Origin of the sequence: Marinobacter metalliresistant, from assembly GCF_038098645.1 — a bacterium.
GTDB classification, from domain to species: Bacteria; Pseudomonadota; Gammaproteobacteria; order Pseudomonadales; family Oleiphilaceae; genus Marinobacter; species Marinobacter metalliresistant.
The window spans coordinates 3213171-3443856 of sequence record NZ_CP101118.1 but is presented as its reverse complement, the minus strand read 5'-3'; the positions used below and the strand labels follow the sequence as shown (position 1 = coordinate 3443856).

Here is a 230686-nt window from a genome sequence, read left to right as displayed (position 1 = left end):
CCTGCGGGGCCATCCATGTGATATGCCTCACACTTCCAGAGTGAACACACCCGGCTTGCCTCCTCTGCCGTTGACTTACCCATGTCACTGATCAAATTATGGGCACATCTCTACCGAGATGCTCTGACGGCATCAACCTAACAAACACAAGAACCAAGTCAGCGCACGGAAGCACTCGATCTGCCTTGAGGCAGATGCAGTATGAGAAAGGAGTCTCTGGAGCAACCCGTTAGGTTGAGCCGCAGTTTGGATAACAAACACAACATCAAACTGTAGGAACGACAATGAAAGCCTGGATTAAAGCAATGGCCCTGGCCCTGACTGTGGCCTGGTCTGCGCCCTCCGCCGCCTGGTGGTGGGACTCTACCCCTTCAGATTACACCGATACCCGTTACCCGGTTGTGCTGGTGCACGGTATGTTCGGTTTTGATTCCATTGCCGGTGTGGATTACTGGTACGGCGTGGCTGAAGATCTCCGCAAATATGGCGCCGATGTTTACACCACCCAGGTTCCGGCTCTTGATAGCACTATTGCCCGTGGTGAAGCCCTGCTGCCTCAGGTTCAGGCGATTGCCGCTGTGCATGGTAAGGTGAACCTGATTGGCCACAGCCATGGCGGGCCAACCGCCCGCTACATCGCCCGGATCCGGCCTGATCTGGTGGCTTCGGTAACCTCGGTGGGCTCCCCCCACAAGGGCTCTCCGGTCGCTGATCTGATCTACGGATCGCCCGCCGAAAGTCTGGCAGCGAGCCTGGGCAATGCCCTTGGTGGCCTTATCGATCTGCTTTCGAGCGGCGGCTACAACCAGGACCTGCGCTCCAGCCTTTACTCCCTGACGACCCAGGGAAGTGCCGAGTTCAACAGCTTCGCCCCTGCCGGTGTTCCGGCGACGGCGTGTGGAGAAGGGGCTTACTCGGCGAACGGCGTTCGCTTCTATTCCTGGGGAGGCACCGGCGTTCTCACCAACGTGCTGGACCCGTCTGACGCCCTGCTCGGCACCACCAGTCTGACCTTCGGTTTCAGCCAGAACGATGGTCTGGTCGGGCGCTGCAGCAATCGGTTCGGCAAGGTTATCCGGGACAACTACTTCATGAACCATCTTGATGAGATTAACCAGGCGCTCGGACTGCACAGCCTGTTCGAAACTGACCCGAAATCCGTTTACAAGCAGCACGCCAACCGGCTGAGGAATGCCGGTCTGTAATCCGCAACCAACCTTCTGGCTCCGCATGAAAGGGGCTGATCACGCTGGTAGCCGGGGTCATTCACCAACTGGGCAAACAATACCGCCCGCGCCGCCGCCAAGGGGCGTCGGGCCCATCATAAGTGCAGAGTGCTGGGGTGGCCATGGCAGATGGATTTCTAACGCGCGGCGGTGGTGTTGATATCATCCAGTGGCAGGGCGACTTCGATGAGTTTTCTGGGGATTTGATCAATTGCATCAAGACACCTGAATTCCGGCATGACTGGCTACACGCTGGGCTGTTCATCCAGCACAGCCTCCCGGTAGACAAAAGGGATGCGGTCCATCCATCGCATGTAGGCCTTTACGGGACGACTGTCCCTTATGCCGTGCTGCATGACTACGTAACCGGTCGGCATCATCTTGCCTGAGGGCACAGAAATGCTTGCGGAGTTGGGTAGCTCGCCCAAGCGCTTCTCCCAACCCTTGCGCCAATCACGCAGAGTGGGACCAAGGTTTTTCAAACCCTGCAGTGAGAACAGGTCTGGGGCCAAGGGCAGCACAACTTGTTCCGAGGCGATCAATGCCGAACGGTTGATGGCACCCAGGTTGGGCCCTACGTCAATTAGCACGAGATCTGCGGAATGCGCGCGCGGCCTGTTCAATGATTCGGTGAAACGCGGTAATCACCCGGAAGGCGGCTTCCTGACCGTCAAGGCACTTAGGCCAGTTTTCGGATAAGAGGTCCTCAAACCGCGAGAGCGCCAAGTTTCCACACACCAGCCCCAGTCGTTCTGCCACCTGTTCAACGTGGGGTGGCGCAATATCACCGGTACGATTCATCAAAGGCAACCGGCTTTCATAGACCGTGGCCTGGCCGTTGTCCTCCCAGAGCCCTGCCAGACGCTCCTCATCCAGAAACATCGCGCTGAGGTTGGCTTGCGGATCCAAGTCGACGGCTAAGGTACGGAGCCCTCGATCAGCGTACATCCATGCCAAATGGTAAACCAATGAGGTTTTGCCGACTCCGCCCTTGTTGTTGAAAAAGGCTATGGTTTTCATGTCGCTCTCCCCGGCAAAGTTGCCAAAAAGGTTCGGTCATCCAGTTCAAACTTGATGGGTGGATTTCCGCTTTTCTCCATAGCCGCTTTTGCGCGCTGAATGCCATAACCGTATCGGTTGACGTAGCCCAGGGCCCTCATGGCCTCGGCCAGCACGGGGTTGCGGTAGCTGCTGCGCTTTTCCAGGGTTTCGGGAGTCACTTCACCATAGAGACCGCCGGGGCTGTGTATTTCGATTCGGTCCGAAAACCAGTAAAGCTTGACCGGGGTATTGGACTGATAGTCCCTGTGCATGATGGCATTGAGCAGAATTTCTCGAATGGCCACGTCCGGGTAGTCAGAGACACTGGTTTCTCGCAAAGCAGAGGTTTGTCTGGGACGCTTCTGATATCAGGAGGCATTGAGGATATCCTGAACCAGTTTGTTATCCTGACTGTCGATGTGCAACAAGTGGGCTGCCTGTCGGACTTAAGGCTGATCTACTGTGCCGCTGCCCGGGCCTCCGCCTGATCCGCCCCAGCCACATTACCTCTTGCCCGACGGATATCCGCCAGCAGCAACCAGCCCGCCCGCTGCAGCCGGGTATCGCTTCCGGCCAGGGACAGCCCCTTAAGGGTGAACTGCTCAGCGGGGCCCAACCGGTTGCTGGCCACGTAGGCCTCCGAAAGCTTAAAGTAGACTTCCGCCGAGCGGGGCGCAATTCGCTGGGCCCGTTCGAGCCGTGCAATCGCCCCGGCGGCGTCACCCTGTTTGAGTAATCCGTCAGCTTCACGCACCAGGCTGAGCGCAGCCGGCGAGAGCCCATCCCCTGTTTCACGGTAGCTCGGAGAACTGCTGCGAGGCGGTTCCTGCTCTGACGGCGCCGCCGCGGGCTGCTCGCTTTTTCGCCAGACCGGCGCCTCATCCTCACCGGCACTGGTTCGTGGGGGCTCTGGTGCCTTGGCGGGCTCACCACCCACCGGCACATAAATTCCGCCACCCGGGCCGGAGGCGCAGCCCGCCAGGGCGAGCAGTGTCATGATGAGCCCTGTTCTGAACGTCGTTTTGATCTTCATTGGAACAATCCTTCAAACCAGCCCCGGATACGCCGTTCAAGGGTTCCGGAGCATGAAACTGTCTGCGCCGGTTCGCTGCCGGCGATGAAAGGCAGCAAACGGGCAGTGTCGCAGTACTTATCTGTCAGCGCCTGGCGCTCCGTATTAACCCAGTGGTAGTTGACCCCATCAGGCACCACCGGCGAAAAGCCATGCTGCGGCACCTGCGCCATAAAACGGGACCAGACCGGCAGCGCCCCACTGGCACCTGTCAACGCTGTTGCTCCGTTATCATCACGACCGACCCAGGCTACTGCCAGTAGATCGCCGCTGAACCCGGCAAACCAGGAATCCCGACCATCGTCGGTGGTCCCCGTCTTGCCGGCCAGGGTCAATTGCCGTGGCAAGATGTTGTAGGTGGAACGCCCGGTGCCTTCCTGCATAGTTTCCTGCATCGCGTACTGTACCAGATGCACGGCCGCAGGATCGGCAACCTGCTCCACCTCAAGGCTGTATCGGGAAAGCGCTTCGCCACTGGCATCGGTGACTTCCCGAATCGTTCTTAACGGGGTATTGAAGCCGGAAGTCGCCAGTCCCTGATAGATCTGGGCGACGGTAATCGGGCTCATGGAAACCGATCCCAGCAACATGGACGGATACTGCGAAATCGGCGTATCGACACCAAAAGCAGTCAACGTGTCACTGACCACATCCACACCGATATCCAGCCCGACCCGCACCGCAGGCAAGTTGTAGGAGTGGGAAAGCGCCTTGTGCAACGGTACCTCCCCTCGCTCTTCGCCATCGTAATTTTTCGGTTGCCAGCGCCGGCCGTCATCAAATTCCAGAGTAAAGGACTTATCCAGTACCGGTGTCATCAAGGTATAACGCTCGGACCGCTGCAACGCCGACAAATATATAAACGGCTTGACTAACGAGCCAATCTGGCGATTAGCGTCCAGAGCCCGGTTAAAACCGGCAAACCGGGGGTCTTTCCCGCCGACCAGGGCCAGGACTTCCCCGGAATCCTTGGCTGTCACCACCAGGGTCGCCTCCAGCGATTCCGCCAGCTTCGCACCACCGAGCCTTGGCAAGGTGTCAGTCACGGCGAATTCTGCGGCGTACTGGATAGCCGGGTCCAGAGTGGTAAAAATCCGCAGACCTTCACTGCGAAGATCTTCTTCCTTGTAGTCACGGGCCAGGTGCCTTCGCACAAGATCAATGTAGGCCGGGTAGCGGTTCTCGGAATAGGAGGGGCGCTCGCTGACCCCGAGCGGAAGGCCCCTGGCCCTTGCGGCACGCTCGGGTTCGATCAGGCCAGCCTGCTCCATTTCCGAAATCACGAGATTCCGGCGCTCTGTTGCCCGCTCGCGGTTTCGCCGGGGATTGTAGTAGCTCGCGCCCTTGACCATCCCAACCAGAAGGGCAATCTGGTGCAGGTCGAGATCGCCCAGGGATTGGCCGAAGTAAAACTGACTGGCCAGGCCGAAACCATGAATGCTGCGCGTGCCTGCCTGCCCCATATAGACTTCGTTCAGGTAGGTTTCAAGGATGTCGTCTTTTTCATAATGGAGCTCCAGCAAAACCGACATGATGGCCTCATTACCCTTGCGGAGCAGTGTCTGGTCACGGGTCAGGAAGAGATTCTTGACCAGTTGCTGGGTCAGGGTGCTGCCACCCTGGACGACACGACCGGCCCGGATATTCGCAAGCATTGCCCGGCCAATGGACAAGGGGGCAATCCCGAAATGATCATAGAAATTGCGATCCTCCACGGCCATCAATGTCGCCGGCAGCAAGGCAGGGACCTGACTCAGCTCAACCAGCACCCGGTCCTCCTTGTGAGCCGGATAAATTCCGCCGATCCGGGCGGGTTCAAGGCGAATGATCGGTGCGGCCTCGCCCCGAATCACCGAAAAGCTCTGGACTCGGTCAGCCGAGATCGTCAATGAAATCCTGCGCGCGGGTTCATCACCATCCGGGAAGGAAAAGCCACGGGTACTGATGACGAACCGGCGGCCATTGCGCTGATAACTGCCGGGCTTATCGCCTGCGCCCTTGTGAAAACCGGATAGCTGGAGCTCCCGTTCGAGGGCACCGGCGCTGATACTGGCGCCCTCAAAGAGCTCAAGGGGGCGGGCATACACCCGCGACGGCACTTCAAACCGGCGCCCCTCGAAGCGGGACGTTACAACCGCATCGAGATAGACCGTCCAGCCTGCGAGCAACACGAGGCCAATGGCACAAAACCGGAACATGAAACGCCAGAACCATGGCCGGCGACCACTATTCGAGGACTTTCGGGAGGGCTTTCGCCTGGACGGGGAAGATGAGCTGGATTTTTTCATGGCCGGATTATAACGAAGGGACCGGCCAGGAAGGCAGGCCAACTGTGTGTTATTTCTGTAATCTGCCCGTTATGATAGGGCAATAAAAATCAATGGGTTCAGGGAACGCGAGGAGAGCACCGTGAGTGAGACATCCCCAGGCAATCTGATTCTGGCACTGCAGAATCCAGAGCTGTACGACCACCCGGTCAAAGACTTCCAGGTCATTGAAACTCATATCTCCCAGGTTATCCTGACCGGCGATTACGCCTACAAGATCAAGAAACCAATGGATTTCGGCTTTCTGAACTTCTCCACCCTGGAACGCAGAAAGCATTTCTGCGCGGAAGAGCTCCGGCTCAATCGAAGACTGGCCGAAGCGCTGTACCTTGAGGTCCTTCCGATTTCCGGGACCCCGGATCACCCCGTTCTCGGTGGTGACGGCGAGGCCTTCGAATACGCCATCAAAATGCGCCAGTTCGATCAGGACCAGCTGTTCGACCGCCTTCAGGAACAAGGTGAGCTGGCACCGGAACTTCTGACCAGCCTTGCCCGGCAGGTCGCCGCCTTCCACGAGCGATTGCCACCGGTCCCTGACGAAAAGCCGCTTGGGACCCCTGAAGCGGTCTTTGCGGCGATGCAGGAAAATTTTGACCAGATACGCCCGCTGATTGACGACGCCGATCTGCTCCTGCAACTGGACAACCTCCAGGCCTGGACCGAGTCTACCTACGAACGCCATCGGGAGCTGATTGCCAGTCGCCGGGCCAACGGCATGGTCCGTGAGTGCCACGGCGACCTGCACCTGGCCAATATCACCCGCTTTGAAGGCGACGTTACGGTTTTCGATTGCATCGAATTCAGCGAGCCTTTCCGCTGGATTGATGTGATCAACGATCTGGCGTTCCTGCTGATGGACCTGGAATTCCGGCGGGAAGGCGCGCTGGCCAATCTGGTGCTCAACACCTATCTGGAATACCGGGACGACTTCGAAGCCCTGCCCCTGCTGCCGCTCTACAAGGCGTACCGGGCCATGGTCCGGGCCAAGATTGCGCTGTTCACCATGGGCAATCCGTCCCTCAGCGGGGGCGAAAAAGCCGACCTGATGCAGCGCTATCGTGATTACGCCCAGCTGGCCGAGGATTACAGCACCATCCCCAATCACTATCTGCTGGCAACCACTGGCCTGTCCGCCAGCGGAAAAACCTGCGTCAGCGCTGCCATGGCCGGCGAACTGGGCCTGATCCGCCTGCGCTCAGATGTTGAGCGCAAGCGTCTGCACGGGCTTGCACCACTGGAAAGTTCGCGTTCCCCCACGGGCGGCAACCTCTACACTGCGCAAGCAACGGCGAAAACCTACCAACGGCTGGCAGGGCTCGCCGGACAGGTTCTGGCAGCCGGCTTACCGGTTATCGTGGATGCCGCCAGCCTGAAAGAAAGCGAGCGGTCGCTGCTGGCCTCCGTGGCGGAAGCCCAGGGCGTGCCGTTTGCGCTGATACACTGCGAAGCGCCGGAGACATTGCGCCGGGAATGGATCCGCAACCGCAAGGGAGACGCCTCAGAGGCAACCGAGGAACTCCTGGACACCCAGCAAACCTGGTTTGAACCGCTGACGGCGGAAGAAAAGACCCACACCATCCATCTGCACACGGATCAGGAACATGTAGCAGAGGCGGTGGCCGACCGGATTCGGCAGCATCTGGGCATTTCCATCACTAAAACAGGAAATTAAAACAATGGGTTACCACTGGCCAGCATGAGGCATGAGATGGACGACAACCGCGAACACGAAGTACATCAGATCAGCCACCCCCTGTATGCCCTCCTTCGCAGTGAGGACATGCAGGCCTTCAACGCCGAGAAGGCAAAACTCACAGAGCTGCCCAGTTTCGCCCACGGCGATTTCCGGGGTCTGGACCTGCGCGGGATGAATGCCAAGGGATTGGATTTCCGCCATGCCTACTTTCGCGGCACGGACCTGCGCGGGATAGATTTTTCGAAATCCAGAATGGAAGGCGCAAGCATTGCCAGCGCCAAGATTTCCGGCTGCTATTTCCCGCACCGGCTGGAGGCCGATGAGATTGTCATGTCCCTGAATCACGGGACCCGCATGCGTTACGCCATACTGCCAAAATGACCAGCGACAAGCGGGGCTAGCAACCAGTTTGCGCAGTGTCCGACCCGGCTCCGGGCAAATTTATCGAGTTCCGGCTCCGGGAAAAGGCCCGGGAGCGGGACGGTCAGTTCAAAATCAGACTTCCAGAATAACCGGCACCGAGTCGGTGAGGGTCAGGAGGCCCGTTGGATTGCCATTGCCCCGACTCAGGTCAGCGCGGTAGGCGATCACTTCCACGCCCGCATCGCAGGCCTCGCGCAGCAGCTCGCCGTATTTCCGGTCAATGTGGTCCGCCGGACGAACCGTTTCGATACCGGTGTGATTGACGACGAAAAACAGGACAGCGCGATCGCCCTGCTGTACCTGTGCCATGAGCTCGCGAAGGTGTTTCTGGCCGCGCTCGGTGACCGCATCCGGGAAAAAGCCCTGGCCGTTTTCCGCCAGCGTGACATTTTTCACCTCCACCCATGCATCGGCCGCCTTCCCATGACCGGAAAGCAACAGATCGATCCGGCTTTTCTCCGAGCCGTATTTTACTTCGGCCCGGCACTCCGGGTAGCCGGACAATTCCACCACCGTTCCGGCCTGTACGGCCGTCCGGGCCTGAGCATTGGGCCGGGCAGTGTTCACGCAGGCCAGCTGCCCGGGCGAGGTTTCCACCAATTCCCAGGTGTATGGAAGTTTGCGCCTGGGGTTGTCGCTGCGACTGAGCCACACCCGGGCGTTGTCAGGCTGGCAGCCCAGCATGGAGCCGGTGTTCGGGCAGTGGGCGGTGACCTCGGTGCCGTCCGGGAGCCGTACATCCGCCAGAAAGCGTTTGTAGCGGCGGATAAGACGGCCTTCAAACAAAGGTTCTGGAAACTTCATGTGATCTCCGTACAAAAGTAGATGTCACAAGGCTGGCACCCCCGAGACTAATCTGCTATTTTCCGCAAATTCCCGTTTCAGGACGAATGCTTCATCCAGGATACAACCGCGCAGCCACGGGGGCTCACGCGGAGTGAAGCAAAGCGTTCTTGTGAAGTACAAACAAGAGGCCGGGTGCAATGGCAAATACTGCACAACAACCACGCGAACGTTTTACCAACTTCACCCCCTACGAAATGAAGAAGGGTGAAGAGTACATGAGTGCTGAGATGCTTCAGCACTTCAAGGATCTGCTGCTGCAGTGGAAGCAGGAACTGATGGAAGAAGTTGACCGCACCATGCATCACATGCAGGAAGACGCGGCAAACTACGCGGATCCGAGTGATCGCGCAACCCAGGAAGAGGAATTCAGCCTGGAACTGCGTACCCGTGACCGCGAGCGGAAACTGATCAAGAAAATTGACCAGACCATCGACCGCATCGACAAGGACGACTACGGTTTCTGTGACCAGTGTGGCGTGGAAATTGGCATCCGCCGACTGGAGGCCCGCCCGACGGCCACCTTGTGCATCGACTGCAAAACCCTGGCCGAGATTCGCGAACGCCAGACCGGTATCTGAACCAGCCATTCGACAGCCGCCGGCTTTGTGCCCCTTACAGCAAGGCCGGCTGACTGACTGCCATGACCAATCCCCGGTACCGCGGCCGGTTCGCACCTTCTCCGACCGGCCCATTGCACTTCGGCTCGCTGGTAACCGCACTCGCCAGCTTCCTGGAAGCCCGAAGCCAGGGTGGCCAGTGGCTTATCCGCGTTGAAGACCTTGACCCCCTGCGGGAACCTCCGGAAGCAACCGGCCAGATCCTCTCCAGTCTCGACGCCCACGGCCTGCTCCCCGATGAACCGGTCCGGTTCCAGTCCCGACGATACAGCGCCTACCAGACCGCCATTGCCCGGCTAATGGAACAGGGGGACGGCTACCGTTGCCCGTGCTCACGAAAGGAACTCCTGGCCAATGAGGGGCGCCACCCCAATCATTGCCGCAGCGGCAGGGCCGTAACCGGCGACCGCCCTTTTGCCATTCGCTTTGCCCTGACAGACCAGGCCTGCCACTGGCAGGATCTGCTGCTGGGCCCACAACACCAGATCGTAAGAGCAGAACTGGATGACCCGGTCATTCTCCGCAAGGAAGGGTTCTACGCCTACCAGCTTGCGGTGGTGGTTGATGACATTGACCAGGGCATTTCAGATGTGGTCCGCGGCTCGGACCTGCTGGAAATGACCGCCCAGCAACAACAGATTTACCGGGCGCTTGGTGCCAGGCCACCGCGCTGGCTGCACATTCCGGTCGTTCTCAACGAAGCGGGCCAGAAACTCAGCAAGCAGACCCATGCGCCGGCCCTGGACGACAACACCCCCGGACAGAACCTGTTCAGGGCACTGGTCGCCCTCGGCCAGAACCCACCGGAAGCGCTGGCAAAAGGCCCACCGGAAACCCTGCTGGACTGGGGCCAGGCGAACTGGCAACGGGGCGCCATCCACCTGACATCCCGGTGAGGGACATGGTATAAAGCCCTTCTCACACCTCAGCGCGGATAGCATGCCTGATGTATATCTACCGTCTGGTCTTCCTGTTGGTACTGGCCATCTATATTTTTTCGCCCAACATCCTCGACTGGTGGACTTCGCCGGGAAACGCCTGGTATAGCCCGTATGTTATCTGGGCCGGGCTGATTGCCATCGGTTTCTGGCTGGAATGGCGGCGGGATCCCAATGAGTTTTAGTACCTCTGGCCTGCTGCTCGCCAGCCTGCTCTACCTGGTCCTGCTATTCGGTATTGCCTGGGTGACCGAGCGTGGCATGCTGCCGCGCCAATGGGTCCGCCATCCCCTGGTCTACATCCTCAGCCTGGGCGTGTACGCAGGTATCTGGGCGGTTTACGGGGCCGTTGGCATGGCGGCGGAATCCGGCTATGGCTTCCTGGCCTATTATCTGGGCATCAGTGGCGCCTTCCTGCTGGCACCCGTGCTCCTGAACCCTGTCATGCGGATCGGTCGCGCCTACCAGCTTACTTCCCTCGCAGACCTGTTTGCCTACCGGTACCGCAGCCAGTGGGCGGGCACCCTGGTAACCCTGTGCTCCGGCGGCGCCATTCTGGCACTGCTGAGCATGCAGATTCAGGCTGTGGTCACATCGGCCAGCATCCTGGCACCGGATACCTCACCCAAGCTGATCAGTGTGATGTTCAGCCTCATCGTGGTGTTGTTCGCCATGCTGTTCGGAGCTCGCCGGGACCAGAACTCCGAGAATCATCAAGGCCTGGTTCTGGCCATCGCTTTCGATTCGCTGATCAAACTGGTGGCGTTACTGGTGCTCGGCGGTGTCATTCTGTTCGGGGTCTTCAATGGCATGGACGGCCTGGAACACTGGCTCGACAACAGATCCTCCGCGGCCGCCACCATGACGCTCAGCATTGACGACGGTAGCTGGCGGGCACTGATGCTGATGTCGTTTGCCGGGGCGCTGGTGCTTCCGCACATGTACCACATGACCTTCAGCGAAAACCCCTCCCCCAAAGCCCTGGCGAAGGCCAGTTGGGGCCTGCCACTTTACCTGTTGCTGCTTGGCCTGCCAGTCCCCCTTATTCTGTGGGGCGGTCAGGAACTGGCGGTGACAACGGGGCCAGGGTTCTTCGCCATTGGTGCCCCTCAGGCCCTGGACAGCCCCACGCTCACACTGCTGATGTACATTGCCGGCCTGTCAGCGGCCAGCGGCCTGATGATCGTCAGCACACTGGCACTGGCGGGCATGGCCCTGAACCACGTGGTGCTGCCACTGAAAACCCCGAAAGACCAGGGCGACATCTATCGCTGGCTGCAGTGGATCAAACGGCTGCTCATCGCGGTGATTATTCTCCTGGCGTTGCTGTTCCACGAGACCATAGGCAAAAATCTTGACCTGTCCATTCTCGGTGCCATTTCGCTGTCCGGCACCCTCCAATTGCTGCCCGGCGCCCTTGGCGTGATTTACTGGCCAGAGGGCAACCGGCGAGGACTCATCGCCGGTCTGCTTGTCGGGCTGGCAATCTGGGTCGTCACCCTGGTCCTGCCCTTCTCTCATACCGCCAATTTACTGGCCTGGTTCGACGCCCCGCTGATTCCGGATTACAGCAACTGGCACATCTTCACCTTCGTGAGTCTGACGGCCAATATCACCGTCTTTGCCCTCATCTCGGTACTCAGCACCAGCACCAGCGAGGAGGCCAGTGCCGCCCAGGCATGCTCGCTGGGCGCCCTCTCCCGCCCCCAACGACGGGAACTGCTGGCCACCTCTTCCAGCGATTTCGTCCGGCAACTGGCGGAGCCCCTGGGCTATGGGGTGGCCCGACGGGAAGTGGAGCGGGCGCTCGCCCAGCTGAAGCTGCCGAACATAGAGTACCGGCCCTACCAGCTCCGAAGGCTCCGGGATCAGGTTGAGATCAACCTGTCCGGCCTGCTCGGGCCCGCCGTTGCCCGGGACATGGTCAAGCGTCATCTGGGCTTCAAACCCATGGCCCAGGGCGGTACCGCCCAGGACATCCGGTATGTCGAACGCGCCCTCGGCGATTACCAGAACCGGCTGACCGGGCTGGCCGGAGAACTCGACAACCTGCGCCGGCATTACCGGCAAACCTTGCAGAACCTGCCCATTCCCGCCTGCTCGGTGGGCGAAGATGGCGAGATCCTGATGTGGAACCACACCATGGAGGAACTCACCGGCATCACAGCCGACGACGTGGTCGGTGCCCGGCTGATGGCACTGCCCGAACATTGGCACCTGTTGCTGGAGGGGTTCAATCGGGGTGAAGATCTGCACCGTTACAAACACCGACTGGACCTCCGTGGCAAACCACACTGGCTGAACCTGCACAAGGCCGCCCTGAGCGGGCCGGATCACACCGAAGGTGGCAGTATCATCCTGGTGGAAGACCAGACTGAGACCCGCCTGCTGGAGGACGAGCTCATGCACAGTGAGCGGCTGGCCTCGGTGGGCAGGCTCGCAGCAGGCGTTGCCCATGAGATCGGGAATCCGGTTACCGGCATTTCCTCGCTGGCCCAGAACCTGAAGCTGGAAACAGACAACCCGGATATTCTGGACACGGCTGAACAGATCCAGCAACAGACCCGGCGCATTTCTGCCATCCTGCAATCGCTGATGAACTTCGCCCGGACCGGCAATCACGCCCAGGCGAACCGGTACGAGCCCGTAACGATACATCGGTGTGTCGAGGAATCGATCAATCTGCTGTCACTCAGCGACAAGGGGCTGGGCATCCATTACATCAATGACTGCCCACCGTCGCTGCAGATCCTCGGGGATGAACAACGCCTGGTTCAGGTGTTCGTCAACCTGTTGGCCAACGCCCGGGACGCATCCCCTGAAGGTGGCACCGTCCTGATCAGTGGAAAGGGTGACGGCTACTCCGCTATTATCGAGGTCGCCGATGAGGGCCCGGGCATCCCCGGAGACCAGCTTGATCATATCTTTGAGCCGTTTTACACCACCAAGGCACCGAATAAAGGTACCGGCCTTGGCTTATCGCTGGTGTACAGCATTATTGAAGAACACTACGGCAACATTCAGGTTGAGAGCCCCGCCAATGCAGAAACAGGCAGGGGCACCTGCGTACGGCTGAGATTGCCAGCCTACGAATCCGAAACCGAAACCGAAACCGAAACCGGCAACACTACCATCAGCCAGAACCAAAGGTCTTGAGACTGTTATGCCTCGAATTCTGATCGTGGAAGACGAAGACATTATTCGCTCAGCAGTACGCAAGCTGCTGCAGCATGCCGGCTATGAAGTCGCCGATGCCTCATCTGTCGAAGAAGCCGAGCAGAACCACGAACCGGACCAGTTTGACCTGATCATCTCCGATCTTCGCCTGCCCGGTGCTGCCGGCACCGAGCTGATCAACCGGGCGCCGAACACCCCGGTGCTGATCATGACCAGCTACGCCAGCCTTCGCTCGGCCGTGGATTCCATGAAAATGGGCGCCGTTGAATACATCGCCAAACCGTTCGACCACGACGAAATGCTGGCTGCCGTAGAGAACATTCTGGCTCGAAAACCGTCTGGCCAGAACACTGGCGGTGAACCCGCCGCCACCGCCGAAATACCCGAAAGCAGCGACCCCGCCAACATCATGTTCGGCGATTGCGACCCCATGCAGCGCGTGTTTACCCTGATCCGCAAGGTTGCGCCCACAGAAACCACCGTGCTGATTCAGGGGCAATCCGGTACCGGCAAGGAGCTGGCCGCCCGCGCCCTTCACCTGATGAGCCCGCGCGCCACCAAGCCGTTAATTTCGGTGAATTGTGCGGCGATTCCGGAAAGCCTGATTGAATCGGAACTGTTCGGCCATGAGAAGGGTGCCTTTACCGGTGCGGTTTCAGCGAGGACGGGCCTGATCGAAGCGGCCGATGGCGGCAGCCTGTTCCTGGATGAAATCGGTGAATTACCCGCAGAAGCCCAGGCCCGTCTGCTACGGGTGCTGCAGGAGAGCGAGATCCGCAAGGTTGGCTCCACTCAGAGCCGAAAGGTAAACGTGCGGATGATTGCGGCTACCCACCGGAACCTGAAAGCCATGACACGCACGGGCGAGTTCCGGGAAGACCTTTATTACCGGCTGAATGTCATGCAGATCCGGATTCCGCCGTTACGGGAACGTCAGAGCGACATTCTCGGCCTGGCCCGCCGCTTCCTGAAGCGCCAGGGTGAGAAAATGGGCAAACCCAACCTCAATCTCAGCCCTGAGGCCATGCGGGCTCTCGAACGCCACCGCTGGCCAGGTAACGTGCGGGAACTGGAAAATGCCATTGAGCGGGCCACCATCCTCTGTGATGGCGATGTTATTACTCCGGCACTACTGGACCTCGACAGTGAAGGTGGCGACGAGTACATCCCGGAAACGCTGGTGGAAGGCAACAATGAGCAAACCCGGACCCGGGAAGCAGATTCAGCCAACGACCTTTCCCTGGAAGACTACTTCCAGCACTTTGTTCTCGAGAACCAGGACCGCATGAGCGAGACCGAGCTGGCCCAGAAACTGGGGATCAGCCGGAAATCCCTGTGGGAACGTCGCCAGCGCCTTGGGATCCCGCGGAAAAAACCCTCAGGAAACTGAAACCGGAATAGTGTGAACGGAAACTCAGTTGTTACTCTTTGTTCCTCTCGGTAACACTCCCCCTCAGGAGTAACGTGATCTCAGTAACACTTAGGTCAGATACGGGGTAACACTTATAGCCTACAAAATCGTAAGGCATTGTTAATAAAAGAAATAAAAAAACTGGCACACGGACTGCAGACTATTAAGCGCACAACAACAAAAACAAGAGTGACAAAGCAGCGCCACAACAAAAACAAAAAGCTGCGGAAAAACGTTCGGTAACAAAAACAAAAACAGGACGTGAGCGAACTGAGTGTTTTGGGTACTTTGCTTTTTAGTGGCCCCACGGCACGTGCGAGTTGTAGATGCAGAGAAGAATTGCCTTACAGGTGACGCTGCAGCTACTCCAAACCCGCCCGATGTCTCTGGCTGCTCTGTGTATTCAAAGCTTTCCGTTTGCACTGTTGATATGCCCCAGATTTGGGGATAGACAGTGGGGTACAAAAACGAAGAAAAATCCCGGCAAAAACAAAAACAATGCAGATCGTCAACGCTTTCAGGGCGGATTCGTGTAAACGGATCCGCCTTTTGATTTTCTGGGCACCGGAACTGTAATCCACGGCAGACGTGTGCAAATCCTGCTCAAACCGTTAAACTCTCGGTTTTTGCTCATCGCGGCCACGGATTTCAATGCCTAAATCAATTTTCACACTCGTCGAGCAATCGGTCGGTAAATTCCGTTCATTCATGTCCGGCAACGGAAAAAAGAAAGCCCTCATCTACCAGCGGCGGGAAATCCCCCGGGACCAGCACAACGTCTCCCGCTCGGTAATCAGTGAGCCCGCCAAGAAGGTCCTGCATCGCCTGAACAAGTCAGGCTATGAAGCCTACCTGGTCGGTGGCGGCGTCAGAGACATCCTGCTGGGTGGAAAACCCAAGGATTTCGACATCGCCACCAACGCCACGCCGGAAGAAGTACACGATCTGTTCCGCAACTCCCGGCTGATCGGCCGCAGGTTCCGAATTGTTCACGTGGTGTTTGGCCGGGAAGTCATCGAGGTAACCACCTTCCGGGGCAACGCCACAGAAGCCGATACCGACGCCGATGATGACGATCGCAGAACCAGCGAACATGGGCTACTGCTCCGGGACAATGTCTACGGCAATCAGGAAGAGGACGCCCTGCGCCGGGACTTTACAGTAAACGCCCTGTACTACTGCATTCGCGACTTCACCATCATTGATTTCGCCAACGGCATAGAAGATTTGCGTAACCGGCAACTGCGCCTGATTGGCGACCCGGAAACCCGTTACCGGGAAGATCCGGTTCGTATGCTCCGGGCCATCCGGTTTGCCGCCAAGCTCGGGTTTGATATCGAACCGGAAACCGAAGCTCCGATAAAAGAGCTGGCTCCGTTACTGAGTCATATCCCTTCTGCCCGGCTGTTTGATGAAGTGCTCAAGCTGTTTTCCGCTGGTCACGGCGAGGCCACCTACGATCTGTTAACCCGTTACAACCTGCTCGAGCCACTGTTTCCTGAAACCGTCAGGGCCATAGAGGCCGGCGAACCGGATGAACTGATCCGCCAGGCTCTACGGAATACCGACGCCCGTATTGCCCAGGGCAAATCGGTCACCCCCTACTTCCTGTTTGCCGCCATGCTCTGGCCGGCGCTCCAGGCGGAATGGCATCGCAGACAGGACAACGGCGACCCGGTTCAACCCGCACTGCATGGCGCCATCGGCAAGGTGATCGGCCGGCAGGTGCAGGCAACCTCAATTCCCAAACGCTTCTCGGGGCCCATGAAGGAAATCTGGGAACTCCAGATGCGCCTGCCTCGCCGCCAGGGCAAGCGGGCCTTTGTCACCATGACGCATCCCCGGTTCCGGGCTGCCTACGATTTCCTGCTGGTCCGGGAGGATTCTGGCGAGATTGAGCCAGGTCTGGGCCAATGGTGGACCGAGTTCCAGCAAGCGGATGAGCGGCGCCAGGAGCGGATGCTATCCGAACTGGCCAGCGACGCGCCGAAAAAGCGCAAACGCCGCCGCAAACCGGTTCAAAGACCGCCACAGCAATGATGACCGATGCGTTCATCGGGCTGGGCAGCAATCTCGAAGCGCCTGTCGTCCAGCTCGCCCGGGCCGTTTCCGAACTGGCTGCCCTGCCGGACACCACCCTCGTGGCCCAATCAGCCTTTTATGCGAGCCGGCCCGTCGGCCCGCAGGACCAGCCAGACTTTGTCAACGGCGCTGTGTGGCTGAAAACATCGCTGGCCCCCCATCAATTGCTGGACCAGCTACAGTCAATCGAGCAGGCCCACGGCCGGGAACGGCTCCGGCACTGGGGGCCCCGAACCCTCGACCTGGATCTGCTGCTGTTTGGGAACCGAGCACTGGATGATGAACGGCTTACCGTACCCCACAGGGAACTGCCAAACCGCGACTTTGCCCTCCAGCCCTTACTGGACCTGAACCCAGGCCTGACATTGCCGGACGGAACACCCGTTGCCGCTCTGCGCCGCCAATGCCCGGACAACCGCTTGCGCAAGCTTCCACCCGCGGATTACCCTTAACACTTCAGCGCCGGTACCCCGGCCCGGTCTAGGCCCATCCACCCAAAAGGCAAGGATTCTATGGCTGTTACCATCAATACCCTGCGTGAATTCAAGCAGAAGGGCAAAGCCTTCGCAGCCCTTACCTCCTACGACGCCACCTTCTCCCAGGTCGTCAGCGAAGCGGGCGTTCACGTTATTCTGATTGGCGATTCCCTTGGCATGGTGCTGCAGGGCCACGACAGCACTCTGCCGGTGACCATGGACCAGATGGTGTACCACGTCAGCTGTGTCGCCAAGGGTAACCGCGGTTCCCTGATCATGGCGGACATGCCGTTCATGAGTTACGGAACCGTTGAGGCCGCCCTGGAGAACGCCGCGGAACTGATGCGCGCCGGCGCCCACATGGTGAAACTCGAAGGCACCGACTGGATGAAAGACACCATCGCCGCCCTGAGCGAACGCGGCGTGCCCGTGTGTGCACACCTGGGCCTGACACCGCAGTTCGTCAACAAGTTTGGCGGCTACAAGGTACAGGGCCGTGACGAAAAGGCAGCGGAGATGATGATCGAACATGCCTGCGAACTGGAGTCAGCCGGCGCCGACCTCATTCTGCTGGAATGTGTTCCGGCGCCGCTGGCCGCACGAATCTCCCAGGCCGTCAGGGCTCCGGTAATTGGCATTGGTGCGGGCTCGGATACCGACGGCCAGGTCCTGGTACTGCATGACATGCTCGGCATCACCACCGGCCGCAAACCGAGGTTCGTGAAAAACTTCCTGGCCGAGACGCATTCGGTACAGGAGGCGATTGAGGCCTATGTGAACGCCGTCGGCGAGCGCACATTCCCCGCTGAGGAGCATACGTTCAAGGCATGAGAACCATACATTCCCTGAAAGAACTGAGGACCATCCTTCGCGGCTACCGCGGGCGGGGTAAAACCATCGGCCTGGTGCCAACCATGGGAAATCTGCACGAGGGCCACGTTTCCCTGGTCCGAAAAGCTGCCGAGATGGCCGATGTTGTGGTTACCAGCATCTTTGTCAATCCAATGCAGTTCGGAGCCAGCGAAGATCTGGACAAGTACCCGAGAACCCTGGCTGAAGATCAGGATAAGCTCGCTTCGGCCGGCAACACTCTGGTATTCGCCCCTACTCTGGACGAAGTGTATCCGGAAGGGCTGGCAAAACAGACCCAGGTGGTTGTACCGGATGTCAGCGATGGCCACTGCGGCGCCAGCCGGCCCGGTCACTTTGAAGGCGTTGCAACGGTGGTGACCATGCTGTTCAACATGGTTCAGCCGGACCTTGCGGTGTTTGGCGAGAAGGACTTCCAGCAACTCGCCGTCATCCGGAAAATGGTCCGCGATCTGATGATGCCTGTCGATGTCGTTGGGGCGCCCACCGTTCGGGAGGACGATGGTCTGGCGAAAAGCTCCCGAAATGGCTACCTCACACCTGATGAACGGAAAATCGCTCCGGTTGTGTACCAGACCCTGCAGGCCACGGCCGGAAAAATCGCCGATGGTCGTACAGACTTCCAGGCTCTGGAAAGCGAAGCTGAGCAAAGCCTGGGCAAGGCCGGGCTGCGTCCGGATTATTTCAACATCGTGAATAGCCAGACCCTTAAGCCGGCCACCCCGGATGATCAGGAGATCACTCTCCTGGCGGCGGCCTTCCTCGGCACGACCCGTTTGATTGATAACCTGTCCGTAACCCGATAGGCCCACAGAAAAGGAGACTCTGATGTCCGCAAATCCGGCAGTACTGACCTCGAAACCCGAATGGCAGACACTGAAGGAACACAGGGAACGTCTGGACGGCATTGCCATGACGGATCTCTTCAGACAGGATCCCGAGCGGGCAAAGCGCTACTTTATCGAGGCGGCGGGACTGTCCCTGGATTTCTCCAAGAACCGGCTCACCGACGAGGTGCTTGAGGCACTGCTGGCACTGGCAAGCAGCTGCAACCTGGAAGCCCGGCGCGAGGCACTGCTGCGGGGTGACCGCGTGAACGTCACCGAGGACCGCCCCGCCCTGCATACGGCGCTTCGCAATCCGGGCACGGAGGCCATCATGGTGAACGGCCAGGACGTCGTTGCCGAGGTACAGCGCACCCTGGCACGGATGGAAACGCTGGTAGACGGCGTGCTGAGCGGCAGCCGCACCGGATACACCGGCAAACCCTTTACTGACGTCGTAAGCATCGGTATCGGCGGCTCCTATCTCGGGCCCAAGCTGGTGGGCGAGGCACTCCAGCCCTACGGACAGTCTGGCGTACCGTGCCATTACGTGGCCAACATCGACGGCACCGAGATCTGTGAAACCCTCCGGCAGGTGAATCCGGAAACCACTCTGTTTCTGATCCAGTCCAAATCCTTCCGGACCCAGGAAACCCTGGAAAACAGCAAGGTGGCGCGCCAGTGGTTGCTCGACCACTGCGGCGACGAACAGGCGATTTCCAGGCACTTCATGGCCGTTACGGCCAACGTGCCGGCAGCACAGAATTTCGGAATCGATCCGGACAACGTCTTTCCCATGTGGGACTGGGTCGGAGGCCGTTACTCCCTCTGGTCCGCCATCGGATTGCCCATCGCCTTCACCGTCGGCATGGCCAACTTCCGGGCTCTGTTGGCCGGCGCCCACGCTATGGACCAGCACTTCCGGGAGGCGCCACTGCACCAGAACCTGCCGGTAGTCATGGCGATGCTCGGGGTCTGGTACAACAATTTCTGGGGCGCCGAAACCCACGCCATCCTGCCCTACGATCACTACCTGCGCAGCCTGCCGGACCATCTCCAGCAGTTGGATATGGAGAGCAACGGCAAGAGCGTGACCCAGGGCGGCGAGGCTCTGGCCTGGCAGTCCGGGCCGGTCATCTGGGGCGGGGTTGGCGCCAACGGCCAGCACGCTTACCATCAGCTGATTCACCAGGGCACCCGCCTGATTCCGGCGGACTTCATCATTCCCCTGACCACTCACAATCCCGTTGCCACCCATCATGCGGACCTGTTTGCCAATTGCCTCAGCCAGTCCAGAGCCATGATGGCCGGCAAATCCCTGGAAGAAGCCAGGGCAGAACTGGCGGCGGAAAAGCACTCCGACGCAGAGATTGAGCAGCTTGCCCCCCACAAAGTGATTGCGGGCAACAAACCGAGCAACACCCTGACGATGGAGAAGGCAACCCCGGAAACCGTCGGCGCACTCATCGCGCTCTACGAACACCGGACCTTCGTGCAAGGAGTGATCTGGGATGTGGATTCGTTTGATCAGTGGGGGGTGGAACTGGGCAAACAGCTCGGCAAAAGCATTCTGCCTCGCTTGCTTGGCCAGGACACCGGCGACCAGGACAGCGACAGCTCCACCGACCACCTCATCGAGCTGTTTCGCTCAGCCAGCGACCGCTCTTGATATCTGCCGCCCCTGCCAGCTGAAATCCACCGGCCAGAGTTTCTGGCCGGTGTTGTATTGACGCCACAGTTGGCCATAGGCTTTACCGCACACCGGATGCACGGCTTCCGGCGCAATGTCTGCCAGGGGTCGAAGAACAAAGGCATTCTTGAGGATTTCGCCCCGTGGCAGCTCAACACCATCAACCCGCCCGACAACGTCGCCGTAGGTCAGAATGTCCAGATCCAGGGTTCGGGCACTGAACTTCGGGACATCCCTGCGCCGGCCATTGTCCGCCTCAAGTTGCTTGAAGCGCCGGGACAGCTCGGCAACCGGCAGTACCGTGTCGACACCCACGACCAGATTCAGGAACGGGGAGCCATCAAACCCTACGGCCTCACTGTCATACACCGGTGAGACACTCAGTTCACCAAACCATTCATGCAGGGCATCAAGCGCGGCGATAACGTATCGCTCCCGGTCTACATTGCTGCCAATACTGAGGTAGACCCGGACGGGCCCCGACATTACCGCGACCCCCTTTCGATGCACACGCCCACGGCCTTCGCGCCGGGCACGGCACCCGGTTTACGTATGGCCAGCCTGAGCCAGATTACGCCAAATTCTGCCTGCAGAACCCCGGCCAGGACCTCGGCGCCGTGTTCAAGCAGCTTTGGCCTGAGTTCTTTCAGACAGGTCCCGATCCGACGACTGACTGTGGCGTAATCCAGAGCGTCGGCAACATCATCGGAACGGCCAGGCACCCGATTATCCCAGGCCATCTCCAGGTCGATGACCAGGCTCTGGGTGACTTCCCGTTCCCAGTCGTAGACACCGACCACTGTCTCCACAACCAGGCCTTCGATAAATACGCTGTCTGCCAAGGGGGCTCCCGGACTCTTCCACTCGTTCGTGATTGAATAACGCACAACCAGGGGATATTGTGAGCAAGCTGGCCGGCGTTTTCAGGGCCGGCATTTTCGCACACAATGACCAGATACGTCTTCGCTTCCGAGCCCACAGCATGATTCCCAGTGACCCGGTATTAACCGTTCTGCTCTATGCCGCCGCTTATATGGCCGGCTCAGTGCTGTTCGCACTGCCAGTGTGCCGGCTCTGGAAGCTACCGGATCCCAGGACCCAGGGCTCCGGCAATCCGGGCGCAACCAACGTTTACCGCACCGGAGGCTGGCCGCCAGCCCTGATGACGCTCGCACTCGACGCCGCCAAGGGTTGGCTCCCGGTCTGGCTGGCTCACGCTGCCGGCCTCTCGGTGATGGTTCAGGCTATCGTGGCGCTGTGCGCAGTGACCGGCCACATGATCCCGGTGTTCTACCGGTTTCAGGGCGGCAAAGGCGTGGCAACCGCGCTCGGTGCCGGTCTTGCCCTGGCGCCGGTAACCACGCTGGTGATGGCTGCCATCTGGACGCCGGTGATCTGGCGCTGGCGAATTTCAGCCCTCGCCTCGCTGCTGGCCATCATCAGCGGGCCGCTTATCAGCGCGTTTATCGAGCCGGAAACCCTGCCCCTGTTTGGCCTGCTGGCTATCCTGATCGTGGTTCGCCACCGCAACAACCTGATCCGGCTCACACAGGGCCGGGAGGCTGGCCTCTAAAGCTCCGTCGAGAGATCAGTCAACCAGCCCTGCAGACCTAGGCTCACTGATCGGCGGTAACCTATTCATCGGCCACCGGGGCACCGCAAGGATCCGCTCGCCATCCTGCTGGCCCGCCTTGAGGCGTTGGGCGCCGGCGTAGGCAATCATGGCACCGTTATCGGTACAGAACTCCGGGCGGGCATAAAAGACATCCGCTTTCAGTTTGGCCGCCATTTTTTCCAGGCCGGCACGCAAACGCCGGTTGGCACTGACGCCCCCTGCGATAACCAGGCGCTTGCAGCCGGTCTGCTCCAGAGCCCGGCGGCATTTGATGGTCAGGGTGTCCACCACAGCCGCCTCAAAAGCCAGAGCAATATCCGCCCGGGTCTGGTCATCCAGCCCACCGGAATCCCGGGCAGCATTCACGGTATTGAGGGTAAAGGTTTTCAGGCCACTGAAACTGAAATCCAGCCCGGGCCGGTCGGTCATTGGCCTTGGAAACCGGTAGCGCCCTTCAGTGCCTTTCTCGGCGAGTGCCGCCACCCGGGGGCCACCCGGATAATCCAGGCCGAGCATCTTGGCGGTTTTATCGAAGGCTTCACCGGCGGCATCGTCCACCGACTCACCCAGCATTTCATACGCACCTATGCCATCGACCCGCACCAACTGCGTGTGCCCGCCGGAAACCAGCAAGGCCACAAAAGGAAATGCGGGCGGATTGTCCTCTAACATGGGCGCCAGCAGATGCCCCTCCATGTGATGCACACCCAGCACGGGAATGCCCAGGGCAAAGCCCAGCGCATGAGCCACAGCGCCACCCACCATAAGCGCGCCCACCAGCCCGGGGCCCGCGGTGTAGGCAATGCCCTCTATATCGGTGCGGCTTCGCCCGGCATCCGCCAGCACCTGATCACACAGTGGCAGGAGCTTGCGGACGTGGTCCCGGGAAGCCAGCTCGGGCACCACACCGCCGTAATCCGCATGCATGGCTATCTGGCTGAACAGTGCGTGGCCCAGCAGGCCCTGCTCGGTGTCGTACAGTGCAACGCCGGTTTCATCACAGGAGGTTTCAATACCAAGTATCAGCATAGTGTCTGGCCACATTGGTTGGCAGAAATGGATTGGCAGAATTGAAAACGAGGCGCATTTTAGCAGAAACCCGAAACCCACTGGCAGATTCATCGAACAAACATTGACCTCGCCATAAGCCAGGCGCTATCATTGCCGCCCTAAATTATGCACTGGTCGAGTTTTAGCCAATCTGACCAGGGATCGAGAACCGATCTGGCCATGCCAGGCGGACAAAATTGAAACCGAATCTATCAGGTAGGTGATTTTCGAATGCCAGCTGTTAAAGTGAAAGAGAATGAACCGTTTGACGTAGCACTGCGTCGCTTCAAGCGTTCCTGCGAAAAAGCAGGTGTACTTTCTGAAGTGCGTCGTCGTGAGCACTACGAGAAGCCGACCGCTGTTCGTAAGCGCAAAGCAGCCGCTGCCGTTAAGCGTCATCTCAAGAAGCTTCAGCGGGAACAGCGCAAGTTCGAGCGTCTGTACTAAGTTTTCCGACGCCGCTTGACTGCAAAGCACTGATTGCCTGTACAGCCGCAGGCTGCACAGAGCGACTCAAAAATGCCGCCGAGGCTTGGCTTCGGCGGCATTTTTGGCTATTGGCCAATTCCGATGACGGCCTGATGTGGAGCCTCCATGAGCGGACTGATCCCTCAACAGTTTGTTGAAAACCTGCTGGACCGCATAGATCTGGCGGAACTGATCGGTTCACGCATTACACTCAAGAAAGCCGGCGCCAATTACAAGGCCTGCTGCCCGTTCCACGACGAGAAAACACCCTCGTTCAATGTCCGGCCGGATAAGGGCTTTTACCACTGCTTCGGGTGCGGAGCTCATGGCGACGCCATCAGTTTTGTCAGGGAGTTCGACGGACTGGGTTTTACCGAAGCAGTTGAAGAACTGGCCAAACGGGTCGGACTGGAAGTGCCCTATGACCGGGCTGCGAAACAGGAAATCCAGCAGGCCCGAACACTGACAGACGCTCTGGATTTTGCCAGCCGCTTCTATCACTCAGCGCTGCAGGGCCAGCAGGGCGCCTATGCCCGGGACTACCTGAAGCAGCGAGGCCTGGACAGCACCATCGTAGAGCAATACCAGGTGGGTTACGCACCCTCAACCGGTACCGCCCTGTACGATGCGGCGAACAGAGACCTCCAGGGCCCGCTGATCGAGACCGGCACGGTTTCCGACAAATACGGCCGGCCCAGGGACCTGTTCCGGAACCGGGTCATGTTCCCGATCCGCAACAGCCGGGGCAAAACAGTCGCCTTTGGCGGTCGTACACTGGGTGACGACAAGGCGAAATACATCAACTCCCCGGAGTCGGATGTCTTTCATAAGAGCCGCGAGATATACGGACTGTTTGAGGCCAGGCAGGCAATCCGGCAGCTCGACAAATTACTCGTGGTTGAAGGCTATATGGACGTTATCGCCCTCGCCCAGCACGGCATTCATTATGCCGTTGCAACCCTGGGCACGGCGACGAATCAGGACAGCCTGACGGCCCTGCTGAGACAGGTCAGACACATTGTGTTCTGCTTCGACGGAGACCAGGCCGGCTTCCGGGCCGCTGACCGGGCCATGGAAAATGCGCTGGAACTGATGGCCGACGGCCTCCACCTGCAGTTTCTGATGCTGCCACAGGGTGAGGACCCGGACACACTGGTGCGAAAGGAAGGCCCCGAGGCCTTCCAGAAGCGCATTGACGGCGCCACACCCATGTCCCGGTACCTGTTTGACCGGCAGAGCGAAGGCCTGGATCTGCAGTTGCCAGAACACCGGGGCGAACTGAGGGCCCGGGTTGAGCCAATGCTCAACAAGATGCCAAGAAGCACCCTCCGGGATGCCATGTGGCATGAAATGCTCCGCCTCTGCGGCGGGCGCAATCCGTGGCAAAACCGGCAGCACGGACAACAAAAAGGCAGGTGGAACGGCGAGCGAAGGGACCGGGTTACCGAAGAGCGCATCGACGTAAAACTCAGCAAGGACAGCATTCTCTGCCTTGCCCTGCTGGAGGCGCCGGATCTGGCCACCGAAGTAACAGAGCTGGCCAGCGGCTCCAGACAGTTTAACCAGGCCCGTAATTTTGCAAGCTGGATTCTGGAGAAGGCCGTCCGGGATCGAAAAGCACTGGTTCGCGGACTGGCACTGGACAACACAGCCCGGGAGCGGTTTTACCACCTGTTTGACGGGATCGAGCACATTCCGGCGCGGGAAAGCACGCTGGCCGCCGCGAGGGAGCTTCTAAGCCCGAACGAGGAAGCATCGCGCCAGCTGCGACTGGCAACACTGTTACGAAACCTGTCAAGCCTCACAACCGAGGAGCGGCAGGAGCTGAGAGCCCTGAGTGGTGGAACCCGGGACTAACAGCACTTGAAACTTGATGCACTGATCACCATCTAACCATGAAGCCGCGGCTCCTTGGTGGCAGAGCAACCGAGCGACAGCTATAATGGCTGTTTCACTTTTTTCCTTCTGAAAAGCGAGTTCACAGGGTGTCTATGTCAGGCAATTCGCAAAAATCACGTTTGAAAGACCTCATTGCACGAGGCAAGGAACAAGGTTACCTGACTTACGCCGAGGTAAACGACCACCTCCCGGAAGACATCGCTGACCCGGATCAGGTCGAAGACATCATTCGCATGATCAACGACATGGGCATTCAGGTGTCTGAAGTTGCACCGGACGCAGACACGCTTCTGATGACCGATGGCGATTCCACGGCCGACGAAGCCGCTGCCGCCGAAGCCGCCGCCGCGCTGGCTGCCGTAGAATCCGACGCCGGCCGAACCACAGACCCGGTCCGCATGTACATGCGGGAAATGGGCACTGTGGAACTGCTGACCCGTGAAGGCGAAATCGTCATCGCCAAGCGTATCGAGGAAGGTATCCGCGATGTCATGGCTGCCGTCGCCCACTTTCCCGGCATCACCGGCACCGTTAGCCAGGCCTACGACCGCATTATCGAGAACGAAGGCCGCATCAGCGACGTGGTAACCGGTTTTCTGGACCCGGACGATGCCGAGCCGTTCATGGGCGAGGACACCACCACCGATAGCTCGGACGATTCCGGCTCATCCTCCGACGATGACGACGATTCCTCAAACGAGGAAGAAACCGATAACGGACCCGATCCGGAAGAAACCCGTCTCCGGTTCGAACTGCTCAACGAAAAGCTGAATGCCGCCAACAAGGCACTGGCCAAGCACGGCCGTTCCGACAAGAAAACCCAGCAAGCCCTGAACGAGCTGGGCCAGGTGTTCGCGCCGTTCAAGCTGGCCAACAAGGCATTCGATGAACTGGTCAACGTGGTTCGCTCCACCAATGATCTCGTGCGCGAGAACGAGCGGGCGATCATGCAGATCTGCGTGCGTGACTGCAAAATGCCGCGCAAGGATTTCATCAAATCCTTCCCTGGCAACGAGGTCAACCTGGACTGGGCCGACAAGATCGCCAAAAGCAAGAAGCCTTACGCAGCGCCGATTTCGGAGCGCATTGACGAGATTGTTCGCCTCCAGAAGCGGATCCAGAACGTGCAGAACGAAGTGGATCTGGATGTCGCCGACATCAAGGAAATCAACCGCCGCGTCTCCATTGGCGAAGCCAAGGCCCGCCGTGCCAAGAAGGAAATGGTCGAGGCCAACCTGCGACTGGTTATTTCCATCGCCAAGAAGTACACCAACCGCGGCCTGCAGTTCCTGGACCTGATCCAGGAAGGCAATATCGGCCTGATGAAGGCCGTAGACAAGTTTGAGTACCGCCGCGGCTACAAGTTCTCCACCTACGCCACCTGGTGGATTCGCCAGGCCATCACCCGCTCCATCGCGGACCAGGCCCGCACCATTCGTATTCCGGTGCACATGATTGAGACCATCAACAAGCTCAACCGCATCTCCCGCCAGATGCTGCAGGAGATGGGCCGGGAGCCCACGCCGGAAGAGCTTGGCGAACGCATGGAAATGCCCGAGGACAAGATCCGCAAGGTGCTGAAGATTGCGAAAGAGCCGATCTCCATGGAAACTCCGATCGGCGATGACGAAGACAGCCACCTGGGCGACTTCATCGAAGATATCCAGGCCCTCTCCCCGGTGGATTCCGCTACCGCCGAAGGCCTGCGCGAGGCCACCCGCTCCGTACTGGCCGGGCTCACAGCCCGCGAGTCCAAGGTATTGCGGATGCGCTTTGGCATCGAGATGAACACTGACCACACCCTGGAAGAAGTCGGCAAACAGTTCGACGTTACCCGGGAACGTATCCGTCAGATCGAAGCCAAGGCTCTGCGCAAACTGCGTCACCCGTCACGCTCCGATCACCTGCGTGGCTTTATCGACGACCAGGGTAATCAGGGATAATTCCCGCAAACAGTAGCGGGCGCCACACCTCACCGGTATAATGGCGCCCGCTTTGTTTCCCCCCTCCGGAAACACCTTTCCAAACAGCGTTCGCTGAATGGGCCTATAGCTCAGTTGGTTAGAGCAGGGGACTCATAATCCCTTGGTCGCAGGTTCGAGTCCTGCTGGGCCCACCATTTGCCAGCCTCCTTACCACTCATTGGTCATGTCAGCATAAATTGGCCGGAACGGCCACATTATGGTGACTTACGTTAGCAGTTTTGGCCGCCTCATTTTGAAACCATAATTCGGGTCATGTCGCCACAACGTGACCGGAGACTGACACCGTAGATTGACAGATAGGTCGCAAAGCGAACGTTCAGGCGGATAGACCAACACTTTCCCCCGGGAGAAATTCCGCCTCTTTTTAGAGAGATCCGCAGTAACGGGGCAGAACCCGACTACCGTCCACTTGTCTGTGAGAGTTCGACTGCTTCGAGACATTGTTCAAAAGGTAGCCAAAGAGCTAAAGAGTCACCCTCAACGGCATCAATAGCAACGAACCCAAACTTTTCGTAGAATCTTTTTGAGTCGTCGTCTTTGGCATCTACCGCACAGCCTATACCTCCAACTGAAATCGACGCATCAACAACCCGCCTCAGGCACTCGATCAGCAGGTATGCTCCTAATCCGTATCCTTTCACGGAGTTATCAACCGCAAGCCGTGCCAGCCGGTAAACCGGCGGATCCGACGGAAACCGCTTTTGCAGGGGATACCCCTGGGGGAAGACAACGGTGCTGGGAAGAAGAGTGTAATAACCGAGGATCTCCGTCGGGTCGACCTCATCTTCAATCAGTACATAAGTCCGTGTCGCCATCTTCTGGCTGCTTTGCCGGGCAATTTTCTTTAAGAACTCGTTGAGTGCAGGTTTACCGCAGTCAAACTTTCGCCGATTGTGTTTTTTACTGATTTCTTCGGTTCTTAAAGTCACCAGCCAACTTCCTGTGGTTGAGTGCAGCTTCTCGAAGCTTTGGGTTAATCGGCTCAGGGTTATCCAGTAGCTCCAGCATAAGATCAGCACTTTGCCGGGAAACCTGAATTTGTAGCGCCTGACGCTCGGCCTCTTGTGCTTCTTTCTTTGCAGCGTAGATCAGGAACTGACTCAAGCTGCGGCCCGTTAACTCTGCTGCATGAGCAATAAGTCTCTGCGTTTCTTCATCGACACGGGCGACCAAGCGAGTGTCTTTACCTTGTGTGTTCATCATATTCTTCACCGATGGTGGGATAGGCTCGACTGGAACCCAAGAAAACCCTCTTCCTTGATAAAAAGTGATTCGACGGACCCAATCTACGTGTGCCATGTTGGCATACTTAATTGCCTTAATCAACTTGGGTGTGCCAATTTGGCACATGCAATTTATAAGGTGCTCAGCTGCACAAAGGTCGCAAAGCGAACATTCAGATTTTGGAATAACGCGAGAGCGCACAAGCGTACTCTCATGCGTCCGTGTGGCGTAAATTGTTAGGTGTGATCACTTCAATGCCCCCGCATAGCTAAAAACTAGCTTTTTCAACTCCAGGTTAGCGAACTGCATTTTCCACATACTGCCCCTAGATCTGACTAAAGGACAGCGTGGCAATGAGCACCAAGGACCGGTTCCATCTCGAGGAATTTTCCTATCACGGCCGAGTCTCGGTCGTCGGGTTCTACCCCGTTTGCTCTGCGCCGCATGGAGAGGTCCTAGGATGGTTCTACGGTCTTTTCATCCACGTGACACGTCCAAGACGAAGACGTCGATGCGCCCTTTAAGTCCGTGATCGAGAAGCTCTTCAATGGCTGCTTTTAGTTGACTGGCTGTCTCCAGGCCATGCCGTTTCCGACCCTCGACTTTCTCCCAGGATCCAAACCAGAAGATTAAGTAAATGCCCTGGCCCTGAGCTGCCGGATGAATAGCATAGAGCTGATCGAGTTGCATCGACGCGGCGGTATACAGATCCTCGTGCCACTGTCCTTTTGCCTCGATGGGAAGCATTAATTCCTTGCCAGAAAACATTTTGATTGCTGAGATGTCGCAGCGATTTGCGCTCTTAACCTGGTCTTCGATTTCAATCTTAATGCCTTTGGATTGAAGTTTGATGGAGAGGCGATCCGCAACTCGTTTAGAAGCCTCAACTTCTCCGACCCTCCTATCGCCGTTGTAAAAGAGATTGCCTGTATCAAATTCACCGCCTGATATTTCACCCTGAAGTGATTCGAGCTCTTCCAGCACCAGTTGCCTGAGGCCTTCAACCGTAACTACTTCATCTCGGTGAAGCACATTGAAAATGTCGGAGGGGGACGGCGGACTATAGTTTCTAAGCGCGATCGTGCGATAAGCGCCACTTTTCATCGTTTTGAGCTTCTCCCGAAAACATTCGAAGCGCCCGTCAGCTTGGAGCTGGTCCAAGACCAACAAGCTGCTCTCCGGGTGGTCATTTGCTATCTGCCACACCAGATCATTCAAAAGCCTATAGGCTCGCTCTTCTCTCGGACTATCAGAACCCCAATGGGTGGGTAAGTGCACCGCTGGCCAATCGTCAATGAACGATTCCAGAATCAAACGTATTTTTTGGGCGCTTAGGCGTGGCCAGGACGGAGTCCCGGTTCTCATTAGCCCGCCGAACAGCGACTCAAACTCGAAAATAAGGTCCTGGTCGCTTGAAAGCCAATCTGACATCAGCGGATGGAGGTCAGGTACAAAGTAAAGATGCCGTAAGCACCAAAAAACAAGTTCTGGCTCGCGTGGAGTCCTGTCGCACGCACTCGACCATGCCTCCAGACAGTCATGCGTTCGCTGTTGAACCCGCCCGACTAGCTCATCCATACGACCAGCCTTCAAAGCAGCGTCAAAGAGGCATTCCAACACCCAAGTATTATTGCCGCGATAGTCGTCGAGCCACTCAAGAGCAAGCGGACCGGCAATGGACGAAAACATCGGATCATCACGAAGCAAATGAACTCCTTCCGGCCTCGAATCGGGACCATGGCTATCCAGCTGTGTTTTGACGAACCGAATCAAATAGCTGCGCTTGTCTGCATCGTTTTGGAACAGGCGAGCATCCGCTTCTTGACGGATTTGAGCCCACTCGTCTTCTTGGACGCTATCGAATCTTAGATCGATATTCGCCCTAAGTATTTCGAGGGCTTGCTGATCGAGCGTTTCGAGTGAACCGGTCTCCCGGAATATTTCAACACTTGATGCCATCAAGATCCTTTCCGCTGGCAAAAACCGACCTGTGCAATGAAGGTTTGCTGTTTCCGCTAGGGAAGGCAGATGAGGTTGAAGATGGAGACGACAATTGATAAATGACCGGCGAATTGCTTCGAGATTCCCGAAGCGCCTTTCTATCTCCTCAGGATTGTGAAGGTAGAGGGTAGCAATATTCCCCAGGAAACCGAGATTTTTCCCGGATTCAACTAAATCGCGATCACGCTCCATAGCCGCCCTATTCCGCGCCAACCGCTTTTCTTGTTTTGCTTGGGACTTGCGGCTTTTCCTCTCCCACCTTAGTTGGTTTTCTTCCCACCATGCCTTGGATTCACGCTCCAACTTATACCAATGGCGCATGAATTCACTGGCCTCAGCCGCTTGTTGGCGCATTAGATGTCTAAGCTTTGATACTTCCTGAAAATTGCCGCGTGTTTTAGGAAGCGCTCTCATGTGGAGAGCACGCCACAAGCGCATATTGCCCACGGTAAAGGCATGGCGAGCCAAGACGACCGAGTCCTGAGCTTGTAGCTTAATACCAGAGTGGATGTGAGGATGGAACAAAAACGGGTTGAGAAAAGGCTCTTCGGTTTCGGAAGCAGTTCGATCATCACAGGCTATTTTCAATAGTTCCTGTCGAAGCGAATGGTTCTTCTGAAGTACGTCCGTCGCCTTACTACGCTGTCCATCGATATCGTTGTGGAAATTGAGGTTTCGGATCCAATGATAAATTCTGGGCGCCTCGATATCGGCATGCTCGCTTTCAAAAAATTGATCGAGCAAATGCCCGATAATCTTGCTGATACCGTCCCTGCAATGGCACTCAAACCGGTTTTCGGCACCGCACGTGCATTGTAGCCCTTTGCTCAGCTCGTCTAGGAGCCAAGCAACCTCTTTACCGTCGAGAGAGTGGATATATCGTGTGATGAAAAGTCGAGAACCTACGTTGTCATCCGCTCTCAGTGCATCATCGTTTGAATAAAGAACGGCGGAGCTCAATAGAAGCGCCTTCTGTGATTCTCGGCCAAACTGTTGGCTGCCGAGTTCCCTGAAAAACATGGCGCCTAGTTCGAGAGAAACCGCGTCGCCTCTGGCTATCAAATCACCTAGGTTCGGCTTGTGATCACGGTTGTGAATAGCGACGAGGCAGTTAGCAGCGAGACGGCGCAATCCGGCCGGCTCCGAAACATCAAGCATCAGGTTGGTAAGATCCCGGTCCAGTTCAGTTGCAGCAGGCGCTCCTTCCAAAAGATCCAGCACCAGGGCTCTGACTTGGATACCAGCATTTATATCGAACAATAACTCGCGAACTGGCTCCTTGAGATCGGCCGAGAAAAAACCCGAAATGTTGAGCGATCGCCATACATCACCACCACGGAAGTAGGGATCATCATCCGCTTGCTTTCGCAGCGCATGAAGTAAGTATATTTTTGAGCGCGTAGTCAATCGGGAAGGGTCCCCGTTTGCTAACACTGCGTACGGAGCGAGCTGTATCGCTCCCCGCTGTATGCTTTCTCCGCCAACGGCAGCGAGCCAACCTAAGAGGCCTCGCAATTCTTCGCGCACAACGGAATTGGGGGCTATGAGGGCAAAACACTGTCGTAGTGATAATGGATCACATGGATCATCGATTCGTTGAGCAAGATACTCGGCCGCACAATATTCCTCGACAACCCGGTGTACTGGACGGTGAGAGTTCTGATCGTCAGTTGGGACAAACAATCTTGAGTCCAGGACACAGTTAGGGTTGTGCCTGGTAGAAGACACAATACTTTGCAGACGGGGGAACAGATCCGTCTTTAGCGTATCCGCAATGCTGATGCCGACGGCGCCCGAAAGTAGAAGTACAGTAAAAGCTTCTTTAGATATCTCGATTTTTACATCAGACGAAAAGCTGTTTCTCTGGGGACGTTGCTTATTTGCCTCAAAGGCGAGCCTCTCAACCGCGTCATGAAAGACCTGCCTCTTATCCACAAAATTGCCTTGGCTTTCCACAAAGGCTTCAGAGAACAGACTAAGAAAGAGCGGGTTGCCAAGAAGTGGAGCAAGATCGAAGGCATCTACAGCTTGTAGGAACTTCGAAAAATCTTGTTCGGGGAAGAGATGTCCAAAAAATGCCTGCTGCTCATTCTCTGAAAGAGCATTCAGATAGGTAACATAAGGATCTGTCGCGAAGCATTCTTTGACAAGGTGGGTGTTTGACTCTTCCCACTCGCTAGATCGACTGGCGAAGATAACCTTCTTAGGTTGGTTTTTTCTGGCCTTGAAAATAAGCTCATCAAGGCCTGACTCGTTGAGCCTTGCAACTTCGTCAAGCCCATCAAGGACTAGGAAATCACATTGACGTGGTTCAGTCTCAAGCTTGAATAATCTGGCAGATTCCGATTTTACCCCCAATTGAAGTCCTAAGCTTTTCAGAAGTTCGGACTTTCCCGCACCGGGCTCTGCGAGAACGATAATGACAGAACTGCTCTTAAGCAGCTGTTCCTCGGTGAGGCAGTCACCCTCATGGTTCAGTGTTCGGGGTAAATAAAATTCTTCACTCATTTTAACGCCAAGCCTGATCTACCGCCTTTGAATTAGGCCCATTTTGGCTGACATATAGCCCCTATGAACAGACTCGAAATCTGCCCAAAGAGAAATCTTCCGATTATCCCCTCTTGAGCCGAGCGCTATTGTTGAATGGATGGGGGGAAATGTTCGCTTTTGTTTAGAAATTTTGGGGTGGCCTGGACGGTCGCAAAGTGAATATCCCCCTCTGTCAAGGTAGTTGGAACCCCACCCGATGTTAGACTCTCTCAATAAAGTGGGGCGAGAGACAGAGGTTTTCATGAAATATTCACCGGAGCGTCGCGAAGCCATTCTTAAAAAGTTACTGCCACCTAATAACCGGCCAGTTGCCGTAGTGGCAGAGGAAGAAGGTATTTCCGATGCCACTCTTTACAACTGGCGAAACGAAGCTCGGAAAAATGGACAGTTACTGCCAGATCACGGTTCAGATCCGGAAGGTTGGAGTTCTCGCGATAAGTTCAATGCCGTGCTTGAGACCGCCGCACTGAGCGAGTCCGAGTTGAATGAGTATTGTCGCAAACGGGGCGTTTATCCCGAGCAGATTCGACGCTGGCGCCAGAGTTGTGAAATCGCCAATGATCGCGATGAAAAGGTCGAAAAACGCTCTCGTGAAGCGGTCAAGCAGGAGAAAAAACGCACCCGGCAACTTGAACGCGAACTGAAGCGTAAAGACGCCGCCCTGGCTGAAACAGCCGCGCTGTTGGCCCTGCGAAAAAAGGCCCAGGCGATCTGGGGGGACGAGGACGACTGACCAGCACCCGAGATCGCCAGCATGCCTTAGAGCTGGTTGATGAGGCCCGTGTGGATGGCGCGCGCCTGAAAAGCGCTTGTGCCGAGCTGGGCATTGGCACCAACACCTATCGCCGCTGGAAAGCCGGTGATGAGGATGGCCGGCCAAGCGCACCAAAACACACACCGCCTCATGCACTGACCGCAATGGAGAAAGCCATGATCCTGGCCGTTTGCCACCAGTCCGATTACGCCAGTCTGCCACCGTCTCAGGTCGTGCCGCTGTTGCTGGATGACCATGGCTGGTACATCGCCTCAGAATCGTCATTTTATCGCGTTCTGACCGAACACAATGAGAACCATCGCCGGGGCACACGATCATCCGGACGAGTGGGCCCGCCACGCCGGCACGAGGCGACCAGACCGAATCAGGTCTGGTGCTGGGACGTGACTTACTTAAAGTCTATGGTTCGGGGTCAATTCTTTTATCTGTACTTCATGCTCGACGTCTACAGCCGCAAGATCGTGGGTGCCGAAGTCTTCGATGCAGAAAGCGCCGCCAATAGTGAAATCGTGCTGCGCAAAGCGCTGCTCCGTGAAGGCTGTATCAACAACCCACCGGTGGTGCATTCGGACAATGGCAGTGCCATGAAAGGTGGCACGTTACCGGCGACGTTCGAGAAACTGGGTGTCACGCCGTCCTACAGCCGGCCGCGTGTGTCTAACGACAACGCCTATATCGAATCGCTGTTCGGCACCACCAAGCAGCGTCCGGGATACCCGCCTGAAGGCTTTGAGAACCTGGAGCTGGCACGTGACTGGGTAAGGAAGTTCATCGGCTGGTATAACGAAGAACACCGTCACAGCGCTATCCGCTATGTGACACCGGCAGACCGCCATGCAGGCAAAGACGCTGACATACTGGCACGCCGAAAGATCACCTTGCTAAAGGCCAGAGAAAAGAACCCTGGCCGCTGGTCAACCAGCATCCGGAACTGTGAGCCGATCGGAGCTGTGTGGTTGAATCCATTACCAGAAGAGCAAACTGTTAAAGAACAATGCGTGGCTCATTAGAGCCCAACTGAATCAGGTGCCAACTACCTTGACAGACGACGTCTGCCTCCGAAGACCGATTTGCCGGTGAAACCACCTACACCGCCAAAACAGCCTACGATCAGGTCGTCGGATACACCGACCAGGTGGGCTTTTACGAAACTGAGTATATGAGCCTTGGCCTTCGCTGCGACGTAACCGACGGAGTGGTAAAAAACGTACTTCTGCGCTTCTCCTTCGAAATGCCACTGGCTTATTACAGCGCCCCTGTAGACTTCATGGTGATGGTGGACGCTGACGGAAAGGTTTTCCGATTCGATGGCAATATGTTTGCCAATTCAATGTCCAGTGGGTTCGCCTCGATCAAAGATCACGATGACTTGCCCGAGCTGCTCGACGAACTATCCAGAGGCAAAGGCGTTACCTTCAAGATTGACCCCCGCGGAAAAGGCGAAGACAGGGAAGAGTCGCTAACACTGAAAGGATCCGCAAACGCCATCGCGCAGTGGAAGCAGTACTGCCTCTGAGCTGGATGGCGGAATTAACACGGAGGATAAATTAACATAGAGGTTAAACGGTGGGGGCGTAACCGCCGCAGTCGTTCAGTAACGGAGTGACCCGGGCGCCCTTACCGGCTTTCGTTGAGCCTTCTCGGAATTAGCCGCCTTGATGATGGCGCCTTTACTGACATTCCACCAGAACCCTTCGGCCACCCGCACCGTTACGTCGATAGGCCCTTGCCCCTGCGAAACTGGGGTTTTGAGATCGGCGAATGTTCGCTTTTGTTTAAAAGGCTTAATACCACAATATCTGGTCATTCTATTATTGGCTGGAAAACCCGGCCAATTTATGGTGACAAACACCGGCCACGTTATGGTGTCATGACCACTCATCAAAGCTCAGATTCTTGTCGGCATATTTTACACACAGCACCTACCAAGCAATTACCTTGTAAAGTCAGGCCGTTGAAACTCCGTTACTTCTAGTTTCTGGTCATGCTTTTGCATGTATTCCACAGGACACCCGCCATTGACTGGTTGGGACATGCATATGAAATTTTGGAGGATTGTCGCTATGAGAACGGGAACTTTAGCGGCCTTGGTTACAGGGATGCTGGGAGCGGGCTCTGCGCTTGCCATACCAACACTACAACTGGATATTGATGGCGGCACCTATGTAGGCGGTACAGAAGAGAGCACCGTGACTACAACTTCATCATTTGATCTATGGGCCTTGGGCAAGACAACCGAAGTAGATACAGCTATTGACTATTACCTTTCGGTCGCGCTACTGCCCAAGACCCAGAATATCGGGGATCCGGCTAACCTTGGCAGTGTCACCGTAAATGGGTAAGCGCATTTAAATCGACCCACTTGCATCACCCGCACTGAGATGTCAGACCCGAACCAGCTCCACGTTCCAGGGCAGCAATGCTTCCAGTTTCTCCGCCGTATCCGCCTCGGCAATATGCGTGAGCAGGTGGTGTATGTAGGCTGAGGGTTCGAGTTGGTTGGCCTTGGCCGTTTCAACCAGGGAGAAGCAGGTAGCGCTGGCATTTGCGCCTTGGGTGGTGTCGGCAAATAACCATGCGCGGCGGCCAAGCGCAAAGGGGCGAATGGCATTTTCGGCCAGGGCGTTACTGATCTTCAGGTCACCACGTTCGCAGTAGCCCACCAGATAGTCCCACTGGTTGAGGGTGTAGTCCATGGCCTTGCGAGTGAGCGAGCCTTTCAGCACCTTGCTGACGTTGGCTTCCAGCCAGGCTTTGAAGGTCGCCAGCAATGGCAGACTCTTTTCCTGACGCATCCGGTAGCGTTCAGCATCACTCAGATCGCGAGCGGCCTTTTCAATCGCATACAGTTTCCGGATGTGGCTCAGAGCCACATCGGCTTTCGAGGGCTGCCCCTTCTTGCCCTTGGCCGGTGCCGCCCGTGAAGCCTCCACGTACTTGCGTCTTGCGTGATCTAAACATCCGATCCGGGTCAGATTGTTGTCACGGCACACCTTACCATAGCCGGAGTAGCCATCGGCTTGCAATATGCCCTGGAAGTCATCAAGCAGGCGCACCGGTACCTTACCGCCACGAGAGGGGTCATACTCGAACAGCACCGAGGGATGCCCCGGTGGGCCGCCCCGGGTGACCCACATCCATTTGTCGGATTGGGCGGTTTTGCCATCCTCCTTGAGCACCTGGATCCGGGTTTCGTCGGCCTGGAGGTAATCGCTGCTGTTCTGCACTTCCCGCATCAGGTTGATCAATGGTTTGAACACATCATCCAGCCGGATGATCCAGTGAGCCATGCTGGTACGGCTGACCTCATGGCCCAGGCGCTTGAGCATCTGCTCCAGCCGGTACAGCGGCAGGCCATCGGCGTACTTGGAGGTGATGAGGTAAGCCAGCAGTGACGGCGTGGCGGTGCACTTACCCAGCGGATGAACCGGACGGAAGGCAGCGACGATGCGCTCGTCACCGTCCTGTTCGAACACTGCCTTTTCCTGCCAGTACTCCAGCACCTTCAACTGAGCGGGGATGAACTCCAGCTCTTCCTTCACCTTGGTGAAGAAGGTCTTACTGGCACCGGCCTTCTCTTCGTCACTGAGGGTCAGCTCAATACGCTCGCGCAGAAGCTTGTCGGAGAAGCCGCGCTGACGACGTTTCCGGGAGGTGCGTGGCGGTGCGTCTTTTTCCTCCACGTCATCCGGCAGCTGATCACGCAGTTCATCGATCTCGACTTCCAGTTCTGCTTCATCAAACAGCAGGATCTGATTGGGCTGCTTTTCACTACTGGCTGCGAACTGTTGGATCTTCTTGTGTCGCAGTAACTCTTCGAGGATCTCGATGCGGGCGTCCCGGCTCTGGATGGCCTGATCGCGCTGTTCCAGTGCTGATGCCTGGGATTTCAGCTTGGCCTCCTGGTTCAGAAAGGCTTCCTCTTTCGAGGCGAGTTGCTGCTGAAGACCGCTGATAACCGCCACCATTTCAGCGGCAGAGAGACCGCTGAAATCGGGGTTTGAAGTGGCGTTATCAGGTGTTGTTTTCATGGCTAAATTATAGCAAAAACAACGCCCTGGCACACGTAAAAAGTGCTATCCGACGCTCTCATAATGCAGGGTTTTATGCCCCCGCAACAGGCTGATATCGTACCCGTCCAACAGCCAGTTAATCTGCTCGCCGGTCAGCGGCATCAGCTCGTCAGATGGGCCCGGCCACTTGAATTTCTCCTCGGCCAGGGCCTTGTAATAGAGCACAAAACCGTTGTCTTCCCACATCAGGCACTTGATTTTGTTCCGCTGCCGGTTGGTGAAGGCGTAGAGTGCACCGGAGAACGGACTATGGCCAAGCTCCTGCTCCACCAGCAGTGCCAGGCTATTGGCCTGCTTGCGGAAGTCGATTGGTGCCCGGTACAGATAGATCTCTGGCAGATCCCACGACGGGCGCAGATACCGGTTTCGCATCACAGCTGCCTCAGGACCACGCCCAGCAACTCGATGTTACCCGCGTGTAAACCGGTGATCGAAACGCCGCCGGGCAACGAGACGGTAAGGCCATCTGTCGCCTGATCCTTCGGAACCGGAGCGACGCGAGCAAATCCGGACGGGGAAGCCTTTTTGTCATCCGTGCTGCCGTTCAGCTTTCGACGCCAGTAGACAAATCGGTGGTAGCTGAGTGACTGTTGCTTGCAGAAAGCAGCACCGGACATGCCCGATTCTTGCCAGTTTGAGAGCGTCTGTTGCCATGATGCGTGCAGGTCAGAATTGACCATAGGATTCCTCCTCGATTTAAAGAAAGGAATCAATGTGACAAATCCTGGGTTTATGGAACAGGTGCCGATTTATGGGCGCTTACGTAAATGGCACGGCGCTTTCCACCCTGTTTGGCGCCTCCGAATATGGCACTCCGCCTGTCGCATCAGTCTCCAACGGCGGAGAACTTGCCCCACACGGAATCTTCGATACCTACTATTACCAACTCGCATTCAGTTTTGCCGGCCTGCCCACAATTGCCTCCTACAACGTCCAGGACGATACGGCTGGACCTGCCGGTGAGGAGTTGTTCAAGCAGGTATTTCAGATCGATGCGTCATCACTGGCAGGGGGCTACGGTCTTCATTTTGATCTCTATACCTACGGCGAAACTAATGGCCAAAGGACGGCAATCACCGACTTTGCTCCCTTCTCTCATGATGCCGCCTACTGCGTCGATCGTGATTGTGGGCCGGTAAAGGTACCTGAACCCTCAACCCTGGCGCTGTTCAGCATAGGGCTAATGGGACTCGTTGCAATACGGCGACGTATAAGAACCAATTAGTGTCGGGTTAATTGACACATTAAAGCTCACAAATTTCAAAGGCCCTGCACTTGGGACCTTTTCTTTCAAGTGTACTTCCGCACTCCGTTTCGGGCGGTTTGGGGCCTCCTTTCCTGTGCCAGCACCTGAGCTCAGCCGCGACTAATCCCCTTAACAACATTGTAAGCTGAATATCTTCTCCCAGAACTACACGCACTTACGTCTTCCCTCTTGCAGTGCTGGTTCTAAAGACGTTGTTCGATGTCAAAAAAGCCAACGTCCTGAAAAGACAAGCCACATACACTATTACCCGAACCACCTGCGTACCAGCCGTGCGTCAGGGGCCGGGCCTTGGCCCGAGCATAAAAACAACGAAGTAATGGAGTGTATCAATGGCTATTTCCTCCCGGCTCTCAGTACGGGCCCTGTCCGTCGCCATCGCCTCTCTGTCAGCAGGTCTCTCTCTCCCGGCAAATGCCAGCATGGGCAACCTCGGCACCACCTACGGCGTCATGCCGGTGGATGTGGCAACCGCCCAGTCGCTGTCCATGTTCAACGATCAGGTATCCGCCACCTACTACAACCCGGCCTACCTGACCAAAGACGAGCGAGGCGAGCTGACGGCCGGCATCCTGCACTCAGAGCAGGAACTGCGTTCGGCCAACCCGAACGCCAATGGCGATGTGCTTTCCAGCTCACCCAGCCAGCATGTGCTGATTGGTATGAAGACCAACCTTGGCTCGCTGACCCGCTTCAAACATCCGATTTATCTGGGCTTCATCGCCGGTGTCGAGAAGTACGGCAAGGAGATGCTGGCGTTCGATTCGCAGACCACGGAAAGCGGCCAATTCCTGCAATATGGCAAGGAGCCATTGTTCCTGAATATCGGTGGCGCAACGCCTCTCTGGCGCGGGATTTCCGCCGGTGCGTCGGTGAGGGTAACGCTTGATGCCACGGCGAACCTGGATGCTGTATCCACTCTGGGTGGCGAAACCACTCGCGAGCGACTTGCAGTCAATGCCGAACCTTCCCTGAAGACCATTCTGGGCACCAGCATTGATCTTGGCAGCACCTTTTGCCCGGAAAGCGATTGTTTCTTTCAGGGATGGGAGACGGCTTTTACCTACCGGACCAAATCCTCTGCCTCAACCACGGTCGACTCCAACATTATCGTGACCCAGACCATCCCGGACCCGGGCCTGAGTCTTGCGGTCTCTACCATCGATTCTTTCCAGCCGGAGACCTTCGGTTTTGGCGCCCAGTACAGGGGCGACAGCTGGCGTATCGGCGGCAGTATCGAAAAGCAGAACTGGTCGGAGCTTGAGCAGCAGTTCGCTGGCGACACCATTAAGGATCAGGGCTCCGTGGCACCTGGTGACCGGATTCAGTTTGATGACATCCTGATTCCCAGAGTGGGCGCCGAGTACGCACTCAACAAAAACTTCTCCCTGCGCGCCGGCCTTGCCTATGAGGAGTCACCGCTCAAATCCACCCGCAACCCGGAGATCAACTATCTCGATACCGACAAAATTGTCGTTGGCCTCGGTCTGAGTGCCACCTATGACCGCACCCGCCTGTTGGCCTATCCGGTACGCCTGGACATCGGCTACCAGTACCAGCAATTGCAGGAGCGGGATTTCACGCTGGTGGATTTTGACGACAACGAAACTTCCGTAACGGCGGACGGCGACGTTCATGTTGTCAGCGGCTCTGTCACCCTGAAGTTTTAAGGAGGGTTTGCCATGAATTACAACAAGACACTGGCACTGATTCCCGCGTTGCTGCTCGCGGCCTGCGGCGGGGATGAACAGACCATGAACGAGAAAACCACTCCGGGCCTGGTGGTTTACTCCTATCCGGCAGATGGTCAGACAAACGTCAGCCCGAAAACAGATATCGTGCTCCGTTTTAACCGCCGTATTACCGATGAAGATGCGGACTTGCAGACCAAAATCCGCCTGGCCTCCGGCGGGCAGTCCATACCTTTCTCCGTAAGCCGGATTGACGAAGGCAGGAGCCTGAAGTTATCACCAGCCAGCACTCTTGACGCCCTTCAATCCTACACTGTGGTTTTTGACCAACCACTGGCGGCCGAAGGTGGCAGGCAGATAGCCACGCCAAACGCGGTTGGTGAACCCGGCATCCAGTTCGGTACCCGTAACGCCTTTTCCGGAATCGCCGGCCTGGCCAACTCCGCCGAAGGCTTTGACGTGGCCTGGCAGGTGCCAGCCAGCGGAACGCCGTTTGAAGCGATGAATTTCTCGACCTTCCGGCTCGCAATGACCCACCCTGTTCATCCTGACTGGAAGAGTCTGGGCGGTTCAATCGAGTTGCTGGACGAAAGTGGCGAGGCCGTTCCAGCAACCGTTCTGGTCAAAGGCAACCGGATAACCGTCGATCCGTGCGTGGCCGAAGATCCCCGGGAGTGCGGCAGCAAGAATGATGTTCTCGACACAGGCCAGACTTACACCCTCCGGCTCAACAACCTCGCCAGTCAGATCCGGCCCGAGGGTGAGCGACTCAATCGCGAGTTCAGCTTCACACCACGGGATACCGGCCCGACCGTGGTCCTCCAGCAATCGGCAGTGGACTCCGGCCTGGCGGCAGGAGAAACCGAAGAGACCGCGACCCGGTCTGCACTGAACGGCCAGATCATCAATGGCGTTACCCTGAACTCCGTTCTTCAGGGTAATGCCGGGCCGTCCCAGCAAACCGGGGACCTGTTCGCCGAGTTGGCTTATGCGCCGGCTTTCGACGCCGATGAAGCACTGCCGTTGCGCATTGCCCGGGGAAGCGTTCTGAACAGCACCAGCCTGGATGTTCGGGTCGGCGGCAAGGTTCCGGTTCTGGATGCGGCCACCGGTGAGCTCCAGACCACCGGCAACATCAAGGTCACCATGTTGTCAGACGCCTCCGGCTACCTCAGCCCCAACCCCTACACTGATGATATCAATGCCCCCCGGCACATCACGCTGTTTATGGATGTTTCCATGAACACTGAAAATGCACAGCCCAACGCGGCTCTGTCCCAGGACCTGATGGGCGTGGAATTGCGCGGTATTGCCCTGGTGCAGGATGGCGTTCTCACTATCGATGCCATTGGCATGGTGGAACCGAACCTCCTGGGCCAGGAATACACTGACTCAACCATCGCGTTCCACCTCGAAGCCGCCACCGATGCCGACTCAGTGCTTGATGCCGAGCTGCTCCGGGAGCTGGACAGCACATCGCCAAGCCTGGTGAGCTGGATGCCCGGCGGTGAGACCGCCATTCCGGATACTCGCCAGTCCATGCAGCGCCCCGGCGACCCTGTCATTCTGTTCTTTGACGAGCCACTGGCCCCGGATTCCATTGAGACAGGCGTCTCGCTGTTTGCAGATGGCATTCCTGTAGATGCCCTTGAGACACGCCTGGACGGAACCGCCGTCATTCTCAATCCGAAAGATGGCCTGAGCCATGGCGTTGACTACGAAGTGGTGATTGATGGTCTGACCGATCTGGCCGGCAATCCGGCCACCACAGTGCCACTGCAGTTTTCACTGGATGACATTGGCGGCTCATCTGTGACCCGACGCCCTGCCCTGGCCCTGACAACCTATCCGGGCTATCCCTGCGAGACCGACCACAGCCTGCTGGATCTCTCCGCTGGCGTATTGGGACAGTGTTATTCGGATGGGGGTGTCGGTGACGTGCTGCCAGTCAGCACCATGCCGTCAGATCGCCCCATTACGGTGGTGTTCTCAAAGTCTATGGACCTGGAGTCGATTATTCCGGGCGACACCTTCGTCGTTGAAAAGGTGAGCCAGGCGTCAAATGGTTCCATCACGGTTCTGGAAAGCAACCTACCCGGCCGGCTCGAGAAGAGCCTCCAGCGAATCCGCTTCTATCCGGATCAACCCTGGGAGGCCGGCGCCCACTACCGTTACACCCTGAAGTCATCGGAAGACGCCGGCACCTGCACCAACGGAGCCTACACCTCAATTTGCGATTCCGATGGCCTGGCCCTGAAAACCGACCTGCTCGAAGGGTTGAATGACGGCGGCAACAACAACGGTCCGGACCACATGGTGATTTACTTCACCGGAGCCGAGCCATTGGACAGCGTGTTCGCGCCTCTGCGGAACCTGCCTGTTCGGGACACCAACGCCAACTTCCTGGTGGACTGCGACTCCAACACCAATCCGGACTGTCTTGAGCCTTTCGCCCATGAGGGCAGCGACAACGACGGATGGGCAGCCTCAGCCAACTCAACCAAACTGAGAGTGCGGAACAATCAGGCCTCAGCATCCCCTCCTGTGATCGTGGCCAGTACCGCCGATGCACGGGTTGGCTGCGAGACCGGTGAGCGGTGCCCGAAGAACAAGTTTATCTATCAGACCTACGCCCTGAATACCGAAGTTGTCGGCCCCGGTGTGTATGAGCCGACAGGCGATGAGGGGATTCTGGTGAATCTCTACCCCACCCAGCTTGCGACCACATCAATCAGTGTGTTCACAGAGCTGCGGGTTTTCGGGTTCATCCCGCTACAGGAAGAGTCCATCACCAATACCCAAGTCCTTCGTATGCGCTACACTAAGGACGACCCGGCCTGTTCCGGGCCCTCCTGCAGCCGCTCGGGCCTGATCCCCGGGGTAATTACCGAAGGCGACAATGGCCAGCCGGTGTTCAAGACCCGCGCCGAACTGATGCTCGATGCACCGGACATGGAAATACCGCTGGGCGGCCGCCACGATCTGTACGGCCGGGAATTCGTGCTCGAACTCGAGGGGAACATTACCTTCTTCGACGACGGCCGGATGCAGATTGAGCAACGAAACTCGAACCTGGTCGACATCAATGTCCGCGCGCGGGCCCTGGGAGTCCCTGGCGGAGAAATTGTGACGATAGATCTGCCCCTTCAGATCCCCGAACAGGGCGTCTACCTCAACTTCATCTCCAATCCGGTGAAGGAGATCCCAGCTGAGCAATAGAAGGCTCTGAGACCTGTGCACGAAGGGCCGGCCTGCGAGCTGGCCCTTTTTGCCTCTGAAACGACCGATCCTTATTTCCCCCTCCCGTCCATTTCCTGCTAATCTGGTTGCAAAATGAAACCTCAGCAGCCATGGCAACAGTCTCCGGGAGACCCCCTTCATGGAAAACGGCACCCACTACCGTACCTGTCACCTTTGCGAGGCCATGTGCGGTGTCGCTATTGAAATGAAAGACGGTCACATTGACTCCATCAAGGGTGATGAAAATGATCCGCTCAGCCGGGGGCACATCTGTCCAAAGGCGGTTGCGCTGCAGGATCTCCACGAGGATCCGGACCGTTTGCGGAAGCCGATCCGGAAAACCACGACCGGCTGGCAGGAAATGGACTGGGACCAGGCCTTCGATCTGGTTGCAGAAAAGCTCCACCAGACCCGTCAGGACCATGGCCGCAACAGTATCGGCGTTTACCTGGGCAACCCCAATGTCCACAACCATGGCTCCCTGGTTGCTACCATGCCGTTTTTGCGGGCGATCGGCAGCCAGAACCGCTTCTCGGCAACCTCTAACGATCAGTTGCCGCACATGCTGGCCAGCCTGGAAATGTTCGGGCACCAGATCCTGTTTCCGATTCCGGACATCGACCACACCGATTTGTTTATCTGCATCGGTGCCAATCCGATGGCGTCCAATGGCAGTCTGATGACCGTGCCCGATTTCAGGGGCCGGCTCAAAGCCCTGAAACAGCGGGGCGGGAAAATGATTGTGGTAGACCCCCGCCGGACCGAAACCGCAAAGCTGGCGGACCAATTCCATTTCATCCGTCCCGGTAGCGATGCCCTGCTGCTGATGGCCATGGTGCATACCCTGTTTAAAGAGAACCTGGTGGACCCGGGGCCTGCCGAGCGACTGGTGAAGGATGTTGATCTGCTGCGCCTGGCTTCCCTCGCCTTCACGCCGGAAGCGGTGAGCGCCCGTACCGGCGTTGCCACGAAGGATATCCGGGCACTCGCCCGACAGCTGGCCACGACCCGAAAGGCCGCCCTGTACACCCGCATCGGCACCAGCACCCAACGGTTTGGCGGCGTCGCCACCTGGCTCGCATACTGCCTCAACATTCTTACCGGCAAACTGGATATTTCCGGGGGTGTTCTGTTTACCCAGCCGGCCATCGATCTGGTGGAGCTCGGCGCCATGTCTGGCCAGAACGGTCACTTTGGCAAACGCCACAGCCGCGTGAAGGGATTGCCGGAGTTTGCCGGAGAATACCCTGCCAGCACCATGGCCGATGAAATGCTGACACCGGGCGAGGGGCAGATCCGTTCCTTTGTTACTGTAGCGGGCAATCCGGTCCTCTCAAGTCCCAACGGACGACGGCTTGAAGAGGCTCTCGGCGGGCTCGACTTCATGGTCTCGGTGGATTACTACCTGAATGAAACCACCCGCCACGCCGACATCATTTTGCCCCCGACCGCAGCCCTTGAGCGCAGTCATTACGACCTGATTTTCAACATGCTTGCCGTGCGCAACGTCGCCAAGTACAGCGAGCCCTTGTTTGATGCGGGCCCGGATACCCGCCATGACTGGCAGATCCTGCTGGAACTTGCCCACTGTCTTGAAAGACGCCAAAAAGGCGGGCGGTTGCCGCTGCGCTCAGAGCTGGGCTGGCGCACCTTCAAACAGATCGGCCCGGATCCGATTCTGGATCTGCTGCTGCGCGCCGGCCCCTATGGCGCAGACGTCGGCCGGGCACGCGGGGTGTTGCAACCGGCCGTTGATCTGATCATGGATATTCTCCCGCAGCGGCATCCGCTCAGGGGTCTGGCAAAACTGAGCCCCCTGAACCGCCACTGGCAGGGCCTGCCCAAGGGCCTCTCGCTGCACGCGCTCAGGGAATGCCCGAGCGGGGTTGATCTCGGACCGCTTCAGCCTTCGCTTCCGGATCGACTCTTTACCCGGGATGGCCGAATCAATCTGGCGCCCAGGCGGTATCTGGACGATCTCGGGCGTTTACACGACATACTGGCAACACCCGCTGACGACGACCTGCTCCTGATCGGCAGGCGCCATGTTCGCAGCAACAATTCCTGGATGCACAACAGCCAGCGCCTGGTGAAAGGTAAAGACCGCTGCACCCTGATGATTCACCCCAAAGATGCCAGCCGCTTGGGACTGCAGGCGACCGACTCGGCCAAAATCAGTGCAGAAACCCGGCAGATTGTTCTACCTGTAGAAATCACCGAAGATGTCATGCCCGGCGTCGTTTCAATCCCCCATGGCTGGGGTCACGACCGCGAGGGCACCGGCCAGTCAGTGGCGGCAGCCCATGCCGGAGCGAGCATAAACGATGTGCTCAGCGACGGTGACATTGATCCGCTCTCTGGCACGTCCGTATTGAATGGTCAGTCCGTTACTGTCAAAGTCTGGCGCCCCGGGCGACAACGGAAACGGGCCTGATCCATAAAAGGAGTTGATAATGCCTCAGTGGCTGCAGTGGAGTCTGATCATCACCGGCGTGATCGCCATCGTTCTGATGCTGGTGTTTATCCGCCGGCAGATGACTTTGCTCTCGGAAAACCGTAAACGACAGGCCAAAGCCAAGGAGTTCCAGGCAAACCGCAGAAAAGACATGATCCGCAGTGTTCATGTCATCGCGATGGCGATTGAAGAGGATCAGATCGAATATTCCGAAGCCTGCCTGCGGCTCAAGGGCCTGCTGGACCACATTGCACCAGACTTGCTGGAGCGGTCCCCTTTTCGGGTATTTCAGGAAGTGCACGATCAGTTGCAGCACATGCCCACCCATCGGGCTCGGCAGGCCACTGAGACAAAGTTTATCGAAAAGATGGACAAGGAACGGTTTGAAGTTGAGCAGAAACACGCTGACGAGATACGCCGGGCAGCAACCGCCCTTCGACACCATTCGTTTTCGCCCGACACCCCTTGAATGCTTCCAGCCACAACTGGTCAGACCTTATTTTTGTTATATTTTGTAACAGGACTCCCAGGACTCACCAGAATTTAGCCAAGAAAATCAATAAGTCCGGGAACCTTCAAAAACTGACGGCATGCTCATTCCTTTAAGGCGCATACGGTTGACTTTTCTTTTCCCTGGCAGAGTCTAAATTAAAGACAGGGCGGTCACCATCATCTGCGGTGGGAGCCGCCTCACATTGTTTTCTCCTGATAAGTTTGGACGACTCTGCAACAAGCGGGTGAACTTGCCGGCCTCGGGGCCGGCTTTTTTTGAGGCAGATTCCCGGGAACAGCGACCCGCTACTGGCTCATCATGCCGGCCATGGCCATTATGCTGTCCTTACTGTTGACCAGCTCATCAAACTGCTCCTCAACCTGCTCACGGTTAAGGCCCAGTTCCTGATAGAACGACTGACTGACCGCTTCCCCGGCACCCAGTTCCACGCCCCGGGCGGTTAACAACTGACGCCCCAGCCAAAGCAGCCTGGCGTATACGCTTTGGCCGCCATCGTAGGCCGGATTTTTCTGGTAACGGATCGCCAGGGTCACTTCCTCCGGCATGCCCCAGTTTTCCATCAGTTGCGCGGCAATCTGCTCCCGGGTAATACCGAGTAGATAGTGCTCGGTAACCGAGGAGTCAATATCCGGATTCACTTCCAGCGAACGACAGGCGAGCCTGAAATGCGGCGGAAATACCTGGGCAAGAACCAGGTGACCAAAATTGTGCAACAGACCGGCAAGGTATGCGAGTCCGAATACCGGCCGCTCTCCCCGGGGCATCATGCTGGCGAGAATGCCGGCAGACTGCGCCTGCCAGATGGCCTGCTGCCAGTAATCCACATAGCCGTCGGGATGATCCTGGGGCTGCTTGAGGGCCCGCCCGAGGGAAAGGCCCATGGCCAGGTTCATCACCAGATCAAATCCGAGTACCCGGGAAACGGCATCATGCACTGACTTTACCTGACCTGCGGCCGCATAAAACGAGGACGAAGCCCAGCTCACCACTTGGGCCGCAAGGCTGGGATCACTCTCTACGATGTCTACCAGGTCTCCCATGACAGCATTGGGATTAACCCGCAGGTGGATAATCCTCTGGGCGGTTTCAGGCAGCGGCGGCAATTCTAGCGTGTCTTCCAGGCGTTGCTGTATACGCCGGCCGGTAAATTTCTTGATAGCAGAATGCAGCTGATCCCTGTCCTTGCCATGGTCACTCAGGTTGACGGAGATGGACTCCGGCGCCACGGCGAACGAACGACGGTCGGCCTTGGCTGTCAGTGTCCGGAAGTCTTCCGCAGGCATAACCATCGCAAGGTTTTGCTCGCCCAGCTCAAGAGCGACTGCTGGCAAGGAACTAACGCGCTGGTCAACAACGGTCGGCCACCCGGTCAGAGACGGCAATGCTGGTAATGCCTTAAGTCCGGCTCTTTCCCGGACCCGGACCTGCTCCCGGCGCTTCATCAGCCGGAAATCACGGCCAAGTTGCTTGTTCAACTGCTCCAGATCGATCATATCCTCCTTGCGGCAGATAACCTGAAGGTTTCCCTGGCCATCACTGAGCAAAACCATGCGCAGCAGTTCGTTCTGGCTGGCCTGGGCAGCATCCCTGAGGGACACGCCCGCAGCGGAATCGCCCAGAGCCTGCTGCACCGCGACAGGTAATTCCATAAAGTCCTCCCGAATGTTGCTATTTTTTCTCGGATCGTCCGGATCTGTTATCACTGTAAATTCAGTATAGGGCAAGGAAATAACCCTGATGTTGACTGAACTCTATTTCCTGACCGCTTCCATACGCTGTCGGTCAGAGAACGGACTTTTCTACACGTCGCCATAGCGAATTTTATCGCCAAGCCAACGTCGTACCAGTGCCTGAACTATATCCGGGCGCGCCATGAGCCCTGGTGCCATCTCCCGTACTGGCTCAATCCAGCTCTTATCGCGCTCAAAATCCGCCAGGCGGAACTGCATCATGCCGGTCTGGCGGGTACCCAACACCTCGCCTGGCCCGCGAATCTCCAGATCCTTCTCCGCAATAAAAAAGCCATCCTGGCTATCCCGAAGCGCCTGGAGCCGGGCCTTACCATTAGCGGACAATGGCGGGTGGTACATCAGTACGCAAAAACTCGCCTGCTCACCCCGGCCGACACGACCACGAAGCTGATGCAACTGGGCCAGCCCGAGGCGCTCGGGATTTTCAATGATAATCAACGAAGCATTGGGAACATCAACCCCAACCTCAATCACCGTGGTGGCTACCAGCAAATCAAGCTCGCCCACCTTGAACTGTTCCATAACCGCCGCTTTTTCCTGGGCCCTGAGCCGGCCATGGACCAGGTCCACTTTGAGATCAGGCAGCCTCTCTGCCAGCTCCTGAGCCGTTACTTCTGCTGCCTGGCACTGCAATGCTTCGGATTCCTCGATCAGTGTACACACCCAGTAAGCCTGCCGTCCTTCCCGGCACGCACCGCGCACACGCTCAATCACGTCTTCACGCCGGCTGTCAGGAATCACAATGGTTTCAATCGGTTTCCGGCCCGGTGGCAATTCATCAATAACCGAGGTGTCCAGGTCGGCATAAGCGCTCATGGCCAAAGTGCGGGGAATGGGCGTTGCTGTCATGATCAGTTGATGGGGTGCCAACGCCCCACCCACGCCTTTCTCGCGCAGGGCCAGGCGCTGGTGAACGCCAAACCGGTGTTGCTCATCGACGATTACCAGCGCGAGCCGGTGAAACTCAACCTCATTCTGGAACAGGGCATGGGTTCCGATCACCACCCCGGCCTCACCGGACCGGACAACTTCCAGCGCCTCTTGCCGCGCCTTGCCTTTGACTTTGCCAGACAGCCAGGCAAGCCGGATGCCCAACGGCTCCAACCATGCCCGGAAGTTCTGCAAGTGCTGTTCTGCCAGGATTTCAGTGGGCGCCATAAGGGCGACCTGGGTGCCCGCCCCAATAGCCTGCAGGGCCGCCAGGGCCGCCACCACGGTTTTCCCGGAACCAACGTCACCCTGGACAAGCCTGAGCATCGGCAAAGGCTGACTGAGATCCTGCCGGATATCCGCGAGCACATGGCGCTGCGCGCCGGTGAGTGAAAACGGCAGGGAATCGAGGAAACGTTTCGTAAGGTCTCCCGTTGGCAGAAGCGGCAATGCCTCCCGGGCCTGGATCTGCTCACGCACCTGAAGCAGACTCAACTGATGCGCCAGCAATTCCTCCATCACCAGTCTCTGCTGTGCCGGGTGGCGCCCTTCCATTAACAGGTGCACAGGCGCATTGGCGGGAGGGGAATGCACCACCTGGAGCGCCTCGGTAATACCCGGCAGCTGATACTCGGCCAACAGCCCCTGCGGCAGCCAGTCCCGAATCGGGAATCTCTGCAGATAGCCCAGAGCCTGCTGGCAGAGGGACCGCACCCGGGGTTGCTGAATGCCCTCGGTCAGGGGATACACCGGGGTGAGGGTTGCCTGACCTTCCCCAGGCATGGGTGGCGGATTGACCTGATACTCCGGGTGATAGAATTCGTAGCCGGCCCGCCCCGGCCGGACCTCCCCAAAGCATCGAACCCGGGCCCCTTCACCCAGCTGGTTTTTCTGGGCCGCATTGAAATGAAAAAAACGCATCACCAGAAAGCCACTGTTGTCCCGGAGAGTCACCTGCAGGCTGCGCCTGCGCCCCATAACCAGGTCGGCTTTCATCACCTCCCCTTCGACCACCGCCACATCGCCGATTCGCAGGTTGCCCATCGGCACAATGCGGGTCCGGTCCTCGTAGCGGTGCGGGAGGTGGAACAACAGGTCTTGCAAGGAAGCAATCCCCAGCCTGGCAAGCTTCTCTGCCAGGGCGTTTCCTACGCCCTTGAGCTGGGTGACCGAAATGTCATCCAGTGATGTCATAGCAGGTCTCAGGCGCTTTCGGCCACGACGGGTGTATCAGTTCTCGCCTTCTCGATTACCCGGCACTGGCTCGCTGCCAGCGACAGAACGTCAATCGCCTTGGGCCGCGGGAAGGTAACCCGCCAGGCCAGCGCAACGGTCCGGAACGGCACCGGCGGCGCGAATGGACGCACGGCCAGAATGTCTTCATGGTACTGCATGGCCGTTGCCGCGGAGAGCGGCAGCACAGTAATACCCAGCCCGGACGCAACCATGTGGCGAATCGTTTCCAGAGAGCTGCCCTCGGTGACCAGCGAAGGGGAGGCCGCGTCTGCACGCCGGGTCACCGCATCGACCAGCGGCGGACAGGATTCCAGCACCTGATCCCGGAAACAGTGGCCGGGACCAAGAAGCAACAGCTGTTCCCGGGCGAGTTCATCGGCAGTCAGTTGCTCCTTCTCTGCCAGCGGATGCCTGGCGGGCAACAGCACCACAAAAGGCTCATCGTAGAGCGGCAGCGTCACAACTTCCGGCTCTTCAAAAGGCAGGGCGATGATGATGGCATCCAGCTCCGAGTGCCGGAGTTTCTGGCGCAGGTTTGCAGTATAATTCTCTTCGATGTAAAGCGGCATTTCAGACGCCGCACGGCGCAACTCCGGCAGCAAGTGGGGGAAAAGGTACGGGCCAATCGTGTAAATCGCGCCGACTTTCAAAGGCGAGTTGAGCTGGTTCTTGCCGTCCTGGGCCATATCCCTGATGACGCCCACCTGGTCAAGCACCCGTTGCGCCTGCTCAATAATACGCTGACCGGTTTCGGTGACGCGGATGCTGCTCTTGCTGCGCTCGAACAACGGGATGCCAAGCTCATCTTCCAGCTTTTTCACAGCAACGCTGAGTGTCGGCTGGCTTACATGGCAACGCTCTGCAGCCCGGCCAAAATGCCTTTCGCGGGCCAGCGTAACGACGTATCGTAACTCGGTGAGAGTCATGGTGAGCTCCGGTCAGATGGATGCGGGTCGAAGTTCCACTTAACTTTATGAGCTAAAGCATAAGGATTGAAATTGTCTATGGCAATCACTGAAAGCACTAACCCGCCGGGAATCCTGGTTGCCGGCTGTGGCAAACTCGGTGGCGCCATCGCCAGCCGGCTGAAAGCCTCGGCAACGGTATTCGGGCTGCGCCGGAATCCGGACCAGGTGCCGAAAGGCGTACACGGCATCAGAGCTGACCTGACCCGGCCTGCAACCCTGGCCGGCCAGTTGCCAGATAACCTGGACATCGTCATTTATTGCCTGACACCCTCCAGTTACGACCAGCAGGGCTACCAGGATGCATACGTTACCGGCCTCGAAAACCTGCTACGGGAACTGGGCGAACATTCCCTGAAACATCTCTTCTTTGTCAGCAGTACCAGCGTTTACGCTCAGGATGACGACAGCTGGGTAGACGAGTCCAGCCCTGTCAACCCGGCCAGATTCAGCGGCGAACAGATTCTGGCGGGGGAGCGAACAGCGCTGGACAGCGGTCACCCTGCAACCATCATACGATTCAGTGGCATTTATGGTCCGTCCAGGGCACGTTTTCTTGAGGAGGTTCAGCAAGGCCGTATGAGCCCGCAGCCACCGGCACCGTTCAGCAACCGGATCCATGAAGAAGATGCTGCGGAAGCAGCCGCTCATCTGGTCCGGCTTGCCGTCTCCGGAGCGCTGCTGGAGCCCTGCTATATCGCCAGCGATTGCGAGCCGGTACGGCTCGATGAAGTGGTGGACTGGGTACGGCAACAAACTCCCTGCGCCGATCCTTTACCAGACGCCCGTCAAGGGGGCCGGGCCGGGAGTAAACGCTGCAATAACCAGCGACTGCTGGCCACCGGATTCCAGTTCCGGTACCCGGACTTCCGGGCCGGCTATCGGGCGATGATTCACCAAAACTGAGTCCGCGAAACGGGAAAAAGCGACCGTAGCCGCCTTTTCCACGAAATTGGAACCTGCCCCGGCTTCAGCTCAGCACCATGACTGCTTCCATTTCAATGGGTACGCCCTTGGGCAGCGCAGCGACGCCAACTGCCGCGCGGGCAGGATACGGCTCCTGGAAATAGGTAGCCATGATCTCGTTTACCGTGGCGAAGTTTGCCAGGTCGGTCATATAGATATTGAGCTTGACAATATCCTTGAGCTCACCGCCGGCGGCTTCACACACGGCCTTGAGGTTATCAAATACCTGACGGGTCTTGGCAGCAAAATCCCCTGCCACCACTTCCATGGTCTCCGGCACCAGCGGAATCTGGCCAGACAGATATACCGTGTCTCCGGCTTTCACCGCCTGGGAGTATGTGCCAATGGCCTGAGGCGCATTCTCGGTCTGAATTACGGATTTGTTGGTCATGACCCTTATTTTCCTCTCTTCCAAAACGCCAATCCTCACCCCTCTGTGGCGCGCCTGTCAACCGGGCTTTGGTCTGGTTCAGTGCCGTACGCGGCTGATGTGGGTAATTGCCCGAATATTGCGGATGCGCCGCATAACCCGGGCCAGATGCCGGCGCCCTTGCACATGCACCACCAGGCTGACGACACCGAAGCGGGCATTCTGCTCCTCCACATTGATGCGCTCGATGTTACCGTCAGCCATGGCCACGGCGTTTGCCATCTCGGCAATCACACCGCGCTGACGCTCAAGCTCTACCCGCAACTCCACAGAAAATTCATCGGTAATGTCCTTGGCCCACTTGAGATGGGTCAGGCGGGCCCGGCCTTCGTCGTCTTCCGGCAAGCGAGAGCAGGTATCGGAATGAATTACCATGCCTTTGCCGGAATCCATAACACCCACCACCGGGTCACCGGGAATCGGCTTGCAACAGCTGGCAAACCGGACCAGCAGTCCCTCGGTACCACGAATCGTCACCGGGCTTTGATTGCCACCCTCGATATCCCGGGCGCCCTCACCGGAGTCCGGTCCTTCGGCACCGCTTACGAGCTGACGGGCAACCAGATAGGCCATCCGGTTTCCAAGACCAATGTCACCGATCAGGTCGTCAAAACTGTTCACCTGGTTGTGATTCACCACCGCCTGTTTCTGGGCATCGCTGATATCCGACAGTTTGGCACCAAAGCCTTTCAGCGACTTCTTCAGCAAGGCCCGTCCCAGCTCCAGCGATTCCGCCCGCTTCTGGCTCTTCAGGACATGACGGATACTGCTTCTTGCCTTGCCGGTAACCACGAAACTGAGCCAGGCCGGATTGGGCCGGGCACCGGGTGCGGTAATGATTTCGACGGTCTGACCGCTTTGAAGGGGCTGACTCAGGGAACCGAGATTACGGTTGATCCGGCAGGCCACGGTGGCATTACCGATATCGGTGTGGATCGCGTAGGCGAAATCTACCGGTGTTGCCCCGCTGGGCAGCTCCATGATGCGGCCCTTGGGCGTGAACACGTAGATCTCGTCCGGGAACAGATCCACTTTCACGTGCTCAATGAATTCCATGGAATCATCGGCCCGCTCCCGCATTTCCATCAGACCCTTCACCCAGCGATCAACCCTTGCCTGGTTCGCACTGGTAACGCTGCTGGGCTCGTTCTTGTACATCCAGTGGGCCGCAATACCGTTGTTGGCGATGTGTTCCATTTCCTCAGTGCGGATCTGGATTTCAATGTTCACGTGCATGCCGAACAGGGTGGTATGGATAGACTGGTAGCCATTGGCCTTGGGCATGGCAATGTAGTCCTTGAACCGGCCCGGCAGGGGCTTGTACAGGCTGTGAACGGCACCGAGGATGCGATAACAGTCATCCTCGGTGTCGGTAATAATCCGGAAGGCGTACACATCCATGATTTCATGGAAGGATTTCTGCTTGAACTTCATCTTGTTGTAGATGCTGTTCAGGTGTTTCTCCCGGCCAAGAATCCGCCCGGGCAGGCCGCGCTCTTCCAGCTTTTCCTGCAACTTGCCACGGATGTCTTCGATGATTTCCCGGTGGCTGCCCCGAAGCTTCTCCACCGCTTTCGAGATGTACTTCGATCGCATCGGATACAGGGAGGAGAAACCCAGATCCTCAAGTTCGGTGCAGATCGAGTGCATACCAAGGCGGTTGGCGATCGGGGCGTAGATATCGAGGGTTTCGGTGGCAATGCGCTGGCGTTTCTCGTAAGGCATGGGACCGAGGGTGCGCATGTTGTGCAGCCGGTCAGCCAGCTTCACCAGGATGACCCGTATATCCCGGGCCATGGCGAGAGTCATCTTCTGGAAGTTCTCAGCCTGGGCTTCCGCCCGGGAGCGGAACTCAATCTGGGTCAGCTTGCTGACGCCATCCACCAGCTCGGCCACATCCTCACCGAACTGCTCCGACAGGGCATCCTTCGGGATACCGGTGTCTTCAATGACATCGTGAAGCATCGCGGCCATCAGGCTCTGGTGGTCCAGCCGGAGATCGGCGAGGATATGGGCAACGGCCAGGGGATGGGTAATGTAGCGGTCGCCGCTTTTGCGCATCTGGCCCTCATGGGCCTGTTCGGCATAGTAGTAGGCCCGTCGCACCTGATTGATGCGATGGGTATCCAGATAGGAGCTGAGCTCTCTCGCCAGCCCTTCAACCGTAGCCTCTGCCGACACCGCGCCTCCACAACCTCATGAAATTCAGGGACAAAAAAACCCGAATGCACGCATCCGGGTCCTTCCTTAGTCCTTCCAGCAACGTTCTATAGACACACTATAAAACCGCGGGGACGGATTTCAATGCTTCTCACTCACGGACAGGTACTTATGCCCAATATCCGCAGACAGCTCACTCGTCGTCGTCTTCCTTAAGCAGATCACGAGTAATCTTGCCTTCGGCGATTTCGCGCAGGGCAATCACCGTCGGCTTATCATTTTCTTCCGGCACCATCGGCTCGGCCCCCTTGGTAGCGAGCTGACGCGCACGCTTGGTAGCCAGCATTACCAGCTGGAAGCGGTTATCAACGTTTTCCAGACAATCTTCAACGGTAACTCGTGCCATAACTTCCCCGACAAATAAAATGACTGATTCAGCAGACCGGATAGTTTACTGCGACCGGTTCAATTTGTATACAGGAAAAGCCCGTATCAGGCCAGGCCAGACAACCCTGCCAGAAGCTTCTGGTGCCGTGGCTGCTGCACCTCCATGCGCAGGCGCTGGGCCCGGACGATGGCCAGCAGGTCCGCCAGGGCGATATCGAAGTCGTCATTGACCACCAGAAAGTCGAACTCAACGGCGTGGCGGCACTCTTCCTTGGCCTCCGCCAACCGGCGCTCCACCACCTCGGGCGTGTCGGTACCACGACCCACCAGTCGCTCGCGCAATACTGCCGGCGACGGCGGCACAATAAAAATACCGACGCATTCGGGAATCAGCCGGCGCACCTGACTGGCACCCTGCCAATCAATCTCCAGGATGACATCCTGGCCCCTGGCCAGCGTCTCCCGCACCCAGGCCTGAGAGGTGCCGTAGTAGTTACCAAAGACATCCGCGTGTTCCAGAAAATCACCCTTGGCAATCATTGCCTCAAATTCTTCGCGGCCGACAAAGTGGTAGTTAACACCGTTCTGCTCCCCTTCGCGCATGGAGCGGGTGGTGTGGGACACGGAGACGCCAAGCTTGTGGTCATCGCGAAGCATGCCCGCCACAAGGCTTGTCTTACCGGCACCGGATGGCGCAGATATAACGTACAGGGTACCCTGCTCAACTGACTGACTCATAACCCGAGAACTCCAAACCTGAACGCGGCGGCCACCTGTTCCGACCGATAAAAGCCGGAATTATACGGACTTTGGCAAAACACCGCACCCCGACAGGGCGCCACCTGATACCATTTGCGTAATTGTCCCTTTTATCAACTGATATACCCCATGCGAACGACCATAGACATTACTCTTCAGAAACCCCGGAAAGCCATTGACGCACTGAGTGAGGCATCGGAGCTCTCACGCCAGAAAATCAAGGATGCCATGACCAAGGGCGCCTGCTGGTGGACGCACAAGGGCAAACAATTAAGACTGCGAAGGGCGACGAAGGAGCTCAGAGCCGGCGTGCACCTGCAGCTGTACTATGACGAGAAGGTACTGGCCAGAAAACCTGAAGACCCGGTTCTGCTGGAGGACAAAGGGCGTTACACCGTCTGGTTCAAACCTCACGGCATGCTCGCCCAAGGCTCCCAGTGGGGCGACCATTGCAGCCTGCTGCGGCTGGCAGAAGTGCTTCTCGAGCGGCCGTGTCACCTGATCCACCGCCTCGATGCCGACGCCGCCGGGCTGATGCTGATCGCCCACGACCCGAAAGCTGCGAGCGCCCTGTCCCAGTGCTTTTCAGCCCGAACCATCACCAAATACTACCGGGCCAGAGTAACCGGGGTGGTCAGCGCCCAGGACCGGATCGTTGACGCTCCGGTGGAGGGCAAACCGGCAACCAGCCGGGTGACGACACTAAGTGCCAGCGAGGCCAACCAGACCTCCCTGGTACAGGTGAGCATTGAAACCGGACGGAAACACCAGATCCGCCGCCACCTGGCTGGCCTTGGGCACCCGATCGTCGGCGACCGCCTGTACGGACGACCTGCCCCGGCTCCCCTGCAGCTGCTGGCTTATTATCTGGAATTCGACTGCCCGCTGAGCAAACAAAAGGTCACGTTCCGGTTACCGGACAACCTGGACAGCCTGAAACAGTCCTGAACCCCAAAAAGCCCTGCCCCGGGATCACTCCAGGTTCTGCACCTGCTCCCGAATCTGTTCGATCAGCACTTTCAGATCCACAGCAATGCGGGTTACTCCGGCGTCGATACTCTTGCTGCTCAGGGTATTGGCCTCGCGGTTCAGCTCCTGCATCAGAAAATCCAGCCGGCGACCGATGGCCCCCTCACTTTTCAGGGTATCCGCCACCTCGCCAATGTGGGCGTCCAGCCGGTCCAGCTCCTCGGCCACATCACTTTTCTGGGCCAGCATCACCATCTCCTGGGTAACCCGATCGGGATCCAGCTCCACCTTCGCTTTCTCGAACCGCTCCCGAAGCGCCTTCTCCTGGGCGTCAAGCAGCTCCGGCATGCGAGCGCGCACGTCCGAGACCAACTCACCCATGATTTTAAGGCGATCTTCGAACAACGGCCGCAACCGCTCTCCCTCGCGCTCCCGCACTGATGCCAGCTCAGCAACGGTCTGCTCAAACAAACCGGTCGCTGCCTCTTTCGCCGGACCATAGTCCTGCTCCGGCACCGAAAGAACGCCAGGCCAGCGAAGAATATCCAGGGCGTTGATGTGGGCCGGGTTATCCAGCATCCGATTGATGTGATTCGCGGCCTCATTGACGGCCTGCGCCATCTCTTCGCTAATCTCGAAGCTCTGGGTCACATTTTCGGCGGACTGAAGCCGCATGGACACATCCACCTTGCCTCGCTTCAGCTGATTCCGAAGCTCCTCACGGAACCGGCCCTCAAGCTCCCGGAAAGCCTCCGGCAGACGGAAAGACGGTTCCAGGTAGCGGTGATTCACCGTCCGGATCTCACAGGTCAGCGCCCCCCAGTCTCCCTGGACATCCTTCCGGGCAAATGCGGTCATACTTCGGATCATGTCGGCTCCGCTCATGGTTGGTGGAAACAATCCGAGTTTAACAGGCTCTTAACGCCCACGGCGAACCAAACAAAAGGCCAGTGCCAACGTGTTATACTTTTCCGCCTTTTCGACACACGATCGACCGGGACACGCGCCCGGACATTCATTACTGACTTCAGGAAATACTATGCGTCCAAGCGGCAGAACGCCCGAGCAACCGAGAGATGCTCGAATTACCCGCAACTACACCCGCCACGCCGAAGGCTCCGTGCTGGTGGAATTCGGAGACACCAAAGTTATCTGCACCGCCTCCGTCGAAAACAAGGTTCCCCCATTTATGAGGGGCGAAGGTAAAGGCTGGATCACCGCCGAATACGGCATGCTGCCCCGCTCCACCGGCAGCCGAATGGGCCGGGAAGCCGCCCGCGGCAAACAGGGCGGACGCACCGTCGAAATCCAGCGCCTGATCGGCCGCTCCCTGCGCGCCGCCGTCGACCTCTCCGCTCTGGGCGAGCACACCATCACCGTGGACTGCGACGTTATCCAGGCCGACGGCGGCACCCGCACCGCAGCCATCACCGGCGGTTGCGTGGCACTGGTCGATGCCCTGAACCACCTGGTGGCCGAAAAGCGCCTGAAAAAATCACCACTCAAACAGATGGTCGCCGCGCTGTCCGTTGGCGTTTACAAGGGTACCCCGGTGGTGGATCTGGACTATCCGGAAGATTCCGAAGCGGAAACCGACATGAACGTCATCATGACCGACCAGGGCGGCTTTATCGAGATTCAGGGAACGGCGGAAGGTGCGCCGTTTGTTCAGGAAGAGCTGGACAACATGCTGGTATTGGCCAGGCAGGGCATTGAGCAGTTGTTCGAAATCCAGAAAACAGCTTTGGAAGGCTAACTCACAAGTCTGAGGCGCCTGTGTGGCGACGTTTCCCCAGACTGTTGAGGGCCATGGACGGCCCGAAACAAGCGCACAGGGATGTGCTCGTAGCGTGTCTGGGGAAACGTCGCCACACAGGCGCCTTCCCCAGACTCAAAAACCGATTTCGATATCGTAATCCATGATCACCGGTGCGTGATCGGAAAACCGGGTTGAGTCGTCAATCCAGCCATCCTCGATGGTCTTGCGGATCCCAGGGGTCAGCAACTGGTAATCCACCCGGATACCGGCATTCCTGCGGGAACCTTCCGCCTGCTCCGGCCACCAGGTAAACTGATTACTCTGCCTGTTCACTTCCCGGAACCCGTCAACACAGCCCATTTCATCAAACAGGCGGTCAAGCCAGGCACGCTCATGGGGCAGGAAACCGGAAAAGTCCAGCTTGTGATAAAGCGGGCTGGCATCCGTTACATGGTGGGCCGTCTGAAGATTGGCGCAGAAAATAAACTGCCGGCGCTTACGCAGCGTCTTCTGCATGTGCAGACCAAAAGACTCCATGAACTCGTCCTTATGGTCCAGCACTGTCAGGTCGTCCTCGCCGATCAGTTCTTCTTCCCGGCCAAGGGCACAGGGCGCGAGCACACAGGCCACGGAAACCTTGTCAAAATCGGCCTGAATAAACCGGCCCTCACGATCCGCCTGCTCGTTGGCGAAACCGTACATGATGGCCTTCGGAAAGTGGCGGGTGTAAATGCCCACGCCACCATCCTCATTGTTCTCGCCATCAATAAAATAGGCCTCATAACCTTCCGGAATCAGGTTGTAGTCCTCAATCTCGTAGGCCCGCATGCGATGGTCCTGAACGCAGACCACGTCGGCATCCTGCTGCGCCAGCCAGTCGAAAAAGCCCTTCTCAACAGCCTGGGCGAGGCCATTGACGCTGATTGATACTACCCGCATACGTGTTCCCTGATTCGGTTTGTGTGTATGATACCGTTTTTACGTGTTAATTAAAGATCAACACCCGCCAGAAGCCTTGTCATGCACGACTATCAGCAAAAATTTATTGAGTTTGCCATCCGCCGGAACGTACTGCGCTTTGGCGAGTTTACGCTCAAGTCGGGTCGAACCAGCCCGTACTTCTTCAACGCAGGCTTGTTCAATACCGGGGATGACCTGCTTCAGTTAAGCAAGGCCTATGCCGCTGCGATAGCACGCAGCGGGCTGGATTATGACATTATTTTCGGGCCTGCCTATAAGGGCATTCCGTTGGCCACCGTAACAGCAATGGCCCTGGCTACAGACGGTAACAGCAAACCTTTTGCGTTTAACCGCAAGGAAAAGAAGGATCATGGTGAGGGCGGCAACATTGTTGGCGCACCACTGCAGGGCAGAGTACTGATTGTCGATGATGTTATTACTGCGGGCACTGCGATCCGTGAGTCCATCGACATTATTCGGGCCGCCGGTGCCGAACCAGCCGGTGTGCTTATAGCGCTGGACCGGCAGGAAAAAGGCAATGGCGAACTGTCGGCCATTCAGGAAGTGGAAAAGGAGTTCGGTATCCCGGTGGTGAGCATCATTCGCCTCGAACAAATCCTGGACTACCTCAAGGCCAACCCGGACTTCGCCGGGCATGCCGGGAAGGTCGCCAGTTACCGGGATCGTTACGGAGTCTGATTAATGGCTAATCGTCTGACCGCATTTTCAGCCAGGGCTTGTACATGTGCGCTTATGCTGGGCATAGCGCCCCACGCCGCAGCCAACATGTACCGATACACGGATGCGAACGGCCAGGTTGTGATCAGCAGCACTATTCCCCAGGAAGCCACCAAACGGGGCTACGATATTCTGGGCAACAATGGTCGTGTGATCGAGACCATTCCTCCCGCGCCCACGGAAGAGGAAATTGCCGCCCGGGAAGCGGAAAAACAACGCCAGCAAGAGCTCGCCGAACAACGTGAGAAAGACAGGCAGTTGCTGAAGCGCTTCAGCCACCCGGATCAGGCGGTGAAAGCAATGCATCGAAAGATCCGGGAACTCGAGGGCCTGATCCAGCTCAAGCGAGGCAACATCTCGGTAATATCCAGCCAGCTGGACAGCGAACAAAGCCGCGCGGCCGATATGGAACGGACCGGACGCGACATACCTGAATCCATCCTTGAGAAAATCCGGAGGCTGGAGTCACAGATTCGGGACATTGAGCGGGAGATTGCCTCGCAAACCCAGGAAATTGAGGCACTGCAGAAGGCCTTCGAAGCCGATATAGAACGCCTGGAAGAAGTCACCGACGAGGCCCGGACACTGCCGCTGGAGCCCGCCGGGGAAACCAACTGATCGCCGCAGCCGGGCCGCACCGGAGCGCGGAATAAAAAGAAGGGCCAGCGGTGAACCGAAGGCCCTTCTTTCATTTCACTGACTGATCAAGTGAGATGCCTCACCGCTTTCAGGCGGAAGCAGCAGTGCTCTTCTTGGTAGTAGCGGTAGTCTTGTGCGCGGTGGTTTTGCGCGCAGCCGGCTTCTTGGCCTCAACGGACTTCTTGGCGTCCTGAGCGGCTTCGGAAACATCCTCGGCAGCTTCAGATACCGCGTCAGCGCCTTCAGCGGCCTCTTTTTCCAGCTTGGCGACCAGATCACCCGCGAAGCTGCCAAAGCGGCTGTTCAGGCTGCGCAGCTGGCCAAACAGGCTATCGCTGTAACCGTTGTAACGCTTGCGCAGGGTCTTGACGCTGTACTCACGCGCCTCGGCCTCCAGCTTTTCCGCGTAATCAAACGGCTTGGAGGCAAGCTTCTTCTGCTGCTCTTCAGCGGCATTGATGCCTTTATCGACGATTTCCTGAAGCTGTTCCTGATATGACTTGAGTTTACCCATGTCTGTTCTCCTATTGGTTTCCTGAAAGTTCCAAGGCGCTGCTAAAACTTCTTGGGAGCAGGCCTTGCTTCAAGCTCAGGATCCAAGTTACGCCGAAAAATTAGAATGTTCATACTAAAAGCGGGAAATAGACGAATCAGGGTTACCAGCGGAAAATAACCCAACGGGGCAGCAGCGTGTCGGACTCGGACTGCCGGACCCAACCACCACCGCCATCGGCAGGTACCAGGTAATATTCCGGCCCGACTTCCGGCACAACCTTGATTTCCATAAGCTGACCATTAACCCGGTACTCATAAAAGACCTCGTTCTCGCCGGGGCGGATAACAATTTGCGGGCCCTCGCCAGCAGGCTGATAATCGGAAACCACAACGGGCTCTTTCGGCGTTTCCACCGGCGTCTCGTTCAGCGCCCCTTTTTCCTGGGCCAGAGCAGCCAACGGCAAACAGACGAGTAGCAATGCCGGGCAGGCGATTCGTTTCATTTTCGTGATACCCTTTCGTCCATCGATTTCAGTACAGAGTTGCATAAGCCAACCCATGCTTCAATCAGAATCCGGACTTGTTTTGACATGACCAGCGAAAACACACCACCAGTGGTTCTTGTGGACGGATCGTCCTATCTTTTCCGTGCTTATCATGCACTTCCACCGCTGACCACCAGCAAGGACCACCCCACCGGTGCGATCAAGGGTGTGATCAGCATGATCCGGCGCCTGGAGCAGGATTTCCCCGGCTCAAAGATGGTGGTGGTCTTTGACGCCAAGGGCAAAACCTTCCGGCATGACCTGTACGAAGAGTACAAGGCCAACCGGCCGCCGATGCCTGAGGATCTGGCCTGCCAGATCGAACCCATCCACGAAATCGTGAAGGCCATGGGCCTGCCCCTGCTGACCGTAACCGGCGTAGAAGCGGACGACGTGATCGGTACACTGGCCGAAGAAGCCACCAGCAAGGGCATTGATGTGGTGGTTTCAACCGGCGACAAGGACATGGCGCAGCTGGTCAGCGACCACGTAACGCTGATCAACACCATGACCGAAACCCGGATGGACCGGGAGGGCGTGGTGGAAAAGTTCGGTGTTACCCCCGAGCAGATCGTTGACTACCTGGCCCTGGTGGGCGACAAGGTGGACAACATCCCGGGAGTTAACAAGTGCGGACCGAAAACCGCGGTGAAATGGCTGCAGACCTACGAAGATCTGGACAATCTGATTGAGCATGCCGATGAGATCAGAGGCAAGATTGGTGAGTACCTCCGGGAAGCCACTGAAACCCTCCCCCTGAGCCGCGAACTGGCCACCATCCGCACCGATGTGGAGCTGGACTTTGGCCTGGAAGATCTGGAGCTGCGTGAACAGGATGACCAGCAGCTGCTGGAACTGTTCCGGGAGTACGAATTCCGGAGCTGGATTGCTGAACTGGAGAGCAATAAAGACTCGCAAACACCGGCCGGTAAAAACTACAGCGAAAACCCGGCGCCCGAGGCCGGTAAAAACTACAGCGTTATTACCGATCAGAGCGATCTTGACCGCTGGTTGCAGCGCCTCAAATCCGCCGACCTTTTCGCCTTTGATACCGAAACCACGAGCCTTCGTTATATGGACGCCGAGATAGTTGGCGTCTCCTTTGCCATCACCCCGGGCGAAGCGGCTTATGTGCCCCTGGCTCACGACTACATGGGGGCTCCGGATCAGCTGGACCGTGAGGCGGTACTGGAACAGCTCAAGCCACTGCTTGAAGATCCGGGCCAGGCCAAAGTCGGACAGAACCTGAAGTACGACAAAAATGTGCTGGCCAATCACGGCATTTGCCTCGAGGGGATTGCCGAGGACACCATGCTTGAGTCCTATGTCCTGAATTCCGTGGCCACCCGCCACGATATGGACAGCCTCGCCATGCACTACCTGGGCGAAAAGACCATCAGCTTCGAGTCCATCGCCGGCAAGGGCGCCAGGCAGCTTACTTTCAACCAGATCGAGCTGGAGAAAGCCGCTCCCTACGCCGCCGAGGATGCGGACATCACCCTGCGCCTGCACCAGACCCTGAGATCAAGGCTGAAGCAAACCGGCAAACTGGCATCCGTTTACAAGGAAATCGACCTGCCCCTGGTACCAGTGCTCTCGCGTATGGAACAGCGGGGAACCCTGATCAGCGCGAGTACACTGCGCCGGCACAGCCAGGAGCTGGCCGAACGTCTGGCCGAACTGGAAAAGGAAGCCCACGACGTCGCAGGCGAGACCTTTAATCTGGGCTCCACCAAGCAACTCCAGGTCATTTTCTACGAAAGAATGGGCTTACCGGTCGTCAAGAAAACCCCCAAGGGCGCACCGTCAACCGCTGAGCCGGTGTTGCAGGAACTCGCTCATGACTATGAACTGCCGCGGCTGATCCTCGAACACCGGAGCCTGAGCAAGCTCAAGTCCACCTACACCGATACTCTGCCCGAGCTGATTCACCACCGGACGGGCCGTGTGCACACCTCTTACCATCAAGCCGTCACAGCGACCGGACGATTATCCTCCTCCGAGCCCAACCTGCAGAATATCCCTATCCGCAGCGAGCAGGGACGACGGATACGTCAGGCGTTTATCGCTCAGGAAGGGTACAAACTGGTCGCGGCGGATTATTCCCAGATCGAACTGCGGATCATGGCTCACCTGTCCGGCGACAAGGGACTGCTCACTGCCTTTGAACACGGGGAAGACATTCACAAGGCAACCGCGGCCGAAGTTTTCGGTGTAAACCTGGACGAGGTATCGGCGGACCAGCGCCGGAGCGCCAAGGCCATCAACTTTGGCCTGATCTACGGCATGTCCGCCTTTGGTCTCTCCCGGCAGCTGGATGTGGAACGCAAGCTGGCCCAGCAATACATCGACCGCTATTTCGAGCGTTACCCGGGGGTACTGAAATACATGGACAACATCCGCAAACAGGCCCACGAGGACGGTTTTGTGGAAACCCTGTTTGGTCGCCGCCTGTATCTGCCCGAAATCAACGCCCGAAACAAACAGCTGCAACAGGCTGCCGAGCGCACGGCCATCAACGCGCCCATGCAGGGCACCGCAGCGGACATTATCAAACGGGCCATGGTGGATGTGGAGAACTGGCTGCTCACCGAGCACGCCGACGAAGCCCGGATGACCATGCAGGTTCACGATGAACTGATTCTGGAAGTGAAGGAATCGGCCCTGGATAAAATCCGTAAAGGACTGGTGAAACGCATGTCGGCAGCCGCAGAACTGGATGTACCGCTGCTTGTGGAGGCCGGGGCCGGCGACAACTGGGACGAAGCCCACTGACCCACCCCAAAACAGGGCATGGACGCCCGCCAATGCACTGAAATGCGCCAGAGATTCAGAGCACAAAGGCGCCTGTTCCTGCCAGGGTTTCACGCCAGGGCGCGGCGGACACCGCCCCACCCGGATACGGCATGAAATTCGCTTCCGGCCCCAGGGTCGGCGCCTTGCCCATGCCGGATGTTCCGGGGCAACGCCATGTTGTGACACACTTTCCCGAGGCTCAAACCATGACTTCTCTGGCATCTGAACGTAGCTGGCTGCTGGACCCCGGCCTGCTGAAACTGGTTCACCAGTGCCGGCGCCTGATTCACTCAGAATTCGGCGTCAAACTGCATCTCACGGAAGAGCATCTGGAACAGCAACTGGCGGATTACGCCCGAAAAACCCGCTCAAGCCATCTGATCCGGACCTGGGAAACCCTGAAGCAACAGGTTCCGCAACTGAACATTGAACCCGAGGAAGAGGACAACGGCCTGAAGCGCACCTACCGCGGCCAGGTGATCGCCGACGCGCCACCTGTCACGGCCAATGAAAACGGCGAGGGAGAAAGCCACCCGCCACGGAAGAAAAAGGTCATCTACCGTGGCCAGGTGGTTGGCTGATCAGTGCGGGCTAGAAGGCTTTGCTAACCTGCAGAGCCGCACTCCAGGCACTCAGATCATAGGTGCCCTGGTAGTTGGCAGGCGTGGCGGGTTGAGTCGGGTTGTCATGACCATACTCACGATCATTCACCTTGGCGTCTCCGGAGAACAACAGCGTTCCCATGGCTGCGTCAACGGTCCAGCCGCCAGCAATCTCCTTCCACTGGGCACCCAGTGTCAGCCAGTGGCGGCCCTGGGAAGGTATGCGGGCAGTCACATATTGCTTGTTCACGGGTGACTCATCCCAGGCGTAGCCGGCCTTCAGTGCCCAGTCGGGCGTGACCTGCCATATGCCGCCAAGGTTAAGTTGCCAGGTATCCTGCCACTTTTCGGTGATGTGCGTGATCGGCTGGCCGGGCTGACGTCCGGTTGCCTGGGATACCTCACCACTCTGCCCCTCCCGGCTGTAGATATCGAGTTCTTCGAACCGGCTCCACCTGGCATAGGTAGCACCCGCCAGCAGGGTAAACGAGTCGTTAAAGCGATGCCGCAGACCAAGCGTTGCACTCCCGGGAATGGCCAGCGGAACCCGGACCTTTTCTGTCAGTGTTGTGGTCTGACCGGGCGAGGAAAGTACCGGGAAATCGGAGATGGTCGCGTCGCCGTCCAGATCGAGATCGGTGCCCGTCTGGACACTCAGGCCGATCTGGGTCATCCCGGACAGCTCATAAAGGACACCAACCCGGAATGTAGCGGCTATATCATCGCCTTCGATATCGGCATAAGGTTCATCCAGAGCCAGGGCAGCCGGGCCGGCAACAGCGCTCAGGTCCTGATACCGGCTGAGACGGCCCTCCGCGTAAATCAGGTTGATGCCGGCGCCCACGGACAGGCCATTACCGTTGTTCACGGAGATCGACGGAGTGAAGGCAATGGCCGTCAGCTCGGTCTTATCGGCAAAGAAGCGACCCGCAAAGTCGTCCTCGTAATCCGCTGCCAGCCCGTAGGGCGCATGGATACCGAAGCCAACGTCAACGCGGTCACTGACTTCATGAGTCAGGTAAAAGTTAGGCAGAACAGCCGGATCAGCGATATCACCACCCCCAGTCGCCGGCTGAACGGGAACTGCCGGGTTCCGACGAACCGCTGAGAGAGATGACTGCCGCGCCTCGGCATCAATATCCAGAACCGCCGCACCAAAAGATATATTGGTGCCGGACAACTGGCTCATACCGGCGGGATTAAACAGAGCCGTGGTGGCGTTCTCGGGATTGGCGGCGGCACCGGCATTGGCTGTGCCCATGGCACTGGCGCTCTGCTCGTTCAGGGAAAAGCCCCCCGCCAGGGCGCCCGCAGGTGCGGCAATTGCCGCAAGAGTGGTCAGCTGTATTGCTCGCGCAAGCATTGAGGAATTGTTGTGCATGGTCTCTCCTTGTTCTGTCGCGCGAAGTATACGCGGCGGAACCGACCAGCTTCAAATGCCATCCCTAACGGTTCAGCCCCCAACTACCTACGACCAAAGTCTGAGAGGGCAGCGAGTTCTAGTCGTCCTGAATCGAGAGCCTGTCCACCGAAGACGACAATTTATCCGCCCCCTGGGCATCGGCACCCAGTTTAATCATCAGGCGCAGATCATTGGCGGAGTCGGCATGAGCCAGAGCGTCTTCGTAGGTAATCGACCCTTCGGAGTATAGCTGGTAAAGCGCCTGATCGAAGGTTTGCATACCGGATTCGTTGGACTTGGCCATCAGCTCCTTCAGGCGATGCACCTCGCCCTTACGGATCAGGTCCGCCACCAGCGGGGTATTGATCAGCACCTCGATAACCGCCTTACGCCCTTTACCATCGGGTGTGGGAATGAGCTGTTGTGCCACAATGGCCCTGAGGTTCAGGGACAGGTCCATCCAGATCTGGTTATGCTGTTCCGGCGGGAAAAACTGAATGATCCGGTCCAGCGCCTGGTTGGCGTTGTTGGCGTGCAATGTTGCCAGGCACAGGTGGCCGGTTTCGGCAAACTGCACCGAGTATTCCATGGTCTGGCGGGTACGCACCTCACCAATCAGAATAACGTCCGGCGCCTGACGCAGGGTATTCTTCAGAGCCACTTCGAAGCTTTCGGTATCAATCCCCACTTCCCGCTGGGTCACGATACAGCCCTGGTGCTGGTGTACGAATTCGATCGGATCCTCGATGGAGATAATGTGGCCACGGCTGTTGCGGTTACGGTGCCCCAGCATGGCCGCCAGCGAGGTGGACTTGCCGGTACCGGTGGCACCCACAAACATGATCAGGCCCCGCTTGGTCATGGCCAGATCCTTGATCACCCCCGGCAGGGCAAGGTCGTCAATCTGGGGGATCTTCACCTCAATCCGGCGCAATACCATGCCGCACAGGTTACGCTGGAAGAAGGCGCTGACCCGGAAACGGCCAATGCCCCGGGCGCTGATCGCAAAGTTACATTCGTGGGTTTCCTCAAACTCGGCGCGCTGTTTCTCGTTCATCGAGCCGTAGACAAATTCCCTCGTCTGCTCCGGCGTCAGCGCGTTCTTGGTGACCGGCAGCACTTTCCCGTTCACCTTCATGCTCGGCGGCACACCCGCGGTAATAAACAGGTCCGAACCGCCCTTTTCCACCATCAGCCGTAACAGTTTTTCGAATTCCATTTTTCTACCCAGTCTTCATTATTTGGTGCCTGGGTGGGGCGGGTACTGCTTCCCGGGACACGCTGTGAATACATCCATGTAAGCTTGACTGCAGCATCCATGCTGCAGACAGTCCCGGGAAGCAGTACCCGCCCCACCCCTCAAACTCAATTCGGGGAGTCCGGCTGGATTACCCCGCGGCTCCCGGCACCCAAACTCCAGCCCCGGGAGCACCATTGTTAAAAGTTATCCGGCATCTTCGCCTTGGCCCGCGCCGCTTCGCGGGATATCAGCCCTTTCTGCAACAACCGCTCCAGACACTGATCCAGTGTCTGCATGCCCAGGGAACCACCGGTCTGGATCGAGGAATACATCTGGGCGATTTTGTCCTCACGGATCAGGTTACGGATTGCCGACGTACCAATCATGATCTCGTGTGCCGCAATCCGGCCGCCACCCATCTTTTTCATCAGGGTCTGGGAAATAACCGCCTGCAGGGATTCCGACAACATCGAACGCACCATGGACTTTTCCTCGGCCGGGAACACATCCACCACCCGGTCGATGGTCTTGGCTGCAGAGGTGGTGTGCAGGGTGCCGAACACCAGGTGGCCGGTTTCCGCGGCGGTGAGGGCCAGGCGAATGGTCTCCAGATCCCGGAGCTCACCTACCAGGATAATGTCCGGGTCTTCCCGCAGTGCCGAACGCAGCGCTTCGTTGAAGCCCAGGGTATCCCGGTGCACTTCCCGCTGGTTCACCAGACATTTCTTGGAGTCATGCACGAATTCGATAGGGTCCTCAATGGTGAGGACGTGCTCGTAACGGGTATCGTTGATGTAGTCGATCATTGCGGCCAGCGTGGTGGACTTACCGGAACCGGTCGGGCCGGTCACCAGCACAAGCCCGCGGGGCACCGAAGACACATCCTTGAAGACCTGGCCCATGCCCAGATCTTCCATGGTCAGAACCTTGGAGGGGATAGTCCGGAACACCGCACCGGCACCGCGGTTCTGGTTGAAGGCGTTGACACGGAAACGGGCCACACCCGGCACTTCAAAGGAAAAGTCGGTTTCCAGGAATTCTTCGTAGTCCTTGCGCTGCTTGTCGTTCATGATGTCGTAGATCAGCCCGTGGACTTCTTTGTGCTCCATGGGCGGCAGGTTGATGCGGCGAACGTCCCCATCAACACGAATCATCGGTGGCAGGCCGGCAGACAGGTGCAAGTCAGACGCACCCTGTTTGGCCGAAAAGGCAAGCAGTTCAGTAATATCCATAGGAATCCTCGGAAGGCTTTTTCTTTTATCCCGGTCGCATGCGCCCGGCGAGGCCCCGGCGTGGTTCACTTGGCATTTCAGTGACCTGCGGGTAACGTGTCATCGTACAAGTGACAGACCGGACATGGCATTTTCACACTATGAGCAGCATAGCAGACAACATCGGGAGCGTAACCCGACGCATACAAAAAGCAACATTGCAGGCGGGCCGCGAGCCGGGAGCCGTGCAGCTGCTCGCCGTGAGCAAGGCGCGACCGCCTGACGATCTGCATGAGGCCTACGCCGCGGGGCAGCGCGCGTTCGGTGAGAGTTACCTTCAGGAAGCCCTGGCGAAGATCGAAGCGCTGGCGGATCTCGACGGCATCGAGTGGCATTTCATCGGCCCGGTACAATCCAACAAGACCCGACAAATTGCGTCTGCCTTTTCCTGGGTCCACAGTGTCGATCGCCTCAAGATTGCCCGTCGACTCAGTGAGCAACGAGACCCGGGTATGCCACCATTGAATATCTGCCTTCAGGTCAATATTAATGAGGAAGACAGCAAATCAGGTAGCAGAATTACGGAGCTTCCGGAACTGGTGGCCGCCATCGGCGAGTTACCGAACCTGAAATTGAGAGGCCTGATGGCCATTCCGGACCCGGACCAGCCCGAGGCAGAGCTGAGGACCAGCTTCCGGAAACTGGCCAACACCCTGAAGCAACTGAAAACGGATTATCCAGACGCAGGCCCCCTGGACACACTGTCCATGGGCATGTCCGGCGACCTGGACATTGCCATTGCCGAAGGGGCCACCTGGGTGAGAGTGGGCACTGCACTGTTTGGCAAGCGGCCAGCAAAGAGCTGAAGCGGCCGGTTCCTGCTATCATCAGGTCCAGACGTTTAACCGATCAACCGGGGAGTGAACCTTGAGCACATCACCAACCATTTCTTTTATTGGCGCCGGCAACATGGCCAGCGCCATCATTGGCGGTATGCTGGACAACGGCTACAAGGCCGGCGACATCTGGGTCAGCGCACCGGATGACGCGCACCTGCAATCCATCCGCAAGCGTTTCGGCGTGAGCGTCACCACCGACAATCGCTACTGCGCCCAACAGGCTGACATGGTGGTACTCGCGGTCAAACCCCAGGTGATGGCCGATGTCTGTCGCGATATTGCTCCGGTGGTGCAGAACACCCGACCACTGATGGTTTCCATTGCCGCCGGCCTGACTGTTGACACGCTGGATGGCTGGCTCGGTGGCGGGTTGCCCCTGGTCAGGGTGATGCCCAACACGCCGTCTCTGGTCGGCAAAGGGGCTGCCGGCCTCTTTGCCAACAAGGACGTAAAAGACAACCAGAAGAAGATGGTGGAGTCGGTGTTCGAGAGCATCGGGTCAGCGCTGTGGGTCGACGACGAAAACCTTCTGCATGGCGTTACCGCCCTTTCCGGCAGCGGGCCGGCCTATTTCTTCCTGATGCTCGAAGCACTCGAGGAAGTGGCGACGGAAGCCGGCATCGCCGCTGGCACCGCCCGGGAACTGGCCATCCAGACCATGGCAGGGGCTGCCGAGATGGCCGCCCGCAGTGAACACGATCCCGGCCAGCTCAAGCGTAATGTGATGTCGCCCGGAGGCACCACGGAGCAGGCCATCAATACCTTTGAAGCGGGCGGTATGCGGGATCTGGTCCGCAAGGCCTACAACGCGGCGTTCAAGCGCTCGGAAGAAATGGCCAAAGAACTGGCTGGCAAACAGTAACCGATAACGGAGACACGGCTTCATGCTGGCAGACATTCTGATTACCATCCTGCTGATCGCATCCACCTTTTATCTGACCATTGTCCTGTTGCGGTTCCTGCTTCAGCTGGCCAGGGCGGATTTCTACAACCCGATCACCCAGTTTGCGGTCAAGGCCACCAACCCCCTGCTACGGCCACTCCGGCGCTTTATCCCAGGGTGGGGCGGAATTGACGGTGCCGCTTTGGTTCTGGCGGTCATTATCCAGGCCATCACCCTCTTCCTGATTCTGATCGCCCTGAACGGCGGTATTCCCGCCATGAACCCGCTCACCCTGTTGGTCTGGGCGGTACTGAACGTGCTGGATCTGATCGTGAAGATCTACTTCTGGTCAGTCATTGCCGTCGTGGTTGTCAGTTGGATAGCGCCCGGCAGCGGCCATCCGGCGATTCAGCTGGTTGCCCAGATCACCGAACCGGTGATGCGCCCGGTGCGTAGCATCATACCCTCCATGGGCGGCCTGGATCTGTCACCGATCATTGTCTTCCTGATTCTGAATGTCATTTCGGTGGTCATTGGACATATGAAAGTGGCAGCAGGGCTGGGATCCATCGGACTCGGACTGTAAACCGCGTCTCAAATATACATTTTGTAACACTTAGCGACGAAAACGATTATTGCTTGGCTGCAGGCTCAGGATTCTGATTTTGCAGCCTTTTTTATGATTACTCTTTCAACTCACCCAATTTGACCCCCGCAGCCCAGCCGCAAACATTACCGGGACAGGATAGTATTACCGGTAATTAATCCGTCACCCGTGAGCACCCCGTTTTGCCCGGGATACCCGGAAGTCGCGCAGAAGGAAAATCCGATGAACCCACAGGGAACTCTGTCGCAGCAGGTAGAGGCTTACCACAACTGGAAAAAAGAGCTGATCCGCCAGATTGGCCGCTACCGGTTATGGCTGCAGGATAACAATCTGTTTTCCGACGATATCAGCATCCGCATTCGCCACGGGCTCGAATTGCTTATTGAGGACGAACTGACCATTGCGTTTGTCGGAGAGTACTCCCGCGGCAAGACCGAGCTGATTAACGCCCTGTTCTTCTCGGAATACGGCCAACGTATGCTGCCGTCCCAGGCCGGGCGCACCACCATGTGTCCCACCGAGCTGTTTTTCGATCGTAGCGCCAACGAGAATTATCTGCTTCTGTTGCCGATTGAAACCCGAAACGGCGATCTGTCCCTGCAACAACTGCGCAAACAGCCGGAACGTTGGGTCAAGCACGAACTGGACGAGCGCGACCCCGAAATCATGCGCGAAGTACTGGCCGAGGTGGCCCGGGTCAAGAGCGTGCCGCCGGAAGAGGCCCGAAGCCTTGGGTTTGACGAGAATATGCTGGAGCATGACCGCAACAACCCGGGCAATGTTCAGGTGCCGGCATGGCGTAACGCCCAGATCAGCATCCGACACCCGCTGTTCGAGCGCGGGCTCCGCATACTCGACACCCCGGGGCTGAACGCCCTGGGTTCCGAGCCCGAACTGACCATCAGCATGCTGCCCCGGGCCCATGCCATAATCTTCGTGCTCAGCGCCGACACCGGCGTAACCGCCAGTGACATGACCATCTGGAAAGAGCATATCGACACCCAGCACGCAGACCATCGTGCCGGCCGCTTTGCCGTTCTGAACAAAATCGATGTGCTCTGGGACGACCTGCAGGGTGAGCGCCACACTCAGGAAGCCATCGGGCGGGTGCGCAGCTATACCGCCGACCATCTGGGCATGCGCCAGCATGACGTCATCCCCGTCTCCGCCAAACAGGGCCTGATGGCAAGAGTCAGGCGGAACAGTGAACTTTTCGACCGCTCCAATATTGGTCAGCTCGAACAACTGATTATACAGCGCATCCTGATGCACAAGGAGCAGCTGATCACCCAAAGCCTGATCAACGATCTTATGGGCATGCTGCAGAACAGTCAGGCAGCCATGCAATATCGCCTGGAATCCCTGGAAGAGGAACTCCAGGCCTGTGCCGGCGCGACCATGGACAAAGCGGCATTGGGCCGGCTGGCCGAGCGGGCCCAGAAAGACTACGACTACTACTACAAGAAGCTGATCACCCTGCGCTCCAGCCGGCGCCTGATGGACTCCCAGGGTAACCTGCTGAAAAAGCTGGTTAGCGAGGAGCGCCTTGAGGGCCACGCCGAGCGAGTCCGCGATAACATGTCGAAAAGCTGGACCACAGCCGGCATGAACCGCGCCATGGATCAGTTCTTTGAGCTGCTTGAGAGTGATCTGACCAACCTGCTGAGCGAAGGTCATCTGGCCGAGAAAATGGTGGGCGCCATATACCGCCGCTACAACGAGGATAACCGTGCCCGCCACCTGGAACCCATACCTCTGCGGGCCGGCCGCCACGTCATTGCCATCCGCGAACTGCGGAAAAAGGCCCGCCGCTTCCGCAGCAGCCCGAAAAACCTGCTGACCGAGCAATCCGTCCTGGTTCGCCGCTTCTTCAATGTCATGGTCGGTGAAGCCCGCACCCTGCACGCCCGGGTGCGCAAAGACGTCGAGCGCTGGCCATCGGAAGCATTGCTGCCCATTATGCAATTCTCAATGGAACAGAAGCAGTTGCTGGAACACCAGATCCGGCGCCTGCGCGACATGGTCCGCAATGACCGGGACAGCCGGGCCGAGCGTCAGCGCCTGAATCACGCCATCACCGACCTCCGCCGACAACTGGAACTGGCCGATGCCATGCAGCGCCAGATCCGCAAGCCGGCCCCTACCCTGATCCAGCAGAAAGTGGTAAACATCTCCGGGGCTGTGTAAGCCCCGCCACAGCGACCATGCAGGCGGTTGCAGCCATCACGCCCCGGCTTTAAACTGCTGGGCTGGCGATGGCTTTGCCGTTGCCGTTCCAGACACTTACGGATCGAACCAGGAACCTCTCGCGCCGATGCCCGATTCCCTGCCTGCGGATTCTGTTGGGATAGTCACCCCGCAGACCTATCATTTCGACGCTCCCATTGATCTGGCCTGTGGCCAGACCCTGGAAAATTATAACCTGGTGGTCGAGACTTACGGCAAACTGAACGCGGATGCGAGCAACGCCGTGCTCATCTGCCACGCATTGAGCGGGCATCACCACGCCGCCGGCTATCATTCCGCCGAAGACCGCAAGCCGGGCTGGTGGGACAGCTGCATCGGGCCGGGAAAACCCATCGATACCGACCGTTTTTTTGTCGTCAGCCTGAACAACCTCGGAGGCTGCCACGGCAGCACCGGCCCGATCAGCACCAACCCCGCGACCGGCAAACCTTACGGGCCGGAGTTTCCGGTCATTACCGTCGGCGACTGGGTAAAAAGCCAGGCCCTGCTGGCGGACCGGCTCGGCATTGATTGCTGGGCCGCCGTGGTCGGGGGGTCCCTGGGCGGCATGCAGGCAATGCAGTGGAGCCTGGACTACCCGGGCCGCCTGCGGCATGCGGTGGTTATTGCCTCCACACCCCGGCTGACGGCCCAGAATATTGCCTTTAACGAGGTGGCGCGCCAGGCCATCACCTCAGACCGGGAATTCCATGACGGCCGCTATTACGACTTCGATACCGTACCCCGCCGGGGCCTTATGCTGGCGCGTATGGTCGGGCACATCACCTATCTGTCCGATGCCTCCATGGGCGAGAAGTTTGGCCGCGAACTGAGGGACCAGGCCTATAAGTTCGGCTACGACGCCGAATTCCAGGTGGAAAGCTACCTGCGTTACCAGGGCGAGCGATTCTCCGAATCCTTCGACGCCAACACCTACCTGTTGATGACCCGGGCACTGGATTACTTTGATCCGGCCTATGAGTTCGGCGGCGATCTGTCCAAGGCCCTCGCTGCCGCCACCTGCGAATACTTGGTCCTTTCCTTCAGTACTGACTGGCGCTTCACTCCGGCCCGCTCGGAAGAGATGGTTAACGCCATGATCGCGGCCAGGCGCAAAGTCAGCTACGCTGAAGTGGACGCACCCTGGGGGCACGATGCCTTTTTGATTCCCACGCCACGGTATACTGATATTTTCAACGCCTACATGGACCGCGTCGCAAGGGAGGTTGGTGCATGAGACCGGATCTCAACATCATCCAGCAATGGGTTCAGCCCGGCCACCATGTGCTTGATCTGGGCTGTGGTGATGGCACCCTGCTCGACTTCCTTCACCGGGAGCGAGGCGCCAGCGGCTTTGGCCTGGAGATCAACCCGGACCACATCACAACCTGCATGGGCAGGGGCGTGGCGGTCATCGAACAGAACCTGGACACCCAGGGGCTGGGCAACTTTGATGACGGAAGCTTCGATATTGTTCTGATGACCCAGGCGCTGCAGGCCGTGCGCAGGCCAGACAAGGTTCTGGATGAAATGCTGCGGGTCGGCAGCGAGGGTATTGTCACCTTTCCGAACTTTGCCCACTGGCGCCTGCGCTGGGGACTGACCCTGAGCGGGCGTATGCCCGAATCCGAGGCACTGCCGTATAAATGGTATAACACGCCCAACATACGGCTGTGCACCTTCAAGGATTTTGAAGCCCTGTGCCGACAGAAAGGCATTAAAATCAAAAGCCGGCGGGTGGTGGACGGCCAGCACCAGAACAGCTGGCTGGCTCGCCTGTGGCCAAACCTGCTGGGCGAGATTGCCATTTACCGAATTACACGGGAGACCGAACAATGATCGAAAAAACCGTTTCCACATGCCGCAGCCTTCTGCGCAACCTCCTGGTTGTCACACTCATTGGCCTGTTCAGCGCTCAGGTCCATGCGGGTTCAAAAAACTTCGGTGACTACACCGTACTCTGGAGCGTTTTTCCCAGCACTTTTCTGGCCCCGGAGATTGCCAAAGCCAACAACCTTCAGCGCAGCAAGGGCATTGGCATCGTCAACATTGCCATCATGGAGGAAAACGAGGACGGCTCCATGTCTCCGGTGAGCGGCCAGGTGGAGGGCAAGGTGGCCAACGATGTCCAGCAGGTGCGATTTCTGGCGTTCCGCCGGATTCAGGAAGGTGATTCCGTCTATTTCATCGCCGAGTACCAGTACCCGTCCGGTGAGCTGATGACCTTCAACATCACCGCTCGCCCCACCGGCCATCAGCAGGATCTGGCGGTACGGTTTGCCCACACACTGTTCAACGATTGAGCCCGTTATGACCGAAAACCTGGTTATCGCCAGTAACAACAAAGGCAAAATTGCCGAACTGGCCGGGATGCTGGCGCCCCTGGGCATGACCCCGGTTGCCCAGGGACAGCTTGGCGTGGATGAGGCCGGGGAACCCGCCGTTACGTTTGTCGAGAATGCGATTCTCAAGGCCCGGCACGCAGCAAGGGCAACCGGACTGCCCGCCCTGGCGGACGATAGCGGATTGGCCGTTGATGCCCTCGGGGGCCAGCCCGGTGTTCGCTCTGCCCGCTTTGCCGGCGAAAACGCCACCGACCAGGACAACATAAACGCGCTGCTCGAAGCCATGGCCGACATCCCGGATGAGCAGCGGGGAGCGCAGTTCCACTGCGTGCTGGTATACCTTCGCCACGCCGATGACCCGACCCCGGTGATTTGCCATGGTCGCTGGCCCGGGTCAATACTCCGGGTACCCAGTGGCGACGGCGGTTTTGGCTATGATCCGGTGTTCCTGGCTCCGGAACAGGGTTGCAGCGCGGCGGAATTGTCCCGCACCGAGAAAAGCCGCATCAGCCATCGGGGCCGGGCCCTGAGAATTCTGGCAGAACAGCTCAGGGCGGAGTCCTTAGCTGGTGCGCAGTCCTGAACCGGTGGATAGCCATGGGCCGGTCGACAGTTACCAACCGGTGGCGGTTTGCCCGCCGCTGAGCCTGTATATCCATGTGCCCTGGTGCGTGCGCAAGTGCCCATACTGCGACTTCAACTCCCACGCCATCCACGCTTCTCACGCCACTTACGCCACTACCACTACAGGAGGCGCCATTCCGGAATCCGCCTACCTTGATGCCCTGGCTGAAGACCTCGACCAGGACCTGGCCTTGGTCTCCGGACGCCCCATAGAAACCATCTTTATCGGCGGTGGCACACCGTCACTGATGAGTGGTGATTTCTATAACCGGCTGCTCGCCCACTTGCGGGCAAGACTCAACATCGCCCCCGATGCGGAAATCACCCTGGAAGCCAATCCGGGAACACTGGAAACCGGCCGCTTCGAGGCCTTTCGGAAAGCCGGTATCAACCGGTTGTCCATCGGGGTTCAGAGTTTCAACTCCAGCCACCTGAAAGCACTGGGGCGAATCCACGACAGCGAAGCCGCCCACTGCGCCATTAGTGCCGCCCGTCAGGCAGGGTTCGACAACGTCAACATAGACCTGATGCACGGATTACCAGGCCAGACGCCGGAGCAGGCACTGGAGGATCTCAGGACCGCTCTCGATTACCAGCCTCCGCATCTGTCCTGGTATCAACTGACCCTGGAGCCGAATACCGAATTCTACAGCCGGCCACCGGATTTGCCGGACGACGATCACCTCTGGGACATCTATCGTCAGGGCGCCCAATTTCTGCAGCAGCAGGGTTTTCGGGATTACGAGGTTTCGGCCTGGAGTCGGGGCGGCAGGGCGTCACGCCACAATCTGAATTACTGGACCTTTGGTGATTACCTGGCGCTTGGTGCCGGAGCCCATGGCAAGATCAGCCTGGCCAATGGCAGCATCCGGCGATACTGGAAAACCCGCCAGCCCGAAGCTTACCTGAACCGGATTGGTAGCCGGACGGCAGGCAGTGACATCATTGCTCCCGAAGACCTGCCCCTGGAATTCCTGATGAACGCCCTGCGGCTCACAGAGGGGGTGAGCGAACGCCTTTTTTGCGAGCGAACGGGTTTACCCCTGTCGTCAGTTGGGGTAAAACTAAAAACAGCACGCGATGAGAAACTGCTGGTTGAAGACCGGCTGCAGGCCACAACCCTGGGCCAGAGATACCTTAACAGCCTGTTGGAGCGTTTTCTGTAATGGACCCTGCACACGGATTGGCAGCCTTTCCAAAAGACCTGAAAGTCAGCCTGGCCGTGGCTGCGGTGTTGCTGTTTGCCCTGTTGCTGATCAATCAGCCGTTGCAGTCCGCTTCCGCCCCCCAGGGTATCGTCAGTTACCAGCTCGCCGGCACGGCGGATCAGGCGCACGCCATCATTCGCAGCTGGCGCAGTGAGGGCGTAGTCTGGGCCAAAGTTTCCTTGTGGCTGGATTTCCTGTTTATTCCCGCCTACACCATCGCCCTCATCCTCCTGACCCATCACTTCACCCGGGACCGCCCCGGAATCCGTGAGCGCATGGTGGCCAGATGGGTCCGGGCACTATTCGTAACGGCCGGCCTCAGTGATGTCGCCGAGAACATCCTGCTGCTGAACAATTTCAGTCCGCCCACCGATGCGATGAGCCTTTCGGCAACCCTCTGCGCCCTGGTCAAATTTACCGCGCTGACCCTGGGTATGGCCGGGCTGGTCATTCTCCGGGCCTCGCGGCGCCATCCGCTGGCGCACCACTGAAGCCCGCCCCCGAACATTCCCGCAGGGGATCACCGACTACTAGTTGGTTCGATAAAACAACAGATCCCATACTCCGTGCCCAAGATTTTCGCCCCGCTTTTCAAACTTGGTAATCGGACGATCTTCCGGTCGTGGTGAATATCCTCCGGATTCCTGGGCGTTGGCAAACCCTTCGGATTCATTCATTACTTCCATCATGTGTTCCGCGTAGTTCTCCCAGTCTGTCGCCAGATGGAGAATACCGCCCACGCGGAGTTTGTGACGAACGCGCTGGACAAACTCATGCTGGATCAGCCGGCGCTTGTGATGCTTTTTCTTGTGCCAGGGATCCGGGAAGAACACCATCACCCGATCCAGACAGGCATCCGGCAGGCACAGATCAATCACGTCATTGGCGTCGATACTGTAGATCCGGACATTTTTCAGGCCGCGATCCTCAATCTCCTTGAGCAGAGCACCCACACCTGGCTGGTGCACCTCGACACCGATGAAGTCCTGCTCCGGGGCAGCTTCCGCCATCTCCGCCAGTGACTTGCCCATGCCAAACCCGATTTCCAGGTTCAGCATGGCATCCCGGCCAAACACCTGGCGCGGATCGATCATTCCGTCTTCCCGGGTGAGACCATATTTCAGCCAGCTGCGCTCAAACGCCTTTTTCTGACCTTCGGTCATGCGGCCCTGGCGCAGGACAAAGCTACGCACACCACGGCGGGTTGTTACCGGTGATTCCGTGGCAGTGTCTTTCGGATCTTGCGGCTCTTTCTGGTTAGTCATCTGCAATCCTTAACCGCGGGCAGCGGGTCTTGTTTAATGGGCTTTGGCTACAGTTTACCAGAGTGACAAGGTTCAGGCGGATACCACCGAATTGCGCCCCTGTTGACGATCCAGTTGCCGGTAGCCGAGCGCTTCAACCAGGTGGCCCTGGTGGAGCTCGTCACAGCCCTCAAGGTCTGCGAGAGTGCGAGCCACCCGCAATATCCGGTGCAATGCCCGGGCCGATAGCCCCAGCTTCTCCATGGCGCCGGAGAGCAACTGCTCACCCTGGCGGTCCAGTTGGCAAGCGGAATGCAGTTCGCGCCCTGCCAGCGCAGCATTCACGCAACCCCGTTCCGATTGTTTCATCCTGGCAGCGATAACCCGTTCCCGGACAGTGGCACTGGTCTCGCCATCGCCGCCCTGTTGCATCAGTACGCCGCCACCCTGAACCGGAACTTCGACATGGAGATCGAACCGGTCCAGCAGAGGCCCGGAGATCTTCGACCGATACCGTATTACCTGCTGCGGTGTGCACTGACACTCAATGGTCGGGTGACCACTGTAACCGCAGGGGCATGGGTTCATTGCACCGACGACTTGAAAGCGAGCCGGAAAATTCACCTGACGCGCGGCCCGACTGATCGTGATGTGCCCCGTTTCCATGGGTTCCCGAAGCACTTCCAGAACCCGACGCTCAAACTCTGGCAATTCATCCAGAAAAAGTACGCCGCGATGGGCGAGGGAGATTTCCCCAGGCCGCGGGCTGCTCCCGCCACCGACCAGGGCCACCGCGGATGCTGTGTGGTGGGGCGCCCGGAACGGCGGTTGGCGCCACCCGCCCTCTCTCATGGCAAGCCCGGCAACCGAGTGAACGCTGGCAACTTCCATGGCCGCATCGTCGGTCAGTGCCGGAAGAATACCCGGCAGACGGCTGGCCAGCATGCTCTTGCCGGTGCCAGGCGGCCCGAAGAATAACAGGTTGTGGCCGCCGGCGGCGGCAACTTCGAGCGCCCTGCGAGGGACCCGTTGGCCGCGGACATCGGACAGGTCCGGTATCTCACTGTTGTTGCCGGGCACCCGTTCCAATGGTGATTTCGGCACCGGAACCAGCCTGGCCCGGCCGCTGAGGTGTTCACACACGGTCAACAGGTGGCCGGCCGCCAGCACGTCACCCTGGCTGGCCAGGGCCGCCTCGCCGGCATTGCCATGGGGAACCAGCAAGGCTCGCTGGTCCTGCCGGGCAGCAAGCACAGCCGGAAGCACGCCCTTGAGAGGCCTCAGCGCACCATCGAGGGACAGCTCCCCGAGAAACTCGCAATCGGCGAGACTCTCCGCCGGAATCTGGCCCGAGGCCGCCAGAATCCCAAGGGCAATGGGCAGGTCAAACCGGCCGCCTTCCTTGGGCAGATCAGCGGGGGCAAGGTTGATCGTAATGCGGCGGGCGGGGAAGTCGAACCCCGCATTCAGAAGGGCGCTGCGAACCCGCTCCTTACTCTCGCGAACGCCGGTTTCAGGGAGGCCGACAATCGAGAGTGCGGGCAATCCCCCGGAGAGGTGGACTTCAACCGTAACGGGGGGAGCAGACACGCCGATTATGGCGCGGGAATGAACGATAGCTAGCATGACAACCTTCCATGGTGACCGGAAAACCATGCCCGGCGTCCTGCCGGGCTAATCCGGAGTTTATTGTTCCTGCAGGGATTTTTCCAGCTCGGCGACCCGTTTTTCGAGCGCCTCCACCTTTTCACGAGTCTTCAGCAGCACCGCCTGTTGGGCATCAAACTCTTCCCGGGTTACCAGCTCCAGACGGGAAAGGACCGACATCACTGTTGCCCGGGCCTGGGTTTCAAAATCCTCCCGGGCGGCGCGGGCCATATCGGGAACGAACTGACCAAACTGACCCTGTAACTGGGCGAAAATATCCTGGGGACCCTTCACATATCACCTCACTGATTCCAGAAATGTCCGGCTTCGACTAAAAGAGAGGGGCTCTCACCGGTTTGCGGGAGTGTATCACACCGCAGCCCCTGCCATACTGTGCCCGGTCGGCCTTATAATAATGGACGAACGGCCAGTGAGTCCGCTCCAATTTGACTCATCGGCTGGCTACCCGCTCCATTTTGGTGCAGATCTTTGCGCCATTCTGGTACGCGCATATTGTAGATTATTGTTTTAAATGTATTTTTTTGCGTTGGCATACCCGATGCTAAAGCCCTCGTACGCAATCCGCACAATTGGTGTGCGAGGTGGCAGCATCCCGACCTCAACAACTGGCCGACGGGCCCTCACTGTTGGGACGGCTTTACCAAGGAGAAAGCAATGAAACTTGTGACAGCGATCATCAAGCCTTTCAAACTGGATGATGTCCGTGAGGCACTATCCGAGATTGGCGTGCAAGGCGTAACCGTCACTGAAGTCAAAGGCTTCGGTCGGCAGAAAGGCCACACTGAACTTTACCGTGGCGCGGAATACGTGGTGGATTTCCTGCCCAAGGTCAAAGTGGAAGTTGCCATTGGCGACAATCTGCTGGACCAGGTCATCGAATCCATTACCAAGGCAGCCAACACCGGCAAGATCGGTGACGGCAAGATCTTCGTGACCGAACTGCAACAGGCCATCCGGATCCGGACCGGCGAAACCGGCGAAGAAGCGGTCTGAACCAGCTCTGATTTTTTCGATCAGCCAACGCAAAAAAATTTATAACCTGAAAAGCCTCGTGCGGAGGGCTTCATATGGAAAGCAATCTTTTTCACCTGCAGTATGCTATAGACACCTTTTATTTCCTGGTGTGCGGTGCATTAGTGATGTGGATGGCAGCGGGCTTCGCCATGCTGGAATCCGGCCTGGTGCGTGCCAAGAACACCACGGAAATCCTGACCAAGAACGTGGCTCTGTTTGCCATTGCCTGCATCATGTACCTGGTTAGTGGTTACGCCATCATGTACGGCGGTAACATTTTCCTTTCCGGAATCGCAGACGTTGACACTGCGGCTGTTCTGGGTGACTTCGCCAGCCGGGACGGCGGCTTCGAGGGTGGCTCCATCTACTCCGGCGCGTCTGACTTCTTCTTCCAGGTTGTGTTTGTCGCAACAGCCATGTCCATCGTCTCCGGTGCTGTGGCCGAACGCATGAAACTCTGGGCCTTCCTGGTCTTTGCAGTGTTCATGACCGGCTTTATCTACCCGATGGAAGGCGCCTGGACCTGGGGCGGCGCGTCTGTCTTCGGCATGTATACCCTGGGCGATCTCGGTTTCAGCGATTTCGCCGGCTCCGGCATCGTTCACATGGCGGGTGCAGCAGCCGCATTGGCTGGTGTAATCCTTCTCGGTGCCCGTAAAGGCAAATACGGCCCGAACGGTGAAATCCGCGCCTTCCCGGGTGCCAACCTGCCGATGGCGACCCTCGGTACCTTCATCCTGTGGATGGGCTGGTTCGGCTTCAACGGCGGTTCGGTTCTCAAGCTGGGCGATATCGCCAGCGCCAACTCCGTGGCCATGGTGTTCCTGAATACCAATACCGCCGCTGCCGGCGGTGCAATTGCTGCCCTGATCACCGCCCGCCTGATGTTTGGCAAGGCTGATCTGACCATGCTGCTGAACGGCGCGCTGGCTGGCCTGGTAGTGATCACGGCTGAGCCATCCACTCCGAGCGCCCTGACTGCGACCCTCTTCGGTGCCTTCGGCGGTATCCTGGTGGTCCTGAGCATCGTGACCATGGACAAGCTGCGCATCGACGATCCGGTGGGCGCCATCTCGGTTCACGGTACCTGTGGCTTGCTGGGTCTGCTTCTGGTGCCAGTCACCAACGGTGATGTCAGCTTCAGCGGCCAGATCATCGGCGCCATCACCATATTCGTCTGGGTATTCGTCGCCAGCCTGATTGTCTGGGGCATCCTCAAGGCTGTCATGGGTATTCGGGTGAGCGAAGAGGACGAGTACGAAGGCGTGGATCTGTCCGAGTGTGGCATGGAAGCCTATCCGGAGTTTGTCAGCAGCAAGTAACAATCTCTGGCAACGCAAAACCAAAGAGGGGTGCCATCTGGCACCCCTCTTTGGTTTTGCCGGCTTAACCCTCCTCTGGCCTGACCTCATCCTCCAGCGCATCCACCATGAACTGGGGCATCGCCAACGCACCATGGTGCACTCCGGCATTGTAGTAGCGGGTCACGAACGGCCGGTTGTTGGCGTCTTCCTCACGGAAATATTTTACCGGGTTCTCCTTGCTGGCCATGGTGCAACTCCACCAGCCCGTGGGATAGACCGGTTGCGGGAATGGCAGGGTCTGCACGTGTTCGAACCCGGCCTTGCGCATGTCATTGTGAATGTCCTTGATGATGCTATGGGTGTGCAGCAGCGGTGATTCACTCTGCTGGACAATAATGCCGCCCTCGCGCAATGCCAGCATGGCGTCTCGGTAGAAATCCAGGGCAAACAGGCCTTCCGCCGGGCCGACCGGATCCGTGCTGTCGATAATGATGAGGTCTACACTGCCCGGCGCCATGTCGCGGATCCACTGGATGCCGTCACCGAAGAAAAAATTGGCGCGCGGATCACCGTTGGCTTCGCACAATTCCGGGAAGTACTTTTCCGACATACGGGTGACCCGCTCATCAATTTCCACCTGCCAGGCTTCTTCCACACCCGGGTGTTTGAGCACTTCCTTAAGAGTGCCGCAGTCGCCGCCACCGATAATCACCACCTTTTTCGGGTCCCGGTGGGTAAACAGGGCCGGGTGGGTCATCATCTCGTGGTACAGGAAATTATCGCGGGTGGTCAGCATCACGCAGCCATCCAGAACCATCAGGTTGCCGAAGGTCTCGGTCTCGTATATTTCCAGCTTCTGGAACGGGGTCTGCTCCTCGTGGAGCTTCTTTTTCACCTGCAGGGAGAACGCCGTTCCCTGGTCCTGGAATACCTCGGTAAACCAGCCATCATTCAGTGCTGTCATGTTTTGCCTCCCGCTGTGGGCCATGGGCTGTGTTAAAAGGGCGTATTGTAGGGGTGCCCCACCGTGAGCTAAAGCGATAATCGTGGCTACCGGCCACATATTTTCCACACCCGGTTCTTTTAGCCGGGGGTGGGAATCCATACAATGGCGGCCATAGGCCGGCCCCTGACCGAACAACCGCCGGCTCCGGTTTCCTGACAGGATAGCAAGCATGAGCGAAGCCAGCGCCACCCCGGCTCACAAGGTTTACAACATTGCCCACTGGAGTGATGGCTACATCGGCGTCAACGCCGAGGGCCAGGTAATGATCCGGCCGGACCGGGGCCACACCCCGGCTCAGATCAATCTGCCACAGCTGACCCGTACACTGACCGAATCCGGGCTCCAGCTTCCGGTTCTCATCCGCTTTGTCGATATCCTGCACGACCGGGTCAATAAACTGTGCAATGCCTTCAACAAGGTCGCGGATGAGCAGGCGTACCGGGGCTGCTACACAGCGGTTTACCCCATCAAGGTGAACCAGCAGCGCCGGGTGGTTGAAGAACTGCTGGCTGCGGAGCCCGCCGCCTCGAAGGGACAGATCGGCCTTGAAGCAGGCAGCAAGCCCGAGCTGATGGCGGTACTGGCGATGTCCCGGCAACCGGGCTCGGTGATCGTCTGCAACGGTTACAAGGACCGGGAATACATTCGCCTGGCCCTGATTGGCCAGACCCTGGGCCATCGGGTATTTATTGTGGTGGAGAAACAGTCCGAGCTGCCGCTGATTCTGGAGGAAGCCACTAACCTGGGCGTTGCACCGCTGATTGGCGTTCGGGCCCGGTTGGCGACCATTGGCAAGGGCAACTGGCAGAATACCGGCGGTGAAAAATCCAAGTTTGGTCTGTCCGCCAGCCAGGTACTGGATGTGGCAAACACCCTGCGCGAGGCCGATGCACTGGATACCCTGCAACTGCTGCATTTCCATCTCGGCTCCCAGATTGCCAATATCCGGGACATCCAGACCGGCCTCAGGGAATGCGCCCGGTTTTACAGTGAGCTACGCCAGATGGGCGCCCCGATCGGTACGGTCGATATCGGCGGTGGTCTGGGCGTCGATTATGAGGGTACCCGCTCCCGCAGCAGCTGTTCCATGAACTACAGCGTTTATGAATACGCCTACAACGTGGTGCATGTCCTGCAGGCGGAGTGTGACCGCCACGGCATTCCCCACCCGGATCTGGTCAGCGAATCCGGGCGCGCCCTGACCGCCCACCACTCGGTGCTGGTGACCAACGTGATTGATCGCGAAGCGCCGGAAAATCGCGCGCCGAAGCGGCCGGAACCTGAGGCACCGGCCCCGCTGCACGATCTCTGGCGCGACCTGGAGAGTCTGGAAGATACCGGCTCCCCGCGCTCACTGGCGGAGATCTACCACGATGTGCTGCATGCCATGGCTGATGTTCATGGCCAGTTTGCCCACGGCCTGCTTTCACTGCAGGAGCGGGCGGAGGCTGAAACGCTGTATACCCGCTGCTGCCGCCTGCTGCGAAACCAGCTGGACAGCAGCAACCGGGCCCACCGGGAAATCATCGACGAGCTCAACGAAAAACTGGCGGAAAAGCTGTTCGTGAATTTCTCCCTGTTCCAGTCACTGCCGGATGTCTGGGGCATTGACCAGATTTTCCCGGTCATGCCGGTCAACGGCCTGAATCGCCCCCTGAATCGCCGCGCCGTGATCCAGGACATCACCTGTGATTCCGATGGCCGCATCGACCGGTACGTGGATGGCCAGGGCACTGAAACCACCCTGCCTTTACCGGAAGACCAGCCCGGAGAACCACTACTCATGGGTTTTTTCATGACCGGGGCCTACCAGGAAATTCTGGGGGACATGCACAATCTGTTCGGCGACACCCATTCCGTGGATGTCCGCCTGACACCGGAGGGCGGGTACGAGATCGGCGCGCCCATCACCGGAGATACCGTGGCCAAGGTCCTTCGTTACGTAAACTTTGAACCGGACGCCCTGTTGGAAGCGTATCGGCGAAAGTTCATGGCATCCGGGCTGACACCGGAAACCCAGTCGGCACTGCTGGCCGAGCTCTCCGCCGGGCTGGAGGGCTACACCTATCTGGAAGAATAGTTAAAACGGCTGGCCGTCTTCAGGTCTCGGTCGGTGGTTTTGCGGATTCACAGATCCACAGGACAAAACGGCCCGTAAACACTCAGACTGACAAACCCGGGATGAGTGCATAGAATGATGACCAGAACAAGCTCAAATCATGCGACTGTCAAGGAGCGTCCGGTGACTACACTGGATCAGAAGCCAACCAGTTCCGAGGGGCGTAAAGACCCCTGGAGCCAGATGCTGCAGAAAGTGGGCAAGGACCAGGATCGTGAGGCCTATCATGCGCTCTTCCAGCATTTCGGTCCGCAGATCAAGTACTACGCCATGGCCAATGGTCTGGCAAGCCACGCGGAAGAACTGGTTCAGGAAGTGTTTGTGTCTATCTGGAGGCGCTCCTGCCTCTATGACTGGCGCAAAGCGGCTGCGTCCACATGGATCTTCACTATTGCCCGGAACCAGCGCATTGATATGTTGAGAAAGATGCAACGCACCAGTGCCGAGATGCCGGTTGAAACCGAAGATCTCTGGCAAATCCCTGGCGAAAACGAGAATGAGCCAGTCACCTCGCTGCACCGTTTGATGTCGGAGCGGCGGATTCGCGAATCCCTGAGTCATCTTCCGGAAGAACAGACTACGGTGATTGCCAAGGTTTACATGGAAAACAAGTCTCACCAGATGGTGGCCGATGAGTTGAACATTCCCCTTGGCACCGTGAAAAGCCGGGTGCGCCTGGCACTGAACAAACTGAAAGTGATTTTGCAGGATCAGAACGTATGACACGGCATCATCCCGACAGCCTGAGCCTGATGGAGTACAGCGCAGGCAACCTGAGCGAGCCCCATGCCCTTTGCATCCGACTCCACCTGGATAAGTGCTCGCATTGCCGCAGCCATGTGGACACCCTGGACAGTCTTGGCGCTGTGATGATGGAGCAACAGCCGAAGGTGACCGTCTCGGAAAGCATGTTCGACAGCCTACTTGCCAGGATCGACAGCGCACCCGCTGACCAACCGGCAATGCCACCGGCCCCAAGGATCGGCGCCCTTCAGAAGCTGTTTGGCGAAGACCTCAACAGCCTGCCCTGGAAGCGGCAACTGGGCGATGTCAGCGTGCTGGATATTACCGATCGGTTCCCTGGCCAGAAAGACCAGGTGGTGCTGCAGAAGCTGGCGGCTGGCGGCAAGGCTCCGGCCCACACCCACCGGGGTGAGGAAACGACCATCGTTCTGCAAGGCGCCTTTGCCGATCAGAAAGGGGTGTTCAACCAGTGGGACTTCGTGGTACTGACCGATCAGGATGAGCACAAGCCAGTCGCGGTTGGCTGTGAAGACTGCATTACCTTGTCTGTGCTGAGCGCGCCAGTCAAGCTTACGGGCACTTTTACCCGGATGCTCAATCCGTTCATCCGCTGAACCAGTCCTGCCCGGCTCCCGGTCGGACCGGGTAGTTATTGCAAGCCACGCTTCGCGTGGCTTTTTTATGGTCGCTTTTTTGTCTGCGCCACCACTGGGTTACAATTGCGTTCTTTGATTCCGTCCGGCTTCCAGCAGGACCAGCACGGGGACACCATGAACGCCGACGATTACGCTTTCCGCTTTGGCGGCATTGAACGATTGCACGGGCGCCGCGCCCTGGAGGCCTTTCGCCACGCCCACATTGCCGTGATCGGACTCGGCGGCGTCGGCTCCTGGGCCGCCGAGGCCCTGGCCCGCAGTGGCATTGGCACCATTACCCTGATCGACATGGACGATGTCTGTGTCTCCAACACCAACCGCCAGCTCCATGCCCTGGAGGGCCAGTACGGGCGCACCAAAACCGATGCCATGGCTGATCGGCTGCGGGCGATCAATCCTCAAGCAGACATCCGTGTGCACTTCGGTTTCCTGACCACCAAAAACGTCGGTGAGCTGATCATGGCCGACATGACCGGCGTGGTCGATGCCATCGACAGCGTCAAGGCCAAGGCGGCCCTGATTGCCCACTGCCAGCGCCGGAAAATCCCGCTGATCTGCGCCGGCGGTGCCGGCGGACAGATCGACCCGACGCAGATTCAGGTAGCCGATCTGAGCAAAACCACTCAGGATCCGTTGTTGGCCAAGGTGCGCAACCTGCTGCGCCGGGAATACGGCTTTTCCCGTAACCCGAAACGGCGCTTTGGCATTGAGGCCGTATACTCCCTCGAGCAGCTGACGTATCCTGCCGGAGACGGGGAAGTCTGCCTGCATAAGCCCGCCACTGATGGCCCGGTCCGGCTCGACTGCGCCTCCGGTTTTGGCGCCGCCAGCCCGGTGACTGCCAGCTTCGGATTCTTTGCAGCGTCCCGGCTGCTGAACCGCATTGCTCGACGCGCCAACCAATAACTCAACGGACCTGAAACCAGTATGCCTGTCAGCACTGTCCTGCTTCTTGCCAGCATTGGCGTTCTCTCACTGTTCTGCCAGTGGCTCGCGTGGCGTGTCCGCATGCCGGCCATTGTTTTCCTTCTGGCGGGCGGCATCGCTGCGGGGCCGGTACTGGGGTTCCTGGTACCCGAGGCCGTGTTCGGCGATCTGCTGTTTCCGGTTATTTCACTGGCCGTCGCCATTATTCTGTTTGAAGGCAGCCTGACCCTGCGCTTTGCGGAAATACGCGGCCACGGCAAGATGGTCCGCAACCTGATTCCGGTGGGCTCCATTGTCACTTGCATCATCGGCACGCTGGCAGCACGCTGGGTACTCGATGTTTCCTGGGCCGTAGCGCTGCTTTTTGGCGCCATTTCAATTGTCACCGGTCCCACCGTGATCGCCCCCTTACTACGATCCGTGCGGCCGGATTCAAAGCTGGCCAACATCCTGCGCTGGGAAGGCATCATTATTGACCCCGTCGGCGCCCTGCTCGCGGTTCTGGTGTTCGAGGGTATTGTTTCCTGGGGCCAGGGCAATGTGTTCGGACACTCCCTGTACATTTTCGGCAAGACCCTGGCGGTGGGCTTCCTGATTGGCGCCGTAGCCGGCCACCTCAATGGCATGGTACTGCGCAAGCACTGGATCCCCCAATACCTTCATAATGCCGGCACCCTGACCTTCATGCTCGGCGTGTATGCCATTTCCAACGAACTGGCCCACGAGTCCGGTCTGCTGACGGTGACCGTAATGGGCATCTGGATGGCCAATATGAAGCAGGTGCCAATTGACAGTATCCTCGAATTCAAGGAATCCCTCAGTGTTCTGCTGATCTCGGCATTGTTCATCATTCTGGCGGCACGGGTGGAGTTTTCCGCCATCGCCGAGCTCGGCTGGGGCCTGGTGGTAGTGCTGGCGCTACTGATGCTGGTCGCCCGCCCCCTGAGCATCTTCCTTTCGGCCATCGGCACCAACCTGAACTGGCGGGAGAAGCTTTTCCTCAGCTGGATTGCCCCCCGGGGCATTGTTGCTGCGGCGGTTTCTGCCCTGTTTGCCTTCCAGCTTCAGAAGCTCGGCTATGAGAGCGCCGGCGCTCTGGTGCCGCTGATATTCATACTGATTATTGCCACTGTCACCCTGCAAAGCATGACAGCAAGGCCGGTGGCTCGACTGCTGAAGGTCGCTGAGCCGGCAGAATACGGCTTCCTGATTCTCGGAGCCAATCCGGTGGCCCGGATGATAGCAAAGGCTCTGAAAAAATATGAGGTACCGGTGACCCTGGCAGACACCAACTGGGAAAACGTTCGCCAGGCACGCATGGAAAACCTTCAGGCTTACTTCGGCAACCCGGTTTCAGAACACGCCTCCACACACCTGGACCTGACTGGAATTGGCAAGCTTCTGGTGATTTCCCCCTACAAGCACATGAACTCCCTGGCCATCTACCACTTCCTTGACTGGTTTGGAAACAAATGTGTATACAGCCTTGCCGAGGGTGATCAGGACCAGAAGGCCCGGCACCAGACCGCCGAAAAGATCCAGATGACACGGGGACTCTTTGACGGCGTCAGCTACGCTAAACTGGCCAGCCTGGTGAGCCAGGGCTACACCATAAAGACCACCCAGCTGAGCGAATCGTTCGGCTACGAGGATTTCCTGAAGAAGTACCAGAACCAGGCCCTGGTACTGTTCACCTTCGACAGCAAGGAACACGTCGCCCCGGTTTGCAGTATGGAAGACCTGAAACCGGATGACGACTGGATCCTGATCAGCCTGGTGCCCCCGCAGCCAAGAAAAGAACGCAAGGAGAAAGATGGCGGGGAAGAAACCGGCAAGGAGCCTTCCGCCAGTAAAGAGCCTTCAGCCAGTAAAGAGCCTTCAGCCAGTAAAGAGCCTTCAACGGACGGCTGAGGAAGCGCCTCAGCGGCAGTCCAGCACCAACTTACCACGCACGTGCCCACCTTCCAGAAGCTCGTGGGCCTGCGCGACCTCTTCCAGCGGGAAAGCCTTGTCAATGTGCACCTTCACGTCGCCATCTTCGATCAGTTCGGCAATCTCGTCCAGGTGAAAAACATCCGGGCGGACGGTCATGCCGTGGGCACGTAAGCCCAGCTCTTCAGCTGCGCTGATGATCTCATCGGCGGTGACAGTCGGAATTGTCACCAGAACACCATGTTCGCCGAGGGTGTGCAGTGAACGCTTGCCGGTGTCGCCACCAACCAGATCCAGTACCACATCCAGGCCATAGCATTCCTCAGCAATATCCGTGGTGCGGTAATCGATCACTTCATGGACCCCAAGTTCCGCCAGAAAGTCCCGGTTGCCGGCAGAGGCCGTGGCAATCACATGAGCCCCCCGTTCCAGCGCAAACTGCACCGCAAAATGCCCAACACCACCGGCGCCCGCGTGGATCAGGATTTTCTGGCCCGAGTCCAGCTTGGCGACCTCAAACAGGGCCCGCCAGGCAGTCAGCGCCGCCAGTGGCAAAGCGCCGGCAGACACCAGATCCAGCTCCTCCGGTACGATAGCCAGTTCATCCGCCGCCGCCAACGCGTATTCCGAGTAGCCGCCACCTCCGGCGGGAAAGCCGACCATACCCATCACCCGGTCGCCCGGGGCCAGCGTAGTGACAGCATCGCCAACAGCCACTACCTCGCCAGCGACATCGTATCCCGGTGTCCAGGGCAGGGAATTTTCGATCTGCCGGGCCGCAAAGCCCAGGCCCTTACGGGTTTTCCAATCGATGGGATTAAGGCCCGCACCATGCACCCTGACCAGCACCTGCCCCGCCGCGGGCGCCGGCACGTCGGATTGAGCCACCTGCAGCACATCGCGTGCACCAAAGCGATCGTAGACCACATGGCGCATCTTGGATTCAGTATTCTGATCAGCAGTCGTTTCCATGAGGATCTCCGGACAACAGGTTAAACGGGGTTGGCTTTGCTTCAGACTAGCAGAAGTTAAGCACAAAAGGGCTCAGGAAACCTACAGCCCCTTGCCGCCTGCAACAACAGCAGGTCTGAGAATCCCGGCAAACTCTTTTGGTGCCCCGCACGGTGATCTCGATGGTGAACGGATCCGGCAGGTCCCAGGCAATGTCTTGGTAAGGCATTATTGGTTATCTCCGAGGCCCGGAATGGCCTGAAACGCCAGCCGGCCAATGCGATCGTTGTGAAGTGACCCGAGGTACAGGTAATCATCCTGGGGGTTCACTGATGTGATCTCCTGAAGATGCGTGCCCCGGGTGTCGTGGAGGCTGGTAATGACCTGCCCTTTTCGGTCAAAGGCTATCACCAGACCATACTCCTGGGGCGCCGGCTTCAGACTGTCCGGCAGCTTGGCCACCAGATCCTTGAGCCAGGGGTGCCGATGCATGGTGTCCACCTGGGGATTGCGCAGGGTCGGAAACGCGACCCAGTAGCGGCCCTCATCATCCACCGCCAGATTGTCGGGGAAGCCCGGCAGATTGTCGGCAAACACTTCCGCCTGTCCCGCCCTGGGGCCGCGGATCCAGTAACGCAGGATCCGGTATTTCCAGGTTTCATTAACCAGCACGGAATCGCCGTCGGGAGATACCGCGACACCATTGGCAAAGTGCAGGTTACCCAGCAGAACCTCGGCCTTGCCGGTCTTCCGGGAGTAACGAAGCAGACGGCCGTGGGGCCGCATTTCAAGCAGATCCAGCCGGTAGTCCGGCTGTTCAAAGCGGGAACTGGCATCGGTGAAGTAGATACGTCCGTCATCGGCAATATCGACATCGTCCGTGAACCGGAACGGTGTGCCTTCCGCTTCCCGGGCCAGCACCGTAATCTCACCATCGGGGCTAATGGATAGCAGGCCTTTCCAGGCATCCGCCACGATCAGATTGCCCTGGTGGTCAAACACCATGCCCAGAGGCCGGCCACCGGTGGACAGCCAGTTTTCCACCCGGCCATCCGGGAACACCCGCACGATATACCCATCCTGGGTTCCTGTGTAAAGCACGCCATCCGGGCCAATGGTGGTGTCTTCCGGGCCGTAAACCTGGCCCCGGGCCAACAGATCGGCAAGCCGCAAACGCTCGTTCGGTGCCAACAGCCCGGTCAGGGGCGGCGGAGCGGGAGGGTCCCAGGCCTTGCTGTCAACGGGTGAGGGCGTCAGCAGGAAACTGCCAAGCAGCAGGAAAACAACCAGCAACCCCACCATCAGCCATTTCATACACTCTGCCCGCCTGTTGTTATGTACATTCCGTATATCAGCGATTGCCTAACCTTAGCAGACAGGCCGGTGAGCATGAAAATGCCGGTCTTCGAAGCCGCTCAGCTATCGGCGCTGAGGAAACGGACGCACAACGCCGCGAAGGTATCGGCTTTTTCGGCGTGCAGCCAGTGACCGGTGTCCTGAATAATCCGCAACTGAGCCTGGGGGAACAGGCGTTGGATATCGTCCCGGTGCTTTTCCTGGATGTAGGCGGAATCCGCACCCTTGAGAAACAGCACCGGGCCGGTGAACGGCCCCTCGCCCTCCGGTGCCCTGGCGAGGTTCTCGTAGCAGGCGTCAATGACAGGAAGGTTCAGGCGCCAGCGAAACATCGCCCCCCCCTCTTCCTGCTGTTCCCGGGGGATACGCTCAAGGTTTTTCAACAGGAATTGCCGGACGCCCGGGATGTCAACAAACCCGGCCATCAGCTTGTCTGCGTCCTGACGGGATCGCACACCGTTCAGGTCGATGCCATTCAGGCCCTCCAGGATGGCGTCGTGGTGGGGCTTGTAGCTGATTGGCGCAATATCGGCCACGATCAGTTTATCCACCCGTTCCGGCGCCTGAAGGGCAACCTGCATCGCTACCTTGCCGCCCATGGAGTGGCCCAGAAGGCTGGCCTTTGCGATCCCCTGAGCGTCCATATAGGCAATCACGTCCTCAGCCATCGTCGGATAATCCATGGCTTCAGTGTGAGGAGAGCCACCATGATTGCGCTCGTCCAGTGCGTGGACCTGCCACTGATCCTCAAGGCGCCGGGCGATACCACCAAGGTTTTCCAGGGATCCGAACAAGCCGTGTAACAGGATCAGGGGCGGGCCTTCGCCGGTAATGCGGTGATTCAGCGCAACACTCATGGGCAGTCAGTCTCCGGATAGGTCTGCATTCTCAAAACGAATACATTACCACTGCCAGTCTCGCGAGCAAGTGCCGGTATTGGCGGTCATTTTCTGAAGTCGAAAAAAAGCCGGGCAAAGCCCGACATCAAGGTCATAGACAATACGCCTGAAAGATCAGCAGTAAAAGATGCTGTTCAGGTACTCGGCGAGCTCAATCACGTTTTTGCGCTCAACCTCGGTATGGGGTACGAAGATCTGCTGTTCCATAATACACCTCCTGATTGTCTTTCCATTGCTTCAACCTGTCAGGTTAATGCTATCGTTAAGCACAGGAGTAACCGTTGACAGGCGGTTGCAGACACTTGACATTTTGTATCAGCAATCATGACGGGTTGTTAACTATCAGGCCGGACAATGTGACATCAGCTCAGCCAGACACCGCTAGCGCACCGCTGGTTGCGGCGTCCAGCACCCTCGCACTGGTGCACTACCTTGAGCGCCAGGGCGTGCTGAACCCGTCCCGTGTTGAGCAGCTCACCGGTCTGGCCATGTCGGAACTCAGGGATCCGGACCGGCGGGTACCGGCCGATGCTCATTACCGCCTGTGGGAACATGCCGAACAGGTAACAGGCGACCCGGGCGTCGGGCTACATGCCGGCCAGATGGTGGATCCGGAACGGATGGGGCTGGTGGGGCATGTGTTTTTCAATTGCGACACCCTGGGAGAAGCGGTTACCCAATACGTGCGCCTGCACCGGCTGATCAATGAGTCGGTATTGCTGAGCTTTGAGCAGGCCGGAGACCAGGCCATCCTGTGCTGGCAACCGGACATGGCCGAGCATTATTGCCGGCAGGATATGGACCGGACACTGGCCGCCGCCATCACCCGGACCCGGCACTTCATCCATCCGGGCATTCGTGCCGACTGGGCGGAAATCGCCCACCTTGCCCCCGCTTACGCCGATGAGTACGAGAAGCTTCTGGGCGGCCCGGTCCGGTTTGACTGTGGCATAACCCGGCTGGCCTTCAGCAGCCGACATCTGGGGCACCCGATTCCGCGCCGAAATCCTTATGTCTATTCGGCCGTGCTGAAACAGGTCAACTCACTCCTGGCCAGGCTGCAGACCCGCCGCTCATTCGGCCGCAGGATTCGCCGTTTGATTTCAAGGCAGATGGCAACCGAAAAAATCGACGCCGATACCCTGGCCCGGCAGTGCCACATGAGCCGCCAGACCCTGTACCGTAAACTGAAAAAGGAAGGACTCAGTTTCCATGGCCTGGTGGAGCAGGTTCGCCAGGACAAGGCCCTGCGCTATGTTGCCGCCGACCACTACGCCCTCGGCGAAATTGCCTTTTTACTCGGATTCTCCGAACTCAGTGCTTTCAGTCGGGCATTCAAACGCTGGACCGGCACGTCCCCGGCGGAGTACCGCGCCAGGCATCTCGCACCGCCAGGAACAGCCGACCAGGCGCCGGCTGACGCTAGTGGAGAACGATGATGGGAGAGTTGCCGCTGGTTGCCATCGCGTTAGGCGCCATCTATCTTGGCGCACTGGTGTGCATCTACCGCATACTTCTGACCTATCGCACCACCCAGGGCGCCATCGCCTGGATCATTGGGCTTCTCGGCCTGCCCTATGTCGCCGTACCCATGTTCGTGCTGTTCGGGCGATACCGGTTCGGCGGCTACGTCAAGGCCCGCCGGCTGGGCGACGAATCCCTGACTGATCTGCTCAACCGGTTTGAACAACAGACCACGTCCATCCCGACACCCACCAGTGACCGGTCCACCGAAGAGCTTCAGGTATTGTGCAGGCTGGGTCGCCAGCCGTTTACCAACGGCAACCGGTGCACACTGTTACGGGACGGAGAAGCCACCTTCGAGGCTCTGTTTGAAGCCATGGAGGACGCCACGCGCTATATCCTCCTTGAGTTCTATATTGTCCGCTCGGACCGGGTCGGGCGACGGATCAAGTCCATCCTTGAGCGCAAACTGGCCCAGGGTGTGGAAGTCTGGTTCCTGTACGACGATATCGGCAGCGTCTGGCTGCCGCGCACCTATCTGAACCAGCTCGCCACAGCGGGCGCCCGGGTGGCCTCGTTCGGCAACGGCAATATTCGCAGGCGGCGTTTCCAGATCAATTTCCGGAACCACCGGAAGCTGCTGGTGTGTGACGGCAGGATCGGCTTTGTCGGCGGCATTAACCTCGGGGATGAGTATCTGGGCACTGTCATGGATCAGGAACCCTGGCGCGACACCCACTGCCGCATCGAGGGTCCGGCGGTTACCGGCCTTCAACTGGCCTGGCTGGAAGACTGGAACTGGGCCAGTAGCGATTTTCCTGATCTGGACTGGACCCCGGTGGAGAACCAGGCCGGCGACGACGAGGTGCTGATGCTGCCAACCGGGCCTGCGGATACCTGGGAAACCTGCACTCTGTTTTTCCTCAACTGCATCAATAATGCCCGCACCCGGCTCTGGATTGCCTCGCCCTATTTTGTCCCGGATTTCCAGATAATGAACGCCCTTCAGCTGGCGGCACTGCGGGGCGTGGATGTACGAATCCTTATTCCGGAAAAATCCGACAGCCGCCTGATCGGTTTAGCGGCCTACTCCTACCTGGTCCAGGCCTGCAAGACCGGCATAGGCATCTACCGGTACCAGCCGGGCTTCATGCACCAGAAAGTGATTCTGGTGGATAACCGCTACGCGGCGGTCGGAACCGCTAACATGGACAACCGTTCCATGCGCCTCAACTTCGAAATTACCGCCATTACCACAGCATGCCATTTTGTCCGAAGCGTCGAGTCCATGCTGGAGGAGGATCTGGACAGCTCACGCCTGATGACCGAAGGCGACTACCAGGATCGCTCCCTCCTGTTCCGCCTGGGCTGTCGGGCGGTCCGGCTGCTGGCGCCCCTGCTCTGACCTTCTGCGGCTACTGGCTCCGGCATGCACGAATGTGCGACTATGCCAGCACGAATCAGCCAGCATGCAGTAGCGACAGATCATCATGAACGTGTTCAAACCCAGAGAAACATTGACCGAGCAGGTCGCCCGCCACATAGAAAATCTCATTGCCTTTGGTCAGCTCCGGTCCGGAGAACGGATCTACGAGGGCGCCATGGCCAAAGAGATGGACGTCAGCCATGGCTCGATACGAGAGGGGCTCTTGTTGCTGGAGAAGCGGCACCTGGTCCGCAATGTTCCCCGCAAGGGCGCGTTTGTCACGCCGCTGGACGACTACTTCGTTCGCAGCCTCTATGAGACTCTGGAACTTTACCTCACCCACACCGGCCGCAAGCTGGTCCGCAACTGGCAAGCGGATGATATGGCCCGGCTAGAATCGCTGTACGATCAGATGAAAGCCTGCTTCGAAAAGAACGATCTGATGGCCTTTCTGGAGCTGGGCATCGAATACACCAAGGCATCGCTGGCTTACGCCGATAACTATTTTATTGTCTCCGCCATTGACGACCTCTGGCCGTCGGCGAAGCGCTGCGCCTTCGTCGCTTTCCAGCGGGGTGGCAACCAGGTGCTGGAAGACAACCTCGCCCACATGCAGGAATCCATCAGCGCCATCAAGGACCGGGATGAAGAGCGCCTGGCGGACATTCTGCACCGCTATGCCCTGCAGCAATGCCATCAGGTTCTGGACGCGATTGACAATACCAGCGGCAAACTCGGGTAACGGTTCTCAGTAGAAGAGCTGGGTGAACGAGAAGCCGATATTCAGGTAGGCGGTCCAGTTATCCTCGTTGTTATAGGCCGCCGCCAGTTGCACCGGGCCCAGGAAGGTATCCAGGCCGGCAAACACACTTGAGGATTTCACCGAGCTGTCCCAGCTCGCCGAATCCAGCGACGGCCACGCGTTCCCCGCCTCAAAACCCATACCAACAAACCAGGGCAAAAGCGGCCCACCGAAGGTCTGGCTGGCATAGACAGAGGCCATCAGGGCATTGTCACCGGTAATTTCACCCGGCGCATAGGCCGACAACCGCCGGAACCCGCCAAGACGGACCGCGTTTTCAATCCCCGGCGTGCCTCGGGTCACCGCATGGGCGTAGACCAACCCCGTCAGGGTCAGTGTCTTCCAGCTCCCCGTCCCCAGCGCCATGCCGGTCACCGAATCAAACCGGCGGTCGGAACCCAGGCCCTCGCGCTCAAAGCGCCCCCGAAGTCCTACGAAGCCTCCTTTGCGCGGGAAAAACGTGTCGTCCAGCGAGTCATGAACCAGCTGCAGGGCAAGGCCACCCTGATGCACGGAATCCTCCGGCGCCACCGGCTGGCCGATCTGTTCATCCACCGTGGCATAGCCCCGCGAATACGTCAGACGGACTTCGGCGCTGCCTCCGACCTCCATACCAAGAGCAAGGTCTGCTTTGCGGAAAGTCACATTCAGTTCAGCAATGCGCGTGCCAGTGGAATCAAACAGGCTGAGGGTGTCCCGGGAATACTCACCGCCCAAGACCAGGAATCGCTTATAGCCGTAGTCCAGCGGCTGATACCACTGGCTGCGGACCCAGGGTTCGGTACCCAGCTGGACGCCGGTCTGCCACTCGGCACCCAGCGCGTTAAGCTCGGTCATACGAAGCAAGGACGCAATATTGAAGTGGGTTTCGCCGTCGAAATTGTCTTCGTAGTTGAGACCAAACGACAGGTAATTCGGTCCCCAACTCTTTTCCTGAACCCGTATGGTCAGGATCGTACCTTCCGGGGACCGGGACGTGGAATAGGACACGATCTCGTAGTAGCCCAGGCCATAGATGCGCTTGAGATCCACTTCGAGCTGTCCGGTATCCAATGGCTCCCCGGGCTTTTGCCGGATTCGCTCTTTCAGAAAGTCGCTGGCCAGCCGTCGGCTGTCCTCGATCTCGATCCGGGCAACGGGTTCAGACTCCGATGCCCGTGCGCCAATCCTTGCTCGCCAGGTGTTCCAGTCTGCCTGCGACACCGAGAGCGGACGAAGCTCCACACCGTGCTCCCGGGCGGTGCTGGCACCGAGTTCAAACAGGATGGGCGCATCGTAGAAATCAGCGGAGGTGTAGCCTTCCAGGTCGGGACGTATCAAAACATCCCTACCCTTTAGTAACTCCAGTTGCTGATCGGTATTTCGTCGGGTCATGATGGTGGTGAGCTGGCCAACAACGGAGAAGGCCTCCCGCAATTCATCCGTTTCCATCAGGTTGTCGGTAATATCAACCGCAATAACAATGTCGGCGCCCAGATCCCGGGCGACACTGATCGGCAGGTTATTGGCCACGCCACCATCCACCAACAGCCGGCCCTGCCATTCCACCGGCGCGTAGACACCGGGAATGCTCATGCTGGCACGAATAGCTTCGGACAGGTTGCCATTGTCGATGATCACCTGCTCACCGCTCTCAAGATCCGTGGCAACGGCGCGGAAGGGAATCGGAAGGCGGTCGAAGTCTTCAACCAGGGCGGCGTTTCTGGTCAGCTCGTTGAGGATGAAGCCCAGGTTCTGGCCGGCAATAAGCCCACCACCAACATGCAATCCATCGGCGCGGACCCCGATGCCCGGAACCACCGGAAACCGCCAGTCATCCCGCTTTCGGCGCACCGGCTTATAGGCCCGGCCAGGGTCATCCAGAAAGCTTGAGAGCCAGTCCATCCGAATAAAACGACGTTCAATCTCGGTAACCGGCATCCCGCTGGCGTAGAGGGCGCCAACGGCAGAACCGGCACTGGTGCCAACCACCAGATCCACCGGAATCCGCATTTCTTCCAGAACCCGCAGAACGCCAACATGGGCCATGCCTTTGGCGCCACCGCCGCTGAGAACCAGACCTATACGGGGTCGTTCTTCGGCCAGGGCCGGGGGTGCGAAAAGGGGTGCGAAAAACAGCAGGACCGAGGTCAGCAGCCATGGGACTCGCAGCGCCCAGAAGTTCCGCAAACTCACAGCCGCATCATTTTCTGTCAGAGGAATTGTCGTCCGCCAGCGACAAATGGGACACATCCGGCACCACCGGCGGAGGAAGGTTGCGCTCAACGCCAAGATCACTGCCGGCCGGCGCCAGGCTCCATTCGTCCAGATGCTGGAACATCGGTGGTTCTACCTCCGATCGCTCTGCCAGCGTTTCTCCAACCGGGGCCAGGCTCAGGCCGGAGCCAGAGAGAATGTCGTCTACCTTTTCACCCGCCACCGGCAGACGATCGCCAGGCTCGGTTTGAGGAACCGTGCCCTTCTTCTCTGCGACAGCGGCGGGAGTTGCCGGCGCAGCAGGTTGCTGACTCGCCTGCCCTGCCGGCGCCTCCGGCTTCGGCTGAGGCGGATGCGGAGGGCTGGCGGCGGGCCGGGCATCGGCCATGGGCTGTACATAAGCGACCATGCCGTGTTTTTTCAGCACAGCACGGTACTTTTCGGCCTGCACCTCCTCAAGCTTGTTGCGAATAACCACCGGCTGGCCGCTGAACATACGGTCGACCTGCTCGAGCGAAGCCTTGAACAAGGTGCGGGCATTGTTGCGCGCAGCTTCCAGATCCGTTCCGGGAACGCATTCCCCTTTAAAGACAAGCTGAAACATGCGTCTTCCTCTTGGCGTCCGTCTTTCTCACATCATAGTTGATCGCGTGGCGCTCCGGGAGTCCGCGAAACATGCTGCCTCTGTGTCCAGACTGCAAACAATTGAAAAATCGATGTCACATATCACGCAAATTGCGACAGACTCTGCAATAATCAACGGTAACCAAATTTTACAATTGGTTACATATTGACCGGAACATCACCAGGGAGTGGTCTCCAATGACGATCACACAATCACTTCGCATCACCGCCGTAACGCTTTTGTTGTCGGCACCGCTTGCCCATGGTGAAAACCTGGACGTACTGATGAGCCAGGTTTTCCCGCAGGCACAGGCAACCTACATCGGTTATGAAAGCGTCGAGCGGGAGGATATCCCGGCCAGCGCCCCGGTAGAGCGAAAATACCTGATTGTAGATTTTCGCCTGGCCTCCAGTCAGCTGGCCTCAGAACAGCTTCAGGCCAGTGTTCACAAAGTCTGCATGACGCTGCTAAAAGACCGCGAGCTGATCCGGCAGCTGTCGGATTCCGGTTACGACATGGTATCAGTCGCCTTCGACCGCCGCTCCCAGTTTGACTGCCTGTAGCACCGCTGCCGGGTTGGTCAGTCATCGCGGCCCAGCAGTTTCGGAAACGCCTCGAGCGCGCTGTTGACGGCGTCGAGGTTGAACGCCTCCACATCGGCAAGCAGTTTTTCCCCGTAACCAGTCACCGAACGGGACCGGAATCGCTGGCCCCAGGCAAGCACCCGCCGGGCAAAATGTTTCATCTGCTCCGGATCGCCGCTTTCCCTGACCGTTTTCCACTCGTCACCAAAATCTGCCGCGAGCTGTTCTCTCAGCCAGCCCCGTTCCTGCATGCTGAGGGTCTGGGCCAGCAGCCGCTCGGATTCTTTCGGGGCACCTTCGTCTTCCGCCTTTTCCACGGTCGCTTCAACCCGCGGCAAGGTCACGGTGAACACTGAGCCGGTGCCTGATTCACTCTCAACTTCCAGTTCTCCGCCCATCATCCGCGCCAGCTTTCGGCTGATGGCAAGGCCGAGGCCGGTCCCCCCATAGCGCCGGGTGTTCTGGCCCTCCTGCTGCTCAAAGGCATCAAAAATCCGGTCAATCTGATCCTGAGGGATACCGATACCGGTATCCCTGACGGTCACCACCAGCTTGTAAAACTGGCGTTCCGGTGTCTCGGAGCCCGGGCTGCCGCCCTCTCCCCGGACCCTCAGGGGCTTCGCTGTAGCGCGGACAGTAACGCCACCCTCATGGGTGAATTTGATGGCATTGCCTACCAGGTTGAACAGAACCTGCCTCAGGCGGGTTTCATCCAGCATCATGGCCGCCGGCATCTTGGAATCAACACTCACCTCCAGGGTGATGCCCTGTTCCCGGGCCCGGAGATCGAAAATGTGGCGGACATCATCGAGCAGTCGCCGCACCGACACGGCGGAATAGTCCAGCCGCATTTTCCCCGCTTCAATGCGGGACAGATCCAGAATGTCGTTAATCAGCATTAGCAGGCTGCGGCTACCAGCCCGGATGGCGTCCAGATAGTTTCGCTGCTGGGGATCGGTCACGGTGTTGCTGAGCAGATCACTGTAGCCGATCACGGCGTTCATCGGTGTCCGTATTTCGTGGGACATGTTTGCCAGGAACTCGCTTTTCGCGAGGCTGGCGGCCTCTGCCTCCCGGGCGAGACGCTCGGCTTCAAGCTTGGCCGCCCGCAACTCGTCCTCACTGCGGCGAAGGGCATTTTCAGAACGGATCCGTTCATCCACTTCCCGGGACAGTTTCCGGTTCCAGTACAGGAAAATCAGAACGACGACAATGGCAATGAGCACCACCCGGCGCACCACGGTGTAATCGGCTTCCTGTTCAATATCGAGGTGAATCCAGCGATTGTAGATGGACTCGGTCTCGCTTGCCTCGAGGCTGCCCAGGGCCTTGTTCAGCACCCGCTGCAGTTCCGGACTGTCCTTCCGGACCGCCAGCCTGAGGTCGTACTGGTAAGGGGTGATACTGGTGATCCGGAGGTTCGACAAGCCCAGCCGGGCCACGGTGTAGCTGACCGCCGGGATGTGGGTAACCATAACGTCCAGATCCCCATTGGAGAGCGCCAGAAGCCCTTCCTCCACGGTGGCCACGGGGTAAAGGTCCAGATTCGGGTGGTTAATCAGCAGGTAGTCGTGGGCCGCGTGCCGGTTCACCACCCCCACCCGTTCACTGCGAAGCTCCCGGAGATCGCCGATAAAGCGCCCGTCATCCCGGATGGCAAGGGCTATAGGTACGGTCAGGTAGGCCCGGGTAAACAGAAAGTCGTCTTCGGTACGCGGCGTCCGGGATAATCCGGGAAGTATGTCGACCTCGCCGGACCGGAGCTGGTCTTCGGCGTCCATCCGGCTCCCGGCCAACTTACGGGTGAACCGGATGTTCAGTTGCTCTTCGAGGCGGGTCAGCAGATCCGGAACCAGGCCAGTGGGCCGGCCGTCCTGGGAATATTCAAACGGCGGCCAATCCGAGCGAAAGGCCACCTTGAGATCAGGATGCCGTTTCAGCCAGTCATGGTCGGAAGCAGATAGCTCGGTCCCGGTTCGCTCCAGCACAGGCTGCCCCGATTGCAGCCAGGACTGGCGGATCACCCGATGTTCGTTGTGGCTGATCGCCGAAACGGCCTTGTTCAGTACCTGAAAAAGACGATCATTGCCGGCGTCCACCTGCAACACCACATCCACCGGATTGTCATCGAGCAGATCCGACAAGCCGATGCCGTTCACCATGGCCGACTGCAGGTAATCCGAAACCACAGGCACCGGTGCCAGAAATGCATCGGCCTTGCCAGAGAGAACCTGCCCCACGGCTTCGCTGACACTGGCGACCGGAACCGGTGTGAACGCCTCCACCGGGTCGAGCATGGGGTATTGATTCGGGTCACCGTCGATGACAGCAATCCGGCTGCCCTCCAGATCCGCCAGGGTTCGAATGGCGGCATCGCCGGCACTGACAAACAGGCCGTAGGTCAGGGACATCAGCGGATCGGTGAACCGTTTCCCCGGCACCACCGGCATGCCCGGCATCCGGGTGGTCAGAATGGCATCGGTCTCAGACTCGCGCTGAACCGGGCCACGGTCTTTCTCCGACCGAAGGATCACGGGTTCGATGGCCACATCCAGCTTTTCCGATAACCGGGCCAGATAATCGATGTAGATTCCGGCCAGAGCACCTTCGCCGGTATCAAAAGCCAGCGGAACCTGAGCACTACGCAGACCTATCCGGAAGCGTTCCTGCTCCGCCAGCCAGGTCAGCTCCTTTATACCGAGTACCGGCGCCGGCGACGTTTGCGGCGGGTCCGCCCATACCGGGGATTGAAACAGTGCCAGCAGGCAGCATAGTAGGAGGGGAAGGTTAACCTTCACTGGAAATCCTCAAGGGTTCCGCTACATTTCAGGGAACAATACCTGCAATCGCCGGCGATTTCATTCAGGCAAGCCGCCAACAGGAGATGAATGGACATGGACACCAGCAAACACAACCTCAGCACTTTATTTGAGCAGCTTGGCCTTGCCTCCGACACCAGGAGCATCGAGGATTTTGTCGCCAGGTACTCCCCCCTGCCAAGCGAGGTCGCTATCCAGGATGCCCCTTTCTGGTCAGAGAGCCAGTCCCATTTCCTGGAAGAAGGATTGGAGGAAGACAGTGACTGGGCGGAGATTATCGATGAACTGGATGCCCGGATGCGCCACTAGGACTCGGCGCCCTCACTGATAACAACCCGATCGCGACCCCCGTCCTTGGCCTGGTAAAGGGCGCGGTCGGCCCGATCAAATACCGACTCTTCAGTGTCCCCCGAAACAAAACCCGCCAAGCCAGCAGAAAAGGTAATGGTTACCGGCTCGCCCCGGAAATGAAATGGCAGCTTGCCGACGTGCTCCCGCACCTTGTCGACGACGGTACGGGCATCGGCGGGCCCGGTTTCCGGGAACAGCACCACAAACTCCTCGCCCCCGAAGCGAGCCACGAAATCGGTGGTGCGCAGCCGCTCCCTGAATTCCCTGGCAACCAGCTGAAGCACCCTGTCCCCGGCCTTGTGGCCGTATGAGTCATTGATTCGCTTAAAAAGGTCGATATCGAGAACGCCGATGGTCAGTGGATGACGGTAACGCTGCCAGCGGTTGCATTCGAAAGACAGCCGCTCCTGCCAGGCTTCCCGGTTCGGCAGCTCTGTGAGCAGGTCGGTCATGGCTCGCAGACGTTCCTTGCGAACCTGTTCCTGCATCTGCTCTGAATGCGCCTCCATGGCGGCCACTTTCTCCTGCATCGCCTCCAGTTGCTCGGAAAGCACCTGCTCACGCTCTGACTCCTGGGTGCGGAACCGGCCAACCGCCTGAACAATGGATTCCAGATGGCCACTGACAGACTGTTTGAGGTCCCGGAGGTTGTCGCTGGCCTGCAACTGCAGCCCGACCCGCTCGACTTCCTCGCGGATCTCCCGGTCAAGATGTTCTGACGCATCAAGGCGACCGGTCTGGGCCGAGGACTGGGCCGAGAAATGTTCCCGCAGGATCTCGAGTCGCTCATCCAGACGCTTGAGAAAGGCCTCAAACTCACGCTTGCTCCGGGTAACCGCGGCAATGACCAGTTCCGCGACATGATTCAGGCCTTCCCGCAACTCGTCCCAGTCGTTACTTGCCAGCAGGGATTGCTGAAGGGCCCGGGCCCGGGCCTCGGCGGCGGGTTCCAGAGAGACCTGAGTAAGCATCTGGCCCAGCAACTGACCAACCCGGCGGGCAATGCGCAGTCGTTGGGCATTGTCTTCAATATCCTGGCCATTGCCCGGTGCATGAGCGGCTTCTGAGGCGATTTCAGGCTCTGGTTGCGGCTCCGGACCGTTTTTTGGCTCTGGCTCCCGCTCTTTGCGCGAAAAAAACGACCGCTTCTTGTCACCGGAGGCCTGGTGTTCATCCAACAGGGCTACCTGGCGGTCAATCTGGTCCTGCAGTTCCTTCCAGGCATCCACATCCACCCTGCTTTTCCGTAGGTCCTTGCGGATACGGACCAGCAACCGGTCAAGCTCTGGAGTCTGACCCTCGGATGCGAGGCTGGTGCGCACCAGCATACGCTCAAGGGTATTCCGCTCCGCCTTCCACTGCTTTTCCCGGTTATCAGCAGATTCGAGTTTCTGAAGGTATTTCTCCTTCCAGGAAGGATCGGATGCCATGGAGCGCTCCCGTTTACGCTGGCTGTGCCGTTATTGAGTGGAAGTGACCGGCATGCCGGTCACTGACCTGAGGTGTTTTCGCCATGGGTCCTGCCATGATACTTATCCCGGCGAGCTCTGGGGTGACTCTGGTCATAAACCCGGGCCAAATGCTGAAAATCAAGATGAGTATAGACCTGGGTTGTGGCGATGTCGGCGTGTCCCAGCAGTTCCTGTACGGCGCGAAGGTCTCCACTGGATTCAAGCATGTGGCTGGCAAAGGAATGCCGCAGAAGATGGGGATGAAGTTTCTGGTCAGCCCCCCTGGTGATCCCCCAGCGACCAAGCCGGGCCTGAATGCTCCGGTGACTGAGCCGGCCACCGCGCTGGCTGACAAACAGGGCGTCTTCACCCTCATTGGCCAGCGCCGTCCTCTGAGTCAGCCAGGCCCGGATCGCTTCCACCGCTTTTTTCCCGACTGGCAACAGCCGCTCTTTACCGCCTTTGCCGACTACCCGGACCTCGCCACTTCGCAGGTCAACGGTTCCCGTATCCAGGCTCGCCAGTTCCGCCAGCCGCAGCCCGGAGGAATACATCAGCTCAAACATACACAGATCACGAACTTCGAGGGGGTCGTCCGGCTGGCTGTCCAGCAGGTGACTCAGCTGGTCGACGTCGGCCACCCGGGGCAGGCGCCGGCCACCCTTCGGCGCGCGGATGTCCAGGGCCGGGTTGTCGGACGCCAGCTTTTCCCTGAGCAGAAACTGGAAAAAGCGGCGAGTTGCCGAAAGGTGCCGGGCAATACTGCGGCCTGAGAGGCCTTCCCGGCTGAGAGTAGCCACATAGCGGCGAAGATCATGGTTGGTGACCCGCCGCCACGCAGGCACCTCTCTGCCAGCCAGCCACCGGGCAAGGCGCAGGAGGTCCCGCTGATAGCTGTCGCAGGTTCTGGGTGAATGCCGCGTCTCGAACGCCAGATGCCGGATGAAATCGGTTAATGGCCCGCACAGCTCATCGGGCAGGTCCGACGCCGCCGGAATCTCTGACACCTCAGCGCGACTCCGTCGCCATATCGGTAACCGGGGCGGCCATGGTGTGGCGCTGAACCATGGGCGGCAGCAGCCGGCTCAGGGTGTCGCTGATGTAGCTGAGAAACAGCGAGCCCATGCTCTGGTCAAAATAACCCGGCTGGCAGCTGCCAACGGCAAACACGCCCACCAGTTCATCATGACGCAGGGGCACCAGGGCGACAGAAGCAATCGCCTCTTCCCGGTCCGGAAACAGGAACTCCCGTTCGCTCTCGCGGAACTGGCCACACACCGCCCGCTCGCCTTCAAGCAGGCTGCCCAGTCGTTCACGGGCCACCGAAGGGCTCACCACATGGAGGGCACCCTGGGAGGCCTCCGGTAGCTCAGCGTCGGTAAACAGGAGCACCGAGGCCGCGTCGAGGCCGAAATCGCCACGGATACTGTCATCAATGGCTGAGGCCATATCGTTGAGGGTCCGCGCTTCAATCACCTGCATCAACAGGCGCTTGCTCTTTTCAAACAGGCGATCGTTGTGGCGGGCAATGGACACCAGCTCCACCAGCTCCCTGCGCAGCGTGTCCCGCTGCTCGCGGAACAGGTGCACCTGGCGTTCGACCAGGGAAATGGCGCGACCGCTGTCGTGGGGCAGAGTCAGACTGCGCAGCAGTTCGTCCTGGTCGACAAAGAAATCGGGGTTGGCCCGCAAGTACTCCGCCACCTCTTTCCGGGTGAGGTCACCGGCCTTCTGGCGGGCCGTTTGTTCTGTCATGGTGAACTCCTGGCTGTCAGGATCGTTGTTTGTGGGGGCGGCCACTGCCCTTTCGGCGGCGACTGCCAGAATCAGCTGGCAGCCTTAACTGCCCTTCAAATACGCTGGTTGCAGGCCCTTCCATCATAACAGGGGTCCCGTCACCCTGCCATTCAATGACCAGTTTGCCGCCGCGCAACTCCACTTCAACCCGATAATCCAGCAGGCCACGCAAACAGCCAGCGACCACGGCGGCACAGGCTCCGCTGCCGCAGGCCAGGGTTTCGCCGGCGCCTCGTTCGAACACCCGGAGGCGGGCGTGGCTGCGATCCAGTATCTGCAGGAAGCCGATGTTGGCCCGGGCCGGGAAGCGGGGGTGGCGCTCCAGCTTCGGCCCCAGGGTGTCCACGGGCGCTGTGTCTACGTCCTCCACCACCAGCACGCCGTGGGGATTGCCCATGGACACAGCGCTGAGCTCCACGGTCTGGCCGTCCACATCCACGGTGTACACGTCCTTGCGACGGTCTGCAGCAAACGGAATGGCCGGCGGATTCAGCTCAGGCACCCCCATATTGACCATGACCATGCCATCCCGGCCAACGCGCAGCTCGATCACACCCTTGGCGGTCTGGACCCGTATCACCTTTTTATTGGTCAGGTGCTGGTCCCGGACAAACCGGGCGAAACAACGGGCGCCATTGCCGCACTGTTCCACCTCGGAACCGTCCGCGTTGAAAATACGGTAGCGGAAATCCACGTCGGGCAAACCCGGCGGCTCCACCACCAGCAACTGGTCAAACCCGATACCGAAATTCCGGTTGGCCAGATCCCGGATCGTGTCCGGGCGCAGCCGGAACGGCTGGCTGATGGCATCCACAACCATGAAATCGTTACCCAGCCCGTGCATCTTGGTGAACCGAAGTAAGGGGCCCTGGCTCCGGCGCTGCTGGTTCATCTCCTCGCCTCCGCTCATTCCGGAAGGCAGCTCTCGGGCGCGAGCTGGTCTTCAAGGGTTTCGCGGCGCCGGACCACATGCACCTGCTCGCCATCGACCATCAGTTCCGGGGGCCGGTTGCGGGTGTTGTAGTTGGAGCTCATGACAAAGCCGTAGGCGCCGGCAGAGCGAACCGCCAGCAGGTCCCCGGACCGAAGGCGAAGGTGACGGTCCTTACCCAGGAAGTCCCCGGTTTCGCAGACTGGCCCAACCAGATCCCAGGCTTTTTCCTCGCCGTCCTGATGCGGCGTGACCGGGATGATCGCCTGCCAGGCACTGTAAAGGGCCGGACGGATCAGATCGTTCATGGCGGCATCGATGATGGCAAAGTTCCGGTGCCCGGTGCATTTCAGGAACTCGACCCTGGTAACCAGGATACCGGCATTGGCGGCAATGGAACGGCCGGGCTCGAGAATCAGCTCCAGCTTCCGGTCACCCAGACGCTCCGCCAGCGCCCGGACATAATCCGACGGCTGCGGTGGCTGCTCCTGATTGTAGGTAACGCCCAGACCGCCCCCCATATCCAGGTGATGGATATGAATACTTCGGTCGGCCAGGGTGTCGATCAGGGCCAGCACCCGGTCCAGGGCATCCAGGAACGGGGAGACGGTGGTGAGCTGGGAGCCAATATGGCAGTCCACGCCCTTGATCTCCAGGTTTGGCAGGCTCGCAGCGCGGGTGTATACGTCCGGCGCTTCGGCGATATCGATTCCGAACTTGTTCTCTTTCAGACCCGTGGAAATGTAGGGATGGGTGCCGGCATCAACATCCGGGTTCACCCGCAGGGAAACCGGCGCCCTGACGCCAAGCTCGCCAGCCACGGCATTCAGTCGGTCCAGCTCGGTATCGGACTCAACGTTGAAACAGCGCACACCCACCTCGAGCGCCCGCTTCATTTCCCATTCCTGCTTGCCAACGCCTGAAAACACCACCTTTGCCGGGTCGCCGCCGGCCCGCAGCACCCGCTCCAGCTCGCCCGCCGAGACAATATCAAAGCCGGCGCCCAGCCGGGCCAGAACATTCAGCACAGCCAGGTTGCTGTTGGCTTTTACCGCATAGCACACCAGATGGGGATGGTCTTTGAGGGCTTCGTCGTAGGCGCGATAATGGCGCTCGAGGGTCGCCCGGGAATAGACGTACGCTGGCGTGCCGAAGCGCCCGGCAATGGCAGAGACAGCCACACCCTCGGCGTAAAGCTCGCCGTTGCGATAGTTGAAATGATCCATGAGTTTCCTGATTCGTTTAACGGGGCGGAAAGGCCGGAGCGTTAGTCACGATTATCTTCATCAGATGCCTCGGCCGCAGCCCGGGCCGAAATATCCTGATTGTCCCGGTACAACGGTCCTTTCTGACCGCATCCACTCGTTGCGATCGCCAGCAACAGCACCATGATCGGAAGAGTCCACGCACGCATACCTGCTACCCCTGAGTTCACTATGGCCGCAGTATACCTGACACCCGCACCGCGCGGCGAGGTCAGCGCCCTCTGGCAAGCTGTCGATTCAGGGAATCCTCAAGCACAGACCGGTAATACAGGTACTGGCTGGTCTGGATATCCTGCTGATAGACCCTGGGGTCAATATCGTGGGGCAGATGGACATCGGTCAGGTACACCGGGTAAACCTCGCCGCTCTGGCGCAGGGAACGGATGTAGTGGGCCACGGCGGGAATCAGCTGGTCGCCGTATTCCTGCACGGTAAATTCCTGCTCGCCACAAAAAATATCAAAGCGCAGCCGGCTGTCCCCTTCGTGAATTCCGACAGCCTGCACCTCAAGCCCGGGCAAGGGCGCACCCGAATCCGATTCCGGCCGGCATTCGGCACGCCAGGCACCGTCGCGCCGGACAATCTCGTAGCATTGCACCCCGGCAACAACGCCGGGCGAATCGGTATGGCGGAGCAATCGCCGTTCAATCAGGTTGTCCAGAAACCGCAACACCGGCACCAGCAGGTGCCGACGGCTGTTCACAGCCTGGTCCCAGCTGAACACCGAGCCAAGTTCATCAACGACCCAGAGCCGCGCCTGTTCCCCCAGAACCCGGAAAAAAACCTGGATATTATCCGGTTCACTGGCCTGACTAACGGCCCGCAGGGCCGGTTCGTCCTGAAGCGCGTAACGATCGAACACCACCGGCAGATAGCGCTCCTGGGGCAGCGCCAGGTGCTCCATCAGGGCATCGAAGCTCTCCAGCGCCACGAAGCCCGGCTCCAGGCCATTGAACTGCAGCAGGAAATAACGGCGATCCATTTCGATGACGTAGCGCAACGGGTGGGGCCCTGCACCGCCGGCGAAGAAGGGCCTCAGGACATCGGCAAACAACTCCTGGACACGGCGGGCAATGGCAGAGCCGTGCCCCCGGTTATGGCAATGCACCAGAATGCCGGGCAATTCGGCTGGGTTGGCCGCCACCGATGCCAGAACGTTTTTCAGGCACTGGATGAGCGTGTCGCCAGCAGCGTAGTGCTGCAGGCTGACTTCGTGCCAGCTGTTGAAGGTGATCTGATCGATGCTGATCACCAGGTTTTCCCGGCCGCCACTGAAGCCGAGGGAATCGTGCCGGGCGCTGAGCTTGTGAAGCCCCTTGTCCGTAAGATGGGCCTGTGGGTCCACGCCAACATTGACCAGCAACAGATTTCTCAGGGGCCGGACACCCCGGGACAGGCTCTCCCGTGGTGCAGGCGCAACCGGGAATGACAGGAACCCGGACAGGGCATCCAGCATCTCCCGCAGCTCGCTCACCGAGGCAATGCTCGTCCCCGCCCGGACATTCAGCCGGGTCGAGCGGGTCAGCAGACCATTGCAGTAACACCAGACCATCAGCTCGGCCAGATTGCCGGAGCGGCGGATAACCGGCTGCCAGAAGGCATCGGCCGGATCTTCCAGGTCCCGGTAAAGCAACCAGCCTTCACCATTGCCACCCTGCTCCGACTGGTGGTGGAAAGCGAGATTCTCCTCCGCCAGCGACGGCGCGAGGCCCGGATTGATCTGTTCAATCTTGCCGGCTTTACGCTGAAACGCCGCGTACAGCTTACGGCCCAACAGGTTGATATCGCTGTCACTGATGGCGGCCCGCTGGCCGTGATCTCTGGCCATTTTTGAGAGCAAGCGGTAGCTGTGGGTAAGCTCGTTCACGATCGTCCGGCGCAGGGTGGTGACATCCTCAGCCCGCCAGCGCTGGCGCTCATCCAGCTCCGCCAGCGTGCTCTCCGGCCAGTCCCAGCGTTCAACCAGCTGCCTCAGCAGACGGGTTCGCCACTGCTCAGAGGACACCTCAGAACGGGTCAGCGGCAGGCCGGCTTTCAGGTACAGGCTGCGGCGAACCAGGTCCAGCCTAGACGCCACCTCCGGCCCGGAGAGCCAGCCCTCCAGTCGGTCATAAAGCATGACATAGGGGTCGAGACTGTCGGCGTCGGTTTCACCCCGGAAGACGGCCCGCTTGAACTCACCGGACAGCAACGCCTGCCCGGCGGTCCGGGCATAGCATTCGATCAACAGCAGCTTGAGAATGGACTTCCAGGGGGCATCAATGCCCTTGTACAGCTGCCAGACCCCGGCACCCAGAAATTCTGCTTCCGGTATCGAGGGGACCGGGCCGAAATCAATGTGCTCCTCGGCCCGTACAAACCGACAATCCACCAGCTTTCGCATACACTGGTCATAACGGGTTTCCTGGTCGGCCGGTATCAGCCACCACATCGGCCAGGCGCCGCCCAGGTGGATGCTGGTCCGGTAGAACTCGTCCAGCAACAGGAAGTGCTGGGCACTGCCACAGTTCTCCCCCGTCACCTCTGCCCGCTGGCGCCCGGCCCGCCAGTCCGATGCACAGAAAACAAACACATGGAGCTCCACGCCGAAGGATTCGGCCCACCCGGCCAGCTTCTGCGCCTTGCGCTCGAGACAGCGAATACCCCGCTCCGGCAAATCGTTGCGGTGGCAGAGCCAGACATCAAGATCACTGGCAACGGAATGCCCCAAAGTACCGGGGCTCCCCATCAGGAACATGGCGTCCAGATCCGGTTTGCGCTTGCCTTCATCCTTCAGGGAAAAGGTACGGGTCAGCCGCTTCGCCGCATTGATGGTAGCGTCTGGCGGTTTGTAGTGACTCAGGCCGTAAGGGCAGTCGCTATCCAGGTACCCCGGCAAGGCGGGATGATTGAGGTGGAACACCAGTGGCAGAACCTCCAGAACCATCTGCTGGCGGTAGGACAACGCCGAATGGGCACGGTCCCAGCGCTGCTGGTTGACCACGAGAAACCGGTCCCTCAGCCGACGGAGAGTCTTGCGGTCTATACCCTCCTCAAAATCGAGGGCAATCGGGGCAACGTGGGTGCTCAAGGCGGCTCCGGGGAGAGGTTCTTTTCAATGCCAGTATGAGTATGATGGACGCATCGTGGCAAAACCGACAAAAAAATAAAAGCTATAGAACCCCCGAGGCTCACCCGTCGTGAAAGAATTCATCATTCGCCGCTACCGCTCGGAGCAGTCCCCGACACCGGAGCGCCATACGATTGTGCGCATTGACGATGAAGGCAAAGTGCTGCTTGCCGATCATCAGGCCGAAGCCATCCTTGGTTACGACAGCAGTGAACTGGAAGGCCAGCCGGTACACCGGATTCTGGCATCCCGCCAGGACGACCCCTTCGCGCCGGCCAACCGACACCGGATTGAACGTGGCCAGAGCGTTCTGGTGACATTCAGGCACAAGGAAGGTTTCTTTTACACAGCCTGCCTGAGCCTGCGCGTCGACATGCGTGATTCCGACAAGGCCGCCAGCGCCACCATAACCCTTTGCGACAGTTCAACCAGGGACTCACGGCTGCTGCGCTCGGCGGAGAGCAGTGCCAGTTTCGGGGTCTGGGAGCTCCACACCAGAACCAACGAGATGACCTGGACGGAGGGTATGTTCCGGCTCCTTGAGCTCAGACCCGGCAGTGAGATCACCCCGGAACAGGCCCTGTTCTACTGCCAGACCGGACAGGCACGGGTCAGGGCCATGTTCCGGCGCTGCATACGGACCGGCGAACGCTTTTCCCTCGATCTCGACATTCTTACCTCCAGGCAGAACCCGCGCCGGGTCACCCTGAATTGCCAAGCACTCAAGCAGGGGGGCCGGATTCACAGGCTCGGCGGAACGCTGGTGGACCGGACTGCCGAAATGCAGCGCGAAAGCGCCCGCCAGAATGCGCGACAGCTGCTGGCAGCGACTACCCGGGCCACTCCGGATCTTGTGGTTGCAGTGGACGCATCGTTCAACCTGCTGCATTTCAATGACGCCTGGGCCAGCCAGTTCGCGGAAACGTTTGGCGTGAATCCCGGGCACGGCGATAACCTGAGCGAACTTCTGCAGGAATTTCCGAATGAACGCAGGCTGATGGAGCGCCTCTGGCATCGTGCCTTTGAGCGGGACGGCTTCGTTGTTGAGATGCCCATGGCCCAGCAGTCCCGGGAGCTGCCGGTGCATGAGTTCCACTACCAGCGCCTGACCAACGAACTTGGCGAAGTGACCGGCGCTGTCCATGTGGCAAGGCGCATCGGGAACCGCATCAACCACGCCTCAAATGGCGACCACCGGATCCGGCACGATCCGGTCACCGGCCTGATGAACCGCAAGGAATTCATCGCCCGGATGCTCCGGACTCTGGAACAGAAAGCCCACCGGAATTCCTGTGACAGCCTGCTGTATCTGGATCTTGATGACTTTGAACGCTTCAACGATTTGGCCGGCAGCGGTACCTGTGACCGCTACCTGCGGGAGCTGGCCGGCAATCTCGGCGTGCGGGTGCATCAGCGTGACGCCCTGGCACGACTGGCCGGAGACACTTTCGCCCTGCTGATCGAGAACTGCCCGGAGGCCCGGGCCCGGAAAATTGCCCAGGAAACCCTGGACCTGATCGGGGAACTGGTCTTCGAATGGCAGGGCCACAAGCTTCAGACCACAGCCTCCGGCGGCCTCCTGATCATGGACAGCGACATACCGGGCGATCCGGAACAACTGCTCAGCCAGGCCGCGGACCTTTGCCACACCGCCAAAACCTCGGGCCGAAACCGGGTCCATGCCGCCAGAGCAATCACCCAACAGACCGACGATTCAACCGCCAGCCGACGAGTGGAGCAGATACGCGAGGCGTTGGACGGCGGTCACCTGATTCTCGAATATCAAGCCATGCGACCGGTGGCCAGCCCCACCTGGGGCGATCATATTGAAATCCTGTGCCGGATCCCGGCAACATCGGATGGCGGGACCATGCTCAGGCCCGACAACTTCCTGCCTGTCGCGGAACGTTTTGATCTGGCCAAACGCCTGGACCGCCAGGTGATTTGCCAAACCCTGGACTGGTTAGGCAACCAGCCGCTGCTGGAACCCCGACTGAAATACTGCGGCTTTAACCTGTCGCTGGCCAGTGTACTGGATGACACCTTCCCGGATTTTATGGCCCGGGCTGTGAGCGAATCGCCGTTTGCCCCCAACTGCTTTTGCCTGGAAATTCGCGAAGCTCATGCAACCCAATACCCGGACGATGTGGCCGTGCTTTGCGACGCCCTGCATCGGGCGGGCTGTCGGGTGGCTCTGGACGGCGCCGGCGCTTCGGTGGAAAGTTACAGCCTGGCGGCGAAATTGCCCGTGGACATTATCAAGCTGGATCGGCGGATGGTGCAGCAGCTGGAAGAGGATCCGGTGCAGCAGGTGATGCTCGAAGCCCTGCACCGGATTGCCGAGGCCGCCGGCAAGGTCACCGTGGCCACATTTATCGAGAGCGACGATGCCCTCCGGAAAGTCAGGACCCTCGGCATCCATTATGGCCAGGGCTACCGCCTGTTCCGCCCGCAACCTCTGGAACAGCTAACGCCGGCAGCGGTTGATCTGGCCACGGGACGGATTGGCGGCTAGGCTAACGGCCCCACCCGTGGCCGGCAGGTGCGGCTCAGCCCAGTTGGCTGCGCGCCCGGCCAACGGCCGCACGAACCTGATCCGGCGCCGTACCGCCCAGGTGATTGCGGGCCTGAACCGACCCTTCCAGGGTAAGCACATCAAACACATCGGCCCCGATACGGTCGGAGAACTGCTGCAGTTCTTCCAGGGTCATGTCAGACAGGTCACGGCCTTCAGCCACGCCGAACGCCACCGACTTACCCACGATTTCGTGAGCGTCCCGGAAAGGCACACCTTTTTTCACCAGGTAATCCGCCAGGTCGGTGGCGGTGGAGAAACCGCGCTTGGCCGCCACCCGCATGTTATCGGCCTTGGAACGAATGGCCGGAATCATGTCGGCGTAGGCCTTCAGACAACCCTTGATGGTATCCACGGTGTCGAACAGAGGCTCCTTGTCTTCCTGATTATCCTTGTTGTAGGCCAACGGCTGGCTTTTCATCAGGGTCAGCAGGCTGATCAGGTGGCCATTGACGCGGCCGGTCTTGCCCCGGACCAGCTCCGGAACGTCCGGATTTTTCTTCTGGGGCATGATGGACGAGCCGGTACAGAACCGGTCCGGCAGATCAATGAAATCGAACTGGGCGGAGGTCCAGAGCACCAGCTCCTCGCTGAACCGAGAAAGATGGGTCATCAGCAAGGCGGCAAAACTGCAGAATTCGATGGCGAAATCCCGGTCGCTGACCGAATCCAGGGAGTTTTCCGTCGGCCGGTCAAAACCCAGCAGCGTCGCGGTCAGGGTACGGTCAATGGGGTAGGTGGTACCGGCCAGAGCCGCCGCGCCCAGGGGCATCACGTTAACCCGCTTACGACAATCCTGGAGGCGCTCGGCATCCCGCACCAGCATTTCGTACCAGGCCAGCAGATGGTGCCCGAAGGTCACCGGCTGGGCAGTCTGCAAATGGGTGAAACCGGGCATGATGGTATCCGCCTCGCGCTCGGCCAGGTCGAGCAATCCCGATTGCAGGCGCCGTAATTCCTCGGCAATCACATCGATCTCGTCCCGCAGGTACAGACGGATATCGGTGGCCACCTGGTCGTTTCGGCTTCGGCCGGTATGGAGCTTCTTGCCAGTGATGCCGATACGGTCGGTCAGGCGCGCTTCGATATTCATGTGCACGTCTTCAAGACTGACCGACCACTGGAAATTGCCGGCCTCGATATCCGCCTTGACGCCCTTCAGGCCCTCAATGATCTGGTCCCGCTCTTCGTTGGTGAGCACGCCAACTTCCGCCAGCATGGTGGCGTGGGCAATGGAACCGGTAATGTCATGGTGGTACAGGCGCTGGTCAAAACCCACGGATGCGGTAAATTTCTCGACAAAGGCATCGGTAGGTTCACTGAAGCGTCCGCCCCAGGGTTTTTCGGAACTTGTGGTCTGGTCAGACTTTTTCTGATCCGTCATGGATTTAGTACTCCAGTTGCATGTGAATAGTCGGCGACCGCTTGATATTATTAGAAATTATGAAAATGACAGTTTACGCGACTTTTAGCGTGTGCTTGTCTACATTGTAACGTTTCAGGATTCCAGAATCGCTCTAAATATCAGTGCACTCCTGGGCCTCAACATCACTTCGGCTGCTCTTTGTACTTTGCCGGATAAATGGTGACCTTTTTTCTGGCCCAGATATGGAAAATGGCCTGATGCCAAGAGTTATCCGAGCCATGGTTGCGATTCCGAAACTGCAAAAGCCAGGGGTAAATGCCTGCCAGGAGTCTGCGCTGCAGGAGCCACTTTCTGGCACAATGAACGGAAATTCTTCAGCAGCCGGAAGTCTGATGGGAACCACCTTCCGCCCCTATTCGCCCGACCAGGAATTGCTTCTCCCCCCGGCTTGAACGAATAGCGGCCTGAGGGTCAGCTGGCGACTTTGCTTTGCCCCCCCGCTCTCTGGAAAGGTGTACGAACGCTTACTCTACCGTGACTTTGGGAAGGTTGTGGGCTATGCCCTGGTGACAGTCGATGCAGGTTTTATCGGTAGCCTCGCGATATTCCCGGGAGTGCCTGCGCTGGGCATAGCGGTCCTGCATGCTCAGTGCCATGGCCTCGTAGCTATGGCAGTTGCGGCAGGTGGCCGAGTTGCTTGCTCGCATTCCCGCCCAAACCGATTCCGCCATTTCCCTGCGATGGGCCTCGAACTTTTCAGGCGAGTCAATCTTCCCGGTAATCCATGCGGGGATTTCATTTAACGTCGCTTCTGTCTTGCGAACGACCTTACCCCACCAGTCCTTCGGCACATGGCAGTCGGAGCAGACCGCGCGAACACCACTCTGGTTAGAGAAATGGGCGCTTTGCTTATACTCCGGAAAAACAAACGCGCTCATTTCATGACATGAAGTACAGAATTCCAGGGAGCTCGTTTTCTCCATGGTGACATTGAGCCCGCCAAGCAGAATCGCTCCCGTGACCAGCATCAAAAAACCACCCGCAGGAATCCAGAGGAGGTATTTCGTTTTCGGCCACTGCCAGAGACGATGCCACCAGCCCTTTTTTTCCGAACCCTGATCTTCCCCCGCTCCCATCGCCCTGCTCCTGTAGACTGATGCTCTCCGTCGTGGCCCGGAACACGTTCCTGTCCGCCTATTTCTTACCCTCTCTGGCGTAGTATTCTGCTAACGCCTGAATATCTTTTTCGCTCAGGGCAGTGGTTGCAGGTTGCATCTTCTCCGGCTGCCAGCGGTCACCGTTCTTGTAATCCTGCAGGGTACTGATCAGATAGCCCTTCCATTGACCTGCCAGAATGCCCGCATCATCCAGCACCAGGCTGCCGCCGTCGGAATGGCACTTTTCGCAGCTCTGTTGGTGGATTTGCGCCCCCATGCTCGCGAGATCTTCATCGACTTTCTGATCCGCACTCTCGAAAGGCTGATCGGCGAAATAGGTTGCAAGCTCAGTGAACTCTTTCTCGGTTAACTGTTTTGCCAGGTCACAATGACTCTCGGCAATACCTTTATGCGCCTCCTCTGCAAATTCTTCCGTGCCACAGGGACGGGCCCCCTCCTTGAAAATAAACATCTGATTTTCGAGAAAGAAGGCAGAAGCACCGGCAATGATGGGAACGTCTTCGTCATCGCTGATGCCATTTTTGTTATGGCAGCTGGCACAGTCTTCGGCTGCTGACGGAACCCCGGCAAAAACACCAGCGCTCACCGCAAGGGCGGCCAGGGTAGCAGGGATAAGAGAAGTGGTAGAACGCATGGCGAGCTCCTTTTTCGGGTGGGTTCCGTCGTGCCTTAAGGTCGTGCCTTTAGCCTGCTCGCTCGTCCCGAGCAATTCGATTACTACCATTTTAAATCAATTACTACCATCTTAGGTGTTAAACCAACTTTGACACAGATCAATTAATAGCCAGATTTTGAGAAAACACTGTGCAACTATCCGATCGGATGAACTATTTTTAATCACGCAGACTGCAATCAACCAATCAACGAAAAGTTAAGGGATCGACCGGGCAGCATTCGTCTTATTTTATAAGAATGAAATTGACCATTGGGCCCGGTGGCATTTCGGACAGGGAGGCAATGAGCATGGACAAGGTAACAAAAACTCATAAACCTTGCGTGCCGATCAACCAGTCGTTCCGCACCATCGCACGGACCGGGGGATTGACCTGGGGTTTCATCGTTCTTCTCGTCCTCGCTGGTTGCGAGGGGGATACCGGCGATCGGGGCCCGTCAGGACCTCCCGGCCCCTCCGGCCCCCCCGGATCCTTTAATCAGGTTCCCGAAGAACTCCAGATCCGTATAACAGATGTCACCATCAATAGCGCCCCTGTCGTAAAATTTGAAGCCACAGACCAGTTCGGATTTCCGTTTGACCAGTTAACCCAGGGACAACCGTCTTTTACAATTGCCAAGCTTGTCCCGGGCACGGAGGGCGACAGCGACCGCTGGCAAAGCTATCTGAATGAAATAGAACCAGCCGGTGCTGGCCCGGGAACCCAGGACGCCGTTCAGGCCCGAACAGAAAATGACGGCACCCTGGTCAACAATGGCGACGGCACCTACGAATATACATTTGCCGCTGACCTGGATTCCATTACTGATCCTGTCACAGTACCTTTTGAACCGGATTTGACGCACCGCGTAGGGCTCGAAATCCGGGGAAGCTTTCTCGGTGAATCCCTGCCATTAACCAATGCGGTTTTCACATTTCAGCCATCCAGCGGGCTGACTGACAACATACCCATGCGGAAAATTGTCGCTCAGGCGTCCTGTAATTCCTGCCACGGAGAATTGAGCATCCACGGTAATGGCCGCCAGGACGTGGATCTTTGTGTGACCTGCCATAATCCGGGAAGCACGGACGCCAACAGTGGCAACAACCTGGATTTTCGGGTCCTGATCCACAAAATCCACATGGGTGAGCAGTTGCCAAGTGTTGAAAGCGGCGGGGAATATGTCATTTACGGGTTCCGTGATTCCAGAAATGACTTTTCCGATGTCGCTTTCCCCCAAAGCCCGCAGACCTGCGTGAAATGCCATGACCCTGCCAGTAACGAAACACCGGACGCCACCAATATCGTCACCCGCCCGACCATTGCCTCCTGTGGCTCCTGCCATGACGACGTGGACTTCAGCGCGGGCATGGCGGGTGGCCATCCCGGAGGCATCGTCACAGACAACAGCGAGTGCTCGGTTTGCCACGCAGAGAACAAGATTGCCGGATCGGTACTGGACTCTCACACCATTCCAGCCAGCCTTGCTGCCGGGCAATTCAGCTACAACATTATCGAAGTCAGCAATACAGGGCCGGCTGAGCAGCCAGACATCCGTTTTTCAGTGACAGACCCAACCAACAACGACCAGCCTTTTGATCTGAAGAATGATCCGGAATTCACCAGCAGCGAGAGCCGGCTGGCAGTGATTCTTGCATGGGACACCAGTGACTACACCAACTCGGGAAGCGGAGTTGCGCCCGCCAAGGTCGTTTCAATCGATGCTCTTGCTGGCTCTACAGCCAACGGCGATGGCACATTCAGTGTGGTCTCTCCCGTTGCCATACCGGCAAACGTGAGCGGTTCAGGCGCGGTGGGCATTGAAGGCCACCCGGCCGCGGACCCCGATGGTGACGGCACCTTTGACGTGGCGGTCAAGGTGACCGGTGCCGTGGCCTTTTTTCCGATCACGGATAGCCAGGCCCAGGCTCGCCGGGACGTTGTTGAGTTGGCCAGGTGCCAGAACTGTCACGGTGAGAATGATGGGCTCTCGCTGCACGGCTCGAACCGGACAGATAATGTCCAACTGTGCGTCATGTGCCATAACCCTCGCGCCACCGACCTTGCGCAGCGCCCGGCAGACCCGGATGGCACTGACGACGAGATCAACCAGAATGCGGTGGATAACGCAGAAGAGGCGCCAATTGATTTCAAGTGGATGATCCATGCCATTCATGGTGCTGACAAACGCTCCGGGGATCTGCTTGTCTACGGTTTCGGCAATACCCCCCATGATTTCAGTGAAATACGTTACCCTCGCGAGCCCGGCGACTGCATGGCGTGCCACGCCGATGGCACCTTCGAGTTACCCTTGCCAGAGGGGGTGCTCGGAACAACCATCGATACTCAGGCAACGGTCGCCAACGCCTCTCCTTTTGGAACCGATGATTTCATCACACTTGCAGCCGCGCTCAATCAGGGTGACGACCAGGTCATAACGGCGACGGCAGCGGGCTGCTCTTCCTGTCACGACGATGAGCCTGCACAAAACCACATGGAGCAGAATGGCGGCGGCTTTGGTGTTCCGGCAGGTACAGCCAATCAGGAGAGCTGTTCGGTGTGCCATGGTCCGGGCAGCATTGCCGACGTTCGCGAGGCTCATAATCCCGGCGACTGATCACTGCACTGAAATATCAGCTCTGCAAATAACAACTCTAAAGAGGAACCAAAAGTGATCAGGATCGGCGACCAGAAACAGGGCTACCGTCCGCGCTTGATACTCGCTGGGGTGATTGTGCTGTTTGGCTGGTTTTCCGGTGGCATTGAGGGGATGGCGCAAGACGAAGCGGATTCGACCCCGGAATATACCGAGAAAGGCGCTGAGACTTGCCTGGCCTGCCATGATGAAAGCGGCGAAGTCCCCGTTATGGACATTTTCAAGACCCCTCATGCAGTGCCTGGAGATGCCCGGACCCCTTTTGCAAAAAATCAGTGTGAGTCCTGTCATGGGCCAGGTGCTGATCATGCGAAAAGGCTCCGCTTTAATCAGGAACGCCCTCCGATACCTGCATTTGGCGACAGTGCTCTCTGGTCGGGAGAAAAACAGAATGGCATTTGTCTCGACTGTCACCAGCGAAATCAGCGCATGCACTGGGATGGCGGGCCTCATCAGCGACAGGGCGTGGCTTGCGTCGACTGCCACCAGGTGCATGTCAGTGAGGACCCGGTAACAGTGAGTCGGCAAGAAGCCAATGTCTGCGCTGACTGTCACAGGAATGTCCAGGTTCAGTCCCACCAAATGTCATCGCATCCAATACGTTTCGGTGACATGGCGTGCTCCGACTGCCACCAGCCCCACGGCTCTCTCAATCCGGCCATACTGAAAGAGCCCACACTGAATGACAGTTGCTACAGCTGTCATGCTGAGAAGCGCGGCCCCTTTCTCTGGGAGCATGCGCCTGTTCCCGACGACTGCACAAACTGTCATAGCCCACACGGCTCCAACCACCCTGCACTCTTGAAGCAAAGGCCTCCCCTGTTGTGTCAGAGTTGCCATTCCCGGGCAGGTCACCCCAGCATTTCCCGCACCTCCAACGACTTGCCCGGCGGACGAGCCTCGCCGTTCCTGATTGGTGGAAGTTGTGTGAATTGTCATTCGAAAGTGCATGGTTCCAACCATCCTTCTGGAGCCAACCTGAGCCGTTGACACAGCGGCGGGATATAAGGAGGACAAAGCCATGGTGGCGCCAAGATTACACTGGATCCTGCCTTTTGGGGCCGCACTGATTGTAAGCCCTGCCAGTGTGATGGCTGAAAGCGACAATACGGCTGAAGAATGCGAAGCCTGTGCCTTCGAATGGGAACCAAGAGGTTATGTGGAGGCTGGCATTCTGTGGCTCGAGGAAGATGAACCTGAGTTTACCGACTATCGGGGATTTGATCGGGACGGTCTTTTCCTCAACGGCGCCATAGATGTTATCGATCGCGACGAGGATGGCACCTATTGGTCCCTGCAGGGCCGAAATCTGGGTCTTGGGTCACGGAGCGCGGCAATCCACGCCGGCAAGCAGGGAACAGTAAATTACTTCCTGGACTACCAGGAGTTAAATCACAACTTGTACGACTCTACGAAAACAGCATTTTCCGGGGTCGGCAGCGAGCGTCTGGAACTCTCCGCCAACTGGGTCCGGGGGGATACCACAAAAGACCTGCCCGATCTCGACCTCGCTTTACGGGAGATTGATATTGAGCTGGAGCGACGGACCCTTTCGACCGGCTTACAGTTTTTCCAGGGCGAGAACTGGGATTACGACTTCCAGTATACCGTGGATGAACGTGATGGTACCCGGCTCATGGGTGGGAGCTTCCTGTTACGATCAGCCATTTTGCCAGAGCCGGTGGATGATATTACCCACCGATTCGACCTCTCGGTCGGTTACCTGGCAAAACTCTGGCAACTGCGTCTGGCCTATCACGGCTCGTTTTTTGATAACGATAACAAGTCCCTGACCTGGGACAACCCCTTTGTTGTTCCCGGCGACGCCCCGAGAGGCCGGTCAGCGGCAGCGCCGGACAATCGCTTCAATCGCCTGATGCTTTCCGGGGCGTTCCGTCCCACTCGCTGGTTCAGTGGTTCGGGGCACATTGCGGTGGGCCGTCTTGAGCAGGATGAATCCTTCATTCCCGCAACGATAAATCCAAGCCTGGGCCCTGTCGGGCTCCCACGGCAGGATCTGGATGCCGAAGTGAATACCCTGAATGCTCGCCTTCGGCTGACCGGAAACGCTACCCGTCGGCTGACCCTCAAGGCAGAAGGGTTCTTTGATGAACGGGACAACGACACTCCAGTGGACAGCTATCGGCAGGTTGGCACCGATCTTTTCCTGGCTGAGCTTCGGGAAAACCGCCCTTACAGTTTTGACAAAAGTGGTGGTGAGCTCAGTGCGGATTATCGGCTGACCAACACCACCGACATAAGCGCAGGTTATGGACGGGAGCGGTCCGAGTTTACTTTCCAGGAGGTGGACGCCACAGACACGGATTCCTATTTTGGCGAACTACAAACCCGACCCGGGGAAAGAATCGAGCTCCGAGTGCGCCTGGGGTGGGAAGATCGCGACATAGATGGTGGCTACGATCCGCTCACGATAGCGCCGCCGGAGAATCCACTCTTGCGGAAATTCAATCTTGCTGACCGTGATCGACGTGAAATCAAAATATCGGGCAATTACTACGCGAGTGCGCAGCTCAGCTTCGGACTGAACTCCGTATACGCCAATGATGACTACCGTAACTCCTCCATTGGTCTGACCGAGGCACGCGACACAATGGTGACGCTGGACGCTTCGTATTCTCCCGACCAAAGCCTCAACGCCTATGTCTATTTCACCCACCAGAGCATTGTGTCAGACATAGCCGGAAGTGAAAGCTTTGGACGGCCGGACTGGTTTGCAGAGAATGATGACACGATCAATGCGTTCGGCGGTGGCGTCCAGGCCAGGGAGGTGGTTCCCCACCTCGAACTGGGCGTGGACCTATCCTATACACGGTCAAGGGGGACTATATCGATCAACTCCCGAACACCAGATCAGGAGCTTCCGAAACTGGAAGCTGATCGATTTAGCACTCGAATCTATGGCGAGTATAGCCTTTCCGACCGATGGAGTTATCGCCTTGATTACTGGCTTGAATATTACGACCAGGAGGACTTTTTCATAGACGGCTTAGCTCCAGACACCAGTGATAATGTTCTGACTGCCAACCGGGAAAGCCCGGACTACCTCATCCATGCCGTGGGGATATCCGCAAGATACCGCTTCTGAGCCCGCGAGTTGTTCCGTGTTTTTTCTCAGCTGAGCATCCTGCCAGAGGGGGGGAGTCGTAATGCCTGCAGCATGCGCGCCCACGTAATGGAGCCAAAGGCGCAATGTAGTGGGCGTCGCCGTGCCTGCCCTGTAATACCTGGGTGCCACAACACCGATACTCCGATAGGTAGAGTTAGGGCCTGGCTTTGACCCTTCTGAGGCCGTTTGCTCCGAGCACCCTAACAGCATCAGAACGCATAAACTGAGCACAAGGTCTTTCATCTTCATGGCATTTCCCATTGGCTCACTGGCTCTTGTTTGGATGGACAACGCGTCGACCATATTTGGCCGGCTGGAACGGGTAAATCGGCCAGGCATCCTTCACGTACATTTTCAGGTAATGATCGGAATGATGGATATACCGTTGCTTCAGTAGTGCTTTGGACTCTGGGGACATCAGCAATTCATTGCCATGCCACACATGGACAGCAAGGTTCCTGGCGATAGTCATTAATTCCGGTGGCAACACCAGTTGAGGGTTGTCTGTGGGTATAGGGTCAAATGGTACACCGGCATCCACCGCCAACTTGTGCATCAGGTAAAGCGGAATACGCGAATACTCGCCCCGGACTTCTCGATCCAGCCACAGGCGAAGCGTGACATCACCGCCCGGCAAGCCGCGCGGGCGTTCCTGTTCAATCTCCAGCGTGGCAAGCGGGTTCAGTGGCCCAATCCAACCTTCGTTTTTGATCAGCGCACGCTCCTGCAACATGCGGGAAAATTCAAAACTGGCTTCGGGATTACGGCGATCTTTTCCTTTGACGACCAGGGGCGGACGAACTTCGATACGCTCATGAAAACGATCCGGGTAACCACCGCCAATATCTGAATGGGCGCCCGGTAGCACCCACTCGTTGAAATGTTCAGGTAAGTCGCCAGATTCGTTTCGGAGGCTGTTCAGTGAAAAGTTGTGCCTGCACTCATCCCGGGCAACAAATTGCACGGCTCGCTCAACATGCCCCGATTTTACATTAACGCTGATGCGCCCCGCATCGGCATCGTGGGCGGAAAAATCGAGATTATCCAGATCAGCAACCGCAGCAACGGTGTCGAACAACCCCAGAAAACGAACGGTGACCTTGTCCGGCCAGGGAAGCCCCTCCCGCTCGAAGGCCTTGCTCGCCAAGGCCAAGCCCCATACTCGGGCCGTCATCAGGCTCACCAAATTTGGTACCGACACCAGGCACATAGGTCGACAGCCTGACTATGGCCTCACCATTCTCACCTTGGGCACCAGCTCGCTGATACAAGTTCTCAAGCTTGGACACATTGGTTTCGGCATTGAGGTAGCTACCCTCCATAATCTGCGACAGTTCGCTGCTGCATTCATCTTCCGAGATGGCCCCGGCAGCATTGGCCGTGAGGCACCCATCCATTTGCTGCTGGTAGGTTTGAGTGTTATTGCGGTTGTTACCGGTGCCATCGAAAAAGATGCCAGCCTCAACCCGGACTTTGGGGCGGCTTTCTTCTTCGGACGAATCATCCGGCGATTCGTCTGGCATGCCTTCATCAATCAATGCGCCTTTCTGAGCGGCACGGCCTTGAGACCTCGTAAGCTGAACTGGCGGAAGCCCGGAATATTCTTGATCCAAGGCATTGCCCAGCACCGGCTGATTGGTAACGTTATCTCTGGCACTAAACATGGTCTATCTTTCCTGCTGACAGCCCGGCATCATCTGGCGGGAACTGGGTACATTCAACGTGGCGGGGGTATACCATTCTGACCCGGGCAAAGGAGACACCCCGTAACGGGGACAAAGGTGTGACAACGAGCGAGTTTTTCGTTCCGGACCTGTGCCGGGTAAGAGCCGTGTTCCTGCTGCTGGTGACCAGCGAACTGCTGGTTCTGGTCCTCGCCATCGTCCAGGCGAACCAGGGCTGGATTGACTGGAACTACTTCGGGCTGCTGTCCCTGTTTGTCCAGTGGACCACCCTCACCAGCGCCGCACTGATCTGCCTCCTACGAACCAGACTCGCCCGGATGTCCGTTCCCGGTGCCACGGCCATTATTGTCGCCATCGTGCTGCTGGATGTACTGGCGTTCAGCCTGTTTGCCGACAGCATCGTGCACCCCCAGGCCGGTGTGGCCGTCTGGCAGGGCATCGCCAAAAAGATGTTGCTGGCTCTGCTGATTGTACTGATGGTACTGCGCTACTTTTATCTGCAACACCAGTGGCAGCAGCAGCGGGAAGCGGAAATGCAGGCCCACCTGGCGTCCCTTCAGGCCCGCATCCAGCCCCACTTCCTGTTTAACAGCATGAACACCATCGCGAGCCTGATCGCCATCAATCCAGACAAAGCCGAAGAAGCGGTGCTGGATCTGTCGGAACTGTTCCGCGCCAGCCTTCGCACCGGCGACCAACTGATTCCCCTGTCCAGGGAGCTGGAACTGTGCCAGCGCTACCTGACCATCGAGGCACTCCGTCTGGGTGACCGGCTGAAGCTCGAATGGCAGATTCAAGCGGGTCTGGAGCAACAGGCGATCCCCCCCCTCACCCTGCAGCCCCTGGTAGAAAACGCCATCTACCACGGTATCCAACCCAGGCCCGAGGGTGGCACAGTGCGAATTGAGGCCGAGGCCAAAGGCGACTTCGTCTACTTGCTGGTGCAGAATCCGAAACCAGGGCAGAGCACCCATCAGCATGACGGTAACCGCATGGCGCTGGCCAACATCAAGTCCCGGCTCCAGGCGCTGTTCGGGGAACCGGCCGTGCTCAAACACAGCCATCATAACGATGTGTATACCGTGACACTGCGACTGCCTCGCCAGAACGCCAGCGAACAGAAAATCCCCGGAAAGGGAACCGAGATCCGCCATGAGTGATACCCGCAGCGTCCTGATTGCCGATGACGAACCCCTGGCCCGGGAACGTATCCGCCGCCTGGTGGAGGCGCTTTCGGGTTACCGGGTCTGTGGTGAAGCCGCAGACGGCGACGAAACCCTGAAACAGGTTGCACAACTGGATCCGGACATTCTGCTGCTGGACATCCGCATGCCCGGCATGGACGGCATGGAAGCGGCCGACCGCCTGAGCCAGTTGTCCAACCCGCCGGCTCTGATTTTCTGCACCGCCTACGACCATTACGCCATACAGGCGTTCGACGTGCAGGCCATTGCCTACCTGCTCAAGCCCGTGCGCAAGGAGACACTGGCTGACGCACTGGCAAGGGCCGGCAGGGTCAACCGGGTGCAACTGCAAACCCTGAATGGCCAGGCCAGCCAGAGTCCTGAACAGCTGGCGGTGCGCACTCACCGCGGTACCGAGCTGATTGACCTGTCTGAAATCCTCTACTGTGAGGCCGACCAGAAATACGTCACCATCCACCATAGCCGGGGTGAAACCGTCTGCGACTATACCCTCAAGGATCTGGAAAACAGCTACTCCCGCGTGTTGCTCCGGACCCACCGGCACACTCTTGTGGGCGTGCGTTTCATCCAGGGGCTGAAACGAACATCCGACGGTCAGAACCTGGTTGTACTCCGGGACGGCCAAGGCGAACTCCCGGTCAGCCGCAGGCATGCCGGCAACGTGCGCCAGTGGCTCCAGGAGCACCAGCCGGGCTGAGGTGGCGCCTATTTTAAAGGTGGTACCTACGGGACTTTTTTGTCGTCACAAGGTACCCTTGGCGGACATTTTCCAAACCGACAGTGAGTGTCATGTCCAAACGTACCCTTCGCATTGCAACCCGCAGCAGCGCACTGGCGCTGTGGCAGGCGGAATTTATCAAGGCAGAACTGGAAAGGCTGCACGACAACATCGCCGTGGAGCTGGTCAAGATCAAGACCCAGGGCGACAAGATTCTGGATGTGCCCCTGGCCAAAATCGGCGGCAAGGGCCTGTTTGTCAAAGAACTGGAAGAGGCCATGCTGGACGGCCGCGCAGACCTGGCGGTGCACTCCATGAAAGATGTACCCATGGAATTCCCGGAAGGACTGGGGCTGGTGGCCATCTGTGAGCGGGAAGACCCCACCGACGCCTTTGTCAGCAACCAGTACGAGAACGTTGACGCCCTGCCCGATGGCGCCGTGGTTGGCACCGCCAGCCTGCGCCGGGAATCCCAGCTGCGGGCCTACCGCCCGGACTTGAAGATTCACGTTCTGCGCGGCAACGTCAATACCCGGCTGGCCAAGCTGGATGCCGGTGAGTACGACGCCATCGTATTGGCCAGCTCCGGCCTGAAACGCCTGGGTTTCCATGAGCGCATCCGCTACAGCCTGCCAGACACCGTCTCCCTGCCGGCGGTCGGCCAGGGCGCCCTCGGCATTGAATGCCGGGTTGATGATAACGAGCTGCTGGCCATGCTTGAGCCGCTGAATCACCAGGACACTTCCGATCGCGTCAGGGCCGAGCGGGCCCTGAACCGTCGCCTCGAGGGCGGTTGCCAGGTGCCGATTGCCGCCTACGCACTGCTTGAAGACCAGGACACTCTCTGGCTGCGGGGGCTGGTGGGTGCCGTTGACGGAACCCAGATCTTCCGCGTTGAGGGCCGGGCTCCCCGGGCCGAGGGAGAGCGTCTTGGCCGTGAACTGGCGGAAGATCTGCTGGCCCTGGGTGCCGACAAGGTGCTGGCTGAAATCTATGGCCATAAACCAACCTGAGCCTGATCTGAGCGGCCGGCGGATCCTGGTCTGCCGGCCCGAACCGGAAGCGTCCCGGCTCGCCGGCCGTTTTCGTGCGGCGGGTGCCGATGTGCGCATCCTGCCAGTGATTGACCGGCAACCTCTGCCGGAAACCCCGGAGCGTCGCACCCTCATTCTCAGCCTGGACGAGTACGCCCACATCATTGCGGTCAGCCCTTTCGCCGCCCGTCTTCTGCTGGATGAGGTAGACACCTGGTGGCCTCAGATCCCCATGGGTATCCGCTGGTATGGTGTCGGCGCTGGCACGGCAGCGGTGCTCGCAGAACACGGACTTAACCCCCGAATGCCTCCGGAAGGCTGGACCAGCGAAGCGCTTCTTGCCCTGCCGTCGCTGAACAATCTTCAGGGCGAACGGGTGTTGCTGGCCCGGGGTGAAACCGGCCGCGAGCTGATCCGGGAAACCCTGGAATCCCGGGGCGCCAGGGTCACCCCCCTGCCCCTGTATCGGCGTTTCTGCCCGGACTATACGCCGGAACAGATTCAGGCGACGCTTGAGACCTTCGCTCCGGAGGCCATCATCGTGCTCTCCGGAGAAACCTTGAACAATCTCATCGCACTCAGTGCGAATAGCAGCCATAATCTATACGATAGGTTATTGATTGTTCCCGCAGATCGGGTTGCCGAACAGGCCCGTGAGGCGGGGTTCCGAAATCCGTGTATACCAGGAAGCCTTGCCGATAACGACATCGTGGCTACGGTTGCAACGCAACTCGCCGGCCGGGACGGTGGCTCCGGAAAAGCCAAGTAAGGACGCCCGTGACAGACACAACGAATCAACTACCCGCACCCATTGCCAAGGAACCACCTGAGCGCCAGACACTGTGGCCGGTCTGGCTGGTAGCCCTCATTGCCCTGATTCTTGCTGTTGCCCTGGCACTCTGGAGCTGGCAGCAGTGGAACAACCATCAGGCCGTCATGCAGTCACTGCAGGCCTTGCAGCAGGACACCGCCCAGCTCGAAGATCTTTATGGCGACCGGGGCAGCCAGCAGAGTCAGCGCCTGCAATCCCTTGAAGAAAAACTGGCGAGCCAGCGCGAGCTGATTGCCACCCAGCAGCGCCAGATCGATCACAACGCCAGGGAGCTTCTGGAAGCCGGTAACCGGAGCCGTACCGACTGGTTGCTGGCCGAGGCGGAATACCTGCTGCGGATCGCCAACCAGCGGCTGATGATCGAAAAAGACATCCGTGGTGCCCTGTCGGCACTGGAAGCGGCCGACGAAGTGCTGAACGAGTCTGACGATATCGGCGTCTATCCGGTGCGCCAGCAGCTTGCCCGTGAGGTCCTGGCGCTCAAGGGGCTGACCGGTGTCGACCGGACCGGTCTCTACCTGAAGCTCGAAGCCGCCATCGGCAGCATTAGTCAACTGACCGACCAGGCCCTGATCAGCGAGAGCGCACCAGGCTTCTTCACCGGTTCAGATACCTCAGTGGAGGCCGACACCGGCGGCGAACCCGGCCCGATGCTTCAGGCCTGGAACAAGGTCAAAGCAACCCTGATGCAGGTCGTCGTTGTCCGCCGCCTGGACGAGCCGGTGAAACCCCTTCTCTCGCCCGACCAGAGCGCCTACGCCCGGCTCAATCTCCAGCTGATGCTGGAAGAAGCGGAAATGGCGGTCCTGCGGGGCAACCAGTCTCTGTACGAGCGGGCACTGACCAAGGCCCGCACAACCATCGACGACTGGTACGATGCCAGCAATCCCCGGATCACCGCACTCACCGACACCCTGGCCGAGCTGGCCCAGAGAAACGTGGATCCCGAACTGCCGGATATCAGCCAGTCCCTGGCCCTGCTCAAGGAACGGCTGGCCGGCCGCCTCAATGCCAGCAATGGTGATGGCGGGGACAACGCCAGCCAGGCTGATGGGGGCGGTGATTCATGATTCGCCTGCTACTGATTATCCTGCTTGCGCTATTGATTGGCACCGGGCTTTCCCTGGGACTACAGTATGATCTGGGCTATATCAGGATCAGCCTGGGTCACTACCTGGTCGAAACCAACTTCTGGGTGGGGCTGGGCCTTCTGGTAGCCGTTGTTGTCCTGACCGTATTGATCATCAACGTCGCCCGCCGGCTCGGGAAAAGTACCGGACTGGTCGCCGGCTGGATTGCCCGGAGCAATGAACGCAGGGCACGCCGCCGGACGACCCAGGGCCTGCTGGCTCTGGCGGAGGGTAACTGGCCCAGGGCCCGCAAATTACTGACCGCCTCGGCCGGCCATGCGGACACCCCGCTGATCAATTATCTGGCGGCCGCCCAGGCGGCGTTCGAATCCGGTGATCATGAAGCGGTGGATAACCTGCTGCGCCAGGCGTTCGACAGCACCCCGGGGTCGGATATGGCCGTCGGCATCACCCAGGCCCAGTTGCAGCTGGCCGGCAACCGCCTTGAGCAGGCCCTGGCCACGCTGGTTCGCCTTCGCAAACAGTCACCTCATCATCCCTTTGTGCTGAAACTGCTGAAAAACACCTACCTGCGCCTGGAAGACTGGCGGGAGCTGTCGAAGCTGGTACCGGAGCTGCGCAAGCGCAGCGTGTTGCCGGAAACGGAACTGAATGATCTGGAACGTCAGGTCTGGCACAACCTCCTGGAGCGTGCCGCGGAAGATTGCCGCCGCCAGCAGAAACAGGACCCGGAGGCATCTCTGGAACCGCTAACCCGGCTTTGGGATGAATTACCCGGCTTCCTCCGTCGCGACGAATATACCATCCGGGATTACGCCCGCCTGCTGGCAGGCCTTGGCGACGAAGTACAGACAGAAACCCTGTTACGCAAGGTGCTGCGCAATCACTGGAGCGACGAGCTGATCAACCTCTACGGCCGGGTGAAGGGTCAGAAGCCCGACGAGCAGTTGTTGTTGGCAGAACAGTGGCTCAAAGACCGGCCGAACAACGCCGAGCTTCTGCTGGCCCTGGGCCGCCTTAGCCTGCGCAATGAGCTGTGGGGCAAGGCCCGGGAATACTTCGAAACCAGCCTGCGGCTGAAACGGAGCCGGGAAGCGCTCGCGGAGCTGAGTCGACTGAATGCCCACATGGGCGAGGAAGAGGTCAGCGTCAAACTGCTGATGCAGGGGCTGGAGAAAGATAACGGACTACCGGATCTGCCGATGCCAAGGGCGTAAACATGGGGTCAGATGAAAATTTCATCTGACCCCATTTTCATCTGACCCCGATTTCACGCTCTGGGTGCGTATTCGAGCACGTCCGAGAAGAAGGCGCCCTCAGGCAGGCCGGCCTCCACAAGCGCATCCATCAGCGTGTACACCATGGTCGGCGAGCCACTGGCGTGCACTTCCACCTTCTTCCAGTTCGCCCCCGATGCCAGAACCGCGCGCACCAGCTGGGCGTGGTGACCGCTCCAGTCATTGTCTTCATCATCACCCACCACCGGCAGGAAGGTGAAGGGTGGCCACTCCTCCTGCCATTGCTGGGCCAGGGAACGAAGGTACATGTCTTCATGCCGGCGCACCCCCCAGTATAGTTTCACCGGATGCTCGTATGAGGTTTCCCGGAGATAATCCACCAGGCTTTTCATCTGCGCAAAACCGGTACCGGCCGCCACCAGCAGCAGGGGTTTTTCCGGTGTTGACGCCAGGCAGGCCTTGCCGTGGGGTAGTTCCACGGTCACCTCGCCGCCTGAGGTCAGGGCATCAATGACTTTCTGTGCCGACACCCACTCCGGCGTCGCCTGGATATGCAGCTCGATGTTCTGGGCCGAAGGGCTGCTGGCGATGGAAAAGTAACAGGGCTCTGCATCCGGCAGGTTGACTGAGAGATACTGCCCGGCGTGAAACGAAAGTTCCCGACGCCGCGGAAGCTGTAGCTCAACACGATAGACATCGTGACTGATGGAACGAACGTCCACGACTTTCGCCTGGTACTTGCCAGGCTGCTTGTTTCCGGCGGCCATAACGGCGGATATCTCCAAGTCCAGGTCCGTGAGCGCTGTGGTTCTGCACATCATCAGCTGCTCGCCGGCCTCAATAGTCTGTTGGTTTCGGGTGTTAAGCGCGAGGCCGGCCATTAGCCGCGCCTCACAGATTTCACACACCCCGTTTCGACAGGCCGCAGGCACCTCAATGCCTGCGCTGGCAGCGGCACTGAGTAAGTCGCTCTCCCGGGCAGCGTTAAAGGCAATACCGGAGGGCGAAAGCACCACGCGCCGATGGTCATTGGCCATATCAGTCGGGTCGGGACAGCGAACTTTCAATGCCCAGGCTGTCCCAGAGATCGTCCACCCGCTGTTTGACCTCGTCGGTCATGGTGATGGGCTCGCCCCATTCCCGGCTGGTTTCACCCGGCCATTTGTTGGTGGCGTCCATTCCCATCTTGGAACCGAGCCCCGACACCGGCGAGGCAAAATCCAGATAATCGATAGGCGTGTTCTCCACCAGGGTGGTGTCACGCACCGGATCCATCCGGGTGGTGATCGCCCAGATCACGTCTTCCCAGTTGCGGGCGTTCACATCATCGTCGGTGACAATCACAAACTTGGTGTACATGAACTGTCGCAGGAAAGACCATACCCCCATCATCACCCGTTTGGCATGGCCGGGGTACTGTTTCTTCATGGTCACGATAGCAAGCCGATAGGAACAGCCTTCCGGTGGCAGGTAGAAATCGACGATCTCCGGAAACTGCTTCTGCAGAATTGGAATGAACACCTCGTTCAGCGCCACCCCCAGAATTGCCGGCTCATCGGGCGGACGACCGGTGTAGGTGCTGTGATAGATCGGGTCCTTGCGATGGGTCATCCGTTCTACGGTAAACACCGGGAACTGGTCCACTTCGTTGTAGTAGCCGGTGTGATCGCCAAACGGCCCTTCCGGGGCCATATCGTCGGGATAAATAAACCCTTCCAACACAATCTCGGCGCTGGCCGGCACCTGCAGGTCGCTCAGGCCACACTGCACCAGCTCGGTACGCCCACCTCGCAACAAGCCGGCGAATGCGTATTCAGACAGTGTATCCGGCACCGGCGTCACCGCTCCCAGAATGGTCGCGGGGTCCGCACCCAGAGCCACGGCCACCGGATAAGGCTTGCCCGGGTTGATCTTCTGAAACTCCTGAAAGTCCAGCGCACCACCGCGATGGCTGAGCCAGCGCATGATCAGCCGGTTACGCCCAATCACCTGCTGCCGGTAGATGCCCAGATTCTGGCGCTCCTTGTGCGGCCCGCGGGTAATCACCAGCGGCCAGGTTACCAGCGGCCCGGCATCCCCGGGCCAGCAGTGCTGGACCGGAATCTGGTACAGATCCACCTGATCTTTCTCGACCACCACGTCCTGACAGGGGGCAGATCGCAACACCTTCGGGCTCATGCGCATCACCTGCCGGAACAGCGGCAGCTTTTCAATGGCATCCCGGAAACCCTTGGGGGGATCCGGTTCTTTCAGAAACGCCAGCAACTTGCCGATGTCACGGAGCGCGGTCACGTTATCCTGCCCCATACCCAGCGCGACCCGCTTCGGGGTCCCGAACAGGTTGGCCAGTACCGGTATGTCGTAGCCTTTGGGATTCTCAAACAACAACGCAGGACCACCTGCCCGCAACGTGCGGTCGCAGATTTCGGTCATTTCCAGATGGGGGTCGACTTCAACGCTGATCCGCTTCAGCTCGCCCAGCTTCTCCAACTGGTCAATGAAGTCCCGCAGGTCGTTGTATTTCATCGGTTGCTCCGTTCATTTATGCCAGTATTACGGAGGTCGGTGGACTGCTTTTTCCGGAGTCGGAACAAGGTGGGGACCTGCTTTCCCAGACACGCCGTGAACCCATCCCTGGGGGCTTGGTCTTGCCATCCATGGCAAGACACAGTCTGGGAAAGCAGGTCCCCACCTCGTTCTTCAGATCACCAGTTATCCGCAACACAATGATCGTCCCTGCGGTTTTCCGAAACTCTCATTCTGAGACAATCAGAGCGCGCACCGGGCTTGAACGGCGGAGCCGGGGTGAGCCTCCCCGGACCGTGCATTGCCAAGGACGGCAATGCCGAGCCCCCGGGGATGGGTTCACGGCGTGCCCGGGGAGGCTCATCCCGGCTCTGCCCGCCCCACAGCCAGAGGCGCTCTTATTAAAAGGGCATCAGACCAGAAATCAACGACGCTTCATCGACTGGAAGAATTCGTCGTTGGTCTTGGTATCCCGCAGCTTGTCCAGCAGGAACTCCAGCGCCGCTGTGTCGTCATCCATGGAGTGCAGCAGTTTGCGCAGGATCCACACACGCTGGATATCCGCCTCGGACATCAGAAGATCTTCACGGCGGGTACCGGACCGGCGGATGTTGATGGCCGGGTAGACACGCTTCTCGGCGATCTTGCGGTCCAGGTGAATTTCCATGTTACCGGTGCCCTTGAACTCCTCGTAAATCACCTCGTCCATCTTGGAACCGGTATCCACCAGTGCCGTCGCCAGGATGGTCAGGCTTCCGCCCTCTTCCACGTTACGGGCCGCACCGAAGAAACGCTTCGGTTTTTCCAGGGCGTGGGCGTCGACACCACCGGTCAGTACCTTGCCGGAGGACGGAATCACCGTGTTGTAGGCGCGAGCCAGACGGGTGATGGAATCCAGCAGGATAACCACATCTTTCTTGTGCTCGACCAGGCGCTTGGCCTTCTCGATCACCATCTCAGCCACCTGAACGTGACGGGCCGGGGGCTCGTCGAAGGTGGAGGCGATGACTTCGCCGCGCACGGTGCGCTGCATCTCGGTCACTTCCTCAGGCCGCTCGTCAATCAGCAGTACCATCACATGGCACTCGGGATTGTTTCGGGTGATGGACTGGGCAATGCTCTGCATCAGCAGCGTTTTACCCGCTTTGGGCGGGGAAACAATCAGGCCGCGCTGTCCCTTGCCGATGGGCGCCACCAGGTCCAGAACGCGGGAGGAGAGGTCCTCTGTGCTGCCATTGCCTGCTTCGAGCCTGAGGCGTTCGTCGGGAAACAGCGGCGTGAGGTTCTCGAACAGGATCTTATTACGGGCGTTATCCGGCTTGTCGAAATTGATCTCGCTGACTTTCAACAGGGCGAAATAGCGCTCGCCGTCTTTCGGCGGGCGGATCTTGCCGGCAACCGTGTCGCCAGTCCGCAGGTTGAACCGGCGAATCTGGCTAGGGGAGACGTAGATGTCGTCAGGTCCTGCCAGATAGGAGGCATCAGCAGAACGGAGGAAACCGAAACCGTCCTGCAGAATTTCCAGTACGCCGTCACCGTAGATGTCTTCGCCGCTCTTGGCATGCTTCTTCAGGATTGTGAAGATCACATCCTGTTTGCGCGAACGGGCCAGGTTATCGAGGCCCATCTCTTGCGCAATATCGAGCAATTCGGGCATGGAATTCTGCTTGAGTTCAGTAAGATTCATAGTTTATTGGATTTTCAGGAATGGAAGTAAACGAATATTGGAATGACAGGGGTGCCACTGAACGTATTGATCAAATAAACGCTGAACTGATGCTGGCCAGATGGAGCAACCGGTGTAGATGGAGTCCGGGATTAAGGTACTGAAGCCAGAGAGTGGGAACAACCGTTCGCCGGGCAAGGAGGATCATCGGCTACCTGACTGGCGAATGTCAAGTGCACTGCATAATTTAACGCCAATTTCACGCTAAACTGGCCTTAATGGCGGCTGGCCGCCTCCCCCTGATGGGTTACTCCCTTCCATTAAGAGCCTGTGATGACGATACTGGAAGAGCCTGTGATGACGATACTGGCGTATATAATTTTTCAGCGATTTGCGGAGCCCCGTCCATGAGCAGTGAACCCAGTACCGAACTGAAACCCCTGAACATCGCCATACTGACTGTTTCCGATACCCGCGGGCCTGACGAAGACACCTCCGGCCAGTTTCTGGAGGACAGCGTCGTTGACGCGGGGCACCGCCTGGTCGCCCGTCGCATCCTGCCCGATGACGTCTACCTGGTGCGGGCGTTAATGTCCGGCTGGGTCGCCGATCCCGAAGTGCATGTGGTGATCATTACCGGTGGTACCGGCTTCAACGAGCGTGACAGTACCCCGGAAGCAGTCGGCCCCCTGCTGGATAAAACCGTTGAAGGTTTCGGCGAGGAGTTCCGGCGCCTGTCCGCCTCTGAAATCGGCTCTTCGACCATCCAGTCCCGTGCATTCGGAGGTATGGCAAACCATACGGTGATTTTCTGCCTGCCCGGTTCTACCAGTGCCTGTCGTACCGGCTGGAACGGTATTCTCAGCAGCCAGCTGGACAGCCGCCACACGCCGTGCAACTTCTCGGCCCTGGTCTTGCGCAAACCCGAAAAGCCGATGCAGCGGCTTGATGAAGTCATTGGACAGCGCGCCGAGCGCTGAGGGCAACAGTAATCCGGATCGGAGTTCAGAACTGATGGCTAACCCAAACCTCATGTCACTGGAAGACGCCCTGTCTCACCTGCTATCGGAAGCGCCCGTGGTCACCCGGGTCGAAACCGTGGGGCTCGCCGACTCCCTGGGCCGGGTGCTGGCCGAGAACCATTATGTCCCGGCCGACGTGCCGCCGGCGGACAACAGTGCGGTGGACGGATACGCCCTGCGCAAACAGGATCTTCACCAGGATCAGGCGATACCGGTCTCGGCCCGGATTCCCGCCGGTGAAGCGCCGAACGCTCTGGCGCCAGGCACCGCCGCGCGCATTTTCACCGGCTCGGAGATCCCCGAAGGCGCAGACTCGGTGGTGATGCAGGAGCGAGTGGAGGTGACCGACGCGGGCATCCTTGTCCAGGCAGAGGTGACCGAGGGGCAGAACATTCGTCGCCGGGGCCAGGATCTGACCAGGGGCGACCTTGCCCTTGTGAAGGGCACGCAGGTGCGCCCGCACGAAATGGGTCTGCTGGCGTCCATGGGTGTGGCCCGGGTCGCCGTTCTGGCACGGCTGAAGGTCGCCATCCTCTCCACCGGCGACGAGCTGGTGGATCCCGGAACGCCCCTGGCCCCGGGGCAGATCTACAACAGCAATCGCTTCACCCTGATCGGCCTGCTCACCCAGGCCGGCTGCGAGGTGGCGCTGTGCGAGACGCTGCGGGACAAACGTGAGGCGACCCGGGAAACACTGCTCCGCGCGGCGGAGTCGTCGGATCTGATCATCACCAGCGGCGGTGTTTCCGTGGGTGAAGAGGACCACGTGCGTGCGGTGTTGGAGGAATCCGGCAGTCTGTCGCTCTGGCGCATGGCCATCAAACCCGGAAAGCCTGTGGCCTTTGGCGCCATCGGCGGCACACCGGTGCTGGGATTGCCCGGTAACCCGGGGTCTGTGCTGGTCACTTTTCTGGTGGTGGGCATGCCCTATATCCGAAAATGCCAGGGGCGGAACCATGAAGATCCCGCCGGAGAGCGGATACCGGCAGACTTTTCCGTAGCTTCGACGTCGCTGCGGAGGGAGTTTGTCAGGGCACGGAAAGAACCCCGGGGATCGGAGCTTGTGGTTACCGCCTTTCCCAACCAGAGTTCCGGTATCCTGAGCTCTGCCTGCTGGGCAAATGGTTTGGCGGTGATTCCGGAGAACACCACGGTCAGCCCCGGCGACCTGCTAACCTATTATTCGTTTGCGGAATTGTTGAGCTAACCATGAGTGATAACACGATTACGGTGCGTTTCTTTGCCCGTCTGCGAGAAGAGCTGGATACGGAACAGCTGGTCATCGAGGCCAGGCCGGGGCTTACCGCCGGCGATGTGCTGGCGGACCTGGCAAGCCAGGGCGGGCCCTGGGGCCAGCTACAGGGAGACCAGCCAGTGATGATTGCGGTCAATCAGGCCATGGCGAAGCCCGGCTCTGCAGTGGAGGCCGGCGATGAGCTGGCATTCTTCCCCCCGGTAACCGGAGGTTGAGATGATTTCGATTCAGCCCGGAGATTTTGATGCTGCCGCCGAATATGCCGCGTTACGGGCCAGTGGTGCCGGGACCGGCGCCATTGCCACGTTTACCGGTCTGGTCCGGGACAGCGGCGATTTGCAGGGGGTCACGGGACTTTACCTGGAGCACTATCCGGGGATGACGCAGCAGGTGATTCAGGAGCTGGTTGATGAGGCCTCAAAACGCTGGGATGTGCGCAAGGCCCGGGTGATTCATCGGGTGGGGCGGCTGGCGCTGCAGGATCAGATTGTGTTTGTGGGGGTGTGCAGTGCCCATCGGGGAGATGCGTTTGCGGCCTGCGAGTTCATTATGGACGCCTTGAAGACCTCGGCACCGTTCTGGAAGAAGGAGATCACCTCAGGCGGTGAGCACTGGGTGGAACAGAAGGATTCGGATCTGGAGCGGTCTCAGGGCTGGGAGTGAATGGCAATAGAAAACCGCCCGTGAACCTGTGCTCAGGGGCGGTTTTTAGCGGCCTGGCTGCAATCAGAGATTGCTGTCCAGAAAGGCCGCCAGTTGGGATTTGGAGAGTGCGCCGACTTTGGTGGCGTCCACGTTGCCGTTCTTGAACAGCATCAGGGTCGGGATACCACGGATGTTGAACTTCGGCGGGGTCTGCTCGTTTTCGTCAATGTTAAGCTTGCAGACCTTCAGTTTGCCGTCGTATTCGTCGGCAATCTCTTCAAGCACCGGCGCGATCATCTTGCACGGGCCGCACCATTCCGCCCAGTAGTCCACCAGCACGGGGACGTCGGACTGCAGTACATCCTGCTCAAAAGACGCGTCAGTTACATTTACGATATTTCCGCTCATTACATTTTCCTGATTCATGCACGACTGCTAATCGCCGGTACGGGGTTTCGAAAAAGGATCCGGTACCGTCACAGGTGCTGTTGACTGTCGCTGAAGGCTGCCGTGGCTTGCAAGGCAACCCTTCACCCTCATCACGGTATGTCATACTTTACGCGATTGATCAGCCGGATGTGAAGCAGTAGATCCACCTCTATCAATCGATCCGGGGCTGACCCCGGTCAAATGCCGCGTCTGCCGGTTACTGACAGGCCTGAGGGATTTCGCTTATAGTACCCCGCAAGTTCATACCAAAAGGATTTCGACCACGTGACGGCCGCCTCCACCGCCGAAAACGCTGCCTCCTCGCCAGGGGTGCTTGCAGCCATCGACATGGGCTCGAACAGCTTCCACATGGTGGTTGCCCGACTCGTGCACGGGGAAATCCGGACCCTCGAGAAGATGGGGGAAAAAGTCCAGCTAGGCGCAGGTCTGGATCAGTACAACCGGCTGACTGAAGAGACCCAGGAGCGCGCCCTGAGCTGCCTGGGCCGGTTTGCTCAGCGCCTTCAGGGGATGCCACCGGAGGCTGTACAGATTGTCGGCACCAACGCCCTCAGAGTGGCTCGTAACGCCCATCAGTTCATGGCCCGCGCGGAGGAGGTTCTCGGCTATCCGGTGGAGATCATTGCCGGGCGCGAGGAAGCGCGCCTGATTTATCTGGGCGTCTCCCATACCCTTTCTGACGATATCGGGCGCCGGCTGGTGATCGATATCGGTGGCGGCAGTACCGAGTTCATTATCGGCCAGCGTTTTGAGCCCCAGGAGCTGGAAAGCCTGCACATGGGCTGTGTTTCCTTCCGGAACCGGTACTTCCCGGACGGAAAGATTACCCGGCGGCAGATGGACAAGGCAGTGACCCACGCCGAACAGGAACTGCTGAATATCCGCCAGCATTACCGCTCCGTGGGGTGGCAGAGTGCCGTCGGTTCATCCGGCTCGATCAAAGCGATTGCCAGTGTCTTGTCATCCCTGAAGATTACCGATGGCACCATTACCCTCCCCGCCATGCAGGAGCTGCGCAAGCGCCTGGTGGGTATGGGTAAAACGGAAAAGCTGGCTGATCTGGGTGTGCGCTCGGACCGTCAGAGTATTTTCCCTGCCGGCTTTGCCATTCTGATGGGAGCGTTCCAGTCCCTCGGTATCACTGAAATGTCGTTTGCCGACGGCGCCCTTCGGGAAGGCCTGCTCTACGACATCGTCGGGCGGATCCGGCACGAGGATGTGCGGGAGCGGACAATTTCCGCCCTGCAGGAGCGTTATCATGTTGATCCGGAGCACGGTGCGGCAGTCGAAGCGACCGCCGTTGCAGCCTGGGAACAGGTGGCGGATGCCTGGGGGCTGCATACCGCGGTCGACGAAGAAGTGCTGCGCTGGGCCTGCCGTCTGCATGAAATCGGCCTGACCATTTCCCACAGCCAGTATCATAAACACGGAGCCTACCTGCTGCGGTACTCGGACCTTCCCGGCTTCAGCCAGCAATTCCAGCGGGACCTCGCCACGCTGGTTCGCGGGCACCGGCGCAAGTTCTCCCCGGCCATCTTCGAGGGGCTGGACCCGGATGATACCATCCGGCTTCGCTATCTCTGCGTCCTGGTGCGTCTGGCCGTCCTGCTTCAGCACCCCCGCAACATGGAGCCACCGCCGGAGTTCACCCTGAATGCCCGCAAGGACAAGCTGGTACTGACGTTTCCATCCGGCTGGCTGGATGATCGGCCGCTGACCCTGGCCGATCTCGATAACGAACGTGATTACCTCGCCAGACAGGATTTCACCCTGGAGTTGAACGGAGGCTGAGGGCAGTCAATCCGCCAGCTCCGCCTCCAGCGATTCCACAGCTTCACTGACTTCCAGCCACTGCGCCTCAACCTCTTCGAGGCGGCTTTTTGAAATGGCCTGCTCGCCGAGCAACTCTTTCATCCGGACCTTATGGCTTTCTTCATACAGCCCCGGGTCCGCGAGCTCTTCCTCCAGCACCGACAGTCTCCGGTGCAACTGCTCCATTTCCTTTTCCAGGGAGGTCTGCTGCTTGCGATAGGGGCTGAGCTTTTGCCGGAGGGCTGCCTCCGCGCGCTTGCGGGCCTTTCGGTCATCGGCGCTTTCGCCGGTTCCAACCGCGGGTTCCACCGGGTCTTGCTGGCCAGTCTGCAATCGCTTTGGTGCTTCGGTTTCGTCCTTGCGACGGTCTGCCAGCCAGCGCTCGTAGTCTTCAAGGTCACCCTGATACTCAACAACCCGGCCATCGTTCACCAGCCAGAATTCGTCCACGGTGTTTCTCAGCAAGTGCCGGTCGTGGGAAACCACCACAATGGCACCCTCAAAGTTTTGCAGGGCCATGGTCAGGGCCTGGCGCATTTCCAGATCCAGGTGGTTGGTCGGCTCGTCCAGAAGGAGCAGGTTCGGTTTCTGCCAGGCGATCACCGCCAGTGCCACCCTGGCCTTTTCGCCACCGGAGAACGAACGGACAGGGCTCAGGGCCTCATCACCATGAAAATCAAAGCCGCCGAGGAAGTTCCGGATACCCTGTTCCGAGGCCTTTGGTGCCAGCCGCTGCAGATGCAGGAACGGGCTGGCATCCAGGTCCAGGGATTCCAGCTGATGCTGGGCAAAATAGCCAATGGCCAGATGCTCGCCACAGGTACGTTCTCCGGACAACAGGGTGCCTTCGCCCCTCAGCGTATCCATCAGGGTGGATTTACCCGCACCGTTGGGGCCCAGCAGACCAATCCGGCTGCCGGGTAACAGGGTCAGGTTAATACCGTCGAGGATTGTGGTATTGCCGTGTCCGGCCCTGCCATTGCGTATCGACAACAGGGGGTTGGAGACCTTTTCAGCCACCGGAAATTCAAAGCTGAAGGGCGAATCAATATGGGCCGGTGCAATGCGCTCCATACGTTCCAGGGCCTTCACCCGGCTCTGGGCCTGACGGGCCTTGGTAGCCTGCGCCTTGAAGCGGTCGATGAAGCGCTGAATCTCGGCAATCCTGGCCTGCTGGCGCTCGAACCCAGCCTGCTGCTGGGCCAGACGTTCGCTGCGCTGGCCTTCAAAGGCAGAGTAATTACCCGTATAAAGCTCCAGCTTCCGGCGGTCGAAATGCACCACATGGGTGGCGACCCGATCCATGAAATCACGGTCGTGGGAAATGAACAGCAAGGTACCCTGATACCGGCGCAGCCAGTTTTCCAGCCACAGACAGGCATCCAGATCCAGATGGTTGGTGGGTTCATCGAGCAGCAGCAGGTCTGACGGTCGCATCAGGGCCTGGGCCAGGTTCAGGCGGATCCGCCAGCCACCGGAAAACGCCGATACCGGCCGGTCCGCGTCCTCGTCCGAGAAACCCAGCCCCCTTATCAGCGCCTCGGCGCGACGGGCCGCGGACCAGGCCTCGTGCACGTCCAGCTCACCGTGTATGCGGGCAATGGCATGGTCATCACCGGCGGCTTCAGCCTGAGCCAGCTCCCGCTCCAGGCGGCGCAGATCGAGATCGCCATCAAGAACAAAATCCCGGGCGCTGCGCCCTGAGGCTTCGACTTCCTGGGCCATGTGGGCAATGCGGCAGCCCCCGGGCAGCGAAACCGCGCCCTGTTCCGGTGACAACTGGCCCAGCAACAGCTGGAAAAGGCTGGATTTGCCGGCACCGTTGGCGCCGACGATGGCCACTCGCTGGCCGGGCTGGACCGTGAGGCTGACGGATTCTAGCAACCAGACGCCGCCCCGTTGTAAACTGAGATCGGTTATCGTTAACATGTTTTCATTTTATCAACGTAAAGTGTTCAGGGAAGGCACAGCGCCTATGTCGCTCCGCTCGGCAACCATCCCGGATTTATCGACACCGCCGTTGGAATTGCCGGCAGATCTGGAACCGGAGAATCCACTCTGGTGTTTTGCACTGGCGTTCTGGAAGCTTCCGGACGTTCAGGACAGCTGCCTGGCGCTTCAGAACCAGGGCTGGAGCGTGACGCGGATTCTGACTGCAGCCTGGCTCGCACTGTCTGACAGGGCCTTCGCCGGGGTCGAGGACGCTACGGTAACAGAGTGGCGCGACCGTGTAACCGGTGCGCTGCGTAGCGCGAGAAAATCCCTGCCGGGCATGGCCGGCAGGTATCACCAGCTTCGCACCGGCATCGCCGGCCTGGAACTCGAAGCCGAACAGATAGAGCTGGCCCTGGCCTGGCGGACGCTAATGACCAACAACCCGGAACAATCTGACATGCAAGGACTCGATACGCTGATCAGAACCAACCTTGCCGCGGCTGCACCGGCATCGCGAATCGATGACCGTGCCGGGCCCCTGCTGAATGCACTGGGCACAGCCCTGGCCAACTTCCCAAAGGGAGACCACCAGCCATGATAATGAAATGGCTCATAAGGCTCTCGTTTCCCGCCCTCGGGTTACTGTTGTTGCTGATTATCTTCGGACTCAACGATCCGGAGCAGGTATCCGAACCGGTTGCAGACGAGGAACAGCCGGAAATCCCGGCCTTTGAAGGCCTGGTACCGTCCCCGATTCCAACCGAGGGTCCGGAAATTGTGTTCAAATGGAAGGACACGGACGGCAGTTGGCATTATGCAGACCAGCCCCCGAAACAGGGGCCCTGGTACACGCTGGCCATCGAGCGGCGGGACAAGGCTTCGCCACTCAACCGCACTCCGGAATCGGAGCCCGACTGGCAGTCCCCCTACACCGCGCCATTTTCTCTGGGCCCTTCAGCAGCCGACAACAACGACAGTTGATCTGACCCGTCCGGATTCTTAACACATGTTCAGTGGCATCTCGCGCCGGAACCCGTTACCTTCTCCGTTCTGACAAACACAACACGGGGCTCAGCCCCATGCACAGACGTTATAAAGGATGAAGCAATGAAAAAGACGCTCCTCGCACTGGCAGTGACCGGCCTCGTCGCTGGCTGCTCAACACCACCCGAGGCTCCGGAACAACCCAAACTGGAGTCAACCGACCAGAAGGTCAGCTATGGCATGGGTCTGGTTCTCGGTGAGCGCATGAGCAACGATCTGCCGAATCTGCAGATGGACCAGTTCCTTCAGGGCATTCAGCATGGCCAGGCCGGCGATGAAGAAGCCAGGCGCATGAGCCGTGAGGAAATCCAGCAGGCCCTGATGGCCTATCAGCAGCAGCTTCAGGAAGAGCAGACCAAGCAGACGGAAGAGCTGGCCAGCAAGAATCTTGAGGCTGGCAAGGCTTTCCTGGCGGAGAATGCCGAACGCGACGGTGTAAAGACCACTGAATCCGGCCTGCAATACGAAGTGCTGGAGAAAGGCGACGGCGAAAAGCCTGCGGAAACCGATACCGTCCAGGTACACTACACTGGCGAACTCCTGTCCGGCGAAGTCTTTGACAGCTCCCGCGAGCGTGGCGAGCCAGTAACCTTTGCCCTGAACCAGGTTATCCCGGGCTGGACCGAAGGTCTGCAGCTGATGAGCGAGGGCGCCCGCTACAAGCTCTATATTCCATCTGACCTGGCCTACGGCCCGGGCGGCAACCGTGCCATCGGCCCGAACGAGACCCTGGTATTCGATGTCGAGCTTCTGGACGTCAATCCGGAATCCGGAGAGTAAAGTACCGATCAGATCAGGCCGCAGTTTGTGAAATTGCGGCCATAAAAAAGCCCCGGTCGGCAACACCGAACCGGGGCTTTTTTTATATCAGACATTTCTCAGGCAGGCGCTACTTTACCCGCATGGGCATTGTGAAGGTGCTCAATCAGGAAATCTTCCATCTCGAACCGGGTCTCGAGGGTTTCGCCGAGCTTCGACAGTTCGCCAAACAGCGCTTTCACGTCCTCCTCAGACAGCTCCCTGTCGTCCAGGCGGTCATTGAAGTTAAGGGCGACCTCTGTCGTCTGCTCAATCCGGGGATAAACCTTCGCAGCCAGTTCCAGGCCACCATCGTTAAATTCACGGGCCTCGCTGACCAGTTGCTCATAGATTTCGAAATGGCCCGTGGAGACATAATCCACAAGCACTTCGCACAGGCGCACGAATTTCTCTCTCAGCGCTTCTGTCTGTGAAAAGTCGCTCTCTCCGGACAGATCACAGTAATGAACCAACAGCTCCTGACGTTCCTTGAGCCAGCGATCAATCAGTTCGCTGACGCCACCCCAACGCTCCCTGGCATTTCGGCAATTTTCCAACATGACGCCTGTTCTCCGCTTGGTATTCCGGCACTTCTGTTTCGGTTTTGATGTTTCTCAGGTTTCGGTCAAGTTACCCCATGCCAGCGGTCCCCCGCAACCGTTTCAGCTCCGAATCCACTCCCCGGACTTTCGCCGGCGAAACACCAGAATCAGCCCGATAATCACCAGCAGTGAAAAGAACACCGCTGTCCAGCCGGGAATACTCAGCCCCAGGAACCGCCACACTACCTGGGCGCAATCCCCGGTGCCTCTCAGGGCGGTGGAGAGCACCTCAAACCAGGGCAGCACCTCCAGCATATAGTCGACCGAAGGGCCACAGGCGGGCACCTGATCCGCCGGCAGGCTCTGCAGCCACAACTGCCGGCTGGCCACGCCAAGCCCGGCACCGGCGGTCAGTACCAGCAGGAAGCCATAAATACGAACCCCGAATCCGGTAGGCCCCTGCAGCAGGGCCAGAAAGCTGACCAGGCCAGCCCCCATGAATCCGAAACGCTGCAGCCAGCATAGCGGGCAGGGCTCAAGCCCCATCACATGTTCCATATAAAACGCGACGCCCAGAAGTGCGGCACACACAAGGAAAATAAGCCCGAAAACCCATCTGCTGGTCAAAAGAACACCTCGATTCGTGAATTGAAACTGCAACCTCGCACCGGGCCTGCTATTCTCGGTGCTACCGGCGATATCGCCTCCGACTCGTCACTAAACCCTAAACCACGATCAACTTCAAGCCTATGACACACCAGCCAAAACCTGTTCTCACTATGATCTTCCTGCTGCTTTCACTGGTCTCCCTGCCGGCGGTTTCCCAAGATGAGGAAACCTCAGAAGAGGAGGTAGTGCAGGAAGACAGTGGCTTCACCGACTACATCAGCATGGATCCGGCGTTTGTCACCCACGTGGGCGCTGCAGACAACAAGCCGACCTATCTGAAGGCAGCGGTCAGTCTCCGGGCCCGGAGCGCGAGCACCCGGCCGGCTCTGGAGGCTCACATGCCGCGATTGCGACATGAGCTGGTGATGCTTTTTGGCGAGCAAACGGATATCGAACGCCTGACTTCCATGGAAGGTCAGCAGGCGCTCCGTGAGGAAGCAAAACAACGGATAAATGCCGTACTGGAAGAGCAACAGACCGGCGAAAGCATCGCCGGCGTACTGTTTACGGAATTCGTCGTGCAGAAATAGTGCGAGACGCGGCCAGAGGCGAGGACTCAGGCGATTTGTGAAAACAGGTCGTCGCCTTTGTCCCGGTTTTCACAGGCAACCAGATCGGCATCATCCCATCCGGCCTCCCAGGCCGCGATGACGACATCGCCCCGGTAGGGGCAGCGTGTCTTGTCCATATTCATCGTGGCCGCCATGTAACCCTGGCGGTAAGCCTTGTTCAGAGCTTCCACATCCCAGCCAAGTTTGATATCCCTTGCCATGCCGACTCCTCCGATCCTGATGTTACAAAAATTAACAGGCTGACCGGAGGGTGACAAATCTTTGTTCAGTTTCTGTGCGTCAGGTCCGCAGACAAATGAGAAGGCGGACCTGGCCACCGGTTCAGGAGCGCAGGTAGTGCTCCAGAAACTCGCCAAACGCCAGGGTATCGGCCCGCTCCATTTGCTGCTGGTCCGACAGGGAGTCCGCGGTCATGGTTTCAAAGGCTTTGCGTACGTCGGCATCCAGGCCTTCCTGCCTCAGGGTTTGCTGATGCTGGCGCGCCATTTCCATACCCCACTCCCGGTGCCCCAGGCCAGACGAACGCATGGCGTCAAGCACCCGGGCCGAGGGCGCGGCCCCCTCGCCACACATCACCTCTCGCTGGGCGGCCAGGGCCTTGCGGTAGGTATCGCCCCCTTGCCAGCCATCCAGCAGCTCCGCCAGGGGTTCCAGTTGCTCAAGCAGACCAGTCGCGGCCTCTGGTACCGGCGTGCGCTGCCCTCCACGGCAAAGGGTCAGTTCCCGATAGCGTCCACGGGCCACCACATCCTTGTAGTTATCGTCCAGCCGCTCGCACTCGGCGTCGCCAATACGGGGAGAGGCTGACAGCAGGCAATCCAAAAGAAACAGATCCAGGAAATCGATCTGGGCTTCGTTCACGCCGACCGGAGAGAACGGATCCAGATCCAGGCAACGCACCTCAATATATTCCACACCCCGGGCTTCAAGGGCCTGAATGGGTTTTTCTTCCCGTTCTGTGGTTCGCTTGGGCCGCACGGCACTGTAATACTCGTTTTCAATCTGCAGGACACTGGTGTTGATCTGAATGAATTGGTCGCCCCGGCGGGTACCGATCTCCTCGTAAGCCGGCCAGGCAGTATGGATGGCCCGGTCCAGGGTCCCGGTGTAGGTGCTGAGCTCATTGAAACAGATGTTCAGGGAAGCCTGGGCATTGTTGTGGTAACCCAGATCACCCATACGCAGGGAAGTGGCGTATTCGCCGTACCAGGTGCGCTCATCAAACCGACTCAGATCATGGCTGACATCGGCAACAAAGCTCGCATCCAGTGCCGGAGAAGCACCAAACAGCAGCATCAGCAGCCAGCTCCGGCGCCGGAAATTCCGGATCAGCCAGAAATACTGGTCCGATTTGAAGTCCTTCAGGCTTTGCTGATCACCCAGAGCCTCCTGCCATTTCCGCCAGAAACTGTCCGGCAATGACAGGTTGTAGTGAGCGCCGGCGATGCTCTGCATCATCCGGCCATAGCGAACCGCCAGCCCCTGGCGGTAAACGTGCTTGAGACGGCCAATGTTGGAGCTGCCGTATTCTGCAATGGGAATACTCGGATCTCCATCCAGCTCACAGGGCATGCTGGCTGCCCAGAACACTTCGTCGCCGAGATTCTCCTGAACAAACGTATGAGTATCCCTCAGGGAGTTGAGCATCCCGCCAGTGCTGTCAAACACAGGCGTGATCAGCTCCAGCAGGGCTTCGGAATAATCGGTGGTAATTCGCGGATGGGTCAGCGCTGAACCCAGGGCTTCCGGATGCGGCGTCTGGGCGATGAACCCGTTGCGGTCCACCCGCAGCCCTTCTTTCTCGACACCCTTGAGGAAACCGTGCCAGTCGCTGGCTGCGAACTGGCGAAATACGGAATGGCGGGATTCAGCCATGGTCGACTCCTGCTGCGACCGGTCCCTCCTCGTGAGCGGGACCGACCGGTGAAAAGATTAAAAGCCTGTTAACGGCTGTCCTTGCGGGCCGAAGCCAGTGCCTGGGCAAGTGCGCCCGCCATGGCACCCTGCCGGGATTTCTCGCCGGAGCCAGAGCTACGGCTGTTTCGATGACCGGCTTTCTGGCTGGCACCGGCGCGGTTTCCACCCGTCGGTTTGCCCTCATTTTTCTCGCCAGGCTGATCGTCCATGCGCATGGTCAGGGCGATCCGTTTGCGCGGGATGTCCACCTCCAGCACCTTCACCTTAACGATATCCCCGGCTTTGACCACTTCCCGCGGGTCCTTGACAAACGTGTGGGACAGCGCCGAAATATGCACCAGCCCATCCTGATGGACGCCGATGTCCACAAAGGCGCCGAAGTTGGTCACGTTGGTGACGGAACCCTCCAGTACCATGCCCGGCTTCAGGTCATTGAGGGTTTCAACGCCCTCCTCGAAGCTGGCAAAACGGAATTCCGGGCGCGGATCCCTGCCCGGCTTCTCCAGCTCGGAGATGATGTCCTTGATGGTGGGCAATCCGAACCGTTCAGTTACGTAATCCTGGGGGTTCAGACCACGTAAAAATGCAGAATCCCCGACAATATCGTCGACCTTGCGGTTGTTGCGCGCGGCGATAGCCTCCACCACCCCATAGGCTTCCGGGTGAACAGAAGACCGGTCCAGCGGATTCTCGCCACCGGCGATCCGCAGAAAGCCCGCCGCCTGCTCAAACGTCCGGTCCCCGAGCCGGGTGACCTTCAGCAGTTGCTTGCGGTTACGGAACATGCCGTTCTGGTTGCGGAATTCAATGATGTTCTGGGCGATGGTCTGATTCAGACCAGACACCCGTGCCAGCAGAGGCGCCGAAGCGGTGTTCAGATCCACGCCCACGCCGTTTACACAGTCTTCCACCACCGCATCCAGGCTGCGGGATAACTGCACCTGGGACACATCGTGCTGGTACTGCCCCACCCCGATGGATTTCGGCTCGATCTTCACCAGTTCCGCCAGCGGATCCTGCAGGCGGCGGGCAATGGACACGGCACCACGAATGGTCACATCCAGATCCGGCAGCTCTTTGGAGGCAAATTCGGAGGCCGAATATATGGAAGCACCGGATTCGCTAACCACGATTCGGGCCAGTTTGAGTTCCGGATAACGTTTGCTCAGGTCGCCCACCAGCTTCTCGGTTTCCCGGGACGCAGTACCGTTGCCGATAGCCACCAGCTCGATCTTATACTCCCGACACCAGGCCGCCAGCTGCTCGATGGAGCGGTCCCACTGGTTCTTGGGTGCGTGGGGGTATATGGCTCCGTGGCCCACCACCTGCCCGGTACCGTCGATAACGGCCACCTTCACACCGGTACGCAGCCCCGGGTCCAGCCCTAGTGTCGGGCGCGGGCCGGCCGGGGCTAGCAGCAGAAGATCTTTGAGGTTGGCGGCGAAAACATTAATGGCTTCGGTCTCGGCGGCTTCACGCACCTGGGCCATGAGATCGGTTTCAATCTGGGTTGAGAGCTTGACCCGCCAGGTCCAGCGCACCACTTCCGACAGCCACTTGTCAGCGGCACGGTCGTTATCCCGGATGTTCCAGCGGGCAGCAATCCGCTGCTCCGCCGGATGGGGCGTGCGGCGATCAGCATCAGCATCGCCAACCACGATACTGTAGGCCAGGATGCCTTCGTTGCGGCCACGCAGGATGGCCAGAGCACGGTGGGACGGCACCTTTTTCAACGGCTCGACATGATCAAAATAGTCCCGGAACTTGGCCCCTTCGTTTTCCTTGCCTTCCACCACGGTCACTTTCAACTGGCCTTCCTGCCAGATCAAATCCCGCAGGCTGCCCAGCAACTCGGCGTCCTCGGCAAAGCGCTCCATCAGAATGTAACGGGCTCCATCCAGGGCGGCCTTGGTGTCTTCCACACCTGCCTCTTTGTTCAGGTAGGACTGCGCGGTAATTTCCGGATCCTGTGTCGGGTCGTCATACAAGGCATCCGCCAGGGCCTCCAGGCCGGCTTCCCGGGCAATCTGGGCCTTGGTCCGGCGCTTGGGCTTATACGGCAGGTAGAGATCTTCCAGGCGGTTCTTGGCATCCGCCTCGTTAATGCTGGCCTTGAGCTCATCGGTCAGTTTGCCCTGCTCCTCAATACTCTTGAGGATGGTGGCGCGACGGTCTTCCAGTTCCCGCAGATAGCGCAGACGCTCCTCCAGGTTCCTCAGCTGGCTGTCGTCCAGCGAACCGGTCACCTCTTTCCGGTAACGTGCGATAAACGGAACGGTGGAACCCTCGTCGAGCAGGGCGACGGTGGCATTAACCTGTTGCTCGCGGACACCGAGCTCGTCGGCGATGCGCCTGGAGATACTGTTCATGCAACCTCTGTCTCATGCTTTGCCAATAAAGCAGCAAAGGTACAGCGGCTTACTGTTGCAGGCAAGCGGCCTGGCCACGCTTGTTCAGGAATTGCACAAGATCGGCCCAGGGCATGGGGCGGGCGTAATAGTAACCCTGGATTTCATCGCAATGCTGCTGACGCAGGAACTCCAGTTGCCCTTCGGTTTCCACGCCTTCGGCGACCACGCTGATCTGCAGACTGTGGGCCAGGCTGATAATGGCCCGGATGATGTGCTCCGCGTCGGCCGAGTGGCCGAGCTCCTGCACGAAGGACTTGTCGATCTTGACCAGGGAAATGGGCAGATGCTGCAGATTGCTCAGGGAGGAGAAACCGGTCCCGAAGTCATCAAGGGCAAAGCTGATACCCAGTTGGTTCAGCTCTCGCAGGCAACGCTGGGCATACTCGGGGTCGTGCATCATGGCACTTTCCGTAAGCTCCAGCTCCAGCAGACTGGTATCCACATTGGCGTTGAAAATAATCCGGAAAATGGTTTCGGTCATCTTGCGATCGTGGAACTGCCGGAACGACAGGTTGACGGCGAACACCAGCCCCGGAAATCCGAGCTCGGCAGACTCCTGCAGGCGTTTACAGGCCTGTTCGATAACCCAGTACCCGATCGGCACGATCAGGCCGCTGCGCTCGGCGACCGGAATGAATTCGTCCGGCCCCACCAGCCCCCGCTCCGGGTGGTTCCAGCGCAACAGGCACTCGACACCACGAACTTCTTCAGTGGCCAGATCAATCCGGGGCTGATAGTAAAGCTCCAGTTCCTTGCCCCTCAGGGCATTGCGCAGGTCGGCCTCGAGCCGAAGCTGATAGCCGGCAGAGATATGCAACTGCCGGTCGTAGAAGCGATAACTGGTGCCAGGATCCCGCTTGGCCTCGAACATGGCCCGGTTGGCCCGGCGCAACAGATTTTCGGCACTGTCACCGGCTTCCGGGTAAGTGGCAACGCCGAGGCTGACGCTGACCACCACATTCTGGCCGTCGATCGCGACCGGCTCATCCAACGCATTGACCACCTTGCGGATGATCTGGGTGATGTCGAGGGAGTCTTCGACCTTCTCGATGATGATGGCCAGCTCATCGCCGCCAATGCGCATCAGGGAATCCACCCGCCTCAGGGAGTGCCGGAGACGCTCCGCCAGTTTCATCATCAACTGATCGCTTTTCTGGTAACCGAAGGATTCATTGATACTGCGGAAATCGTCGACATTGAGGTGCAGAAGTGCCAGCCGGTGGCTGGCCCGCTCAGCCCGCAGCAGCGCCTGCTGGAGACGATCAAAGAACAGATCCCGGTTTATAAAACCGGTGGCGACCTCCCGCCCCAGCTGGCCGTAGGCCGACTCGGACAACTGTTCCCGGTACCAGAGGCACTTCACAGCCCGGCGGAAATTCCATTGGTCGAGATTCTGGCGGCAGAGATAATCGGCGGCGCCGGCGGCGAGCAGTTCGGGAGCCCGCAGTTCCGGCAACTCCGCACTGAGGGCAAGGACAGGCTTCTCATTGCTGCCAACCGCCAGGTATTGAAGAAAGGAGGCCTCAGAACCGCCATGGAAAATACAGTCCCAGACAATGACATCGAAACTGGCGTTGCGGATCAGGTCGTCACAATCCACCAGATCCGGGCACCAGGTAGCGTCCGCACTGATTTCGACGTCACCCGCCAGAAGATCATTCAGCCAGAGAAAATCAGCATAATCCGGTGTCAGAACCAGGAGGCGTAACTGTCCGGGCCTCATGGTTTCCAGTGGCAGAGTCATTAAGCAGAATCCATTTATGCGTGAACAACCGAGTCCGTTTTATCAATCATAGCCGATAGATCGTCAAGGTACAGGAACGCTGATTGGTGTAGAATAGCCTCACGCCTGTTTCCCCCATTTCGTTCCATTCTGGCAACTTATTTGTGAACAAACTCAACCCGAGACAAAGCGAGGCAGTCCGCTATTCAGACGGTCCCCTGCTGGTACTTGCTGGTGCCGGCAGCGGCAAAACCAGCGTGATTACCCGCAAGATTGCCTACCTGATCGAGCACCTCGGTATTCCGGGGCGCCATATTGCCGCAGTGACCTTCACCAACAAGGCCGCCCGGGAAATGAAGGAGCGGGTTGGCCGGATCGTTGACCGAAAGCTGACCCGGGGACTGATTGTATCCACTTTTCATAACCTTGGCCTCAATATGATCCGGGAAGAGCACGCTCATCTGGGCTACCACCCGGGCTTTTCGATTTTCGACGCCGAGGATGCCAAGGCCCTGTTACAGGATCTGATGCTCCGGGAGGCCAGTGCCGAGGCCGGGGACGAACTCAGCGATGTCCAGATGACCATCTCGTCCTGGAAAAACGCCATGCGCGGGCCGGCCGAGGCCCTGAGCAAGGCGGCGGATGAGCGGGAACAGCGCATCGCCATCATTTACAACAAGTACAACGAATACCTCAAGGCTTACAACGCCGTGGATTTCGATGACCTGATCCTGCTGCCGGTGATGCTGTTTCGCTCGCACCCGGACGTGCTCGCGAAATGGCGCCGGAAAATCCGCTACATGCTGGTGGACGAGTACCAGGACACCAACGTGTGCCAGTACGAACTGGTCAAGCTTCTGGTGGCCGAACGGGCCGCATTCACCGTGGTCGGGGATGATGACCAGTCAATCTACGCCTGGCGCGGTGCCCGACCGGAGAATCTGGAGCAGCTCAAGGAAGACTTTCCCAGCCTGAAGATTGTCAAGCTGGAGCAGAATTACCGCTCCACAGCCCGGATCCTGCGCAGCGCAAACATGGTGATTGCCAACAACCCCCATGTGTTTGAAAAGGCGCTCTGGAGTGACCACACCATTGGCGAGGAGATCCGGGTTGTCCGGTGCCGCAACGAGGACGCGGAAACCGAGCGGGTTGCCACCGAGATCCTCGACCAGAAGCTGAAAAAAGGCCTGGATTTCCGGGACTTTGCCGTGCTTTACCGGGGTAATCACCAGGCCCGCCTGCTGGAGATGAAGCTCCAGGGCTACCAGATTCCCTACCGCATCTCCGGTGGCCAGTCGTTCTTCTCCAAGAACGAGATCAAGGATGCAATGTCGTACCTGCGCCTGCTGATCAATCCCGATGACGACGCCGCTTTCCTGCGGGTCGTGAACGTACCCCGCCGGGAGATCGGGCCCCGTACCCTTGAACAACTGAGCCACTATTCCCGCTCCCGGAACGTCAGCCTGTTCAAGGCCCTGGGCGACATGGGAGCGGAAACCCATGTGACCGAGAAGGGCCTGGATCGCCTGCGACGTTTTGCCCACTGGGTAGATGCCACTTGCGAGCGCTTGCACAGCGAAAATCCGGTCCCCGTGATCAAGCAGCTTTTTACCGACATCGAATATGAAGAATGGCTGCACCAGCACTCCGGCACCCCGAAACAGGCCGAGCGCAGGATGGAGAACATCTGGTATCTGGTGGAGTCCATTCAGCGCATGCTGGATGATGGCAAGGGCACCGCTGACGAACTGGGTATTGAGGATGCCATCACCAGGCTGATCCTCCGGGACATGATGGAGCAGCGTGAGGAAGAGGACGACAGTGACAAGGTTCAGTTGCTGACTCTCCACGCCTCCAAGGGCCTGGAGTTTCCCCATGTATTTATTATGGGCCTGGAGGAGGAGATTCTTCCCCACCGGAGCAGCATTGAAGAAGGCAACATCGAGGAAGAACGGCGACTGATGTACGTGGGCATCACCCGGGCCCGTGAAACGCTGACCCTGACCTACGCGGCGGCCCGGAAACAGTACGGCGAAAAGCTGGAAACCATCCCCAGCCGGTTCCTGGATGAACTGCCTGAAGAAGACCTGAAGTGGGAAGGCCTGGGCGATCTTGATGTGGAAGCCAACCAGAAAAAAGGCAAGGCAACCCTCAGTGCCCTGCTGGGAGACCTTGGCCTTTAGCTGCGCCAGGAAGGCAAAAAGCCCCGCAAGGGGGCTTTAAAGGTAACAGGCAGAATTTCCCCGGTTACTGGCTTTGCTCAACAATATACTCAACGGCCGCCTGAATTTCCTCGTCGGGGCAGTTTGCGCAGCCACCTTTTGCAGGCATGGCATTGAAGCCGTTGATCGCGTGGCTGACCAGGGTTTCCAGTCCCTTGTCGATCCGGGGAGCCCAGGCATCGGTATTACCCTTGACCGGGGCGCCGGCAGCACCGGTGGTATGACAGGCCATGCACACGGCATCGTACACTTCGCTGCCCGAGCGAGGACCGGAGCTGGCTGTCTCGGTCGGAGCAGCTGCGCTACCACACGCTTCACCCTGCAGACATACTTCGCCAACGGGCTGAATACGTGCACGAATTTCATCTTCAACACTTGCCATTACGGCGCCGGCTGTCAGGCCAAGAACGACCAGTACAGCAACCAGGACTCTCTTCATCTTCACAATGCACCTCGCATTTGAGCGTTATAATCTTCGGTCGCCGCATTATAGCGACTGAAACCAGGCAAAAAAACCAAACAGCAAAATCATTAATTGATTTCAACCATTTTAATTGCGATTTCGTAAGTCGGAGGGTGTTTTACGGACAATCCGGTTACCATGGTGTTCGCCGATGTTTAACCTTTCAGGACCTGTTTCCATGACCACTACGGAACCAACTTCACCCCACCCGTTGCGCAAACCGCTGCTGATTACTGAATTTACAGCACTGGCCGTTTTGCTGACTTCCATGGGGTGGTTCTCCAGCCAGACCGGCGACGGCCAGGCCATCAGTGCGGCCTGGCTGCTGATCCCCGCTCTGGCAAGCCTGGCCGTCTTCCTGAGTTTCATCGGGCTGATGTACCTGCGCTGGGTGGCATCCGCCGACAGCGCCAACCGGTTTCGCCACAAGGTCATTTTCTCGCTTCTGGCGGTTACCCTGATCGGCGTCTGGGTCTATGGCATAGCGAATACCTGGTTCAGCCTGAACGCCAGTTAGGAGACACCCCGACCATGACACCCTCACGTGTGTTGCCTGCCTCACCCCGGTTCATTGTGCTTTGCACGCTGGCAGCGGGCCCTGCCGAAGCCCAGACCGATACTGCACCACTGATGACTTCGATCAACTCACCCGAGCAATGTGCGCTGATTGCGGACGGTATCCAGAGGCTCGCCTGCTTCGACAGCCTCTACAAACCGGAGGAACGGCAGGCGCAGGCCTCGGAAGAAGAAAAACAGCAGGCGGAGGCCAGCGTGGGGAAACTGGCGCCGGACGAGGAAGACCTCGACGACGTCGCAGGAAATGCCCTGGAAGACGATTCGGACACCGGCGTAATGTCTGCGCTCGTGGATCGATATGTCGCTGCCGAAAAAGCGATATTTTCATTTTCCGGCAGTTTTGTCGGGCACAGGCCCACTTATATCCTGCCGGTGACCTGGGTGGCGAAACCGAACTCGACACCGTCCAGCCCACGACTGGGTGCCGTCGGATACGATTACGAGCTGGCGCGGGAAGAAGCAAAGTATCAGATCAGTTTCAAAGTTCCCCTGCTGACGGGACTTCTGGATAATCGCACCACAATGTGGTTTGGCTACACCCAGCAGTCCTACTGGCAGGTCTATAACCAGGACGATTCTGCGCCTTTCCGGGAAACCAACTACGAGCCGGAGATCTTTGTGCGTTATCAGGCCGATTGGGACATCGGCCCTGGCAGGTTAAATGGAGTGACACTCGGCTTCAATCACCAGTCAAACGGGCAGTCTGAGCCGCGGTCACGGAGCTGGAACCGGATTATGGCCAATGCAGCCTACAGCTATGGTCGTTGGCTTTTCATGGTGCAGCCCTGGTACCGGATTCCGGAGAACGGCGACGATGATAATGCGGACATTGAGCGGTATCTGGGCCATGCCAACTATCAGGCGGTTTACAAGCTGACGGCGGATCGTACGTTTTCACTGCGGCTGATGAATAATCTGCGGTCGGATGACAACAAGACGTCGGTGGAGTTTGGGTACAGTTTTCCGATGGGGGATACGGTTAAGGGGTTTTTCCAGTACTACAACGGGTATGGGGAGAGTCTGATTGACTATAACCACCGGATTCAGAGGTTTGGTATCGGGATTATGCTGAACGACTGGCTCTAACCGCGCTCTGATAATTCGGTGCAAGACCGCTCGTCGCGGCTCCCTCTCCTGAAACACGCTCCTTGCGGCACATCCCTGTGGCGCTTGGGCTCCGCCATCCATGGCTCCGCACAGTTTCAGGAGAGGGAGCCGCGCCGATCGGCCCCGTGCCGTCAGGCTAGCCCTTTTCATTCAGCCTTCGCATTTCAGCCAGTAATTCCTCTGTTTTTTTCTTCCATCAGCGGGATATTCGCCCTCGATTCCACGTTCAGGCGCACAACCGGTTCGGTGTTGGACATCCGGAGGTTGAAGCGCCAGTCGTCGAATTCGATGCTTACGCCGTCCACATGGCTGACGTTTTTGGCGCCGACACTGTATTTGGCTTCAATCGCGGCGATGACTTTGGGGGGGATCGTCGATGGTGCGGTTGATTTCACCGCTGGCCGGGTAGGTTTCGATTCGGGCGTCGATCAGGGAAGAGAAAAGCTGGCCGGACTGGCAGAGGCGTTCGGCGATCAACAGCCAGGGGATCATGCCGCTGTCGCAGTAGGCGAAGTCCCGGAAATAGTGGTGGGCGCTCATTTCGCCGCCGTAGACGGCGTCTTCGTCGCGCATTCTCTGTTTGATGAAGGCGTGGCCGGTTTTGCTTTCGACGGCTTCACCGCCGGCGGCTTTGACCAGATCCAGGGTATTCCAGGTGAGGCGGGGGTCGTGGATGACTTTGCCGCCGCCGGTTTTGCGCAGGAACTGGTCGGCCAGTAATCCGACGATGTAGTAGCCCTCGATAAAGCGGCCGTTTTCGTCGAAGAAGAAGCAGCGGTCGTAGTCGCCGTCCCAGGCAATGCCCATGGCGGCGCCCTGTTCGATAACGGCATCGGCGGTGACTGCGCGGTTTTCCGGGAGGATCGGGTTGGGCACGCCGTTCGGGAAATGGCCATCCGGTTCGTGATGCACTTTTACGAATTCGAACGGAAGATGCTGTTCGAGTTCGTCGATCACCAGGCCGGCGCCGCCGTTGCCGGCGTTGACCACGATGGTCATGGGGCTGAGGGAGGCGGCATCGACGTAACCCAGCAGGTGATCGATGTAGGCGCTCATCACTTCCAGCGGTTCGTAGCGGCCCTGCTGCGGTGCATCCGCAAAGGGCTCCAGTACCCGGTCACGGATGTCGTTCAGGCCGTTGTCGGAGCTGATGGGCCGGGATTCGGGGCCGACCATTTTCATGCCGTTGTGGTTTTTGGGGTTATGGCTGGCGGTGACCATAATACCGCCGTCCATCTTGTAGTGGCTGGTGGCAAAATACACTTGTTCGGTGCCGCACAGGCCAATATCAAACACATCCGCGCCGGCAGCCATCAGGCCAGAGCTCAGGGCCTCGGCGATGTCCGGGCTGGACAGGCGGATGTCGTAGCCGACGATCACTTTTTTTGCGCCAGTAATGTCCACGTAGGCGTGCCCGATTTTCTCGGCCAGCGCCGGATTCAGTTGATCCGGCACTCGGCCGCGCAGGTCGTAAGCTTTAAAACAGGACAGATCCATTGTCTGATTTTACTCCGAGGCGGATGACTGAAGCTGGATGTAGTTCTGTATACCCATCTGGGAAATCATTTCCAGCTGGGTTTCCAGCCAGTCGATGTGATCTTCTTCGCTGTCCAGAATGCTGCGGAAGAGCTCACGGCTGGTGAAGTCCTGAACCTGCTCACAATAGAGAATGGCTTCTTTCAGGTCGGTATGGGCGATCTGCTCCAGCTTGAGGTCGCAGGAGATCATTTCCTCGACGTTCTCGCCGACCAGCAGTTTGTTAAGGTCCTGGAGGTTGGGCAATCCTTCGAGAAACAGGATCCGCTCGATGAGCTGGTCCGCGTGCTTCATTTCGTCGATGGATTCTTCGTATTCCTTGGCGGCCAGCTTGGTGATGCCCCAATCCTTGTACATGCGGGAATGGAGAAAATACTGGTTGATGGCGGTCAGCTCGTTGGCGAGGACCTTATTGAGATACTGAATGACTTTCTTGTCGCCTTTCATAATGTGGCTCCCTGATGGCCGGGTGTATCAGCCTTTTAGGATAGCCCCTTATCGGACAGGAGAAAAATAGAGTCAGACAATCAGGAAGGTCAGGCCGGCTGGGCGAGCATATTGGCCATTGCCAGGTAATCAGGTGAACGGCTCTCCCGCAGTATTTCACGGGCGGTGCAGGCGCAGCGCCCGCACTGGGTACCAACACCCAGTTCCTTGCCAAGCTGGCGCATGGAAGAAACACCGTTATCGGCAGCTTCGCGAATTTCCCGGTCGGTTACGCTGTGACAAAGGCATACGTACATAGCAGTGACTCACCAATGACAATAAAGGTTAGTGATAATTATTGTCATTAGCATCACAGATTGCAACCCCATTGGCTTAATTTTGTGCAATGGTTTGTTGCCCCGGAAAACACCTACGGCAATCGAAACTGCGATATGGAGGCATGCGCCAGGGGAATGGCCTGATTTGGCGCAGCCCTACAGGCGGAAAACCAGCGGCAGGATCAGCGCGGTGAACACGCCAGTGAGGCCCATGCCCAGCGAGGCAAAGGCACCGGCAGTATGGCTGATCTCAAACGCCCGGGCCGTACCGACGGCATGGCCGTTCAGACCCAGGGCGAAGCCCAGGATTCGTTCGTCCTTTACCGGCAACAGGCGGGCGAGAAGGTCAACAAAGAGGGTTGCGACCACGCCGGTAATCAGCAGGCCACCCATCATCAGGGGAACAGAACCACCCAGCTGTTCGGTGATACCGATGGCAATCGGTGCCGTGACCGACTTGGGCGCCAGCGACGCCAGCACCTCCGGCGTGGCACCCAGGGCCCAGCCAATCACCACCGCATAAACCGCCGCCAGAGTGGCGGCAATTGGCAGCGTCACCAGGATGGGGCGCCACATGGCACGGATATGGTGCATCTGCTGATACAGGGGAATACCCAGGGCCACGGTGGCGGGGCCAAGCAGCACGGTGAGCCAACGAGCACCCTGCTGATAGTTCTGGTAACCCACCGCCAGAACAGCGATCACACCGGACAGTAGAAATGCTGATAACACCACAGGAGGCAGCCATAAAGGCCTGCCCATGCGAGCAAACAGCCAGTTGCCGGCAAAGAAAGCGCCCAGGGTTAAACCAATGGCGAGAATCGGCGTGGCTGCGAGGATATCCGGCAGCGCCTGGAATCGGGCGAAGAATTCACTCACGATCGCCATCCCCGCCGGCCGTCACCAGTTTCATCAACAGTAACGTAGTGAGAACACTCAGGAAGGTGCCAACAAGCAAAGCTGCCGCAACTGCCAGCCACTGCCCGGAGAACTGATCCGCCATGAAGAACACGCCGACAACACCCGGCATGATCAGCAGCACCAGTACCGAGATCAACCCCTGACTGGCCGAGGCCAGTTCATCGCTTACACTGCCTTTCACCATCAAGGTGAAGGTGATGACGACCATACCCAGAACACCGCCACTGACCGGCAAAGCGAAGAGCACCCGTATGGACTCGCCAAGAATGAAGAACAGCACCAGGACCAGAAAACCACGCAACATCGACATGCGTTCCCACTCAGCCACGGAAGAATTGCACTACACTAGCCCAAACCGACACCCCGATACCAATGCAGGAAGCTCATGGCGCTCAAAGCAACCATCTTCAAGGCAACTCTCAACATCGCCGATATGGACCGGCACTATTATGCCGACCACCACCTGACCATCGCCCGGCACCCGTCGGAAACCGATGAGCGGATGATGATCCGGCTGCTCGCATTTGTCCTGAATGCCAGCGAACATCTCGAATTCTCACGAGGCCTCAGCACCGACGACGAGCCGGAGCTCTGGCAAAAGAGCCTGAGCGGTGAAATCGAACTCTGGGTCGAACTGGGCCTGCCGGACGAAAGCCGCCTGCGCAAAGCCTGCAACCGGGCCGACCGGGTTATTCTGTACACCTACGGCAGCCGCGCAGTGCCTCTGTGGTGGGAGAAAAATCAGGGCAAACTGACCCGCTTCAACAACCTCACCATCATCAACCTGCCACCGGAAGGCACCGAGCCACTTGCCGGCCTGGCGGCACGCGGTATGAATCTGCAGTGCACCATCCAGGACGGAACCGTGAATATCGGCAACGAGGAAACCCTTGTCAGCCTGACACCTGAACCACTGCACCCCGATTAAAAAATCTGCGCTCCGGACCTACCAGAGAATCGCAGTTTACGTTAAGGTAAACTCTAGCCGACAGTGACGTGGGCCACACCAGGCCCGCTCAGCTTGGCTATACTAAAACCAACGACACCCTCACAAGGGGTGTTTTGTTCCTCAGGCCACCACCCCAGGAAGAGGATTATGACAACAACAAAAGCCAAAGTTGTTTACTCCCCGGTCTTTACCGACGGTGCGGAATTCCGTATTCCCACCTTCAAGTTACTGAAGCAGGACGGCTCCCTTTATAAGGGCGCCAAAGCACCTGATCTGGATAAAGAAAAGGCCCTGCGCATTTATCGTGCGATGGTCACCACCCGAATTCTCGATGAGCGCATGCTCGCCGCCCAACGCCAGGGGCGACTGAGTTTCTACATGCAGTGCACCGGCGAGGAAGCCGCCGTGATCGGCAGCGCCGCGGCACTGGACGACGCCGACATGATCATGGCGCAGTATCGGGAACAGGGCGCCCTGACTTATCGTGGCTTTTCCATCGATGAATTCATGAACCAGCTGTTCGGCAACGAACTGGACTATGGCAAAGGTCGCCAGATGCCCGTTCACTATGGTTCCAGCAAGCTGAACTACATGACCATCTCATCGCCCCTGGCCACGCAGATTCCCCAGGCCACCGGTTATGCCTACGGCCAGAAACTGGCGGGCGACGGCCACTGCACCATCACGTATTTCGGCGAAGGTGCCGCGTCGGAAGGCGACTTCCACGCCGCCCTGAACATGGCCACCGTTCATCGCGTCCCGGTGATCTTCCTGTGCCGCAACAACGGCTACGCCATTTCCACCCCGTCCACCGAGCAGTTCGCCGCCGACGGTGTGGCACCCCGGGCCTATGGCTACAAGATGGATGTAATCCGTGTCGACGGCAATGACATCCTGGCCGTCCACGAAGCCACCAAAGCGGCACGCCGCCTGGCGGTGGAGCACAACCGCCCGGTGTTGATCGAAGCCATGACTTATCGCCTGGCCGCGCACTCGTCTTCCGATGACCCGTCCGGCTACCGCAGCAAGGACGAGGAAGCCGTATGGCGTGACAAAGACCCGATCCTGCGGATGCGTCTCTGGCTCGAGGGCAGGAAATGGTGGAGCGAAAACGACGAGAAACAGCTTCAGGAGAGCATGCGCCGCGAGGTTCTCGAAACCATGAAGCGCGCGCAGAAACGGCCACCCCCGGCGCTTGATACCCTGGTGAGCGATGTCTACGACGAAGTGCCGCCTGCCCTGGCTGAACAGTTCGACAAGCTCAAGGCGCACATCCGCCGGTATCCGGACGAGTATCCGAAGAGTGCCGAACACGTAAAGAGGGAGGCCTGAGATGACCAAGATGAACATGCTCCAGGCCATCAACAACGCCCTCGACACCGCCATGGCCGCCGACGAGCGGGTACTGTGCTTCGGTGAGGATGTGGGCGTCTTCGGTGGGGTTTTCCGGGCCACCAGCAACCTGCAACAGAAATACGGCAAGGCCCGCTGCTTCAACACGCCGCTGGTGGAGCAAGGCATCATCGGCTTCGCCAATGGTCTGGCGGCGCAGGGTTCCGTGCCGGTAGCCGAGATACAGTTTGCCGACTACATCTTCCCGGCCTTTGACCAGATCGTTAACGAGTCGGCCAAGTTCCGGTACCGCTCCGGCAACCTGTTCAACGTGGGCGGGCTGACCATTCGCGCACCCTACGGCGGCGGGATTGCCGGCGGGCTCTATCACTCGCAGTCGCCGGAAGCGTATTTCGCCCACACACCAGGCCTGAAAATTGTGGTGCCGCGCAACCCCCATCAAGCCAAGGGCCTGCTGCTGGGGGCGATCCACGACCCCAACCCAACCCTGTTCTTCGAGCCCAAAAGACTCTACCGCGCCTCCGTGGGCGACGTGCCGGAAGAAGATTACCGGCTGCCGCTGGGCGAAGCCGAGGTTCTCAAGGAAGGTACGGATGTCACCGTGCTGGGCTGGGGCGCACAGATGGAAGTGATTGAACAGGCCGTCGAGAAGGCGGAGAAAGAAGGTATTTCCTGTGAAGTCATCGACCTGAGAACCATCCTGCCGTGGGATGTGGAAACCGTCGCCAACTCGGTGTTCAAAACCGGGCGCCTGGTGGTTACCCACGAAGCCCCGCTGACCGGCGGTTTCGCCGGCGAAATTGCGGCGACGATACAGGAGCGTTGCTTCCTGTACCTGGAGTCCCCGATTGCTCGGGTGACCGGGATGGACACCCCCTTCCCGCTGGTGCTGGAAAAAGAGCACCTGCCCAATCACCTGAAGGTCTGTGAGGCCATCAGGTCGAGCGTGGAATTCTAGGTTGATATCAGGACAGGAGAGCAATCATGAGTGATTTTATACTGCCCGATATCGGCGAAGGTATCGTGGAGTGCGAACTGGTCAAATGGCTGGTCAGCGAAGGGGACATCATCGAAGAAGACCAGCCGGTCGCCGAGGTGATGACCGACAAGGCTCTGGTGGAAATTCCGGCGCCATACAAGGGCCGGGTGACCCGCCTGTACTACAAGGAAGGCGACATCGCGAAGGTTCACGCCCCGCTGTTCGAACTGGTGGAAGAAGGTGGCGACGGTGAACAAACTGCGGAGTCTCAGACAACACCCGCCGAAGCCGGGATTACCACCAGCGAAGCTAAAGCTGCGCAGGAACCCCCTGGCAATACCACGGCCAGTGACGATGTGACCGAGGACTTTATCCTGCCGGATATTGGCGAAGGCATCGTTGAATGTGAAGTGGTGGAATGGCGCGTGGCCGAAGGTGACGAGATCGAAGAAGACCAGCCGGTGGTCGATGTCATGACCGACAAGGCCATGGTCGAGATTACCGCGCCCAAGGCTGGCCGCGTCACCAAGCTATACCATCAGCAGCAGGCCATGGCCCGGGTGCATTCCCCGCTGTTCGCGTTTATTCCCCGCGACCGTGACGAGCCCGCCGAGACAAAAGCACAACCAAGGCCGGCGCCGGAACCCACACCCACAACGGCAAAACCGGTCGCAATGGGAAACCGGCAGCGGATTCCCGCCAGCCCTGCCGTGCGCCGACTGGTGCGGGAGCACAACCTGGAGCTCACGGACATCGCCGGTTCCGGCAAGGACGGACGGGTACTGAAGGCCGATATACTGGCCCACCTCGACAAGCCCGCCGCGCCGGCCCAAAGGCAGGCACGCGCAGGCGACTCGCAGCCCGCAAGTTCAGGCCGTGAACGCAGGGCGCCGGATCGTGAGCAGGAACTACGGATCGAGCCAATAAGGGGCATGAAAGCGGCGATGGCCCGCAGCATGGTGGCGTCGGCAACCACCATCCCTCACTTTATCTACAGTGAGGACATTGATGTTACCGACCTGCTGAAACTGCGGGAGCAGCTCAAACCGGAAGCCGAAGCCAGGGGCGCGCGGCTGACCCTGATGCCCTTCTTCATGAAGGCCATGGCCCTGGCGGCTCAGGAATTCCCGGTACTCAACAGCCGTGTCAACGACGATGTTACGGAGATTCACTACCTGCCCAACTGCAATATCGGCATGGCCGTAGACGGCAAAGCGGGACTGATGGTCCCCAACGTCAAGGGCGTCGAAAGCCTCACACTGCTGGGCATTGCCAACGAAGTGGCCCGCCTGACTGAGGCCGCCCGTTCGGGCCGGGTCAGTCAGGACGACCTCAAGGGCGGCACCATCACCATCTCCAACATTGGCGCACTGGGCGGTACCTATGCCTCCCCCATCATCAATGCCCCGGAAGTGGCGATTGTTGCCCTGGGTCGAACCCAGAAACTGCCTCGCTTTGACACCAACGGCCAGGTGGTGGAACGGGCCATCATGACCGTGAGCTGGGCGGGAGACCATCGCATCATTGATGGTGGCACCATTGCGCGCTTCTGCAATCGCTGGAAAGGCTACCTGGAATCGCCGCAATCGATGCTGTTGCATCTGGGCTAACGGGGCATCATGGCGCAGAAGACGCAACTGCAGCAGTTCTACATACCTGAAGAGCAGTCGATCTACCTGCTCAGCCATGACGATGCGAAAAAGCTCAAAGACTGGGTGGCGCTTTGCGCCACCCAGCTCCGCCAATTGGGTTACCAGGACATCGAACTTATCGGCAAGGGCGCCTACGGCTTCGTATTCGCAGGCCGCCTGCCACGCCAGGGCGAGACCGGCCCGGAGCACGTTTTCAAGTTTACCCGCATCAATCTGCCCCAACACCTGCAGGACCGCCTGGAGGATGAAGCCTACATACTCGAGCAGGTACGCCACCCGAGGGTACCCCGGCTGATCGCCTACCAAAGGGCGCACAACCAGCCTATCCTGGTGATGGAACGGGCGGCCGGCCTTAACCTGGAGGAAGTCTCCCTGCGCGAGGGCTGCCTCAAACCACGGGTGGTGATGCGGATTGCCGACCAGCTTGCGGACATCCTGCGCAACCTACGCCGGGAGAACGGCCCCGCCGGCCGACCCATCGTGCACGGCGACATCAAACCATCGAACCTGGTATTCGACGCCAGCACGGAGAACATAGCCCTGATCGACTGGGGCTCCTCGGTGTTCGCCCAGCTCGACGCCAACCAGCAGTTCCTCGCCACCAATGTCATGGAGCTGATGTCCGACAACCTGCAGCAGACCAACGCACGACTGGGGGACGTCTACTTCATAGGCGAGGAACAGCTTAACGGCGGCCTGTCGTCTCCCCGTTTCGATGAACAGGGTGCCGCAGGAACACTCTACGCGCTGGCTTCCGGCCAGTCGTGCCGGTTCGGGCACCAGGCGATTCCCGCCACCTCCCTGGGGCTTCCCATGGAGTTCGCCCGCATGCTCGACGGCATGCTGGCCCCAGATCCGAAGACTCGCCTGCGGGCCGGCGATTACTATCTGAATGAAATGCCAAGAATGGCGCGCACGGTGATGGTTGACCTGCCGGAGCCCCCGGCAAACCCACTGGTACCGGTCTGGACACGGCCCTCGGACCACGAGATCGACACCGTGGTGTACAGTTCCCGCAAATCCTTCCTTCGGCAGGAAGGCGCCCCGGAAACCCTCAACGATGTTAACGACGTACAGCTTGACCGCTACTACAAGAACTTCATGCAGGGCATGGGGGAAACGGAAAAGGCATTCCTGGCCGCCGTCAGCCGTCTGGGGCGATACCCTGTCGAGGGGGGGCTGGCCGTGCGCTGGGAGACCGACGGTGTCTACATCGATACCTCGCTGAACCTGCACGACCCCAACCTCAAGACCGCCTTCATCAGGGCCGTCAACAATATGGTCTACCTGGCCCAGGCCATTTATCGCCAGGGTATCTTCAAAAGCTGCCTGTTCAACGCCCGCAACACCCTGCACATCGACCGTGCCGAACCGGACCAGCCGTTCCTGACCGAACCCGGCATGCAACTGCGCTACGAGGTCAGTGCGGCACCGGAAGTTGAAGACGAATCCCGGGTGCATTCCTATTTCGAGGACGGCCCCGACCCGGAGGAATTCCTGGTGCTGCCGCAAACCATCATCACCGCGCTGGAGTCCCTGAACGATATCCACCACACCGGCATGATCATCTTCGAAGCCCTGCCCCGCCACCTCAAGATCCACAGCCACTACCGGCTGCTGGCCCCGGACCGGGAGGGTGAGTTTTCCCGCCTGCTCGACGAGATCCTCTCCGCCGTGGACCAGATCACCGGGCTAGGCGTCTCCGGCTTCATGAAAATGCCCTACAAGGACACCCGCTTCTTCCCCCACATCGAACGCCTGCCCGAACGCTACTACCCAAGAAACCCCAGAGCGGAGGCCGATTCCGCCTGAACGTTATAACTGGCCAAACCGGCGCCAACAGGACTAGACAGAGCACTCCATCACACGTAAGATTGCGCACTCGAAATTGACGCGAAGGCGTTAATGACGACACCCGCCCGTAGCTCAGCTGGATAGAGCGCCGCCCTCCGGAGGCGGAGGTCAGAGGTTCGAATCCTCTCGGGCGGGCCATTAACTTGGCAGATCAATGAGCTATCATCAAGACAACCTCCTCACCTGTGTTACTCGCACCTGAGCAATCCGAAAACCTCTGATTCGATCGGTGACCTTTGCACGGCAAGATTAAAAGCAGGAATTTTTCTCTATCATTGCGCCTGTGCCCAAATGGTGCCTTGGCAGTGCCCAGTCAATTTAGGTCGATGCATCACCACCCATTAACGTGACCTTTGCACGGTTTCGAGCCCACCATCTCTGTGGCACAGTCGTTCTACGATAGTTAAGCAAACATATTCGCTTGGTAATGTTAACTTTGGTCGCAGAGCGAACATTCAGGCGGATAGACCTAGACTTCCCCTTGGTGAAATTTCCGCCTTGGACCTCACTCGTCGGCATAAAGTATAGAAGTGATAATTGCCAGTTTGCGGGCTTCAAGTTTTCATCGTATAACCTTGTAAACTGACTGCTGGTATTTCTTCAGTTCGTTCTGCTTTAAACCCTTGGCTGGCAATGTTAAACCCGTTCCCGATTCCTCTTGTGATTTACAATAATATGTTTCCGCGTAGACGTTTATCGAACTAAAAAAGGAGCCTGCATAATGGCAAGACGAATGATTTTTGGTTTGGTACTTTTGCTCAGCTCTGCAATTTGCTTCGGCGGAACTCTTTAATCTCAACTTCAGGCTGCCATTGTTTTTCTTGCCTTTGTAACTCGTAGCAAAGAACAGCCATATGATGAGAGCCACCTGCACTGGACCAGTAGAAACGTCGATGCCAATTATCAGTGGTTAATCTGATCCCTTCATGAAGTCGGAGTTCAGGCCAGGCTAGACATGCAGAAACAATATCTCCCCCGCTCTTTCCCTCCAGGTCTTTCAAGTCATTAATCAGCTTTCCCAGTTCTGCCATGGTGGCACATCCCGCTCGATCGGGCCTATACCGAGCTTTACTCGCAGAACATCCATGCAGCGTGGCCATCGGGAAAGATGCTGTGTACAACCGGTCAGTGACCAATGCTTTCAGGCTTCGCTCGACAAGAACCCGAACGTTTTCGCTCAGTCCCGGCAAGTAGCCTGAAAACTCAACATCTCTGAGTCTTTCCAGCTCACACCGGGTATCTTCAAGAATGGTCGGAATTGGCACCTCAGATGGGTGCAACAGGGGGTGGCCAGCGAGCCGCAGCTCAATTTCCAACTGTGCACGCTCGCTTAGCAGATTCCAAATCAGCCATCTAAGGCATCTGCCTACCCAGTGTATTGCTCCTGCTAAATGCGTCGACAACCTAATCATTAAACTGGATCAGTTGAGAGAGCTCCTCAGCCGTCCAGTTTCGTGGAATCGGAAACACCGGGCCAGAAGGATGATTTACCACTTGGGTTTTGAGCTTCGCCGGAAGATTGTTGGGATTAATCCAAATCATAAGTGAACGCCCACCGTCAGGCGCCTCTCCCGTATGGTCGATCAATAACTGCTGGGATGTTTTATCACCCTTCCGAAACCTAGCCAGGGCCTTTACATCAAATCTACCCTCAACTTCATAGCTACCTTTAAGCCCTGAACTCTTCTCTATTTCGGACAGCAAAGGCTCAACAACTGTGATGTAAAATGGATCTTTACCCCCTTGGAAAACATGTTTTCCGTGGCTATCACAAAGCGCGCCAATCGTTTTCATACGAATGTAATTTCTTAAGTCTGAGAAAATGGAAATAGCCGTATCAGAGCACCGATACGGCTATTTGAAGCCAGTGTCATCCTCAAGATGGAGGATCAATCAGCTGACCAATTGTGCCCATAGGTAAGTAGAGAGACTGTAGCTCTCCGAATTGCCTTCCCATTGGCAGGAAACCGTACCGCTTAAAAAAGCGGTCACTTTCCTGGGTAAGCGGATCCGTTACCACCGCTATTCCCATACCACTGTACTGAACAATTCGGTACGCCTCTTCCAGAGCTTCAAGAAGAATCGTTTCACCGAGTCGGCGCTCTGAGCTGTGTAGCCCGCTATCAACACCTAGCCACGCCAGCTTGATCACTGGAATGGGATAGGCAGGATACCGACTACGGGTTTCCTGATCTGGTAGCTCGTCACGCACCACGGTCGCGCTGGTCAGGGTGAAATAACCCAGGACCGGAGCCGGCAACACATTGGCGGGCTCATCGTCCACCAACACCCAGGTACGATTAATTTTCTTGTCCATCTGATTGCGTGCTTCGCGCCAAAGGAACTCATTTACCCGTTCCAATCCACAATCAAACGATTTCCTGTCATGGGACTTCTTATCTAGTTTCTATCCATAAACATAAAGGACTGATATTAAACAGGAAAATCAGGAAACAAAGAGAGAAACCTCCAGCGGAAAATGGTATTCTTTGTCGCAAGCCATTGAAACAAAAGAAAAACCAAAAATCCGCGGAGGTAACAATGCGTCAAAAACGCACCGTCCAAGGCAGTATATTTGATCTTTACGCAGAGCACGAGATCGGACGTGAACTCAAGGCGATGTCCGATTGGCTGGACGGGCATCCCGAGATTCTGGATTGGATGGCCCCAGAACTGTGCCGGGCCGAAATCAAAGAGACCGGGCGTGAAGGGTTGTCAGTCGAGTCGATCCTGCGCTGCGCCATCCTTAAACAGCACCGTCAGCTCAGCTACGAGGCACTGGCCTTTTATCTGGAGGACTCCCATTCCTTTCAAGCCTTTGCACGGCTGCCTCTCGGGTTAAGGCCGAAGAAGTCGGTTTTACAGAAAGGGGTCAGCGCCATTAGCGATGCCAGCTGGGAGCGGATCCACCGCTTGATGATCCGGGACGCCAGTGTCCAAAAAATAGAGCGCGGGCGCATGGTCCGGGTCGATAGCACGGTCACGGAGACACCGGTTCACGAACCAACAGACAGCACGTTGCTTTGGGATGCGGTCCGCACCCAGGTGCGGCTGATGGAGCAAGCACAAGAGCTGGCTGGGCCGGTGCGACTGAAGTGGTGCAACCACCGGCGCGTGGCCAAGAAGCGTGCCTATCAGATCCAGTATTCCCGGGGGAAGGAAAAGAAGGCCAACTGGTATCGGGATCTGATCAAGGTCACTCGCAAGGGCCTCAATTACCTGGATAAGGCCTGGTGTACGTTAACCCAACTGACCATCGATGAGGCCGCGTTCGCCGCCTGGGAAGCGCAGGTAAAGCACTACCGGGGACTGATCGAGGGAGTGATCGATCAGTCGCAACGACGGGTAATCAACGGCGAACAGGTTCCTGCCGCCGAGAAGGTCTTCAGCCTGTTCGAGGAGCATACCGACATCATTATCAAGGGCAGCCGTGACATTCAGTACGGGCACAAGCTGAACCTGACGAGTGGTCGTAGCGGGCTGATTCTTGACGCCGTCATCGAGGAGGGTAATCCGGCCGATAGCGAACGTTTTATGCCGCTGTTGGAACGGCAGATCGAGATCTATGGCCGTGCGCCTCGGCAAATAGCAGCGGACGGGGGTTACGCCAGCAAAGACAACGTGCAGCAAGCCAAAGACAAAGGCGTGAAGGATGTGGCCTTCCACAAAAAGAAGGGCCTGAAGGTCGATCAGATGGTGAAGAGTGACTGGGTTTATCGCAAGCTGCGCAACTTCCGGGCGGGGATCGAAGCGGGCATCTCCTGCCTGAAGCGGTCCTACGGTTTGTCGCGTTGCACCTGGAAGGGACTGGAGCACTTTAAATCGTATGTGTGGTCGGCTGTGGTAGCACACAACCTGGCTGTGTTCTCGCGACTGCTGCTCGCCAGATAACGCCTTAACCCGAGTCACCCAAGAGTATCAACAAAAAGCCTTATCGGCACTCTGGCCGGGGCTGGCCTGTGCCTGAAAAATGCCGATTCGCGGTCAAAATGGCGACGGAAGACCACAGGCTGCGATGTGGCCGGGATAAGGTTGGCCAAGAGAAACAATTTGACCCAACCGGCTGGGCGATTAGCCCTGAAAACAAGCCGTTTATGGACGGAAACTATCTAATGGTTCTAACCTCAAGGTCACCGTTTTCTATCCTTTTGTTACGGCGACGTTTCGCGCTCAGCAAAGCCTCGTTCGGTGCTGGAGCTGCCTCGCAGGCTGCTACAAAAGCATCAAACGACTGACTATTCAGCCGATACACTTCGGCCTCCTCGATCACGCGAGCCGACTTCTCTCGGATTGCTTGAATGACAAACTCCGACAGACTGTGACTCCCGGTCAGAGCTGAAGCGCGCGCCGCCAATTCTTTGATCGCTGGATCAATTCTTAAATCCAGCCGCGCGCTTGTCTTTGACATGCGATATCCCTCTTTCAACGGGCTGGCCAATCGACCAAACCCTCTGTTTTAGTGTTTTCGGTTTTTGCTGTTTGACTGACAACTAACAATGTTAGCACGTACGGCAATTCACCGTACGTGTACTATCGGCCAGTCAAATCCGGATGTCAATTGGAAGGTCTACCAAGCTTCACTCAAACCTGACGTCTGCCTCACGGAGAGCCTCTCCGTGCCTAGGAGATGGCCGGCTTCGCTATTCCAAAGGTGCCCTTAGTATGCTTTAGTATTTTATACTACTAATATAGTATAATGTTTACTAAACATGACTATTGGCCGCCGAGACACTTTATGAATGCACATGTGGACTGGCACTTTCCCCGCCACGAGCTGACCGATCAGTTTCTGTCGACCTTCGCCAGCGGTGTCTCCAACACTCTGACGCTCTTTGCGCCCCGGCGCATGGGCAAGACGGAATTCATCCTCTTTGACCTTATCCCTGAAGCGCATGAGCAGGGGTACCGTCCCATCTATGTGAGCTTCTGGGACAACCCCAGGAACCCGGTTACCTGTCTCAAAAAAGGCCTTGAACGGGGTATCGGGGAAATGACCTGGCTGGAACGCCGGCGCTGGGCTAACTCCCACCTCGGGGCTCTTAAGCTAGGTGGAGAGGTCGGCATTGACGGGACAGTGAAGGCCTCCGCCGAGGTCTCCGGACAGAACATCCCGCCACAAGAGGATGACTTGAGCCAGCTTCGCAGCCGGTTCGAGACGTTACTCAGCGGAAAAAAGAAAATTCTACTGTGCCTGGATGAAGTCCAGCATCTTGCCACCGACCGGGCCTTCGAACCCCTGGTGTTTTTCCTTCGGACCCTGCTGGATGAAAACAGGGACAAGCTTTATGTCGTCTATACCGGATCTTCCCGGGACGGCCTGTATCGTCTGTTCAATCGCAGAAAGGCACCGCTGTTTCGCTCGTCCTCCCAGATCGACCTGCCAGAGCTGGGCTCGGGCTTTGTCAAGCACATGCTTGATGCTTTTGATCAGGCCACAGCCCGGACTCTGAGCTACAACAACGCCTTGAACGCCTTCCTTCTACTGAATCGGGTTCCACGGGACTTTCGAGCCGTCATCGAAGGCATGGTGCTCTCCGGCGAAACGGACATCACCTCCGCAACCGAGCGGTACCGGCAATTCACCAGTGATACGGATGAGTACGAGAAAACCTGGTCCCAGCTCAAGCCTATTGAGCAGGCCATCCTCGCTGTCATCGCCCAGGACATCGCCGGGCCCTACCATGAGGAGGCCCGTCGATTCATTGCCACCTGGCTGGGGATGACAGAGTCCAATGTGGCAACGCACACGATCCAGAATGCGTTGAATCGGCTGCGTGGCGAGTTCCTGGCGCCGGTCGAGAAAGGGGTCTGGGTATTCGAGGACATGGATTTCAAAGTTTGGGTTGCCGAGGCTTTCGCACAAGACCCCACTGAGCGCTAGGTCTACGGTCGTCGATACCGAGGCCAATTCTTTGCTCCTGGTCAAGAAGGCATTTTTCGAATTCCTCCTCGCTCATCCCTTCCTTGATTCGCCTCAAGACCTCGGCACTGACATTATTGTCAGAAAAAGTAGTATTTTTTCTGACAACTCTCAAGGTTTAACCAAGCAGCTTTCGGTAACTAACCACGGTGTTGGCGCAAATGTTCGGCGAAAGCCTGCAGTTGGGGCTCGGGCTGAAAAATACCAACCATCCCTGTTTGCCACGGCGGGACTTCAACGCCTAAGGCGCTTAGTCCAAATGCCCAGGCTCGCAGTGCAGACTGTGCTTCCTCGCAAGCACACTCCGTATCGACCTGCCGTTGTCGTGCGTACCACTGAGCAAAATTGTTTACGCCGGCCTGGGTCAGTTGCTCATCGGGACTAAGGGCTTCCACCATGCAGTAACGATGAAAACGGCGTATCCAGTAAAGATACTGAACAATCGTAGCCTGCTTGAGGCTGCGGTTATCCCGCCATACGTCTTGAACCTTGGCTAATCGAGTCTCAAAATCGGGTAACACCTGCTTGCTGTGCACCGTTCATCTCCGGCGGTTGCCTCAATGCTCCGGTGACAACATTAATGCCGATCGGTGGGCGGGTCTGCCCCAGAGTTGTGTTGGATGCATTGAAAGTGCTGGCCTCGTTCGGCGAACCCCAGGGGCGCTGGTAGCATTGGTAGAATCAAAGCTGTAAAGGTGGCTCAAGTCACGAAAACCAGCGCCTTCAACGAATCGATGGTCGTCACCGGGCGTCTACTCATACACAGATCGATCCACTGGCATCAAACGTCCGTCTTCCGGACATCAAATCCTTATCAGGCTTGTGCCCAAATAGAGAAACTGCTTAATAGCTGATCACTGCCGCAAAAGCCCATTAAGCCAGGAGATAGCCTCAGGATAACCCGAAGCGTCAAGAACGAACTCCTGACCTCTGGAAGCGCTCATCAGATGACAGTACTTTCCAGCCCTGGACCAGCGAGCCGGGTTGCTATGGAAACTCAATGTAAAACCAGAGCTATTGGGATAGAAAAAACCGGGCAAGCGCCAATGTGTTGGGGAAGTTACCCCTGGTGCGGTCAGCCTATACTGGTCATGCATTTGTCTGAATGTTCCCGCCCCCGGTAACCCAATATCCAGTCCATCCAGGCGCAAGGTTTCAGAAGCAAGATAAAGTGTGTTGCTTGCATCAATTTGACCGTGAAAGTGAGGGTGATAACGGGCCCAGGCCAACTCTTTTTCTGCTAATTGGTCAACCTTACGAATCTCTCCGATCTGGAGCCAGCCCCACAGGGCATGAAATGCGGGTGCCGACTTAATGAACCTCCAGTTCTCACCACTTTTCTCAACTGGTCTGAATAGTCCGAAAAACATGAAGACGTCACCCACGCCTACTTCTTGCTTACGCAAATGCCCTTGAGCACTACCCGACTGCCCAAGCAGAGGTCGCCAGTCAGTATGTCGCGGGTAAACATGATCAATGAGATCAGGATCGAGGTGAGCGTAATGCGCAATGCGTCGGGGATCGCCCGTTAAATCTGCAACGAGCTTACCGATATTTATACCCTGATAGTTCAGCTCTTGATAGGTAATGCGTGATTTCTTGTCCGGGATAGGTAGTGCGTAAAAGGAGTTGTCGGGAAATACCGGGCTGGGACATCCACCGGCGGATGAATCGAATCCTTTTCGGCTCAAGATCAGCTTCACCGTTGCGCTCCACAGGAAGACCTATTTGCAGTTAATTTGGACGGCCATTTATGTGGCGCTCCATTCCTATCAGGTGCAGTAGACAACGGCCTTCGTACCAACATGGTCTGGAGCCAGACTTGCACGCTTGGGTACTGCCTTCTCTAAAGATCTGCAGCGGGCACCAGGGACAACTGGTAACCCAGTGGCTGCACGGCCTTCTTGACAGATTCGAGCAGGACCCGGGGGTCGTCACGCTCAATATTCATAAGGGTGGTCTTCGACAGTCCACACAGCCGAGCGTAGTCTTCCAGCGTGATACCGACAAAGCGCTGGCGGATCTCACGCACTGCGGCCCCCACCGAGATCTTGCCCTGCTTCATGCGCTTTTCCAGATCAGCCTGGGCCGCCTCGCGCTCATCATCTTCAACCTTTGGTGGCATTCTGGGCATCATCGCCTCCCGCCTCGGTCTTCAGGGTCTCCAAGAACCTCTCCGGGCGCTCAAAGACGATGTTCTTATGTTCCAGGACCCGCCCGGGTGCACCCAGGTCCACCACCTTTTTCTTCAGGCCCGCCAGCTTTTCCAGCTCAGCAATGAATCGGGCCCGGGTGATGTCCGGGTTTTCGGCAAAGTCCCGGATGATCTTGTGGTAGTTCGGTTCATAGACCGAATGCTGGTATTCCTGCGGCCAGACTGTCGTCCGGGCAATGGCCTCCTTGTCCAGCACCATGGGCGCCAGGTCGTAAGCCGGGGACAGGCTGATCCGGCCGTCGCGCTTGATCAGGGCGGTATTGCGCCCGTGATTGTCGCTGTTGCCGAAGGTGTAGTTGATGACGTCGCGCACCAGGTACTCGCACAGGGTTGTATCGAACTCCGGTGGGTGCGTGATCGCCTCGCGCAGCCGGACTATAACATCAGGGTGTTCCATCCTGGCGCCGTCGCCAATCATCTTGTTGAGGCTGTACATCGACTCGACCCCGTACCGCCGGACCCCGCCCGGGGCTACCTCCCGATCAAATCGCGGCAGCCACAATGCCGGGACCCTGCCTTCTACCACATGGGCACCCCGAATAGTGTTTTGGCCCAGCTGATCTAAGGCCTCGTAGAAGATTCCCTCTGCTCGCAGGATGTCCTGATCCTCTGGCATCATCCGGCCCCGGGGAAACTTCACCAGCCAGTGATTGGCGATTTCCAGCTCCGGGAGGGTCCCCTCCAGGTAGAATCGACCGTCCCGGTCCTCGACGACCAGCAGCTTTGGCGCATCGCCGCCGGCGCCGGTGGCGCCACCGATGACCACACCCAGCTGATTGGCGTACTCCAGCAGGTACTCATCCCGATCGCTGATGTCATCCTGAGTGAACGAGATCACTTTGGTGTCTTTTACCTGCGCCTCGAAAGCCTCCGCGGCCTCCTTGATGCGCAGGTTGCCGATCGGTGCGATGCACCCTTCGCTGAGCAATTTGAAGTCAACGGACGGACCCGGATCCCCGGTCACGTCCCAATGACGGAGCAGATACCGTCGCCCGGCACCCTGGGGGATGATGTCCCGGAGTACCGGGGCAACCGGTTCCCGGGGGTACCTCTTCATCAGGTGTCCGGGGACATGGTGGCCAATGGCCCGCTCATCCCTGAACGACAGGCCTTCCTTCGCCGTGGTGACCGCATTCACATACTTGCCGTTGTAGGTGAACGCCATATCACCAGTGAGGCCGGTCTTGGGGTTCGGGAACCGGACGGTGCCGGCGTCGTGCCACTGATAGTTCCAGTAGACCTGTAGGGTCAGGATCTTTTGCTCGCTCTGCATAGCCATATCTAAATATCAGCATAGTAGACTTTACCATAGCTATTAACGACCTTAAATACCAGCATACTGATATATAATGCCGCTAAGCCGGTATCTATAGTCTATCGTGATGGTATATAGAACCAAACCGGAGACAGCTCGCGGAATAAATGCCGCTCAACGTTAACGGACACTGCAACTTCGGAGTTAAGATAGAGAAACGCCTGCTCAGCCATGGGCTCGCCCTGCCTCGTATTCTCTGAACGCCTCGCTCATCCAGTCCGGCATTCTTGAGGACCGAAGTTTAGTGCCTTACCGACAGCAGCACGCGACCCCAGCCGCAGGAAACGGCTGTTGGTCAAGGGCTCACCTTGGGGGAGTTTCGCAATCTGGTGCTGAACAAAGAAGAAATCCAGCACATTCACATCAAGGATGATGATGCTAGCTGGACAGTCCGAACGCTTCAGGCAAGCGTTTTAATGCCTTTTGGGCTTTCGCTCTCGGTTCCTTGCAGTCCATGGATTTTCTGGCCGCTCTCGGTTTATAGCGGCAATTTCCAGCCTTCCCTTTCTGCTTGTCTTGTCTCCAGCTCATAATGCAGATCATCCACAGTATTCCGTATGACCGGTTTGTCCGACCAAAACGCTCCTGGTATCAAATCATCCCGATCGACGCTCACATCCGCGGTTGTATCCAGGCTAGTTAAGCGCTTGTAGTTGGCGTACATGGAGGTTAGCGGTTAGCAGTTCCCAGCCAGCAGCCATCCTCTTACCGTGAGGTGCTCCTGCATTACCGCCAGCTCGGCTTCTCCCATGGCGACCACGACAGACTCCCAGTCCGTGCCTTTCGCCAACGCTTTGAGCCGAGTCATGGCTCTGGATTGACGACGGTGGGCATCGCGCTGACTGATTTCCTCGCGTAAGTCCTCGTCCTCGATGAGGCGCCCCCAGTCGGCGGGAATCAAGACCGTGCCTTTCCCGGTGCCTTACGCTCTGCATCCTTGACCAGGCATTCCCGTATGGCCGACTCTTCCCGCTCAAATGCCTCAAGGCTGCGGATATCGTTGACCAGATCGCGCTCATGCAGGATGGTTGGTCGCTTGTTGATGTGAATCGAATCGAACATGGTCTCGCAGATCATGCCCTTGAAGCTGGAAAGCAGCCGATTCTTGTTCAGGACGACATGGGTCAGGCGATCAATATGGCTCATCTTACTGTCAGGGCCACCCAGACCATAATCGCCCGCCAGCGCGACTCACGATCCGATCCGGTTCTTCTCCGTAGAAGGCAGGAATCAAATGCAAGATGGAGGTTTTTCCAGCTCCGTTGGTACCGCCAGCATGTGTCCGCTCTCTGCACTGGATCCGAACGGTGCGTCCAGTCCAGCAAACTTTTTGAACGAATGGTGCAGGACGATGTTCTCAAGTCCATAACTTTCAGCGGGTGATTCCATGCGGTTCTCCATACATCGGGGCGAAGTGACACGGCGGCCATTCCAGACAATCCAGAGGCCTGCCACTCCGTGATATGCTGCTGCCAAAGTTGTTCTCGTTCGCGGGTCATGCTGATTCCTCCTGGAGTTGAAGAGGGAATCAGTGTGTTCAATCTCAGGACTGGAATGTAGGTGCTGATTTAGTGGCGTGTATGGACTCCTCTAACAGCCCGGACCTGCAGACCGAATTGCTCATCTACCAGGCTTGGTACAACCGCTTGCGGCCACACCAGAATCTTGATGGCCTCACGCCAAAAGAAGTCTTCCGAGGCAAACGGCACAAGGATACCGAGCCTCTCTGGGCCAGCGCCTGGGATGGGGTGCTGACGGGGTATTATTTTCCGGATTGATGGATACAAGGCGCCATCTAACAGAATGAAACAGCAGACATAGACCGCGTTCGCATCGAACGAGGGTTATACCTGCCCGGAACACGAAAAGTCAGGCTGTTAAAGAGCGGAAGCCGTCAAAATCTGGCTGACATTGCCAACTTTTTAGGCTTACCTGGCCGAACCTTGACCAGAAATTGATCAAAATTCGGCCTTTCCCAACCGCTCCCATCATGCGAACGGTGTGAACGGGACTGTGGCTCAAACTGTCGATATTGGGCGCTCTCAGAGCAGGATATGATCAAATTCCTGCCGATCCCAACCACTCCAGTGGGAACGGGACAAAAATGCCCGCGAAGATGGCTCCGCAGGCTTGGGGGTTAGACCAGTGCGTCCAGTCCCTTCTTATCCACCAGGTTCAGCAGTTTCAACGAGGGACCGTTCGGCTTTTTGCCGCCAATCTCCCACTTCTGTACTGTGGAGAGGCTGGTATTCAGATAGGCGGCGAATACCGCCTGGCTGGCCCTGGCTTTCTGCCGGATGCGCTTGATCTGGGCAGGGGTGTAGACTTTCACCGGCGGCAGGCACAGGGCATCAAACTCGCGCAAGGTAACATCGCCCATCACACCGGCGTCGTGCAACTCTTTGGCACCTTCGTGGATGGTGTCCAGGATTGATTTATCCATCGCTAATGACCTCAATCAATGCGCCGCTTTTCACGGCTTTTCTCAACTCGGCCTTGCTGTAGTGCAGCAAGGTATCCGCATATAACTTTAGGGCCTTCAGTTCCTTGTCGCTGATATTGGCTCGCACGTTCTTGGCGAAGCCGTAGACAAAGAAGGCCTTGTCACCCGCCCGATAGGCCAGCAGGGTTCTGCCCCCCCCCCCCCCGCTCTTACCCCCTCCTTGGGGGCCCACCTGCCGAAAGCCTTGTTCTTAAATACCTGCATTCCTCGTCCTTATTATTGACAGCAGGTATAGCACTTAGTGATACAACCGCAATCCCTTCTTTCAACTGTGTTGGCTGCTGTTGGGCAGGCGGCACAAGGATACTGAACCTCTTTGGACCAGGGCAGGCTTCCCAGCGCATGCCATTCCTTGCGGATCGCGTGGCTCGACAGGGAACACCAGGAGCGCTAGGTTATTTGCATTGAATAACACCTTTCAGACTAGGGATTCGGCTTGCCGGAGGTGGCTTTGCCAAAACTGGAGAAGAGAGGGCCATAACCCGGCCTGATCTGGAGAGTCTTAATGGAACAGATTGCCAACCTGCATATCGAAAAGCTGCCCGAAGGCGTCTATCTGGCGACGTCGGATGATATTCCCGGCCTGATCGCCCAAGGGCGTACCATTACCGAAACCCTCGAGATTGCCCGCGATGTCGCCAAGAAACTGCTGGAAGCGCAAGCGGAACGCCATCAGCAAGTCCACTTGGCCACCACCCAAGATTCCTTTGATTACCCACTGATCCTGGGCCTCTAACCTCTAATGGGTAGATTGGCAGGCTTCAAGTACCGGCAGATCATCAAGAAGCTCAAGAAATTGGGATTTGTATTTGACCGGTAAGCAGCCGGCTCCCATGAAATCTGGTATAACTCCAGCACCGACCGCTACACCACTATCCCCAGCCACCCCGGCGACATGCCAGAGGGCGCTGAAAGCCATTCTGAAACAGTCTGGCGTCGACGTGAACGAATTTTTGAACGCCTAATGACCAGGCCCCGCAACACGGGACCTTAACCCACTCGACAACTTGACGTGCCACTGCGGCGGGTTAGCCTGCCCCTTTTCCGCAATCGAACTGTAAATGAACCTGTGGCGATCACACCATTAAATGGGGACCACGCCGTCGCCGCCATCTTCACACTGGAACTATGATTGAAACGGAAGATCTTGTCAGCGGCGCGGAGACCGATCACGCTGTCTGCTGAGTGTTCCTGTTTCCGGAAGCTGATGCCCCAAGTTCCTTAACCGCCGTTCCGGAGATCAACGAGCCCGCGAATTTGCACCAAAGCAAAGAGTGTCGGCGCTCTTTACCAGGCGGCCTGCCCTCTTTAAGGGGAGCGGACAAGACAGTAAAGGCCAGTTTTATCGTTATCTGATGATAAAAATGAGGTTGCCATGAAACCCAGATTCAGTCTGGTGGGCCGTTACACTTTTCTCTCGCTGACACTGATGGTTGGTTCGGTTGCGTTGCTCAGCGCGCTTTACGCCGCAGTCTCGGACTTGCTGACTGAGCGTCTCGCCGGGGAGCGCCTTGAGGCCCAGGTCGCCGGCAATGTCAATCGTTTGGCCAATTTTATCGAGAACCGGATCTACCAGCTTGAAACCCTGTCCACCCACCCCTCTACCCCCCTGTATCTTTCATACAACGATGCGGTGCCCGAAGGTGTCAAAGAGCTGGTACGGGTGGAGGCGGATTCACCGGACCTCTACGGCGTTCTGTTTTTCGACGGCAATGGGGAACTGACCGATGTTATTCCGGGTCAGGCCGCTTCCGGCAGCCCCTACTGGAACCGTAAGAACTGGTCACTGAAGGGCCTGCCCACCGTCACTTTTGGCAGCAGTAAGATCATCGGCCCCTACCTGCCCGATGGCGATGGCGACGGCCCCGCTTGGCTGTTAATCCGTCAACCTTTGCGGAACAGTGCCAATCAGGCTATTGAGGGCTCCATTGGTCTGCATGTGCGGTTAGCGTCTCTCACCGAATTGATGCGCACTGAAAACCTGGCCGGCGTTCTGAAATCCTTTTTGCGCACCCCCGCAGGCGACCTGCTCGATGCCACGGGCAACCTGCAGACAACCGCGCCGGAGGCTCTGCGTACCGGGCCGGAAGTGCTGCCCGGCTGGCGTATTGATTACGTGGTGTCCGCGAGTGAAATCCTGAGCCCGTTGCGAGATGCCCAGCTCGGACTCTATGCTTTGGCCAGCGTAATGGTCCTGGGCACGGTGGCCTTATTCTGGGCACTGGCGAGGAGTCTGCGTCGGCGGGTCGCCCGGCTGACCGAAGGCGCCGAAGCCTTTGCCTCCGGTGACCTGAAATTTCGCCTGCAGGCACCAAAAAACGATAAGGATGAGATCGATGTGCTAGCACATGCCTTCAACGCCATGGCAGACCGCCTGCAAGAGATGATCCAGCGCACGGTTCAGGCGGAAAAGCTCGCTGTGCTGGGGGAGTTCGCCACAGGGGTCGCCCATGAGGTGCGCAATCCGCTGGCTACCATCAAGCTGACGGTTCAGGCACTGGAAAAAGGTGAAACCGATGACCAGCGACGGGATCTGCTGACCTCCGTGGAGGATGAAATTGATCGTCTCAACCGCGTGGTCGGTAACTTGCTCGATTACGCCCGTCCGGTCGCTGGGGCACCCCAGCAAGTCGATATCAGACGGATATTCCGCCATACCTCCGTGCTCACCACCGGGCTGGCAGAAACCCACGAGGTGACGGTGAGCGCCAGCGGCGATGCACGACAGTCCATTTACGCCAGCCCCGACCAGGTGATCCAGTGCCTGGTCAATCTGGTAGCCAATGCCATTCAGGCCTGCGAACCCGGGGGCGTCGTTCAGCTGCGGGCATTCCGCCGCGGAGATCGGATCACCATAGATATCAACGATAATGGCTGCGGCATGCATGAAAGCGTCCTGCAACGGGTCACGGAACCCTTCTTCACAACCCGGCAGGAAGGTACCGGCCTCGGGCTGAGCATCACTCGCCAATTGATTGAGCTTAATGAGGGTGATTTGCTGATCCAGAGCACCGAGGGAGAGGGCACCACGGTTTCCGTCACCCTGCCGGCAGCAAACAGTGATAACCTTTTACTACAGCAGAAAACACAAAAACAACGACCCACCGACAACCAACATGCGCTCACAGATTCTGATCGTTGATGACGAAAAACGTTTTGTCCGTTCACTCACCTTCGCCCTGAACCAGGCCGGCATCCAAAGCCAGTGCGCCTATACCGGTGAAGCGGGCCTGGCAGCTCTGGAAGAAAATCCGCCGGACTTGATGCTGCTCGATTTGCGGCTTCCGGAAATGAGCGGCATGGATGTCCTGTACGAAGCGGTCCGACTGTATCCTGAACTACCTGTGGTCATGATATCCGCCCATGGCGATACCCGGGCGGCGGTACAGGCAGTAAAGGCCGGCGCTACCGACTACCTCACCAAACCCTTTGCACTTGACGAACTACTTCACCTGATCCAGAACATCACTGAGCGCACCCGCATGCAGGAAGAGCTCACCTACCATCGCACCCGGGGGGCCTCCTCGTCGGGCCTGGTAGGCTCAAGTGAGGCCATGACCCATCTTTGGCAGACGATCCAGCGCGTCGCCGGCAGCAGTGCAGGCAGAATTCTGTTGCTGGGCGAGTCTGGCACCGGCAAGGCCGTCGTGGCCCGGGCCATCCATGAGCAAAGCACGCGATCCTCCGAAGCCTTTGTTGAGATCAACTGCGCCGCACTGCCAGAACAGCTCATCGAAGCGGAACTGTTTGGCGCTGAAAAAGGGGCCTACACCGGCGCTCACCAAAAGCGCTCGGGCTTGGTGGCTATGGCCCACCGGGGCACCCTGTTTCTGGATGAAATCGGAGAATTGCCTCTCCCATTACAGGCAAAGTTTCTACACTTTCTGGAAAACGGTGACTACCGGCCGGTTGGCGGCGGCAGCAACCATATCGCAGATGTACGGGTCATTGCGGCCACCAATCGATCCCTTGAAGATGAAGTCCGCCAGGGCCACTTCCGGGAGGATCTCTATTTCCGGCTGAATGTCATTGCAATGACGATCCCGCCACTTCGCGAGCGAGGCGAAGACCTTCGTGAATTGCTGGACGCCTTCATTGACTCACAGGCCCGGGAAGAAAGTTGCCGTCCTATCAAGATACCCCTGGAGGCCCTGAATTTAATGCTGGCCTATAGCTGGCCGGGCAATGTTCGTGAGTTACGCAATCTGGTGGAGCGCCTGACCATTCTCTACCCCGGCCAGTTGATCCGGCCGCAGCACCTCCCCGCCGAATTCCACGCAGCCAGCGCGCCTAAGGGAGACAACAAGCAGTTGAGGGAATCCTCCCTTGACCAGCACCTTCAGCGTGCGGAGCGTCAGCTGGTGCTGGAGGCCCTGGAAAAAACCGACGGCCACAAGGGTAAGGCGGCCGAACAGCTGGGGCTTTCCCGGCATGCCTTCAAACGCCGCCTGCAACGCCTGGGGATTACCTGAGCAATTGAGCGAAAAGCGCTCACTCCAGCCGCCCGATCTGAGCGCTTTGCGCTCACAATGCCGCCTGGTGTAGCGACAGGGAAGCCTCATTCGACTTGCGTCCGGCCTGAAAGCGTCTTTCACGTACATTGGCACCCGTTTTGCCTTTTGTCCTGCCAGTTGGTTCACAATAAAAACACATAACCACACGCCGGATACGTTCGGCCCGGGAGGCTGAGTTGCCGGGACTGCTGGCCCGCTTACGCCAAGCTCCATTCATTGATTGCACAACGACCTGCCTGGGTAGCTTGCCAGTCTATACGGGTTTGGCTGCCGTTATACTGCTCGGCGTGAGCTCGAGCCAGGCCGCAGTCCGGGTGCCGGCCACACCACCAGTGGGGCGGGTCGAGTTAGGTGCCGCTATACATGCAGCCGATGCTACGGTCGCCTGCATGTATCCCATGACCGGTCGCTCCGCCAGCTATGGCCGGGACAGCATTGTCGCCATAAAACTCGCCCTTGAAGAACTCAGCGCTGATCCTGCTGCGCCCAGGCTGCGGGTGATCGTCGACGACTCCCGCTCCAAGTCTTCCTTTGCCGTTCGCATGGCGGAAGACTTTATTCGCCAGGATAACGCCAACATCCTCTGCGGCATGGTTAGTTCGGGTGTGGGCATGGCCGTCAGCCGTCTGGCGAAACAACGAAAAATCATTCTGATCGGCACCGACCACGCCTCCTCAAGAGCAACTCTTGAGGAGGGCCACGAATACTACTTCCGGGTCTCCAGCGACACCTGGTATTCCCATGCCGCTGGCGCCCGTTACCTGCAAGAACTGCAAAAGAAAACCGGTTGGAAGAAGCTGGCTTTTCTGGGTCCGGATTATGAGTACGGCCGGGTCGCCTGGCGCGACCTGCAGCAGGCGCTGGAACTGCTCGGGGTGGACTATGAGGTGACAGGTACATACTGGCCCAAGCTCTATGAGCCGGACTACTCACTTTACATCCAGGCTCTGCTTGAGTCACAACCGGATGTACTCGTGGTGTCTCTGTGGGGTGGCGATTTTACGGCCTTTATCGCTCAGGCCCGCACAACACGACTGTTCCCGCAGATGCGCGTGGCCAACTTTGATGCCGGCGGCGACTACGAAACCCTGGTCAGTCTGGGCCCGGAAGCCCCAGAAGGGCTCATTCTGTCCGCCCGACACCACGTGAACTGGCCCGACACCAAACTGAACCGCCAATTCGTCAACCGGTTCCACGCCCTGTCGGGACGCTATCCCAGTTACTCCGCGCAAGGGGCCTACGCAGGCATGCTCATCATAGCCAGCGCGATTCGCCAGGCCGGCAAGGTCACCGACACAGACGCCATGATTGCGGCACTGGAGGGATTGCACATTCGTCTGCCCAAGGATCCCGACGGTTATGTCTCCTATATTGACCCGGACACTCACCAAATCGTCCAGGCGCAAGCCGTCGGCATACCGGTACCCAACACACAATATCCGCCAGCCCGGGTCATGCTGGCCAACTGGCACATTTACGATGCTGAATCCCTGAAACCGTCCCCCGCTCTCGTCAAGAAGCGACGCGGTGAATCCGGCAACTGACCTCTGGTCAGCTGCTTTTTCACAAAAACAATGAAGGAGAAGACAATGGGACACTCCCTGCAACCCAAACCATGGCAGCGGAAGCTCCTGGGCACCGCCACCTCGCTGGCCATAGCCTCTGTCGGTGTCATGGGCTTCGCGGGCTCCGCCAGCGCCCAGGAAGGCACCTTCAAGGTCGGACTTGTGACGTTCCTGTCCGGCGGTGCGTCCGGTCCATTCGGGGTCCCGGCGGCGCAGGCCGCTGAGACAGTGATCAAGGCAATTAACGAGGGCACCCTGCCGGCGCCTTACAACACCAAGGGTATCAACGGACTGCGGCTGGAGTCGGTCGTCATCGACGAAGCCGGTGGCCCCACCAAACAGGTTGAGGAATACCGGAACCTGGTCCAGCGTCAGAACGTTGATGCGGTGATCGGCTATATCTCCAGTGGTGATTGCCTGGCGGTCAGCCCGGCCGCCGAAGAACTGAAGACGTTCACCATCGCCTTTGACTGCGGCACGCCGCGCCTTTTCCCGGAACTGGACAACCCGCAGTACTTTTTCCGGACCGGCCTTGATGCCACTGCGGATAACGTTGGCGCCGCCCACTACCTGAAAGAAACCCGCCCGGACATCACGCGTGTGGCCGGTATCCAGCAGAACTACGCCTGGGGTCAGGATTCCTGGAATGACTTCCAGGAATCCATGAAGCAGTTGATGCCAGATACCGAGTTTGTGGATAACCAGACGCCCCAGATTTTCCAGGGCAGTTACGGCACTGAAATTTCCGCCCTCCAGACCCGCCGTCCTGAAATCATTCATTCCAGTATGTGGGGTGGCGACATGGAGGCGTTCGTAGCACAGGCCAATGTGCGCGGCCTTCTCGAACAGGCAACCGCTGTGCTGACTACTGGCGAATCCGGTTTTAACCGGTTTAAAAACCAGGCACCTAACGGCACTGTCATCGGTGGCCGTGGCCCCTTCGGTGCCTTCATGCCAGACAACGACCTGAGTGAATGGTTCTCGAAAGCCTATGAAGCGGAGCACGGTGTACCGCCCAGCTATCCTTCGTCGAAGATGGCCCAGGCGCTGCTGGCACTGAAGTACGCAGCTGACAATTCCGGGGCCAAGGGCAAGCCGTCGGACGAGCAGCTTGCGTCTACTCTTAAAGGCGCAACCTTCGAATCCGTGAGTGGCACGGTTCGTATGGCACTGGCCAATGGCCATCAGGCGTTGCAACCGATGTACTACGGCGAGTACTACTATTCACCGGATTCCGGACCGGAGCTGCGTAACGTTCGCTCCTATGCCGGTGAGTGTGTCTCTCCGCCCGATAATCACAATGCCCAGGAGTGGATCAAGGCAGGCTTCCCTGGAGCCAGGTGCGACTGATCCATCACTCTGGTTCCGGTGACTCTTGTGAGGTACCGGAACCCTTCCAACAGGAGTAGACGCAGATGTTAACCATCTGGGCGATTCTGATAGACGGCCTTATCTACGCGTCCTGGCTGTTTCTTGTTGCAGCCGGGCTGACCGTCATTTATGGCGTTATGCGAATCCTGAACATGGCGCACGGCAGCCTCTACGCTCTCGGGGCATACGCGGCGGCTTCATCCATAGGCTGGTATTACGCCAGTGGCGGGGATCAACTGTGGATTGCCTTCGCGCTCCTTGCCGGTTGTGCCATCGCCATCGGAGCAGTGGCCGGCCTCATCATGGAGCGGGGAATCCTCCGACTGATGTATGGGCGTGACGAAGTACTGATGCTGATCGTTACCTTTGCCCTGCTGTTAATCCTGGAAGACCTTATGAAGCTCGTCTGGGGAACGACACCCTATTTCGCCTATCAGCCTTACACCGCCCTGGGCCGCTTCAATATTGGCGTGCTGACGGTATCCGGCTATCAGATCATGGTGATCGGCGTATCCGTGGTTGTTGGCGCCATCATGTGGTTCTGGCTGGAGCGTACGCGTACCGGGAAGATTCTGCGCTCCATTATTCACGATCGCGAAGTGTCCGAGGCCATGGGTGTGAATGTCCGCCGCATGTTTACCATGACCTTCGTAATCGGTGCAGTCCTCGGCACGATTGCCGGTGGCTTTACCGCACCCATTATTTCGGTGGTTCCCGGCATCGGCGTTGAGGTCATTGTCGTGGCCTTCGCGGTCGTTGTTACCGGTGGGCTGGGCAGCATTACCGGTGCCGCCATCGGGGCGCTGATCGTCGGTCTGGCCCGGGCGGCCTCGATCCATACCATGCCGCAACTGGAACTGTTCATCATTTATGCCGTGATGGCTGCGGTACTGATCTTCCGTCCCCACGGACTGTTTGGTCAGGCCACGGCGAGGAAAATATGATGCGTCTGCAAAAAACAGAAATGTTGCTGATAGTAGCGGCCCTGTTGCTTGGGCTTTCACCGTTCATCAGCCCTGACTGGCTGGTCTTCACATCGACCCTGGCGATTGCCGCCGCCCTCGTCGTCATGGGTGTGGTCATGCTAATGCGGGCAGGCCTGATTTCCTTTGGCCAGGGGCTGTTCTACTGCATGGGTGGATATGCGGTCGGTCTCGGTGGACGCTTCCTCGGTGTGACCGATGCGCTGGCCCTCATTGGCATGGGCATCATCGCAACAGTTGCCCTGGCCATGGTGTTGGGGCTTTTGTTGACGCGATACCGGGAAATCTTTTTCGCCATGCTCACGCTGGCTTTTTCCATGATTCTCTACGGTATCCTCGTGAAGAGCCAGGGGCTCGGCAGCACGGACGGCTTTGGCGTGGTGAAGTGGTCAATCCTGGGTTATCAGCCCGGCCAGGGCCTGGAAAGCGCCACGACCCTCTGGCTGGCGGTCGTCCTGGCCCTTGCTGCGGCACTGTTCCTGAACCGCTACTTCCAGTCCAGTATCGGGCTGGCTTGCGAGGCGATCCGTGAGAATGAGGTGCGCGTTGAATACATGGGTATCTCGCGGCGCCAGGTGCTGTACATCAATTACGTCATTGCTGCCGCCCTGGGGTCCGTTGGCGGTTCACTGACGGCCCTGACGGCAGGGCATGTCGACCCCACCATGGCTTACTGGACAATTTCCGGTGAGTTTGTGTTCATTGCACTGCTTGGCGGGACGGGCCACGTTGCCGCGCCGTTTGTTGCCGCGTTCATCTTTATCCTGGTGAGGACCTACGCGGTCGAGCTGTTTCCCAACTCCTGGCAACTCATTCTTGGCATAGTTCTGCTACTGATTATCCTGTTCCTGCCCAAAGGTATCTGGAGCCTGTTCACCCGTAAGCGGAGCGCTGCAGCATGACCGACATACTGAAGACGGAAAACCTGTCCCGCTATTTTGGGGCCGTGGTTGCCGCAGAGGATATCAACGTCACCATCACGGACGGGGAAATCGTCGGAGTCATCGGCTCGAACGGGGCGGGTAAGACCACCTTTATCAATATGGTAACCGGTTATCTGCCGCCCTCCTCCGGTGTCATCAACTTTGATGGCCAGCCCATCAGGAATCTCGGCCCCCGGAAACTTATGCGCCGTGGCCTGGCTCGCTCGTTCCAGGTTCCACAACTTTTCCTGGAACTTTCCGTTCTGGACAATCTCGCGATCGCCCTGTCCGCCGCTGAAGGCCGGCAACTGAACATGACGCGCCCAGTGCGCACGCCGGAACGTATTTCGGCAGCAGACGAGATTCTGGAGCAGATGAATATCACCCAGTACCGGGATGGAATGGTCACGGCCATGCCCCAGGGTGCCCGAAAACTGCTGGATATTGCGATTGCCATGCTGGGCGAGCCGAAGATGCTGCTGCTGGATGAGCCCACCAGCGGCGTCAGCACGGAAGAGAAGTACACTCTGATGGACACCGTAATGGAGGTGGTTCGCCGGCGGGGCCTGACCGTGCTTTTTGTCGAGCATGACATGGAGATTGTCCAGCGCTATGTTACCCGGGTTCTGGCCTTCGCCAGCGGCGTTGTCATCAAGGATGGAGCCGTCGACGAGGTCCTTGCGGATGAACAGGTCCAGGAGTTGGTGACCGGTAAACGCCACCAGCCACAACCCGAGCAGGGAGACGTCTGACATGAGTCTTAACATTACCCAGCTTGACGTCTCGATCGAGAAAATCGGTATTCTGCGGGATATAAACCTGACCATTCCCGGCGGCGAGATGGCGAGTCTGATCGGCCATAACGGTGCCGGCAAGACGACGCTGATCAAGGCCATCATGGGCCTGCTGCCGGCGACCGCCGGCAAGATCGAGTTCAAGGGAGAGAACCTGACCCGCCATGCGTCCTATAGCCGTGCCCGTATGGGCATCAGCTATATGCCGGAGGACCGCCGTCTGATCCCGGAACTGACCGTTACCGAAAATATGCTGATGCCGGCCTGGGCGAACAAAATCAAAGACGGTGAAGAGCGACTGAAGTGGATTTATTCCCTGATGCCGGAGATCGCCGATTTCGGAGAGCGCAAGGCCCTGCAGCTCTCCGGTGGTCAACAAAAACTGGTCGCCCTGGGCCGCGCCCTGATACCGGGTCGGGAGCTGATCCTGCTGGACGAGCCATTCGAAGGCGTGGCGCCGGTACTGGCCAAGCGACTGACGTCTGTCATTGCAGACCTGCGCGGGGAAGGCCTGACGGTATTGATCGCAGAGTCGGACGACACCCACTCTGCGGATCTGGTAGACGCCACCTGGCGCATCGAACGCGGCTCCGTTTCGGCGGGTCGTGAACACGCATCGGCGTCAATGGACTGAGCCCGAACAACGATTGACCGAGGAGAGATTCAATGAAAATTCGTGCCGCCGTTCTGCAAGCCATTGGTGCCGAACGCCCTTATCAAGACACCAAACCGCTCGTCATTGAAGAACTGGAACTGGACCCGCCTGGCGATAATGAGGTGCTGGTGCAGATCAAAGCCGCCGGCCTGTGCCACTCCGACCTGTCGGTGATCGACGGTAACCGGCCGCGCCCGGTGCCCATGGCCCTGGGCCACGAAGCCGCGGGTATTGTGAAATCAGTCGGCCGCGGAGTCCGTGACCTGAAAGAAGGTGATCATGTGGTCGCCGTATTTGTACCCAGCTGTGGCCACTGCGCCCCCTGTGCGGAAGGCCGGCCGGCCTTGTGCGAGCCTGCAGCGAAAACCAATAACGCCGGCACACTGGTCAGCGGCGAACACCGCCTGCACCGGGCGGATGGCACCGCCATCAATCACCATCTGGGGGTTTCCGCCTTTGCCGATCACGCGGTGGTATCGAGGGATTCCCTGGTCAAGGTCGATCCAGCGCTACCCCTGCATCACGCCGCACTGTTCGGTTGTGCGGTACTGACCGGCGTCGGTGCCGCCATCAACTCCGCGAACATCAAGGCGGGGCAGACCGTGGCCGTCATTGGTCTCGGCGGGGTCGGCCTCAACAGCGTACTGGGCGCCCTGGTAGCCGGAGCCGGCGAGGTGATTGCGATTGATCTGGACAACGACAAGCTCACGCTGGCGAAGGAACTGGGTGCGACCCACACCTTCAACTCCGGTGAAGATGGTTGCGTGGACAAGATCAAGGCCCTGACCAGCGGCGGCGTGGACTGCGCAATTGAAATGGCCGGCTCCGAAAAAGCGCTGGAATTCGCCTACCAGATCACCCGCCGCGGTGGCACCACCGTCACCGGCGGTCTGGCCCATCCGGAAAAGAAAGTCGCCATCCAGCAAGTCAGCCTGGTTGCCGAGGAACGGACCCTCAAAGGCAGCTATGTCGGCAGTTGCGTGCCGGTACGTGATGTCGCCCGCTACGTCACCCTGTTTCGTCAGGGCAAGCTGCCGGTGGACAAACTGCTCAGCGGCACGCTAACGCTGGACCAGATTAACGAGGGATTTGAAAAGCTGGCCTCGGGCAAGGCAGTCCGCCAGGTTGTCCTGTTTGATTAGTCGGAGCGGTCGGGCCCTGTTTCCCGGAACGATTTCCGGACCGGTTCTCTTTATGTGAGAACATTATGTCCTTACAGTTGAACAATCCGGCCTAACGCAGATTCAGGAGCCCGACATTGGAACGAGAAGACTTCACCGTTTTTTATCCCGTCACCACGCGATGGATGGACAACGATGTGTATGGGCACATCAATAACGTCACCTACTATTCCTACTTCGACACGGCCATAAACCGGTATCTGATTGATGAGGGAGGCCTGGATATCCACAATGCCCCCGTCGTCGGATATATCGTCAGTTCAAACTGTCAGTTCCGAAAACCGGTAGCCTATCCTGAGGCCATCGAGTCAGGACTCCGCGTGGCAAAAATCGGCGGAAGCTCGGTGACTTACGAGGTTGGCGTTTTCAGGGAAGGCGATCCGGAAGCGGCCGCATTCGGTCAGGTTGTGCACGTGTTCGTGGACCGCAGGAAACATGCATCGGCCCCCATCCCCGGCGAAATCCGGGCGGCACTTGAGCGGATACTGGCGGACTGAAACATAAGCCCGCTCAAAATCCTTGCGAATCTGGGGCAAAGAGGCTTGAATCCTCAATGTACTAATTCAGGACTATCCTTATAAATGGATGCATTGGCTGAAGCCTTCCGACTGATTATCACACTGGACGCGGATTTATTTGAAATTCTCTGGCTGTCCATCCAGGTCAGCCTGAGTGCGCTGGTCGTATCCGCCGTCATTGGTTTGCCTCTCGGGACCTGGCTGGCGATTACCAGATTCCCGGGACGCAAATTCTGCATCCTTTTGCTGAACGCCCTGATGGGCATGCCCCCCGTGGTGGTGGGGCTGATTGTGTATTTGCTGCTGTCACGGTCCGGGCCGCTGGGTTGGCTGGGCCTGCTGTACACACCCTCTGCCATGATCATCGCGCAAGTGGTGCTGATCACCCCGATTATCGCGGCTCTTTCGAATCAGGTGATTGAGCACCTTCATCAGGAGTACAGGGATACATTCTACTCGATGGGTATCACCGGGCGCCGCGCGGTGGGGGCCTATCTGGTGGATGCCCGCTATGCGCTGACCACCTGCATTCTGGCGGGCTTCGGCCGGGCCATCGCCGAAGTAGGCGCCGTTATCATCGTCGGCGGCAATATTGATCACCTGACCCGTGTCATGACCACCGCCATCGCACTGGAAACCTCGAAGGGCAACCTGACCCTTGCCCTGGGCCTGGGTGCGGTGTTGCTGACTCTGTCATTGCTGGTCAACGCACTGGTGATCGGCGTCCGTGAATACGCTGCAAAGCGCCAATATGCCTAACCTGCTCCTGCCTATCATTATCAGTGACCTGCGCCTTATTAAAGGTGATCGTGCCGTGTTGCAGGGTGTAAACCTGCGGATTGATGAACCCGGCATCACGGTGATTATGGGCCCGAACGGCGCGGGAAAAACCATGCTCCTTCGCTGTTTGCATGGACTGATCACTCCGGATGAAGGATTGATTACTCTGGGCTCCCTGACGGTGGCCGCCAGTCGCGATGAACAGGCTATGGTCTTTCAGCACCCGGTACTGCTGCGCCGAACGGCGCTACAGAATCTGGCCTTTGCGGCCCCCAGGATCGCCAAGACCGCCCCCCGGCGTTTGATTCAGGCTCTGGAGTCTGTCAACTTGGCTGACCGGGCCGATCAACCGGCCCGGATGCTGTCCGGTGGAGAACAACAGCGACTGGCCCTGGCTCGGGCCCTGTTGAGTGAGCCTGCGTTATTGCTGTTGGATGAGGCGACGGCTAGCCTGGATCCGGCATCGGTGCTATTAATTGAATCGTTGGTCAAAGCCCAGAGCGCCCGGGGCACCAAGGTTATTCTGGTCAGTCATGACCAAAGTCAGGCTAGACGTTTAGCCGATGAAATCGTATTTATTTCCAATGGGCAGATAGCCGAGCAGAGCCCGGCTGGTCAGTTTTTTACCGCGCCCAAAACCCCGATGGCTAAAGCGTATTTAGCCGGCGAAATCCTGTTTTAGAGGACGGCTATGAAGCACCTGATCATCTGCGTTGCGTTGGCTTTCAGCGCTCACACTCTGGCGGATACCATCATCGTTCAGTCCACCACCTCAACCCAGAACAGTGGCCTATATGACTACCTGTTACCGCTATTGGAAAAGGACACCGGCATAAAGGTGAATGTCGTCGCCGTAGGCACGGGACAGGCGATCAAAAATGCCAGGCGCTGTGATGGCGATGTGCTTCTGGTTCACGCCAGGCCGGCCGAGGAAAAATTGGTTGCTGATGGCTATGGCGACTATCGCCGCGACCTGATGTACAACGACTTTGTCATCATTGGACCCAAAGCCGATCCGGCAAATCTGGCAGACGCCCGCGACGTCATTGACGCTCTGCAGAGAATCAAGCAAGCCGGCGCTAAATTTGCCTCACGCGGTGATGATTCGGGGACACACAAAAAAGAACGCTCATTGTGGCAGGCGGCCGCTATCGACCCTGACGCCGGATCCGGTCAATGGTACCTTGAAACCGGCAGCGGCATGGGCGCAACCCTGAATACCGGTGTGAGCCTGGGCGCCTATGTGTTAACGGACAGAGCCACCTGGATCGCCTTTGCCAACAAACAGGACGCCGCCATTCTATTCGAGGGAAACCCCGCCCTTTTCAACCAGTACGGTGTTATTCCCGTCAGTGCGAAAAAATGCCCGAACGTTAATCGAGAGGCGGCGGAGACCTTTGCACAGTGGTTGCTGTCTGACACCGGACAAGCCGCGATTGGTGCCTATCAGGTTGACGGCAAGCAGCTGTTTTTCCCGAACGCCGACTAGGCCAGCCAGATTCGAGCACGTGTATTTCCTGAGCGGACTAAAGCGATAATGACGAGTGCACCCCTTCTACCTAACCCGACCGACCCCCGGCTGTCCCGCACCGTCGAGGGCGTTGATGAAGCCGGCCAACCGAAGTCGATCAGCGTGATCGAAGAGCGTCCCCTGACCATCTATCTGAACAGCCAGGAGATCGTCACGGCAATGACTATCGGCGATCACCCGGAGTATCTGGCGCTCGGTTTTCTCCTGAACCAGGGTATGCTGAAAGAGACCGATCAGGTCACGAAGATTGATTTCGACGAAGAGCTGGAAGTCGCTGTGGTCCGTACCGCAGGTGTTACCGATGTAGAGACCAAGCTGAAAAAGAAAACCCGCACCTCCGGCTGTGCCGTGGGCACTGTGTTTGGTGATATGATGGCCGGGCTTGACGGGCTGTCATTGCCGGATACACCGGTGCACACCAGTACCTTTTACGATCTCTCGTATCAGATTAACCACACGCCCAGCCTGTATATGGAAACCGGTGCCATTCATGGCACTGCCCTGTGTCAGGGACGCCAGATCCTGGCCTACATGGAGGATGTCGGGCGTCACAATGCGGTCGACAAGATCGCAGGCTGGATGCACTTAAACGGCATCCCGGCGGCCGACAAAGTCCTATACACCACTGGCCGTCTGACCTCCGAAATGGTGATCAAGACGGCCCTGATGGGCATCCCGACCCTGATCAGCCGATCAGGCTTTACCGCCTGGGGTGTCGATATTGCCCGGCAGGTCGGGTTAACGCTGATCGGAAGGATGCGAGGCAGGAAATTCACCTGCCTCGGCGGCCAGCATCGCCTGGTGTTCGATCAGGATTTGTCGCAGGTTCCCGATGAAGACAAAAAGCTGCGGCGCAAAGGCGCGCAGCATGATTGACGGAGGCACAGCATGACTGAGTGTGCGGTCATTCTGGCCGGTGGCCAGGCAAACCGAATGGGCGGTGGTGACAAAGGACGATTGATGCTGGGCGATCAGTCATTGATCCATCGTGTCATCGACCGAATCACGCCGCAGGTCGACGCCGTGGTGTTAAACGCCAACGGGGATCTGAGCCGGTTTGATGATCTGGGTCTGCCGGTGGTGGCCGACTCGATTGGTGATTTTCCGGGCCCGCTGGCGGGTGTGCTCGCGGGCATGGATTGGGCTGCCGAACAGGGCCATGAGTGGCTGATCAGCGTCGCCGCGGATACCCCGTCGTTCCCTCTGGACCTGGCAGCACGATTGGCCGAATGCGATACCCCGGTGGTGCTGGCGGCCACGCCGGATCCGGAACGCGGCCGACTGCCCCAGCCAACCTTTGGCCGTTGGCAGGTCGCGTTGCGGCATAATCTGAGAGCCGCCCTGAACGACGGTGTCCGCAAGATTCGTCAGTGGACCCAGGCCCAGGGTGAGACGCTGGTGATTTTTGGTGAGGACGACTTTTTCAACATTAATACGCCGGAAGACCTGGCCTGGGCGGAGAAACACCTGAAGTGAACGTTATCGGCATCGTGGGCTGGAAAAACTGCGGAAAGACCACCCTGGCCGCCGCTCTGATTCGTGAGCTGTCCGGCAGGGGCTTAACGGTTAACTCGATCAAGCATGCCCATCACACGGTGGATGTGGACCAGCCCGGCACCGACAGCTACCAACACCGTGATGCCGGGGCGCGAGAGGTCATCCTGGCGGGTGGCCAGCGTTTCGCCATCATGCACGAGCTGCGGGGCGCCAGGGAGCCGACGCTGGATGAATTGCTGGCCCGGCTGGGCCCCTGCGATTGGGTCGTGGTCGAGGGGTTCAAGACCCATTCACACCCCAAAATTGAGGTGCACAGGCGGGAAAGCTCCCGTGCGCCCCTTCACCCGGAAGACGCCAGTATTATTGCCGTGGCGACGGACTATGCCTCGGAGTTTGCGGGCCCCTGCTTTGATTTGAACGATGTGCCCGGAATCGCTGACTTTATTCTGACCCCTGGAAAACCATGAACGGGAGAGCTATGAACCCGCTTCGTAACGACTGTTTTGCCCTGCCCCCCGGGGTGGACTGGACGCCGGTAGACGAGGCCCTGGAGCGGCTACGTTCACGCTTGCATCCTGTGGTGGGTGTGGATCGCGCTGTCCCGCTGTCACAGGTGAATGGCCGGATACTGGCGAGCGACGTCCATGCGCCTCGCGCTCACCCTCCAAGCAACAACTCGGCGGTCGATGGCTATGCCTTTGCAGGACCGCTAACCGAGGTGCCCTGCGCCCTGCCTCTGGTTGATGGCCGCAGTGCCGCCGGAGAGCCGTACATGGGGCATGTACCCGGGGGCCATGCTATCCGGATTCTGACCGGTGCGGTGATTCCGGCCGGCACGGATACGGTGGTGCTGGAAGAGGACTGCGAGGTCACAGAGGGAAAGCTGCACCTGAACGGCACATTAAAAGCCGGCGCCAACACACGCAAAGCCGGAGAGGACATCAAGGTGCAGGATCGGATTCTTGCCGCGGGTACCCGCCTGTCGCCGACTCAGATTTCGGTCCTCGCCAGCGTCGGTGTCGGGTCGGTGGATGTGTATCAGCGGCTGCGCGTCGGCGTCCTGTCCACGGGGGATGAAGTGAAGCCGGTTGGTTCAGCGGTCACCGACTGGCAGATCTATGACGCGAACCGCCCGATGCTGAGTGCTCTGGTGGCGCAGCTTGGCTATCAACTGGTGGACCTGGGCCATGCGCTGGACCGGGCCGAGGATGTGAAGGCGGCGCTGGAGCGCGGCGCTGAACAGTGCGACCTGATCCTGACCAGCGGCGGCGTTTCTGCCGGGGACGAGGACCATGTGTCGAAAACGCTGAAGGCCCATGGTGACATCAGCAACTGGCGCATCGCGATCAAACCGGGCCGGCCCCTGGCACTGGCCATGTTCCAGGGCACACCCGTGGTGGGCTTGCCGGGTAATCCGGTTGCCGCCTGGGTCTGCGCGCTGCGCTTTGGCGCTCCGGCGATGGCGCTGTTGGCAGGGGGTGAGTGGTTCGAACCTCAGGGCTATGCCGTGCCCGCCAACTTTACCAAGAACAAGAAGCCCGGGCGCAGCGAGATGTTGCGCGCCCGGGTCCGCAACGGGCAGGTTGAGGTCTTCGGCTCTGAGGGATCGGGCAGGGTGACCGGTCTGGCCTGGTCCGAGGGCCTGGTGGAACTGGATGAGGGCGCCGGGCAGATAGAGCCGGGAACCCCTGTGCGGTTTATTCCCTACGGCAGCTTCGGGTTGTGATTACTCGTAGCTGCCGTGGACGGCAAAGGCTTCCAACGAAGCATCCTGCGGCGCCCGGCTCTGGTAGGTTTCCTCAACACCCAACTCGGTCAGCCGGCGGCTGACCATCAGCAGGGTGTTGTCCTCAAAATCCTCACACATGCTGCGCATCTGGTCGATTTCGTCGCAGGCGACAGGATAGGCGGCGTCGATATCCGGCGCACCGTACACCTCCACAAAGGTTTGAGCCAGGGTCTGACGCAGCCGCTCCAGTTCGGCCCCGGTAATGTCGCACACGCCCACAAAACTGGCGCGGCCACCGGATTCGATGCTGTACCAACCGTTACTGAAGGCCTGCCGAGCCTTGCCCTTCAGATCCGCTTCGGTCCAGTTGGAGAATTCAAATCCGCCCGAGATGGCCCATTCGCCGCTGGCGGCCGGCACTTCAAACACATTGTCATCGGAGATATCCAGTCGCAGGGTTCGGGCCAGTTTCATAGGTGCTCCGCGAATTCAATCAGACTCACTGTCTCGGTCATAACACCCTGACGCAACAGCATCCGGCCTTTTTCATCCAGGCCGACAAACACACCGGACCGGGGCTGGCTGATCGTCTCGCCCAGGGTGTCGCAGCGTGGCCGCCACTCGTTGTGTACGCGCGCGAATCCGCTGTCCATAAAGTAGGTCAGCCACAGCAGGGTGTGTCTGGACCAGCTTTCCAGCAGCGCCATGGGGGTGATATCGACGCAACCTTCCTCATACAGACAGGTTTGATTCGGGTTTTCGCCCGGCTCGCCGCCCAGATGCATGAAGGGCACCTCAATGCCAATGACCAGCCAGTCAGGATGGGCTTTCGGATCCGACACATCCGCTGCAAAGCGAACGCCGCCGCAGACCGCGCCATTGACCTTGATCCGGTCAGGCCATGCAAAGTGAACGGGCACTTCGGGCGGGGCCAGCGCGCCCAGACTTTCGGCCAGGCCTATCTGGGCAACGTAGACGGCCTGAATAGCCTCCTCCAGAGGCGTTTCCGGCGCCAGCACCAGGGCCGCGCGCAAGGTATCAACCGCCTCGGAGTAAAAAATCGTGCCTGAATCGACCCCTGCGATGGCCCGGCTGACGGCCTTATCAAAGGGATCCGTGTGTTTGGGCAGCGCTTTGCCCGTGAATAGCGGCGGAAATTGAGGTGACTCGCTCATTCGGTAGCCCTGGCGTAGACATCAGAGGCGACAAGCTCATCGGCGATGCGCTGGAAGGCCTTGGCCTGGGGGCTATCCGGCTTTGACACCACAATCGGAACGCCACCGTCCGAACCGACACGGATATCCAGATCGAGTGGGATTTCACCGAGGAAGGGCGCTCCAAGCTTTTGCGCCTCAGCCCGGGCGCCGCCGGATCCAAAGGGGTGGTGTTCTTTGCCGCAGCCATCACAGACAAAAGATGCCATGTTTTCGATCAAGCCAAATAGCGGCACGTCCATCCGGTTGAACATGTCAATGCCTTTGCGCGCGTCCATCAGGGCAATGTCCTGGGGTGTCGAGACCACAACCGCGCCTGCCACAAAGAATTTCTGGCTCAGGGTCATCTGGACGTCACCGGTGCCCGGGGGCAGGTCCACCAGCAGCACGTCCAGCCTGCCCCAGTCCACCTGGTTCATCATCTGTTGCAGGGCGCCCATCAGCATGGGGCCACGCCAGACGATGGCTTCGTCATCCGGGGCCATCAGGCCCAGGGACATCAGGGTTACGCCATGATTGCGCAGGGGCAGGATGGTATGTCCGTCGGGGCTGGACGGGCGACCTGAAACACCCAGCATACGGGGCTGGCTGGGCCCGTAGACGTCGGCGTCCAACAGACCCACCTTAAGACCTTTCGAGGCCAGCGCGACAGCCAGATTGGACGCCACCGTGGACTTGCCCACGCCGCCTTTGCCCGAGGCGATGGCGATGATGCGATCAATGCCCTTCGGGTTTCTGTCCTGTGGCCGGGGCGCGTCGGTACCGATCAGGTTTGGTCGCGCTGCGTCTGTGTATTGAACCATGTTGTGTCCTGTTTAATGTTTAGCTGTCCAGGTAGTCGTCACTGGTGCGAACCCGGGGACGCTCGCCCCCCGCCATGGGCGCGTTCTCGCCGTGGAACTGGGCTTTGACCCGACAGTCGTCACACATCTTGATGAGCTGAACGTTGTCAGAGTTCTTGTACATCCAGTGCTGGTTTTCCAGTTTTTCAACGATTCGGTTAATGGTGCTCGCGACGCCAAACGGAGTGCCGCATTTGATGCATTCGAAGGGGTCCTCGCCATGCAATGTCCGGGCACTCAGGGCGTCCTTCGACAAGTCCAGCCGGGGTTTGAGGGTAATGGCCGTCTCAGGGCAGGTGCTTTTGCAGACGCCGCATTGAACGCAGGCGTTTTCCGTGAACCGAACCTCAGGCCGGTCCGGATGGTCGCCAAGGGCACCGGTGGGACACAGCGATACGCAGGCCAGACAAAGCGTGCATTTGTCGGAATTGATTTCGATCGCGCCGTAAGGTGCGCCCGCTGGCAGGGGGATCGGCGCTTCGAGCTTGTCCGCCATCGCGCCGACGGTCACCCGCGTGATGTCACGGCGGCCTCCGACCAGCAGTACCGGTTCGCTCACTCGCCCGGCGTTGTCGCCGGCGTTGCAGAGTTCGATGGCGGAAATAATCCGCACCCGGCTGGGGGAGTTATGAGTACCTTTGAGCATGGCCTGGGCCAGTTCAACTTCCGGAGCCACCGCCCGGCGGTCTATCTCGTTGTCGGCAAGGATCAACACTTCGGCGTAGCCCGCGCCCAACGCGGCCATTATCTCGGCATGGCCGACCCGGTCTGTATTCTCCAGCCCCAGCGGAATCAGATCATCCGCCAGCCCATCGTCATATCGAGCCAGGTAGGCGATGGCATCACCACCCGTTTTCAACGTGTGAAAAACCAGACGCGGGGCTTCATTGGCATGTTCGCGATAAACCCTCGCCATGACATCCATGGCTTTGACCAGAGCCTCGAACGGGGTTTCGTTCATGGTCACCGCAGACGTGGGGCAGACCGCCGCACAGGACCCGCAACCAGCGCAAATATCCGAATCGATCTGGATATGGTCCCCGGCGGAAAAAATAGCCTCGGTGCAGCAGGCGTCCAGGCAACGGGTACAACCGGTCCTGTTCGCCCGGGAGTGGGCGCAGAGCGAGGTTTCCAGCTTGAAATAGACCGTTTTCTCAAACTCACCCACCCGGTCCCGGGCAGTCAGGGCAATGCGCTCCAGCTCTCCGGTTTTGGTCGGATCAGCCCAGAAGTAGCCGTTGCGTTTTTGATGACTGGGAAACGCGGGACCAACACCGCGCAGGTCGATAAACACGTCGCACTCGCTCCGGGCGGTGGCCTTAACCTCGCCATAACCCAGTGCACCGCGACCGGCGGGATTCAGGGTCTGCAACTGGGCAAATTCCAGTTTGAAGTTGCCCAGCGCGCCATAAGCCCCCGTCAGTTGCCCCCTGGCCACATCGTAAGCAGCGGAGGGTAGCTGTATCGGGCCTGCATCATTAACGATACAGGTGACGCCCAGCTCGTCCTGGACCAGCTCGGCCATCCTGATGGCCTGCTCGGTGGGGCCGACAATGCAGCATACACCGCTGGACTGAATGGTTTTTGCGGGTGCCATGGGAGCGGGCAGCTGGGCCGCGGCGATCAAGGCCGCCTGCTTGGCATGTAAACGCCCGGGCTTCGCGCTGGCGGCACTCCAGCCGGCGCGATCCCGAATGTCGATGGTACTGAACGGCGCGCAGTGCTGAATCCCAGCGTATACGTCCTCACCCAGGCGCTCGAATAAAGCGGCCTGCTGGCCACAGGCTATGAGCAATTCGTTACTGGCGCCCAGATGATCAGCGGCAGTCTTCATATCGTTGCCGCACAGTTGATCCACCGCGATCACCTGCCCAGCTGCCGCGGCCGTCCGCAGTGCCTCTGGATCAAAGGACTGTGTTTTGTCGCAGGTACATAACAGTAGGGTCTTGTGTGCCGTCATCAGGAATTCGACTCTTTTCGTTGTTGTTATGCGTATACGTATCGGTTCGCTTTTTGAGCATGCCACAGCTATTTACTTTTGGACAATTGGATAATCGTTCGGGCCCTGCTAGTTTTAAGCTATAACAGAAGAGACATGCCATGAGTAGTCGTACAGATCATTGGAAACGCGAATTACAAGTCGGCGCCGTCGTTCGCCGGTCACCCGGCGTAACCCGGTGGGCGCGGGACATCTGGAAGCCAGTAGCCCTTATACCGGGGGCTCCGGAGGCATTCTGGAAAGAGCTGGTCCGCGAGGGCGAGGTGGTCGATTACCACGCAGGCACCGTGGCAATGGAATTATTTCGCGCCGATGTAGAGGGTTACCTTGTATCTTTGAATATGATCGTTCCCTCCGTCTGGGTCATATTGGATAAGGACCAGTCCAATCGGTCTCCTTCAGGGTGGGTTGTCAGCACCATTACCGCCAGTGCCCATGAGGCGCTGGATGCCCTGGATAGTGGCGAGAGCATCGTCGAAGCGGTTCCGATTCCCGAGTCCCTGGCGGCCTGGATCAAAGAGTTTATCGACATGCACTATATCGAGGAGCCTTTCAAAAAGCGTCGTCGTGACGAGATCCGTGTCGATGGTATCGAGGACGCCAAAGGCGATCCGCGTATTCGTCAGCAAAGCGATGTTTATCGTGCCCCTTCCAACATTAAGAAGCCGAGAGTCCAGTGATGACTGAGTCACGTCTACAGCGCTGGTCGCGCAGAAAAACCGAAGCCGGCAGAAAAACTGAGCCCGCACCTCCTTCGACTGCCGAGTCCGGGCCGTCTCCCGAAGCACAGGAGCTCGCTCGGAATGAAGCCCTGCCGGAGCAAGAGGTGCTGGAGAAGTACGGCTTGCCGGATCCGGATACCATCGGGCTGGGTACCGACATCGCTGGATTCATGGGCAAGGAGATTCCTGACTACTTGCGCCGCAAGGCCCTGCGCGCGCTCTGGAAATCCAACCCCGTGCTGGCGGTGCTGGATGGCCTTAATGACTATGACGAAGATTTCACCGACGCCGGAACCGCGGTCAGTGGCGCTAAGACCCTTTACAAGGTGGGCCAGGGCCTGATCGATAAAACCAAAAAGCTTGATGAGCAACTCGAAAACCGGATCAAGGCGCAGGCCGAAGACCCGGAACCGATTGAGTCTGAAGGGGCTATGGAAGAGCCGGAGCCCGGGGTTGCTGTTGAGCTGCCGCCCGGTCCCGGCAGCCTTGAACCGGTCGTTGGCGAAGCTGAGCCAGAACCCGAACCTGAACCGCGCTATCGCCCCCGGATGCGTTTTGAATAGCCATGTTCGGGAGCAGGTTGCGCCCGGGTCCGATCAGAGCTATAAAGGTTGATAGCGCAAAAATCAAACAATAATACTAAGGACTGAGACTTGGTCAACACTGCTGAAGTTCAGTGCCCTCGCTCGATCAGCGACGAAGATCGCGCGCGAGCCCAAATTTACCAATTGCTGGGCGTCTTGCTGGGTGACCCACCTTCGAGAGAGCTGCTTCAGGGACTGGCATCCTTGCAGGGTGACAGTACCGCTCTGGGCGTCGCCGCGAAAAACCTGGCTGCGCTTGCCGAGCGCACCACGCCTTATGATGCCGAGCGGGAGTATAACAACCTGTTCGTTGGAGTCGGCCGCGGGGAACTGCTGCCGTACGCCAGTTATTACCTGACCGGTTTTCTGAACGAGAAGCCCCTTGCGGACTTGCGTACCGATCTGATGGCCCGGGGTGTCACGGCCAGTGACGACGTTAAAGAGCCTGAGGATCATATAGGCACGCTGTGTGAAATCATGGCGGGCATCATCACCGGCGAGTTCGTGTGTGACAGTGATTTGTCGTCACAGAAAGCTTTTTTTGACGCGCACTTGGCAAAGTGGGCGGCGTTGTTTTTTACCGATTTAGAAGAAGCGCAATCCGCGATCTTCTACGCGCCTGTGGGCTCGCTGGGGCGGGCTTTCATGATCGTAGAGGCCGAGGCATTTGCGATTCAATAACCGGGATCTGCCCGATCCCTTTAACTCAGGTGGAGGTGTCCTGTGGATAACCCAAAGTGTGAAAACAGCCGTCGCCGTTTCCTGCGGATGGCAGCCGCGGCAGCTCCGGCTGCCGTCGCAGTGGCAGTTGCACCGAACGCCGCAGCCGAGGTCGTCAAAAAAGACGCCCCTGAAAGCCGCGGTCTCCGTGACACTGAGCACACACGTAAATATTTCGAATCGGCTCGCTTTTGAGGAAGCGTGAATCATTCAAGGTTGCGTGATGCTCTTGGATGATCACACCTCCGGGAAAACGAGAATAAAAAAAGAGAGAGGTATGTGACATGTTACGAAAGAAGACCAACGGGGTAGCGAAAGGCCCCCGTGCGGGATCTTTACTTTCATCCCTCGCTGCCAGCACGATGGACCGTCGTGGGTTTCTGACGGCCTCCGGTGTCGCAGTGGGTGGCCTGGCGGCGTTGTCGCTGACATCTACCCGCGTCAAGGCCGCGGCCCCGTCGACGGCGGGTGGCGAAGTCGTTCGCAAAAAGTCAGTGTGCCCGCACTGCGCGGTAGGCTGTACGGTCGAGGCTGAAGTCCAGAATGGCGTATGGACGGGCCAGGAACCTGGCTGGGACAGCCCCATTAACCTGGGTGCCCACTGCGCCAAGGGCGCATCGGTGCGCGAGAGTGCGCACAACGAGCGCCGCCTGAAGTACCCGATGAAAATGGTCGGCGGCCAGTGGCAGAAGATCTCCTGGGACCAGGCGATCAACGAAATCGGCGACAAGATGTTGCAAATCCGCGAAGAGAGCGGCCCCGATTCGGTCTATTGGCTAGGCAGTGCGAAGTTCAACAACGAACAGGCGTATCTGTACCGTAAATTTGCCGCCTACTGGGGCACCAACAACGTCGATCACCAGGCCCGGATCTGTCACTCAACCACGGTCGCCGGCGTAGCGAATACCTGGGGCTACGGTGCGATGACCAACTCGTTCAACGACATCCACAACTCCAAGGCCATCTTCATAATCGGGGGCAACCCCGCCGAAGCGCACCCGGTGTCGCTGCTGCATGTCCTGAAAGCCAAGGAAGAAAACAACGCGCCGCTCATCGTCTGCGATCCGCGCTTCACGCGCACCGCGGCCCATGCCGATGAGTTTGTTCGCCTCCGGCCGGGTACCGATGTCGCACTGATCTGGGGCCTCCTGTGGCACATCTTTGAAAACGGCTGGGAAGACAAAGAATACATCCGCACCAGAGTGTGGGGGATGGACGACATCCGTAAAGAGGTGAAGCGCTGGAACCCGGCAGAGGTTGAGCGTGTAACCGGTGCGCCCGGAGGGCAGCTTGAGCGCGTTGCGCGTACCCTGGTTAACAACCGCCCGGGCACTGTTATCTGGTGTATGGGTGGTACCCAGCACTCCAATGGCAACAACAATACCCGCGCATACTGCATACTGCAGCTGGCGCTGGGGAACATCGGTGTTTCCGGCGGCGGTACCAACATCTTCCGCGGACACGACAACGTGCAGGGTGCCACTGATCTGGGCGTCCTGGCCGATACCCTGCCCGGCTACTACGGCCTGACTGCAGGCTCATGGGCCCACTGGGCACGGGTCTGGGAGGAAGATCTGGACTGGCTCAAGGGTCGGTTTGCCGTGTGGGACAAAAACGGCAAGTCCAAAGCCATGATGAACGAGAAGGGGATTCCGGTGTCGCGCTGGATCGACGGTGTTCTGGAAGCCAAGGAAAACCTGGGGCAGCCCGATAATACCCGAGCCATGGTTCTGTGGGGCCACGCGCCCAACTCGCAGACCCGCATGCTTGAAATGAAAGACGCCATGGAAAAGCTGGACATGCTGGTCGTCGTGGACCCCTTCCCAACCGTTTCAGCGGTGCTGCATGATCGCAAGGATGGCGCCTACCTGCTGCCAACGACCACCCAGTTCGAGACCTATGGCTCAGTAACCGCTTCGAACCGGTCGCTTCAATGGCGCGAAAAGGTTGTCGAGCCACTGTTCGACTCGAAAGTCGATCACGAGATCATGAAGCTGTTTGCCGACAAGTTCGGTTTCACCGATCGCATGTTCCGCAATATTGCGATTGAAGGCGACGAGCCGTTGATTGAGGACATCACTCGCGAATTCAACCGCGGTATGTGGACCATCGGCTACACCGGCCAATCGCCCGAACGCCTGAAGAAACACATGCAGTACCAGCACCACTTCGACAAGACCAGCCTGCGTGCGGTAGGTGGACCCTGTGATGGTGATTTCTACGGTCTGCCGTGGCCATCCTGGGGCACGCCGGAAATGAACCATCCGGGAACGGCGAACCTGTACGATATGTCCCTGCCGGTGTCCCAGGGCGGCCTCACCTTCCGTGCCCGGTTTGGCGTCGAGCGCAACGGCGAGAGCCTGCTTGCTGACGGCGTTTACTCGAAAAACTCCGAGATCAAGGACGGGTATCCGGAGTTTACCATGCAGATGCTGATGGACCTGGGCTGGGACAAGGACCTGACGGCCGAGGAGCGTGCCACTATTGATGCGATTGCGGGTCCCGAGACCAACTGGAAGACCGATCTTTCAGGCGGAATCCAGCGTGTCGCCATCAAGCACGAGTGTGCCCCCTTTGGTAACGCCAAGGCGCGCACGGTGGTCTGGAACTTCCCGGACCCGGTGCCAATTCACCGTGAACCGCTCTACACCCCGCGTCGGGACCTGGTCAAGGACTACCCCACTTATGAGGATAAGCATTTCTGGCGCGTGCCAACCTTGTACGAGTCCATTCAGAAGAAGGACTTCAGCAAGGACTTCCCCATCATTCTGACCTCAGGCCGACTGGTTGAGTATGAGGGTGGTGGTGATGAATCCCGTTCAAACGCCTGGCTGGCGGAACTGCAGCAGGACATGTTCATCGAGGTGAATCCGCGCGACGCGAACAACCTGAACATTCGTGACGGCAGGGACGTCTGGGTTTCCGGCCCCGAAGGCGGGCGCATCCGGGTGAAGGCAATGGTCACCGAGCGCGTTGGCGAAGGCGTGGCCTTTATGCCCTTCCACTTTGGCGGACATCTGGAAGGCAAAGACCTGAGGGACAAGTACCCCAAAGGTGCCGACCCCATAGTCCTCGGCGAATCCACTAACACGATTCAGACATATGGGTATGACTCGGTCACGCAGATGCAAGAGACCAAGGCCACCCTGTGCGCGATTATGCCGGCATAACAAGAGGTGTAGATCATGGCACTTGAAGGAAAAGCACGCGCAAAATTCCTGGTCGATGCCGAACGCTGCATCGAATGTAATGCTTGCGTAACGGCCTGTAAGAATGAGAATGAAGTCCCCTGGGGTATCAACCGCCGGCGCGTGGTGACCATCGGAGATGGTAAGCCTGGCGAACGCTCGATCTCGGTAGCTTGCATGCACTGTTCAGACGCGCCTTGTATGGCCGTTTGCCCTGTGGATGTCTTCTACCAGACCGAAGACGGTATCGTGTTGCACTCCAAGGATCTGTGTATTGGTTGTGGGTATTGTTTTTATGCCTGCCCCTTCGGTGCGCCTCAGTTCCCCCAGGCGGGCAACTTTGGCAGCCGGGGCAAGATGGACAAATGCACGTTCTGTGCAGGCGGCCCTGAAGAAGACAATTCAACAGCCGAGTTCACCAAGTACGGCCGCAACCGCATTGCCGAGGGCAAGCTGCCAATCTGCGCGGAGATGTGCTCAACCAAGGCGCTGCTGGCCGGTGATGGCAGCGAGGTGGCGGACATCTATCGCCAGCGTGTGGTGAGCCGTGGTTTCGGTTCCGGCGCCTGGGGATGGGGCACGGCCTATGGGAAGAAGGTCCCTTAAGCCCGCCATGAGTTTCGGGCCCCCCCGGGCCCCGCAAAACTCATGGCGGCAACGAACTCTTCTTCTTGATTCTTTTGGGGTGCTCGCATGAAGCGTAAGTTGTTAGGTGCTGTCGTCCTTGCACTGGCGACACTGGTGTTTAATCCTGTCTGGGCGCAAGAGGCCCCCGCGGTTGATCGCACGTCTACCGGGGGTGCTCAAACCCTGGAAGACATCCTGGCTCGTCAAAAACAGTTGGAAATTGACGAGTCTTTTCGCTCGGAAAACCTGGGTAATCCTGCCAATGCGGCACCGATCAGTGGTCGACTCGGCACCCTGGGAGGGCGCTCGGATTCCGACATCTATCGTGCCATTCGATACAACAAGATTGACCCCAGTACCCAGGCCCGGGGGCCTGCCGCTGACGTCCTGATCCAGGACGGAGGCATACCCTGGTACAAGTTACGAGAGGGGCCGGTCATCACTTACGGTGGCAGTGCAATCCTGGCTATCATTGCGCTACTGGCAGTGTTCTATTTTGTGCGCGGAAGAATCAAAATCACAGGCGGCCCTGCGGGCACCACGGTTGAACGATTCAAAGCCATCGAACGATTTGGTCACTGGCTGTTGGCGGGCTCGTTTGTCGCATTAGCTATAACGGGGTTAATCACCTTGATGGGTCGCAGTTTCCTCATTCCGGTTATGGGGCCCGAGGCCTTTGCCACTCTGGCTGCCGGCTCCAAATGGCTTCACAACAACATTGCGTGGGCCTTTATGTTGGGGCTGGTGATGACCTTCTTCATGTGGGTGGCGCACAACATCCCCAACAAGCTCGATTGGCAGTGGCTCAAAGTGGGCGGCGGCATCTTCACCAACGCCCATCCGTCAGCGAGGAAGTTCAACGCCGGTCAGAAAATTGTTTTCTGGACCGTGATGTTGCTGGGTTTTTCAGTCTCGTTGTCGGGCCTGTCATTGTTGTTTCCGTTTGAAATTCCAATGTTTGCCAAGACGTTTGGCGTCGTGAACACTGTTTTGGGAACGGATTTGCCGACAGTGCTGACGCCGCACGAAGAGATGCAGTATGCCAACATCTGGCACTCTATCGTGGCGTTCGTGATGATGCTGGCCATCATTGCCCACATCTACATCGGCTCGGTCGGCATGGAAGGTGCCTTCGACGCTATGGGTAACGGCCAGGTTGATCTCGAATGGGCTCGTCAACACCACGACCTGTGGGTGGCCGAGGTCGAAGCCAAACAGGGCAAGGGAGGTTCATCATGAAGGTTATGATTTCCGCATTTATCGCAGCCCTGGTAATTGCCTCTCTCGCGCCACCAGTGCTGAACCAGTTCGGCTGGTCCTCCGCCGAGCAAACCAGCAGTGAGAGCGTCCGTCTTGACTGATCAGTCAACAGTACACCAGATCGATGCCGTCGGCCTGGTGTGCCCGCTCCCTATCTTACGTTTCAAAAAACGGACTCAGGGTTTGCCTAGCGGGACGCAGGTCGAGTTCCTGGCCGATGACCCCAGCGGCCGTCGGGATTTACAGGCCCTGTGCGAGATAACTGGTCACAGGATTGAATGGATCCGGGAGGAAGACTCGGGCGTCCTGCGTTATCGTATCTGTTTAGCATAATTGACGCTCGGGAAAGCTAAGGCGATGGAGGAGCAGGCGCCGATTTCACAACGCAGGGCCTGTTCACCAAGAGTCGGAGTTTGGAAGGTAGCCGGACGATCAGTTGCCGGGCCCGAATGGTCTCTTCTTTCCGATACAGTTTGGCGACCTGCCGAAGGGCCTTGATGGCCTGTTCCGGATGGTCCTTCTGGGCATCGATAAAGTAACGGCGGCTGTGCACCTTATCTGGTGTTCTTGATAAGGTGCACAGCCGCCGCAAGTACATCGAAGCGGCCAAGGCGGCGCCAGCCAGTAAAAAGGCAAAGACGCTGCTGGTTACCTCGCCCATTTGAGCTTGCGTACTTCACCTTTCCAGAACTTTTGCTTCTCCTCGGGCGTCACCAAACGACAAACACCGTGCTCTAGTTCCGCACTGACCAATAATACCTTGGGCCATTTTATCTGAGAGGTTGCAGTGCTCGCGGGCAAATTTTTTCATCGTTGTACGGTTTGGAAAGTCTTTAGTCTTAGAGAGCTTCAAGGCAAGGGAATCTCCCTCTTGATAAACCCTAGTATTCACGATGTCATACGCTGGCGACAACCATCCCTTACCTGTACTGGGGTCTTTATACAGCATGGCGAAGTTTTCAGATGAGCGCCCCGTTCCCTAACAGCACTGAGACGGATAAAGAGCGAAGGTAGCAGCCTTACTCCGGCCCGGGTGGCAGGCCGCACGTGGAATGGGGAGGCAACCTTCAGCGGTTTACGCAAAAATTGCCAACTGGGCAACTGGCTGACAGAGGGGGATGGTATAACAATGGATTGGTCAAACGGCGCCGTTGCGGCGAAACACAGCCGTCCATGCCTTTTACCTCATTCTACAGTGGCACCAGGCAGCCATTCGTTCAAACTCAGGGGGAGGAGCATTTCCTGGTCGGGCGGATATAGGCGGAAGATGGTTCCCGTCAGATTTCCTGCTGCTGGAGAATTTCCGTTCATTATGCCAGAAGGTGGCTCTTGCCGCGCAGACTCCAAGACACCTCGGAATTGATATTCTCTTTCCCAGGATGCCAAAGCATGGAAAGGGCAACGCCAATTCTATTATTTACTGCCGGTTTTGCCATTCAATACCATGTAGCAGCCGTAACCAATGACTACGCCCCAGAACGCGGATGACAGCCCGAATAAAGACATGCCCGACGCGGTAACGACAAATGTGATCAGCGACGCTTCCCGATGACTGGGCTCCTCCAGTGCGGAAAAAAGGTTACCCGCAATGGCGCCAAGTAACGCCAGTCCAGCAAGCACGGCAACAAATGCCGCCGGCAGTGACGTGAACAGACTGACGATAGTGCCGGCAAACAGGCCTCCCACCAAGTAGAAAACGCCATTAAACACGCCTGCAACGTAACGACGAGAAGGATCGTCATGGGCGTCCTTGCCGGTGCAGATGGCGGCCGTAATCGCAGCGACCACCGTAGTGATACCACCGAAAAACGCCATCGGTAGCGACACGATGCTGGTTACTCCGATGACCGGTTTGGCTTTGACCGGATAACCCGCACCTTGAAGGATGGCCATGCCAGGCAGGAACTGACCGGTCAGACTCACAAGCACCAGCGGAATGGCAAGGCTTAGGGTTGATCCCAATGTCCACTCCGGCTGGATGAATTGCGGAACCGCGATACTCCAGCGCACACCTGACAAGGACGCACCCTCCAAGACAACCGCAAGAGCCACACCGGAAATCAATAACAGTACCAGAGTGTATTTGGGGAACAGGCGGCGGAATACCACATAGGAAACCAGCATCCCGATGGCCAGAGTGGGTGTGGTTTCAATGGCGGTGAAAGCGCCCACACCAAACTGAAAGAGAATGCCCGCCATCATGCCGGCGGCAATGCCCTTGGGAATAGCACGAACAAATGTGTCGAAGCTGCCGGACACACCAATAATAAAGATGATGATCGCTGCCGTGATGTAAGCTCCTATGGCCTCGTTCAGGGACAGCTCCGGGAACAGTGCAACCAGCAACGCGGTGCCTGGCGCGGACCAGGCGGTCACCACCGGCGCTTTAAGCCATATCGAAAGTACAATTCCGGAGATCGCCGCGCCCATGGAGATCGCCCAGACCCAGGAGGTCATCATCTCCGTGGAGATGCCCGCGCTCGCTCCAGCCTGAAAAAAGATAGCCAGTGGCCCCGAGTAAGACACCAGCACAGCCAAAAAGCCGGCAACAACCGCCGGCAGGGAAAGGTCTTTCAGAAGTCTCGGCATAAGCGTGAATCCGGTATTGATTGTTGTAGATTCGGTTTATGATAAAGGCCCCGCGCGCAGGACCACCGGGGCCAAAGAGGGTATGACTGGCTATCTACCCTGGGTTACACCTTATATCCGGCTTATCCCAGGTCGCCCCCCGCAACGGGGACCACCGTTCCGGTAATATAACTGGCAGCATCCGATGCCAAGAACAGGATCGGTTCGGCCTGTTCATCCAGGGTTCCGTAACGATGCATAAAGCTGTTTTCTATCGTCTGGTCAATCAGCGTCTGGTACCAGGCCTTTTCCTGCTCACTCTGTTCTTCAGCATTGCGTGGAGTCAGTCGCGGAGGCGCTTCGGTACCGCCGGCCGCAGCGGCATTCACCCGGATATTGTGCGGTGCGTATTCATACGCCATGTTTACAGTCAAAGCGTTAACGCCACCCTTGGCCGCACCATAGGGAACCCTCATTAGAGCCCGCGTTGCAATGGACGACACGTTGACAATCACACCCCCCTTTTGCTCCAGCATGTAGGGCAGTACCGCGCGACAGCACCACAAGGTCGTAAACAGCGAACGGTGAATCTCCTTTTCGATCTGATCAGGCGTGTAATGCTGAAAGGGCTGAGCCCAGATGGTACCGCCAACATTGTTGATCAGGATGTCGATGCGACGAAAATGCTTATGGGCCTCCGCCATTATTGTCTCAGCACCGGCCCAGGTTTCGAGATTGGCCTGCACCGCAATAGCGTCGGCACCTTGGTCACGCAATTCAGCAGCAATGCCGTGAATGTAATCCGCAATATCGACCAGCAGAAGCCTGGCGCCCTCGGCAGCCGCCAGCTCGGCAACACGTTTGCCGATTCCCTGGGCAGCTCCGGTGATCACCATTACCTTATTGGTGAAGCGGGCTTTCATGCGACTTTCTCCTTATTTGCGGGCGCGCTAGGTGCGAATTTTTCATAATGGAACGATTTCGGTTTAATCCCCTGCTCGCGAAAGAAACCAAGCACAGAATCCACCATGGGAGGCGGGCCACACAGATAGACATCCACATCTCCATCGTTTAACGGCGCTTCATCCATGTGCTGGGTAACATACCCTTTGCGCGAATAGTTGCTGTCGTCACCAGACACACAGGTGACGTAACTGAAGTGATCTAATTCCTCAGTAAAGCGGTCCAGAATGTCCAGGCACACCAGGTCATCGTCATTGCTAACGCCGTAAATCAGGTGCGTTGGCAGATCGCATCCATTGGCTTTCATGTATTCCAGTTTTGCCAGGAAAGGCGCCAGGCCTGTGCCACCCGCCAGCATAAGGACTGGGCGCTTGATCGGGCGCAGATAGAAACTACCCATTGGCCCGGTCAGAGTCACTTTGTCGCCGGTGCGGGCCTTGCCCACCAGCCAGGAACTCATCAGCCCACCAGGCACGTTGCGGATCAGGAAACTGAGATCACGACTGCCGGGCCTGGAACTGAAGGAGTAGGCGCGGGTCTCCTCGGTGCCCGGCACCTGAATGTTCACGTACTGCCCCGGAAGGAAGGCAATGTCATCGTCCGCGGTGATCTTCAGTTCGATCGATGTCGGTGAGATCAGGTTAACCTCCGCCACGGTACCGCCGACTTCGGCATTGCCGGTCTTGCACATGGTGGAAGCGACAGGCACTTCCACCACGCAATCGCTGGATGGCACCATCTGGCAGGTCAGTACCATGCCCTGTTCGGCTTCCTCGTCAGACAGCGCTTCGTCAATGTATTCCTCACCCATGTCGAACTCTCCCTGGCGGCAGGCACCCTTACAGGTGCCGCAGACGCCATCGGAACAATCCATGGGCAGATTGATCTGCGCACGGTAGGCGGCATCGAGAACCGTTTCGCCTTCGTTGCAGGACACAAAACGGGTAACGCCGTCTTCGAAGTTAAGCGCGATGTTGTAACTCATGATGATGCTCTCCCCATCAATTACAGGTGGTAAACGTCCAGTACCTGATTGATGCAATCGTTGTTCAGAACGAGTCGCTTCTCCCGAATCAGCGGCTGCTCGCCAGTGATGTCCAGGGTGTAGAAGGACGTTCCGAAAAATTCCGCCGTTTTCTTGTAGCGGTAGGCCTTGGTCAGCCAGTTGAACCGAAGCTTCACTTCACTCTCATCCTGGGACAGGATCTCCAGGTTGCTGGTGAAGTGCGTGGTGCGCGGCTCGGGCATGGAGCTGGCACCGGATCGCTCTGTCTTGATGCGATAGATCCGGTCTTCCAGGCCTTCCTTGTTGGGGTAATAGATGAGCGAGATCTCGCTTTGCGGGTCCTCGGTCAGCTCATCGTCATCGTCCCAGGCCGGCATCCAGTAGGTGACATCCTCGTGATAGCAGGCCAGCCATTTATCCCACTCGCGGTCGTCAAGGAAACGGGCTTCGCGGATGATGAATTGCTCGATGTCGTGATAGCTCAGGCTCATGCCGACGCCTCCTCTGAAGTCACTGGAATGAAACGGGCACGCTCTGCCTCGATGGCACGGGTCATTTCCACCTGCCAATGCTGGTGGTGATTAACGTACAGTCCTTCGTCGTCGGGCCGCGCGCCACTCATGGTGGGCTTCATGTCGATCTGGTTGGCGTGCTCATCAGGGCCGTCGATCCAGTGCGCGGCACCACGGCTCATGTCGTTCCAGCGCATGTCGCGGGCTTCATAGCCGTTCTGGCAGGCGCGGAATTCCTCCAGGTCGTCCGGTGTACCCATGCCGGTCACATTGAAGAAGTCTTCATACTGGCGGATACGCTTGGCACGCAACTCCGAAGGCTCGTTCTTCGGACCAAAGGCATAGATGGTCACTTCCGTCTTGTTGACGTCGATGGGCCGGGTCACACGGATCTGTGTCGAGAACTGATCCATCAAGTAAACGTTCGGGTAAAGACACAGATTCTTGGTGGTCCTTACTATGGAGTCCGCACGAGCCGCTCCGTAGGTTTCCTTCAGGCGCTCCAGCTGGCTGAAGATCGGACGCACTTCTGGGTTCAGCAGTCGAGTCCACAGCATCATGTGACCGTTCTCGAAGGAGTAAAAACCGCCTTCCGCAGACCAGCTCTTGGCGTCGACCGCCTCAGTGCCGCCTTTTTCATAATTACGCTGGCCCATGGTGGACAGGTAGTTCCAATGCACGGTGCCCACGTGATACCCATCGGCTCCGTTCTCGGCGGTCAACTTCCAGTTACCCTCGTAGGTGTAGGTCGAGCTTCCGCGCAGGATTTCCAGGCCGTCTTCGGACTGATCCACGATGTTGTCAATGATCTTGGTGGTCTCGCCCAGATACTCTTCGAGAGAGACCACGTCGGCATTGAGGCTGCCGAACAGGAAGCCACGGTAGTTGCCGAACTTTGGCATTTGCTTCAGATCGTGGGAGCCGTCGGTGTTGAACTGCTCTGGGTAGCCGCCTTTCTTCTGGTCTTTCGCCTTCAACAGCTGACCGTCATTACGGAAGGTCCAGCCGTGGAACGGGCAAGTAAAGGAGGTCTTGTTGCCCCGTTTTTTACGGCAAAGGGTGGCACCACGGTGCGAGCAAGTGTTGAGGATGGCTTTCAGCTCGCCATCCTTGGTACGGGTGATGATCACCGGCTGGCGACCGACAGTTACTGTAAAGTAATCACCCGGCTCCGGGATCTGGCTCTCGTGGGCCAGGTAAACCCAGTTGCCCTCGAAAATATACTTCATCTCCAGATCGAACAGTTCCTGATCGGTGAAGATGCTGCGATCACACTGGTAGCGTCCAGTTTTCGGATCAGCTATTACCGCGTCACGTACCTTTTCGGCGAGTTTTTCAAGCTTGCTGGTCATGTCGTTCACTCCGTCTTGTTCTTGGGTGGCGCTTACGCAGCGTCGGTTTCCAGGGCGCGCGGACGTGCGTGACGTTCCTGGAGCTCGGGCTTGTCAGTGGCAACCAGCGCGACGTTGAACTCGACTTCGGTAATCGGTCCTGTTACGCCGTGCTTGGTCCCTTCATTGGACTGGTCTACGCGCTTGGCTTCGACCACCAGCTCTTCACGGGTAGCAAAAGCAAAGTCGCTGTAGGTGTATTCGTCACCGGCGATGTTGATCTGAGTGGTCAGGTGCTTGTAACCCGGTTTGGACACGAAGTAATGAATATGCGCCGGACGCTGGCCGTGACGGCCCAGATGGTTGAGCAACTGCTGGGTTGAACCCTCAGGCGGGCAACCGTAACCGGACGGCATAATGCTCTGGGCAGCATAACGACCTTCAGAATCTGTCTTGATGCGGCGGCGCAGGTTGTACTCGCTCTGCGACTGGTCGAAGTAGGAATAGGCGCCCTTGGAGTCGGCGTGCCAGATATCCACGATAGCGTTGGCCAGCGGCGCCCCGTTTTCGTCGGTGATCTGACCCTTGATCAGAATCGCCTCGGCGTCTTTATCGGAGCCGTCGTCCATGCGGGCAAAGCCTTCGCTGAGTGGGGCACCGGCCACGTAAAGCGGGCCTTCGATGGTACGCGGCGTGCCGCCGGTCAGACCAGCCTGCTCGTCCTCGGCGTCCTGGCGGATGTCCAGGTAACGGTCCATGCCCAGGCCCGGGGCCAGCAGCGCGGCTTCGCCGTTTGCACCCAGTTCGCCAACGTAATAGACGGCGCTCCAGAACTCTTCCGGCGTAACATCAAAATCTTCCACAATCTGGAAAATATCGTGCATCACGCGGTGGACAATCTTTTTAATCCGCTCGTCACCGCCTTGCTGGTCAAAGCCGGCGACTTTTTCAAGCAGGTCTTTCACTTCGGCGGTTTGCATGGTTTTAACAGTCATTGTTGGTCTCCTCGGTCTTTTGTTGTTGTTGCTCAAGACATCCCAATCGGTTGGCAACATCATCTTTGAAGCCCCTTTCACCACAGAACGGGGCCGGATCTCGTGAACAGTCCTGCTTAGCGATCGTCCTCGTGAATGGAGGACGGATGGCGGCACAGGGGTGCAACGGTAATGTCCATATAAGGGAACAGCGGAAGATTGCTGATCAGGCCCTGTAATTCGGCGTTATCCTCAACGTCGAAAATGCTGACGTTCGCGTAGCTGCCCGCCACACGCCACAGATGGCGCCACTTGCCTTTTTCCTGAAGGCCTTGGGCGTAGGCCTTTTCCCGGGCCTTGATCTCGCCAGCAACCTCAGCCGGCATATCGGTGGGCAGATTGACCTTCATTTCAACTTTGAACAGCATGTGCGCTCCTCCGTTATTTATCTTTGCGGCTGTATTCAGCGAGCTTGTCTTCGTTAAGCGTGACGCCCAGTCCAGGGCCTTGTGGTAGTTCCACTCCGTTGTCGTGGAAGCTCAGGGGCTTGTCCACAATGTCATCCTTCATCAGTAGCGGGCCGAACATTTCCGTGCCCCAGTGCAGGGTTTCCAGAGTGGACCAGGCATGCAGTGCAGCGACGGTGCCGATCGTGCCTTCCAGCAAGGTACCTCCATACAGGCCGATACCCGCCGCCTGGGCAACCGCGGCCTGCTTTAGGGCCTGCGCCGGGCCGCCAGCCTTGGCGATCTTAAGGGCGACGGCCCCCGAAAAGCCGGCGGCAGCAAGGTTGTACATATCGCTGGCATCGGCGACGGCTTCGTCGGCCAGGATAGGCAGGTGGAATTTCTGCGACAGGCGCACCAGAGCGGCGTGGTCCTTCATAGGTGTAGGCTGCTCGACCAGGTCAATACCGGCGGCTTGCAGCTCCGCCATGCCTCTGGCAGCCGTTGATTCATCCCAGGCCTGGTTCACATCCACGCGCACGCTGGCGGATTCACCCACAGCATCCTTGATGGCAGCCACATGGCGGACATCGTCCATCAACGCCCGAGAGCCGATCTTGAGCTTGAAATCACAGTGGCGCCGGGTTTCGATCAGGCCGAGGGCCTCCTCGATATCCCGTGCGGTGTCACCACTGGCCAGAGTCCAGAGCACCGGAATATGCTGATGTACGGCACCACCGAACAGGTCAGATACTGGGCAGTTCAAACGCTTGCCCTGCAGATCCAGCAGGGCAGTTTCAATCGCGGACTTGGCCAGGTTGTTTCCGCGGGTCGCACGGTTTAGCCTTACCCTTAGGGTATTGATTGCGTCAACCGGCTGGCCAATCAGTTGTGGCCTGAAATAGGTGTCGATGGTAAGTTTCACGCTTTCGGGGCTTTCCGGGCCGTAGGCCAGGCCACCGATGGTGGTCGCTTCACCCAACCCTTCAAGGCCATCGGAATCCTTCACCCGCACAATCACCATGGTCTGAACCCCCATGGTTGTCATAGCTAGCTTGTGCGGCCGGATGGTCGGGATGTCGACCAGGATGGCTTCGATGGACTGAATGGTTGCGGACATGTGCTCTCCGAATCGCAAGTTATAATACCTGTGACTCGAACAGTACGAAGTTTCACGGATGTGAACCAATATTGATTAAGTATCTAGCGATACCTAGGAGGTATGGATGGAACTCAGACACCTGCGATATTTCGTCGCCGTTGCAGAGGAAGGCAACCTCACCCGGGCAGCAGAAAAACTGTTTATTGCACAACCACCACTAACCCGGGCAATGAAGCAGCTTGAGGAAGAAATAGGTGTAGAGCTTTTTATCCGCAAGCCCAGGGGCCTTGAGCTGACCAATGGAGGGGAATATTTTCTGGAACAGGCCCGACAGATACTGGACAAAGTAACTGCGACAGTTGATGACACTCGCAGGATCGCACAGCATCGAAAGACTATTTTTTCCATCGGGTTTGTCCCATCCGTTTTTTATGGCCAGCTACCTCTCATGGTTCGGCGTCTGCGCCGAAACAAGAACTTGGAGATAGTCCTGCATGAACTGAAAACACGGGAACAGGTCGAAGCACTTAAGACTGGCAAGATCGACATTGGCTTTGGAAGGGTGAGCATAGAAGACCCCGACGTGGAGCAGGAGCTACTGTTCGACGAGCCCATCATCGCTGCCATACCCATGGGTCACCCGCTCAGCAAACACCCTCCGTCTATGAAAGAGCTTTCTGCCCACCCCATGGTCGCCTTCCCTTCCGGGCCGGGCCCAAACTTTGCAGATATCACCCAGGGGCTTTTTCACAGACGCGGCCTGAAAATTCATGTCAGCCAGCATGTCAACGATCTTCAAACGGCCCTATCGCTGGTCGCCTCCGACATGGGGTTCACGCTGGTGCCAGAACAGGTCCGAAAACTTAATCGTGAGGGGGTGGAGTTCATGCCGCTGGAGGATAACAACATCACCACGCCCGTTATCGCCTCACGTCGTCGGGGCGAAAACCCGAACGCCGTAATGCGGCTGGCTAACACTATCCTGGATGAACTCGTGGAGAACCGGCTCACCGGTCGTTATCCATGAGGCTTATCGAGCCGCTTGGCGAATCCGATCAGCCACAATTTGCAGCCTCGGCAAATACACGTTCAACAAAGTATCCATGTCCACCCGGGCAGCATTTGTGCTGATATTAAGCGCCCCCAAAAGCTCGCCACTCGCAGAATAGGCGGGCACCGCCACAGATCGCAAACCAAGATCAAGTTCCTGATCTAAGACGGCGTATCCGAGATTTCGTGCCTTGTCGATCTCCTCCCGCAAAACGTTTTTTTCTGTGATGGAAGACAACGTATGACGCTCAAGCTGAATCCTATCCATATAAGTCTCAAGCTCGTTCTGCGGCAACTGCGCAAGCAGCACCCGCCCCATGGAGGTATAGGCCGCAGGCAAGCGGGTACCCACCGACAGCGTAATCGCCATCAGTCGATGCCGGGCGGCCGAGCGCACCACGTACACCACATCGTCACCATCCAGAACCGCCAGCGATGAGGATTCACCAAGCTCGGCGGTAATGTCTTCCAGATACTGTTGAATGACTGCCCGATACTGGTTTGATGCCTGATAGGCATAACCCAGCTGCAGTACCCGGGGAGTCAGCTCGAACTGACGACCGGTGCGCTTCACAAACCCCAACGCGTGCAGGGTCAACAGAAATCGCCGTGCCTTGGCCCGGTCCATATCAGTGCGGGCCGCCACTTCGCTCAGGGTCATACGAGGGTGATCGGCACCAAATGCCTGCAGAACCTCTAGACCCGACGCCAGTGCGCCCACGTAATCCCGGTCTCCCGGCTTGAGAATCTGTTCGTCCATTCCAGCTCCTATAACAGGCTTATTTAGCCTACCGCACATCAGTGTCAGCGCATGGTATCAGTTAGTTCGCATTACGAACATCCGTGCATTTTTACCAATTGGTGAAAATTTGTCCTTGACGACCCAAAACCAATCACGCCATTATGTTCGCATATTAAACTTATGTTCGTATATCGAACTTACTTTGCCAACACATGATGGAGACACTGCGATGGCTGAATTCCTCTCTCTCCAGGAAGCGGTAAGCAAACACATCAGCAACGGCGACACCGTAGCGATGGAAGGCTTTACCCACCTGATTCCGTTTGCCGCTGGCCACGAAATCATCCGCCAGGAAAAACGTGACCTGACCTTGATCCGCATGACCCCGGACCTGGTGTATGACCAGATGATCGGTGCCGGCTGCGCTAAAAAGCTGATCTTCTCCTGGGGTGGCAACCCCGGCGTGGGCTCCCTGCACCGTCTGCGGGATGCCGTTGAGAAAGGCTGGCCGAACAAGCTGGAGATCCTGGAACACAGCCACGCAGCCATGGCCTGCGCCTATGAAGCGGGCGCCGCCGGGCTGCCGCTAGCAGTTCTGCGTGGTTACGTCGGCAGCGACCTGCCCAAGGTCAATGACCAGATCAAATTCATCGAGTGCCCCTTTACCGGTGAGCGCCTGGCGGCAGTACCCTCTGTTCGTCCAGATGTAGCCGTGATTCATGCCCAGCGGGCGGACCGAAAGGGCAATGTGCTGATAGAAGGCATCGTCGGTATCCAGAAGGAAGTGGTGCTGGCCGCTAAGCGAAGCATTGTGACCGTTGAGGAGATCGTGGATGACCTCGGCGCCTCCGTGAACGCCTGCGTGCTGCCCTCCTGGGCCATCACCGCCATCGCCGAGGCCCCGAAAGGCGCCAAACCCTCTTACGCCCTCGGCTACTACGACCGTGACAACGCCTTCTACAAAGAGTGGGACGGCATCGCCCGTGACCGGGAAACTTTCCAGACCTGGCTGAAAGACAACGTGTTTGAAAAAGGAGCTGCGTGATGAGCCTTGAATTTACCTCCTCTGAAATGATGAGCGTCACTGCCGCCCGCGCACTGACCAGCGACATGACCTGCTTCGTGGGCATTGGACTGCCCAGCGAGGCTGCCAACCTGGCGCGACTGACCCACGCACCGGACGTGACTCTGATTTATGAATCCGGCACCCTGCAAACCAAACCGGACGTGCTGCCTCTGTCCATCGGCGACGGCGAGCTATGTGAATCCGCCCTGACCACCGTGGCAGTACCGGAGATGTTCCGGTACTGGCTGCAGGGTGGACACATCAGCGTCGGCTTCCTGGGTACCGCTCAGATTGACCGTTACGCCAACCTGAACACCACGCTGATTGGCGACTACCGCGAACCGAAAGTCCGCCTGCCTGGGGGTGGTGGCGCCCCGGAAATTGCCACCAATGCAAAGGAAGTGTTCATTACCGTCAAGCATTCCAAGCGTACCTTCGTGAGGGACGTCGACTTTGTTACGACCGTTGGCTTTGGACGCGACGGCAAGGCACGGGATAATGTCCCCAACATTGGACGTGGTCCCACCGTGGTAATTACCGACCTGTGCATTCTCAAGCCTGACCCTGATAGCAAAGAACTGGTAGTCACATCTCTGCATCCCAATGTGACTCGGGAAGAAGTGATTGATGCCACTGGGTGGGAAATCCGGTTTGCGGACAAGTTGGAGACCACGCCAGAGCCAAGTGCCAAAGAGCTGGAAGTTCTGCGTGATCTGAAAGCACGCACAAATGCACATCATGCCGGTCAACAGTGAGAAATATCATGACTGACGTTTATCTCTGCCATCCCCGTCGTTCGGCGATTGGCCGTTTCGGTGGCACCCTTGCCAGCATTCGCCCTGACGACCTCGCCGCTCACATTTTTAAAGCGGTACTGGAGCAGGCTTCGGAACTCGACCCGGCCGCTATCGACGAAGTGATGATGGGCTCCGCTAACCAGGCCGGTGAAGACAACCGCAACGTGGCGAGGATGTCTGCCCTGCTGGCCGGCTTGCCTACGTCTGTTCCCGGCACCACTCTCAATCGCCTGTGTGGCTCCGGCATGGATGCTGTTGGCACGGCGTTCCGCGCCATTCGTGCAGGTGAAATGGACCTAGTGTTAGCAGGGGGCGTGGAATCCATGTCTCGTGCCCCCTATGTTATGGGCAAGGCTGACAGCGCCTTTTCACGAGGCCAGAAGATTGAGGACACCACCATCGGCTGGCGCTTTGTGAACCCGCTGATGAAAAAGCAGTATGGCATCGATTCCATGCCTGAAACGGCGGAGAACGTGGCCGAACAATACAAGGTGTCGCGGGAGGATCAGGACCTGTTCGCCTTCCGTTCCCAGGAAAAAACCGCCCGAGCCCAGAAGGAAGGACGCTTTGCCGAAGAAATTGTGCCTGTGTTCATTCCGCGCCGGAAACAAGACCCGCTGGTGTTCGATACCGACGAGCATCCCCGCGAAAGTACGCTGGAGAAGCTCGCATCCCTGCCCACGCCATTCCGCGAAAACGGCAGCGTGACGGCAGGCAACGCCTCAGGCGTGAACGATGGCGCCGCTGCGATGCTGGTTGCCAGTGAGACCGCCGTCAAAACCCACGGACTAAACCCCATGGCCCGCATACTGGGCATGGCCACGGCCGGCGTGGAACCGCGCATCATGGGCATCGGCCCTGTGCCGGCGGTTCGCAAGCTGCTGGAGAAACAAGGCATCGGCATTGAAGACATTGACGTGATCGAACTGAACGAAGCCTTTGCCGCCCAGGGGTTGGCGGTACTGCGGGAATTGGGCGTTGCCGATGGTGATTCACGCGTGAACCCCAACGGCGGCGCCATCGCCCTGGGCCATCCTTTGGGGATGTCTGGTGCCCGACTGCTAATGACCGCCGCCCACCAACTGCAGAGCACCGGTGGCCGCTATGCCTTGTGCACCATGTGCGTAGGTGTCGGCCAGGGTATTGCAACACTCATCGAACGGGTCTGAGGTAAGGAGCCAAGATGGCATTTCTCAAGCACAACGATCACACAGTTTGTTATCGCCTGCTCGGTGATAGAAAAAAGCCGCTGATGGTCCTGGCCCACCCCCTGGGCATGACACAGGCGGTATGGGACGACATGCTACCGGCACTACTCGAAGGCTTTCGGGTACTGACCTGGGATTTACCGGGACACGGCGCCAGCGCCGCCTGGCCGGAAGAATCTGACGAAATCACACCGGAAGACCTGGCGCAGGAAGCCATCGCGCTCACAGAACTGGCAGGTGTCGACCAATTCCACTTTGTCGGGACATCGATTGGCGGAGCCATTGGTCAGCAAATGCTCAGCAAGCATTCTGACAGGCTGCTTTCCGCAACGCTCACCAACACCGGAGCGATGATCGGCACACCCGATGCCTGGAATACACGCTCGGCCAATGTTCTGGAACTCGGCCTGCCTGCCGTGGCGGTGGATATCGTGCCACGCTGGTTCAGCCCCACCGCCTGCAATCAGCAACCGGCTCTGATCGAAGGCTGGCGTGTGATCATGGGGCGCGGGGATGACCGCAGTTATGCGCTGCTGTGTGAGATGCTGGGACGGGTCGACTTTCGTGATCAGCTCCGGGAGTCATCAGTCCCACTGCAACTGATTGGCGGCTCAGACGATCTGGCCACGCCGCCGGACACACTCAGGGCCCTGGCTGAGGTCAGCAGCGCAGCGGAGCCGATCATTCTGGACCAGATTGGCCACGTGCCCTCGGTGGAATGTCCGGACATACTCACCGAAATTCTGTTTCGCACCCTGAGCTGAATACCTACCGCCTGTATACCAGGGCCCCTTTTTCCGGGCCCTGGATCTCCCCGCCAAGCCGGTCGTTCAGTATGCGGATAACACTCTGCAAAGTCCGGATAGGTTCATTCCGCAAAACAGCCTAGCGTTACTCCATGATGCGAACCCCTGCCCGGCGGACAAAGAACCATGAGCAACACTCTTTCTTTAGAACAAACAACCACGGAATCCGGCTCTTCCAAAGCCCCGGTATACGGTGCACTAATTCCGGCCGTCGCCAGTGCCGCGTTAATACTCGTCATGGCCGACGCTGCATTCCCGGCCACGCTCGCCGCCCTGAGCCTGGGACTGACCGCTACCGCCCTCACCCTGTGCGCGCGAATGCAGCCAACCATCGTTACCATCCGTGAACAGGTGCCAGCGTCGGAGCCTCTGCCCGAACCAATACAAGAGGCGCAAGTGCCAGAACCGGAACCGGCATCACCAGATCCCGTTCTGATCGGTCACCTGGACGACCTGCGCAACAATGTGGACATGATCCTCGCGGAAATGGATGAAGCTGGCAAACTGGCCAAAGCGTCCGGAGCGAAGGTGGCCCAGAGCGCCAACAGCATTTCCGGGTCCGAGGCCTCAATTCGAGAACTGGCCGAATTCATGGGCCGCATCGATGGCGTGTTCACCCAGTTGGGCAAACAGTCCGAGGAAATCGGAAGCATCGTCGGCAACATTCAGGACATCGCCAAACAGACCAACCTGTTGGCTCTAAACGCCTCCATTGAGGCCGCACGGGCGGGAGAACACGGTCGTGGCTTTTCGGTGGTAGCCGACGAAGTACGCAACCTGTCCGTGCGCGCCAACGAATCCAGCGAGAGTATCCGTGACATCGCCAACAACCTGAATTCGACTTCGGTGGAGGCGGGTAGTGGTATGGACAAAATCCGCCAGTCGTGTGCTCACTGCCTGAACCAGTCGGGCGAAGCCCTTCAGGCCATGAAAGACATTCAGGCCGGTGCCGTGGCCCGTATGGAGGTTGTGCAGGGAATAACCGACCGGTTGCAGGAACAACGCACGCTCACCCGGCAACTCTACACGGACCTCAGAGCGAATGACTGATTTTCAGGCATCGTTGTACGTCGAGGCATCATATTTTCGCCGGCCAACTAACTGAAATACAACGTGCTAACAATACCCCTGCAACCACAGGACATGCCTGTGCAGAAAATGGATATTCCCCGGCCCCCTTCACGCCTCTAATGACAGAACCCACAACAACAATCTGAGGTGTTGAAATGAGCAGGATCAAAACGCTTGCCGGTGCTGTACTGGCAACCACCCTTACCGCCGGGCTTTCAACCTCCGCCCTGGCGGCCGCCGGTGACCCGGTGAAAATTGGTGTCATGCTGCCGTTCAGCGGCATTTACGCACAACTTGGTGAAGCCGGCCGAGATGGCCTGAAGCTCGCTCTGAAAGAGCATGCCGAAAAACTTCACGGATCAAAAGTTGAATTCATCGAGCTTGATACTGAAGCCAAGCCCTCACGCGCCCCGGAGCTAGCATCTTCGCTGTTGAACCAGCACGAAGCAGATTTCGTGATTGGTCCGGTTCATTCCGGCGTTGCCATGGGCATGATCAAGATGCTGCGCGGTAAAGATACCATTATGATTATCCCCAACGCGGGTTCTGCCGCGGCGACCGGTCCTCTTTGCTCTCCCAACGTATTCCGCACTTCCTTCTCATCTTGGCAGCCGTCCTACCCCATGGGCGAAGTGGCGCTTGAAAAAGGCTACAAGAAGGTTTATGCGATCAGTTGGAACTACGGCATGGGCCGCGAGAGTCTCGACGCCTTCGAAGAGTCCTTCACCGCCGGTGGGGGCGAGATTGTCGAGAAGGTACTGCTGCCTTTCCCGTCCACCAATTTCCAGTCCCACGTCAGCGACATAGCTGACGAGAATCCTGATGCGGTGTTCACATTCTTCGCCGGTGGTGGCGCCATCAAGTTTGTGAAGGATTACGACGCCATGGGCCTGCGCGGCAAGATTCCGCTGATGGGGTCCGGCTTCCTCACCGAAGGTACACTGCAGGCACAAGGTGATGCTGCCGAAGGCGTGATGACTGGGCTGCACTACGCAGAACAGTTGGACGTTCCGAAAAACCGGGAGTTCCGGGAAGCCTTCAACACCGAGTATGGCCACTACCCGGATATCTACGCCGTTCAGGGGTATGACGCGGGGCAGGCCATCGCCAACACCATCGACCAGCTTGAAGGTGATATTTCCGACAAGCAGGCCGTGATTAGCACCATGGAAAAGCTGACCATCGACAGCCCGCGTGGGGAATTCACCTTCTCCAAGGCACACAACCCGATTCAGAACATCTATCTGCGGGAAGTGAAAGACGGCGTGAACGTGGTGCAGAGTATCGCCGCCGAAGCGCTGGAAGATCCCGCCCGTGGCTGCAAACTCTGAGCACGGGCTTTGTCTACCCCCGGCAACAGCCGGGGGCTTACCCGAAGATCCCTGCCCGCACCTGAATTGACTTCTCCGTAAAACCGTTGGGTATCTCTATGTCTACCGAACTTTTCTTCGTGCAACTTATTAACGGCCTCCAGTATGGGTTGCTTCTGTTTTTGATCGCCTCCGGCCTGACCCTGGTGTTCGGCGTGATGGGCATCCTCAATCTGGCCCATGGTTCCATGTACATGGTGGGCGCGTATCTGGTGTGGTATTTCGTCACCGTGACCGGCAGCTTCACGGTATCTGCGATCCTCTCGGCCATCATTGCGCTTGGCCTGGGCATCATAATTGAGCGGATGCTGATACAGCGATTGTACAACCGCAATCACTTGGATCAGGTGTTGCTGACCATTGGTATGATCTTTGTGTTCAATTCCCTGCAAAGCATTCTGTGGGGCAACGACCCTTACGGGGTTGCTGTTCCCGACGCGCTTGGCGGTTCTGTGCCGTTCACCGAGAACTCCAGCTACCCGGTTTACCGTATCTTCGCGGCACTGATCTGTATCGCCATTGCCGCCGCGCTCTATTTTGTCGTGAGCAAAACCCGCTTGGGCATGCTGATCCGCGCCGGTGAATCCAACCGGGAAATGGTGGAAGCCCTGGGCGTGAACATCAAAAACCTCTACACCATCGTGTTTGCCATTGGCGTCATGCTGGCCGCGGTGTCCGGCATTATCGCCGCGCCTATGCGATCCATCGTTCCGGGTATGGGGGAAAGTGTTCTGATTACCTCTTTCGTGGTGGTGGTCATCGGCGGCATGGGCTCCATCAAGGGCGCCTTCGTGGGTGCTTTGCTGGTCGGTGTTATCAGTACGTTTGCAGCAGTGCTGATGCCCACTATGTCCAACATGATTATCTATATCTTTATGATCCTGGTGCTGCTGGTGAAGCCCCAGGGCCTGTTCGCCAAGTAAGCGGGAGCCGAACATGATTTTCGAGAAACGCACCGAGCGCATCTTTCTGGCAATCTTCTTTGTCATCACCCTCTGTATCCCCCTGTTCCTGGAGGACAACCCCTTCTTCGTGGGGAAAGCCACCACCATCCTGATCCTGGCAGTGTTCGTGATGTCCCTGGACTTCCTGGTGGGGCGTGTTGGCCTGGTCACCCTGGGGCACGCGCTTTTCTACGGGCTGGGTGGCTACCTGTTTGTGATCGTTACTCCCGAATATGAGGCGGTCAACTTCTGGATCTACGCCCTGTATATCATGGGGATCAGCGCCCTGGTTGCATTGGTTGTTGGAATTGTCGTTCTACGGACCTCCGGCATCTACTTCATCATGATTACCCTGGCGATATCGCAGATGGCCTACTATTTCTTCTTCGACTCCCTGGAATTCGGGGGCAACGACGGCCTGTTCATCTTCATGAAACCCGAAACCAGCATTTTTGGCCTGAACTTTCTGAACCTGGACAACCCAACGCACTTCTATTATCTGTCGCTGCTGGCCGTACTGATCACTCTGTTGACCATCAAGATTATCCTGCGTTCGCGGTTTGGCCGCATTGTGGAAGCCAGCCGTCTGAACCCGGAGCGTACCGAGGCACTGGGCTACAACATCTTCGCGTTCCGACTGATTAGTTACATCATCGGCAGCACCCTGGCGGCCTACGCCGGTTTGCTGTTCGCCCTGCAGTACGGTTACGTGAACCCACAGTTCATGACTTGGGAAATGTCCGGGACCGCGCTGGTAATGTCCATCCTCGGCGGCATGGGCACTATCTACGGAGCCATTCTCGGCACCATCACTTACGAGGGTCTGCAGTATGGCTTCGAGCACGTGAGCGAAGACTGGATGCTGTTTATGGGCGGCGCGATCATCCTGATGGTCCTGCTGCTGCGCAAAGGCCTCGCCGGGTACCTTGAAAAGCTGCTGGAGAAATAATCATGGCCAACGACATCATTCTGGAAACCGAATCCCTCAGCAAACACTGGGGTGGTATCAAGGCACTCAATGATATCTCGCTGCAGTTCCGGGATCGACAGCTGCACGGCGTGGTCGGCCCCAATGGGGCAGGTAAAAGTACGCTTTTGAATATGTTGTGTGGAACGCTGAAACCTACTAGCGGCTGCATTTTCCACAAGGGCGAACAGATAGAGGGCATGAAACCCTGGAAATTCGTGCGCCGTGGTATCGGCCGCAGTTTCCAGAAAACCAATATCTACGCCGATGTCACCTGCCTGGAAAACTGTGCAGTCGCAGCCCAACGCCGTTTCACCGGCAGTTTCAACCTGTTTGCGTCGCGTCACTCCAACAAACTGGTCCGGGAAGCTGCCGAAAAGGCGCTGTGTCAGGTGGGGCTTGATAGCCGCACGCACACCGTAGCAGCGGAAATCTCCTACGGTGAGCAGCGCCAACTCGAACTGGCGATGGTGCTGGCAACCGATCCCTGCATTCTGCTACTGGATGAGCCCATGGCCGGCATGGGCCACGAGGAATCCCAGCGCATTATCGAGCTGCTGAACGAGCTCAAGCAAACCTACAGCATTGTGCTGGTGGAGCACGATATGGATGCCATTTTCGAACTCTCGGACCAACTGACCGTGCTCGATAACGGCACCCATCTGATCACCGGTACCGTCAACGAAGTACGCAACGAACCTCGGGTAAAAGAGGCCTACCTGGGGAAGGAAGATGAGGAGGAAGCCGCATGACCAACTGCCTTCTGGAAGTAAAGAATCTCAACACCCTCTATGGCCGAAGCCACATCCTCCACGATCTGTCCTTCCGGCTTGAGAAGGGGCAATCCATGAGCCTGATGGGACGCAATGGCATGGGCAAGACCACCACGCTCAAGTCCATTCTTGGCATCGTGCCGCCCCGCAGTGGTCATGTGTATTTCGACGGACAGGACATCAGCAACCTGCCGACCTGGAAGCGGATGCGCCGCGACATAGCCTATGTTCCCGAAGGCCGGGGCATGTTCCACAATCTGACGGTGAAGGAACACCTGCAAATGGCCGCCCGCCCCGACAGCAACGGCAACACCGGCTGGAATTTCGATCGGGTCATGGATACCTTTCCGCGCCTTCAGGAGCGCCTGTCAAACCTGGGTACGGAGTTGTCCGGGGGCGAGCAGCAGATGCTGGCGATCGGTCGCGCGTTGGTCACCAATCCCCGACTGATGATTCTGGACGAGGCAACCGAAGGTCTGGCGCCGCTGATCCGCCAGGACATCTGGAACGTGATTGCCACCATTCGTGAGTCGGGCATTTCCACACTGATCGTGGACAAGAACATCAAGGCGCTGAAAAAGCTCTGTGACCGTCATGTGGTGGTGGTGAAAGGACAGGTTCACTTTGATGGCAGCTCCGAAGAACTGGACCAGAATCTGGAAAAGGTCGAAACCGCACTTAGTGTTTAGATGTACCCCAAACAGCCTGCTGCAGAATCCGATCTAAGGTGGTAGCCGCTCAATTGGTTTGAACCATTGTTCCGCGGACATTCTCAAATGCCCGCGGAACAATGGATAACCCGGACATATTTCCGCCTGCGTTCTTAACGAATCATCGAAGCAGATAGCAATGTTTAAACTGAGACCGCCCCAGGCAGCGCAGAGAAACTCGGTACTTTAAATGCCTTATTACTAGTGTTCCGTTCGGTTAATTCGCTGTCTCATAAAGGTTATAATGGGAACTCATCGATCAGCAAGCATAGGTTTCCATTGTGCCCAAGCCCGCAGCCCCATTTAATCTGACCGTAAACGATCAACTGGAACTCGAAGGCTGGTGCCGAACCAATACTCTGAGCCAGCATCTGGCTCAACGTGCCAGGATTCTTTTGTTACTGAATGAAGGCGAGACGCCTCAAGGGATCTCGGACTCGCTTCAGGTTAGCACTCAAACGGTATTCAAGTGGCGCAAGCGCTACCGTGAACAAGGTCTTGAGGGGCTTTATGATGC

216 protein-coding genes, 2 tRNA genes and 3 pseudogenes (1 of these 221 running past the window's edge) are annotated in these 230686 nt (G+C 58.2%); 125 read left to right on the top strand and 96 right to left on the bottom strand.

Annotation, left to right across the window (positions count from 1 at the left end):
* Window positions 1–284: 284 nt before the first annotated feature.
* Window positions 285–1205: a triacylglycerol lipase gene (locus NLK58_RS16090; protein WP_341581294.1), complete on the top strand. Its 921-nt coding sequence runs from the start codon at window positions 285–287 to the stop codon at window positions 1203–1205.
* Here the strand turns inward: NLK58_RS16090 and NLK58_RS20660 are convergent.
* The 6 genes from NLK58_RS20660 to mrcB all read right to left on the bottom strand — a co-directional run bounded on the left by NLK58_RS20660 (window position 1163) and on the right by mrcB (window position 5627).
* Window positions 1163–1285, bottom strand: coding sequence for a hypothetical protein (locus NLK58_RS20660; RefSeq protein WP_376788053.1), 123 nt, complete (start codon window positions 1283–1285; stop codon window positions 1163–1165). The genes NLK58_RS16090 and NLK58_RS20660 overlap by 43 nt on opposite strands.
* A 186-nt stretch (window positions 1286–1471) precedes the next feature.
* Window positions 1472–1816: an AAA family ATPase gene (locus NLK58_RS16085; protein ID WP_341581293.1), complete on the bottom strand. Its 345-nt coding sequence runs from the start codon at window positions 1814–1816 to the stop codon at window positions 1472–1474.
* A complete protein-coding gene (locus NLK58_RS16080; RefSeq protein ID WP_341581292.1) occupies window positions 1806–2246 on the bottom strand; it encodes a ParA family protein in 441 nt (146 codons plus the stop codon). Before NLK58_RS16080 ends, NLK58_RS16085 begins: the two co-directional genes overlap by 11 nt.
* Window positions 2243–2605, bottom strand: coding sequence for an ATP-binding protein (locus tag NLK58_RS16075; protein WP_341581291.1), 363 nt, complete (start codon window positions 2603–2605; stop codon window positions 2243–2245). The genes NLK58_RS16080 and NLK58_RS16075 overlap by 4 nt, the downstream gene beginning before the upstream one ends.
* Before the next feature lie 119 nt (window positions 2606–2724).
* Entirely contained in the window at window positions 2725–3300 is a 576-nt protein-coding gene (locus NLK58_RS16070; protein WP_341581290.1) for a tetratricopeptide repeat protein, read from the bottom strand.
* Window positions 3297–5627: a penicillin-binding protein 1B gene (gene mrcB, locus NLK58_RS16065; RefSeq protein ID WP_341581289.1), complete on the bottom strand. Its 2331-nt coding sequence runs from the start codon at window positions 5625–5627 to the stop codon at window positions 3297–3299. The genes NLK58_RS16070 and mrcB overlap by 4 nt, the downstream gene beginning before the upstream one ends.
* A gap of 121 nt (window positions 5628–5748) precedes the next feature.
* Between mrcB and NLK58_RS16060 the strand changes: the two genes are divergently transcribed.
* Window positions 5749–7338, top strand: coding sequence for an AAA family ATPase (locus NLK58_RS16060; RefSeq protein WP_341581288.1), 1590 nt, complete (start codon window positions 5749–5751; stop codon window positions 7336–7338).
* Between the two features lie 36 nt (window positions 7339–7374).
* Complete coding sequence (locus NLK58_RS16055; protein ID WP_117620430.1) at window positions 7375–7743, top strand: pentapeptide repeat-containing protein; 369 nt, start codon at window positions 7375–7377, stop codon at window positions 7741–7743.
* 114 nt (window positions 7744–7857) lie between these two features.
* Here NLK58_RS16055 and sfsA read toward each other — a convergent pair whose 3' ends face one another.
* Entirely contained in the window at window positions 7858–8589 is a 732-nt protein-coding gene (gene sfsA, locus NLK58_RS16050; protein ID WP_341581287.1) for a DNA/RNA nuclease SfsA, read from the bottom strand.
* Window positions 8590–8768: 179 nt separating this feature from the next.
* Here sfsA and dksA point away from each other — a divergent pair, with 179 nt between their 5' ends.
* The 10 genes from dksA to pgi all read left to right on the top strand — a co-directional run bounded on the left by dksA (window position 8769) and on the right by pgi (window position 20695).
* The gene (gene dksA, locus NLK58_RS16045; protein WP_117619439.1) at window positions 8769–9209 is read left to right on the top strand and encodes an RNA polymerase-binding protein DksA; all 441 of its coding nucleotides are present in this window, start codon (window positions 8769–8771) and stop codon (window positions 9207–9209) included.
* Between the two features lie 62 nt (window positions 9210–9271).
* Window positions 9272–10144, top strand: a complete 873-nt coding sequence (gene gluQRS, locus NLK58_RS16040) for a tRNA glutamyl-Q(34) synthetase GluQRS (protein ID WP_341581286.1) — start codon at window positions 9272–9274, stop codon at window positions 10142–10144.
* A gap of 50 nt (window positions 10145–10194) precedes the next feature.
* Window positions 10195–10371 carry a hypothetical protein gene (locus NLK58_RS16035; protein WP_007153470.1) on the top strand — a complete coding sequence of 59 codons (177 nt, stop codon included), beginning with the start codon at window positions 10195–10197 and terminating at the stop codon, window positions 10369–10371.
* A complete protein-coding gene (locus NLK58_RS16030) occupies window positions 10361–13342 on the top strand; it encodes an ATP-binding protein (protein WP_341581285.1) in 2982 nt (993 codons plus the stop codon). The genes NLK58_RS16035 and NLK58_RS16030 overlap by 11 nt, the downstream gene beginning before the upstream one ends.
* A gap of 7 nt (window positions 13343–13349) precedes the next feature.
* A complete protein-coding gene (locus NLK58_RS16025; protein ID WP_117619436.1) occupies window positions 13350–14753 on the top strand; it encodes a sigma-54 dependent transcriptional regulator in 1404 nt (467 codons plus the stop codon).
* A gap of 729 nt (window positions 14754–15482) precedes the next feature.
* Window positions 15483–16814, top strand: coding sequence for a polynucleotide adenylyltransferase PcnB (pcnB, locus tag NLK58_RS16020; protein WP_205422346.1), 1332 nt, complete (start codon window positions 15483–15485; stop codon window positions 16812–16814).
* Window positions 16811–17308, top strand: coding sequence for a 2-amino-4-hydroxy-6-hydroxymethyldihydropteridine diphosphokinase (gene folK / locus NLK58_RS16015; RefSeq protein WP_341581284.1), 498 nt, complete (start codon window positions 16811–16813; stop codon window positions 17306–17308). Before pcnB ends, folK (NLK58_RS16015) begins: the two co-directional genes overlap by 4 nt.
* A 60-nt stretch (window positions 17309–17368) precedes the next feature.
* Complete coding sequence (gene panB / locus NLK58_RS16010) at window positions 17369–18163, top strand: 3-methyl-2-oxobutanoate hydroxymethyltransferase (RefSeq protein ID WP_117619433.1); 795 nt, start codon at window positions 17369–17371, stop codon at window positions 18161–18163.
* Window positions 18160–19008 carry a pantoate--beta-alanine ligase gene (gene panC / locus NLK58_RS16005; protein ID WP_341581283.1) on the top strand — a complete coding sequence of 283 codons (849 nt, stop codon included), beginning with the start codon at window positions 18160–18162 and terminating at the stop codon, window positions 19006–19008. The genes panB and panC overlap by 4 nt, the downstream gene beginning before the upstream one ends.
* A 22-nt stretch (window positions 19009–19030) precedes the next feature.
* Window positions 19031–20695 carry a glucose-6-phosphate isomerase gene (gene pgi / locus NLK58_RS16000; RefSeq protein WP_341581282.1) on the top strand — a complete coding sequence of 555 codons (1665 nt, stop codon included), beginning with the start codon at window positions 19031–19033 and terminating at the stop codon, window positions 20693–20695.
* Here pgi and folK (NLK58_RS15995) read toward each other — a convergent pair.
* Together folK (NLK58_RS15995) and NLK58_RS15990 are read right to left on the bottom strand one after the other, a co-directional pair.
* On the bottom strand, window positions 20675–21202 hold the full coding sequence (folK, locus tag NLK58_RS15995; protein WP_117619430.1) for a 2-amino-4-hydroxy-6-hydroxymethyldihydropteridine diphosphokinase: 528 nt from the start codon (window positions 21200–21202) through the stop codon (window positions 20675–20677). The genes pgi and folK (NLK58_RS15995) overlap by 21 nt on opposite strands.
* Window positions 21202–21558 (bottom strand): dihydroneopterin aldolase, encoded by a 357-nt coding sequence (locus NLK58_RS15990; RefSeq protein WP_117619429.1) that lies wholly within the window; start codon window positions 21556–21558, stop codon window positions 21202–21204. Before NLK58_RS15990 ends, folK (NLK58_RS15995) begins: the two co-directional genes overlap by 1 nt.
* Before the next feature lie 140 nt (window positions 21559–21698).
* Here NLK58_RS15990 and plsY point away from each other — a divergent pair, with 140 nt between their 5' ends.
* Window positions 21699–22289 (top strand): glycerol-3-phosphate 1-O-acyltransferase PlsY, encoded by a 591-nt coding sequence (gene plsY, locus NLK58_RS15985; RefSeq protein WP_341582820.1) that lies wholly within the window; start codon window positions 21699–21701, stop codon window positions 22287–22289.
* 15 nt (window positions 22290–22304) lie between these two features.
* Here plsY and tsaD read toward each other — a convergent pair whose 3' ends face one another.
* Window positions 22305–23360, bottom strand: a complete 1056-nt coding sequence (gene tsaD / locus NLK58_RS15980; RefSeq protein ID WP_341581281.1) for a tRNA (adenosine(37)-N6)-threonylcarbamoyltransferase complex transferase subunit TsaD — start codon at window positions 23358–23360, stop codon at window positions 22305–22307.
* Between the two features lie 252 nt (window positions 23361–23612).
* Here tsaD and rpsU point away from each other — a divergent pair, with 252 nt between their 5' ends.
* The 4 genes from rpsU (at window position 23613) to NLK58_RS15960 (ending at window position 27867) form a co-directional block, all read left to right on the top strand.
* Complete coding sequence (gene rpsU, locus NLK58_RS15975) at window positions 23613–23828, top strand: 30S ribosomal protein S21 (protein WP_007153483.1); 216 nt, start codon at window positions 23613–23615, stop codon at window positions 23826–23828.
* 147 nt (window positions 23829–23975) lie between these two features.
* The gene (gene dnaG, locus NLK58_RS15970; protein WP_117619427.1) at window positions 23976–25706 is read left to right on the top strand and encodes a DNA primase; all 1731 of its coding nucleotides are present in this window, start codon (window positions 23976–23978) and stop codon (window positions 25704–25706) included.
* 134 nt (window positions 25707–25840) lie between these two features.
* Window positions 25841–27691, top strand: a complete 1851-nt coding sequence (gene rpoD / locus NLK58_RS15965; RefSeq protein WP_117619426.1) for an RNA polymerase sigma factor RpoD — start codon at window positions 25841–25843, stop codon at window positions 27689–27691.
* Window positions 27692–27790: 99 nt separating this feature from the next.
* Window positions 27791–27867: transfer RNA gene (locus NLK58_RS15960), tRNA-Ile, on the top strand.
* Window positions 27868–28131: 264 nt separating this feature from the next.
* Here the strand turns inward: NLK58_RS15960 and NLK58_RS15955 are convergent.
* From NLK58_RS15955 to NLK58_RS15945, 3 genes are all read right to left on the bottom strand, one after another.
* Complete coding sequence (locus NLK58_RS15955) at window positions 28132–28662, bottom strand: GNAT family N-acetyltransferase (RefSeq protein WP_341581280.1); 531 nt, start codon at window positions 28660–28662, stop codon at window positions 28132–28134.
* Window positions 28634–28936, bottom strand: a complete 303-nt coding sequence (locus tag NLK58_RS15950; RefSeq protein ID WP_106672860.1) for a DUF1778 domain-containing protein — start codon at window positions 28934–28936, stop codon at window positions 28634–28636. Before NLK58_RS15950 ends, NLK58_RS15955 begins: the two co-directional genes overlap by 29 nt.
* A 498-nt stretch (window positions 28937–29434) precedes the next feature.
* Window positions 29435–33466 (bottom strand): hypothetical protein, encoded by a 4032-nt coding sequence (locus tag NLK58_RS15945; protein ID WP_341581279.1) that lies wholly within the window; start codon window positions 33464–33466, stop codon window positions 29435–29437.
* 283 nt (window positions 33467–33749) lie between these two features.
* Here NLK58_RS15945 and NLK58_RS15940 point away from each other — a divergent pair.
* From NLK58_RS15940 to NLK58_RS15930, 3 genes and pseudogenes are all read left to right on the top strand, one after another.
* Window positions 33750–35293: pseudogene (locus NLK58_RS15940) on the top strand (IS3 family transposase).
* Between the two features lie 149 nt (window positions 35294–35442).
* Complete coding sequence (locus NLK58_RS15935) at window positions 35443–35799, top strand: hypothetical protein (RefSeq protein WP_341581278.1); 357 nt, start codon at window positions 35443–35445, stop codon at window positions 35797–35799.
* A gap of 547 nt (window positions 35800–36346) precedes the next feature.
* Entirely contained in the window at window positions 36347–36625 is a 279-nt protein-coding gene (locus tag NLK58_RS15930; protein ID WP_341581277.1) for a choice-of-anchor N protein, read from the top strand.
* 42 nt (window positions 36626–36667) lie between these two features.
* Here NLK58_RS15930 and NLK58_RS15925 read toward each other — a convergent pair whose 3' ends face one another.
* The 3 genes from NLK58_RS15925 to NLK58_RS15915 are packed head-to-tail and all read right to left on the bottom strand — an operon-like array spanning window position 36668 to window position 39036.
* Window positions 36668–38314, bottom strand: a complete 1647-nt coding sequence (locus NLK58_RS15925) for an IS66 family transposase (RefSeq protein ID WP_341581276.1) — start codon at window positions 38312–38314, stop codon at window positions 36668–36670.
* A 45-nt stretch (window positions 38315–38359) separates the two neighbouring features.
* Window positions 38360–38728, bottom strand: a complete 369-nt coding sequence (gene tnpB / locus NLK58_RS15920) for an IS66 family insertion sequence element accessory protein TnpB (RefSeq protein ID WP_341581275.1) — start codon at window positions 38726–38728, stop codon at window positions 38360–38362.
* Window positions 38728–39036 (bottom strand): IS66 family insertion sequence element accessory protein TnpB, encoded by a 309-nt coding sequence (locus NLK58_RS15915; RefSeq protein ID WP_341581274.1) that lies wholly within the window; start codon window positions 39034–39036, stop codon window positions 38728–38730. Before NLK58_RS15915 ends, tnpB begins: the two co-directional genes overlap by 1 nt.
* 71 nt (window positions 39037–39107) lie before the next feature.
* On the opposite strand from NLK58_RS15915, the gene NLK58_RS15910 reads away from it, so the two are divergent.
* The 5 genes from NLK58_RS15910 to NLK58_RS15890 all read left to right on the top strand — a co-directional run bounded on the left by NLK58_RS15910 (window position 39108) and on the right by NLK58_RS15890 (window position 47475).
* Window positions 39108–39581, top strand: coding sequence for a choice-of-anchor N protein (locus NLK58_RS15910; RefSeq protein ID WP_341581273.1), 474 nt, complete (start codon window positions 39108–39110; stop codon window positions 39579–39581).
* Between the two features lie 371 nt (window positions 39582–39952).
* The gene (gene aupA / locus NLK58_RS15905) at window positions 39953–41290 is read left to right on the top strand and encodes an alkane uptake protein AupA (RefSeq protein ID WP_341581272.1); all 1338 of its coding nucleotides are present in this window, start codon (window positions 39953–39955) and stop codon (window positions 41288–41290) included.
* Between the two features lie 12 nt (window positions 41291–41302).
* Window positions 41303–44530, top strand: a complete 3228-nt coding sequence (locus NLK58_RS15900; protein WP_341581271.1) for an Ig-like domain-containing protein — start codon at window positions 41303–41305, stop codon at window positions 44528–44530.
* A gap of 160 nt (window positions 44531–44690) precedes the next feature.
* On the top strand, window positions 44691–46985 hold the full coding sequence (locus tag NLK58_RS15895; RefSeq protein ID WP_341581270.1) for a molybdopterin-dependent oxidoreductase: 2295 nt from the start codon (window positions 44691–44693) through the stop codon (window positions 46983–46985).
* 19 nt (window positions 46986–47004) lie between these two features.
* On the top strand, window positions 47005–47475 hold the full coding sequence (locus NLK58_RS15890) for a DUF2489 domain-containing protein (protein ID WP_117619417.1): 471 nt from the start codon (window positions 47005–47007) through the stop codon (window positions 47473–47475).
* Between the two features lie 329 nt (window positions 47476–47804).
* Here NLK58_RS15890 and NLK58_RS15885 read toward each other — a convergent pair whose 3' ends face one another.
* The 3 genes from NLK58_RS15885 to NLK58_RS15875 form a co-directional block, all read right to left on the bottom strand.
* Entirely contained in the window at window positions 47805–49169 is a 1365-nt protein-coding gene (locus tag NLK58_RS15885) for an HDOD domain-containing protein (RefSeq protein ID WP_341581269.1), read from the bottom strand.
* Window positions 49170–49319: 150 nt separating this feature from the next.
* Window positions 49320–51395 (bottom strand): ATP-dependent DNA helicase RecG, encoded by a 2076-nt coding sequence (gene recG, locus NLK58_RS15880; RefSeq protein WP_341581268.1) that lies wholly within the window; start codon window positions 51393–51395, stop codon window positions 49320–49322.
* A gap of 8 nt (window positions 51396–51403) precedes the next feature.
* Window positions 51404–52363 (bottom strand): hydrogen peroxide-inducible genes activator, encoded by a 960-nt coding sequence (locus tag NLK58_RS15875; RefSeq protein ID WP_117619414.1) that lies wholly within the window; start codon window positions 52361–52363, stop codon window positions 51404–51406.
* 78 nt (window positions 52364–52441) lie between these two features.
* Between NLK58_RS15875 and NLK58_RS15870 the strand changes: the two genes are divergently transcribed.
* On the top strand, window positions 52442–53308 hold the full coding sequence (locus NLK58_RS15870) for an NAD-dependent epimerase/dehydratase family protein (RefSeq protein WP_117619413.1): 867 nt from the start codon (window positions 52442–52444) through the stop codon (window positions 53306–53308).
* 64 nt (window positions 53309–53372) lie between these two features.
* Here the strand turns inward: NLK58_RS15870 and NLK58_RS15865 are convergent, their stop codons facing one another.
* The 4 genes from NLK58_RS15865 to gmk all read right to left on the bottom strand — a co-directional run bounded on the left by NLK58_RS15865 (window position 53373) and on the right by gmk (window position 57083).
* Window positions 53373–53759, bottom strand: a complete 387-nt coding sequence (locus NLK58_RS15865) for a RidA family protein (protein ID WP_064228391.1) — start codon at window positions 53757–53759, stop codon at window positions 53373–53375.
* Window positions 53760–53837: 78 nt separating this feature from the next.
* Window positions 53838–55979 (bottom strand): bifunctional (p)ppGpp synthetase/guanosine-3',5'-bis(diphosphate) 3'-pyrophosphohydrolase, encoded by a 2142-nt coding sequence (locus tag NLK58_RS15860; protein ID WP_117619412.1) that lies wholly within the window; start codon window positions 55977–55979, stop codon window positions 53838–53840.
* A 172-nt stretch (window positions 55980–56151) separates the two neighbouring features.
* A complete protein-coding gene (rpoZ, locus tag NLK58_RS15855) occupies window positions 56152–56364 on the bottom strand; it encodes a DNA-directed RNA polymerase subunit omega (RefSeq protein WP_117619411.1) in 213 nt (70 codons plus the stop codon).
* An 86-nt stretch (window positions 56365–56450) separates the two neighbouring features.
* A complete protein-coding gene (gmk, locus tag NLK58_RS15850) occupies window positions 56451–57083 on the bottom strand; it encodes a guanylate kinase (RefSeq protein WP_117619410.1) in 633 nt (210 codons plus the stop codon).
* A 150-nt stretch (window positions 57084–57233) separates the two neighbouring features.
* Between gmk and NLK58_RS15845 the strand changes: the two genes are divergently transcribed.
* Entirely contained in the window at window positions 57234–58052 is an 819-nt protein-coding gene (locus NLK58_RS15845; protein WP_117619409.1) for an RluA family pseudouridine synthase, read from the top strand.
* A 24-nt stretch (window positions 58053–58076) separates the two neighbouring features.
* Here NLK58_RS15845 and NLK58_RS15840 read toward each other — a convergent pair whose 3' ends face one another.
* On the bottom strand, window positions 58077–58943 hold the full coding sequence (locus NLK58_RS15840; protein WP_341581267.1) for a YicC/YloC family endoribonuclease: 867 nt from the start codon (window positions 58941–58943) through the stop codon (window positions 58077–58079).
* A 169-nt stretch (window positions 58944–59112) separates the two neighbouring features.
* On the opposite strand from NLK58_RS15840, the gene rph reads away from it, so the two are divergent.
* A complete protein-coding gene (gene rph / locus NLK58_RS15835) occupies window positions 59113–59829 on the top strand; it encodes a ribonuclease PH (RefSeq protein ID WP_117619407.1) in 717 nt (238 codons plus the stop codon).
* A 135-nt stretch (window positions 59830–59964) separates the two neighbouring features.
* Here rph and NLK58_RS15830 read toward each other — a convergent pair whose 3' ends face one another.
* Complete coding sequence (locus NLK58_RS15830) at window positions 59965–60771, bottom strand: exodeoxyribonuclease III (RefSeq protein ID WP_117619406.1); 807 nt, start codon at window positions 60769–60771, stop codon at window positions 59965–59967.
* Between the two features lie 81 nt (window positions 60772–60852).
* Between NLK58_RS15830 and pyrE the strand changes: the two genes are divergently transcribed.
* Together pyrE and NLK58_RS15820 are read left to right on the top strand one after the other, a co-directional pair.
* A complete protein-coding gene (gene pyrE, locus NLK58_RS15825) occupies window positions 60853–61491 on the top strand; it encodes an orotate phosphoribosyltransferase (RefSeq protein WP_117619405.1) in 639 nt (212 codons plus the stop codon).
* 3 nt (window positions 61492–61494) lie between these two features.
* Window positions 61495–62148 carry a DUF4124 domain-containing protein gene (locus NLK58_RS15820; protein ID WP_376788052.1) on the top strand — a complete coding sequence of 218 codons (654 nt, stop codon included), beginning with the start codon at window positions 61495–61497 and terminating at the stop codon, window positions 62146–62148.
* A 109-nt stretch (window positions 62149–62257) separates the two neighbouring features.
* On the opposite strand, the gene NLK58_RS15815 is transcribed toward NLK58_RS15820, so the two are convergent.
* Window positions 62258–62683 (bottom strand): hypothetical protein, encoded by a 426-nt coding sequence (locus NLK58_RS15815; RefSeq protein ID WP_117619403.1) that lies wholly within the window; start codon window positions 62681–62683, stop codon window positions 62258–62260.
* 142 nt (window positions 62684–62825) lie between these two features.
* The gene (locus NLK58_RS15810) at window positions 62826–63167 is read right to left on the bottom strand and encodes a DUF2782 domain-containing protein (RefSeq protein WP_341581265.1); all 342 of its coding nucleotides are present in this window, start codon (window positions 63165–63167) and stop codon (window positions 62826–62828) included.
* A gap of 87 nt (window positions 63168–63254) precedes the next feature.
* Between NLK58_RS15810 and polA the strand changes: the two genes are divergently transcribed.
* Window positions 63255–65984, top strand: coding sequence for a DNA polymerase I (gene polA / locus NLK58_RS15805; protein WP_341581264.1), 2730 nt, complete (start codon window positions 63255–63257; stop codon window positions 65982–65984).
* Between the two features lie 131 nt (window positions 65985–66115).
* Window positions 66116–66586 (top strand): hypothetical protein, encoded by a 471-nt coding sequence (locus NLK58_RS15800; protein WP_227539317.1) that lies wholly within the window; start codon window positions 66116–66118, stop codon window positions 66584–66586.
* A gap of 10 nt (window positions 66587–66596) precedes the next feature.
* Here the strand turns inward: NLK58_RS15800 and NLK58_RS15795 are convergent, their stop codons facing one another.
* The 3 genes from NLK58_RS15795 to NLK58_RS15785 form a co-directional block, all read right to left on the bottom strand.
* A complete protein-coding gene (locus tag NLK58_RS15795) occupies window positions 66597–67988 on the bottom strand; it encodes an outer membrane protein transport protein (RefSeq protein WP_341581263.1) in 1392 nt (463 codons plus the stop codon).
* 118 nt (window positions 67989–68106) lie between these two features.
* Window positions 68107–69228, bottom strand: coding sequence for a PilT/PilU family type 4a pilus ATPase (locus NLK58_RS15790; protein WP_117619399.1), 1122 nt, complete (start codon window positions 69226–69228; stop codon window positions 68107–68109).
* Between the two features lie 218 nt (window positions 69229–69446).
* The gene (locus NLK58_RS15785) at window positions 69447–70481 is read right to left on the bottom strand and encodes a type IV pilus twitching motility protein PilT (RefSeq protein WP_008174189.1); all 1035 of its coding nucleotides are present in this window, start codon (window positions 70479–70481) and stop codon (window positions 69447–69449) included.
* A gap of 140 nt (window positions 70482–70621) precedes the next feature.
* On the opposite strand from NLK58_RS15785, the gene NLK58_RS15780 reads away from it, so the two are divergent.
* The 10 genes from NLK58_RS15780 (at window position 70622) to NLK58_RS15735 (ending at window position 79743) form a co-directional block, all read left to right on the top strand.
* A complete protein-coding gene (locus tag NLK58_RS15780; RefSeq protein WP_117619398.1) occupies window positions 70622–71326 on the top strand; it encodes a YggS family pyridoxal phosphate-dependent enzyme in 705 nt (234 codons plus the stop codon).
* Window positions 71327–71387: 61 nt separating this feature from the next.
* Window positions 71388–72221 (top strand): pyrroline-5-carboxylate reductase, encoded by an 834-nt coding sequence (gene proC / locus NLK58_RS15775; protein WP_117619397.1) that lies wholly within the window; start codon window positions 71388–71390, stop codon window positions 72219–72221.
* Window positions 72222–72243: 22 nt separating this feature from the next.
* On the top strand, window positions 72244–72828 hold the full coding sequence (locus NLK58_RS15770; protein ID WP_117619396.1) for a YggT family protein: 585 nt from the start codon (window positions 72244–72246) through the stop codon (window positions 72826–72828).
* A 243-nt stretch (window positions 72829–73071) separates the two neighbouring features.
* Entirely contained in the window at window positions 73072–75036 is a 1965-nt protein-coding gene (locus NLK58_RS15765) for a dynamin family protein (protein ID WP_117619395.1), read from the top strand.
* Between the two features lie 127 nt (window positions 75037–75163).
* Window positions 75164–76312: a homoserine O-acetyltransferase gene (locus NLK58_RS15760; RefSeq protein ID WP_341581262.1), complete on the top strand. Its 1149-nt coding sequence runs from the start codon at window positions 75164–75166 to the stop codon at window positions 76310–76312.
* Window positions 76309–76914 (top strand): methionine biosynthesis protein MetW, encoded by a 606-nt coding sequence (gene metW / locus NLK58_RS15755; protein ID WP_117619393.1) that lies wholly within the window; start codon window positions 76309–76311, stop codon window positions 76912–76914. The genes NLK58_RS15760 and metW overlap by 4 nt, the downstream gene beginning before the upstream one ends.
* Window positions 76911–77378: a DUF4426 domain-containing protein gene (locus NLK58_RS15750; RefSeq protein WP_117619392.1), complete on the top strand. Its 468-nt coding sequence runs from the start codon at window positions 76911–76913 to the stop codon at window positions 77376–77378. The genes metW and NLK58_RS15750 overlap by 4 nt, the downstream gene beginning before the upstream one ends.
* 7 nt (window positions 77379–77385) lie before the next feature.
* Entirely contained in the window at window positions 77386–78003 is a 618-nt protein-coding gene (gene rdgB, locus NLK58_RS15745) for an RdgB/HAM1 family non-canonical purine NTP pyrophosphatase (protein WP_117619391.1), read from the top strand.
* 4 nt (window positions 78004–78007) lie between these two features.
* Window positions 78008–79210 (top strand): radical SAM family heme chaperone HemW, encoded by a 1203-nt coding sequence (gene hemW, locus NLK58_RS15740; protein WP_117620427.1) that lies wholly within the window; start codon window positions 78008–78010, stop codon window positions 79208–79210.
* Window positions 79210–79743 (top strand): hypothetical protein, encoded by a 534-nt coding sequence (locus NLK58_RS15735; RefSeq protein ID WP_117619390.1) that lies wholly within the window; start codon window positions 79210–79212, stop codon window positions 79741–79743. Before hemW ends, NLK58_RS15735 begins: the two co-directional genes overlap by 1 nt.
* 39 nt (window positions 79744–79782) lie before the next feature.
* On the opposite strand, the gene trmB is transcribed toward NLK58_RS15735, so the two are convergent.
* The 3 genes from trmB to NLK58_RS15720 all read right to left on the bottom strand — a co-directional run bounded on the left by trmB (window position 79783) and on the right by NLK58_RS15720 (window position 82437).
* A complete protein-coding gene (gene trmB / locus NLK58_RS15730) occupies window positions 79783–80517 on the bottom strand; it encodes a tRNA (guanosine(46)-N7)-methyltransferase TrmB (protein ID WP_117619389.1) in 735 nt (244 codons plus the stop codon).
* A gap of 72 nt (window positions 80518–80589) precedes the next feature.
* Window positions 80590–82122, bottom strand: coding sequence for a YifB family Mg chelatase-like AAA ATPase (locus NLK58_RS15725; protein WP_117620426.1), 1533 nt, complete (start codon window positions 82120–82122; stop codon window positions 80590–80592).
* Window positions 82123–82182: 60 nt separating this feature from the next.
* Window positions 82183–82437, bottom strand: a complete 255-nt coding sequence (locus tag NLK58_RS15720) for an accessory factor UbiK family protein (RefSeq protein ID WP_117619388.1) — start codon at window positions 82435–82437, stop codon at window positions 82183–82185.
* 381 nt (window positions 82438–82818) lie between these two features.
* On the opposite strand from NLK58_RS15720, the gene glnK reads away from it, so the two are divergent.
* Together glnK and NLK58_RS15710 are read left to right on the top strand one after the other, a co-directional pair.
* Window positions 82819–83157: a P-II family nitrogen regulator gene (gene glnK / locus NLK58_RS15715; protein ID WP_071264623.1), complete on the top strand. Its 339-nt coding sequence runs from the start codon at window positions 82819–82821 to the stop codon at window positions 83155–83157.
* Window positions 83158–83231: 74 nt separating this feature from the next.
* Entirely contained in the window at window positions 83232–84500 is a 1269-nt protein-coding gene (locus NLK58_RS15710) for an ammonium transporter (RefSeq protein ID WP_117619387.1), read from the top strand.
* A 64-nt stretch (window positions 84501–84564) separates the two neighbouring features.
* Here the strand turns inward: NLK58_RS15710 and speE are convergent, their stop codons facing one another.
* Window positions 84565–85446, bottom strand: coding sequence for a polyamine aminopropyltransferase (gene speE / locus NLK58_RS15705; RefSeq protein WP_117619386.1), 882 nt, complete (start codon window positions 85444–85446; stop codon window positions 84565–84567).
* Window positions 85447–85657: 211 nt separating this feature from the next.
* On the opposite strand from speE, the gene speA reads away from it, so the two are divergent.
* From speA to NLK58_RS15680, 5 genes are all read left to right on the top strand, one after another.
* Window positions 85658–87568, top strand: a complete 1911-nt coding sequence (gene speA / locus NLK58_RS15700) for a biosynthetic arginine decarboxylase (RefSeq protein ID WP_341581261.1) — start codon at window positions 85658–85660, stop codon at window positions 87566–87568.
* Between the two features lie 162 nt (window positions 87569–87730).
* A complete protein-coding gene (locus NLK58_RS15695; protein ID WP_117619384.1) occupies window positions 87731–88330 on the top strand; it encodes a sigma-70 family RNA polymerase sigma factor in 600 nt (199 codons plus the stop codon).
* Entirely contained in the window at window positions 88327–88965 is a 639-nt protein-coding gene (locus tag NLK58_RS15690) for a ChrR family anti-sigma-E factor (protein WP_341581260.1), read from the top strand. The genes NLK58_RS15695 and NLK58_RS15690 overlap by 4 nt, the downstream gene beginning before the upstream one ends.
* 156 nt (window positions 88966–89121) lie before the next feature.
* On the top strand, window positions 89122–89913 hold the full coding sequence (gene tcdA / locus NLK58_RS15685; RefSeq protein WP_205422218.1) for a tRNA cyclic N6-threonylcarbamoyladenosine(37) synthase TcdA: 792 nt from the start codon (window positions 89122–89124) through the stop codon (window positions 89911–89913).
* Window positions 89914–89934: 21 nt separating this feature from the next.
* Window positions 89935–91845 (top strand): sodium:proton antiporter, encoded by a 1911-nt coding sequence (locus NLK58_RS15680; protein ID WP_341581259.1) that lies wholly within the window; start codon window positions 89935–89937, stop codon window positions 91843–91845.
* 9 nt (window positions 91846–91854) lie between these two features.
* Here the strand turns inward: NLK58_RS15680 and NLK58_RS15675 are convergent, their stop codons facing one another.
* The 3 genes from NLK58_RS15675 to NLK58_RS15665 all read right to left on the bottom strand — a co-directional run bounded on the left by NLK58_RS15675 (window position 91855) and on the right by NLK58_RS15665 (window position 95030).
* Window positions 91855–92838, bottom strand: a complete 984-nt coding sequence (locus tag NLK58_RS15675) for an NADP-dependent oxidoreductase (protein WP_341581258.1) — start codon at window positions 92836–92838, stop codon at window positions 91855–91857.
* A gap of 207 nt (window positions 92839–93045) precedes the next feature.
* On the bottom strand, window positions 93046–94131 hold the full coding sequence (locus tag NLK58_RS15670; protein WP_117619380.1) for an SMP-30/gluconolactonase/LRE family protein: 1086 nt from the start codon (window positions 94129–94131) through the stop codon (window positions 93046–93048).
* Window positions 94132–94232: 101 nt separating this feature from the next.
* On the bottom strand, window positions 94233–95030 hold the full coding sequence (locus NLK58_RS15665; RefSeq protein ID WP_341581257.1) for an alpha/beta fold hydrolase: 798 nt from the start codon (window positions 95028–95030) through the stop codon (window positions 94233–94235).
* Between the two features lie 398 nt (window positions 95031–95428).
* On the opposite strand from NLK58_RS15665, the gene NLK58_RS15660 reads away from it, so the two are divergent.
* From NLK58_RS15660 to NLK58_RS15650, 3 genes are all read left to right on the top strand, one after another.
* Complete coding sequence (locus NLK58_RS15660) at window positions 95429–96511, top strand: AraC family transcriptional regulator (protein WP_117619378.1); 1083 nt, start codon at window positions 95429–95431, stop codon at window positions 96509–96511.
* Window positions 96511–97941 carry a cardiolipin synthase gene (gene cls, locus NLK58_RS15655; RefSeq protein ID WP_117619377.1) on the top strand — a complete coding sequence of 477 codons (1431 nt, stop codon included), beginning with the start codon at window positions 96511–96513 and terminating at the stop codon, window positions 97939–97941. The genes NLK58_RS15660 and cls overlap by 1 nt, the downstream gene beginning before the upstream one ends.
* Window positions 97942–98026: 85 nt before the next feature.
* A complete protein-coding gene (locus tag NLK58_RS15650) occupies window positions 98027–98704 on the top strand; it encodes a GntR family transcriptional regulator (RefSeq protein WP_117619376.1) in 678 nt (225 codons plus the stop codon).
* Window positions 98705–98710: 6 nt separating this feature from the next.
* On the opposite strand, the gene NLK58_RS15645 is transcribed toward NLK58_RS15650, so the two are convergent.
* Both NLK58_RS15645 and NLK58_RS15640 read right to left on the bottom strand, forming a co-directional pair.
* Window positions 98711–100939 carry a patatin-like phospholipase family protein gene (locus tag NLK58_RS15645; protein WP_341581256.1) on the bottom strand — a complete coding sequence of 743 codons (2229 nt, stop codon included), beginning with the start codon at window positions 100937–100939 and terminating at the stop codon, window positions 98711–98713.
* A gap of 7 nt (window positions 100940–100946) precedes the next feature.
* Window positions 100947–101564 carry a hypothetical protein gene (locus NLK58_RS15640; RefSeq protein WP_117619374.1) on the bottom strand — a complete coding sequence of 206 codons (618 nt, stop codon included), beginning with the start codon at window positions 101562–101564 and terminating at the stop codon, window positions 100947–100949.
* A gap of 218 nt (window positions 101565–101782) precedes the next feature.
* Here NLK58_RS15640 and NLK58_RS15635 point away from each other — a divergent pair, with 218 nt between their 5' ends.
* Window positions 101783–102148: a hypothetical protein gene (locus NLK58_RS15635; RefSeq protein ID WP_117619373.1), complete on the top strand. Its 366-nt coding sequence runs from the start codon at window positions 101783–101785 to the stop codon at window positions 102146–102148.
* Window positions 102149–102165: 17 nt separating this feature from the next.
* Here the strand turns inward: NLK58_RS15635 and NLK58_RS15630 are convergent, their stop codons facing one another.
* The gene (locus tag NLK58_RS15630; RefSeq protein ID WP_341581255.1) at window positions 102166–104967 is read right to left on the bottom strand and encodes an ATP-binding protein; all 2802 of its coding nucleotides are present in this window, start codon (window positions 104965–104967) and stop codon (window positions 102166–102168) included.
* Between the two features lie 96 nt (window positions 104968–105063).
* Here NLK58_RS15630 and NLK58_RS15625 point away from each other — a divergent pair, with 96 nt between their 5' ends.
* Window positions 105064–105297: a DUF2789 domain-containing protein gene (locus NLK58_RS15625; RefSeq protein WP_117620424.1), complete on the top strand. Its 234-nt coding sequence runs from the start codon at window positions 105064–105066 to the stop codon at window positions 105295–105297.
* Here NLK58_RS15625 and NLK58_RS15620 read toward each other — a convergent pair.
* From NLK58_RS15620 to NLK58_RS15590, 7 genes are all read right to left on the bottom strand, one after another.
* On the bottom strand, window positions 105294–106769 hold the full coding sequence (locus NLK58_RS15620; protein ID WP_117619371.1) for a GGDEF domain-containing protein: 1476 nt from the start codon (window positions 106767–106769) through the stop codon (window positions 105294–105296). The two genes, NLK58_RS15625 and NLK58_RS15620, sit on opposite strands and share 4 nt — an antisense overlap.
* Before the next feature lie 59 nt (window positions 106770–106828).
* Entirely contained in the window at window positions 106829–107770 is a 942-nt protein-coding gene (gene xerC, locus NLK58_RS15615; RefSeq protein ID WP_341582819.1) for a tyrosine recombinase XerC, read from the bottom strand.
* Window positions 107771–107798: 28 nt separating this feature from the next.
* Entirely contained in the window at window positions 107799–108545 is a 747-nt protein-coding gene (locus NLK58_RS15610; RefSeq protein ID WP_341581254.1) for a DUF484 family protein, read from the bottom strand.
* Between the two features lie 16 nt (window positions 108546–108561).
* Window positions 108562–109479: a diaminopimelate epimerase gene (dapF, locus tag NLK58_RS15605; RefSeq protein ID WP_117619369.1), complete on the bottom strand. Its 918-nt coding sequence runs from the start codon at window positions 109477–109479 to the stop codon at window positions 108562–108564.
* 14 nt (window positions 109480–109493) lie between these two features.
* A complete protein-coding gene (lysA, locus tag NLK58_RS15600; RefSeq protein WP_117619368.1) occupies window positions 109494–110744 on the bottom strand; it encodes a diaminopimelate decarboxylase in 1251 nt (416 codons plus the stop codon).
* A 41-nt stretch (window positions 110745–110785) separates the two neighbouring features.
* The gene (locus tag NLK58_RS15595) at window positions 110786–110932 is read right to left on the bottom strand and encodes a lipoprotein (RefSeq protein ID WP_227539315.1); all 147 of its coding nucleotides are present in this window, start codon (window positions 110930–110932) and stop codon (window positions 110786–110788) included.
* A gap of 62 nt (window positions 110933–110994) precedes the next feature.
* Window positions 110995–113853 (bottom strand): class I adenylate cyclase, encoded by a 2859-nt coding sequence (locus NLK58_RS15590; RefSeq protein WP_117619367.1) that lies wholly within the window; start codon window positions 113851–113853, stop codon window positions 110995–110997.
* Window positions 113854–113962: 109 nt separating this feature from the next.
* Between NLK58_RS15590 and NLK58_RS15585 the strand changes: the two genes are divergently transcribed.
* Window positions 113963–116407: an EAL domain-containing protein gene (locus NLK58_RS15585; protein WP_117619366.1), complete on the top strand. Its 2445-nt coding sequence runs from the start codon at window positions 113963–113965 to the stop codon at window positions 116405–116407.
* Between the two features lie 34 nt (window positions 116408–116441).
* Here the strand turns inward: NLK58_RS15585 and argH are convergent, their stop codons facing one another.
* The 3 genes from argH to NLK58_RS15570 form a co-directional block, all read right to left on the bottom strand.
* Window positions 116442–117851 (bottom strand): argininosuccinate lyase, encoded by a 1410-nt coding sequence (gene argH, locus NLK58_RS15580; protein ID WP_117619365.1) that lies wholly within the window; start codon window positions 117849–117851, stop codon window positions 116442–116444.
* A gap of 506 nt (window positions 117852–118357) precedes the next feature.
* Complete coding sequence (locus tag NLK58_RS15575) at window positions 118358–118969, bottom strand: NapC/NirT family cytochrome c (RefSeq protein ID WP_341581253.1); 612 nt, start codon at window positions 118967–118969, stop codon at window positions 118358–118360.
* A 58-nt stretch (window positions 118970–119027) separates the two neighbouring features.
* Window positions 119028–119645, bottom strand: a complete 618-nt coding sequence (locus tag NLK58_RS15570) for a c-type cytochrome (protein ID WP_341581252.1) — start codon at window positions 119643–119645, stop codon at window positions 119028–119030.
* Window positions 119646–119974: 329 nt separating this feature from the next.
* Between NLK58_RS15570 and NLK58_RS15565 the strand changes: the two genes are divergently transcribed.
* The 3 genes from NLK58_RS15565 (at window position 119975) to NLK58_RS15555 (ending at window position 125426) form a co-directional block, all read left to right on the top strand.
* Window positions 119975–122281 (top strand): OmcA/MtrC family decaheme c-type cytochrome, encoded by a 2307-nt coding sequence (locus tag NLK58_RS15565; protein ID WP_341581251.1) that lies wholly within the window; start codon window positions 119975–119977, stop codon window positions 122279–122281.
* A 153-nt stretch (window positions 122282–122434) separates the two neighbouring features.
* Window positions 122435–123310 (top strand): DmsE family decaheme c-type cytochrome, encoded by an 876-nt coding sequence (locus tag NLK58_RS20655; RefSeq protein WP_227539553.1) that lies wholly within the window; start codon window positions 122435–122437, stop codon window positions 123308–123310.
* Window positions 123311–123341: 31 nt separating this feature from the next.
* Window positions 123342–125426, top strand: coding sequence for an MtrB/PioB family decaheme-associated outer membrane protein (locus NLK58_RS15555; protein WP_341581250.1), 2085 nt, complete (start codon window positions 123342–123344; stop codon window positions 125424–125426).
* Between the two features lie 286 nt (window positions 125427–125712).
* On the opposite strand, the gene NLK58_RS15550 is transcribed toward NLK58_RS15555, so the two are convergent.
* Window positions 125713–126621 (bottom strand): phospholipase effector Tle1 domain-containing protein, encoded by a 909-nt coding sequence (locus NLK58_RS15550; protein WP_341581249.1) that lies wholly within the window; start codon window positions 126619–126621, stop codon window positions 125713–125715.
* Window positions 126622–126694: 73 nt separating this feature from the next.
* Between NLK58_RS15550 and NLK58_RS15545 the strand changes: the two genes are divergently transcribed.
* From NLK58_RS15545 to NLK58_RS15515, 7 genes are all read left to right on the top strand, one after another.
* Complete coding sequence (locus NLK58_RS15545; protein WP_341581248.1) at window positions 126695–127192, top strand: hypothetical protein; 498 nt, start codon at window positions 126695–126697, stop codon at window positions 127190–127192.
* Between the two features lie 38 nt (window positions 127193–127230).
* Window positions 127231–128292 (top strand): sensor histidine kinase, encoded by a 1062-nt coding sequence (locus tag NLK58_RS15540; RefSeq protein ID WP_117619357.1) that lies wholly within the window; start codon window positions 127231–127233, stop codon window positions 128290–128292.
* Window positions 128285–129034, top strand: a complete 750-nt coding sequence (locus NLK58_RS15535; protein ID WP_117619356.1) for a LytTR family DNA-binding domain-containing protein — start codon at window positions 128285–128287, stop codon at window positions 129032–129034. Before NLK58_RS15540 ends, NLK58_RS15535 begins: the two co-directional genes overlap by 8 nt.
* Window positions 129035–129126: 92 nt before the next feature.
* A complete protein-coding gene (gene hemC, locus NLK58_RS15530; RefSeq protein ID WP_117619355.1) occupies window positions 129127–130068 on the top strand; it encodes a hydroxymethylbilane synthase in 942 nt (313 codons plus the stop codon).
* Entirely contained in the window at window positions 130049–130858 is an 810-nt protein-coding gene (locus NLK58_RS15525) for a uroporphyrinogen-III synthase (protein WP_117619354.1), read from the top strand. Before hemC ends, NLK58_RS15525 begins: the two co-directional genes overlap by 20 nt.
* An 8-nt stretch (window positions 130859–130866) precedes the next feature.
* Window positions 130867–131991, top strand: coding sequence for a uroporphyrinogen-III C-methyltransferase (locus tag NLK58_RS15520; RefSeq protein WP_117619353.1), 1125 nt, complete (start codon window positions 130867–130869; stop codon window positions 131989–131991).
* Window positions 131988–133229 (top strand): heme biosynthesis HemY N-terminal domain-containing protein, encoded by a 1242-nt coding sequence (locus NLK58_RS15515; protein WP_117619352.1) that lies wholly within the window; start codon window positions 131988–131990, stop codon window positions 133227–133229. The genes NLK58_RS15520 and NLK58_RS15515 overlap by 4 nt, the downstream gene beginning before the upstream one ends.
* A 53-nt stretch (window positions 133230–133282) precedes the next feature.
* On the opposite strand, the gene NLK58_RS15510 is transcribed toward NLK58_RS15515, so the two are convergent.
* The 3 genes from NLK58_RS15510 to rho all read right to left on the bottom strand — a co-directional run bounded on the left by NLK58_RS15510 (window position 133283) and on the right by rho (window position 137463).
* Entirely contained in the window at window positions 133283–134287 is a 1005-nt protein-coding gene (locus NLK58_RS15510; protein WP_117619351.1) for a 2Fe-2S iron-sulfur cluster-binding protein, read from the bottom strand.
* A 1-nt stretch (window position 134288) separates the two neighbouring features.
* Window positions 134289–135776 (bottom strand): 4-hydroxy-3-polyprenylbenzoate decarboxylase, encoded by a 1488-nt coding sequence (ubiD, locus tag NLK58_RS15505; RefSeq protein ID WP_341581247.1) that lies wholly within the window; start codon window positions 135774–135776, stop codon window positions 134289–134291.
* A 424-nt stretch (window positions 135777–136200) separates the two neighbouring features.
* A complete protein-coding gene (rho, locus tag NLK58_RS15500; RefSeq protein ID WP_117619349.1) occupies window positions 136201–137463 on the bottom strand; it encodes a transcription termination factor Rho in 1263 nt (420 codons plus the stop codon).
* 386 nt (window positions 137464–137849) lie between these two features.
* Between rho and moaB the strand changes: the two genes are divergently transcribed.
* Genes moaB through NLK58_RS15480 form a run of 4 tightly spaced genes read left to right on the top strand, consistent with a single transcriptional unit; the run spans window position 137850 to window position 140382 of the window.
* Complete coding sequence (gene moaB, locus NLK58_RS15495; protein WP_117619348.1) at window positions 137850–138422, top strand: molybdenum cofactor biosynthesis protein B; 573 nt, start codon at window positions 137850–137852, stop codon at window positions 138420–138422.
* Window positions 138423–138456: 34 nt separating this feature from the next.
* Window positions 138457–139671, top strand: coding sequence for a gephyrin-like molybdotransferase Glp (gene glp / locus NLK58_RS15490; RefSeq protein ID WP_117619347.1), 1215 nt, complete (start codon window positions 138457–138459; stop codon window positions 139669–139671).
* 2 nt (window positions 139672–139673) lie between these two features.
* The gene (locus NLK58_RS15485) at window positions 139674–139934 is read left to right on the top strand and encodes a MoaD/ThiS family protein (protein WP_117619346.1); all 261 of its coding nucleotides are present in this window, start codon (window positions 139674–139676) and stop codon (window positions 139932–139934) included.
* Between the two features lies 1 nt (window position 139935).
* Entirely contained in the window at window positions 139936–140382 is a 447-nt protein-coding gene (locus NLK58_RS15480) for a molybdenum cofactor biosynthesis protein MoaE (protein ID WP_341581246.1), read from the top strand.
* Between the two features lie 63 nt (window positions 140383–140445).
* On the opposite strand, the gene trxA is transcribed toward NLK58_RS15480, so the two are convergent.
* A complete protein-coding gene (gene trxA, locus NLK58_RS15475; protein WP_008169901.1) occupies window positions 140446–140772 on the bottom strand; it encodes a thioredoxin TrxA in 327 nt (108 codons plus the stop codon).
* Window positions 140773–141078: 306 nt separating this feature from the next.
* On the opposite strand from trxA, the gene ppx reads away from it, so the two are divergent.
* Window positions 141079–142605: an exopolyphosphatase gene (ppx, locus tag NLK58_RS15470; RefSeq protein ID WP_117619344.1), complete on the top strand. Its 1527-nt coding sequence runs from the start codon at window positions 141079–141081 to the stop codon at window positions 142603–142605.
* A gap of 6 nt (window positions 142606–142611) precedes the next feature.
* Here ppx and NLK58_RS15465 read toward each other — a convergent pair whose 3' ends face one another.
* The gene (locus NLK58_RS15465; protein ID WP_117619343.1) at window positions 142612–144555 is read right to left on the bottom strand and encodes an ATP-binding cassette domain-containing protein; all 1944 of its coding nucleotides are present in this window, start codon (window positions 144553–144555) and stop codon (window positions 142612–142614) included.
* 46 nt (window positions 144556–144601) lie between these two features.
* Here NLK58_RS15465 and NLK58_RS15460 point away from each other — a divergent pair, with 46 nt between their 5' ends.
* The 3 genes from NLK58_RS15460 (at window position 144602) to NLK58_RS15450 (ending at window position 146385) form a co-directional block, all read left to right on the top strand.
* Window positions 144602–145159, top strand: a complete 558-nt coding sequence (locus NLK58_RS15460) for a DUF2390 domain-containing protein (protein WP_117619342.1) — start codon at window positions 144602–144604, stop codon at window positions 145157–145159.
* Window positions 145156–145542, top strand: a complete 387-nt coding sequence (locus NLK58_RS15455; protein ID WP_117619341.1) for a DUF4124 domain-containing protein — start codon at window positions 145156–145158, stop codon at window positions 145540–145542. The genes NLK58_RS15460 and NLK58_RS15455 overlap by 4 nt, the downstream gene beginning before the upstream one ends.
* A gap of 126 nt (window positions 145543–145668) precedes the next feature.
* Window positions 145669–146385 carry an FKBP-type peptidyl-prolyl cis-trans isomerase gene (locus NLK58_RS15450; RefSeq protein WP_117619340.1) on the top strand — a complete coding sequence of 239 codons (717 nt, stop codon included), beginning with the start codon at window positions 145669–145671 and terminating at the stop codon, window positions 146383–146385.
* Between the two features lie 98 nt (window positions 146386–146483).
* Here the strand turns inward: NLK58_RS15450 and rsd are convergent, their stop codons facing one another.
* Window positions 146484–146963, bottom strand: coding sequence for a sigma D regulator (rsd, locus tag NLK58_RS15445; protein ID WP_117619339.1), 480 nt, complete (start codon window positions 146961–146963; stop codon window positions 146484–146486).
* A gap of 102 nt (window positions 146964–147065) precedes the next feature.
* On the bottom strand, window positions 147066–147572 hold the full coding sequence (locus NLK58_RS15440) for a disulfide bond formation protein B (RefSeq protein ID WP_205422217.1): 507 nt from the start codon (window positions 147570–147572) through the stop codon (window positions 147066–147068).
* A gap of 122 nt (window positions 147573–147694) precedes the next feature.
* On the opposite strand from NLK58_RS15440, the gene fliL reads away from it, so the two are divergent.
* Window positions 147695–148144, top strand: a complete 450-nt coding sequence (gene fliL / locus NLK58_RS15435) for a flagellar basal body-associated protein FliL (protein ID WP_117619337.1) — start codon at window positions 147695–147697, stop codon at window positions 148142–148144.
* Between the two features lie 26 nt (window positions 148145–148170).
* Here the strand turns inward: fliL and rmf are convergent, their stop codons facing one another.
* From rmf to NLK58_RS15415, 4 genes are all read right to left on the bottom strand, one after another.
* Window positions 148171–148386 carry a ribosome modulation factor gene (rmf, locus tag NLK58_RS15430; protein ID WP_117619336.1) on the bottom strand — a complete coding sequence of 72 codons (216 nt, stop codon included), beginning with the start codon at window positions 148384–148386 and terminating at the stop codon, window positions 148171–148173.
* A gap of 121 nt (window positions 148387–148507) precedes the next feature.
* The gene (gene gshA / locus NLK58_RS15425) at window positions 148508–150061 is read right to left on the bottom strand and encodes a glutamate--cysteine ligase (RefSeq protein WP_341581245.1); all 1554 of its coding nucleotides are present in this window, start codon (window positions 150059–150061) and stop codon (window positions 148508–148510) included.
* Window positions 150062–150129: 68 nt separating this feature from the next.
* Window positions 150130–152472: a Tex family protein gene (locus tag NLK58_RS15420; protein ID WP_117619334.1), complete on the bottom strand. Its 2343-nt coding sequence runs from the start codon at window positions 152470–152472 to the stop codon at window positions 150130–150132.
* Window positions 152473–152521: 49 nt separating this feature from the next.
* Window positions 152522–154258: a bifunctional diguanylate cyclase/phosphodiesterase gene (locus tag NLK58_RS15415; RefSeq protein ID WP_117619333.1), complete on the bottom strand. Its 1737-nt coding sequence runs from the start codon at window positions 154256–154258 to the stop codon at window positions 152522–152524.
* 143 nt (window positions 154259–154401) lie between these two features.
* On the opposite strand from NLK58_RS15415, the gene rep reads away from it, so the two are divergent.
* Window positions 154402–156420 (top strand): DNA helicase Rep, encoded by a 2019-nt coding sequence (rep, locus tag NLK58_RS15410; RefSeq protein ID WP_117619332.1) that lies wholly within the window; start codon window positions 154402–154404, stop codon window positions 156418–156420.
* 64 nt (window positions 156421–156484) lie between these two features.
* Here rep and NLK58_RS15405 read toward each other — a convergent pair whose 3' ends face one another.
* Complete coding sequence (locus NLK58_RS15405; RefSeq protein ID WP_341581244.1) at window positions 156485–156898, bottom strand: c-type cytochrome; 414 nt, start codon at window positions 156896–156898, stop codon at window positions 156485–156487.
* A 202-nt stretch (window positions 156899–157100) separates the two neighbouring features.
* Here NLK58_RS15405 and NLK58_RS15400 point away from each other — a divergent pair, with 202 nt between their 5' ends.
* Both NLK58_RS15400 and NLK58_RS15395 read left to right on the top strand, forming a co-directional pair.
* A complete protein-coding gene (locus NLK58_RS15400; RefSeq protein ID WP_341581243.1) occupies window positions 157101–157439 on the top strand; it encodes a hypothetical protein in 339 nt (112 codons plus the stop codon).
* A gap of 113 nt (window positions 157440–157552) precedes the next feature.
* Window positions 157553–158584 (top strand): phospholipase A, encoded by a 1032-nt coding sequence (locus NLK58_RS15395; protein WP_341582818.1) that lies wholly within the window; start codon window positions 157553–157555, stop codon window positions 158582–158584.
* A gap of 157 nt (window positions 158585–158741) precedes the next feature.
* On the opposite strand, the pseudogene NLK58_RS15390 reads toward NLK58_RS15395, so the two are convergent.
* The 5 genes and pseudogenes from NLK58_RS15390 to NLK58_RS15370 form a co-directional block, all read right to left on the bottom strand.
* A pseudogene (locus tag NLK58_RS15390) lies at window positions 158742–160102 on the bottom strand (phosphomannomutase).
* 9 nt (window positions 160103–160111) lie between these two features.
* Window positions 160112–160588: a bacterioferritin gene (gene bfr, locus NLK58_RS15385; RefSeq protein ID WP_117619327.1), complete on the bottom strand. Its 477-nt coding sequence runs from the start codon at window positions 160586–160588 to the stop codon at window positions 160112–160114.
* Window positions 160589–160677: 89 nt separating this feature from the next.
* Window positions 160678–160884, bottom strand: coding sequence for a bacterioferritin-associated ferredoxin (locus NLK58_RS15380; RefSeq protein ID WP_117619326.1), 207 nt, complete (start codon window positions 160882–160884; stop codon window positions 160678–160680).
* 177 nt (window positions 160885–161061) lie between these two features.
* Window positions 161062–161793: an LrgB family protein gene (locus tag NLK58_RS15375; protein WP_162893751.1), complete on the bottom strand. Its 732-nt coding sequence runs from the start codon at window positions 161791–161793 to the stop codon at window positions 161062–161064.
* On the bottom strand, window positions 161777–162136 hold the full coding sequence (locus NLK58_RS15370) for a CidA/LrgA family protein (RefSeq protein WP_117620420.1): 360 nt from the start codon (window positions 162134–162136) through the stop codon (window positions 161777–161779). The genes NLK58_RS15375 and NLK58_RS15370 overlap by 17 nt, the downstream gene beginning before the upstream one ends.
* A gap of 75 nt (window positions 162137–162211) precedes the next feature.
* Here NLK58_RS15370 and NLK58_RS15365 point away from each other — a divergent pair, with 75 nt between their 5' ends.
* The 6 genes from NLK58_RS15365 (at window position 162212) to NLK58_RS15340 (ending at window position 168751) form a co-directional block, all read left to right on the top strand.
* Complete coding sequence (locus tag NLK58_RS15365) at window positions 162212–162754, top strand: YaeQ family protein (RefSeq protein ID WP_117619325.1); 543 nt, start codon at window positions 162212–162214, stop codon at window positions 162752–162754.
* 168 nt (window positions 162755–162922) lie between these two features.
* On the top strand, window positions 162923–164107 hold the full coding sequence (locus NLK58_RS15360) for a thiamine pyrophosphate-dependent dehydrogenase E1 component subunit alpha (protein ID WP_117619324.1): 1185 nt from the start codon (window positions 162923–162925) through the stop codon (window positions 164105–164107).
* 1 nt (window position 164108) lies between these two features.
* A complete protein-coding gene (locus tag NLK58_RS15355) occupies window positions 164109–165086 on the top strand; it encodes an alpha-ketoacid dehydrogenase subunit beta (protein ID WP_117619323.1) in 978 nt (325 codons plus the stop codon).
* Window positions 165087–165112: 26 nt separating this feature from the next.
* Window positions 165113–166717: a dihydrolipoyllysine-residue acetyltransferase gene (locus NLK58_RS15350; RefSeq protein WP_341581242.1), complete on the top strand. Its 1605-nt coding sequence runs from the start codon at window positions 165113–165115 to the stop codon at window positions 166715–166717.
* Window positions 166718–166726: 9 nt separating this feature from the next.
* Window positions 166727–168571 carry a protein kinase gene (locus NLK58_RS15345; RefSeq protein ID WP_117619321.1) on the top strand — a complete coding sequence of 615 codons (1845 nt, stop codon included), beginning with the start codon at window positions 166727–166729 and terminating at the stop codon, window positions 168569–168571.
* A gap of 103 nt (window positions 168572–168674) precedes the next feature.
* Window positions 168675–168751: transfer RNA gene (locus tag NLK58_RS15340), tRNA-Arg, on the top strand.
* A gap of 620 nt (window positions 168752–169371) precedes the next feature.
* On the opposite strand, the gene NLK58_RS15335 is transcribed toward NLK58_RS15340, so the two are convergent.
* The 3 genes from NLK58_RS15335 to NLK58_RS15325 form a co-directional block, all read right to left on the bottom strand.
* Window positions 169372–169713, bottom strand: coding sequence for a DUF6685 family protein (locus tag NLK58_RS15335; RefSeq protein WP_341582817.1), 342 nt, complete (start codon window positions 169711–169713; stop codon window positions 169372–169374).
* Window positions 169714–170017: 304 nt separating this feature from the next.
* The gene (locus NLK58_RS15330) at window positions 170018–170407 is read right to left on the bottom strand and encodes a hypothetical protein (protein ID WP_341581241.1); all 390 of its coding nucleotides are present in this window, start codon (window positions 170405–170407) and stop codon (window positions 170018–170020) included.
* Between the two features lie 82 nt (window positions 170408–170489).
* On the bottom strand, window positions 170490–170930 hold the full coding sequence (locus tag NLK58_RS15325) for an acetyltransferase (protein ID WP_341581240.1): 441 nt from the start codon (window positions 170928–170930) through the stop codon (window positions 170490–170492).
* A 224-nt stretch (window positions 170931–171154) separates the two neighbouring features.
* On the opposite strand from NLK58_RS15325, the gene NLK58_RS15320 reads away from it, so the two are divergent.
* Window positions 171155–172504 carry an ISNCY family transposase gene (locus NLK58_RS15320; protein WP_341581239.1) on the top strand — a complete coding sequence of 450 codons (1350 nt, stop codon included), beginning with the start codon at window positions 171155–171157 and terminating at the stop codon, window positions 172502–172504.
* A 214-nt stretch (window positions 172505–172718) separates the two neighbouring features.
* On the opposite strand, the gene NLK58_RS15315 is transcribed toward NLK58_RS15320, so the two are convergent.
* Window positions 172719–173021, bottom strand: coding sequence for a DUF1778 domain-containing protein (locus tag NLK58_RS15315; RefSeq protein ID WP_222534940.1), 303 nt, complete (start codon window positions 173019–173021; stop codon window positions 172719–172721).
* 327 nt (window positions 173022–173348) lie between these two features.
* On the opposite strand from NLK58_RS15315, the gene NLK58_RS15310 reads away from it, so the two are divergent.
* Window positions 173349–174494, top strand: a complete 1146-nt coding sequence (locus tag NLK58_RS15310; protein ID WP_117619313.1) for a hypothetical protein — start codon at window positions 173349–173351, stop codon at window positions 174492–174494.
* 179 nt (window positions 174495–174673) lie between these two features.
* Here the strand turns inward: NLK58_RS15310 and NLK58_RS15305 are convergent, their stop codons facing one another.
* The 8 genes from NLK58_RS15305 to NLK58_RS15270 all read right to left on the bottom strand — a co-directional run bounded on the left by NLK58_RS15305 (window position 174674) and on the right by NLK58_RS15270 (window position 179452).
* Complete coding sequence (locus NLK58_RS15305) at window positions 174674–175069, bottom strand: phage integrase N-terminal SAM-like domain-containing protein (RefSeq protein ID WP_227539312.1); 396 nt, start codon at window positions 175067–175069, stop codon at window positions 174674–174676.
* A 318-nt stretch (window positions 175070–175387) separates the two neighbouring features.
* Complete coding sequence (locus NLK58_RS15300; protein ID WP_117619312.1) at window positions 175388–176236, bottom strand: hypothetical protein; 849 nt, start codon at window positions 176234–176236, stop codon at window positions 175388–175390.
* Between the two features lie 143 nt (window positions 176237–176379).
* Window positions 176380–176658, bottom strand: a complete 279-nt coding sequence (locus NLK58_RS15295) for a hypothetical protein (protein ID WP_341581238.1) — start codon at window positions 176656–176658, stop codon at window positions 176380–176382.
* Entirely contained in the window at window positions 176642–178027 is a 1386-nt protein-coding gene (locus NLK58_RS15290; protein ID WP_117619310.1) for a type II toxin-antitoxin system HipA family toxin, read from the bottom strand. The genes NLK58_RS15295 and NLK58_RS15290 overlap by 17 nt, the downstream gene beginning before the upstream one ends.
* 712 nt (window positions 178028–178739) lie before the next feature.
* Complete coding sequence (locus NLK58_RS15285; RefSeq protein ID WP_117619309.1) at window positions 178740–178964, bottom strand: hypothetical protein; 225 nt, start codon at window positions 178962–178964, stop codon at window positions 178740–178742.
* Complete coding sequence (locus tag NLK58_RS15280) at window positions 178961–179209, bottom strand: hypothetical protein (protein ID WP_227539311.1); 249 nt, start codon at window positions 179207–179209, stop codon at window positions 178961–178963. The genes NLK58_RS15285 and NLK58_RS15280 overlap by 4 nt, the downstream gene beginning before the upstream one ends.
* A gap of 7 nt (window positions 179210–179216) precedes the next feature.
* Window positions 179217–179363, bottom strand: a complete 147-nt coding sequence (locus NLK58_RS15275; RefSeq protein ID WP_341582816.1) for an ATP-binding protein — start codon at window positions 179361–179363, stop codon at window positions 179217–179219.
* Complete coding sequence (locus NLK58_RS15270) at window positions 179294–179452, bottom strand: hypothetical protein (RefSeq protein WP_341581237.1); 159 nt, start codon at window positions 179450–179452, stop codon at window positions 179294–179296. The genes NLK58_RS15275 and NLK58_RS15270 overlap by 70 nt, the downstream gene beginning before the upstream one ends.
* A 191-nt stretch (window positions 179453–179643) precedes the next feature.
* On the opposite strand from NLK58_RS15270, the gene NLK58_RS15265 reads away from it, so the two are divergent.
* On the top strand, window positions 179644–179841 hold the full coding sequence (locus NLK58_RS15265; RefSeq protein ID WP_117619308.1) for a hypothetical protein: 198 nt from the start codon (window positions 179644–179646) through the stop codon (window positions 179839–179841).
* Between the two features lie 359 nt (window positions 179842–180200).
* Here the strand turns inward: NLK58_RS15265 and NLK58_RS15260 are convergent, their stop codons facing one another.
* A complete protein-coding gene (locus NLK58_RS15260; RefSeq protein ID WP_117619307.1) occupies window positions 180201–180506 on the bottom strand; it encodes a DNA-binding transcriptional regulator in 306 nt (101 codons plus the stop codon).
* Window positions 180499–180738: a type II toxin-antitoxin system RelE/ParE family toxin gene (locus tag NLK58_RS15255; protein WP_341581236.1), complete on the bottom strand. Its 240-nt coding sequence runs from the start codon at window positions 180736–180738 to the stop codon at window positions 180499–180501. The genes NLK58_RS15260 and NLK58_RS15255 overlap by 8 nt, the downstream gene beginning before the upstream one ends.
* Before the next feature lie 333 nt (window positions 180739–181071).
* Here NLK58_RS15255 and NLK58_RS15250 point away from each other — a divergent pair, with 333 nt between their 5' ends.
* The 18 genes from NLK58_RS15250 to NLK58_RS15165 all read left to right on the top strand — a co-directional run bounded on the left by NLK58_RS15250 (window position 181072) and on the right by NLK58_RS15165 (window position 198604).
* A complete protein-coding gene (locus tag NLK58_RS15250; protein WP_341581235.1) occupies window positions 181072–181302 on the top strand; it encodes a DUF1902 domain-containing protein in 231 nt (76 codons plus the stop codon).
* 639 nt (window positions 181303–181941) lie between these two features.
* Entirely contained in the window at window positions 181942–183708 is a 1767-nt protein-coding gene (locus tag NLK58_RS15245; RefSeq protein ID WP_341581234.1) for a HAMP domain-containing sensor histidine kinase, read from the top strand.
* Window positions 183683–185038 carry a sigma-54 dependent transcriptional regulator gene (locus NLK58_RS15240; RefSeq protein WP_117619304.1) on the top strand — a complete coding sequence of 452 codons (1356 nt, stop codon included), beginning with the start codon at window positions 183683–183685 and terminating at the stop codon, window positions 185036–185038. Before NLK58_RS15245 ends, NLK58_RS15240 begins: the two co-directional genes overlap by 26 nt.
* Before the next feature lie 431 nt (window positions 185039–185469).
* The gene (locus tag NLK58_RS15235) at window positions 185470–186624 is read left to right on the top strand and encodes an ABC transporter substrate-binding protein (protein WP_341581233.1); all 1155 of its coding nucleotides are present in this window, start codon (window positions 185470–185472) and stop codon (window positions 186622–186624) included.
* A 45-nt stretch (window positions 186625–186669) separates the two neighbouring features.
* Window positions 186670–187995 carry an ABC transporter substrate-binding protein gene (locus NLK58_RS15230; RefSeq protein ID WP_341581232.1) on the top strand — a complete coding sequence of 442 codons (1326 nt, stop codon included), beginning with the start codon at window positions 186670–186672 and terminating at the stop codon, window positions 187993–187995.
* Between the two features lie 65 nt (window positions 187996–188060).
* Complete coding sequence (locus NLK58_RS15225) at window positions 188061–188960, top strand: branched-chain amino acid ABC transporter permease (protein WP_341581231.1); 900 nt, start codon at window positions 188061–188063, stop codon at window positions 188958–188960.
* On the top strand, window positions 188957–189901 hold the full coding sequence (locus NLK58_RS15220; RefSeq protein WP_341581230.1) for a branched-chain amino acid ABC transporter permease: 945 nt from the start codon (window positions 188957–188959) through the stop codon (window positions 189899–189901). Before NLK58_RS15225 ends, NLK58_RS15220 begins: the two co-directional genes overlap by 4 nt.
* On the top strand, window positions 189898–190674 hold the full coding sequence (locus tag NLK58_RS15215) for an ABC transporter ATP-binding protein (protein WP_341581229.1): 777 nt from the start codon (window positions 189898–189900) through the stop codon (window positions 190672–190674). Before NLK58_RS15220 ends, NLK58_RS15215 begins: the two co-directional genes overlap by 4 nt.
* Window position 190675: 1 nt before the next feature.
* Window positions 190676–191350: an ATP-binding cassette domain-containing protein gene (locus NLK58_RS15210; protein ID WP_341581228.1), complete on the top strand. Its 675-nt coding sequence runs from the start codon at window positions 190676–190678 to the stop codon at window positions 191348–191350.
* A gap of 32 nt (window positions 191351–191382) precedes the next feature.
* Complete coding sequence (locus tag NLK58_RS15205) at window positions 191383–192513, top strand: zinc-dependent alcohol dehydrogenase family protein (protein WP_341581227.1); 1131 nt, start codon at window positions 191383–191385, stop codon at window positions 192511–192513.
* 164 nt (window positions 192514–192677) lie between these two features.
* The gene (locus tag NLK58_RS15200; protein WP_341582815.1) at window positions 192678–193049 is read left to right on the top strand and encodes a thioesterase family protein; all 372 of its coding nucleotides are present in this window, start codon (window positions 192678–192680) and stop codon (window positions 193047–193049) included.
* Between the two features lie 84 nt (window positions 193050–193133).
* On the top strand, window positions 193134–193829 hold the full coding sequence (locus NLK58_RS15195; RefSeq protein WP_117619296.1) for an ABC transporter permease: 696 nt from the start codon (window positions 193134–193136) through the stop codon (window positions 193827–193829).
* Window positions 193798–194532, top strand: coding sequence for an ATP-binding cassette domain-containing protein (locus NLK58_RS15190; RefSeq protein WP_205422213.1), 735 nt, complete (start codon window positions 193798–193800; stop codon window positions 194530–194532). Before NLK58_RS15195 ends, NLK58_RS15190 begins: the two co-directional genes overlap by 32 nt.
* Before the next feature lie 9 nt (window positions 194533–194541).
* The gene (locus NLK58_RS15185) at window positions 194542–195339 is read left to right on the top strand and encodes a substrate-binding domain-containing protein (protein ID WP_117619294.1); all 798 of its coding nucleotides are present in this window, start codon (window positions 194542–194544) and stop codon (window positions 195337–195339) included.
* A 48-nt stretch (window positions 195340–195387) separates the two neighbouring features.
* Complete coding sequence (locus NLK58_RS15180) at window positions 195388–196257, top strand: formate dehydrogenase accessory sulfurtransferase FdhD (RefSeq protein ID WP_117619293.1); 870 nt, start codon at window positions 195388–195390, stop codon at window positions 196255–196257.
* 12 nt (window positions 196258–196269) lie between these two features.
* Window positions 196270–196857: a molybdenum cofactor guanylyltransferase MobA gene (gene mobA, locus NLK58_RS15175; protein WP_117619292.1), complete on the top strand. Its 588-nt coding sequence runs from the start codon at window positions 196270–196272 to the stop codon at window positions 196855–196857.
* A complete protein-coding gene (mobB, locus tag NLK58_RS15170) occupies window positions 196854–197345 on the top strand; it encodes a molybdopterin-guanine dinucleotide biosynthesis protein B (RefSeq protein ID WP_117619291.1) in 492 nt (163 codons plus the stop codon). Before mobA ends, mobB begins: the two co-directional genes overlap by 4 nt.
* 11 nt (window positions 197346–197356) lie before the next feature.
* A complete protein-coding gene (locus NLK58_RS15165) occupies window positions 197357–198604 on the top strand; it encodes a molybdopterin-binding protein (protein ID WP_341581226.1) in 1248 nt (415 codons plus the stop codon).
* On the opposite strand, the gene NLK58_RS15160 is transcribed toward NLK58_RS15165, so the two are convergent.
* Genes NLK58_RS15160 through NLK58_RS15145 form a run of 4 tightly spaced genes read right to left on the bottom strand, consistent with a single transcriptional unit; the run spans window position 198605 to window position 202623 of the window.
* A complete protein-coding gene (locus NLK58_RS15160; RefSeq protein WP_341581225.1) occupies window positions 198605–199081 on the bottom strand; it encodes a DUF6505 family protein in 477 nt (158 codons plus the stop codon).
* A complete protein-coding gene (locus tag NLK58_RS15155) occupies window positions 199078–199782 on the bottom strand; it encodes a biotin/lipoate--protein ligase family protein (protein ID WP_341581224.1) in 705 nt (234 codons plus the stop codon). Before NLK58_RS15155 ends, NLK58_RS15160 begins: the two co-directional genes overlap by 4 nt.
* Window positions 199779–200624, bottom strand: a complete 846-nt coding sequence (locus NLK58_RS15150) for an Mrp/NBP35 family ATP-binding protein (protein ID WP_341581223.1) — start codon at window positions 200622–200624, stop codon at window positions 199779–199781. The genes NLK58_RS15155 and NLK58_RS15150 overlap by 4 nt, the downstream gene beginning before the upstream one ends.
* A gap of 19 nt (window positions 200625–200643) precedes the next feature.
* Complete coding sequence (locus tag NLK58_RS15145; protein WP_341581222.1) at window positions 200644–202623, bottom strand: 4Fe-4S binding protein; 1980 nt, start codon at window positions 202621–202623, stop codon at window positions 200644–200646.
* A 140-nt stretch (window positions 202624–202763) separates the two neighbouring features.
* On the opposite strand from NLK58_RS15145, the gene NLK58_RS15140 reads away from it, so the two are divergent.
* The 8 genes from NLK58_RS15140 to NLK58_RS15105 all read left to right on the top strand — a co-directional run bounded on the left by NLK58_RS15140 (window position 202764) and on the right by NLK58_RS15105 (window position 210096).
* On the top strand, window positions 202764–203342 hold the full coding sequence (locus NLK58_RS15140; RefSeq protein ID WP_341581221.1) for a DUF3305 domain-containing protein: 579 nt from the start codon (window positions 202764–202766) through the stop codon (window positions 203340–203342).
* On the top strand, window positions 203342–203947 hold the full coding sequence (locus NLK58_RS15135) for a DUF3306 domain-containing protein (protein WP_341581220.1): 606 nt from the start codon (window positions 203342–203344) through the stop codon (window positions 203945–203947). Before NLK58_RS15140 ends, NLK58_RS15135 begins: the two co-directional genes overlap by 1 nt.
* 90 nt (window positions 203948–204037) lie before the next feature.
* The gene (locus tag NLK58_RS15130; protein WP_341581219.1) at window positions 204038–204649 is read left to right on the top strand and encodes a molecular chaperone TorD family protein; all 612 of its coding nucleotides are present in this window, start codon (window positions 204038–204040) and stop codon (window positions 204647–204649) included.
* 323 nt (window positions 204650–204972) lie between these two features.
* A complete protein-coding gene (locus NLK58_RS15125) occupies window positions 204973–207858 on the top strand; it encodes a formate dehydrogenase subunit alpha (protein ID WP_341581218.1) in 2886 nt (961 codons plus the stop codon).
* 15 nt (window positions 207859–207873) lie between these two features.
* Entirely contained in the window at window positions 207874–208482 is a 609-nt protein-coding gene (gene fdh3B, locus NLK58_RS15120; RefSeq protein ID WP_008177277.1) for a formate dehydrogenase FDH3 subunit beta, read from the top strand.
* A gap of 87 nt (window positions 208483–208569) precedes the next feature.
* Window positions 208570–209742, top strand: coding sequence for a formate dehydrogenase subunit gamma (locus tag NLK58_RS15115; protein WP_008177275.1), 1173 nt, complete (start codon window positions 208570–208572; stop codon window positions 209740–209742).
* The gene (locus NLK58_RS15110) at window positions 209739–209864 is read left to right on the top strand and encodes a hypothetical protein (protein ID WP_341581217.1); all 126 of its coding nucleotides are present in this window, start codon (window positions 209739–209741) and stop codon (window positions 209862–209864) included. The genes NLK58_RS15115 and NLK58_RS15110 overlap by 4 nt, the downstream gene beginning before the upstream one ends.
* Window positions 209842–210096: a sulfurtransferase TusA family protein gene (locus NLK58_RS15105; RefSeq protein WP_341581216.1), complete on the top strand. Its 255-nt coding sequence runs from the start codon at window positions 209842–209844 to the stop codon at window positions 210094–210096. The genes NLK58_RS15110 and NLK58_RS15105 overlap by 23 nt, the downstream gene beginning before the upstream one ends.
* A 16-nt stretch (window positions 210097–210112) precedes the next feature.
* Here NLK58_RS15105 and NLK58_RS20650 read toward each other — a convergent pair whose 3' ends face one another.
* The 9 genes from NLK58_RS20650 to NLK58_RS15065 form a co-directional block, all read right to left on the bottom strand.
* Window positions 210113–210361 (bottom strand): transposase, encoded by a 249-nt coding sequence (locus tag NLK58_RS20650; RefSeq protein ID WP_376788094.1) that lies wholly within the window; start codon window positions 210359–210361, stop codon window positions 210113–210115.
* A gap of 815 nt (window positions 210362–211176) precedes the next feature.
* Window positions 211177–212352, bottom strand: a complete 1176-nt coding sequence (locus NLK58_RS15100; protein ID WP_341581215.1) for a benzoate/H(+) symporter BenE family transporter — start codon at window positions 212350–212352, stop codon at window positions 211177–211179.
* Between the two features lie 122 nt (window positions 212353–212474).
* Entirely contained in the window at window positions 212475–213254 is a 780-nt protein-coding gene (gene benD, locus NLK58_RS15095) for a benzoate diol dehydrogenase BenD (RefSeq protein WP_341581214.1), read from the bottom strand.
* A complete protein-coding gene (gene benC, locus NLK58_RS15090; protein ID WP_341581213.1) occupies window positions 213251–214279 on the bottom strand; it encodes a benzoate 1,2-dioxygenase electron transfer component BenC in 1029 nt (342 codons plus the stop codon). Before benC ends, benD begins: the two co-directional genes overlap by 4 nt.
* Window positions 214280–214299: 20 nt before the next feature.
* Window positions 214300–214791, bottom strand: coding sequence for a benzoate 1,2-dioxygenase small subunit (gene benB / locus NLK58_RS15085; RefSeq protein ID WP_053114070.1), 492 nt, complete (start codon window positions 214789–214791; stop codon window positions 214300–214302).
* Window positions 214788–216164 carry a Rieske 2Fe-2S domain-containing protein gene (locus tag NLK58_RS15080; protein ID WP_341581212.1) on the bottom strand — a complete coding sequence of 459 codons (1377 nt, stop codon included), beginning with the start codon at window positions 216162–216164 and terminating at the stop codon, window positions 214788–214790. The genes benB and NLK58_RS15080 overlap by 4 nt, the downstream gene beginning before the upstream one ends.
* A gap of 32 nt (window positions 216165–216196) precedes the next feature.
* Window positions 216197–217138 (bottom strand): catechol 1,2-dioxygenase, encoded by a 942-nt coding sequence (gene catA / locus NLK58_RS15075; protein ID WP_341581211.1) that lies wholly within the window; start codon window positions 217136–217138, stop codon window positions 216197–216199.
* A 116-nt stretch (window positions 217139–217254) separates the two neighbouring features.
* Window positions 217255–217545 (bottom strand): muconolactone Delta-isomerase, encoded by a 291-nt coding sequence (catC, locus tag NLK58_RS15070; protein WP_341581210.1) that lies wholly within the window; start codon window positions 217543–217545, stop codon window positions 217255–217257.
* A gap of 13 nt (window positions 217546–217558) precedes the next feature.
* Window positions 217559–218683, bottom strand: coding sequence for a muconate/chloromuconate family cycloisomerase (locus NLK58_RS15065; RefSeq protein ID WP_341581209.1), 1125 nt, complete (start codon window positions 218681–218683; stop codon window positions 217559–217561).
* 106 nt (window positions 218684–218789) lie between these two features.
* Here NLK58_RS15065 and NLK58_RS15060 point away from each other — a divergent pair, with 106 nt between their 5' ends.
* Complete coding sequence (locus NLK58_RS15060) at window positions 218790–219692, top strand: LysR family transcriptional regulator (protein WP_053114060.1); 903 nt, start codon at window positions 218790–218792, stop codon at window positions 219690–219692.
* Window positions 219693–219695: 3 nt separating this feature from the next.
* On the opposite strand, the gene NLK58_RS15055 is transcribed toward NLK58_RS15060, so the two are convergent.
* On the bottom strand, window positions 219696–220475 hold the full coding sequence (locus tag NLK58_RS15055) for an IclR family transcriptional regulator C-terminal domain-containing protein (protein ID WP_341581208.1): 780 nt from the start codon (window positions 220473–220475) through the stop codon (window positions 219696–219698).
* A gap of 211 nt (window positions 220476–220686) precedes the next feature.
* Here NLK58_RS15055 and NLK58_RS15050 point away from each other — a divergent pair, with 211 nt between their 5' ends.
* The 11 genes and pseudogenes from NLK58_RS15050 to NLK58_RS15000 all read left to right on the top strand — a co-directional run.
* Window positions 220687–221502, top strand: coding sequence for a CoA transferase subunit A (locus NLK58_RS15050; protein WP_341581207.1), 816 nt, complete (start codon window positions 220687–220689; stop codon window positions 221500–221502).
* A complete protein-coding gene (locus NLK58_RS15045; RefSeq protein WP_341581206.1) occupies window positions 221502–222278 on the top strand; it encodes a CoA-transferase subunit beta in 777 nt (258 codons plus the stop codon). The genes NLK58_RS15050 and NLK58_RS15045 overlap by 1 nt, the downstream gene beginning before the upstream one ends.
* A 5-nt stretch (window positions 222279–222283) precedes the next feature.
* The gene (gene pcaF, locus NLK58_RS15040; RefSeq protein WP_341582814.1) at window positions 222284–223489 is read left to right on the top strand and encodes a 3-oxoadipyl-CoA thiolase; all 1206 of its coding nucleotides are present in this window, start codon (window positions 222284–222286) and stop codon (window positions 223487–223489) included.
* A gap of 14 nt (window positions 223490–223503) precedes the next feature.
* Window positions 223504–224292 (top strand): alpha/beta fold hydrolase, encoded by a 789-nt coding sequence (locus NLK58_RS15035; RefSeq protein ID WP_341581205.1) that lies wholly within the window; start codon window positions 223504–223506, stop codon window positions 224290–224292.
* A gap of 168 nt (window positions 224293–224460) precedes the next feature.
* Window positions 224461–225384 carry a methyl-accepting chemotaxis protein gene (locus tag NLK58_RS15030; RefSeq protein WP_341581204.1) on the top strand — a complete coding sequence of 308 codons (924 nt, stop codon included), beginning with the start codon at window positions 224461–224463 and terminating at the stop codon, window positions 225382–225384.
* 176 nt (window positions 225385–225560) lie between these two features.
* On the top strand, window positions 225561–226736 hold the full coding sequence (locus NLK58_RS15025; RefSeq protein WP_341581203.1) for an ABC transporter substrate-binding protein: 1176 nt from the start codon (window positions 225561–225563) through the stop codon (window positions 226734–226736).
* 98 nt (window positions 226737–226834) lie between these two features.
* Window positions 226835–227698 carry a branched-chain amino acid ABC transporter permease gene (locus tag NLK58_RS15020; RefSeq protein ID WP_341581202.1) on the top strand — a complete coding sequence of 288 codons (864 nt, stop codon included), beginning with the start codon at window positions 226835–226837 and terminating at the stop codon, window positions 227696–227698.
* Window positions 227699–227711: 13 nt separating this feature from the next.
* On the top strand, window positions 227712–228668 hold the full coding sequence (locus NLK58_RS15015; protein WP_341581201.1) for a branched-chain amino acid ABC transporter permease: 957 nt from the start codon (window positions 227712–227714) through the stop codon (window positions 228666–228668).
* Between the two features lie 2 nt (window positions 228669–228670).
* Window positions 228671–229438: an ABC transporter ATP-binding protein gene (locus tag NLK58_RS15010; RefSeq protein ID WP_341581200.1), complete on the top strand. Its 768-nt coding sequence runs from the start codon at window positions 228671–228673 to the stop codon at window positions 229436–229438.
* Complete coding sequence (locus tag NLK58_RS15005) at window positions 229435–230148, top strand: ABC transporter ATP-binding protein (protein ID WP_341581199.1); 714 nt, start codon at window positions 229435–229437, stop codon at window positions 230146–230148. Before NLK58_RS15010 ends, NLK58_RS15005 begins: the two co-directional genes overlap by 4 nt.
* A gap of 302 nt (window positions 230149–230450) precedes the next feature.
* Window positions 230451–230686, top strand: a pseudogene (locus tag NLK58_RS15000) (helix-turn-helix domain-containing protein); its annotated part runs 28 nt beyond the window's last position; the annotation flags it as partial.

Excerpts from the sequence above, each read along its gene's own strand:
- rph (WP_117619407.1), top strand. The coding sequence starts at position 59,113 with ATGCGTCCAAGCGGCAGAACGCCCGAGCAACCGAGAGATGCTCGAATT.
- argH (WP_117619365.1), bottom strand. The coding sequence starts at position 117,851 with ATGACGGATCAGAAAAAGTCTGACCAGACCACAAGTTCCGAAAAACCC.
- panC (WP_341581283.1), top strand. The coding sequence starts at position 18,160 with ATGAGAACCATACATTCCCTGAAAGAACTGAGGACCATCCTTCGCGGC.
- NLK58_RS15950 (WP_106672860.1), bottom strand. The coding sequence starts at position 28,936 with ATGATGAACACACAAGGTAAAGACACTCGCTTGGTCGCCCGTGTCGAT.
- benC (WP_341581213.1), bottom strand. The coding sequence starts at position 214,279 with ATGAGTTACAACATCGCGCTTAACTTCGAAGACGGCGTTACCCGTTTT.
- NLK58_RS15815 (WP_117619403.1), bottom strand. The coding sequence starts at position 62,683 with ATGGGTAAACTCAAGTCATATCAGGAACAGCTTCAGGAAATCGTCGAT.
- NLK58_RS15785 (WP_008174189.1), bottom strand. The coding sequence starts at position 70,481 with ATGGATATTACTGAACTGCTTGCCTTTTCGGCCAAACAGGGTGCGTCT.
- NLK58_RS15670 (WP_117619380.1), bottom strand. The coding sequence starts at position 94,131 with ATGAAATGGCTGATGGTGGGGTTGCTGGTTGTTTTCCTGCTGCTTGGC.
- NLK58_RS15675 (WP_341581258.1), bottom strand. The coding sequence starts at position 92,838 with ATGGAAACGACTGCTGATCAGAATACTGAATCCAAGATGCGCCATGTG.
- NLK58_RS15870 (WP_117619413.1), top strand. The coding sequence starts at position 52,442 with ATGGCAATCACTGAAAGCACTAACCCGCCGGGAATCCTGGTTGCCGGC.
- pyrE (WP_117619405.1), top strand. The coding sequence starts at position 60,853 with ATGCACGACTATCAGCAAAAATTTATTGAGTTTGCCATCCGCCGGAAC.
- rpoZ (WP_117619411.1), bottom strand. The coding sequence starts at position 56,364 with ATGGCACGAGTTACCGTTGAAGATTGTCTGGAAAACGTTGATAACCGC.
- NLK58_RS15135 (WP_341581220.1), top strand. The coding sequence starts at position 203,342 with ATGACTGAGTCACGTCTACAGCGCTGGTCGCGCAGAAAAACCGAAGCC.
- folK (WP_341581284.1), top strand. The coding sequence starts at position 16,811 with ATGATGACCGATGCGTTCATCGGGCTGGGCAGCAATCTCGAAGCGCCT.
- mrcB (WP_341581289.1), bottom strand. The coding sequence starts at position 5,627 with ATGAAAAAATCCAGCTCATCTTCCCCGTCCAGGCGAAAGCCCTCCCGA.
- NLK58_RS16035 (WP_007153470.1), top strand. The coding sequence starts at position 10,195 with ATGTATATCTACCGTCTGGTCTTCCTGTTGGTACTGGCCATCTATATT.
- NLK58_RS15635 (WP_117619373.1), top strand. The coding sequence starts at position 101,783 with ATGACGATCACACAATCACTTCGCATCACCGCCGTAACGCTTTTGTTG.
- folK (WP_117619430.1), bottom strand. The coding sequence starts at position 21,202 with ATGTCGGGGCCCGTCCGGGTCTACCTCAGTATTGGCAGCAATGTAGAC.
- NLK58_RS15885 (WP_341581269.1), bottom strand. The coding sequence starts at position 49,169 with ATGGAATTACCTGTCGCGGTGCAGCAGGCTCTGGGCGATTCCGCTGCG.
- NLK58_RS15735 (WP_117619390.1), top strand. The coding sequence starts at position 79,210 with ATGGACCCTGCACACGGATTGGCAGCCTTTCCAAAAGACCTGAAAGTC.
- NLK58_RS15565 (WP_341581251.1), top strand. The coding sequence starts at position 119,975 with ATGGACAAGGTAACAAAAACTCATAAACCTTGCGTGCCGATCAACCAG.
- panB (WP_117619433.1), top strand. The coding sequence starts at position 17,369 with ATGGCTGTTACCATCAATACCCTGCGTGAATTCAAGCAGAAGGGCAAA.
- NLK58_RS15690 (WP_341581260.1), top strand. The coding sequence starts at position 88,327 with ATGACACGGCATCATCCCGACAGCCTGAGCCTGATGGAGTACAGCGCA.
- catA (WP_341581211.1), bottom strand. The coding sequence starts at position 217,138 with ATGACTGTTAAAACCATGCAAACCGCCGAAGTGAAAGACCTGCTTGAA.
- rpsU (WP_007153483.1), top strand. The coding sequence starts at position 23,613 with ATGCCAGCTGTTAAAGTGAAAGAGAATGAACCGTTTGACGTAGCACTG.
- NLK58_RS15265 (WP_117619308.1), top strand. The coding sequence starts at position 179,644 with ATGGACTCCTCTAACAGCCCGGACCTGCAGACCGAATTGCTCATCTAC.
- recG (WP_341581268.1), bottom strand. The coding sequence starts at position 51,395 with ATGACATCACTGGATGACATTTCGGTCACCCAGCTCAAGGGCGTAGGA.
- NLK58_RS15375 (WP_162893751.1), bottom strand. The coding sequence starts at position 161,793 with ATGGCGATCGTGAGTGAATTCTTCGCCCGATTCCAGGCGCTGCCGGAT.
- NLK58_RS15915 (WP_341581274.1), bottom strand. The coding sequence starts at position 39,036 with ATGGTCAATTCTGACCTGCACGCATCATGGCAACAGACGCTCTCAAAC.
- dnaG (WP_117619427.1), top strand. The coding sequence starts at position 23,976 with ATGAGCGGACTGATCCCTCAACAGTTTGTTGAAAACCTGCTGGACCGC.
- NLK58_RS16080 (WP_341581292.1), bottom strand. The coding sequence starts at position 2,246 with ATGAAAACCATAGCCTTTTTCAACAACAAGGGCGGAGTCGGCAAAACC.
- NLK58_RS15250 (WP_341581235.1), top strand. The coding sequence starts at position 181,072 with ATGGAACAGATTGCCAACCTGCATATCGAAAAGCTGCCCGAAGGCGTC.
- speE (WP_117619386.1), bottom strand. The coding sequence starts at position 85,446 with ATGACAGCACTGAATGATGGCTGGTTTACCGAGGTATTCCAGGACCAG.
- NLK58_RS15620 (WP_117619371.1), bottom strand. The coding sequence starts at position 106,769 with ATGGCATCCGATCCTTCCTGGAAGGAGAAATACCTTCAGAAACTCGAA.
- NLK58_RS15110 (WP_341581217.1), top strand. The coding sequence starts at position 209,739 with ATGAAGGTTATGATTTCCGCATTTATCGCAGCCCTGGTAATTGCCTCT.
- NLK58_RS15625 (WP_117620424.1), top strand. The coding sequence starts at position 105,064 with ATGGACACCAGCAAACACAACCTCAGCACTTTATTTGAGCAGCTTGGC.
- cls (WP_117619377.1), top strand. The coding sequence starts at position 96,511 with ATGGGAGAGTTGCCGCTGGTTGCCATCGCGTTAGGCGCCATCTATCTT.
- rmf (WP_117619336.1), bottom strand. The coding sequence starts at position 148,386 with ATGGCAAGGGATATCAAACTTGGCTGGGATGTGGAAGCTCTGAACAAG.
- NLK58_RS15455 (WP_117619341.1), top strand. The coding sequence starts at position 145,156 with ATGATAATGAAATGGCTCATAAGGCTCTCGTTTCCCGCCCTCGGGTTA.
- NLK58_RS15195 (WP_117619296.1), top strand. The coding sequence starts at position 193,134 with ATGGATGCATTGGCTGAAGCCTTCCGACTGATTATCACACTGGACGCG.
- NLK58_RS15820 (WP_376788052.1), top strand. The coding sequence starts at position 61,495 with ATGGCTAATCGTCTGACCGCATTTTCAGCCAGGGCTTGTACATGTGCG.
- NLK58_RS15770 (WP_117619396.1), top strand. The coding sequence starts at position 72,244 with ATGCTGGCAGACATTCTGATTACCATCCTGCTGATCGCATCCACCTTT.
- NLK58_RS15205 (WP_341581227.1), top strand. The coding sequence starts at position 191,383 with ATGAAAATTCGTGCCGCCGTTCTGCAAGCCATTGGTGCCGAACGCCCT.
- plsY (WP_341582820.1), top strand. The coding sequence starts at position 21,699 with ATGATTCCCAGTGACCCGGTATTAACCGTTCTGCTCTATGCCGCCGCT.
- gluQRS (WP_341581286.1), top strand. The coding sequence starts at position 9,272 with ATGACCAATCCCCGGTACCGCGGCCGGTTCGCACCTTCTCCGACCGGC.
- NLK58_RS15800 (WP_227539317.1), top strand. The coding sequence starts at position 66,116 with ATGAAATTCGCTTCCGGCCCCAGGGTCGGCGCCTTGCCCATGCCGGAT.
- bfr (WP_117619327.1), bottom strand. The coding sequence starts at position 160,588 with ATGAAAGGCGACAAGAAAGTCATTCAGTATCTCAATAAGGTCCTCGCC.
- NLK58_RS15030 (WP_341581204.1), top strand. The coding sequence starts at position 224,461 with ATGAGCAACACTCTTTCTTTAGAACAAACAACCACGGAATCCGGCTCT.
- rpoD (WP_117619426.1), top strand. The coding sequence starts at position 25,841 with ATGTCAGGCAATTCGCAAAAATCACGTTTGAAAGACCTCATTGCACGA.
- NLK58_RS16070 (WP_341581290.1), bottom strand. The coding sequence starts at position 3,300 with ATGAAGATCAAAACGACGTTCAGAACAGGGCTCATCATGACACTGCTC.
- glp (WP_117619347.1), top strand. The coding sequence starts at position 138,457 with ATGGCTAACCCAAACCTCATGTCACTGGAAGACGCCCTGTCTCACCTG.
- NLK58_RS20655 (WP_227539553.1), top strand. The coding sequence starts at position 122,435 with ATGGCGCAAGACGAAGCGGATTCGACCCCGGAATATACCGAGAAAGGC.
- NLK58_RS15405 (WP_341581244.1), bottom strand. The coding sequence starts at position 156,898 with ATGAAGAGAGTCCTGGTTGCTGTACTGGTCGTTCTTGGCCTGACAGCC.
- NLK58_RS15525 (WP_117619354.1), top strand. The coding sequence starts at position 130,049 with ATGGCCATAAACCAACCTGAGCCTGATCTGAGCGGCCGGCGGATCCTG.
- NLK58_RS15650 (WP_117619376.1), top strand. The coding sequence starts at position 98,027 with ATGAACGTGTTCAAACCCAGAGAAACATTGACCGAGCAGGTCGCCCGC.
- pcnB (WP_205422346.1), top strand. The coding sequence starts at position 15,483 with ATGTCCGGCAACGGAAAAAAGAAAGCCCTCATCTACCAGCGGCGGGAA.
- NLK58_RS15210 (WP_341581228.1), top strand. The coding sequence starts at position 190,676 with ATGAGTCTTAACATTACCCAGCTTGACGTCTCGATCGAGAAAATCGGT.
- tnpB (WP_341581275.1), bottom strand. The coding sequence starts at position 38,728 with ATGCGAAACCGGTATCTGCGCCCGTCGTGGGATCTGCCAGAGATCTAT.
- NLK58_RS15480 (WP_341581246.1), top strand. The coding sequence starts at position 139,936 with ATGATTTCGATTCAGCCCGGAGATTTTGATGCTGCCGCCGAATATGCC.
- sfsA (WP_341581287.1), bottom strand. The coding sequence starts at position 8,589 with ATGAAGTTTCCAGAACCTTTGTTTGAAGGCCGTCTTATCCGCCGCTAC.
- NLK58_RS15360 (WP_117619324.1), top strand. The coding sequence starts at position 162,923 with ATGACAACAACAAAAGCCAAAGTTGTTTACTCCCCGGTCTTTACCGAC.
- NLK58_RS15055 (WP_341581208.1), bottom strand. The coding sequence starts at position 220,475 with ATGGACGAACAGATTCTCAAGCCGGGAGACCGGGATTACGTGGGCGCA.
- NLK58_RS15535 (WP_117619356.1), top strand. The coding sequence starts at position 128,285 with ATGAGTGATACCCGCAGCGTCCTGATTGCCGATGACGAACCCCTGGCC.
- NLK58_RS16030 (WP_341581285.1), top strand. The coding sequence starts at position 10,361 with ATGAGTTTTAGTACCTCTGGCCTGCTGCTCGCCAGCCTGCTCTACCTG.
- NLK58_RS15320 (WP_341581239.1), top strand. The coding sequence starts at position 171,155 with ATGCGTCAAAAACGCACCGTCCAAGGCAGTATATTTGATCTTTACGCA.
- pgi (WP_341581282.1), top strand. The coding sequence starts at position 19,031 with ATGTCCGCAAATCCGGCAGTACTGACCTCGAAACCCGAATGGCAGACA.
- NLK58_RS15290 (WP_117619310.1), bottom strand. The coding sequence starts at position 178,027 with ATGGCTATGCAGAGCGAGCAAAAGATCCTGACCCTACAGGTCTACTGG.
- NLK58_RS15725 (WP_117620426.1), bottom strand. The coding sequence starts at position 82,122 with ATGCTAGCTATCGTTCATTCCCGCGCCATAATCGGCGTGTCTGCTCCC.
- NLK58_RS15160 (WP_341581225.1), bottom strand. The coding sequence starts at position 199,081 with ATGAAACTGGCCCGAACCCTGCGACTGGATATCTCCGATGACAATGTG.
- NLK58_RS15065 (WP_341581209.1), bottom strand. The coding sequence starts at position 218,683 with ATGTCCGCAACCATTCAGTCCATCGAAGCCATCCTGGTCGACATCCCG.
- NLK58_RS15450 (WP_117619340.1), top strand. The coding sequence starts at position 145,669 with ATGAAAAAGACGCTCCTCGCACTGGCAGTGACCGGCCTCGTCGCTGGC.
- NLK58_RS15400 (WP_341581243.1), top strand. The coding sequence starts at position 157,101 with ATGACCACTACGGAACCAACTTCACCCCACCCGTTGCGCAAACCGCTG.
- NLK58_RS15145 (WP_341581222.1), bottom strand. The coding sequence starts at position 202,623 with ATGACGGCACACAAGACCCTACTGTTATGTACCTGCGACAAAACACAG.
- NLK58_RS15380 (WP_117619326.1), bottom strand. The coding sequence starts at position 160,884 with ATGTACGTATGCCTTTGTCACAGCGTAACCGACCGGGAAATTCGCGAA.
- NLK58_RS15790 (WP_117619399.1), bottom strand. The coding sequence starts at position 69,228 with ATGGAATTCGAAAAACTGTTACGGCTGATGGTGGAAAAGGGCGGTTCG.
- trmB (WP_117619389.1), bottom strand. The coding sequence starts at position 80,517 with ATGACTAACCAGAAAGAGCCGCAAGATCCGAAAGACACTGCCACGGAA.
- lysA (WP_117619368.1), bottom strand. The coding sequence starts at position 110,744 with ATGGATCATTTCAACTATCGCAACGGCGAGCTTTACGCCGAGGGTGTG.
- NLK58_RS15155 (WP_341581224.1), bottom strand. The coding sequence starts at position 199,782 with ATGAGCGAGTCACCTCAATTTCCGCCGCTATTCACGGGCAAAGCGCTG.
- NLK58_RS15485 (WP_117619346.1), top strand. The coding sequence starts at position 139,674 with ATGAGTGATAACACGATTACGGTGCGTTTCTTTGCCCGTCTGCGAGAA.
- NLK58_RS15665 (WP_341581257.1), bottom strand. The coding sequence starts at position 95,030 with ATGAGTGTTGCGCTGAATCACCGCATTACCGGCGAAGGCCCGCCCCTG.
- NLK58_RS15845 (WP_117619409.1), top strand. The coding sequence starts at position 57,234 with ATGCGAACGACCATAGACATTACTCTTCAGAAACCCCGGAAAGCCATT.
- NLK58_RS15765 (WP_117619395.1), top strand. The coding sequence starts at position 73,072 with ATGAACCCACAGGGAACTCTGTCGCAGCAGGTAGAGGCTTACCACAAC.
- NLK58_RS15570 (WP_341581252.1), bottom strand. The coding sequence starts at position 119,645 with ATGCGTTCTACCACTTCTCTTATCCCTGCTACCCTGGCCGCCCTTGCG.
- rsd (WP_117619339.1), bottom strand. The coding sequence starts at position 146,963 with ATGTTGGAAAATTGCCGAAATGCCAGGGAGCGTTGGGGTGGCGTCAGC.
- dapF (WP_117619369.1), bottom strand. The coding sequence starts at position 109,479 with ATGAACCAGCAGCGCCGGAGCCAGGGCCCCTTACTTCGGTTCACCAAG.
- rho (WP_117619349.1), bottom strand. The coding sequence starts at position 137,463 with ATGAATCTTACTGAACTCAAGCAGAATTCCATGCCCGAATTGCTCGAT.
- NLK58_RS15180 (WP_117619293.1), top strand. The coding sequence starts at position 195,388 with ATGACGAGTGCACCCCTTCTACCTAACCCGACCGACCCCCGGCTGTCC.
- NLK58_RS15910 (WP_341581273.1), top strand. The coding sequence starts at position 39,108 with ATGGGCGCTTACGTAAATGGCACGGCGCTTTCCACCCTGTTTGGCGCC.
- NLK58_RS15225 (WP_341581231.1), top strand. The coding sequence starts at position 188,061 with ATGTTAACCATCTGGGCGATTCTGATAGACGGCCTTATCTACGCGTCC.
- NLK58_RS15185 (WP_117619294.1), top strand. The coding sequence starts at position 194,542 with ATGAAGCACCTGATCATCTGCGTTGCGTTGGCTTTCAGCGCTCACACT.
- NLK58_RS15100 (WP_341581215.1), bottom strand. The coding sequence starts at position 212,352 with ATGCCGAGACTTCTGAAAGACCTTTCCCTGCCGGCGGTTGTTGCCGGC.
- NLK58_RS15330 (WP_341581241.1), bottom strand. The coding sequence starts at position 170,407 with ATGAAAACGATTGGCGCGCTTTGTGATAGCCACGGAAAACATGTTTTC.
- NLK58_RS15235 (WP_341581233.1), top strand. The coding sequence starts at position 185,470 with ATGTATCCCATGACCGGTCGCTCCGCCAGCTATGGCCGGGACAGCATT.
- ubiD (WP_341581247.1), bottom strand. The coding sequence starts at position 135,776 with ATGAAATACAACGACCTGCGGGACTTCATTGACCAGTTGGAGAAGCTG.
- NLK58_RS15345 (WP_117619321.1), top strand. The coding sequence starts at position 166,727 with ATGGCGCAGAAGACGCAACTGCAGCAGTTCTACATACCTGAAGAGCAG.
- aupA (WP_341581272.1), top strand. The coding sequence starts at position 39,953 with ATGGCTATTTCCTCCCGGCTCTCAGTACGGGCCCTGTCCGTCGCCATC.
- NLK58_RS15045 (WP_341581206.1), top strand. The coding sequence starts at position 221,502 with ATGAGCCTTGAATTTACCTCCTCTGAAATGATGAGCGTCACTGCCGCC.
- NLK58_RS15080 (WP_341581212.1), bottom strand. The coding sequence starts at position 216,164 with ATGACCAGCAAGCTTGAAAAACTCGCCGAAAAGGTACGTGACGCGGTA.
- NLK58_RS15780 (WP_117619398.1), top strand. The coding sequence starts at position 70,622 with ATGAGCAGCATAGCAGACAACATCGGGAGCGTAACCCGACGCATACAA.
- NLK58_RS15925 (WP_341581276.1), bottom strand. The coding sequence starts at position 38,314 with ATGAAAACAACACCTGATAACGCCACTTCAAACCCCGATTTCAGCGGT.
- NLK58_RS15840 (WP_341581267.1), bottom strand. The coding sequence starts at position 58,943 with ATGATCCGAAGTATGACCGCATTTGCCCGGAAGGATGTCCAGGGAGAC.
- NLK58_RS15025 (WP_341581203.1), top strand. The coding sequence starts at position 225,561 with ATGAGCAGGATCAAAACGCTTGCCGGTGCTGTACTGGCAACCACCCTT.
- rdgB (WP_117619391.1), top strand. The coding sequence starts at position 77,386 with ATGACCGAAAACCTGGTTATCGCCAGTAACAACAAAGGCAAAATTGCC.
- NLK58_RS15510 (WP_117619351.1), bottom strand. The coding sequence starts at position 134,287 with ATGGCCAATGACCATCGGCGCGTGGTGCTTTCGCCCTCCGGTATTGCC.
- NLK58_RS15050 (WP_341581207.1), top strand. The coding sequence starts at position 220,687 with ATGGCTGAATTCCTCTCTCTCCAGGAAGCGGTAAGCAAACACATCAGC.
- NLK58_RS16025 (WP_117619436.1), top strand. The coding sequence starts at position 13,350 with ATGCCTCGAATTCTGATCGTGGAAGACGAAGACATTATTCGCTCAGCA.
- NLK58_RS15115 (WP_008177275.1), top strand. The coding sequence starts at position 208,570 with ATGAAGCGTAAGTTGTTAGGTGCTGTCGTCCTTGCACTGGCGACACTG.
- glnK (WP_071264623.1), top strand. The coding sequence starts at position 82,819 with ATGAAACTTGTGACAGCGATCATCAAGCCTTTCAAACTGGATGATGTC.
- NLK58_RS15015 (WP_341581201.1), top strand. The coding sequence starts at position 227,712 with ATGATTTTCGAGAAACGCACCGAGCGCATCTTTCTGGCAATCTTCTTT.
- NLK58_RS15140 (WP_341581221.1), top strand. The coding sequence starts at position 202,764 with ATGAGTAGTCGTACAGATCATTGGAAACGCGAATTACAAGTCGGCGCC.
- NLK58_RS15245 (WP_341581234.1), top strand. The coding sequence starts at position 181,942 with ATGAAACCCAGATTCAGTCTGGTGGGCCGTTACACTTTTCTCTCGCTG.
- NLK58_RS15895 (WP_341581270.1), top strand. The coding sequence starts at position 44,691 with ATGGAAAACGGCACCCACTACCGTACCTGTCACCTTTGCGAGGCCATG.
- NLK58_RS15060 (WP_053114060.1), top strand. The coding sequence starts at position 218,790 with ATGGAACTCAGACACCTGCGATATTTCGTCGCCGTTGCAGAGGAAGGC.
- gshA (WP_341581245.1), bottom strand. The coding sequence starts at position 150,061 with ATGGCTGAATCCCGCCATTCCGTATTTCGCCAGTTCGCAGCCAGCGAC.
- NLK58_RS15415 (WP_117619333.1), bottom strand. The coding sequence starts at position 154,258 with ATGACTCTGCCACTGGAAACCATGAGGCCCGGACAGTTACGCCTCCTG.
- NLK58_RS15465 (WP_117619343.1), bottom strand. The coding sequence starts at position 144,555 with ATGTTAACGATAACCGATCTCAGTTTACAACGGGGCGGCGTCTGGTTG.
- NLK58_RS16055 (WP_117620430.1), top strand. The coding sequence starts at position 7,375 with ATGGACGACAACCGCGAACACGAAGTACATCAGATCAGCCACCCCCTG.
- NLK58_RS15010 (WP_341581200.1), top strand. The coding sequence starts at position 228,671 with ATGGCCAACGACATCATTCTGGAAACCGAATCCCTCAGCAAACACTGG.
- NLK58_RS15005 (WP_341581199.1), top strand. The coding sequence starts at position 229,435 with ATGACCAACTGCCTTCTGGAAGTAAAGAATCTCAACACCCTCTATGGC.
- NLK58_RS15795 (WP_341581263.1), bottom strand. The coding sequence starts at position 67,988 with ATGCACAACAATTCCTCAATGCTTGCGCGAGCAATACAGCTGACCACT.
- NLK58_RS15270 (WP_341581237.1), bottom strand. The coding sequence starts at position 179,452 with ATGGAATCACCCGCTGAAAGTTATGGACTTGAGAACATCGTCCTGCAC.
- NLK58_RS15310 (WP_117619313.1), top strand. The coding sequence starts at position 173,349 with ATGAATGCACATGTGGACTGGCACTTTCCCCGCCACGAGCTGACCGAT.
- hemC (WP_117619355.1), top strand. The coding sequence starts at position 129,127 with ATGTCCAAACGTACCCTTCGCATTGCAACCCGCAGCAGCGCACTGGCG.
- NLK58_RS15260 (WP_117619307.1), bottom strand. The coding sequence starts at position 180,506 with ATGGATAAATCAATCCTGGACACCATCCACGAAGGTGCCAAAGAGTTG.
- NLK58_RS15900 (WP_341581271.1), top strand. The coding sequence starts at position 41,303 with ATGAATTACAACAAGACACTGGCACTGATTCCCGCGTTGCTGCTCGCG.
- NLK58_RS15640 (WP_117619374.1), bottom strand. The coding sequence starts at position 101,564 with ATGTTTCAGCTTGTCTTTAAAGGGGAATGCGTTCCCGGAACGGATCTG.
- catC (WP_341581210.1), bottom strand. The coding sequence starts at position 217,545 with ATGCTGTTCAAAGTTGAAATGAAGGTCAATCTGCCCACCGATATGCCG.
- NLK58_RS15230 (WP_341581232.1), top strand. The coding sequence starts at position 186,670 with ATGGGACACTCCCTGCAACCCAAACCATGGCAGCGGAAGCTCCTGGGC.
- NLK58_RS15595 (WP_227539315.1), bottom strand. The coding sequence starts at position 110,932 with ATGCGTGCGTGGACTCTTCCGATCATGGTGCTGTTGCTGGCGATCGCA.
- NLK58_RS15295 (WP_341581238.1), bottom strand. The coding sequence starts at position 176,658 with ATGCCACCAAAGGTTGAAGATGATGAGCGCGAGGCGGCCCAGGCTGAT.
- NLK58_RS15200 (WP_341582815.1), top strand. The coding sequence starts at position 192,678 with ATGGACAACGATGTGTATGGGCACATCAATAACGTCACCTACTATTCC.
- polA (WP_341581264.1), top strand. The coding sequence starts at position 63,255 with ATGACCAGCGAAAACACACCACCAGTGGTTCTTGTGGACGGATCGTCC.
- NLK58_RS15315 (WP_222534940.1), bottom strand. The coding sequence starts at position 173,021 with ATGTCAAAGACAAGCGCGCGGCTGGATTTAAGAATTGATCCAGCGATC.
- NLK58_RS15575 (WP_341581253.1), bottom strand. The coding sequence starts at position 118,969 with ATGGGAGCGGGGGAAGATCAGGGTTCGGAAAAAAAGGGCTGGTGGCAT.
- NLK58_RS15020 (WP_341581202.1), top strand. The coding sequence starts at position 226,835 with ATGTCTACCGAACTTTTCTTCGTGCAACTTATTAACGGCCTCCAGTAT.
- metW (WP_117619393.1), top strand. The coding sequence starts at position 76,309 with ATGAGACCGGATCTCAACATCATCCAGCAATGGGTTCAGCCCGGCCAC.
- NLK58_RS15240 (WP_117619304.1), top strand. The coding sequence starts at position 183,683 with ATGCGCTCACAGATTCTGATCGTTGATGACGAAAAACGTTTTGTCCGT.
- mobA (WP_117619292.1), top strand. The coding sequence starts at position 196,270 with ATGACTGAGTGTGCGGTCATTCTGGCCGGTGGCCAGGCAAACCGAATG.
- NLK58_RS15930 (WP_341581277.1), top strand. The coding sequence starts at position 36,347 with ATGAGAACGGGAACTTTAGCGGCCTTGGTTACAGGGATGCTGGGAGCG.
- NLK58_RS15555 (WP_341581250.1), top strand. The coding sequence starts at position 123,342 with ATGGTGGCGCCAAGATTACACTGGATCCTGCCTTTTGGGGCCGCACTG.
- trxA (WP_008169901.1), bottom strand. The coding sequence starts at position 140,772 with ATGAGCGGAAATATCGTAAATGTAACTGACGCGTCTTTTGAGCAGGAT.
- NLK58_RS20650 (WP_376788094.1), bottom strand. The coding sequence starts at position 210,361 with ATGTACTTGCGGCGGCTGTGCACCTTATCAAGAACACCAGATAAGGTG.
- NLK58_RS15935 (WP_341581278.1), top strand. The coding sequence starts at position 35,443 with ATGAGCCTTGGCCTTCGCTGCGACGTAACCGACGGAGTGGTAAAAAAC.
- tsaD (WP_341581281.1), bottom strand. The coding sequence starts at position 23,360 with ATGCTGATACTTGGTATTGAAACCTCCTGTGATGAAACCGGCGTTGCA.
- NLK58_RS15865 (WP_064228391.1), bottom strand. The coding sequence starts at position 53,759 with ATGACCAACAAATCCGTAATTCAGACCGAGAATGCGCCTCAGGCCATT.
- NLK58_RS15680 (WP_341581259.1), top strand. The coding sequence starts at position 89,935 with ATGCCTGTCAGCACTGTCCTGCTTCTTGCCAGCATTGGCGTTCTCTCA.
- NLK58_RS16090 (WP_341581294.1), top strand. The coding sequence starts at position 285 with ATGAAAGCCTGGATTAAAGCAATGGCCCTGGCCCTGACTGTGGCCTGG.
- NLK58_RS15365 (WP_117619325.1), top strand. The coding sequence starts at position 162,212 with ATGGCGCTCAAAGCAACCATCTTCAAGGCAACTCTCAACATCGCCGAT.
- NLK58_RS15370 (WP_117620420.1), bottom strand. The coding sequence starts at position 162,136 with ATGTCGATGTTGCGTGGTTTTCTGGTCCTGGTGCTGTTCTTCATTCTT.
- NLK58_RS15335 (WP_341582817.1), bottom strand. The coding sequence starts at position 169,713 with ATGGCCACGCTGCATGGATGTTCTGCGAGTAAAGCTCGGTATAGGCCC.
- benB (WP_053114070.1), bottom strand. The coding sequence starts at position 214,791 with ATGAGCCTGAGCTATCACGACATCGAGCAATTCATCATCCGCGAAGCC.
- NLK58_RS15355 (WP_117619323.1), top strand. The coding sequence starts at position 164,109 with ATGACCAAGATGAACATGCTCCAGGCCATCAACAACGCCCTCGACACC.
- fliL (WP_117619337.1), top strand. The coding sequence starts at position 147,695 with ATGACACACCAGCCAAAACCTGTTCTCACTATGATCTTCCTGCTGCTT.
- NLK58_RS15945 (WP_341581279.1), bottom strand. The coding sequence starts at position 33,466 with ATGAGTGAAGAATTTTATTTACCCCGAACACTGAACCATGAGGGTGAC.
- NLK58_RS15220 (WP_341581230.1), top strand. The coding sequence starts at position 188,957 with ATGATGCGTCTGCAAAAAACAGAAATGTTGCTGATAGTAGCGGCCCTG.
- NLK58_RS15150 (WP_341581223.1), bottom strand. The coding sequence starts at position 200,624 with ATGGTTCAATACACAGACGCAGCGCGACCAAACCTGATCGGTACCGAC.
- NLK58_RS15515 (WP_117619352.1), top strand. The coding sequence starts at position 131,988 with ATGATTCGCCTGCTACTGATTATCCTGCTTGCGCTATTGATTGGCACC.
- NLK58_RS15710 (WP_117619387.1), top strand. The coding sequence starts at position 83,232 with ATGGAAAGCAATCTTTTTCACCTGCAGTATGCTATAGACACCTTTTAT.
- NLK58_RS15420 (WP_117619334.1), bottom strand. The coding sequence starts at position 152,472 with ATGAACAGTATCTCCAGGCGCATCGCCGACGAGCTCGGTGTCCGCGAG.
- NLK58_RS15460 (WP_117619342.1), top strand. The coding sequence starts at position 144,602 with ATGTCGCTCCGCTCGGCAACCATCCCGGATTTATCGACACCGCCGTTG.
- gmk (WP_117619410.1), bottom strand. The coding sequence starts at position 57,083 with ATGAGTCAGTCAGTTGAGCAGGGTACCCTGTACGTTATATCTGCGCCA.
- NLK58_RS15760 (WP_341581262.1), top strand. The coding sequence starts at position 75,164 with ATGCCCGATTCCCTGCCTGCGGATTCTGTTGGGATAGTCACCCCGCAG.
- NLK58_RS15165 (WP_341581226.1), top strand. The coding sequence starts at position 197,357 with ATGAACCCGCTTCGTAACGACTGTTTTGCCCTGCCCCCCGGGGTGGAC.
- speA (WP_341581261.1), top strand. The coding sequence starts at position 85,658 with ATGAGCGAAGCCAGCGCCACCCCGGCTCACAAGGTTTACAACATTGCC.
- dksA (WP_117619439.1), top strand. The coding sequence starts at position 8,769 with ATGGCAAATACTGCACAACAACCACGCGAACGTTTTACCAACTTCACC.
- fdh3B (WP_008177277.1), top strand. The coding sequence starts at position 207,874 with ATGGCACTTGAAGGAAAAGCACGCGCAAAATTCCTGGTCGATGCCGAA.
- NLK58_RS15035 (WP_341581205.1), top strand. The coding sequence starts at position 223,504 with ATGGCATTTCTCAAGCACAACGATCACACAGTTTGTTATCGCCTGCTC.
- NLK58_RS15750 (WP_117619392.1), top strand. The coding sequence starts at position 76,911 with ATGATCGAAAAAACCGTTTCCACATGCCGCAGCCTTCTGCGCAACCTC.
- NLK58_RS15890 (WP_117619417.1), top strand. The coding sequence starts at position 47,005 with ATGCCTCAGTGGCTGCAGTGGAGTCTGATCATCACCGGCGTGATCGCC.
- NLK58_RS15350 (WP_341581242.1), top strand. The coding sequence starts at position 165,113 with ATGAGTGATTTTATACTGCCCGATATCGGCGAAGGTATCGTGGAGTGC.
- benD (WP_341581214.1), bottom strand. The coding sequence starts at position 213,254 with ATGAAAGCCCGCTTCACCAATAAGGTAATGGTGATCACCGGAGCTGCC.
- NLK58_RS15610 (WP_341581254.1), bottom strand. The coding sequence starts at position 108,545 with ATGACAGAACAAACGGCCCGCCAGAAGGCCGGTGACCTCACCCGGAAA.
- NLK58_RS15125 (WP_341581218.1), top strand. The coding sequence starts at position 204,973 with ATGTTACGAAAGAAGACCAACGGGGTAGCGAAAGGCCCCCGTGCGGGA.
- NLK58_RS15810 (WP_341581265.1), bottom strand. The coding sequence starts at position 63,167 with ATGAAACGAATCGCCTGCCCGGCATTGCTACTCGTCTGTTTGCCGTTG.
- NLK58_RS15875 (WP_117619414.1), bottom strand. The coding sequence starts at position 52,363 with ATGACTCTCACCGAGTTACGATACGTCGTTACGCTGGCCCGCGAAAGG.
- NLK58_RS15325 (WP_341581240.1), bottom strand. The coding sequence starts at position 170,930 with ATGGACAAGAAAATTAATCGTACCTGGGTGTTGGTGGACGATGAGCCC.
- NLK58_RS15215 (WP_341581229.1), top strand. The coding sequence starts at position 189,898 with ATGACCGACATACTGAAGACGGAAAACCTGTCCCGCTATTTTGGGGCC.
- NLK58_RS15395 (WP_341582818.1), top strand. The coding sequence starts at position 157,553 with ATGACTTCGATCAACTCACCCGAGCAATGTGCGCTGATTGCGGACGGT.
- tcdA (WP_205422218.1), top strand. The coding sequence starts at position 89,122 with ATGAACGCCGACGATTACGCTTTCCGCTTTGGCGGCATTGAACGATTG.
- NLK58_RS15550 (WP_341581249.1), bottom strand. The coding sequence starts at position 126,621 with ATGACGGCCCGAGTATGGGGCTTGGCCTTGGCGAGCAAGGCCTTCGAG.
- NLK58_RS15830 (WP_117619406.1), bottom strand. The coding sequence starts at position 60,771 with ATGCGGGTAGTATCAATCAGCGTCAATGGCCTCGCCCAGGCTGTTGAG.
- moaB (WP_117619348.1), top strand. The coding sequence starts at position 137,850 with ATGAGCAGTGAACCCAGTACCGAACTGAAACCCCTGAACATCGCCATA.
- NLK58_RS15280 (WP_227539311.1), bottom strand. The coding sequence starts at position 179,209 with ATGAGCCATATTGATCGCCTGACCCATGTCGTCCTGAACAAGAATCGG.